Source organism: Mesorhizobium sp. LMG17149, assembly GCF_024518695.1.
Taxonomy (GTDB): Bacteria; Pseudomonadota; Alphaproteobacteria; order Rhizobiales; family Rhizobiaceae; genus Mesorhizobium.
The window spans coordinates 1-222,333 of the sequence record NZ_JANIFL010000009.1; the positions used below are offsets into that span (position 1 = coordinate 1).

The window sequence follows — 222,333 nt, forward strand, 5'->3', positions numbered from 1 at the left end:
ACAGGCAAACAACGGCGTCCAGACCATCTCGGGCCTGGAGAACTTCACCTACACAGTCACCGACAGCGTCGGCAACACCACCACCGGCGCCATCACCGTCTCCATCGTCGATGACGTGCCGACGGCCATATCCCCAGCCTCTGCGGTCGTGGCAAACGGAGCAGGAGCGTCCGTCACGTTCGACCTCGATATCGATGGGGTGCTTACCAACAACTACGGCGCCGATGGTGGAACTGTCATCTTCCCGACCTCGCTCGACGGCACGGCGAGCGGGCTGACCTCCAATGGCGTTTCAATCGTGTATGACGTCTCCGCAGACGGCCATACGCTTACGGGCTTCGCCGGCGCCATTTCTGTTTTTGTTGTCACGCTCGACCCGGCGACGGCCTCCTATTCCGTGGATATGAACGGAACCGTGGACAGCATAACCACCGTCGATTTCAACGGGGGTGGTTATAATTTCGTTGGCGGCAATGGTGCCTGGGCCGGCTTCAACACGTTGGTCAATGACGACAGCAGGGATCTGCTCTTGACGCCTGTAGAAGGCGGCGTCAGTTCAGGAACTCTAAACACAAATGCGAATGAGGGCGGAGTTAGCGCCGGCAATTCGGTTGGCTCAGGCGAGAAAATGCGCCTTGATTATGTCGTGGACTTGACCGGAAGCCCACCGAACGGCAGTTATTCATCGCCATCGACCCATCTCTTCGAGCAACACTATGTTACGAACGGCGCGTCGGCGAAGTTCACCGGCATCTCTTCTTCGTCTGCGGCTCGCTTCGCTGCCTTCGACGATTCCGACACTGGGGGGAACGTGGTGGTTGGCGACGGCGTCCAGGATTCGGTTTCTGCGGTCGCAATTAGCTACAACGGCCAGACAAAGCTGGTGTCGTTCACCGATATTGGTACAACCGCAACGAACGTTACCGTTGGCGGTCATATATTTACGGTGCATTTTGTCGATGGCGCAGCTGCTGGAACTCAATATGAGGCAGTTGTGGGTTCAATCTTGCAGAACACCTCGATAGCGACCTATACGGCCAACGGGTACAACAGCCTCGAGATTGGATTTGAGTCTGGAGACACTTTCAAGCTGGGAGACTTCGGCGCAGCAGCTTCGACGAACAGCCCGGTGAGTTTCGATCTGCCGGTCAGCGTCGTCGATGGGGACGGCGATACTGCTGCGGGCACCATCGGCATCACGTTGAGCCCGACGGGACAAACCGTCCAGAATCACTCGTCGGATCTGGCTGGAGACCCTCACTCGTATACTTCGACGCTAGCGGCGCCTCATATCATCGGATCGGATTTCAGCGACACGCTGACAGGTGACGGTGCCACCAACGTGCTCTTCGGCGGACTCGGCAATGATGCGATCAACGGTGGAGCGGGCAATGACACTCTGATCGGCGGCTTCGGCCAGGATACCATGACCGGTGGCACGGGCGCCGATACGTTTAAGCTCGACGGTCTCGACATCAAGGATCTCATCGTCGACTACAATGGCGGGCAAGGCGACAAGATAGACCTGACGTCGCTGTTCGACACAGCTCCCGGAGGAGCCAATGTTGGCGATTTCGTGAACTATAATTCGGCGACAGGCACTCTCAGTGTCGATCATGACGGGACCACCGGCGGCGCCAATTTCGTCGACGTGGCGACGCTGTCGAACCTGCCCGCGGCCAACACCATCACGCTGCTCTATGACGACGGCGCTACCCAGCACACGACGACGGCAAATCTGGTGGGTTAACGGCATAGCGCACAACCACGCGACTATGTTATACGTCGCTAATATCTAGGGGAGCTCAATATGAAACGTTCTGCAAGACTGCTTGTTTCCGCTGCGACGCTGTTGCTGGCAGTCGGGTCGACGGGGTATGCCGCCGACATTATCGATGGTCCGACCGGCGACATTTGCCGTGTCGTCGGCACCTCCAACCTGGTGCTGAACGACAACATCGTCGATCTGAAGCAGGAGGTTGTGAAGTTGATGGACGAGTCGGTTGCCGTCGCCAACAGCTCGGAGTGGATCAACTCGTCGCGTCCCGTCTTCGTCTGGGCGTCGGAGGCCAAGGTCGCTTGCGGCAAGGCCTATGGCTACCTGAAGACGAACTACAAGGACGAAGACTACCTCAACAAATGCGAGTGTTTTCACGATCGCATGGTCGAGTACATGCACTGACCGGATAGCCACGCCTGTTGGCCATCATGACAGCCGACGGATCCTTCCTGAAGGCGGTCGCGGGTGCGATCGTGTTGTTTGGCTTTGTCCAAACGGTCACGCCGGCCAGTGCCAACTGGCTGGAACGACCATCCGTGAAACCACAGCTTTCGTCCGGACTGAAGCAACCGGTGCGCTGTGATCCGGCCACGGAGTGGACCCGGCAGGCTTTCAAGGCATTTGCGAGTTGCCAGGCATCGATCTATGGCCTGGAGCCGATGCTGGCGCATGCGGTGATGGAGATCGAAAGCGGCTTCGATCCCGACGTGCAAGGCGGCGACGGCGAAGTCGGCCTGATGCAGGTGATGCCGGCGACCGCCAGGATGCTCGGCTTTCGAGGTTCCCTGGACGATCTGAGCGCGCCGGCGGCCAACATCGCGCTGGGGGTCAAATATCTTGCACAGGCCAACAGGCTGGCCGCGGGCGATCTGTGCACCACCGTCATGAAATATCGCGCCGGGCACAATGAAAGCCGGTTCTCGGCCCTTTCGGTCCGCTACTGCCAGCGTGCTCGGGCAATCCTGGCAAGGGAAGGCTTTGAAGTGACCGGGCCTTTGCCGGTGGCGACGTTCGGCTTTTCCGCATTTTCGCCGGGCGGAGAGGGCGGAGCCCCTGCCCAATTCTGGCCGGGGAAGGGGGCAAAGGGCGTTTGCGTGCGCCGCGTGTTCGTGCCGGGGCCGCGATACATGAAATGCGCCGACTATCGAAGTGCCGGGCAAGCAAGGCAGATCAGGGCCCTCAGAGGCAGGCTTTTCGGCGGCTAAAAGAACTACAGACGGCATTGCAAGTCCGCCGTAACATGCGTTGAAGACCAGACCGGGAACAATATCCGGCGGCACATAGGGGTGGGAGCATTCATGGAAGCTGGCCGACAGGTCCACTGTCTGCGGACATGGGCAATCGCCTTGGCGCTCGCCGCGATCGTGTCGGGCTGCCAGTCGAAGGGCGGCGTGTCTGAAGTGCTCGATCCGGCGGCGATTGTCGCGCCTGCCGGGCAGAACGGCGCCGCCGGTGGCGGTCCCGTCCAGGCGACCCAGTCGCTGGGTACCGGTTCGACCAAAGTCACGATGCTGCTGCCGCTGTCCGCCCCCGGAACGGCCGGGGAAAACGGCAGGAAGATGCTCGATGCGACCAAGCTGGCGATGACGGATATCGGCAACGGATTGCTGACGCTGACGATAGAGGACACCAAGGGCGACAGCGCGCAGGCCAGCAAACTGGCGGTAACGGCCATTACGACGGGATCGAAAGTCGTCATTGGCCCGACCGAGCTGCCGGCAGCCCAGCATATTGCCACGCTTTCGGGATCGAAGCGGCCACCGGTTCTGGCGCTTGCCGATAATTTCGCCGGCGGCGCCGGGGTCTATGCCGTGCTCCTTGGCGAAGCGGACAGCGCCGCAGCCGGCGCCGCGGGACTGGCCGCGAAAGGCAGCAAGAAGTTCGTACTGCTTGTCGCGGACAATCCAAACGCCGGCGCCACGGAGAAGCGGGTCGCAAACAGCCTCAGCATCTACGGCGCGGCGCTCGCGGTCACTCTCCGATATTCTGCCGGCGACGGTGGCGCGAAGGCGGTCGACGAAATGGGCTCACTCGTGGACGCCCCCGACGCCGTCATAGTCGCCAGTGGCAATGGCAGTCCGGCGCCCATCCTTGCCGCCCTCAAATCGAAGGGCATTCCGGGAAAGACCATCTCCGTCGTCGGGACGAACCGTTGGCTGGAGCACCCCATGGATCCGCTCTTCGAGGGGGCGTTTATCGCCACGCTCGATCCAAGTGAAACCGGGCCGATCGCCGACCGCTTCAGGACGACATACAACTATCCGGCTGACGTCAATGTGGCCTATGCCTATGATATGGTTGCCCTGACGGCAGGGATTGCCAGCGCGGTCGGGCCTGATGGTTTCAGCAAGAAAGTTCTCGAAAATCCAAACGGCTTTCGTGGCTCGACCGGCCTGTTCCGGTTTCGGGCCGACGGATCCAGCCAACGCTCGATGCCGTTCTATCGGATTGAAAAAGGTGCGCTCAAGCTGGTTGCCAAATCGACGTCGGGTTTCTGACCGGCGCAAATCCCTGAGATCCTGTTCAAGCTGATGGGCAGGCCGGGCCGCAGCCGTTTGGCGATCGCGCTCGGAAGCTTCCTGCTTCTGGCCGGGATACTGCTGATCATTCAGGGCGGGGCGTTGCTTTCGGTCGATCGGCCTGTCCGTGCCCCGTCGCCGGATGTTGGCGATACCCGGCCTATCCGGCCGGTTGCCCCGGTTGCCGGCGCGCAACGCCTGGAGCCGGCGCGCAAGGTTGCTCAAGACCTGATCGCTCCGCCACGGCTTGATCCCGCTGAGATCGAACGGGCCGAGCCCCGTCCGCCACTCAGCGAGCTCGGTCTCGCCGTGCCCCCGAAAACGCCAATGCCCGGGGATTGGCGGGAGGTCTTGCTCTACCGCCCGATTGCCACATCGTCGGCGATGTTCGAAGCCATGGGCCGCAAGGTGGTCATCAGCGGAGTGCGGGGCATCGATCTCGACAGCTCCTGCTCGTTTCATGACGTCACCTGGCCTTGCGGCCTTCGCGCACGCGCCGTTTTCAATTCCTGGCTGAGGGGACGCGCGCTGCACTGTTTCGTACCGCCGGACGTCGAGCGTTTTGCCGTCGCCGCACCGTGCAGGCTGGGCAAGCAGGATGTCGGCGCCTGGCTTGTCTCCAACGGCTGGGCCACGGCGCTGCCGAGCGGCATCTACGGCAAGGCGGAGGCGACAGCCCGAAAGGCTGAGATGGGCATATTCGGCCCGGCGCAATAGCCTGCCATTCATTCCCTGATGTTTTGTTTGTTAACCGCCACGGGCGCAGCCTTGATGGGGTCATCACGCAATCGATTAAATTGCAAGCTTCCTTGAAACTGAAATTGCAACACACCGGCCTTATACCAGCCCAACCACAGGAGATCGGCCAGTGATAAAGACTATGGCGAGCACCACCGACCAGGCATGGAAAAGCGTCGCTTTGCTGACCTTTCTGGGAACCGCTGCAATCCTGGGCGTTTCCGTCGGCCTCAATTACCTGCTCCTGTTCTCCGAGGCGCTGACGCCATTTGGGCGCAGTATGATCACGGCAATCCTGTTGCCCGTTGTCCTTGGCGTTCCGCTTTTTCTGTTCGTTGGATTGAAACAGATCGAGCTTCGTCGCTATCGCCGGGAGCTCGACAAGTCGGCAACCTTCGACACCATGACCGGCTGCCTGAACGGAGCGGTCTTCACGTCGATGGTCGAAAAAAGAACCGCACGGCCGTCGGTGCCGGGGCCGAAATCGGGCGCCTTCCTGGTCATCCATTCGGAACATCTGCGGTCCATCAACCTGCGCTTTGGTCTTGAATGGGGCGATCAAGCCTTGCGGCTCATAGCTTCGACCATACAATCGTCGGTGCGCGCGGAGGATCTGGTTGGACGCATGGGGACGTCGATGTTCGGGGTTTTCCTCGCCGGCGCGACCGAAGCAGAAGCCAGGGAAATCGGCGAGCGTATCAGGGCGCGCATCGCGCAAGTCTATTTCGCGCCAAAAGGGACCGAGGATGCCCTGACCGTCAAGGTCGGCGGCGTGGTGTTCGAAAACCAGGTGGAGTTCGCGGACATGTTCCGGTCCGCCGAGCAGCGCATGGCCGGCGTCCAGGACGGAGCCGCGTTTGAACTGACGCATCTCCATAGCTGACAATCGCCGGGGACCAGAGCCATTCGGAACCCAGGGGAACTGTCGGACGCGGCCGCGGTTACGCTGACGACGGGGTAGCCCGTGAAGACGCCGCCCAGGTTTCGGCGATGGCGACGATCGCGGCGTTGATCGGTCCGCTCGGGATCGCCGGCATCACCGAGGCGTCTACGACAAAGGCATTGTCGAAGCCGTTCAGCCGCAAGTCAGGATCGACGACGGCCTCAGTGTCACGACCCATCCGGCAGGTGCCGGCCGGATGGTGATGGGTGGAAGCAGCCCTGGCGATGAAAGCATCGAGTTCGGCATCGGACTGAACCGGTGCACCTGGCAGGATCTCCGTATCGCGCCATTCGTCCAGGGCCGCATGATGGCCGACCATGCGCGCCCGCTTCAACGCCATCCTGAATGTCGCGCGATCGTGTTCGGTTTCGAGGTAATGCGGATCGATGACCGGCTTGTCATTGCGACCAGGCCCGCTCGGTGTGATGCGCCCGCGGCTTGTTGGATGAGTAACGCCGCACAGGATGGTGAAGGCCGAGCCATAAAGCGGGGTCTTCAGGCCCTCGGCCGCCGACGGCGCGACGACGCAGGCCAGCACGATATCGGGACTTCCCGTGGAGCGGGTCGGGTCATCGCTGTGCAGGTACATCAGCGATTCGGAGTGCTGCAGGCGGGAAGGCGGCACCGGCTTCTTCGTGCTGTAGACATTTCCGAGAGCAAGCAGATGATCCTGCAGGTTGCGGCCGACATCGCCGCGATCGGCAAGGCAACGTATGTCAGCTTGCTTCAGCGTATCCGGACAGCCAATGCCCGACCGCATGAGGATGAGCGGCGTGGATACTGCGCCGGCGCAAAGGACGATCCGGTCGGCGCAGAGCGTTCCGGTCTCACCCCCGCACACCACGCTCACGCCCGTGATCTTGTGGCCGTCCAGCACCAGGTGCTCGACCTCGTGGCCGGCAAGCAAGGTCAGGTTCGGCCGCGCCATGACCTGCGACGACAGATAGGCGTCGGCGACGCTCAGGCGCTTGCCGTCACGTATGTTGAGTGAATTGGGACTAGTGCCGACCAGTTCGCCGCTGTTGTGGTCGCTCAGGGCGGGAGCACCCATGGCGCGCCCGGCGGCGATGTAGGCCCGCACGACCGGACTGACTTCGGCGTCCGGCAGATAGACGTCCAGCGGGCCACTCTTGCCGCGTGTCGGCCCGTCGAAGGCAGTGAAGGCTTCGCTGCGGATGAAGCCCGGCAACAACCCCCGATAGGACCAGCGCTCGCCGCCGGCTTGCGCCCAGGGTTCGAAATCATCGGCATGGCCGCGGACATAGGCCATTGCATGCAGGCAGCTCGAGCCGCCGACGATCCTGCCGCGCGGCCATTCATGGACGCGGTTGGCGGTGAAGGGCTGGGGCACGGTCCGGTAGCTCCAGTCGTAGGCGCGGCCCTGGAGCATCGTCCATTTCAGCGGATCGGCGATGTCGGGATCGGCCGGCATCGCCCCGGCCTCGATGAGGCCGACCTGGCAAGACCGGTCTTCACTGAGCCGGCTGGCAACAACCGAGCCTGCGGATCCCGCGCCGATCACCAGCACGTCGAAATGACGTTTCAATTTGAAATTCCCCGCACAGGCTCACTATCGGAAGCTGATACGATCACGCGGCAAAGGCGCCGGCATTCGACCGTTCCATGATCTGTCTCTGCACGGACAAAAGGTGCGCGCGCATTGCGGCCTCTGCCGCTTCGGGATCGCGCTGCGAGATCGCTTCGGCGATCAGGCGATGTTCGCCGTCGCGGTGGGCGATCCGCTTGGGGCAGGTGGGTGCCGCGGTGCGCGCAACCTTCACCCGCGCATCGACACCGACCTGGCGCAGCATCTTGTAGAATTCCGCGGCGAGGTGGTTGCGGGCCGCGGCAACGATCGCGAGATGGAAAGCGAAGTCGACCTCCCCCGACGGGGCGTTCTCCGGCGTGGTTGCCGCGTCGAGGATCCGCGCCGTCTCGAAAGAGGAGGCGCGCAGCGACGCCAGCCGGGCAAGGCCCGGCTCCATGATCAGGCGCAATTCCAGGACCTCGATCGGATTGGTTACCCTGACCAGTTCCTCGCCATATCTCGGAAGAGCGGTCGGCGCCCGCCTGGCGCGCGCCGGTTTGAGGTCGCCCGAAAGGCGCAGCACTTCAAGCGCCTTGCGAAGCTGATGGCGCTTGACGCTCAGATGTTCCGCAAGATCGCGCTCGGACGGAAGCTTGCCGCCGCCCTGCTGCAACTGGCGGACCGCGGCGATGATGTCGTCGAGATCCGATGGTCCGACCTGCGGCTCGAATGCGCTCAAAACCAAATCTCCTGTCCGATCGGCAGACCGCCGACTCAACGTCCCGACATCATATTGTGACACGAAAACCTGTTCGACGGCACTCAACCAATTCAACCAATCTACAACTGTACGCAATGGTTGACAACACCAGTTGCGCGATGGTTGACTGCCATGTCGACGGTTGCCATCGCGGCGGGCCGTTTTCTCCCGAGGATCACGCATGCCGGCTGGCGAAACCTTTGACTACGTCATTGTCGGTGCGGGATCGGCCGGCTGCGTGCTGGCGAACCGGCTGAGCGAGGACCCTGCCGTATCGGTGCTTCTGCTGGAGGCGGGGGATTGGGACCGCGATCCGATGATCCACATCCCGCTCGGCTGGGGCAAGATACTGACCGAGCGCCGCCACGACTGGATGTATTTCTGCGAGCCCGAGGCCAATGTCGGCGGGCGCAAGGTCGAATGCGCGCGCGGCAAGGTCATCGGCGGCTCTTCCTCCACCAACGCCATGGCTTATGTGCGCGGCAATCGCGGCGACTACGATCGCTGGGCGGCAAGCGGCCTGACGGATTGGTCGTTCGACAAGGTGCTGCCCTACTTCAAGAAGCAGGAGCGCTGGGAAGCGGGCGAAAGCCGGTACCGTGGTGGCAGCGGGCCGCTGAACACCCAGTTCTGCCGGTACAAGGACGAACTGGTCGATGCCTTCGCCACAGCCAGCCGTGATGCCGGATACCCGCAGACCGACGACTATAACGGCGCCATACAGGAAGGCTTCGGCCGGCTGCAGATGACAATTGCGAACGGCCGCCGCTGCTCGACCGCGACCGCCTATCTGCGGCCCGCCATGCGCCGCGGCAACGTCAAGGTGCTGACCGGCGCGATGGCGACGAAGATCCTGCTCAGGGATGGCCGTGCAACGGGCATTGCCTACACCAGAGGCGGGGCGAGCCATGAAGTTCTGGCGCGGCGCGAAGTCCTGCTTGCCGGCGGCGTCATCAACACGCCGCAGCTGATGATGCTGTCAGGCATAGGCGACAGCGGTGAGCTCGCGGCGCATGGCATCGAGACGAAGGTCGATCGTGCGCAGGTCGGAAAGAATTTGCAGGACCACGTTTCGGTCATCCTGATGTATCGGCGCAAACAGCCGGGACCGTTTCTCAAGATGATGCGGGCCGATCGTATCGGGCTGGATTTCGTCAAGACCTATCTCACCGGAAAGGGCTTTTCGGGAGATGTGCCTGGCGGCGTCGTGGCATTCCTGAAGAGCGACGCAAGCCGGCCGCTGCCGGACGTGCAGCTGCTTTTCACCGCCGCACCGCTGGGGGCATGGCCTTACATGTCGCCGTTCAAGGCGCCGTTCGCCGACGGCTTTGCGACCCGTATCGTTGCGGTGCAGCCGGAGAGCCGCGGCAGCGTCAAGCTGGCGTCGAGCGATCCGGTCGCCGCGCCGCTGATCCACCAGAACTTCCTGTCCTCGCAGCGCGACTGGCAATCGCTTCGCGCCGGCTTTCGCGTTGCCCGCAACCTTGCCAGCCAGCCGTCCATGGCCCCGTTCGTGGGCGCAGAGTTCTTCCCTGGCCCGAAATGCGAGAGCGACGAAGAGATCGACGAGCATATCCGCAAGACCTCGATCACCGTGCATCATCCGGCCGGCACGTGCCGTATGGGCGTCGATGCGGCATCGGTGGTCGATCCGGAATTGCGGGTGCGCGGCATCGCCGGACTTCGTGTCGTGGACGCCTCGGTCATGCCAGACCTCGTCTGTGGTAACATCAATGCGGCGGTCATCATGATCGCCGAAAAGGCCGCGGATCTGATCCGCAGCCGCGCTCAACAGAGCGTGGCGGCCTGATAGAGGCGGCCGGAATACAACCAAAGTCTTTTGGTTGAGACTGAAAAACTGCGTTGGTTGGACTGTCATGCGCTTCCGCATGGCCGTGGCGAAGCGGTTTCACACCCTGATTGCGAGCCGTATCTCGCGCATTTCTAGGCTATTCTGCCTATTTCTGGGCATTTGCCTCCCAAAAATGCACCTCAACCAAAAACTTATAAAATTCGCAATTTGGCTATTGTCGAGCAAAACCAATGCGAATACGGTTGAGTTGGTTAGAAGTATTTTCTTCGTGACGAGAGGTGTCCGATATGTCCCTGGCGCAACCAGCTAACGATGTGCTCACCAACAAGAAGGCAGCACTCAAGGGCCTCTATGACGCCCTCTACGCAAAGAACATGTTTCCGTTCTGGGCGACGTCGGAAGGCGTCGATCATGACGAGATCAAGCAGCTGATGGCGACGTCGAAGGCCGTTCCCTTCGTGTGGTCCTATTCGGACATCGAGCCGCTGCTGCAGCGCGCCGCCGAACTGGTGACCATGGACGACAGTGAGCGCCGTTCGCTGATCCTGGTCAATCCCGGTCTTGCGCCCAAGCGTGCATCGGTCAGCACCATGTACACCGCCTACCGCCTGAACGATCCCGACGAGATCATGCCGCCGCACAAGCACTCGCCGAGCGCCATCCGCTTCGGCCTGACCGGCAAGGGCAATTTCACCGGCGTCGAGGGCGAAGACGTGGTCTTCGGCCCGGGCGACATGGTGCTGACGCCCAACGACGCCTGGCACAATCATGGCACCGTCGGCGGCGAGCAGGCGGTCAACCTGTCGGTGCTCGACCTGCCGCTGGTCGAAACGCTGCATGCCGTCCATTTCGATCACAAATACACCGAGATGGTCGATGGCAAGGAAGTCGAGAAGAAGGTGCAGACCGCCCGCTATCCCGGTGACTACTCACAGCGCATCTATGGCGAGGGTGGCCTGATGCCGCGTTTCGTCGACCACAAGCGCGGCGGCGGCCTGTCGTCGCCGATGTATGTCTATCGCTGGGAGAAGATGGAAGCGGTCCTCGACGCCCACAAGGATTGGGATGGCGACCCCCATGAAGGCATCGTCATCGACTATGTCGATCCGACCACCGGCGGACCCGTCTTCCACACCATCAATTTCTACGTGCAGATGCTGCGCCCCGGCGAGAAGACCTTGCCGCAGCGCGAGACCGCCAGCCTGCTCTTGGCGCCGTTCCGCGGCAACGGCCATTCGATCATCGACGGCAAACGTTATGACTGGAACCAGTTCGACACCATCGCCATACCTGGCGGTTCCTGGGTCGAGCATGTCAACGGCTCGTCGAGCGAGCCGGTGATCTTCTTCGGCGCCACTGATGCGCCGACGCAGAAGGCGCTGCTCCTCTACAAGCGCTGGGGCCGCAACCAGGCCGGCGATCTGCTCCGCCTCGTCTAGTTTCCGGTCCTTCGGCAAGCACTGTCCCGCCGCGATTGGCGGCGTGGACATCGAAAACGACGCTTCAGCAGCAAGGGTGTATGCATTTGGTTTCGGCGTTCAACACCAAGCAGATTGGCCATGTCGACTGTCCAGGCGGCGGCCAGGTCTGGGTCGATGGCAACATCCTTTATATCGGCCACATGCGGCCGCCGAGCGGCACGACACTGGTCGATATTTCCGACCCGCGCAATCCGCGCAAGATAGCCACGATCGATGTTCCGCCCGGCTGGCATTCGCACAAGGTGCGCGCCAAGGACGGGCTGATGATCATCAACCACGAGCGCTTTGGTGATGCCGGCCCGGCCGATTTCGGCGGCGGACTGGCGCTTTACGACACAACCAAGCCGGCGCAGCCCAAGCTCATCTCGAAATGGATAACCGGCGGCAAGGGCGTCCACCGCTACGACTTCGACGGCCGTTACGTCTACATCTCGCCGACCGCCGACGGTTATGTCGGCAATATCGTGATGATCCTCGATCTGATCGATCCGGCACAGCCGGTCGAGGTCGGACGCTGGTGGATACCCGGCCAGTGGACGGGTGGCGGGGAAGAATACCCGTGGCATGACTATGTCACGCCGCGCTGCCACCATCCTCTGCGCATGGGCGACCGGCTCTATGTCAGCTACTGGCATCACGGGCTGTTCATCCTCGACATTTCGGACATCACCAAGCCGAAGCTGGTCTCGCACGTCAATTCGAGCCCGAGCTTTCCGCATCCCACCCACACCTGCCTGCCGATCCCACAGCCGCTCAAGGGCCGCAACATCATGGTGGTGGCCGACGAGGATGTCGCCAAACTGCGACCTTCACCGCCGGCCTTCACCTGGATCTACGACATCACCGACGAGACCAACCCGTTGCCGATCTCGACCTTCCAGGTGCCTGGCCTCGACCCGGATGGCGCGCCGCAACCGCCGATGACGGGCTGCCACCAGCCCTCCGAGCGGTTCAATGGAACCGTCATTCCGTTTGCATGGTTCGCGCAGGGGCTGCGCCTCGTCGACATCGCCGATCCGTTCGCGCCAAAGGAAGTCGGCCATTTCATGCCCGACGCGCCGGAGGGGGCGGAGCGTTCCTCGTCCAACGACGTGACCATCGACGACCGCGGCATCGTCTACCTGATCGATCGCATCCGCGGCGTCGACATCATCGAAACCAGCGTTCTCTAGGGGGGTATGTTGAGCGACAGCACGCGAAAATCCGCCAGCCACTACGCCATCGGCAACAAGAACCCGAACCTGCCGTTTCATCCGGCGGTGCGTGCCGGCGATTTCATCTTCGTCTCGGGCCAGGTGCCGAAGGACGAGAACAACAACATGATCAGCGGCACGATCGAGGAAGAGACGCTGGCGACGCTGAAGACCATTGCGCGCGTCATCGCGCATGAAGGCGCGACGCTGTCGGATGTCGTGCGGATCACCACCTATCTCGAGGATACGCGCGATTTCGGTCGCTACAACAAGGCGTTCCTCGAAGGGATCGGCGACGCCGTTCTGGCACGCACGACCGTCGAGGCAAAGGCCGTCATCAACACCAAGATCGAAATGGACGCCATCGTCTACAAGCCGCTCCCGGCGAGCAAGTAGGCCTTGGACACTAGCGAGGAGACGACATGTACAAGCTGTTAGGCCGCCAGACATCAGGCAACGTCCAGAAGGTGCTCTTCATGCTCGAAGAGCTGGGGGCCTCCTACAAGCGCGAGGATTATGGCCGCCAGTTCGAGAACACGCAGACGGCGGAATACAAGGCGCTCAACCCGACCTCCAAGGTGCCGACGCTGGTCGACGGCGACACCGTGATCTGGGAGTCCAACACCATCCTGCGCTATCTCGCGGCATTCGGCGGCGAACAGTTGAATGGCGCCACGCCGGCCGAAAAGACCGAGGTCGAGCGCTGGATGGACTTCCTGCTGGCTGCGGTCAATCCGGGCTACCTGGCGGCCTTCAAGGGCGCCAAGCTCACGCCCGAAGAACAGACCGCCGAATACAAGGAACAAGTGAAGGACCTTGTCGCGCAGCTCAAGATCGTCGACGGCCACCTGGCCGGCAAGGACTTCCTGGCGCTCGGCAAGCTGACCCTTGCAGACATTGCCTGCGCGCCGATCCTGAAGCGCTGCGTCGACTTCAAGATCGACCGGCCGTCGATGCCCAATCTGGAGCGCTGGGTGGCCGCGATCGCCGCTCGGCCGGCCTTCAAGGCGGCAACCACTGCTGCTCCGGCAAAGGCCGCATGATGATCAAGCGCGCCGCTCTCATCGGACTGGGAACGATGGGTCCAGGCATCGCCGCGCGGCTTTCGCGCGGCGGGCTCGATGTGACGGCGTATGATGTTTCGCCAGGGGCAATCGAGCGCGCCCGCGGCATGCTTGATCTCGCCGGCGGCGTGCTCGACCGCCTCGACATCAAGGCGCCCGGGACAGGCGCCGGCAGCGTGCGCTTCGTCGAGACGATCGCCGAGGCCGTCGATGGCGCCGAACTGGTGATCGAGAACGTGCCCGAGAATATCGAGATCAAGGCGCAGACCTATCGCGACATCGATCCGCTGATCGGCCCGTCCGTCATCGTCGCCTCCGACACGTCGGGCATCCCGATCACCAAGCTGCAGGCGCATATCTCGCATCCCGAGCGGATGGTCGGCATGCACTGGTCGAACCCGCCGCACATCATCCCGATGATCGAGGTGATCGGCGGCGAAAAGACCGCGCCTGAAACCGTGACTGTTATCCGCGATCTCATCCGCTCGATCGGCCTGCTGCCGGTGGTGGTGAAGAAGGACGTTCCAGGCTTCGTCGAGAACCGCGTGCTCTATGCGCTGCTGCGCGAGGCGGTCGATCTTGTCGAGCGCGGCGTCATCGAGCCGGAAGACCTCGACACCTGCGTATCCTGGGGCATCGGCTACAAGATCGCCGTCATCGGCCCGATGGCGCTGCTCGATATGGCGGGGCTGGACATCTACAAATCCGTCTCGTCCTTCCTGAATGCCGATCTCTCCAACCGCGACGATGTCGCGCCGATGGTGCTGGAGAAAACGGCTGCGTCGAAGTTCGGCATCAAGTCGGGCGAGGGCATGTTTGCCTACACGCCCGAACAGACAAAGGCGCTGCAAGGTGAACGGGCGCGCAAGCTCGTCGCGGTGCGGCGCATCCTGGAAGGCCGGGAGTAGCCAATGTCACATGGTGCGCAGAGGGCAGGCCGGTTTGAGGAGTTCCACCGGCCGGCTGTTTGTGTGAAGGGCGCCTTCGCCATCAAGATGGTGCGGGTGCGACAGAAAACAGCGCGCGGGGCGGCAAGCCATGCGCATTGAAACCATCCGGGCCGCCGGCGACAAGCCGGCCCATATCCGCCATGACGATCTGATCTCCGCCAAGGGCGTTTCGGTGGTCATGGCCCGTCAGCTGATCCTCAGGAACATCGATCTTTCGGTGCCAAAGGGATCGTTCGTTTCCCTTATCGGCCCTTCCGGCTGCGGCAAGAGCACCTTGCTCAAGGTGCTGGCCGGACTGGTGCAGCCGACCCAGGGCAGCGTTTCGATCGCCGGGCTCGCGCCGACCGAGGCGGCGCGCAAGCGGATGATCGGCCTCGTCTTCCAGGACGCCAACCTGCTCCCCTGGAAAAACGCCGTCGACAATGCCTCGATGCTGCTCAGCATCGCCGACAAGTCGCTGTCGCGCTCGGATCTGCGGGCGCGCGGGCAGGAGATGCTGGAGCTGGTGGGGCTGGGCGACAGCGCCCACAAGCGGCCAAACGAGCTGTCGGGCGGCATGCGGCAGCGGGTCGCCATTGCACGGGCCCTGGCGCTCGATCCCGCAGTCCTGCTGATGGACGAACCGTTCGGCGCGCTCGATGCCATCACCCGCGATTCGATGGGCCAGTCGCTGCTGGAGATCTGGCAGCGGACCGGCAAGACGATCGTGCTCGTCACCCATTCCATCGACGAGGCCATCCATCTGTCGCGCCATGTTCACGTGCTGGGGATCAAGCCCGGGCGGATCACCGAGAGCCTCGACATTGCGCTGCCTTATCCGCGCGACCTGTCGGTCACCGAAGATCCGGAGTTCGTCAGGCTGGTGGTCCAGTTGCGAACGATGCTGCGCTCCAGTCATCAACCGGGAGGCGCGTCTTGAGCGACCAACCCATCACCGACCTTTCCGAGCCGCGCCTCGCCTCCAACTGGAGTGCGGCGACCGGCAGCTGGCTTCCTGCGGTCATCCTGCTGCTGGTGACGATCGTGCTGTGGGAAGCGGCCGTGCGGGTCTTTGCCATATCCGCTTTCATTATTCCCGCTCCGTCCGAGATCGCGAAGTCGCTGGTCGCGCAATGGGACACGCTGATGCAGGCGACGCTGGTGACGGCGGGCGAGATCCTGTTCGGCTTCCTGGTCTCGGTCGTGGTCGGCATCGCCATTGCGCTGCTCATCGTGCGCTTCGATTGGTTGGGACGCGCCCTGTATCCGCTGGTGGTGCTGTTCCAGAACGTGCCGAAAGTCGCGCTCGCGCCGATCTTCATCCTCTGGTTCGGATATGGACTGGCGCCCAAGATCGGCCTGATCCTGGTCATCGCCTTCTTCCCGGTGACGCTCTCCATGCTGGCGGGCATGCAATCGGTCGACCGCTCGCTGCTGTCGCTGATGAATTCGGTCGGGGCCAGCCAGACGCAGATCCTGTTCAGGATCCGCGTTCCGCACTCGCTGCCGAACCTTATGGCCGGAACCAAGATCGCCGCCACGTTGAGCGTGATCGGCGCCATCGTCGGCGAATTTGCCGGGGCGTCGGACGGTCTCGGCTACGTCATCCAGTTCGCTTCGACCCAGCTCGACACGGCGCTGGTCTTCGCAGCGCTGCTGCTCGTTTCCGTGCTTGGCATCGCCTTCTACTACGCCGCCGAAATCCTCGAACGCATCGTGGTGCCGTGGGCGCCGAAATTCAGCCAGTCCTAGGCCCGCTCGATCAACCAAATTCATAAAGGGAACAAAAAATGCTGAGACGCTCACTTATCAAGGCCGCTAGCTTCGCGGCGTTTGTCACGGCACTCGGCTTCTCCAGCGCGGCTCTGGCGGCCGACAAGGTCAACGTACAGCTCGACTGGGTGGTGCGCGGCAATCACGCCATGTTCTTCGTCGGCAAGGAAAAGGGCTTCTTCGCCAAGAACGACATCGATGTGGCCGAGATCCGCAAGGGATCCGGCTCGCCGGACGCGATGCGGCTGGTGGGCAATGAGAACGCGGATTTCGGGTTCGGCGATCTTCCCACGCTTGCCGTCGCACGCTCGCAGAATGTCCCGGTCGTGGCGCTGGCGGCCGTCAATCAGCACTCGCCGCTGGGGATCATTTCGCTGGCCAAGACGCTGAAGCTCACCAAGCCGTCCGACCTCAAGGGACTGACCATCGGCATTCATCCGGCCGGCTCCACCTACATCTTCTTCAAGGGTTTCCTGGCCGCCAACGGCCTGACCGAAAAGGACATGACGCTGAACAGCGTCTCGCCTCCCTATGAAAGCTATTTGCTGCTTGGCCGGGTTCAGACGGTCGTCGGCTATATCGATGCGGAGGTTCCCGAACTGGAAGCGAAGGCCGGAGGCCCCGGCTCGCTCAGCATCATGATGGGGGCGGACCATGGGTGGAAAGCCTATGGCTCGGGCCTGTTCACCTCGCAGGCGATGATCAAGGACAAGCCGGACGTCGTACGCCGCTTCGTCAAGGCATACAGGGAGGCCTTCGACTATGTCGTGGCTCATCCGGAAGAGGCCGCCGAGATCACCGCCAAGGCCGCGCCCGGCTATGCGGAGAAAAAGGATGTGCTGCTGGCGCAGATCAACGCCGACATCGCATCGACGTTCAGCAGCCCCGACACAAAGGAACACGGTCTTGGCTGGATGACGAAGACTCAGTGGGAGGAGACCCTGAAGACACTGACGGACCAGGGCGTGCTCAAGACGGCTCTGTCGGCGGACGACGTCTTCACCGACGCATTCCTGGCAAAAGAATAAGGGGCGCGCGGTGTTCGAACGGAAAGCCCGATGACCGCCTACCGGCAGACCAGGCTGTCCCGCGCGATGCCGCAGGACACATCACGCTCGCCTTTCGCCGCATCGGTGCGGTCGAGCGTGACCTGCACGCGGGTGGCATATGCGCGGCTCGCCAGACCGCACCACAGCCGCTCGACGGGCAGGTTCTCGCGTTTGTCGTTGAGGATCGTGAACGTGCCGGTCTTCGCATCGAACCAGAGCTCGACGCGGGTCTTCTTGCCCGGCTCGACCGTTGCGATCCCGGCTGAATACCAGTGGGCGAAGTCGGCGTTGCAGGAGAGGCTTTCGCTGCCCGCATTCGAAATCGTCAACGGAACCATGTCGAGCCCGTCAGTGCCGGTGCGGACGGTGACATGGTGCAACTCAACCGCGTTGGCGAAGGACGACAACGCCAGCATCACCGGAAGGGCATAACGGATCTTCACTTTGCCTGAGCTCCATAATGTAATTTTTCCTAGGCAGTCTATCTCGCTTTTGCGCAATAACAATAAGAATATTGATTGGTAAAACAACAGAGAGGGTAACATGTTAAAGCTTCTTAAGAGCAGTGTAAGTGCAGCTATATTGACCGGTGTCTTGATGAGCGGCGCGCTTGCCGGCGAGGTCAAGTCGATCGCCATCCTGACGCCCGAAGAAGGCACGGACTATGGCTGGAACCAGCAAGGCATCGACGCCGCCAAGGCGGCGGGCAAGGCCGCCGGCGTCGAAGTGGTCGTGGCCCAGGGCCTCGGCTATGGCGACGTTCGTCCGACCTTGCGGGAACTTGCGACCGATGGCGCCAGCCTGCTGATCGCGCATGCCAGCGGCTACAACACCTCGGCGCCCGAAATCGCCAAGGAACTGAAAGTTCCGGTGGCGATCGTCGACACGCCAGCCGGCCTGGAGAAGGGCCTCGTCGCCGACTACACGCTGAGCGGCCACGAGGGTGCCTATCTGGCCGGCCGTCTCGCCGCCAAGGTGTCGCGTTCCAAGTCGGTCGGCATCGTCGTCTCGGGCGAACCGCCATCGTGGAATTCGCAGTCGGCGGCGTTCGCACAAGGCGTGAAGGCGGAAAATCCTGACGTCAAGATCACCTATGCGGTGATCGGCCCTGCCGCCTACAGCGATGCGGCCGGCGGCAAGCGCGTCACCGAAAGCGTGATCGCATCGGGTGCCGACATCATCTTCGGCCAAGGCAACGGTTCGAGCTTCGGCATGCTGCAGGCGGTCGAGACGACCAAGGCAGCCGATGGCGGCAAGGTCTATTTCATCGACGTCATCGGCGACAAGTCACCGATCGACAAGGGCTTCCTGCTGTCGTCGGTGGTGTGGAACATCGAGCCGGTCTATGCGGCCATGATTGCCGACCTGAAGGCCGACACGTTCGGCACCAAACACTATACGATCGGCCTCAAGGACGACTCGGTCAAGCTGCTGAAGACCGCTGCGATCCCGGACAATGCCTGGACGGAAATCCAGGCGCTGCGCGAGGACGTCATTTCCGGCAAGATCAAGGTCGAGCCGGTCTATGACGCGGCCGCCGTCAGGGCACTGATGACCAGCGTCGCCCAGTAAGGCGATCACGGTCGGCTGCCGGAGGGGTGATCCGTTCACCCCTCCGGACGATTCCTGTTTTTTGGTGCTGGGCTTTCATGAGCGGTTTTTCTTCATCGTCCGTTGCAGGGCGCGACATCGTCGCGCTTGAAGGCGTGACCAAACGGTTCCCCGGCATCGTTGCCAATGACAGCGTCGACCTGTCGATCCGCCCGGGCGAAGTGCATGTGCTATTGGGCGAGAACGGCGCTGGAAAATCGACACTGATCGGCATGTTGTCCGGCCTGCAGCAGCCGGACGAAGGACGCATACTGGTCGACGGCAAACCGACGCCGATCACCTCGCCGCGCCATGCGCTGGCACTCGGCATCGGCACCGTATTCCAGCACATGATGCTGGTGCCGACGCTGACGGTGGCGGAAAATCTCCTGCTTGGCGGGCCGTGGTGGCAGCGCCCCAGGACCGAGGAACTGGCGGCGCGCGTCGCCGAGATCACCGGCACGCTCGGCATCACCGTCAAGCTTCAAGCCAAGGTATCGGAGTTGTCGCTCGGCGAGCAGCAGCAGGTCGAGATCCTGCGCGCGATGCTGCGCAACAGCCGGCTGCTCATCCTTGACGAGTCCACCTCCATGCTGACGCCGAAAGGTATCGACGAACTGGGCGCGCTGATGCGCCGCCTCGTCGAGCAGGGTCTGGCGATCGTCTTCATCACCCACAAGCTCAAGGAGGCGGCTGCCTTCGGCGACCGAATCTCGGTGCTGAAGCTTGGCCGCAAGGTCGGCGAGATCCCGCCCGAGCGGTTTCGCGCGCTGGGCGAACAGGAGATCGTCTCCGAGATCGTGGAATTGATGTTCGGCAAGCAGAAGGATGATCCGGAAGCCGTCGAGCGTCCTGTCCGCACTGCCCGCGCCGGAACGGCCCCGCTGCTTCAGGTCGCGGATCTGGCGGTCGCGCCGACGGACAATGCGCCGGGCCTGTCGTCGATCTCCTTCGACATCCGCCCGGGCGAGATCCTGGGCATAGCCGGCATCGACGGCAACGGCCAGAAGCAGCTGGCGGAAGCGCTGGCCGGCCAGCGTACAGCTGCCGGCGGCTCGATACGGCTGGAAGGCGCCGCCATCGAGACGCTGAGCGTTGGCGAGCGCCGCCGGCGCGGCCTTCGCTACCTGACCGACGACCGGCTGGGCGAGGGCACTGTCGGAACCTTCCCGGTCTCGATCAACTTCTTCCTCAAGCAGGTCGGCGCGGCCCCGTTCTGGCGCAACGGCGTCGAGCAGCGCGCGGAGATCGACAAGCGCGCCACCCAGCTCGTGCGCGAATATGACGTGCGTACGCCGAGCCTGAAGACGCCTGTCGCGAGGCTGTCCGGCGGCAACATCCAGAAGGTGCTTCTGGCGCGAGAACTGGCTGAGGGCGCCAAGGTGGTGATCTTCAACAAGCCGACCTACGGTCTCGATCTCGCCAACACTTTGGCGTCGCGCCAGCGTATTCGCGACACGGCGGCGCGTGGCCTTGCCGTGCTGCTGATCTCCACCGACCTCGAGGAATTGCTTGGTCTGTGCGATCGCATCGCCGTCATCGCCGACGGAGCTTTGGTCGGCACCGTCGAGAATGCCGACGATGCCCGCACCAAGGTCGGTCGCCTGATGATCGGACTTGCCGCATGAGCATCGACACCGCACCCACGGTCAGTGCTACCGCACTCGATGCCACGAGCGGGGCAAGGACGCGCCGCGACATCGCGCATCGGCTGCTGATGACGCTCGGCCCGATCCTCATCGCTCTCGTCATAGCCGGCTGTATCCTGCTTGCGGTCGGCGTCGACCCGCTCGCCTATTACGGCTTCGTGCTGGAGAAAGGACTGTTCTCGCCGCTCGGCATCCAGCAGACGCTGACGCGCATGGCGCCGCTGCTGTTTCTTGCCGCCGGCCTGATCGTGGCCTTTCGCGCCGGCATGTGGAATCTCGGCGGCGACGGCCAGTTCCTGCTCGGCGCGGTGACGGCGGCGGCCAGCGCTCCTATGTTCGTGCAGGTCATGCCAGCCTGGCTGGCGCTGGTCTGCTCGTTCCTCATCGCCATGGTGGTGGCGATGATCTGGTCGCTGGTGCCGGCCCTGCTGCGTGCCTATCAGGGCGTCAACGAGATCATCACCACGCTGATGATGACGTTCCTCGGCACCTCGCTCGCCAATGTGCTGGTCAAACTGGCGTTTCGCGATCCCAACACGACCGTGCCGCAGACGCGCACGCTGCCGGTGGAGGACCGGCTGCCGCGCCTGTTCGAAACGACCATCACCAGCGGCTTGCTGCTTGGGCTGGCGGCGATCGTCATCGTGCATCTGGTGATGACGCGCACGGCGTTCGGGCTGAAGCTGAGGATCGTCGGCGCCAATCCACGCGCGGCGGTTCACTCGGGGCTCAGCGTCCCCGGCCTGACCGTCGCCGTCTTCGCCATTTCGGCCGGGCTGGCCGGGCTTGCCGGCGCCGTCGACATCATCGGCGTCCAGGGCAATGTCCGCGCCGACTGGAATCCCGCCTACGGGCTTGCCGTGATACCCGCCGTCTTTCTCGCCCGCATGAACGGCTTTGCAGCCATCGGCTTCGTGTTCCTGCTTTCGGTGCTTTCGATCGGCGGTGAGAGCGCGGCGCGCCGGCTCGGCGTGCCCAATCATTTCACTCTGGTGCTGGTTTCCATCGTGCTGATCGTGCTCGCGCTCGCCGAATATTTCGATCACCTATACAACCAGTCGCGGAGGGCCTAGGGCATGACCGGCCTCTTCAGCGAAGTCTTTCTCAGCGCGCTGCTGTTCGGCGCTGTCACCGCGGCGATCCCGCTGCTGCTTGCCGGGCTCGGCGAGCAGATCTCCGAGAAGGCGGGCGTGCTCAATATCGGCATCGAAGGCATGATGCTGGCCGGCGCCTATCTCGGCTTTGTCGGCGCTTTCTATTCCGGGTCGCTGTGGCTGGGCTTTCTCACCGGTGCCGTCGGGGGTGCTGCGGTGGCGCTTGTCATGGCGCTGCTTTGCGTGCGCATCGGGCTGAACCAGATCGTCATCGGCATCGCGCTGACCTTGGGGCTCGAGGGCCTGACGGCACTGCTCCACCATTTCCAGTTCTCACGCAGCTACCCGCGCCTGCCCGCGGCGGAGGCGACCGTCATTCCGCTGCTTTCGGACATCCCGGTCATCGGGCCTGCATTCTTCAAGCATCATCTGATCGTCTATCTGGCGGTCGCGCTGGTTTTCGGCATGAGCTACCTCTATCGGCGCACGCAACTCGGCCTCAATTTGCAGGCGGCAGGCGACAAGCCGGCCGCGCTCGATGTCGCCGGCATCGATGTCGTGCGGACCCGCACCATCGCCGTGTTGACGACTGGAGCGCTGGCTGGGCTCGGCGGCGCCTATCTCGCCAATGTCGGGGCTGGGCTGTTCATTCCGTTCATCACCAATGGCGCGGGCTTTCTCGGCATCGTGCTGGCCATGCTGGCGCGCGGTCGCCCGATCTGGGTGCTGTTCGGTGCGTTGCTGTTCGGTGTCTGCCTGTCGCTGACGACGGCCATGCAGGTGGCCGGGATCAACATACCGACCGACATCATCCAGATGCTGCCGTTCCTGGCGGTGATGATCATGCTGGTGCTGTTCGGCCGGCGCGCGAGCCTGCCGGCGGCGCTCGGGATTCCATACGAGCGCGGCGCGCGCTGAGGACAATTCATGCGCGGACGGGACCCGCGCCAATAAAGGAGGCAAGAATGTCGGATACCAAGGTCTACCTGCTCGACGGCGGCTCGCTCGTTCTCGACGGCTATCATGTGTTCTGGAATCGCGGCCCTGGCGGCGAAGTGCGCTTCCCGGTCTATTCGATCCTGATCGAACATGCCGAGGGCCGGTTCCTCATCGACACCGGCTACGACTACGATCATGTGATGAAGGTGCTGCCATTCGAAAAGCCGATCCAGGAAAAGCACCAGACCATCCCCGGCGCCCTGGCGCTGCTCGGCCTTGAGCCGAAGGACATCGACGTCGTGGTCAACTCGCATTTCCACTTCGATCATTGCGGCGGCAACAAGTATTTTCCGCATGCCAAGAAGATCTGCCACCGGACCGAGGTGCCGCAGGCGTGCAATCCCCAGCCTTTCGAACATCTCGGCTATTCCGATCTGAGTTTTTCGGCGGAGGCTGCCGAAGCGCGTGGCGCGACCGGGCAATTGCTTGCGGGAACGACACGGGCGAACTCGAGCTTCGAAGGCGTCGATGGCGACGTCGACCTTGCCAGGGGCGTCCGGCTGATCTCGACGCCCGGCCATTCGATCGGCCATTACAGCCTGCTGGTCGAGTTCCCCAAGCGCAAGCCGATCATGTTCACGATCGATGCGGCCTATACGCAGAAGAGCCTTGAAACGCTCTGCCAGGCGGCCTTCCACATCGATCCGGTGGCGGGCGTCAATTCGATGCGCAAGGTGAAGAAACTCGCCGAGGACCATGGCGCCGAGCTGATGTACTCGCACGACATGGACAACTTCAAGACCTACAGGACCGGCACGCAATTCTACGGCTGACCCCCGCCAATCCGGAGACCAAGACGATGCGTTATCTCGAACATGCCGATCCGGTCATCACCCTGACCGCGGGGCCGGTGAACGCCTATGCCGAAGTGCTGCGCGGCCTCGGGCGCACGGTGCTCTACGACTACGACCCGGCGTTCCAGCTTTTCTACGAAGGTGTGGTCGACAAGGCGCAAAAGGCGATGCGGCTGTCGAACAAGCCGGTCATCCTGCATGGCGAGCCGGTGCTTGGCCTGGAGGCCGCCGCGGCCTCGCTGATCACGCCGGACGATGTCGTGCTCAACCTTGCCTCAGGCGTTTACGGCAAGGGGTTCGGCTATTGGGCGAAGCGCTATTCGCCACATCTGCTCGAGATCGAGGTGCCCTATAACGAGGCGATCGATCCGCAGGCGGTCGAGGCAATGCTGAAGGCGCATCCGGAGATCACCGTCGTTTCCGTCTGCCACCACGACACGCCGTCCGGCACCATCAATCCGATCGACGCCATCGGTGCGCTGGTCTCGGCGCATGGCGGCTATCTCATCGTCGATGCCGTCTCGTCCTTTGGCGGCATGAAGACACATCCCGAGGATTGCAAGGCCGATATCTATGTCACCGGCCCCAACAAATGCCTGGGCGCGCCTCCCGGCCTCACGATGATGGGTGTCAGCGAGCGGGCCTGGGCCAAGATGAAGGCCAATCCCCTGGCGCCGCGCGCGTCGATGCTGAGCATCGTCGACTGGGAGCATGCGTGGTCGCGGGACAAGCCGTTTCCATTCACGCCGTCGGTCTCGGAAATCAACGGGCTCGATGTCGCGCTCGACCTCTATCTCAATGAGGGACCGGAGGCGGTGTGGGCGCGCCATGCACTCACCGCCAAGGCCATGCGCGCCGGCGTCGCAGCGATGGGCCTGTCGATCTGGGCCGCCAGCGACAAGATCGCGTCGCCGACCACGACTGCCGTGCGCACGCCCGAAGGTGTCGACGAGAAGGCGCTTCGCCAGGCCGCGCGCGCCCGCTACGGCGTGGTGTTTTCGTCTGGCCGTGGCGAGACCTTGGGGAAGCTGACACGCATCGGCCATATGGGACCGACCGCCCAGCCGATCTATGCGATCGCGGCGCTGACGGCACTGGGCGGGGCCATGAACGCGGCCGGCCAGAAATTAATGATCGGCAGGGGTATCGACGCGGCGCTGGCCGTGATCGACGCCGACGCCTGAACAGACATCACCACGGATTGAGGGAGCATTTTCATGACTGAACGGCTTGCGGGAAAGACGGCCCTGGTTACAGGCGCCGCGCAGGGTATCGGCAAGGCGATCGCAGCGCGGCTTGCCGCCGACGGGGCAACCGTCATCGTCAGCGACATCAATGCCGAAGGCGCCAAGGCGGCGGCCGCGGGGATAGGCGGAAAGGCGAGGGCGATCGCCGCCGACATTTCCGATCCGGCATCCGTCAAGGCACTCTTCGCCGAAATCCAGGCCCTGACCGGGGGCATCGACATCCTGGTCAACAATGCCAGCATCGTGCCGTTCGTCGCCTGGGACGATGTCGATCTCGACCATTGGCGCAAGATCATCGACGTCAATTTGACCGGCACTTTTATCGTCAGCCGCGCCGGTACGGACCAGATGCGTGCGGCGGGGAAGGCCGGACGGGTGATTTGCATCGCGTCCAACACCTTCTTTGCCGGCACGCCGAACATGGCGGCCTATGTCGCGGCCAAGGGTGGCGTCATCGGCTTCACCAGGGCGCTCGCCACCGAGCTTGGCAAATACAACATCACCGCCAATGCGGTGACGCCCGGCCTGATCGAGAGCGACGGCGTCAAGGCGAGCCCGCACAACGAGGCGTTCGGCTTCGTCGAGATGCTTCAGGCGATGAAGGGCAAAGGGCAGCCGGAACATATCGCCGATGTGGTTTCGTTCCTGGCCTCCGACGATGCGCGCTGGATCACGGGCCAGACGCTCAATGTCGACGCCGGGATGGTGCGCCACTAGCCAAAGCGCATCCCAAAACCTGTTGTGCATTCCGGGCGACCTGCATGGGGTCGCAGCAGCGGACGAGCGCGGCCAATCAAGGGAAATCAAAGTGGACTTCGGATTAGACACGTCGGTTTTCGACGGGCTCACGATTGCAATGCTGGTCGCCGGCCTGGCCATGACCGGCGTGGCGTCCGGCGTGCTGGCTGGTCTGCTGGGAGTCGGAGGCGGCATCGTCATCGTTCCGGTGCTGTTCTGGGTGCTTAGCCTGTTCCAGTTTTCTCCTGATGTGATCAGCCATCTGGCGGTGGCGACGTCGCTTGCGGTCATTATCCCCACCTCGATCTCATCGATGCGGTCACACAACAGGCGCGGCAATGTCGACCGGGCACTGCTCACACTATGGGGACCGGCCATTTTCGTCAGTGCCCTCATCGGCGGCATCATGTCGAAATTCATCCCGGGCGCTGGCTTGCGGCTGGTCTTCGGCGTCGTCGGCCTGCTGGTGGCCGTCAACATGGCGTTGCCGAAGCACCTCGTGATCTCCGATCACCTGCCGCAAAGCGGCTGGATCAACCGCGCGATCGCTGCTGTGATCGGCTTTGTCTCTTCGCTCATGGGAATTGGCGGCGGCACACTGTCGGTGCCGACGCTTTCCAGCTTCTCCTTTCCGGTGCACCGGGCCGTCGGCACATCGTCGGCGCTTGGCCTGCTTATCGCGCTTCCAGCGGTGGCCGGCTTCATCTGGTCGGGTCTCGCAATTGCAGGCAGGCCCCCGCTCAGCCTGGGTTATGTCAGCCTGCCGGCGGTTGCCATCATAGCGCCCATGAGCTTTCTGTTCGCTCCTCTGGGCGCAAGGCTCGCCCACGCGCTCAACCCGCGCTACCTGAAGCTTGCCTTTGCGTTCTTCCTGGCAATCACGGCCGGCCGAATGCTGCTTTCCTGAATTCGTTGGGCGGCCTACGGCTATTTTTCCCGCATGGCCCGGCGGAGGTTCTGCGTGATCGGCTCGGCGAGATAAGAGAGCACGGTGCGAGCCCCCGTCCGGATCATCGTCTCGCTCGACATGCCGGGCAGCAGCTTGCGGCCCTCCAGCTTGCCCAGTTCGCTTTTGTCGATCACAACCGTCGCGGCGAAAAACGGTGCGCCGCTGCGCTCCTCAACCATGCGGTCAGCCGACACGATCTCCACGACGCCCTCGAGCGGCGGCAGGTTGTAGCGGGCGAAGGCCGGGAAGCTGACGCGCGCGAGCTGTCCGGGTGCGATCGTCTCGACATCCTCCGGCTTGACCATAGCCTCGACCACGAGTTGTTGTCCGAGCGGTACGATCGTCATCAATGTCTCACCGGGTTTCACGACACCGCCCGCCGTATGGACCTTCAGCTCCATGACGATGCCGTCAACCGGCGCGACGACGTTGGTACGGCTAAGCACGTCCCTGGCGGAACGCTCCTGCTGTCCGAGGTCAAACAGCTCCGCCTCGACCTTGCTCAACTCGTCGACGGCCTCGTTCAGGCGCACTGTGTTGAGGTTCAGGATCTGCATGTCGATCTCGGCCATGGCGCTTCCGGCACGGGCGATTGCCGCGACATTGGTGGCGCGCTCGCCCTCGATCTCCCGCTGCTGGCGTCTGAGCGACAAGTTCCGTTCGCGGGTGGTCAGCCCTTTCTTGAGCAGACCCTCAAGGTCTTTGCTTTCACCCTCGATTGCCTCGATCTGCTTGTCTTCCGTGACGATAAGCTGCTCCAGCCCCGTTATCTCTTCCTCGACCTGGTGACGGCGCTGGCCGAGAATTTCCTGCTCGTCCTTCAGATTGTGGTGCTTCGCTGTAAACACGTCACGCTGTGCTGCCACCGCGTCCTTCACGGCGATCGCGGGGTTTGCGAGCAACGCCGGATTGAACTCGATCTCGGTCTTGCCGTCACGCTCGGCCCTGAGACGCGCGGCCAGCGCCTCACGCGTTGCTATCCGGTTCTGGATCAGGTCGAGTTGCGCCTTTGCCTGCGTGTCGTCGAGCCCGACGAGGATCTTGCCCGCCTTGACGATATCCCCGTTGGCGGCGTTCAACTCCGCGATGATGCCGCCCTCGAGGTGCTGGATGAGCTTGCGGTCGCCGGCGACCTTGATCACGCCCGACGCTACCGCAGCGCTGTCCAGCGGCGCCAGGGCCGCCCATCCCCCGGCCACGCCGAAGAACAGGAACATGATCGCGAAGCCGGTGCACGTCACGCCGGTGAGACGGAGGGGTTGCGGCTCCAGGAGAGAGGGCGGCGCGAGGGGCAGCGGCACGACCTTCAATTCAGGGGGGCGGCTCATGCTTCCTTGACCTCTTTGATTTCCTTCACCACTTCAAGGGCTGGCAACTGGGCCACCTTGGGCAGATGGGCCACCTTGCCGACACGGCTGGCGAGTTCATTGAAGACATGATCGCGCGGCCCGAAGAGATCTTGCTGACCCCTGTTGAGGACCAGTATCTTGTCTACCTTGTCCAAGATGCTGGCGCGGTGCGCGATAAGGATAACGGTTGTATTCGTCGCCTTGGCCACGCCGAGAGCGGCAATCAATGCCTCCTCGCCCTCCCTGTCGAGGTTGGAATTGGGTTCATCGAGGATAAGCAGCGCGGGGTCGCCGTAGAGTGCCCGCGCCAGCCCGATGCGCTGGCGCTGCCCGCCCGACAGTATCGCACCCGCTTCGCCGATTTCGGTGCCGTACGCCTTCGGCAGTCCTTTGATCAGCTCGTGGACTCCCGCCAACTGCGCGGCCTCGACCACCTTGTTGAAGACCGCCGGGTTGAGCATCGCGAAGCGGCAAATGTTTTCGGACACGGTGCCGGCGAAGAGCTCGATGTCCTGCGGCAGATAGCCGACATGACGACCACGGTCTTCCGCCGCCCATTGGGCAACATCCGTTCCGTCCAGCAAGGCGCGCCCCGCGGACGGGCGCCAGGCGCCGGCGAGTATGCGCGCCAGGCTCGTCTTGCCAGCCCCGCTCGGACCGATCAACGCCATCGCTTCACCCGGCTCGAGGCGGAAGTTGATCCCCTTGAGGATGTGCTCGCCACCCTGCCGGGCAAGCACAAGGTTGTCGGCCTCAAACCTGCCTTTCGGACGGGGCAGTGGCAGGACCGGTGTGGCCTCCCGGTGCTGTCCGGCGACCGCGGTGAGGCGCCGGTAAGCGGCACGGGCTCCGACCGTCGCCTTCCAGGTGCCGATCGCTTGCTCGACCGGTGACAATGCGCGGCCCATCAGGATCGAGGCGGAGATCATGATACCGGGCGAGGCCTCGTTGCGAAGAACCAGATAGGCACCGAGGCCGAGTATGGCCATTTGCAGGGCCAGCCGGTGACAACGCGCGATGGCCGCGATGACCCCACCCCGGTTAGCGGCAAGGACTTGTCCTTTGTTCGCCTCGTCCTGCTGTGCCTTCCAGCCCTCCATCAGCGGCTTTAGCATACCCATCGCCTGGACGACCTCGGCGTTGCGGATCGTCGCCTCGGCCTGCACGTATGCCCGCGACTGTGCATTTGCAGCCTCGGTCAATGGTTTGCGTGTGACGTATTCGTTGAGCAACGCCAACGCAAAGAGAACAATCCCGCCGCACAGCGCCAACCAGCCCAGCCAGGGGTGCATGACGAATATGGCGGCGAAAAACAACGGTGCCCAAGGCGCGTCAAGAATCGGGAAGATGCTCGGGCTGGTGAAGAAATTCCGCACTTGATCCAGGTCGCGCAGCGGACGGGCGTTGGCATGACCGGGCGCCGAGGCGGCATATTCCACGGATGCGGTCAGGAGAACCGGTGCCAACCGCGCGTTCATCCACGATCCGACTTTAGCCAGAAGACGCCCGCGCACCACCTCCAGCCCCGCCATTGCCGCGAGTGCCCCTGCCGCCATAAGCGACAGCATCACCAGCGTCTCCAGGCTGTGGCTGGACAACACGCGGTGGTAGACTTGGAGCATATAGAGCGCCCCGGTCAGCATCAGCACGTTGATGCCGCCGCTGAACCAGACAAGCGGCCGGATGGCGCGTCTGGCCTCTTTCATCACCACCTGCAGGGCAGGCGGCTGTTGGTTGGTTCTCATCATCTGGATGACATCTCCGTGCAAGAGATCGCGGGAGGCGCACGGGGGCAGCATCGGCTGCCCCCGTTGGTCAAGTGTCAGGCGACATCAACAAGTATGTGCTGCATGTCTGTCACATCCCCGTCCGCGTCCGCCACCTGGAAGGCGAAGTCGAGGCTGGCTGACGGCGTCTCGGTCACGGTCGTGCTGAAGGCGATGTCCACGATCTTCAGCACGTCGTTGTCGGCGCCGTCGAAGCTCACCAGATCGTTGGTCGCAACGCTGCTGCCGCCGCCAGCTCCGGTCTCCCTGATCAGGTCGATGGCACTGCCGTTGATCCCGTTGCCCGACTGCATGATCTGGACACCCTGCAGCAGGTACTCTTCGCCGGCTGCGTTGTAGTCGTTCTGCTCGATGATCACGAGGCCGTCATTGTTGTCGAGCGTGAACTCCGAGCTGTACGGGGACGGGGCCTGACCCGTCTTGAAGATGTCGGCGTTCTGCACGTACATAGCCCGTGTGATCGAAGTGTCGTCCGCGGTGCCGAAGATGTTGTCGGCACCGTTGTCGGCCAGGTTAAGGATCAGCATCAGGTCCTCGCTGTTGCCGATGCCGTCGAACTCGATGGCCATGCTGCCGGCGAAAGCCGACGTCTGTGGTGTCTGCTGCACCTCGGTTGCAATACCGACATTGTTGTCGAAGAACCGCAACGTGAGCAATTCGCCTTTCTGGATCGTGTCACCGGCGACACCGTTGGTGTTCTGCGTCGCAGACACCCATGTTTCATTGTCGTTGCTCACCATGTCGTGAGCGCCGAAGGCGAATGAGGAGTCAAAGGGGTTGGATGCCCCCTCGCCGTTGTTCGTCAATCCGAACGGGTTGGATCTGTTGATCGCGTTGCCCGTGAACTGCACGTAGAAGTCTTCGTCTACATTCTGCGTGGTCCCGTCATCCGCCTGCAATTGTTCCAACACGATCTGCGGGTGGCCCGTATTGCTCGTGGGCTGCTTGGACAAGAGTTCACTGGTGTGGATAAGGTCGAAGCTGAAGCCTTCGAGCGGATCGGTCAGGGTGATGGTGTAAGTGCCGGCACCCTTGTCGAAGAGGAGGGTGCCGCCCGCCGTGCCCGGCTGGACGAGATCCGCTGGGTCCTTGTCGTAGGTGAAGCTGAAGTCGAACGTCGCGAAATCGGAGTCCTCCGACGCGAGCGTGACGTCCGAGGTGATGAGATTGCCCCCGCCGCCGCCGGTGATCGAGCCGGTGAGTGCGATCTGGATGCCATTAAGCGGGTCGCCATCCTGGTCGACGAAGTCAGAGTGCGTGGCATCGTAGAACGCGTCCGGGCGAGCATCCGCGCCGATGTCGTACCCGAAGGCTCCGGTGGCGGACGCATTGGCCGCATTAGCCAGGGTTTCGTGGGTACCATCGCTACCACCACCGGAGGCATCACCGTCGAACGGCACCGTGATCGTCGGGCCGTCATCCTCGAAGGTGAAAGCAGTGCCGATGTTGGCTGTTGCCTCGGCGGTGTCGCCGTCACCATCGGTGGCGGTCGCGGTCAGAGTAACCAGATCGGCCGCGGCAAGTACCGCCGCCGAAGCGCCACTCTCCACGGGATCTGCCGGATCGTTATGGATAACCGAACGGTCCTGAGTCAGCGTTACCTCGCCGGTGTTCTCATCGACGCTGATCAGGAAGGCGACCGTAGCCGTGTCGTTCTCCAGATAGCCTTCGATTTCGCCGTTGCCATTGACGCGCAGCAGAATGTTATCGCCGCTGAGCGTGTCGTCGAGGCCGCTGTCGACGTCTGCGCTCTTGACGCCGAGCTCATAGGTGACGGCGCCGCCGTCGGCGCCGAGGTCGGTGCTGAAGGCGGAAGTAAAGCTTGCCGATGTGGTATCGGAAAGATCGCTGTCGTCGGTGGTCAGCGTCGGAATAGTGCCGTCCGCCGTCACCGTCGGGCCGTCATCCTCGAAATGGAAGGCGTCGCCGATATTGGCGGTTGCAGCGTCGGTGTCGCTGTCACCATCGGTGGCGGTCGCCGTCAACGTCACCAGGTCGGCCGCAGCAAGTGTCGCCGCCGATACGCCGCTCTCCACCGGATCGGCTGCATCGTTGTGGACGACCGAGCGATTCTGGGTCAGCGTCACCTCGCCGGTGTTCTCGTCGACGCTGATCAGGAAGGCGACCGTGCCTGTGGCGTTCGCCAGATAGCCTTCGACCTCGCCGCTGGCGTTGAGGCGCAGCAGGATGTTGTCGCCGCTGAGCGTGTCGTCGAGGCCGCTGTCGACACCGGGGCTCTTGACGTCGAGCGCATAGGTGACGCCGTCGAGGCCATCGGCGCCGGCGTCGACGCTGAAGACCGGCGCGAAGCTTGCCGACGCTGTATCGGGAATGTCGGTATCGTCGGTAATCAGCGGCGAAACAGTGCCGTCCGCTGTCACCGCCGGCCCGTCATCGTCGAAGTTGATGAAGGAGCCGACCTCTTCGCTGTGGGCGTTGGTGTTCGTCGTCGAGAAATGGAACTCGGAGATATCAAGCCCTTCGTTTGAATCGACCGATGATACCTGCAGCCGATCCATTGGGCTGCTGGTGATGACATCGACGGTGGTGACGTTGTCGAGTCCGGTGATGGTGACTATGCCCGTGCCGAGCCCACTGACGGTGACGTTGCCGCTCCCAGTGGCATAGGTGCCATTGGCGATGATGGTGGACGCAAACCCTGATTCACCCGTCAACGTGAGGCTGGTGATGTTCACGAGGTTGGTCGCGGTGCCGTCAAAGAAATCCGTGCCTTGATCGTTGCCCGTATTGTTGAAGGCAGCGATACTGACGTCCACCCGATCAGTGGGAGTAGAAGGCGTGATCTGGTTGATTGTGAATCCGGCCCGCGTGACGGTCTCGAGATGGCTATCGTACTGGATTTCCGAGGCATCACCCGCGGCCAGATCACCGCCGGTCACAAAATCGACCTGGAGCGTTTCGCCCGGATTAATGCTCTGGTTGTTGACGCCGAAGCCCTTTTCACTCACGTTGGCGGTGCCACCGTTCAAGCCTATCACCAGAAGCTGCTTGGAAGCGTCATCGGGCGAATTGATCAAGTAAAAATCATTGTTGCCGGGCGCGGCGTCCTCGCCCAAAAAACTGACCACGGAGGTTCCCGCAACGGAGGCGAACACTGCGTCTTCCAGATTGATGCGGTCGTCCGGGTTGGTCTCGTCCGGATGGAACAACGGCACGTACTGGACCGTATACAAATCCGCATTGGTGTTGCTGGTGTTGATCAGGGCGAACGAGAAGGCGAGCGGCCCAGTCTCGGCGGGCTCAGTGCCCGCGTCAGAGGTGCCAATGACGCCGATCACGACGTTTGGATGCGTTAGGTCCTGGAACAGCCAGACATAATTGCCATCGACCGTCTGAATGCCGCTGTTCACGCCGACGGTGGTGGAAAACGGGGTTCCAGCGAGGTTCTGTGAGAGAACGACCGAGGTGATGGTTTCTCCCGCGCTCGCTGAGGCCTCCACGAAGTTGGCCTGGAAGGCGACCTCAGGCGAGGTCAACCCACCCGGATCGTCGAGACTTAGGAGATATTGCACCGTGGGGTTGGTGTCGTATGGCGGAATGGCCGGATTGATATCATCGTCCGTAAAACCGATTGTCTCGTCGATGATGATGTCTTGAGCTACGATGTCGAGTGCCATGGAGATTCTCCTTGGTTCAAAATGCTTTCTGGAAAAGGGATGCAGCCCCCAATGCCGGAAATGCACCTACCCCGGTGCAGCCGGTCGCATACTGAAATGCGCCCCTCCAATTTCATTGTGCCGCCGGCGCAGAGGACGCGTCCATTCCCGCTTCGATAGTATTGCGGTCAATGTCCGCACCTGATCGAACGATATATATCCTTCGATAGATCAGGCTGGCGGGCGCTGGGAGAGGCCGCGCCGGCACAAGGCAGATGCCGTCAGCGGCTTTCCGGCCGTTGCCTTGCGTACAATGTCAGTACGATGAGAGAGGGGCGGTCAGAGCAGGCCGGTTCGGCCCGTTCCTGGACGCTCGGCGCCTTTGCCGTGCGCCACCCAAGCCAGTTCCGCCCTGCCGCCGAGATGCAGCTTCTCGTAGACGTGATGCAGGTGCATCTTCACCGTACCTTCGGATAAATGCAGCCGCTGCGCGATGGTCTTGTTGCGCAGCCCGCGCGAGACGAGATCGGCGATCTCGGTCTCCCGCCCGGTCAGCCTGGACATTGGCTGCGGCTGCGAGCCGGGCATCAGCAGCTGCTGGACGATCTTGTTGTCGATCCACTTCTTGCCCGCCGCCACCGCATTCACGCATTCGATGAGAAAGCGGTGGCTGATGCCGTCCAGAAACAGGCCGTCGACGTCGAGCGTCTGTATTTCCCTGACATCGAGCCTACCGGTTGGCTGCACGATGAAGATGATGCCGAGAGCGCTGTTGCCGGCCTTCAACCGTGAGGAAAGACCTGATGTCTGCTGGTCCTCGAGATCCACGCCCACGATGACGATATCAGGCTGATGGCGCTCCACATGAGCGAGAACGTCCACAGGGCGGCGGCACTGGGCGACAACATCGTGTCCAGCCTTCTGCAAAACCCATTCCAGACCGGCGAGATATACCCCTCGCGGGTCCGCCACGACCAACGTCGACATGCGAACACCGTCCGTAAAAAACGCAACGAACTTGGTTAAGTACCCGTAAAATCAGGAAACCAGAGCCTAGACCGATTGTCAAGGAATAGCTAATATGCATATTGCTATAATGACAATCCGCCGTCTGCCAGGCGGATCGGCGGATATCTCACATCGCACTTGGGCGGAAAGCTGGCTAGCTGCCCTTCCTGGCCGCTATCACCATGAAATCGCTTCCAAGCGTGACGCTTTGCAGCCGACGATATTGACCTGCAATGCGTACTTCGCGGAGATGCCAACAGCTGTTTTACTACCCCGGAACTGCGCGGTGAAGGCGAACCTATGATATGCCTGTCACTTCAAGGTTCTAACGTCCCTTGCCGCGCGGCCCAGTCGTACGGGTACAGGCAGTAAAAATAGCCGGTGCGTTCGGTTGCGATGTATTTCAGATGCGTGCCATTGGGCAGCCAGACGATGTCGCCAGGGCGGCATTCGTGGCGGCCGTCATCCAGTTCGATCGTCAGCGTGCCTTCATGGATGAACAGCACCTCGTCATAGGTCACGGTCCAGTCGATCGAGGCGTTCTCCAGATACTCAATGCCACCGCCCATGGTCCGGCTGATCTCGGCATTGATGACGCGCGCGATCGACGACGTTCCGGTCGGCGTGACTGATGGCTTCAGAGTCAACTCGCTGTGCTTGAAAATCCTGGCCTTGGACATTGTCATCCTTTCTTTGCGCGAAGATTGGCTTTGGAGGGAGTGACGCCGGACGGAGCCAGCCCGGCGAGCCATCTCGTCACCGGATCCAGCTTGCGCCCGGCATGTTCGAGATCGTCGCGCCGACGCACCGCGCCACGGACGAAATGCGCACCGACGAAGCGAAAGGGTTCGGGCGGGAAACCGCGCGCCACCGGACGCACCAGCGCCGAATGCGTCAGTTCCGATTCGCCGTCAGTCAGCAGGCCGGTGAGGATCTCGCCGCCGATATAAGCCATTGTCGTGCCATTGCCGGAAAAGCCGTAGCCGTAGACGACATCGCGGTTGGCGGGCAAAGCGCCGAACAGCGGGACGCCGCTGACCGTCCGGTCGATCGGGCCGTTCCACGATGTCTCAAGCGGGAAATCGGCGAGCGCCGGGTGGCCATCCCGCAGCACGCGACGCATTTCGGCGACCCGTGGCGACAGGCCATGGAAACGCTGGTCGACGATGCCGCCGAAGCCAATGACGCCACCGCTGACGCCGACGGACAGCCGGCCATCGCGCGTCGGAGACCAACCGCCAACGAAGACGCGGGAATCGATCATCAGCGGCGCCCGGCGGTAGCCGACCTTGTCGAGAAGGTCTGGAATGGGCTGTGACATGGCGTCGTCGCTGGAGATGTTGAAGATCGCCGGGGCCAGTTCCGGAATCGCCCCGGACCAGGCGTTCATGGCAAGCACGACCTTGCCGCAGGACACAGTTCCTTTCGCCGTTTCCACCGTGAGCTTGCCACGTCGTGAAAACCGCTTCATCGGCGACTTTTCATAGATCCGAACGCCGCGGTTCAGCGCTGCACGACGCAGGCCGCGCACCAGGAACCCTGGATGCACAGTTGCCGACGAAGCGTCGAACGCACCGCCAAGGTGGCTCGTCGTACCGGCCATCGCCGCGATCTCCGGGCGCGAAACTCGCCGCGCCGGGACGTAGCCATGCGCTGCCAGCTTGTTTAACGCGTCGTCCCAGGCGCCAAGCTGTGCTTCGCAGGTAGCGCCCCAGATCCAGCCGATGCGATCGAACCAGGCGTCGATTGCCTCGGCCTTGCAGAAAGCCTCGATGCCGCCGATCGCGGCTTCGGATGCCTTGATGATCGAAAGCGCGTCGTTTCCGTCGCGCAGCGCGGCAAGCGCGCTGTATTTGGTCCACGCCGAAAGCACCATTCCGGAATTGCGGCCGCTCGGGCCACCACCGCAAATGTCGCGCTCTACAATGACAACGTCGAAGCCTGGATTGTGCTGCTTGAGGCGAATGGCGGTCCACAGTCCGAGATACCCGCCGCCGACGATGCAGATGTCGGCCTGCGTTGTCTCTTCGAGCGGAGGCGCAAGGTCCGGGTCCTCGGGCAATGCCTGCCGCAGCCAATGGCTCCGCCAGCGGATGTCTTTTTCCGGCAACTGCATCACGATGCGCCTGCGGCGGACAGGCGGCGCTCCACCAGCCTGACCCAAAGACTGGCGCCCATCGGCAGGATAGCGTCGTTGAAATCGTAATTGGTGTCGTGCGCGGCGGCCTGGTGCGCGTCGTCCGCCTGGCCAAGCAAGAAATAGCAGCCCGGCCGCTGTTCCAACATGTAGCAGAAATCTTCAGAACCCATCTCGGGAGGCGGATCGACGACGAGACGTTCCGAGCCCATCACCTCGTTCGCAATCGCGATCATCGCGTCGGCTTGCGCCGGAGTGTTGATCGTCGGCGCGAAGGGCGTTTCGTAGCGAATATCGACGCTGGCGCCAAAAGCTTCAGCCTCGTTTTTCGCGATGCGGCGGATTGCCATCTCCAGCGTCTTTTGAACCTGATGGTCGAAGGTGCGCACGGTGCCGGTCAGAAACGCCGCATCGGGGATGGTGTTGAAGGCTTCGCCGGCGCGCAGGCTGCCAACGGTGACGATTGCCGGAGAGTGCACATCGGTCAGGCGTCCGGGCAGGGCTTCTATCGCCAGCAGGATGCGCGCGGCGACGGGGAGTGGATTGATCGCCAGATGCGGCATCGCCGCGTGGCCGCCCCTTCCATGGACGACCATCTCGAAGCGATCGGCCGCCGCGGCCACCGTTCCGCGGTGGACGGCGATCTCGCCGAGAGGCCGTTCGCAATTGTGCAGCGCGTAGACTTCATCGCAGGGGAAACGCTCGAAAAGGCCATCATTCAGCATGGCGAGTGCCCCACCTCGACCCTCCTCGGCCGGCTGGAAAATGAAATGCACGGTGCCGGCGAAGTCGGGCGAGCGGGCAAGCGCCGAGGCTGCGCCGAGCAGCATCGTCGTGTGACCGTCATGGCCGCAGCCATGCATCCTCCCGGGAATGCGGGATGCATGCGGCAGCGGCCGCGCCTCGGTCATCGGCAGGGCGTCCATGTCGGCTCGGATGCCAAGACTGCGACCAGCGCCGAGCCTGCCCCTGAGCGTGCCGACGACACCTGTCCGTCCGACGCCTTCGGTCGTCTCGATGCCCCACGAGCGCAGTTTGTCCGCCACGAAACGCGCCGTCTCGAACTCTTCGAAGCCGAGTTCTGGATTGGCATGCAGATGCCGCCGCCAGGTCGTCATCTCGGTCTCCAACTGCTGTACCGATGGAACCAGTCTCATGCCGATGCCCTTGCGCGGAGAGTTTGCGAGCGGCCCTGAAGGATGGCGATGACACCAAGCAGGGTCGCAGAGAATGCGATCAGCAGCACAGCGACGGCCGCGATGGCAGGGCTGATGGATTCGCGAACCCCGGAGAAGATCATGCGAGGCAAGGTTCGCTCCGCGCCTGTCGAGAGGAAACTTGCGACGACGACTTCGTCGAAAGAGATGATGAAGGCGATGATGGCCCCTGTAATGACGCCCGGCGCTATCAGCGGCAGCACTACCTTGAAGAATGTGCGGATGGTGCCGGCGCCGAGCGATGCGGCCGCGCGAACCAATGTCCGGTCGAAGGTCGAAAGGCTGGCGACGACAGTCGTCAGCATCACAGGCACGGCCATCGCCGTATGCACCAGAATGATGGATAGCTTGTTGCCGACGAGTCCCAGTGTGGCGAAGAATGAAAAAGCCGCGACGCCGACGATGACAACCGGCGTCACCAAGGGCGCGGCGATGATCGCGTAGAGGATTCGCTTGCCGGCAAAATCGCCCCAGGCGAGCCCGATCGCCGCAGGTATGCCGAGCAGCAACGCCAGGACCGTGGTGGACAGCCCGATGACGACCGAGTTCCACAGTGCGTTCGGCCAACGCTGGTCGACCCACAGTTCGGCATACCAGCGCAGCGACCAGCCCGGCGTCGGAAATGCCAGCGAATTGCTCGAGGTCAGCGACATAGGGATCACGATCAGCAGGGGCAGGATGATGAACGCCAGCAACGTCGCCGCATAGGCATACATCAGCCACTTCCGGAAGCGGTCGGCGCTCATGCGACATGCGCCTTGCGGCGGAAGAGGACGGACGCCGTCCAGAACAGCAACGCAAACAGGACGAGGATCATCAGCAGTTGCAGCGAAAGCGCTGCACCCATGCCCCAGTTCAGTGTGCTGTTGGTGTAGAAAGCTATGTAGCTGGAGATCATCTGGTCGGTCGGCCCGCCGACGAGCGTCGGCGTGATGTAGTAGCCAAGTGCGAAGACAAAAACGATCGCCCCGCCAGACAGGATCCCTGGCAGGATCAACGGCAACTGCACGCGGCGCCATGCCGTGAGCCACGGCGCACCCAGCGACAGTGCCGCGCGCATGTAGGTGGTCGGAACCCGCCGCATGACGGCGACGACGGAGAGCACCATCATGGGCAGCAGAACCTGAACCATCGCCAGATAGAGTGAAAAGCGTGTGTAAATGAGATTGAGCGGCTCGCTGACGATGCCGAGGCCAAGCAGCGTAGAATTCACGGGTCCGTTCTTCTGCAGCACGATGATCCAGATGACGGTGCGCACCAGCAGCGATGTCCAGAGCGGAAACAGGATCAGCGCGAACATGAGCTTCGACCAGGCCGGCGGCGCGCTGACAATTGCCTGCGCCAGCGGCACGGCGAGCACCGCGCAGATGACGGTCACCACGATGCTGATCCAGATCGTACGCAGCAGCGCGTCGACGAAGATGGCGCGGTCGGCGGAAACGGCTTCGATCGAATTGTCCGCGCCTCGCTTCAGGTCCAGGCTCGCAAGCAGATAATAGTCCGTTCGCGCGCTTTGCTGACGCGCTATGACCTGCCAGAGATCGATGTTTTTCCAGCCGGCCTGTTTGGCGAGCACCTCGTCGCGCACAGGGCGCATGTCGAGCTTGCCGTCGGCCGCATCCTTTGCCGTCTTGATGACGAGGAAACGGCTGCCGACGACGCGCTGGTTCACGAGTTGCGCCAGGACGCCTTCCTTCCCGGCGCGCCGCGCGTCGGCCAAATCCTCGACGAGTGCTGCAAAGACGGGTTCGCCAGGCAGGCCGCTATCCGCATTCCAGCCCGCCAGAGCGGCAATTGTGCGCGGCAGGTTGTTCGAGAAATCCGAGTTGTCGACGGCCAGAGCGAGGAAGCGCGCTACCGGCCACAGAAACAGAATGACGACGAACAGAATAAGCGGGGCCGTCAACAGGGCGAGCATGCCGCCCCGTTGGCGCCGCTTCATAGCCGGCTTTGTCCCGACCAACATGCCTGGATTACTTCGCGAGCCAGGCCTTGAAGCGTTCTTCCAGTGCTTCCTTGTGCTCGGTCCAGAAGTCGTTGTCATAGGAGGCGCCGTACTGAAGGTGCTCCGGCGACGTCGGCAGGTTGGCCTTCCAATCCGCGGGAATGAGGTCTGCGGCTTCCTTGCGGCCGGTGCCATAGGCATAGAGTTTCGAGAAGCCGGCCTGGTTTTCAGGGATGGAGAACCACTTGAGGAGATCCAGCCCGGCCTGCTGGTGCGGCGCGCCCTTCACCACCGCCCAGTAGTCGGTGCCATAGAAGAAGCCAGCGTCCCATGCGATCGCATAGGGCTTCTTCTCGTTGATGGCTTCGTTGGTGATGCGCGCATTGAATCCGTCGCTGAGAGCCACTTCACCACTGTCGAGGTTCTGGATGCCCTGCGTTGTGGTGGACCACCAGACGACGTTCGGCTTGATCTTGTCGAGCATGGCGAAAGCCCGATCGACACCTTCCGGCGTGGCCAGCACCTTGTACATGTCCTCGCGTTTCACGCCGTCGGCCATCAGCGCATTTTCCAGCGTGAACTGTGCCTGCTGGTAAAGCCCGCGCTTTCCCGGAAATTTCTCGACGTTCCAGAAATCCGCCCAGCTCTTCGGCGCGGCGTCACCTTTATAGACCTTCGTGTTGTAGGCAAGGACCGTAGCCCAGGTGTCGGATGCGACGCCGCATTCGTGCAGGGTGCCTGGGAGATAATTCGCCGCGTCGCCGGTGATCTCGGGCGTCAGCGGGACGAACAGGCCTTCGGCGCAGCCGACTTCCATGGCGGGCGCTTCGACCGAGACGACGTCGTAGGTAATGTTGCCCGCCTGCACCTGGGCACGCACCTTGGCGACCTCGCCGCCCCATTCTTCCATGACGATCGGAACGCCCGTCTTTTCGGTGTACTTGTCCCAGACCCCATCCTTGTAGGCCTTGTCCCATGTACCCCCCCAGCCGACCACCGTGACGAGGTCGGCCGCGGACGCGGCCAAAGTCGAGGTCGCGAGGCAGATCGCGGCGGCAGATACGGCTTGCAGATAAGTCCTCATTGCAGTTCCCCTTTCTTATCGTTGCAGATTTGATCAAATTTCAAACGCAAAATCGATTGATTAGCAACAGGAATTTGCGATAGGGTGCAAAAAAGTTGAAAAGACGAGGAGATTTGATCGAATGCTGCAAGGCACTAGAGACCTGCGCGCCAATGTCAGTCTCGCTGCTGTTCTGGACGAGGCGCGACAGCGTTTCGCTGACGCCAACCCGAACAGCCGGGCGCGTCAGAACGAGGCCGCGGCATCGTTGCCGGGCGGCAATACGAGGGCTGTTCTATGGTATCGGCCATTCCCCGTATCGTTTGTTTCCGGTGAAGGCTGCAGGGTGACCGATCTGGACGGCCATACCTATGTCGACCTGGTCTCGGAATACAGTGCCGGTTTCTACGGCCACTCCGACAAGGCGATTTCGGCGGCCCTTGTGGACGTCATACAGGGTGGCATCATGCTGGGTGCACCCAACCGCTATGAGGCGCGCCTGGCTGCCGCGGTGGTCGACCGTTTTCCGGCCATCGAGCGCGTGCGCTTCTGCAACTCGGGCACCGAGGCGAACATCATGGCGATTTCGGCGGCTCGCGCCATCACGCAGCGCTCGAAGATCCTCGCCTTCCGCGAGGGCTATCATGGCGGCGTACTCACTTTTGCGCATGGCGGCTCACCGCTCAATTTGCCTTTCCCCTTTGTCTTCGCCGACTACAACGATAGTGCAGGCGCCGTGGCGCTCATCAAGGAACAGGGCGACGAGCTTGCCGCAGTGATCGTCGAGCCGATGATGGGCGGCGGCGGCTGCATCCCGGCGACGCGTGAGTTCCTGGAAGCGCTACGCGCCGCGACGAAGGACACCGGGGCGCTGCTGATTTTCGACGAGGTCATGACTTCGCGCCTCGACTACCGCGCGCTCCACGGGGCGCATGGGATTTTTCCCGATTTCGTGACGCTCGGCAAGTATATCGGCGGCGGTGCGAGTTTTGGCGCATTCGGTGGACGCGCGGATCTCGTCGATCGCTTCGATCCTGCTTTGCCCGGTGCGTTTTCGCATGGCGGGACGTTCAACAACAATATTCTTAGCATGGCTGCTGGTTTCACCGGTCTGACCCAGGTGCTGACGCAAGAGGCGAGCCGCGCCATCAATGCGCGCGGCGATCGCCTGCGTGAAGCGATGAACGTCTCCCTTGAGCGGCATGGCGTCGAGGGCATCGTCATAGGGCGCGGGTCGTTGATGAACCTGCATTTCGTCAGGGGGCCGGTGGACACGCCGGCGCGGCTCGACGACGCCGATCCTTCGGTGATTGCGCTTTGGCATATCGAAATGCTGTTGCGAGGGTACTACGTGACGCCGCGCGGCATGCTGGCGTTGTCACTGCCATTTGGCGACGCCGAACTCGACGGCTTCGCCGCCGCATTCGACGATTTCCTGTCGAGCAACCTCAAAATACTGCCGCGCCGGACAAACTGATGCTTGATCGCAAGAAGGCCAGTGCCGGCTCAGCCGCGCAAAAGACAGCTCATGTTCGTGTCCATACGGGCTTGAAGGAAGCACTGATGAACGGTGACTTCCTGCCCGGCCAAAGACTGGTCGTGCGACAGCTTGCCGAACAGTACCGGACCAGCGCCATGCCGGTGCGCGAGGCCTTGCGGCAACTCGTCAGCGACGAGGCGATGTTCGACCACCCAAATCGGGGCGTCATCGTCCCCGAGGCCACGGTGGCGCGTATTTCGGATCTGGTGCGTGTGCGCTGCAGCGTCGAAGGAACGGCGGCCGAGTGGGCCGCGACGACCATCACGCCCGAAGAACTCGATGAATTGGCGAAGCTGAACGGGCTGATGCGCGAATGCGTCGAGAGCAATGTCATGGCTAGCTATCTCGGTTTGAACAGGCGCTTCCATTTCACGATGTACCATGCCGCGCGGTCACCTCTCATCCAGCAAATCATCGAGAAATTGTGGCTGCAAGCAGGACCGTTCTTGAACATCGTCCGCTCGGACGTGACCTACGGCCTGGGCCTGGACCATCATGACGAAATGCTCGCGGCGCTGCGTCGCGCCGATGGCGCGGCTGCGCGCAAGGCGCTGGTGGCCGACCTGCGCGAGGCCGCCGACATCATTCTTCGCGCCGCCGCGGCGGCTGAGGCTCAGCCTGCGCGCAAACGCCCGGCTTCGGCACGCCGTGATCCCAAGGCGCAGGCGCGGTGATGGGCGGATCCCCGCGTGGCCCGGTTCATGTCGAGTTTCGTGGCGTCAGCAAGCGCTACGGGCAGACGGTCCAGGCGGTGCGTCAGCTCGACCTGGAAATCATGCGCGGCGAATTCCTGACGCTGCTGGGGCCTTCCGGGTCTGGCAAGACGACGGCGTTGATGATGCTTGCGGGGTTCGAAGATACGACCGAGGGCGAAATCCTCATTGACGGTCAGCGCATCGACAACGTTCCCGCCAATCGTCGCGGCATCGGCATGGTGTTCCAGAACTACGCGCTTTTCCCGCACATGACGGTCGCCGAAAACCTGGCTTTCCCGCTCGAGGTCCGCAAACTTGGCCGCGACGAGGTGACGCGACGTGTCAGGAACGTTCTCGACATGGTCCAGTTGCCCGAATTCGGCAACCGGCGTCCGGCGCAGCTTTCGGGTGGCCAGCAACAACGCGTCGCGGTTGCCCGCGCCCTGATCTTCGAACCAAATCTTGTCCTGATGGACGAACCGCTCGGCGCCCTCGACAAGCAATTGCGCGAGCAGATGCAGTTCGAAATCAAGGATATCCATGCCCGGCTCGGCGTCACGTTCGTTTATGTGACACACGACCAGACCGAGGCGCTGACCATGTCGGACCGGATCGCGGTGTTCAGCGCCGGCCGCATCGAGCAGCTTTCGACACCACGCGAACTGTATGAGCGTCCGACGGGCAGCTTTGTGGCGAGCTTCATCGGCGAGAACAACCGCATGTCCGGCACCGTGCTTGCCGGCGGTGAAAACGGTGGCGTGGCCGTCCATCTCGACGATGGCGATCTGGTGTTGAACGCCATTTCCCCTGGCGCGACGCCCCCTGCGGGCGCCAGGGTGACGCTGTCGATCAGGCCCGAGCGCATGTCCTTATTGCACGATGGCTCCACCGCCCTCAACGTGATTGCGGCAACCGTCGTTCAGTCCGTCTATGTCGGGGATCACATCCGGCTCGTCGCTGTGACGGCGGGCGGCCTGAAATTCATTGTCAAGCTTGCCGCATCGTCGTCTCGGTCCGAGCTCAATGCGGGCGAGGCGGTTCGATTGGGCTGTGGTCGTGAGGATTGCCTCGCGCTCGATAGATAACAACAAAAGGCAGACAAGGGAGAGTTCAACCATGAAGAAATCGCCGAAAGTCGTTATCACCTGTGCGGTCACCGGTTCGATCCACACGCCGACGATGAGCCCGTATCTGCCGATAACGCCGTCCGAGATCGTCGACGCCGCCGTCGGAGCAGCCGAAGCCGGAGCGTCGGTGATCCATCTGCATGCCCGCGATCCGGAGACCGGCAAGCCTACCCCTGATCCAAAGCTGTTTATGGATTTCCTGCCGCGCATCAAGCAGCAGACCGACGCCGTGATGAACATTTCCACCGGCGGCGGGCTGAAGATGACCCTCGAAGAGCGCCTTGAAGCCGCGCACGCTTCGAAGCCGGAACTCTGCTCGCTCAATATGGGATCTATGAATTTCGCCCTGCACCACATCGCGCCGAAATACACCGACTGGAAGTACGACTGGGAGAAGGGCTACCTGGAAGACACAAAGAAGGGCATCGTCTCCAACACGTTCGAGCAGATCGAGCGTATCATCGTCGAAGTCGGCCAGGCTTACGGCACGAAATTCGAGTTCGAGTGCTACGATGTCAGTCACCTCTACACGCTTGCGCACTTTCTAGACCGCAAGCTGCTGAAGCCGCCGCTTTTCGTCCAGACGATCTTCGGGCTGCTGGGCGGAATCGGCGCCGACCCAGAAGACATGATGCACATGCGCAGGACGGCTGATCGGCTGTTCGGAGACGACTATCTCTGGTCGATCCTTGCCGCGGGCAAGCACCAGATAAATCTCTGCACGATGGGCGCGATCATGGGCGGCAATGTACGGGTCGGTTTGGAAGACAGCCTCTATGTCGGCAAGGGCACGCTCGCTAAGAGCAATGCCGAACAGGTTGCCAAGATAAAGCGCATTCTCAACGAGTTGTCGCTCGAAATCGCGACGCCCGACGAAGCCCGTCAACTGCTGGATCTCAAGGGCGCAAACGAGGTCGGGTTTTGACGCCCGGCATCGAAACCTATGTCGGCGTCGTGCATCCTTGGATGTGCGACGCGATGGGCCATCTCAACGTTCGTCATTATGTGGCCATGTTTGATGACGCCAGTTTCCAGTTGCTGGGCAGGATTGCCGATCCTCGTTTGACGCCGACCCTCGGCTGGGCGGATGTGAGGATGGAGATCGACTACGTGCATGAAACCGCGGCGGGAACTCTGGTCACCGTTCGCAGCGTTATAGAAAAGCTTGGGAAATCGTCACTGACTTATCTGCATGAAATGCGCGGTACGCTGGACGGAGTCCTGCATGCGCGCATGCGCACCGTAACGGTGCGCTTCGATCTTCAAGCGCGGAGCAAGATCGAGATCGAAGGCGAAGCCCGGCAGGCGAGCGCGAAACTCCCGAGGGGTGAAGCCGATACGCGTGGGTGACGGCGAGAATGTCCGGTGACGGCATCGTTAGCCGCATTGGCGTCACTGAGCGAGATGCTGTAGGTCGCTGAAGGCTTCTACTCGCCCTACGAAGGTCAGATATAGCCGCTATCGCACAGGACACCGCATGGGCAGCCCGCCACAATCGGCCATTGCGTACGATAGTGGGGTTTGAAGTGGTAGCGGGAGAGGGACTTTAATCGGCAATAAGTCAGTGCGTTATATCATCTTAGTTAAAAATTTGAAAAAATGAATCCACCAACGGAATGGAAAATTTTCAATCTTCATTGCTGGAAGCGGATACTCGAGGCGGAGAATCCGATCCAAGGTAACTGCCGCCTGACAGGATGAGTGGCGGGCTTAGCGTGTTAGGCGACGCGGCGACTTATGCGCCGGAGGCGAATGACAGCAATGCGCCCAAAGTCGGTCATTGAAGTTTACAGCTGGGTAGCTCTGATTGGAGCCACATCCCTTGGATGGGACGGCATCTATATGGCCGAGCTGGCGCGCTGCGAAGTATCGGCGGATATCTTTAGCAGCCGTTTACCGGAGCGCGATAGGTCATTGTGTATGCAATACCGTCGGATGACGTAAGGAACCGCCGTGCCGCACAGAGCAGCAGCCCTAGCCGGTCGTTCTACGCCCCGCCTGCATCGTTTCATGAGCGTGATGCTCGAACTGGCTCCGGGCGTTCTCGTGCCGCGTCAGGAAACAGAGTTGCTCGGACAGAGCGCGCTCGCGATTCTTCGCGATCGCGCGCCCGGCCCGATGGTGATCGACATGTGCTGCGGCTCCGGCAACCTTGCTCTGGCGATCGCGGCGGAAGTTCCGTCGGCCTGGGTCTGGGGAGTGGACGTGACTGACAGCACGGTCGCGCTCGCCCGTAGCAATGCCGAACGCTTGGCCCTTCAGGACCGGGTCACCATCCGGAAAGGGGATCTGTTCGGTGCGCTGGAGGGCGATGGGCTTATCGGCGCGGCGGACATGATTGTCTGCAATCCGCCCTATATCTCGACCGCGCGCCTCGAAGGCGAGAGCGCGCATCTGCTTGAGGGCGAGCCGCGCGAGGCCTTCGACGGGGGGCCTTACGGCATCTCGATCCACCAGCGGCTGATCCGGGACGCAATCGATTTCCTCAAGCCTGGTGGCTGGCTGCTGTTCGAGTTCGGGCAGGGGCAGGACCGCCAGGTGGCTGCCCTGATAGCCAGAGCCAAGGCCTATGAACCCGTGACATTCGCCAAGGATGAGGTCGGAATGCCGCGTGTCGCACTCCTCCGCAAGCTGGAGAACGGTGCGCCCGCGATCTCATCCTCCGCAAGTTTGGCATGAGCCAGATTCGTCCCCTGCAGGCTGCGGATATTCCGGCCGTCGTCGGGCTCTTTCAAAGAACCTTCCGGGACGGTGGAAAGCCGCCGCCTCCGGCGCTTGAGACTTATCTGCGCTGGCACTATCTTGAAGGCCCGGTCTGCGATCCGGAGATCGCGTCTCTCGTCCATATTGCGAGCGAAGGCGACATTTCAGGCTTTGTCGGCGTGAATGTACTGCCGATGAGGCATGGCCAGCGCAAGCTGCGCGCCGCCATCTGTGGTTCGCTCATGGTCGAAACGCGGGCGAACGACCCGATGGCCGGCGCAAGGCTGCTCAGGACATTCCTGGCCGGGCCGCAGGACATCTCCTTCAGCGAAACCGCAAATGCCCTCTCGACGCAAATGTGGACGAAACTGCGCGGGGTCGCCCTGCCGCAATACAGCCTGGACTGGATCCGGGTAATCCGGCCTTCGGCCTTCCTGCTCGATCTAGCCTCGCGGCGAGCCGGCGCCGTGCGCTTGCTTGACCCGCTCGCGCGCGGACTCGATCGCTATCTTCGCGGACGGATGCAGGAGAACGAGATGCGCTGGTCCGGGGTCCCGGAACTCTGGAATCGCAAGGGCGGCCTCAAGGTTGCCGAAATCGATCATGCCGGTTTTGCGGCTCTTTTGGACCCGTTGATGCGCCAGTTCCCGCTCCGACCCGACTGGAGCGCGGAGCAACTTGCGCATATCCTCGCGGAGGCTTCCCAGAAGCCGGACTATGGCGAGGCCGTGTTAGCGTCCGTCTCCTCCCCCAGCGGGGCGCTGGTCGGCGCCTTCCTCTATCACACCCGCCCGGGCAGGATGGCGCGCGTGCTGCAGGTTCTGGCCCTGCCGGGGCAAGCTGGTTCCGTCATCGACTGCTTGATTGGCGATGCAGCGCGGCGCGGCGCCGCCGGCCTGCGCGGCCGGACGCAACCGGCCCTGCTGGCAGCGATGCTGGGTCGACGGGTCGCCTTCACTCAACCGGCCTCGACCGTGGTGCATTCGCGCGACGAGGAACTGGTGAACGCGTTCCTGAGTTCGCAAGGCTTCTTCAACGGGCTGGCCGGCGAGCACTGGAATCGCCTGGCCGGGGAGCGGTTCGAATAGGCCATCATTGCGCGCGCGGCAACATAATCCCGATTGTCGCGCCGATCTCAGCAGGCGATTTCCTCGACGGGGCGGACGAGCTGCGGGCCAAGGTGCAGATAGCGCGTCGCCCGGCGCTTGGCGGCGATATCGGCCCAGACGCGTTCGACCTCGACCGTAGCCAGCTTCGCGGCGGCGCCGACCTCCACGGCTGAAAAGCCGTTATTCAGGCCGAAGAGGCAGATATCCATGCGGTCATAGGGCAGGGAGAAGTAGAACTCTTCCTGCGTCTGCTCGAGGGAATAGGTGTCGGTCGTCGGCGCCCTGCGGCAGATTTCCTCGGGAATGCCGAGATGGGCGGCAAGCGCATAGACCTGGCTCTTGTAGAGATGGGCGATCGGTTTGACGTCAGCTGCGCCGTCGCCATTCTTCACGAAGAAGCCTTGGTCGTATTCGAGCCGGTTCGGCGTGCCGAGCACGGCGAAATTCAGCCGGTCGGCGTGATAGTACTCGATCTGTTTGCGCGTGCGCTGCTTCATGTTGGTGGCGGCGACGATGCCGAGATAGACCGCCGGCGACATGCGCAGCTTCGTCTGCCGGCCTTCGGGGTCCTGCACCACCAGCGAGGAGATGTTGTAGCCCTCGCCGGCGAGCGAATTGGCGATGACGATCTTTGAGGCCCAGCCCGGCCCGTATTCCGGCACCAGCTCGCGGATGAAGGCATCCCGCCGCTCATAACAACCCATCGCGTGCAGCGTCGGGCCGATATCCTCCACGATCGCTTCGACGCCGAAGGTTTCGGCGGCCAGCCGGCCGAGGCGGAGGCTGTCGGGATCGGAGTCGCTTTCCGGCATGAACAGGCAGAAGACGTTCTTCGCGCCGACGGCGCGGGCGGCGAGCGCGACCGAGACGCTGGAATCGATGCCGCCAGAGAGGCCGAGCACGAGCCCGCGCTTGCGCATGCCGCGTAGCTGCTCGCGCAACCCGGCGACTATGCGATCGGTTTCCGCAGCGTTGTCGAGCGTCAGCGCGTCGGCCGAGAAGGCGGGACGGCTCGGGGCGAGGGAGTGGTTCATTCTGCAGTCCCCAACGTTTCGGCCGCCAGTCTTCGGCTGACCTTTCCGGTATCGGTCTTCGGCAACTCGCGGCGGAACTCGATGAGCTTCGGCACCATGAAATCCTCGAGATGAACGGCGCAGTAGCGAATGATGTCCCGTTCGCTCAGGGTCTCGTCCGAGAGAACGACGAGGGCGGCAATGGCGTGGCCGAGCACCGGATCCGGCACGCCGGTCACCACGGCTTCCACGATGCCGGGATGGGCGTGCAGCACAGTTTCGACTTCCTTCGGGGCAACCTTTTCGCCGCGCGTCTTGATGATGTCGTCCTTACGGCCAACGAAATAGAGGAAGCCGTCCTCGTCCGTCCGGAACAGGTCGCCGGTGTGGAGCCGCTTTTCCCAGGGATGCGGCCCGGGACGCAGCATCTGCTCCGTGGCCACGTCGTTGCGCCAATAGCCCTGCATGACATGCGGGCCGCGGATGACCAACTCGCCCGCCACGCCCGGTGGCACGCGGTTGCCCTCATCGTCGACGACGATCGCTTCCGTGTTGGGAATAGCGATGCCGACGGAACCCGGCCGGCGGTCCAGCTCCTCCGGGGGCAGGTAGGTGCAGCGCTTGCACTCCGTCAGACCGTACATGGAATAGAGCCGCACGCCGGGGAACAGCTCGCGCAGCCGGGCGATATGCACCGGCGGCAGGGCGGCGGCGGTGTTCGAGATATAGCGCAGGCTCGGCAGGAAACCCGGCGCCAAATCGCGCATCTGCAGGATCAGCGCCGCCATCGTCGGCACCAGCGGGAAACCGGTGACCTTCTCGGCGCGGATGCGCTCGAAAATGGCCTGCGGAAAGGCGAAGGATTTTTCGAGGACGAGGGTCGCGCCGAGCTTCATCGCCATCAGCAGCTGATAGAGGCCGTAGTCGAAAGCCAGGGGCAGGACATTGAGGATGATGTCGTCAGGGGTGTTGCGCAGATAGGTCATGATGGATTCGGCCGCGGCATCGATATTGCGATGCGTCATCATCACGCCCTTGGGGCGACCGGTGGAGCCCGAGGTGTAGATCAGCATGGCGAGGTCGATGTCGATCCCGCCATGGCGAACGGGCACAGGCGCGACCTTGAGACAATCCTCGAAGGAGGCAGCGCCATCCGGCGTATGGCTGGATGGCGCTTGCGTCGACGCGACGAAGAGCGGCCGGTCCGACAGCGCACGCGCCTGGATCACGACAGGCATCAGCTTGGCCTGCGTCAGGATCGCTGCAGCCTCGCAATCGTCGATGACATAAGCGAGCTTGCCGGCCTTGGTGGAGGCGTTGATCGGGCTGAAGGTCGCGCCCGCCTTGAGAACCGCGAAGATCGAGACGGCGGCTTCCCAGCAATTATCCATGAAGACGAGAACGCGGTCGCCGCGCTGCACGCCATTCGCGGCGAGAGCGGTCGCGAGCCGGTTCGACAGATCGTCGAGCTCGTCATAGCGCAACCGCTTCCGGTCGGTGACAAGCGCCGTCTTCGCGCCATGCGCGGCCGCGTTCGTGATGAGGAATTGCTCGACCCGCATGAGCTCGGGCCTTCCGCTGCCAGCCGTCACGCCGCGACGAGCGATGCGGTCTTCGCTGTGATGAAGGCCGTGATGCGCGCCAGTGAATCGAGGTTGGCCGGCACGATATCGGCGTCCGCAACTGTGATTCCGCAATGGTCCTCGATAAAGGCCACCAGTTCCAGAACGCCGGTCGAATCGATGATGCCGTTCTCGATCAGCGAGTCCGTATCGGCGAGGGTGTGGGTGGTGTCGCCGAACAGGAAGTTCTCGATGACAAAGGCCTTCACTGCGTCTCGGATCGTATCGGTCATGTCGTTCGCTTTCCTTGGTGGTGTCAGGCGGCCTTTGCGTTGCAAATGCCTGTGCCGGTGAAAGTCGTCAGCCACAGCTGCGTCGACAGGATGCCGACAAAGGCCGCATTGTCGCGAAAGCCGGAGACCGGCTGGCGGCTGCATTTCTCATGTAGTTTTGCCACTGCCTTCGGATTGAAGAGCCCGCCGGCGCTGACTGCGGCGTCGCCCAGGGCCGACTGGACATAGTCCCTCGTGCCCGGCCCAACGAAGGACTGGCTGTCCGGTGCGCGATAGGGCTGCTTGGTCCGCCGGCCGATGGCGGCCGGCAGCAGGTCTTTGGTCGCCTCCCGGAGAATATGCTTCTCCACGAGCCCCTTCAGCTTCATCTCGGGAGGAAGGCCGGCGGCAAACTCGACCAGATGATGGTCGAGGAAGGGAAAGCGGCCCTCGATGCCGTGGGCCATCGCCATGCGGTCGCCCTGGCTGGACAGGATATAGCCGGGGAGAAGGAAGCGGGCTTCCAGATATTGCGCCTGATGCAAGGGATGCCAGCGGGCGAACGCCTCGGGCAGCCGCGCGGCGAGCTCCTCGGCGGCGTCATATCCAGACAATGTGGCACGCAGATCGCCCGAGTAGAACAGCTTCGTCGCCGCCGTGCCGTCGAACCTCGGCCGATGGGAGAACAGCGGATCGTCGAGCGCCGCGCCGCTAGCCCCGAAGAAGGAGAACAGGCACTCGGCCGATTGCTGCCTCAGGCCCGGAAGATAGGGGTAGAGCTTGTGGAACAGATGCGGCCGGATGCGGGAGCCGGGCTGTCTCCCGCAAAAGCGCCGAACCCTGGCCTCCTTGAAAATATCGTAGCCGGCAAAGACTTCGTCGGCGCCTTCGCCCGTCAGCACCACTTTCAAGCCGGCCTCGCGCACGAGGCTCGAGAGCTTGTAGAGCGGGGCAGGGGCAGTGCGCAGGATCGGCCGCTCCGTGAAGCGGATAACGTCAGGGAAGACGGCGGCGATATCGCCTTCCCCGCAGGCGACGGCGCTGTGATGCGTGCCGAGCGCACGGGCCATCTCGAGCTGGAAGGGGCTCTCGTCATGTTCGGCGCTATCGAAGGTGACCGAGAAGGTCCTGAGGCCACCCGGCGCCATGCCCGCCGCCAGCGCCGATGTGATGGAGGAATCGAGGCCGCCAGAGAGATAGGCGCCGACTGGCACATCGGCGCGCATGCGGATGCGGGTCGCCTCCGTCAGGAGGGCGCGCAGTTCCTCGGCCGCGGCACGCTCGTCCCGGTGCCGGGGCGGCGCGTCCCGGTCGGGATACTCCAGACTCCAGTAGGGCCGCGTCGAGACGCTGCCTTCTTGCACGATCATCAGGCTTGCGGGTTCGAGTTCGTAGATATTGCGGAAGGCCGTGCGCGGCGCGATCGGGGCCCAGAGCGTGAAGATCTGGTCGAGTGCGACCGGATCAATCTCGGCCGCGACGTCCGGGGCCTGGAGGAGCGCCTTGATCTCCGAGGCGAAGTAAAACCGTTCGCCCTGCCTTGTATAGAAGAGCGGCCGGACCCCCATGCGGTCGCGCGCCAGAACCATGCGGCGGCGGCGGCCGTCCCAGAGCGCAAAGGCGAAATCGCCATTGAGCGCGGAGACGCAATCCTCCCCCATCTCGTCATAGAGATGCAGGATCACTTCGGTGTCGCTGGCTGTCCGGAAATGGCGGCCTTTCGCGCGAAGCTGCTCGCGCAGTTCCACATAGTTGAAGATCTCGCCGTTGAAGGCGATCGTCAGATCGCCCGTCGCATCGGACATGGGCTGCTGGCCGTCCCCCAGGCCGACGATGGACAGCCGCGCATGGCCGAGGCCGGCCGCCTTTGTGGTGAAGAATCCCTGCTCATCGGGGCCGCGATGCGCAATGGCAGCCGTCATCCTTCCAAGGAGCGCCCTCCCATCCCGGACAGTGCCGAAATAACCGCTAAAACCGCACATGCCGAGATATTTCCAAGTCCACCAGCGCGGCTCGGACTATAGCCGCCAAGATACCGGTAGGTGTTAAACATCTGGGACTATTCATGAGAATGGTAAATTTTGAGCGGCCGCCGACGGCTGAATTCTTGCGTGAGCATTGGATCTGCCGCGAGATGAGGGCAATGACGCCCTTCGGCGACATAGTCGCCACTGACGGTCAGCTTGCTTCCGAGGCTGCCGGCGATGCCCACAGTCCCGGCATTGGTCAGCCCGACAATGGCTTGGGAAGTGCCGGCGAGATCGAGCGTCGCGCCTGCCGCGACCGAGAATTGCGAGGCGGAACTGAACGTGTTGGCCGCGCCTGCGGCGAGCGTGCCGCCATTGACCGAAGTGGCGCCGGCGAAAGCCGAGTTGTCCGAAGTCAGAACCACTGTCCCCAAGCCGTCCTTGACGAAATCGCCGGTACCCGAGAGCGCGCCGGCATAGCTCACATTAGCTGTCTGGTCGAAGGTGAACGAGGCGCCCGCACCGATCGAGACATCGCCGCCTAGCGCTCGGCCGCCGAGATGATGCCGCCTTGGTCGACGGTCCAGTCCAGCAGCGACGTGCCTGAAAGGGTCAGCGTGCCGGCGCCATCCTTCACCATCGCAAATGACTCCACATCAAGGATGCATTCGGACGCACCGGCATAGGCCCCATCGATTTTATTGATCTTTTTGCCGTCTTTAAGAGGGCTGGTAGCGGGAGAGGGACTTGAACCCCCGACCCCAGGATTATGATTCCCGTGCTCTAACCAACTGAGCTACCCCGCCAGGGCGGCGAAAGGCCCGAAATCCGCCTCAAATCGAAAGGCATGTCGGGGGCGTTCGCCAAGGTCGCGCGGATATAAGGTTGGGAGGGTGAGCCTGTCAAGCTTCGAAGCAACCGGCTTGCCGGCTTATCGTCATTATCGAAAAGCTTTGCCGCGCGGACATTTGGTTGCCGCCGCCGGGGTTGAGTTCGAAGGGGCACGTCGCTATGTCTCGGCCACGAGTTTTTAGAGTTTGAAACAGATGAAGCCGCGCATAGCAGTCCTCGGTTGCGGATACTGGGGCAGCAACCACATCCGCACTCTCAAGGCGCTAGGCGCGCTGTACGCGGTCTCCGACACCAACCGGGCCCGCGCAGAAGGCTTCGCCAGCGAGCAGGACTGCCTGGCGATCGAGCCGGACCAGTTGTTCGTGCGTGACGATATCGACGCCATCGTCATGGCGCTGCCGCCGCAATTCCATGCCGACCTTGCCGTGCGTGCCGTCACGGCCGGCAAGGACGTGCTGGTGGAAAAGCCGATCGCTCTGACTGTGGCGGATGCCGAGCGTGCGGTGCAGGCGGCCAAGGACAATGGCCGCGTCTTCATGGTCGGCCATGTCCTGCGGTTCCACCCCGCCTTCGAGACGCTGAAAGGGCTGATCGACAAGGGCGAGCTCGGCGAAGTCCGCTACATCCACTCGCACCGGCTCGGCCTCGGCAAGTTCCACACAGAGAACGACGCGCTGTGGGATCTGGCGCCGCACGATCTGTCGATGATCCTGGCGATCACCGGCACGGAGCCGATCGAGGTGCGCGGCGAGGGGGCCGCCCTGCTCGACAATCTCAGCGACTTCGCGCATCTGCACATGCGCTTCCCCAACGGCCTGCGCAGCCATCTCTTCACCTCGCGTCTCAATCCCTATCGCGAGCGGCGGCTGACCGTGGTCGGCACCAAGGCGATGGCGGTGTTCGACGATGTCGAGCCATGGGAACGCAAGCTTGCCGTCTACCGCCATGCAGTGTGGCAGGACAGCGGCCAATGGGCCTTCACCACCAATGAGCCATCCTATGTCGCGGTTGCCCAGGGCATGCCGCTGACACGCGAGCTGGAGCATTTCATCCAGTGCATCGAGACGCGTGCCGAACCGCGTACCAGCGGCGAGGAAGCGATCAGGGTGCTGCGCATCCTGACCGCCGGCACGGTCACCCACACCAAGTCGAATTCCTGAAGCGCGGATTATTCGGCGGGAATCTTATTCCGCGGGAATCTGGGCCGGCCGGGCGGCAAGCCGGGTCAGCATCGCCTCGGCCTCGGCGCCACGCTCCGAACGCTCGATGAAGCCGCCGCCGAACACGCGAGCTTCGTTGCCGTCGTCGGAGTAGAGCACGCAGGCCTGGCCCGGCGCGATGCCGGATTCGCCGTCGACCAGTTCCACCCATGTGGCACCGGCACGATGATGCAGCACGGCCGGGCGCGGCGGCCGCGTCGAGCGGACCTTGGCGAACAGCTCCAGGCCGCCTGCAGGGACGTCTGTGAGCGGTCCGTCGCCCAGCCAGTTCATATTGCGCAGATAGATCTTGTGCGTCTCCAGCGCCTCGCGCGGGCCAACCACGACGCGAGCGCGGTCGGCATCGAGGTGGACGACGTAAAGCGGCTCGCCGGAAGCGATGCCGATGCCGCGGCGCTGGCCGATCGTGTAGCGCAGGATACCCTCATGGCGGCCGAGCACGCGGCCGTCGATGTGGACGATGTCGCCCGGATTGGCCGCAGTTGGCTTCAACTTGGCGATGATGTCGGAATACTTGCCCTGCGGCACGAAGCAGATGTCCTGGCTGTCCTGCTTGGCGGCAACCGCCAGCCCCATCTCCTCGGCAATGGCGCGAACCTGAGGCTTCGACAGGCCGCCGAGGGGAAAGCGCAGATAATCGATCTGTGCCTGCGTGGTGGCGAACAGGAAATAACTCTGGTCACGGTCGGCGTCGACCGGCCTGTAGAGCGCGCGGTGGGCGCCGTTGGCGCCGGAACGGATGTAGTGGCCGGTGGCCAGCGCGTCGGCGCCGAGCTCCTTGGCGGTGGCCAGGAGGTCGGCGAACTTCACCGTCTGGTTGCAGGAAACGCACGGGATCGGCGTCTCGCCGGCGACATAGCTCTCGGCGAAGGGATCGATGACCGCCTTGCGGAAGCGTTCCTCGTAGTCGAGCACATAATGGGGGATGCCGAGCGTCTCGGAGACACGGCGGGCATCGTCGATGTCCTGCCCGGCGCAGCATGAGCCGGCCCGGTGCGTCGCCGCGCCGTGGTCGTAGAGTTGCAAGGTGACGCCGACGACGTCGTAGCCCTCGCGTTTCAGCAGGCCTGCGACGACAGAGGAATCGACGCCGCCCGACATGGCGACGACGATGCGGGTGTTTTCGGGACGTCCGGGAAGATCGAGACTGTTCATGATGCTTTCGTTCTGCGCGGCGCCTCAATGCCAATGTCGAGAATATAGGTCAAGCTTTACCGCCGCGCCAGCGTGCAGGGCGATTCACCGGTTGCGGCCGATCTCCGCCAGCGGATGCATTTTCCCCGGCAAATCAGCGTTTGCGGGCAGATGTTTCAAATGCCGGCGAAAAGACTAACGCGGCGTTCATGATCCTTACCTAGTCATTAGGGTCTGCTTAGGCAATTTTTAAAGCTGTGGCGGTAACGTGGCGGGGATTGGGTCTTTGAGTTTTTTGTAGAGAGTACGATGACCGATCTGGTTAGACCGAGAGTCAAATATGTTATCGGGCCTGACGGCAGCCCTCTTACGATTGCCGATCTGCCGCCGACCAATACACGTCGCTGGGTTATCCGGCGTAAGGCGGAAGTGGTTGCGGCCGTGCGCGGCGGGCTTTTGAGCCTGGACGAGGCATGCCAACGCTACAAGCTCACCACCGAGGAATTCCTGTCCTGGCAGGCGTCGATCGACGAATATGGCCTTGCCGGGCTGCGCACGACACGCATCCAGCAATACCGGCACTGACCATTGCGAATTTAGACGAAGGGCGCGGCTAACCTCGCGCCCTTCTGTTTTCACCGTTCCCGCTCAGAGCGATAGCACAACCTTGCCGATCGGCTTGGTGGCGAGGAAGGCGTGAGCGGCCCCCGCCTGGTCCAGCGGGAAGCTCTTCGCCACATGGACGGCGAGCTTGTTGGCATCGATCAACCGAGCCAGTTCCACCAGGCCCTCCCTGTCGGGAACGACGGACATACGCTCGACCCGAATGTCTCGCGCGCCGGCCTGGGTCCTGGTGTTGTCGCCGACATCGAGCAATGACACCAAAATGCCGCCACGCCTGAGCACCTTCAGCGAGCGTTGGGCGTGGTCGCCGCCCATTGGATCCAGCACCAGATCGATGTCGCGAACCTGATCGGTGAAATCGCCCTTGGTGTAGTCGATGACCTCGTCGGCGCCGAGTTCGCGGACGAAGTCGAGCTTGCCCGGGCTGACCGTGGCGACAACGTAGGCGCCGCGCGCCTTGGCGATCTGCACCGCCAGATGACCGACGCCGCCGGCTCCTGCATGGACCAATATGCGCTGCCCCGATTTCAGCCCGCCGTGGCGAACAAGCCCTTGCCAGGCGGTGAGGCCGGCCAGCGGCAAGGCGCCTGCCTTGAGGTGGTCCGCGCTCTTCGGCTTCAGTGCGATTTGATCGGCAGGCACGGCAGCCAGCTCGGCATAGGCCGCCGCCTGCTTGGGGAAGCGCGGCATGCCGAACACCTCGTCGCCGATCTTGAAGCCGGTGACGCCGGCGCCGAGTGCTTCGACAGTTCCCGAGATATCCCAACCCAGGATGTAAGGCGGCTCGCCGAGCAAGGGGTAGTAGCCGGCACGGACGGCGCCGTCGACCGGATTGATGCCTGCGGCCTTGACGCGGACCAGCACTTCGCCGGCCTCTGGCGTGGGATCCGGCTGATCGGCGATGACAAGGACGTCGGGTCCGCCGACGGAATTCTGGATAACGGCACGCATTGAGATGTCTCCTGCTTGGTTGGTGCCACTATCATTTGGATAGTAATATCCCCTTGTCCAGTATGTACCTTCCTGATATATACGCACCTCATGGATAGTGAAGATGATTGCGGTTTCGGCTATGACGCGTTCCGGCGAACGTGCCCTTCGCACACCGTGCTGGAGATGCTGGCCAGCAAATGGGTGTATCTGGTGGTTTGCGCGCTGCGCAAAGGCCGGCTGCGCAATGGCGAGCTTGCCCGGAAGCTCGAGGGCATCACGCCGAAGATGCTGACGCAGACGCTGCGGGTGCTCGAGCGCGACGGCCTGGTGCGGCGCGAGATTTTCCCGGTCATTCCGCCGCGCGTCGAATATGAATTGACCGAGCTCGGCCAGAACCTGGCGGGGCTGCTTACCCAGATCAGGTCATGGGCGGAGCAGCATGCGCCGGATATCAAGGATGCCCGTGCAAGGGCAATTGCCGAGAGTGAAGGGGATTGGGCCGCGTAGGGCGGGTTCATTTTTCCCGCCGGAGCCGCAAGCCGCGACAATGCGCCAGCCTGATGGCGAGCGTTGGTGCGGCAAACCGCCAGGTCTTAGCCGATCATGGCGCTGCGGCCACCGACTTCGGCTTCGCGGATCTTCGTGTCGCGCGATTCCAGCATTTCCGCCTTGGAAAGCTCCGCTTCAGCTTCGCCGAGTAATGATTCGGCGGCGCTTCGCTGCTGGGCGAGGTCGCTTTGGGAATTCCTGAGGTTGTCGCGGCGCAGGCGAGCCGCCTTGGCGAAGGTCGGATAGGCGAAATGGTTGATGTCGGTGATGCCGGCCTTCTTTTCCTCGGCGGTGATCTGAAGCTCCAGCTCGACGGCCATGCGTTCGAACTCGGCGATCATCATGTCGAGCTGCAGCAGCTGCCGCCGCTTCTCATTCACCTGAAACTGTTTCAGCCGAACGAGGTTTTCACGTGACTTCATGATTCGGTACTCCCGGAAACGCACACCCGCACTTATCGTCCAAACCACCTGGAAACGCCCAGGCCGCACCCGTGTCCACCGCCTTTCCCCGAACTATGGGAAACAAAACCCTAAAGTTTTTTGCCGACGGTAACCATTCGTTTACGGGCATTGTTAATCATACGGGTCAGGACTTAAGGCCGGGTAAAAATTCCGGCCACCGATGCGGAAGCGACGTCGATGAGTCCCTGGAGTCGCTTAGTCCAGGTTGTTAATGTGTTGCATTAGGAATTTGGTTCTGAGATTCGTTATTAGATTCAAGAGGGTGTAGAAAGAGGTTAAAAAATCTGGTACCGTCATGGACGGGAAATTAGGATTTGTTAACCATTCAATGGCAGCCTCTGCACAAGGCAACCACTGCTCCGGGCCCGGACGGGTCGTGAAATGGTCCGGCAGCAGAAAAGGGGAATGAAATGCGTGTTCTGCTGATAGAAGATGACAGTGCAACCGCACAAAGCATCGAACTGATGCTGAAATCGGAAAGTTTCAACGTCTACACGACCGATCTCGGTGAAGAGGGCGTCGATCTAGGCAAGCTCTACGACTACGATATCATTCTCCTCGATCTCAACCTGCCCGATATGTCGGGCTACGAGGTCTTGCGAACGCTTCGCCTTTCCAAGGTCAAAACACCTATTCTCATCCTCTCCGGCATGGCCGGCATCGAGGACAAGGTGCGCGGCCTCGGCTTCGGCGCGGACGACTACATGACCAAGCCGTTCCACAAGGATGAGCTGGTTGCCCGCATTCATGCCATCGTGCGGCGCTCCAAGGGCCACGCCCAGTCGGTCATCACCACCGGCGACCTAGTGGTCAACCTAGATGCCAAGACCGTCGAAGTCGGCGGCCAGCGCGTGCACCTGACCGGCAAGGAATACCAGATGCTGGAGTTGCTTTCGCTGCGCAAAGGCACCACGCTGACCAAGGAAATGTTCCTCAACCACCTCTATGGCGGCATGGACGAGCCTGAGTTGAAGATCATCGACGTCTTCATCTGCAAGCTGCGCAAAAAGCTCGACGCGGCATCGGGCGGTCAGAACTACATTGAAACGGTCTGGGGGCGCGGCTATGTGCTGCGCGAACCGGAAGACATTCGCGTCAGCGCCTGAGCGACGAATCGCTCGAATCTTTTCCATAAAAAACCCGGCTTCGGCCGGGTTTTTGCATGACGGCTGGTAAGGGTCTGTTTTGGGCTGCTGAGCAGGAAACCGTCACGCACTTTTTCTGGAATTGCTCAAGGGTACCGAATCAGGTGCGCTCTTCAAGGTGCGAAAGCGCTCGAGCAGCTGCGGGCGGTTGAACGGCTTCAAGAGATAGCCCTGGGCGCCGGCTCGCTTGGCCCGCATGATCGAAGCAATATCGAGCTCGACCAGGGAAATCAGGATCTGCGGCCTTATCGGGCTCTCCATGGCGCGGACGCGACGGATGAGATCGACCGCCGGTACGTCAGGCAAGGCGCCATCGACGACGATGATGTCGGGCATATCGGCGGCGCACATCTCCAGCGCGTCAAGTCCGCTGGCGGCCTCGATGACAATCATTTCGGAGCCGCCCAGGATGCGTTTTGCAACCTTCCTGATGACGCTTGAATCGTCGACGAACATGCAGCGTTTCATTTCCGGGTCCTCTTTGCCTTCTGGCAGTCCGGTAGCGTCGGGGGCATCCAGGACGCACCATAGGCCAATCTGGTAAAGAAGCCGAAAAGGCGTTAGGTAAAATTTTTACAAAGATAGGCAGGTGCCTACTTTTATTCGCGAATGCTTTGGCGCTGCCTGGACGACCAGACGCATCTCAAGTCAATGAGCTGGAATTACAGATTTCAATGTAGAAATACTTCGCGCTATCGGCTGCGCAATCAGGCCGCAGAAAGCACGATTTCTTCCGGCGTCGCGTGGATCGATATCGTCATGCCGGCTTCGCGCGCCAGAAGCAGCGTGTAGTAGGGCTGCACGGAATGCGCGTCGATCGGTTCCTCCGGCTTGTGGCCGGAATGCAGTTCGAGGAATTTCGGCGGCACACGCAGCATCGGGCCAGCCGACGCAAGCGCGAAACGGGGTTCGGTCTCGAGGTTTTCCAGCGTCACGGAAAGCTTGCCGCCGCGCGGAATGGCGGCATTGGCGACGAGGATCAGGTTGAGCAGCAGCTTGACCTTGTTTTTGGGCAGCAACGCGCGGGGCCCGTTCCAGGTCAGTTCCGGCTTTTCGTTCTTGAGGAAGGCGATGGCGACCGCTTCGGCATCGCCGGTATCGATCAACATGCCGGCCGAGCCGGCGGCACCGAAGGCGATGCGGGCGAACTGCAGGCGGGCCGAAGCGTTGCGGGCGCTCTGACGGATCAGCTTCATGGCGTCCTCGTCGGCGCCGCCTTCATCAAGCAATTCGAGCCCGTTGTTGATCGCGCCGACCGGCGAGATGATATCGTGGCAGACCCGGCTGCACAAAAGCGCTGCCAGATCGGGTGCGGAAAGGGTGAACAGATCGGCCATCGGCGAAAAATCCCTGCAAAATCTCACAACTCATGGCCGGGCGATCGATCGTCGCCTGCCACACGAATCACACACTCTCTCCTCGGGCTTTCTGAATACACAGCGCCCGTGCGTGCAGCAACAAATCCAAATTGTGGTTGTGGCAAATGGCGTGTTCACGCAGGCTGCCGGCCCCACTTGAGCGACCCCAAACAGCCTTCGAACCGCCATGTTCATGTGGGAGCTTAATGGTTGAAAAAGGATTACGGCATAGTTTGCCCCTAACAGTTACCCTTAACGGCCGGCTAAAAGAGCCGTACGGGGTGCGAGGCGTCGGCGAAGGTGCTCCCTGACGGAGATTGGAAGCATGTTTTCCCGATACTACGACCGGAGCTTTCTCCGTGTCTTCTCAATGGCGGTCACGCTCCTGGGCGTTCTCGTCTTCTCGACTTCAACCCTGCGGGCCCAGGAATACACCGCTCAGGAGATTGTCGATTCCGGTCACAAGTTCTTCGGCGCGACATCAGGCGGGCTCGCCACAGTCGTCGAGAAGATTTTTGCTTCCTACGGCCTGCCCAACGGCTATCTGCTGGGCGAAGAGGGCTCGGGCGCGCTGATCGGTGGCCTGACCTATGGCGAAGGCACGCTCTACACCAAGAATGCCGGCGATCACAAAGTGTTCTGGCAAGGCCCATCGCTCGGCTGGGATTTCGGCGGCGAGGGGTCGCGGGTGATGATGCTGGTCTACAATCTCGACGATGTGGGCAGCCTCTACAACCGCTATGGCGGCGTCGCCGGTTCGGCCTATGTGGTGGCTGGCGTCGGCTTCAACGTGCTGAAGAACAACAATGTGGTTTTGGTGCCGATCCGCACCGGTGTCGGTGCCCGGCTTGGCGTCAATCTCGGCTATCTGAAGCTTACCGAGCGCGCCACTTGGAATCCGTTCTAAGCTGAAGTCCTTGGCTGTCGTTGCCCAAAACCGGGACCGCTTTTGGGTCGACATGCATTAAACTCGTGGCGTTGCGGCAAACCCTTGCCGCAACGCTGGATTTCCGCCATGTCAACGTGGCACAGTCAAAGCGCTCCATGCGCTTTTGGTTTATCTGGTTTGATGCTTACCGGCCACAACGGGTAGTCACTTGGTCCAGTCGGTCCTGTTCTTCGTCCTCGGCTTTCTCTGTGCTGGCTTTCTGGCGCTCATGGTGGCTCCGGCCATATGGCGTCGTGCGGTCACGCTTACACGCAGACGCGTCGAATCCTCGATCCCTCTGACGCAAACCGAAATCCAGGCGGACAAGGATCGCATCCGCGCCGAATACGCCATGACGACGCGCCGCCTGGAAATCAGCGTCAAGGCGTTGCGAGAGAAGGCGGCCGAACAACTCGTCGAGATCAATCGCGGTCGCGAGGCCATGAAGGGCCTGGCGGTCGAGCGGACGGACAAGAACCAGGCGCTGACCGATCTGGGCGCGAAGAACGAAGCTCTGCGTCAACGAGAGGGCGAGTTGCAGCAGCTTTCGGAGCGGCTGAAGGAAACCGAGCGCAAGCTGGAAAAGCGTGCACTTGAGCTGCAAAAGCTGGAGCGCATGTATGACGACGCCAGTTTTTCCTCGAGCAGCCGGCAGATCGAACTCGTGGCGCGAGAGTCCGAAATGCAGAAGCTCGCCAGTGACATTGCGATGCTGCGCGGCCAGCGCAAGGAAGCCGACAGGCGCGGCCAGGAAATCGCGGCCGAAAGCAAGGCCGCGCGGGAGGCCCTGAAAGCCGAGAAGAAAAGGACCGCCGAACTCGACAAGAAGGTCGAGCGGCTGCTGGCCACACTTGCCGATCGCGAAGACAAACTCGACCGCCGCGAAAAGGAACTGGCACGCATGCGCGAAAGATCGAAATCCGAAGACAGCGCGCCAGCCTTGCGCCTGGTCGGCAAGGGCGGCGATGTCGCCAAGAGCGATGACTTGGACAAGGCAATCGCCAAGCTCGACAGTGACCGTGAGCAGCTCGAGGCGAGGCTGACGGCGCTGGCGCGCGAGAACAAGCGGCTGAAGGCCGACCTCACCGCACTGGCCGCGTCCACGGCCACGGACAGCAGCTCCGCCTTGCGCGAGCAGATGAACGCGCTGGCGGCGGAGGTCGTCCATCTGACGGCGAAGCTCGAGGGGCCTGGTTCGCCGATCGCCAAGGCATTGGCGGTACCGTCGGACGCCCGCTCCGGCAACGGTGACCGCAGTCTTGCCGACCGCGTGCGCGCGCTGCAGAAGGCTGACGCGACAAGCTGAATCAGGCCTCCTTAGAGCATTTCACCGTTTCACGGAAACGGCGAAATGCCCTAACTCTTTGCTTTGACGCAATTCTGGACGGAAAACCGCTTCACACTTTTCCTGGAATTGCTCTAGCCGAAAAATGATGCAGCGCAATGGCTGAAGCCGCGGCGACATTCAGGCTGTCGAAGCCTTCCGCCATGGTGATCCGCACGTCGTGCAGGCTTGCGAGCAGGTCGTCCGGCAAGCCTTCGCCCTCGGTGCCGAGATAGAGCGCCAGGCGCTTGCTGCGCTGCGCATCGCGGATGTCGGTCTTCCCGCGTGGCGACAGCGCGAATTGATCGAAGCCACGTCGGGCGAGCATCGTCGTGAAGCCGGCGGTGTCGGAGAACGATGCGAAAGGGATCTTGAGCGCGGCGCCGACCGAAACGCGGATCGCCTTGCGATAGAGCGGGTCGCAGCATGTCGCATCCAGCAGGACCGCGTCAGCGCCAAAGGCGGCGGCATTGCGGAAGATCGAGCCCACATTGTCATGGTTGGCGATGCCGACGAGCACCACGACCAGCGCCCGAGGCGGCAAGCCGTCGAGCAGGTCTTCGGCCGGCTGCGGCTCTCCCTTGCGGCCAATGGCCAGGATGCCGCGATGCATATGAAATCCGGCGATAGCGTCCATCACCGCGCTGGTGGCGACATAGACCGGGAGGTCGGCGGGCGCCTTGCTCAGGATGTTGTCGAGACCTGCCAGCCGGTTTTCCAGGACCAGGATCGATTCGGCGGCAAAGCGCCCGGTCGAGAGCAGCAGGTCGAGCACCACCTTGCCTTCGGCGACGAAGCGGCCTTGCCGGCCGGCGAGGTCACGCTCGCGAATGTCGAGATAGGTAACGACGCGCGGATCTTGCGGGTCGTCGATGCGAATGGGATCCATGCATTCCTCGCGACCGTCGCATCGGCCCGAAAATCCGGACCGCTTCCCGGCGCTCACCTGGTTTGGAAAGCACGATGCGACGATTCGGGACAATCAGCCAGCTTTATGCGCCCCGGATGGGCGCATGTCGCTCTGAAAACGCCGGCGAGATCGGCGCTATGTGGTCAGGTTCCAGCACGGCGCAAACGGTGCGCCATCTGGGACAGATCATCCTTGCCGCTGCCGAAAATGCCGTCCAGCATGACAAGCAGTTCTCGCACGGCGTCGGATTTGCAGGAGTAGTAGATCATCTGCCGGTCGCGGCGGGTCTCGACTAGGTCGAGCGCCCGCAACTTGGCGAGGTGCTGGGACAGGGCGGATTGGCTGAGCATCACCTTCTCGGCAATGGCTCCAACCGACATCTCACCTTCGGCGAGGTAGCTCATGATCAACAGTCGCTTCTCATTGCCCATCAGCATGAGAAACTCTGCCGCCGATTCGGCGTTCACGATTAGCTTTGTCGAGACCATCGATCCCCCATGCTTCCTGTTCATCCCGACGCCATGGGGGCAATGGCGTCTGATTCCATAAATTCACTTGTCGATCGGCGCTGGCGATTCAGCGTCACCAAAAGGTAGAGCATTTCACTTAAATCTCAAGTGTTGCTTTTGGTCCAGCATAATTAAGTCTCCGTCCCGGCGTCGACAATGGCTCGGCCGGCCTTGGCCATATCGACCAGAACGTGCCGCAATTCGCCTGCCGCCGCCAAAGGTTGTGGGTAAAAGGCACGGCAAACATCGTAGCCCGACACCAGGTCCATGCCATCGGCATCGAATCCGGCAACACGCCAGCCGTTTCCGGATACTTTCGCGAAATGCTGTGCGTAGACGGCGATCGCGTCGAGATGGTCGGCGTTCATGTGGTCGATGGCAGATTGTTCGCGCGCCGCGAGTTCCTCGACGATCGGTCCGCTGGTGAGCAAATCCGATCGATCGAGGTGGTAGGCCTTGCCGAAGCCGCCGTTGAGGCGGGCGCGTTGCGGATCGAGGCGAAAGATCGAAAAGTCGCCGAGACCGGCGTAAAGTTTCGCCTTGGGATTGTGATTGAGATAGCGGCGCTCGACGCGGGCGTGTTCGGCAGATCCGCGCTCAAGCCGTGCTGCCTGGCAGATCAATGTCAGGCGCGGGTGCGCCAGCGGGTCGCCCTTGCCCGGTTCGCCGAGCAACAGGGAGCAGCGCGGATCGGCAAGCAGGGCGCCGGTGTGCGCCGAAAGCATCGACACCAGGATCAGCGGCGCGCCATCGATGTCGGTGGCCACGCCGACCCTGCTGGCCAGCGGCGAGCCGGTTTGCGGTTCGATCACCGCCAGGGCGCCAAAGCGGGCGCTGCGCAGAAGCGTCTTCGCCAGCCGGATCGCTTCGGCGTCCGTCTCGCGGATCACGTCCTTTTTCGGCTCGTCCAAGGCAGCACCGCAGTAAGTTGATCTTTCTTCTCTAGTTATCGTTATCGGTCAGCAAGCCGGATTTGACAAGGCCGTCGATCTCGGCTTTCGCAAAGCCGAAACGTGCCAGAATTGCCGATGGCGACAAATCCTCATTGCCTGGCATAGTGGCCAATGTCGGTTGCGAGCTCGAGAAACGCGGCGCGGGGGCCGGGCGCTCAAATGCACCTGTCGCCACAGAGGCGTTGCGTCCCCGATTGTGCGGGTGGTGCTTCGCCTCTTGCAGCGACAGGACGGGGGCCACGCAGGCATCGGTCTGGGCAAACAGCAGGTCCCAGTCGTCGCGTGGTTTCTGCCGGATCCGATCGGCAATGGCGGCGCGCATCGGCGGCCACAGGGCCTTGTCGTACTGGCCGGACGCAAAGCGCTCGTCGAGCGGCAGCAGCCTGGCGAATTCGGCGAAGAATTGCGGCTCCAGGCAGCCGATGGCGATGTGCCCGCCATCCGACGTCTCATAGGTGTCGTAGAACGGGGCGCCGGAATCGAGCAGGTTCGCGCCGCGCGTGTCGCTCCATAAGCCGGCCGCCATCAAGGCCTGCAGGGGCAGCGCCAGCATCGAGGCGCCGTCGACCATCGCGGCGTCGATGACTTCACCCTTGCCCGTGCGCGAACGTTGGAACAGGGCTGCCAGCACGCCGGCAATCAGCATCATGGCGCCACCGCCATAGTCGGCGACAAGGTTGAGCGGCGGGACGGGACGGCTGCCGACATGGCCGATGGCGTGCAGCACGCCGCTATAGGCGAGGTAGGTGATGTCGTGGCCGGCGCGGCCGGCGAGCGGACCGTCCTGACCGAAGCCGGTCATACGGCCGTAGATCAGCGCCGGGTTGCGCGCCAGCACCGTTTCGGGGCCGAGGCCAAGCCGTTCCATGACACCCGGGCGAAACCCTTCGAGCAACATGTCCGCCTTTTCGGCAAGGCGCAGCAACAGATCGGTGCCTTCACGGCGCTTCAGGTCGAGGCGCAGGAGGGCGCGGCCATGGCGGTCGATGTTGTACTCATCCGGCAGCGACAGGAGCTCGCTCGTCCCCGTCCGTTCGATGCGCAACACTTGCGCGCCCATCTCCGACAGCATCAGGCCCGCCAGCGGCACCGGTCCGAGTCCGGCCATCTCGATCACCTTCAGCCCGGTCAGCGGACCGGTTTTAGCGGCAGCGGACAGGCCGGCGTTCATGACCTTCTATTTCGGCGCCATGCGGATGGCGCCATCGAGACGAATGGTCTCGCCGTTCAACATCTGGTTCTCGATGATGTGCAGGGCGAGAGCGGCATATTCGGACGGTTCGCCCAGGCGCGACGGGAAAGGCACGGCGGCGCCCAGCGAATCCTGAACCTCTTGCGGCATGCCGGCCATCATCGGCGTCTTGAAGATGCCGGGCGCGATGGTGCAGACGCGGATGCCGGAACGGGCAAGGTCGCGCGCCACCGGCAGCGTCATGCCGACGACGCCGCCCTTGGATGCCGCATAGGCGGCCTGGCCGATCTGGCCATCATAGGCGGCAACCGAAGCGGTGTTGACGATGATGCCGCGCTCGCCGCCCTGCAGCGGCTCGAGCTTCGACGCGCGCTCGGCGACGAGGCGGATCATGTTGAACGTACCGATCAGATTGACCTCGATCACCTTGCGATACTGATCAAGGGGGTGGGGACCATCCTTGCCGATCGTCTTCACGCCGATGGCGATGCCGGCGCAATTGACCAGGATCCGCGGCTCGCCAAGCTTGGCGGCTACGTCGGCGAGCGCAGCGGTTCCGCTGTCGGCGCTGCTGACGTCGCACTGGACGGCAATACCACCGATCTCGGCCGCGACCTTGGCGGCGCGGTCAATACCCACGTCGAAGATGGCGACGCGGGCGCCCTTGGCGGCCAGCGCGCGCGCCGTTGCCTCGCCAAGGCCGGAGCCGCCGCCGGTGACGATCGCGATCTGGCCGTTGGGGTTCATGACGTCATCCTTTGATCTCAGGAACAGTGGGACGGATCAGGCGCCAGATCGACGGGAAAGGTCAAGCCATCGCGGCGACAGGATCGGCTACCCTGGCCTGATCGGCGTGGAAGACCTCGCCCAAGAGCCTGGCGACCGCGCCCGGCGCGATCTCGTGCGACAGCAGCCGGTCGAGATCGACGGGGCGCGGCATCGAAATCTGGCCGCGCGGAATCCGCTTGAAACCGAGCGGCCCGTAGTAGGGTTCGTCACCCACCAGCATGACAGCGGGCGCGCCGGCCTTGGCGGCGGCCTCCAGCGCGATCGCCACCAACCGGCGGCCGATGCCGAGATTTTTGAAGGCCGGCCGCACCGCGAGCGGCCCGAGCATTAGCGCGCGACCGGCACCGGCGGCGATGCGGGTCATGCGCACCGAGGCGACGACGATGTCGCCATCGACGGCGACAAAGGACAGCGAACGCTCGTGCCCTCCGGCCTCACGAATCTTGTAGGCGGCCAGCACAAAGCGGCCCGGCCCGAAGGCTTCGTCATTGATGGCTTCGATCTCGGGGTCGTGCGCCGGGGTTTCCGGCAGGTATTTCACGTCGGCAAGGCTCATGGTCTTTGCGTTCCGGTAAGGAGGAAAGGTTGCTGCAAACGGCAGCATTCGCCAGTCAGCGCTTCATCAAGCGCGGGCGCCCTTTCGTCGTCGGTAAAACCGGATCGAAGCAAAATCGAACATGCGGATTGTCCGCTAGCATCAATTTCCCGCCGCTGCAATCGGCCGTTTTGTTCGTCATTTCCGCCAAGTGACGGTCTGTTCAGCACCTGACGTCTTCGACAGGGCAGCCTTGCGCCTACATCAACCAACAGGACGCAAGGAGATTTGTATGGGAATGCTGGTCGAAGGAAGGTGGCAGGACCGCTGGTACGATACAGCGGACAATGGTGGCAGGTTCGTGCGGACGCAGTCGCAATGGCGCGACTGGGTCACCGTTGACGGGGCGCCTGCCGAAGGCCGGACGCGTGGTTTCAAGGCCGAGCCCGGCCGTTATCACCTCTATGTCTCGCTTGCCTGTCCGTGGGCCCACCGGACGTTGATCTTTCGCGCGCTGAAGAAGCTGGAAGGCGTCATATCGGTGTCGGTGGTGCATCATTTCATGGGCGCCAACGGCTGGACGTTCGTGGCTGAGGACGGCGCCACGGGCGACATGCTCTATGACCTCGACTTCCTGCACCAGATCTATGCCAAGGCCGATCCCGCCTATTCGGGCCGGGTGACTGTGCCGGTGCTGTGGGACAAAAAGGAGCAGACCATCGTCTCCAACGAGTCTTCCGAAATCATCCGCATGCTGAATTCAGCCTTCGACGAATGGGGCGACGCCAGCCTCGATTTCTATCCGAAGGCATTGCGCGGCGAGATCGATCGCATCAATGCGCTGGTCTATCCCGCGGTCAACAACGGCGTCTATCGCGCCGGCTTCGCCACCACGCAACGTGCCTATGAAGAGGCGTTCGGTGAAGTGTTCACAGCGCTGGATACGCTGGAGGAGCGGCTGTCGAAGCAGCGCTATCTCGTCGGTGGTCCTATCACCGAAGCCGACTGGCGGCTGTTCACCACGCTGGTGCGCTTCGATCCGGTGTATGTCGGCCATTTCAAATGCAATCTGCGCCGTATCGCCGACTACCCGAACCTGTCCAACTATCTGCGTGATCTCTACCAGGTGCCTGGTGTGGCCGGGACGGTGAACATGCATCATATCAAGGCGCACTATTACGGCAGCCACCAGACGATCAATCCGACGCGGATCGTGCCTGTCGGACCGGATCTGGATTATGCCGCATGGCACAACCGGGCGCGCTTCGAGAAAGCGGCAGCCTGATCTACCAGTAGGGCGAGGGCTGCTCGCCGTCAAAAACCTCGGCGATCCGGCGCAGCGTCGCCGGCGTCGTGCCCTGCGGCAAACGGTCGAGCGGGAAGAAGCCGGCCTCGGCGATTTCGTGATCCGGCCGCTTCGGCGCCGTCTGGCTGAAATGCTCGAGCAAATAAAAGCCGACATGGTCGCGGCGGCTGGAGCGGCGGTTGAAATGCATCGATTTGAACACCGGCGGGGCGGTGAGAGCGATGTTGCCTTCCTCGGCCAGTTCACGGGCCAGTGCCTCGTTCATCGTCTCGCCGACTTCGACGCCGCCGCCGGGCAGCTGCCAGCCTGGTACGTAGGTATGGCGAATGAGGAAGACGGACTTGGACGCCCTGTCGTGGATCAGGCCGCGCACGCCAAGCGTCATCGGCCTCCGCAGCACGAAATAGAGATGGAACAGCCTGGTCCTCAAACCTGGCCAGCCGGTCTGGCGGAAGGCATCTTCAGGGCTCGTCATTGATAGCGAAACCGTGGGTGGAAAGCCGTGCGCGGGTCGCCTATGAAGGTTGTATGTTCAGGCTCGCGCATATTTCCGATGTCCATCTGGGGCCGCTCCCCGATGTATCCTATCGCGATCTCGCCTCCAAGCGCGTGCTCGGCTATGTCAACTGGCAGCGCAACCGCCGCCGCCATATGCATGATGCGGTCATCGACACGATCGTCGCCGACATCAAGGCGAACACGCCTGACCACCTCGCCGTCACCGGCGACCTGGTCAATCTGGCGCTCGACGGCGAGATCGAGATGGCCAGGCACTGGCTGGAGACGCTGGGGCCGGCGCATGATGTTTCGGTCGTTCCGGGCAACCACGACGCCTATGTGCCAGGCGCCTTCGACAAGGTCTGCCGATCCTGGGCGGCGTGGATGAGCGGCGACGGTGTCAACACGCCGGTCGATCGTAACGCATTTCCCTATCTGCGCGTGCGCGGCAACGTCGCGCTGATCGGTGTCTCGACGGCGCGCGCCACGGCACCCTTCATGGCCAATGGTTTCTTCATGGAAGGCCAAGCGAAGCGGCTCAGCAAAATCCTCGGGGATACCGCCGGACAGGGGCTGTTTCGCGCCATCATGATCCATCATCCGCCGGTGCGCGGCGCGGTCCCGCAGCACAAGCGGCTGTTCGGCATCGCCCGCTTCAACAAGATCATTCGTCGCCACGGCGCCGACCTTGTCCTGCACGGCCATTCACATCTGCCGTCGCTGTTCTTCATCGGCGGTCGCGGCGTCAGGATTCCGGCGGTCGGTGTCGCTGCCGCCGGCCAGGCGCCGGGCGGCAAGAACCCGGCGGCGCAGTACAATCTGTTCGACATTGACGGCGAGAAGGGCAATTGGCGGATCCGGCTGACACGGCGCGGCCTGACCGGGCCGTCCATACCGCCATCCGATCTGCAGACGGTGGAGCTTGGCGCCGAGGCCGCTATGGCCGCAAATTGACAACCATGGCCACGATGCGGTCCCAGAACAGGACGACCGACACCACAAGGCCGACCAGTGCGCCGGCAGCGACCAGGCCAAGCCCGGACAGAAGGGCCGACCAGCGTTTGCCGCGCTCCGTTGCGCGCAGCGGCGGTTCGGCTTCCGGCACATAGGCACGTTTCAGGCCGGCGACGGCGGGTTCGACGCCGCCTTCCAGCATCCTCTGACGCTCGACGATGCGCTCGGCGACATAGCGTGTCACGGAATCGGCCACCGGCTTCATCTCGGTGGATTCGGCAAGCACCACCCGGCCGATACGGGTGTCCTTGAGGAAGCGATAGGTCCGGCGGTCGCGCCCCATGGCGACATGGCTGACGGCGTCGATCCACAGGCGCGGCTGCAAGCCGGACGAGACGACAAAGTCGAAATTGTCCATGTCGGCCGGAACATCGGCAAAAACCGGTGCCAGTTCGGCGGCGAGCAGATCGAGACGCATGCGATGCGCCTCGCGCATGTCGACGACGACGTCGTCGCGGTCGGCGAAGGCATTTTTGACATCACGGATGGCATCGGACAGTTTCTTGGACTGGTCGATGGTCTTCTCGCCTGCTTCCTTCATCGGCGTCCGCCTCGTAGGTTTGGTTAACACCGGGTTAACACAGCCGCCGGCAAAATGCACTGGCGAGATCGACGGCCCCGGGGTGTCCAGGAAGGTTGTCGTGCGCGAAAAAGGTCAGCTGGCTGCGGCGGCGAATTTCTGGCGGTGTGGCCTGGCGCGACGATTGGTGTTCCGGCGAATGATCTCGGCAACAAGGTCGGGGGCTTCCTCAGCCAGCATATGGCCGGCCTCCAGCACGTGGTGCACGTGAAAATGCGCCGGCAGGTCATCCGCCTGGGTAAAGGGCAGCACCGCATCGCTGATTCCCCATGCCACCATCACCGGCATGTTCAGTCCATCGAGGCGATCGTGCGGGATGACGCCTTGCCGACCGTCCACGGTCATGGCGGCTGCGATCTCGACGAGCTTTTCGAGTTGGCCGGGTCGCCTGCGCATTTCCCAAAGGGTGTCCACCGTATGTTCGAGCGGCGGGGCTGAAGGTCCCGACATGACGGCGAGGCAGGAGCGGATCTCGGACCGATCCGCGGCTTCGGCATAGCGGCGCAACAGCGGTCCATTGATTTCGGGGCCAAGGCCGCCCGGCGCCAGAAGCGTCAGCGAGGCTATCTTTTCGGGCTCGGCCAGCGCCATCAGCGCCGCCACGGCACCGCCCATCGAGTGGCCCACGAGATGAACGCGCTTCAGGCGGCGCTCCGAGAGATCGGCGAGCACGGCCTTGGCTGCCACCCTGGCCGGACCGGCAGCGGGAAAATCCAGCGACGACCCGTGCCCAGGCAGATCATAGGCCAGCGTATGCGTGGAAGGCGTCAGGGCGGAAATCACCTCGCGCCATACATCATGGCAGCCGCCGAAACCGTGCAGCAGGACGATGGCCTTCGAGCCAACACCCTCTTGGGCGGCAAAAAGTGATGCGGTCATGAAAGCTGATTTTTTGTTATTGCAGAATGCGCGACACCCAATGGTGGCTGAATTGCTCCTAGTCCAACGTGATGACCAGTAAAATTTTCGCGATTTGTACGGTTGTGTACAGAACCTGGCGACCAATCGGCGATCGGAGCGCAGGAAATCCATCGGGACGCGGCACAGCCAGTACGCGGACGTCGATGGTGTCAGCTTGGGCTGCCGAGCCCGGCAGCGCGGAGTGCCTGGACCAGCCGGTCGGTCAGGTCGGCCGGATATTTCCGCTCGACGAAAGTCGCCCGCGGATCGGCGGCAAATTTGGGGAACTCGGTGGTCAGTTGTTTCAGCAGCGTGCTCACCAGATGATCCTGTCCGGCAGCCTTGGCGCCGATCAGCCGCGCCGCCAGATAGTGTGATTTCGTTGCCGTCGTTCTCAGGGCCATGCTGGCCGCGACTGCCTTGTTCATGTCGCCGAGCATGAACTCACCGACGAACAGCCCGTAATCCCACCATGTCGGGTGCCCGCTGAAGGTCTCCACCGCATGATCGAGGATCGGCGTTCCTTCAGCATATCGTCCGGCGAAGATCAGCCCGTAGCCGTAAGCGGCGGCCATGCCGAGATCGTAGGGGTTGAGTTCATAGGCCTTGCGCATCCAGCGGATCGCTTCGTCCGTATTGCCGAGGCGCGAACTGACATAGCCGTAGGAGCGATGCGCATAAGGGCTGGTCGGACCCATCTGCACGCCGCGATGGGCAAACTCGACGGCTGTCTCAATCGTCGCATTGGGCGGATAGGCGTAATGATCGGACACCGCCTCGAGATGCAGGGAAGCAAGTTCCGAATAGACGAGCGAGGACTTGGTTCCACCATTAGCCAGCTTCTCGAGGCAACGGTAGGCTGCCTCATGGGTCCTGGCGTTCTGGTCCAGATAATATTTGCCGTTGAGCAGCAGACATTGCGTCAGACCGTTTGGCGTGCCGGTCTGCTCGATATAGTTGTAGATGGTGCCGGAGGCGGGGAGTGCCGAGCTAAGCATGTCGGCGATACGGTCTTCGACCGCTGCAGGTGCGCTGTCGGCGGGGGTGAGATTGCGCGATAGAAGCACCCGTCCGGACGCCATGCTTTGCAGTTCGATCGTGATGTCGCCCGCGTCCGGTCCAGATAGGACGTCGAATATGAAGCTCGTCGCGTCGTCGGCCGGATCGCCGACGGTGTCGCGGCCGATGAAGTCGATCGTATCGAAGCCACTCAGGCCGGCGCGCAGCGATGCGGCGACACGGCTGGCGTCGGGGCCGTCAGCCTTGAGTCCGATATAGACTTGCGGCAGAGCGTCAGCCCTTGCCGATGCCGTGATGCTTGCGGTTGCGCCAGCGATCTCCGGCATTGCCGAGATGTCGCCGCCTGCCAGCAAGGCAGTGCTGCCCTGGCGAAGGATCAGTACGCCCAGCATGGCGATGACCAGAGCGATCGCCATCCAGAAAAAGCGGAGATGGCGCGCCACCGAGGGAGCCGGCGAAGATGGTACGGAAGCCAGAGACATCGCCTCCAGCATGCCCGTGCCGGCTTCGTTTGACCGATCGGTGGATGCGGCGCCGTCCAGCCTGAGTTCGGGAACAGACTCGGCAATATCGGGCAGGCGGATCGCGTTCAATTCATAGGCAGGAACATAGCCGCCGCGCGGAATGGCGATGCGGACCGGCTCGGCAATTCCCTCATTGGCAAAATAGTGCTGCAGAAGCTCGCGCAGCCTGCCTGCCTGCACACGCACCACGGCATCGGTGGACGGATCGAAGTCGCCGTCCTTGCCGAAAACATCCATGGCAATGGAAAAGCCCTTGAGCCTGTCGGCTTCGCCGGCCTGTTCACGTTCGACAAGATAACGCAGCAGCTTGCGCGCGCGTTCGGATCGGCCGAACGTTTGGCTGGCAAGCAGTCGCTCCAGTGTCTCGCGCACTGCGGGGGCGGCAGGCGTGGCATGCTGCAAGTGTCGATCCTCTCGAAGTCGGCACAGGTTGAGGCGCGATCATATAGGTCCCGCACCACCACACAAGTATACACCCCGTTATGCGATCACGTACCCACCGGATAATTCCGCGGTGGTTAATGGCCCGAAAGATCGGAACCGATCACCAGGTTGGGTGGGTTCCGATCTTTGTTCCCGTCGGGCGTCAGCCGGCTTTTTTACCGACGATACGGTTCGCGGCAGACATCACCGCCTCCAGTGAGGCGGCGACGATGTTGGTGTTGATGCCGGCGCCGAACAGCTTGCCCTGGGGATACTCCATCTCGACATACGAAATGGCCGACGCGTTCGAGCCGCGCTGCATCGAGTGCTCGGAATAGTCGAGCACCGACATCTCGACGCCGACATGGCGCGACAGCGCATTGACGAAACCATCGATCGGGCCGGTACCCGTGCCTGTAATCGTCACTTCCTTGCCGTCGTCGAGGATGACCGCCTCGACGACGCGCCGGCCCTTGATCTCGGTGCTGGGATAGGTGTGGTGATCGAGGAATTTCAGCCGCGCGCCGGGCTGGTCGACATAGGTCTCGATAAAGCGCTCGTAGATGCGCCTGGCCGGCACTTCCTTGCCCTCGGCATCGGTGATCGCCTGGATTTCCTGGCTGAACTCGATCTGCAGATTGCGCGGCAGGTTGAGGCCGTAATCGGCCTGCAGCACATAGGCGATGCCGCCCTTGCCGGACTGCGAATTGATGCGGATGATGGCTTCGTAGCTGCGTCCGACATCGGCCGGGTCGATCGGCAGATAGGGCACTTCCCACAGGCTCGTATTGGCCTTCTTCAGCGCCTTCATGCCCTTGTTGATGGCATCCTGGTGCGAACCGGAAAAGGCGGTGTAGACGAGTTCGCCGACATAGGGATGGCGCTCGGGGATCTTCAACTGGTTCGAATATTCGTAGACGTCCTTCATCCGGTTGATGTCGGAGCAATCGATCAAGGGATCGACACCTTGCGTGTACATGTTCAGCGCCAGCGTGACGATGTCGACATTGCCGGTGCGCTCGCCATTGCCGAACAGCGTGCCTTCGACGCGGTCGGCGCCGGCCATCAGGCCGAGCTCGGTGGTGGCGATGCCGGTGCCGCGGTCATTGTGCGGATGCAGCGAGACCAGCAGGTTTTCCCGGTTGTCGAGGTTGCGGCACATCCACTCGATGCGGTCGGCATAGATGTTGGGGGTCGACATCTCGACCGTCGAGGGCAGGTTGATGATCAGCTTGTTGTCCGCCGTCGGCCTGACGATCTCGGTGACGGCGTTGCAGATCTCCAGCGCCACTTCCAGCTCGGTGCCGGTAAAGCTCTCCGGCGAATACTCGAAACGAAAGCCTCCGCCGGCCTTGGCCGCCATGTCGGTGATCATCTTGGCGGCGTCGGTGGCGATGCGCTTGATGCCGCCGACGTCCTTTTCGAAGACGACGCGACGCTGCAGCTCGCTGGTCGAATTGTAGAAATGGACGATCGGGTTGGTGGCGCCCTTCAGCGCCTCGAAGGTGCGGGTGATCAGCTCCGGCCGGCACTGCACCAGCACCTGCAGCGAGACATCGGCGGGCACGTTGCCTTCCTCGATGCACCAGCGGGCAAAGTCGAAATCGGTCTGCGATGCCGACGGGAAGCCGATCTCGATCTCCTTGAAGCCCATGTCGAGCAGCAGGCCGAACATGCGTGCCTTGCGCTCATGGCCCATCGGATCGATCAGCGCCTGGTTGCCGTCGCGCAGGTCGACCGAGCACCAGATCGGCGCCTTGTCGATCACCTTCGAAGGCCAGGTCCGGTCGGTGAGGCCGACGGTCGGATAGGGCTGATATTTGCGAGCCGCGTCGGGCATCCCTTTGGCCGAATCCGTGTCGGCTACCGCGGCATCGGAGCGGATTTCTTCTCGTGCGTTCATCGTCGGTTCTCCCGGCGGCTCATGGATCCACCTTCGGTGGATTGATGGCGAGCGGCGCCTTTACCAGAATTTCGTTCGCTTGATGTGATTGCCAAGGAGCATGCGCTTGCGCGGCGGTTCGACCGCCGGGCGCTCCTTCAGCGAACCCGGCGATCGCCGATAAGGCCGAGAAGAAGCAGGGTCGAAGCCAGCGCGCGCACGGTCTCGCCGGAAAAACCGGTCGAACGGGAAGCGTTGGTGGCGCGCGTGTTCATGGCGGTTCTCTTACAGGAGCCGCTTGTGAGAGGCAAGTGGGGGCCGCGTGGCGGGCCGTGATCTGTCGGATGTTGTCCCGAACATGCGCGCTCTTCCCCACGCGCGGCAAATGCGCCAGACTCGGGCATCGACAGGGTTTCGATGCCCCTGTCGCGGGAGGGGTCGTCCATGAATTTCGTGTTCTTCTCGCCGCATTTTCCCGCCAACGGCGCGGATTTCTGCGACCGCTTGAAGAAGGCCGGGGCCAGGGTGCTCGGTATCGGCGACGCGCCCTATGACGCGCTCGACGCCAAGCTGAAAGCAGCCCTTTCGGAATATTACCGCGTCGCCGACATGGAGGACTACGATCCGGTGTTCCGGGCGGTGGGGCATTTCATCCACAAATGGGGCCGTATCGACCGTTTTGAATCGCTCAACGAACATTGGCTTGAGCTGGAAGCCAACATCCGCACCGACTTCAACATCTACGGCACCAAGCTCGATTTCGTGAAGAACCTTAAGCGCAAGAGCCGCATGCGTGCCTTCTTCCGCAAGAGCGGCGTCGACACCATCGCGCAGCGCAAATGCTCCGACCGTGCCGGGGCCATGACTTTCATCCGGCGCGTCGGCTACCCCGTCGTGGTCAAGCCCGACAGCGGTTCCGGCGCATCGAACACCTTCAAGATCTCCAACGCCAAAGAGCTCGACCAGTTCTTCCGGGACAAGCCCGAGGACGTGACCTTCGTCATGGAGCAGTTCATCGAGGGGCTGGTGGTGACCTTCGACGGGCTGGTCAACCGCGACGGCGAGGTGGTGCTGGCGGCCAGCCACCGCTACGACCAGAGCGTCATGGAGGTGGTCAACAAGGACCGCCATATGAGCTACACCTGCTTTCCCAGGATCAGCCCGGCGGTCGAGGAGGCCGGCCGCAAGATCCTGAAAGCATTCGACGTGCGCGAACGCTTCTTCCACATCGAGCTGTTCGAGACCAAGGACGACCGGGTCATCGCGCTGGAGGTCAACATGCGCCCGCCCGGCGCCTGGATGACCGATGCGATCAACTACACGTTCGACATCGATGTCTACGCGGCATGGGCCGACATGGTGGTCAGGGATGCCGCCGGCGGCCCTTACGAGGGGAAGTATTTCACCGCCTATGCCAGCCGCAAGCGACGCCTCCACTATTTGCACAGCCATGAGGACGTGCTAGCCGCGCAGCGTGACAAGATCGTCCACCATCAGGCCATCGAAGAGGTTTTCAGCCGCGCCATGGGAAATTACGCCTACCAGATGCGCTCGAAGGACGAAGCAGCGTTGCGTGCAGCGGTCGCGTACATCCACGCGGAAAAGGCGTGAGGCGATGGACATTTCCTATCACAAGAATTTCTCGAGCCAGCTCGGCCGCGACATGGAATACAAGCGCTACGGCCATGCCGGCCGGCCGGTGGTGGTGTTCCCGACCTCGCAGGGCCGGTTCTACCAGTTCGAGGATTCCGGCGGGGTGGGCGCACTGGCCGAATTCATCGACACCGGCCGCATCCAGCTGTTCACGGTCGACGGCGTCGATTCTGAATCCTTCTTCGACAAGCATGCCGACGCCGCCCACCGCATCGCCCGCCACGAGGCCTATTTCCGCTATGTGCGCGAGGAGGCGCTGCCGGACTTCCTGTCCACAGCCGAGCAGGCCAATGGCGGGCGCAAGCTGAAGCCGCTGTTCTCGGGCTGTTCGATGGGCGGCTATCACTCGTCGAACTTCGTCTTCCGCTTTCCTGAACTCGCCAGCGGCGTCATTGCCCTGTCGGGCGTCTATTCGGCGCGCGACTTCTTCGGCAAAGCGCTCGAGGGCGACATTTTCTACAACTCGCCGCTCGACTATCTGCCCGGCATCGTCGATCCCAAACTGCTGGCCCGGCTGAAGGCGCTCAGGCTGATCTTCTGCTGCGGCCAGGGCGCCTGGGAAGAGCGGATGCTGGTCGAGACGCGCAAGTTGGAACAGATCCTGCGCGACAAATCCATTCCCGCCTGGGTCGATTATTGGGGCGGCGATGTCAGCCACGACTGGCCATGGTGGCACAAGCAACTGGTCTATTTCTTCGGCCGTTGGCTGGATGAGGACCTGATGCACAGGCTCGACTGACAGCGGGGCTCGTCCGCTGACAGCTACCCTTCCTGGCCTGCCGGCAGAGCGACGGTCTCGTGTTCCGACGCCGATCCGCGACGCAGGCCAAGGAAGACGACGATGGCGGTCATGACGGTGATTGCCGCCAGCACGATCAGCAGCCTGTCGAACGCCGCCTCGTAGGCCTGGACCAGAACAATGGCTCCAGCCTGGGGCAGATGTTGTGCTGCTTCGCCGAGATTGCCGGTCACCAGCAGTTGGGCTGCCGCTGCTGCCTGCGTCGAAGATGCCGTTCCCTGTGCGGCGAGATGCGCGGCGGTAAAGCCGGAAAGGGTCGCCATGACGATCGCCAGCGCCACGCCCTCGCAAGCGACGCGGGTGGTGTTGAAGATGCCGACCGCCATGCCGGCGCGCTCTCTCGGCACGACACTGACGGCGAGCCCGTCCATCAATCCCCAAGGCAAAGCGATGCCGACGCCGATCAGCATCAGCGGCGCCACCAGCGCACTATCGACCGGTGGTGTCAGGCTTAGCCAGACAAGCCCGGCGGCAGCGACGAGCAGGCCGACGCCGCAGATCGTGGCCGGCGCGATCCAGCGCGCCAGCTGTCCGGCGAGCATCGGCAGGATCAGCAGCGGGCCTGATAGGCAGATCATCAATTGCCCGGCCTTGATCTCGCTCATACCCTCGATGCCGATGAAGCGGATCGGCAACAGGACGAGCAGGACGACGAAGGCGTAAGCGGGTGCCGCAGCCAGAAACTGGACGCCGACGAAGCGGGGATAGGCAAACAGCGTGAGATCGAGCATCGGCCGTTGTGCTCGCCGCTCGACAACGACGAAGGCGACAAAACAGATGGCAGAAGCGGCCAGAAGGGAGACGACGAGGGGATCGGCCCAGCCGCTCTGCGGGGCCTGGAGCACGCCATAGGTCAGCGACGCCAGCGCGATCGTGAAGGTGCCGGCTCCCGCCCAATCTAGGCCCGTCGCATCCGGGTCGCGCGATTCCCTGATGGTGCGCAGGCCGAGCATGGCGGCGGCAATCGCGAGTGCTGCAACCAGAAGAAAGATCGACCGCCAGCCGAATGCAGAGATGAGCAGGCCCGACGCGATTGGGCCGAAGGCGAGGCCGATACCGAAACTGGTGCCGAGGAAGCTGAAGGCGCGCAGCCGCAACGGCCCTTCGAATTCCTGGGCAAGTGCCGAGGCGCCGCCAGCGAAGGCGGCCGCACTGCCGATACCCTGCGCGGCGCGGAAAATGTCGAACCAGATGATGTCCGGCGCCAGCATCGCGCCCAGCGACGCCAGGACATAGAGGGAGAGGCCGACGAGGAAGAGGCGCTTGCGCCCGTGATTGTCGGCCAGAGCGCCCGACGCCATCAGGGTGGCGCCGAAGGTCAGCATGAAGGCGTTTGTCACCCAGTTGAGCTCGATCGGACTGCCGCCGAGATCGGCCGCGATACGCGACAGAGCGACGGCCGGACCGGTGAAGGTCAAGGGCATCGTCATCGCGGCAAGGCACACGGACAAGAGCACGAGCCATCTCTCGGCAGAGCCGGTTGTGGTCCTGGAAGTCATGGATTTCCCTATCTGAAACAGTACTCGCCGGTGGCCCGCGCCATTGCGGAGCCGGTCGTGATGACAAGATAGGTCGTCGGCATTTCAGGAAAAATGGTGTTATATCTCCTGGTATATCGGACTGAAACGCTCGAATGGAATGACGCAATGGATCGTCTCAACGGGCTCCTGGCCTTCGCCCGCACCGCCGAATTCGGCAGTTTCGTCGCCGCCGGGCGGGCGCTTGGCATCTCGGCTTCCGCTGTCGGCAAAAGTGTCGCCCGGCTCGAGCAGGAACTCGGCGTGCGGCTCCTGCAGCGCAGCACGCGGCGCATTGGCCTGACGGAAGAGGGCAAGCTGTTCAACGAGCGGGTGCGCCGCATCCTCGACGACATCGACGATGCCGAGGCGATGCTGTCGCAGACACGGGAAACACCGCGTGGGCGGCTGCGCATATCCACCCCGATCGTCACCTATCATCTGCTGCTGCCGGTGCTGTCGGAGTTCATGGCACGCTATCCCGAGATCGAGCTCGACATCGATTTCAACGACCGGATCGTCGACGTCATCGACGAGGGTATCGATGTCGCGATCCGCAGCGGCGAACTGCCGGATTCGCGCCTTGTGTCGAGACCCGTTGCGCCCTTTCGCATGCTGCTGTGCGCGGCGCCCTCCTACCTGGACCGCCATGGCGCCCCCAGCGTGCCGGCTGATCTCATCAGACATTTCGGCATAAACTTCCGCTTCCTGAACAGCGGCAGGCTGCTGGAGTGGCCGTTCACTACCGGAAGCGCCGAACCGCAGATCCGCTCGATGCTGACCTGCAACAACATGGAAGCCTTGAAGGGCGCCACGCTCGCCGGCCTCGGCATAGCTTGCATGCCGGATTTCCTGGTGCGCGAGGCGCTGCACGAAGACAGGCTGCGTACCGTCCTCGATGGTCATGTCGACGGCCGTGGCCAGTTCCGGATGCTGTGGCCCTCCAATCGCCATCTGTCGCCGAAGGTGCGCGTCTTCGTTGATTTCCTTCCCGAGCGACTTGCTGCGACAAGCGGCTCGTAGCCAACTCATCGAATAAATATGATTAATATTGTCATGTTTGTGTGGAAACATCGGAGCGGCTGTGGCATGCCGCTGACGGTGAGGGTGCCGCGCGGCGCCTTGCCCGAACCGTTTCGAAGGACTTGAGCGATGGACCAACTTAGCGCGCAAACCCGGATCAGCGACGCGGCGATCAGATCGGTGATGGACCGGCTGCGCGCAGAGCACAGCGAATTCGAGATCGACACTGGCGTTGCCGACCAGTGGGAGCTCCGCCTCTACTACGGCTCGTTGAGCGCTACGCTCGATGATGAAAGCGTGCTGATCCGCGTCGCGGCGACAGACGAAACCTGCCTGTCCTACATGAAGATGACGGTCGCCGGCCATGTCGCCGAACATCTCGGCACGACCAAGGGCATCCATTGGCAAGGCGACGGCAGCGACGCCGGTACTCCGGTCTTCTTCCGCGAGATCACGGTGATGTCGTCGACGCGGATATCGGCGCATATGCAGCGCCTGCGCTTCGCCGGCAAGGATCTCGGCCGATTTAGCCATGGCGGCCTGCACATGCGGCTGCTGCTGCCGCCGCCTGGCCGCCGGCTGGTTTGGCCGACGATGGGCGCTGACGGCTTGATCGTCTGGCCTTCTGGCGACGATGCGCTTGCCGTGCGGGTCTACACGATCCGGGCGCTGGATGCCGCAAGCGGTTGGCTCGATGTCGATTTCGTGTTGCACCCCGGCCAGAACACGCCCGCCGCCACATTCGCGCAAAACGCACGGGCGGGAGACGTCATCGGCATGATCGGACCCGGCGGCGGCGACGCCCCGGTGGCGCAGACCTTGCTTCTGCTCGGCGACGACACCGCGCTGCCCGCCATCGGCAGGATTTTGGAGCATCTGCCGCCATCAACACGTGCCGAGGCGCTGATCGAGGTCGATAGCCCGGATGACCGAATGGCGCTGGCGCAAGGGGACAATATCGACATCACCTGGCTTTACCGGCGCGGCCTCGAGGCCGGCACCGCGGGCCTATTGTCGACCGCCTTGCGTGAGCGCAATCACATGGCGCTTGCCGACGGCCTGTACGTCTGGGCAAGTTGCGAATTCGGCGATTTCCGGGAGATACGCAAGATCGTGCGCAAGCAGTGGGGCCTGCCGCGCGACCGGCACCTGGTTACGGCCTACTGGCGTCGGGATGCGCATAGCGTGGGCGAGGGCGGCGAGGACTAGTCGCTGCTTATTGCCTGACGCTTCTCGCCACCAGCCGCGCCACGCTCGGGCCGATCACCAGCACGATCAGGAAGCGTGCCGATTGCAGGGCCATGACGAAAGAGATGTCGACGTTCTGCGCTGCTGCGGCGATGATGGCGATGCTGTCCATGCCGCCGGGGCTGGTCGCCAGATAGGCGGTCAGCGGATCGATGCCCAGGAGATGGCTGATCATGAAGGCAAGGCAGCCGCAAAAGGCGACCAGCGCCACGATCGAGGCGATGATCTGCGGCAAGGCGCCAGCCGCATGGCGCAGGATCGCCCTGGTGAAGTTCAGGCCGATCGACCAGCCGACCATGGCGTAGCTGACGGCCAGCAGCCATTGCGGCAATTGCATTTCCACGCCCAAGCCGAGATGGACGACGGTGCCGAAGACAAAGGTGCCGAGGAAGAAGGGCGAGGGCAGTCGGCACAGCTTTCCCGCCAGGCCGCCAACCAGCGCGATGCCGATGGTGGCGGCGAAGGCCTGGCGGTCGATCGGCGGAAACCAGACGATGGGCGGGATTTCGACGCCCGAGGTGTCGACCCACATCTTGGCAACGAGTGCTGCGGTCATCGAGACGAAGATGACGCGCAGATATTGCATGAAAGCGACGAGGCGCTGGTCGGCACCGAAGGCACCGGCCATCAGCACCATGGCGGTGGCCGCACCCGGCGACGAGCCCCAGACGGCGGTGGTGCCGGGCAGGATGCGCCAGCGGCTGATCAGCCAGCCGAGCAGGCTGGAGGCAGTGACGGTCGCCACCACGACGCCTAAAAACAGCGGCCATTCCTGGTAGAAGACCGGAAAGATGTCGGCCGAGATCGAGCTGGCGACGAGGCAGCCGACGATCGCCTGGGCGGCGCCGAACAGAAGATGCGGCACACGCACCGTGGCGCCATTGGTGCCGGCGACGATGGCCGCCAGCATCGGTCCGATCAGCAACGCCGCCGGCAGGGTGGCGAGTTCCAGCGCGCCGGCAAACAGCAGGGAAACAACCAGCAGGGCAAGCCACTGCCAGAGCTTACGCATCCGCGCCATGCGCTCGAGTGTGGGCAGGTCCGGGGATGGCTGCTCGGCCGAGGAATCCATGTTTCGGTCTTAGACTTGAAGCGGGACGATGCGAACCCCCGCTTTGCCGAAAAAGGAAGCTGTGTGACGCGCGAGTCACGCAGTTTACCAAGGTGTCAGAGCTTTCGGATAGGACCGGGATAACGGGCGACAAGATCGTCCATCGTCAGCAAGGTAATCCCCTCAATGGTTGCCTGGGCGACCAGGATTCGATCGAAGGGATCCTTGTGGATCGCCGGAAGTCCGTCGATGGCGAGGGCATGTTCACTGGTGATCGGCAAGTCGTGATAGCCATTGTCGAATAGGCCTCGCCGGAGCAAACGGGGATCGACCTGGAAATCATCCCGTCCCAGTCCTCGTTTGATTGCGATCTCCCAAAGGCTGGCGGGACTGAACAGCAATTCGTTCTCGGGGTCCTCAATCTCGGCGAGAGCCGCAGGTGTTAGCCGATCCGGTTCGCCAGCCGCCCACAGCAGCAAATGGGTGTCGAGTAGCAGTTTCAAGTGTTGACACCGAACAGTTGCTCAATCTCCTCGCCACCCATGCGGTCGAAATCGTCGGGAACGGAAAACTGGCCGGCCATAAAACCGACCCTTCGCGCCTGCGACGAGGCCGGCTGATCGATAGGCACGACTTTCACCAATGGTTTGCCCGCCTTGGCGATGATGAACGGCTCACCTTTGGCAGCTCGGTCAACGAGACGTGAAAGATTGGTCTTCGCATTGTGGATGTTCACGGTCTGCATCGCAGGTTTCTCCAAGTGGACTTAGTCCACAGAACTTAGTCCATTTTCAGAGAATTACAAGTGGAGCGCGATGACTGGCAAAACCCGGGGTCGAGATTGTTCACCTGTCGATATTGCACCTGGAGTGCGAACCTCGCCTCGGCATAAGCCGTGGGCGGATCACCCCGTCTTGCCGTCAGCCAGCCCGAAGCCGGCGACGGGGTGGGTCTCGACCTGGAATTCGAAGCCGGCGATGAACGGCCGCGCCTTGGCGATCGCCGCCTGGACTTCGGGAAGCTGCAGCGAGGCCTTGTGGCTTTCGGCGTCGGTCCACACTTCGGTGACCCAGATCGCGTCGGCATCGGCGGGGTCGCGCGCGATGATATAGCTCAGGCAGCCCGGCAGGGCGCCTGTACTGTCGCGCAGAAGGTCCATGACCGCGTCACGCTGGCCGCGCGCCGCCCGCATCTTGCCGATCAGTCCGTACATTCCGTTGTCTCCCTTTGAGGTTTTCGACAAGAACATGCAGACCGCCAGTATGCCGGTAGCCGTTCAAGGCATCAACTGGCCGCCATTCACCTCGATCACCTGGCCGGTGATGTAGCCGCTGAGAAGGTCCGAAGAGAGGAACAGATAGGCGCCGACGCAATCCTGCGCCGTGCCGGCGCGTCCCTGCGGAATGGTGGCGACCATGCCCTTCATCTGCTCGTCGGTCGAATAGCGCTCGTGGAACGGGGTGAGAATGGTTCCGGGCGCTACCGCGTTGACGCGGATGCCGAAGCCGATCAGTTCCTTGGCCATGCCGCGCGTCACATTGGAGACGAAGGCCTTGGCTGAGCCGTAAAGCCCGGCGCCGCCGCCGGCGCCGTTGCGCGCGGCGATCGAGGAGGTGTTGACGATGAAGCCGCCCTGTTTCTTCAGCCACGGGATCGCCTTGCGCGAAGCAGTCAGCACCGAGCGCGCATTGAGGTCCATCACAGCGTCGTAATGCGCCTCGGTCTGCTCGGCATAAGGGATGCGGCCAAGCATGCCGCCGGCATTGTTGACCAGCCCGTCGAGGCGGCCGAAATATTGCGCGCTGTCCTCGACGACGCGCTCGACATCGGCGGCAACGGAAAAATCGCCCTGAACGAGAAACACCTCGCCGCCCTTGTCGGCAATCGTCAAGCCGAGCTTCTCGGCGGCGTCTTGACTCGAATTGTAGTGCAGCGCCACCTTGCATTTCTGCGCTGCATAGGCCAGCGCGAGCGCCGCTCCGATGCCGGTTGACGCACCGGTGACCAGCACTGCCTTGCCGGCAAGATCGGGTATGCTGAGTGTGGTGGCTGGCACGGTTCTTCCTCCGGGAGGTCTGCCTGTCCTTCGTAGGCCCTTGCCACCCCGGTGTTCAAGCCTTTGAGCAATTCAAGGAAACGTGTGGAGCGGTTTCCCGGCAAAGCGAGTAGCGCTTTCCCTCGGGGAATTTGCGCCAAACAAACCGCTCTACGGATGCAGATAGGCGTAACCCTGGCCTTGCAGTTCGGCGAGTTTGACGACGCCGCCCTTGTCGGCGGCATGAAACCCGGCGAGCAGGTCGGGGAGCGAAATATCCATGCCTTGCATGGTGTTGGCGCAGGCATGGGGTTCCAGCCCCTGCCGCACCAGGCCGGCGAAGCGCCCGGAAATCGCGGCCGATATGCCTTTCGACTTGAAGGCCGCGAGCGCGGGACCATGCACGACCAGCACGATGTCGACATTGCCGCCGGTGCCCTCATAGTGGTTCTTGATGTTGCCGAGCACGAAATTGACCTTGTCGGTGTCGCTCAAGTGGTAGGCGACTTTTTGCCTTGCGGGCTCGGTGGCGGCTGCCTGTGCTGCCCGCAAACCGAGAAGCGTTCCGGTTCCGGCAAGAACCGCGCGGAACATATCGCGCCGACGCATGGAATCCTCCTCCGCTTGGCGGCCCGCCGCGAATTGCGTGGCTGCGGCCGCAATACTAGCATAAATTGACGTTGCGTCCTGTCGATGCGGAGGAGAGATCACATGGCGTTCAGGGCAGGGGAATGGAAGACAGTCGCCGGCGCCGGGTTTGGCGCGGCGCTGCTTGGCTTGCTTGCCGGATCGGCCTCCGCCGACGATGCGCTGAAGCTCACCGAACTCAGTCCGAACGGCGCTGATGCCTGTTTCGGCCGCGTCTATGATGCGGGGCATCTCAAGGCGCACCCGAAGCAGAAGGTAACGCGGATCTTCTTCTACTACGGCCATGATCCGGTCAGCCGGCCGAACGAGGAACCGACCGTGAATTCCGACACGTCCTACAATGCTTTCATCGCCACCACCGTGCGCGGCGCCAAGTCGCCGGAATGGGCCGGCGGCTGGTGCAATCATGCGTCCGAGGACGGCAAGACAGGCCCGGTTCATTGCGGCATGGAATGCGACCGGACGCTTGCGTCGCTGAAGGTCGACGACAAGGGCCGGCTGTTCCTCTCGGATCTGCAGCCCGACATCTATCTCGATGCCGGTTCGGAAGAAGAACTTGGCGCTGCGGAATATAGCAGGCAGGCACTCGGCAAGGATGACGACAATTTTCGCCTCGACCCGATCCCAGCGGCGACCTGCAAGGCGGAGTTCGCGCGCATCGATCCGGTCGACCCGGCGCTAGGCCCGCCGCTGCGCGAGCGGCTGAAGCCGGACCAGGCCTTCTGCTATGGGCGCGACTACGATGCGGCGCATCTCGGCTCGCACCCCGATCAACTCACCCAGTCGATCCGGGTTTTCCGCGGCAAGGTAGAGCTGGCGTCCTTCGCCTCGGGTGGCGACGCCGCCAACTGGCCAGACGGCGCCGACATTGCCGTTACCGTCACCACACGGCAGAAATCGGCTGAGGTTACGCAGACCTATTCCTGCCAGGGCGAAGCCGACCAGTGGCGCTGCGCGGCCAGTTCGAAGATGAGCGATTCTTCCTGCGACATCGCGCAGAAGGAGATTTTCCTCAAGCGTGGCCTCAATGGCACGATGATGCTGGCAAATCCCAACAGCGCGCTCGCGATCGTCGACCTGTGTTCGAAGGCCGCCGATGGCAAGACGAAATCCGACGACAAGGTCTATCGGCTGCAGCCGATGCCGCAATCGGCCTGCTCGCCTTGAGCTTCAATGGAGGGCGCGAATGGATAAGGCAAAAGTCTTTTGGTCTGGCGGATCGCAAGCAGTACGCATGCCGAAGAAATACCGTTTCGATACCGGCGAGATTTCAATCCGTCGCGAGGGCCGAGCGGTCGTTCTCGAACCGCTTGCGCAGGATTGGGTCTGGCTCGACAGTTTGACCGGGCCACTTGACGACGATTTTGTTGAGGCAGCTTTGGAAGGCCGATAGAGACTGGCGGCGCAGACCATAGGATCCATGCGTGACATCTGAGCGCTGCTGCGGTGCAGAATTCTGTTCCGCTGCACTCTACGGACAAGGTCGCGGCATGGATCCTCGGGTCTCCGCGACGGAGCTTCGCTCCTGCTTCGCCCGTGGATGACGAAGTCGAGAAGCTTCGGTTAATTTTCCCAAGTCGCTACAGGAAATCGCCTCAGGCGAACGGCACGGCGGTTGTGCCCTTCGGCAGCTTGGCCTCGTCGTCGGGCTCGACATGGATGGTGACGCGCACCGAGGGGATTTCGGCTTTCAGCGCGTCCTCGATGCGGTCGCAGATGACATGGCTGGCGCCGACCGACATGTCTGCGTCGACGACCAGATGAAACTCGATGAAGGTGGCGCGGCCGGCGATGCGCGTCTTGAGGTCGTGCACCTCGAGCGCGCCCTTGCAATTGGCCGAGATGACGTCACGGATGCGCATGTGTTCCTGGGTGTCGACGGCGCGGTCCATCAGGCCGTTCATCGACGAGCCTATGACATGCCAGCCCTGCCACAGGATGTTCAAAGCCACGAGGACGGCAAGTGCGGGGTCAAGGATCTGCCAACCGGTCAGGATCGCTCCGACCAGGCCGCCGAAGACGCCGATCGAGGTGACCACGTCGGTCATGATGTGGTTGCCGTCGGCGACCAGTGCCGGTGATTTCTCCGCCCTGCCGGCGCGGATCAACGTCCAGGCCCAGAAGGCGTTGATGACCGTAGCGACGCCGTTGACGGCAAGACCTTCCCAGGGCTGTTCGAGCGGTGCCGGGGTCTGCCAGTGGCGCCAGACCTCGTTGAGGATCAAAAGGGCGGCGAGCACGATCAGCACGCCTTCCAGCACCGCCGAGAAATACTCGGCCTTGTGATGGCCGAAAGGGTGGTCCTGGTCGGCCGGCTTGTGGCTGACCTGGATCGCCCAGAAGGCTGCAACCGAGGCAATGACGTTGACGATCGATTCCAAGGCGTCCGAGTAGAGCGCCACCGAGCCGGTGACGTACCAGGCGGCAGCCTTCAGCGCGAGCACGACAAAAGCGACGATAATCGACCAGAAGGCGAGATTGGCGATTTTGCGCTTCGCGGCCGCCTTGGCCGCGATCGCCATCGTGTTCTCGGCTTCAGCCATGATCGTCAGGCGGCCTTTTCCTTGGCCTTGCGGGGCAAGTGGGCGACGATGTTCTCGATGATGCGCATGCCGGCATTGTGGCCGAGCGTCATGATCGATTCCGGGTGGAACTGTACCGCGGCGATAGGCTCCTTGCGGTGTTCGAAGGCCATGATTATGCCGTCCTCGGTCTCGGCTGTGACGATGAAATCGTCGGGCAGGCGCACCGGATCGGCAAAGATCGAGTGGTAGCGGCCGACGGTCACTTCCTTGGGCAGGCCCGAGAAGATGATGCCGGGCTTGGAGACCCGGATGCGCGACGGCTTGCCGTGCATCGGTATGTGCAGCTGCCGCAGTTCGCCGCCATAGGCCTCCGCCAATGCCTGCAGGCCAAGGCAGACGCCGAAGATCGGCAGTTCGCGGGCGCGCGCCTTCTTGATGGTTGCGGCGCAATCGAAGTCCTTCGGCGTGCCGGGGCCGGGCGACAGCACGACGAGATCGGGTTTCAGCCGGTCGAAGACTTCCTCAGGCACCGGCGAGCGAACGGTCGAGACGTTGGCGCCGGTTTGGCGGAAATAATTGGCCAGCGTGTGGACGAAACTATCCTCGTGGTCGACCAGCAGGATGTTGACGCCGTCGCCGACGCGCGCGGTCGTGCGCTCGGTGCTGGCGGAATTGCCTGTCTTGGCGTCGCGGATGGCGGAGAGCATGGCGGATGCCTTCAGTTCGGTTTCGGCTTCTTCTTCCTCGGGAATGCTGTCGAACAGCAATGTGGCGCCGGCGCGCACTTCGGCAATGCCGTCCTTGATACGGATGGTGCGGAGCGTCAGGCCGGTGTTCATGTCGCCGTTGAAATTGACCATGCCGATCGCGCCGCCATACCAGGCGCGCGGGCTTTTCTCGTTCTGCTCGATGAAGCGCATGGCCCACAATTTCGGCGCGCCGGTCACGGTGACCGCCCAGGCATGCGACAGGAAGGCATCGAAGGCATCCATGCCTTCGCGCAGCCGGCCTTCGATGTGGTCGACCGTGTGGATCAGGCGCGAATACATTTCGATCTGCCGACGGCCGATGACGCGCACCGAACCCGGCTCGCAGACCCGCGACTTGTCGTTGCGATCGACGTCCGAGCACATGGTCAGCTCGGATTCGTCCTTCTTCGAGTTGAGCAGTTTCAGGATCTGCTCTGAGTCGGAAATGGCGTCGTCGCCGCGCTTGATGGTGCCCGAGATCGGGCAGGTCTCGACGCGGCGGCCGTTGACGCGCACGAACATTTCCGGCGAGGCGCCGATCAGATATTCGCCTTCGCCCAGATTGATGAAGAAGGAATAGGGCGACGGATTGATGGCTTTCAGCTTGCGCGAAATCTCGGATGGCTGCGTCTCGCAGCGCTCGTAGAACATCTGGCCGGGCACGACCTCGAAAAGGTCGCCGCGCTTGAACGAATCCATCGCCTTGCGCACCAGATCGGCGTATTCGCCGGGTTCATGGTCGCCGCGCGGCGGGATGCGGTCGGGGCTCTTGAACGGCTCGGTGATTTCGTCGCGCGGCAGCCCTTCAGTCGAAAAACCCTCGCCGGCATAGTCGTAGCGGTCAGTCCAGGCCTTGGCGGAATAATGGTCGACGACCAGAATCTCGTCGGGCAGGAAAAGCACCAGGTCGCGCTGGCTCTCTTTGCGCTCGAGGGTGTGTTCGACCGGATCGAACTGGAAGGCGAGGTCGTAGCCGAAGGCGCCGTAGAGACCAAGATTGGCGTCTTCCTCGGTCTTGAACAGAGCGGTGATGGCGCGCAGTACGGTGAAGACTGAAGGGACGCGGCTGCGCTCCTCCTCGGTGAAGACACGGCCGGGCTTGGCGACATCGAGGCGGATGAGTGTCTTCGACGTCTCGGCGATGGTGACATCCGCCTGGCTGGCGAGCGCCTTGCCGATGACCGGCAGCAGCGCCTCGCCACGGCGGTTCAGCGCCTCGATGCGCATGGCACGGCCGCGCGCCGAGACGACCAGCGGCGGATCGATGATGGCGGTGTCCCAGCGCGTGTAGCGGCCGGGATATTCATAATTTGAGGAAAATACAGCGCCGCGGCGCGAATTCAGGCCGTCAACGTAAGCGTCGATCGCGCCCGCATAGGGCCGGTCGTGGCGCGCGCGCGTGATGGTTATGCCACCCGCGGTCACGAAACTTTCCGCGCCGTTTTCCAGAAGCTTTATCGTCATTGCCGTCTCCATCAGCGTCTTGGGCAACGGACCCGGGAATGGCTTGGAAAAAACAAATGGCCGCCCGGACTTTCCGCTGCGGCCACCCTCTCTTTTCACGCGCACGTGTTCGAACAGGCCGCTGTCAGCAGGCCCACCACCAAATGGTCTTGATCGAACGCATGTTCATGGCGAAAATCCATAGCCGCGAAAAACCGGATGCGCAACTGATTTGAAAAGCCTGTCCGGTGGCCGCCGCTTCAGCGTCTCATGGCACATCGCCAGGGCGGACAGTGCCGCTTAGACTGTTCCTCTAACAGCAGGAGACGGGAAAACACCATGACCGAGCAGATCGAGCGTGCGCGGACGTTCCATTCCCTCCACGTCAAGGGAAACCCGATCGTTCTCTACAACGTCTGGGATCCGGGTTCGGCCAAGATCGTCGAGAAAGCGGGCGCCAAGGCGATCGCCACCGGAAGCTGGCCGGTGGCTGCCGCGTTCGGCTATGCCGATGGCGAGAAAATCCCGCTGGAGCTGGCGCTCGACAACATCAAGCGCATCGTCACTGCCGTCGACCTGCCGGTGACCATGGACCTCGAGGGCGGCTACGGCGTCGATCCGGAGATTGTGGCTCGCACGGTGACGTTGGCGCTACGGGCCGGCGCTATCGGTTTCAATTTCGAAGACCAGGTTGTCGGCGGCACCGGCCTGCACGACATTTCTGTTCAGGTAAAACGCATCGAAGCTGCGGCAGCGGCCGTCAAGGCCTCCGGCATACCGGCGTTCATCAACGCCCGAACCGACATCTTCCTCAAGGCGAAACCGGATGCGCATGACGACGTCCTGCTCGACCAGGCCATCGAGCGCGCGCAGGCCTTCGAAAAAGCCGGCGCACACGGCTTCTTTGCGCCGGGTCTTGGCGATGAGGACCTGATCGAGACGCTTTGCAAGGCAATCGCGTTGCCGGTCAACATCATTGCGCTGGGGCACGTGCCGCCGCGCCAGCGGCTGGCCGAACTCGGCGTCGCCCGCATCAGCCACGGCCCGGTGCCTTACCGGCAGATGGCGGAATGGCTGGAGGCGAAGGCGCGACTGGCTATTTCGGGTTAAGTCAGTCCTCCAGCGTTCCCGACCGGGCGTCGGCGCTCTTCCTGTCGCCGACCAGCTTCAGAAGATCCTCGCCGGCGCGAATGATGCGGCGAGAGCGGCGGGTCAGGATGAGGCCGTCCTGCGGTGCGAACACTTCGGTGCGGCCGTCGGCTTCACCCGGTGCATGGATGATGGTGGCGAGGCGCGCTCCCTTGGCGACACGGTCGCCCGGCTTCACGTCGTAGAGCACGGCACCTGCCCGTGGCGCCGGCATCATGTCGATGTTTTCCAATGGCGCCACGAAGCCGGTGAAAGGACCCGGCGCGGGCAGGGTGCTATCGGCGATCACGCCGCGCGCCACCAACAGCCGGTAGAGGCCGTCGGCGTCGGCGGCGGCCAGGGCACCGTCGACATCGAGGATGCCGCGATATTCGACGGTGGTGGCGACGCGGCGGTCGAGCTTGGCCACATCGGCGGGGACGTTCTGGTAGGGCATGATCGAGGCGCCCTCGAAGGTGCCGTCGGTGTCCTCGCTCCACAGCACGACCGCGTCGACGCCCATGGCGGCGGCGCAATCGGCCATGGCAGGCCACAGGCTGGTGTGGACGTAGAGGTAGGCGAGGCCCTCGTCATCGCAGTGCAGGTCGAGCACGATGTCATGGCCGAGCGAGAGCTGCACCAGCCGCGTCTTCAGCCGCTGGTCGACGCTGCCAAGGGTGGTGTCGGGCAAGAGCGCTGTGTCGGGCGCGGCGAGCAGCGGAAAGCCGCGGTTGAAATTGGTGCGCGTGCCCAGATGGAAGCGGCCCTGATGCTCGCCGAAATGATATTGCGCCCGGCCGATCGGATTGGCCCAGGGCACGATGGTGAGATTGCCCTTGATGCGGCCTTCGGCCTCCGCCCTGGCAAGCATCGGCATCAGCGCGTCGATGGCGACGACGCCCGGCAACTCGCCGGCATGGAGTGCCGCCTGCAGGTATGCCGAAGGAGCAGCCTTGTCGGAACCAGTGAAGCGGAACAGCGGGAATTCGTAGGAAACCCCTTCGCTTTCGCCGGCGATGCGCTCGATCGATTTCTGCATGACTTCCTCCATCAAGAGCGAGAGACATGCGATTTGAAGGCGCCGATGTCGATTGGTCCAGCCCGCCGCGCTATGGGCGCAAGAGGCTATTCAGCCGGAAGCGGGATGACCGGCGCGCGCCGGTCCAGCGCCTGCGACAGCACGGCGACGGTGACCGCCAACAAAGCGAGTGCTGCGCCGACCAGCGGCAAATTGGCATAGGAAACACCGGCGGAAAGGGCAACGCCGCCGATCCAGGCGCCGCTGGCATTGCCGACATTGAAGGCGCCCTGGTTCAGCGTGGCGGCGAGGTTCGGTCCCTCGGAGGCCGCCTCGACGACCCGGATCTGCAGCGGCGGCACGACGACGAAGATGAGCAGGCCCCACAGGAAGACGATGCCGACGGCAACGCTGGCGATTGCGCCGAACTGCCTGAAGCCAACGAAAAGCAGGGCCATCAGCAGCAGCGTGCCGATCACTGTCGGCATCAGTTTCCAGTCGGCCAGTCTGCCGCCGATAATGTTGCCGATGGTCATGCCCGCGCCGAACAGCAGCAGAACCCACGTGACTGCCGAGGTCGACAAGCCCGATACCTCGGTGAGGTAGGGTTTGATGTAGGTGAAGACGGTGAACAGGCTTGCGGAGGTCAGCGCCGCGATCAGCATGGCCAGCCAGACCTGCAGCTTGCCCAGCACGCGCAGCTCGCCGCGCAGGCCGCCACCGCTTGGCTGGGCGACATCGGACGGCACCAGCCAGGCGATCGCTGCCACCGAGATCAGGCCGATACCGACCACGGCAACGAAGGTGGAGCGCCAGCCGAACGCTTCGCCAAGTGCGGTTCCGGCGGGAACACCCAGGATGTTGGACAGCGTCAGCCCGGCGAACATCAGCGCGATGGCGCTGGCGCGTTTGTTGCGCGGCACCAGGCTGGCGGCAACGACCGAGCCGATGCCGAAGAAGGCGCCATGGCCGAAAGCGGTGAAAACGCGCGCGGCCATCAGCGTCCAGTAGTTGGGCGAGATGGCGCAAAACAGATTGCCGATGACGAACAGGACGGCCAGCCCGACCAGCACAGGCTTACGCGGCAAATGCGCGGTGGCCATCGCCACGATCGGCGCGCCGAAGACGACGCCCAGCGCATATCCGGTAACCAGCAGGCCGGCAGAAGGGATCGATACGCCGAGGTCGGCTGCGACCTCGGGCAGCAGGCCCATGATCACGAATTCGGTGGTGCCGATGCAGAAGGACGCAATGGCAAGCGCAAGGATCGGCAAGGGCATGGGGCGTCCAGACTGAATCGGTTCAAATTGAGACTGCGCGAAGGACGCCACCGTGCGCAAGCTGCATTGCTGCATCGCAGCGATGCAGAAAAGGAAGAGCTTTGAAATGGGTCGCTAACAGGCTGTCAAACCAGCGGCTTCAATTCCTGGGCAATGGTTGGCAACAGCTCCGAGACATTCGGGTGGATGTGCACGGCACGCGCCAGCGTGTCGACGGGCGCCTTGGCGTACATCAGGTCGAGTACGCTATGGATAACCTCGTCGCCGCCGGGGCCGAGCACCGAGCAGCCGAGGATCTGCCTGGTGTCGGCGTCGACCAGGATCTTCATGAAGCCCTGCGTCTCGCCCTTTTCGATAGCGCGGCCGACGCGGGTCATCGGCCGCTGGCCGACCAGCGCGCGACGGCCGGATTTCTTCACCGCGGCCTCGGTCATGCCGCAGCGGCCGAGCGGTGGGTCGATGTAGAGCGCATAGGCTTCGATGCGATCACTGACCTTGCGCGGATCGTTGTCCAGCAGGTTGGCGGCGACGATCTCGTAGTCGTTGTAGGAGGTGTGGGTGAAGGCGCCCCTGCCGTTGCAGTCGCCCATCGCCCAGATGCCGGGCACGCTGCTGCGCAACTGGTCGTCTACAGAGACGAAGCCGCGCTTGTCGACCTCCACGCCAGCCCTCTCCAGGCCGAGGTCATCGGTGTTGGGCGTCCGCCCCAGAGCCAGCAGCACGTGCGAGCCGACCGCCGGCGGTTTGCCGGCGGAGAAGGTCACGGCAATGTCCTGGCCCTGTCTGGCGAAAGCGATGTCGTCGGCGCCGACATGGACCGTGATTCCCTCGTTTTCGAGGATCGACAGGATGGCGGCGGAGACATCCTCGTCCTCGCGGCCGGTCAAGCGTGGGCTCTTCTCGATGACGGTGACTTCGCTACCGAAGCGGCGGAACATCTGTGCGAATTCGAGCGAGATGTAGCTGCCGCCGACGACGATGAGATGGCGCGGCAGCACGTCGAGATCCATCATCGAGGAATTGGTCAGATAGTCGATGTCGTGGATGCCAGGCAGGTCTGGGACCGAGGCTCGGCCGCCGGTGTTGAGGAAGATCTTTTCGGCGGTCAGCAGATCGTCGCCGACGCGCACCGTGTTGGCGGATTCGAAACGCGCATGGCCGCGATAGAGGGTGCATTTGTCCATGCCGGCAATCCAGGTATCGAGATTGGTGCGGGCGTCGATCGTCACCTTGTCCTTGCGCGCCTTGATCCTGGCATAGTCGACGCCGACGGGGCCACTGAGCGTCACGCCGTAGTCGGCGGCGCGGCGCGCAAGATGCGCGGCGTAGGCGCTGGCGACCATGGTCTTGGTCGGCATGCAGCCGGTGTTGACGCAGGTGCCGCCGACCAGCTTGCGCTCGATCAGCGCCACGCTCATGCCGGCGGCCGTCAGTCGGCCGGCCAGCGGAGGGCCAGCCTGTCCGGCACCGATGATGATGGCGTCGAAGGTTTTCGTCGTCATGCCACCGCCGCTACGATCAGCAGGCCGCCGATGATCGCCACCGCGTCCTCGATGAAGGCGGCGGGCGGATCCTTGCCGAAGGCGGCTGCGAGCCGGCCGCGAGCTTCAGCGCCGCCCAGCGTGCCGATGACGGCGCCGATGGCGCCGGCAATCAAGCCGCCGATGGTGGCGCCGCCTGTCGCGCCGATCACCGCGCCGGTGAAGGCGCCCATGACGATGCGGGCGCCGAATTGCTGCGGCACTTTACGGCTCGGCGTCGACGGCAACTGGTCGGTGATCAGTTCGACGATGGCCAGGATGGTGAAGATGCCGACAGCCGCCCAGTGGCTCATGAAGCTCGCCCAGGTGCCGGCAACCGGCAGCCAGCCGAGATAAGCGCCCCAGGCAACGGCAGCCGGCGCCGTCATGGCGCGAAGACCGGCAATGACGCCGATCAGAAGTGCGAGAATGTAGAGCATGGTCGATCCCCCTCGATCACCGGGCCAGGACGGCCTTTAAGACGGCAGGCTACCATAGGTCCAATATTTGACCAGTACTTGCATCGGCGCTTTTCTGTTGGCCGCACTTGTGCTTTTGAAGGACGTGAACTGGAGACAGCGTCATGGCCGAAAGCGAGCGCGTGAAGATGGCGGCCGGCGAATGGTACACCTGCCTCGATGATGAGCTGGAGTCCTTGCGTGTGGTAGCGCGTGACGCGGTGTTCGAGCACAATTGCCTGCCGCCGCGGCAGCGCGGCAATCTCGGGTCGGGCTTGAAAGCTTTGCTCGGCGACGCCGGCGAGGGCGCCCGCATCGAGGCGCCGTTTCACTGCGCCTATGGTTTCAACATCTTTCTCGGCGACGGCGTCTTTCTCAATGCCGGCTGCACCATCCTCGACACGGCGAGTGTGCGCATCGGCAAGGGAACGCTGCTTGGCCCCAATGTGCAGATTTATTGTGCCGAGCATCACAAGGAGGTCGCTGGGCGGCAAGCTGGACTGGAGATCGCCAAGCCGGTCGAGATCGGCGCCAATGCGTGGATCGGCGGCTCAGCGGTCATCCTTGGCGGCGTCAGCATCGGTGAAGGTGCCATTGTCGGTGCGGGGGCGGTGGTGACGCGCGACGTGGCTGCGAACACCACGGTGGTCGGCAATCCGGCACATCAGGTCAAGCGGGACTGAATAGATCAGGACGACAGAACGTACGTCATGCGCTCGCCCTGGTCGGTCCTTCTGGAGAATTCGCGCCGATATTGCGCCGGCGATGTCCTGAGTCTTGCGGCGAAATGCTGGCGCAGCGAGGTGGCGCTGCCGAAGCCGGCTTCGAACGCCACCAGGTCCATCGATTTCTCTGTCGCCTCCAGCAACCGTTGAGCCAGTTCTATCCGTTGGCTGGTCAGCCAATCGCCGAAACTGGTGCCGATCGATTTTTGGAAGCGGCGGGTAAAGGTGCGCCGGGTCAGGCCGGCGGCTTCGGCGACGCTATCCAGGCTATGCGTCTCTCCGAGCGCCGCGCGAACCGCGTCGAGGGCCTGGGTGAACCGGTCGGCGTCCGCGCTTCTTTCCACCGGATGCTCGATGAATTGCGCCTGCCCGCCCTGCCGATGCGGAGAAAGAACGATCTGGCGGGCGAGCCGCAGTGCCGCTTCCGCGCCGTAGCGGGCGCGCACGATGTGGAGACAGCAGTCCAGACCGGCGGCGACGCCGGCCGAGGTCACGATGTCACCATTGTCGACATAGAGCACCGAGGCATCGACGGCGACGTCGGGGTGGAGTTTCTGCAACTGTTCGGAATAGGCCCAGTGCGTCGCGGCACGACGGCCCGCAAGCAGCCCGGCCGCGGCAATGGCGAAGGTTCCGAGGCACAGGCCGACGATCAAGGCGCCGCGTTGGTGCGCCCGGCGCAACGCCTCCATCAGCGACGGCGATGCCGGCTCGCCGAGATGATGCCAGCTTGGAATGATGACGATATCGGCGCCGTCGAGCCCTTCGAGCCCATGCGGCGCGGCAATTGTCAGTCCGGCCTCGGTGTGGATCGGGCCGGGCTTGACCGCGCAGATGCGGAAGTCGAAGCGCGGCAGGCCAAGCGCCGTCCTGTCCTCTGCGAAGACCAGGCACGGTACGGAAAGGTGGAACGGGCTGATGCCGTCGAAGGCGAGTACGGCAATGATCGGGTCGGTCATGGGTGCTTCCGGCAGTTGAATGCGGATTGTCCCAATTCTTTCGAATGATGTCAATCGGGCCACTTTCGGCTGTCTGGCAACCCACCTATTTTCCACCCATCGCATTCAAGCCGGAAAGGAAAACACCATGTCTGACCCAGCCAACGCCACGCCGCGCCGGGCGCTGATCGTCGTCGATGTGCAGAACGATTATGACGGCGGCAGTCTTGCCATCCAGCATCCGCCGTTCCGCGACAGCGTCGTCAATGTGGCGCGGGCGATGGATGCAGCGACTGCTGCCGGCATCAAGGTGGTGGTCGTCAAGCAGATGGCGCCCGAGACATCGCCGATCTTCGCCAGGGGAAGCCATGGCGGCGAACTGCATCCCGAAATAGCCAGGCGTGGGCGCGACCATTATGTCGAAAAGAACCTGCCCTCCGCCTTCACCGGCACCGACCTCGAGGACTGGCTGCGCGCCAACGCCATCGATACGATCACGGTGGTCGGCTACATGACGCACAATTGCGACCTGTCGACCATCATCCACGCCGTGCATATGGGCTTTGCCGTCGAGTTCCTGTCGGATGCGACCGGATCGGTGCCTTACGCCAACAGCGCCGGCTACGCCTCGGCCGAGGAGATCCACCGCGTGGTCACGATCATCCTGCAGTCGCGCTTTGCCGCCGTGCTCAAGACCGCCGAATGGGTCGAGTGCCTGAAGACCGGCGCGCTGCCGGAACGCGACACCATCTTCGGCTCCAACCAGCGGGCGCTGTCACGCAGCGCCGCGTAGGGACTATCTGAAAACAGAAAGGGCGCCGCATCGCTGCGGCGCCCTTTCTGTTCGAATAGAAGGATTCTAGAACAGGCCTTCGATCTGGCCCATCTCGTTGAGGAAGATCTTTTCCGAGGACGGCGCCCTCGGTAGGCCGGGCATGGTCATGACCTCGCCGCAGATGATGACGACGAAGCCCGCACCTGCCGAAAGCCTGACCTCGCGCACCGGCACCGTGTGGCCGGTCGGCGCGCCGCGCAGGTTCGGGTCGGTCGAGAACGAGTACTGCGTCTTGGCCATGCACACCGGCAGGTGGCCGTATCCGGCGTCTTCCCAGGCCTTGAGCTGGTCGCGCACCGACTTGTCGGCGATCGCTTCCGAGCCGCGATAGATACGCTGGACGATGGTGTTGATCTTCTCGAACAGCGGCATCGCATCGGGATAGAGCGGCGCGAACTGCGAAGCACCGGATTCGGCCAGTGCCACCACCTTGTTGGCGAGATCCTCGATGCCGGCCGAGCCGTGCGCCCAGTGCTTGCACAGGATCGCCTCTTCGCCCATCGAGGCGACATAGTCCTTCATCGCCTGGATTTCGGCGTCGGTGTCGGAGTAGAAGTGGTTGATCGCAACCACCGCCGGCACGCCGAACTGGCGGATATTCTCGATGTGGCGGCCGAGGTTGGCGCAGCCCTTCTTCACCGCCTCGACGTTCTCCTTGCCGAGGTCTTCCTTCTTGACGCCGCCATTCATCTTCATGGCGCGCACGGTGGCGACAATGACGGCCGCCGCCGGCTTGAGGCCTGCCTTGCGGCACTTGATGTCGAAGAACTTTTCAGCACCCAGGTCGGCGCCGAAGCCGGCTTCGGTGACGACGTAGTCGGCGAGCTTGAGCGCCGTCGTGGTGGCGACGACCGAGTTGCAGCCATGCGCGATGTTGGCGAACGGGCCGCCATGCACGAAGGCCGGGTTGTTCTCCAGCGTCTGCACCAGGTTAGGCTGCATGGCGTCCTTGAGCAACACGGCCATGGCGCCGTCGGCCTTGAGGTCGCGGGCATAGACGGCCGACTTGTCGCGGCGATAGGCGACGATGATGTCGCCGAGGCGCTTTTCCAGGTCCTTCAGGTCGGTCGACAGGCACAGGATAGCCATCACTTCCGAAGCAACGGTGATGTCGAAGCCGCCCTCGCGCGGGAAACCGTTGGCGACGCCGCCGAGCGAGCAGATGATCTCGCGCAGCGCCCGGTCGTTCATGTCCATGACGCGGCGCCAGACGACGCGGCGGGTGTCGATGCCGAGCTCATTGCCCCAGTAGATGTGGTTGTCGATCAGTGCGGAAAGCAGATTGTGCGCCGTGGTGATGGCATGGAAGTCGCCGGTGAAGTGAAGGTTCATGTCCTCCATCGGCACGACCTGCGCGTAACCGCCGCCGGCAGCGCCGCCCTTGACGCCGAAATTCGGGCCTAGCGAGGCCTCGCGGATGCAGACGATCGCCTTCTTGCCGATGCGGTTCAGGCCGTCGCCAAGGCCAACCGTAGTCGTGGTCTTGCCTTCGCCGGCCGGCGTCGGGTTGATGGCGGTTACGAGGATCAGCTTGCCGTCCTTGTTGCCCTTCACCGACTTGATGAATTCGGCTGATATCTTGGCCTTGTCGTGGCCGTAGGGCAGCAGGTGTTCGGTCGGAATGCCGATCTTCTGGCCGATCTCCTGGATCTGCTTTTTCCTGGCGCCGCGCGCGATCTCGATGTCGGACTTCACTTCGGCCATGACGGCTTTCCTCTGGATTGGACGGTGGAGGGGACGGGTTTGATCTTACTGGCAAGCAGGTTGGAACCGGGCGCGGGCATGTTCTAACCCTGTCGCTGCCACGGCGTCAACTTGTATGCAAATATGTTTCCTCTGGAGAAAGTTCCTCTACGGACCGGCCGACCTGTCGTCGGTTCTTCCCGGCTCCGTTGCCGCGCCGTATAGAAGCCAGAGGACGCGCCGTTCCGCCGTCTCAAAACAGCCGCACAATGCACGGAATGCGACAGAGGCGACGGCGCAAATTCGCCATCGCCTGGTCCCTAATGGAACAGCGCTACTGCGTCAGCACGTTGCTGATTTCGACCATGTTGGAGCGCACCCTGAGCACATAGAAGCCCATCGTCGTCAGGTGCGTCGGCAGCAGCCAGCCATCCTCGCGGCCATTGGCGATGATGAAGGGCTGGATGCGCAGCGCCGAGACGAACTGCGCGTCCATCGTGTCCCACAGGCTCTGCAGATGCTTTTCCTTGATGACGTCCTCGAAGTCGGCCTGGGCGCCCTTCATCAGGCCGTAATAGGCGTAGAGCTGGCCATAGGCGAACCAGTAACGATCGTCAGCGCGGAAATCGAACCAGCCATTGTTGTGGTTTTCCGCGCGTTCCTTGAGGATGGCCGAGGTCGAGCCGATGTCGGATGCGATGCGGTCGATATATTGCTTCAGATTGTCGGCGCGAGCATCGAAGGTCGCCTGGCAGGTGGCAAGTCGTGCGTTGAAGGAGCGCAGCTTGCGCACCGCGTCGCGGTAATAGCTCGGCGTCGGCGTCTTCGGGCCGAACGGGCTCACCCCGAAATACCAGGTGTATTCGTCGAATTGCAGATTGCCGCGAGCATCCTGCAGATCAGCATCAATCTGCGATGTGGTACGGACCCGGCCGAGATTGTCGGCGAGTTCGGTCGCTGTGCGCCGCACCGCCTGGTTGATGCCGCGCTGGAAGGAGGCCTTGTTGTCCATCCACGGCGTGTGGTCCCAGTCGATGCCGAACAGGCCCAGCTTGTAGAGGATCATCGACGAGATCCAGGCATTCTGGTTCACGTTGAAGTCGGTCAGGTCAGCGGCGATCTGGGCAATGCCGGAGTTGCCGCAGGTCTTGGCGGTGTCGGTTCCGGCACCGGCGGCGACCTGTTCACCGGCGGAGACGTTGCGCTTCTCGAACGTGTAGGTGCTGGGATAATTGGGGTTGAAGTTGGTCCACCATTGGGTGGCGTAGAAGAAGTTTGCATAGAGGCCGATCAGCACCAGCAATGCGAGGCCGACCACGGCCTTGAGGATCCAGCCGCGCTGCGTGTACCAGCGTCCGGCCCACAGGAACGGCCACAGGACGACACCGATCAGGAGGCCGATGCCGCGGCCGATCCACTGGAAAATACGGGTGAAGAAATTCACGATCGGATCGAGCATGGCTGTGTCACCCCCTCAAAGCATGATGCCAAAAAGTTGCAGACTTTTTGGATAACATCATACGCCAAAACAAGAAGTTAGAACGAAATAACGGTTCTTTTCGTTCTAGTCAGTCAGGCCGTAGAGGCGTGTGCGAAACGCCACCTTGTCCTTCAAATATGTGGTTTTGAGAACGTCCACAACATGCGATCGCCAGGCATCGCTGAAGCCGTCATAGTCCTTGTAGAAGCCGTCCTTGTTGAAGATGTAGCGCGAGACGAAGTCCGACGGTACGAAATCCGAGATCAGCCGGTTGGTCAGCCAGGCGTCGGGGTGGTCTGGCTTGGCGCGGATCACCAGGAAACGCTGCTGCGGGAAGACATCCTCGATCTTCAGGTGGCCGAGCTGGGCGATCTCGCGCTTGGCGGCGTTGAGGAAAGGGAAATTGCCGTCCCTGGTGATCAGGTCGGCATGGCTCTGGATCCAGGTCTGCAGCCAGACCTTGTCGACATTGGTCAAGTTGCGGTTCGGCTCGGCGTCGCGGATCAGCGCGCGCACCACCATCTCGGCGCGGTGCTCGAGATAGCCCGAGGCCTCGACCCAGGAGGCACGCGGCAGCTCGATGCGGCCGGTGGTGGCGAGGAACTTGAACACCTTGTCGGCGTCGTTGATCGAGAGATAGCTGACCTGCCACGGCCGCGAGCGGCGAAAACCGGGGGCGGCCGGATCGCTGATCACCGTCGTCACATCCGGATCGACGAACACGTAGAGGCCGCCGAAATGGCTGGTCCAGTAGGCGTTGTGTCGGAAGATCACCTGGTCGGGTACCAGCGCGTTCTCGCGGATGTCGCCGCAGATCTTGGCGAGCTCGACCATGCGGGTCAGCATGGCGTTGTCGCGCCAGGCATCTGGCTCCTGCTTCAGCCGGTCGACGAGCTTGCCGAGTTCGGCTGCCTTGCCCAGCACATCCTCGGCCGACAGCACCTTGAATTCGACCTGGCTGATCGACAGCAAGTCCTCGATGTCGTTGACCTTGGGAATGGAATCCTCGATCTCGCCGTAGATGACGTCTTTGATCGTCAGCGCATCGATGGCGCGCCGGTTCCTGGACATGAACTCGAACATCAGTTGCGAGGTGTTGGAGAAGGCGGTGTGCACCACCGGCAGGTCAATCTGCGACGGCGTCAGGATGATGAAACGGCGGTTGACCTCATTGGGATCGAGATAGTCATAATCATCGCATTCCTCGGCCACTTCGGGCGAGAAGCCGGTGCGGTCGATCTGGAAGCTCTTCAGTTTCGTCGGCTTCAAGCCGAACGCGGCCAGCGCCTTGTTGTAGCGCTGGATGAGGTGCGGCTCGTCGACCGTCAACAGCCGGCCATAGATCAGCTCATTGTCGCGCAGGAGATCGGGTTTCTTGGCGGGGCTCATGCGGAAGGTTCCGACGGGCTTTGCCTGGAAAGGCGAAGCGCCAACGCTGACGCCCCCCTCTCCCCGTTCTTTACGGGGAGAGGGTAAGGGTGAGGGGCGGCGCTGAAGGTCAAAGACATGGCTCTCCATAACCTTTGGCGGCAAAAAAACGAAGTTCATGAGTTTCGATATGACGATCGAGACGCCCCTCAACAGCAGCCAGTATAGTCTCGAGCACTTCTTCGCGGTCCTTCAAGACGTCGACATTCCAGAAGCGGAGGACAGACCAATCATTTGAAATCATGAAGCGATCCCTGGCCTGGTCGTATTTGTTCTCGGCGTGCTGGCTGCCATCAATCTCGACAATGAGTTGGCACTCTCTGCAGGCAAAATCGGCAAAATATTTACCTATCGGGAATTGCCGCACGAATTTATGGCCGTTCAATCGGCGATCACGCAGTTCGAGCCAGAGTGCGCCTTCGGCGTCGTTGTCTGATTGGCGCAGACGTCTTGCACGTTTTGTTGTCGCGATTCCTGGTCCACGCATGCGCCGCCCCTCACCCTTACCCTCTCCCCGTGAAGGACGGGGAGAGGGGGGCGTCAGCGTTTGCGCCTCGTCCTTCGGCGTGGCGATTGCAGCCTGTCCATTGATGACTAGCATTTGCAGAGGAAGAAACATTAGGCATTCCATAGCCCCTTTTTCTTCATCTCCTCCATCTCGCGCGCGGCTCGCTCGCGCAAGCGGGCGTCGCGCAGCAGCTTTTGCACGGCGGAGTCGTCGGACTTGTCGGAATAGCGGAACTCCGAGTCGGCGTAGCGGTTGATCTCCTGCATGACCATGTCCATCGAGAACGGCCCGCGCAGTTCCTCGATCATCGCTTTCTTCTCGTCGTAGCCCTTGTGAATGAAGACTTCCGGCTTCTCGAACCAGTCGTCGGGAAGCTCGATGTCCATGGCGCGCATCTTGATGGCGTCGGTGACGTTCTTGATGGCGCGGCCGGTGAAACGGGGCTCGGCATCCTTGATCAGGTGCAGATAGGTGCCGATGTCGGCCATCGATTTCGGCGCGCCGTTCTCCTTCATGTAGCGTTCGTAGACCTTCATCAGCCCGTCTTCTTGCGGATTCTCGTGCTCCTCATAGGCTTCGGTCACGGCGCGCTGGATTTCCTGCGCGGCGTAGAGATCGTGATCGCCGAGCGGGATCTTGTGGTTTTTTCCCGCCAGCAGGACAAAAATGTCGATGTAGTCGTTGCGGCTCTGCGGCCCGTCGACCAGCCAGCGGGCGCCGGCGCGCTGGCGCAGCGCGTCGTCGACATTTTCGGGATAGTTGGAGAACATGCCGAACGAGCAGTTGCCGCGCACCACGGTCGCGGCACCGGCGAAGGCATCCATCAACACGCCGGTGATTTCCTGCTGGCCGGCCGAGGCGCGGTCGTCTGAGCGGCGCGCCGCCACCTGGTCGATGTCGTCGATGGTGCCGAAGCCGATGACGCGCGGGTTCAGCACATTGTTGATGAACTGGCGGCAGTTCTGGCCTGATTTGCCCTGATAGGACGAGATCTGGTCGACGCCGAAATTCTCGTAGGCAAAGGGATAGCCGGCGACCTGGCAATAGCCGTTGACGAGGCCGGCGATCATCTGGATCAGCGTCGTCTTGCCGGTGCCGGGGGCGCCGTCGCCGATGAAGGTGAACAGGAAGCCGCCGAGTTCGACGAACGGATTGAGTTCGCGCTCGAAGTCGTAGGCCATCAGCATCTTGGCGAGCTTGACCGACTGGTATTTGGCGATGTGGTTGCCGACGACCTCTTCCGGCTTCTTGAATGTCATCACCAGCGGTTTTGAACGCTTGCCCGGCGCGACGTCGAAACCATCGAGGGTGAAATCGTCGGCATCGATACGGATATGCGCGTTCTCGAACGGGCCGATGCCGTCGAAGCGGCCCTTGCGGGCCAGAAGCCCGTCGATGGCGACGCGGGCGAAGGCGCGCGCCCTTGTCATCAGGTCGGCGTCGTCGGACGATCCCGAGATCGCCTTGTCGAGGCCTGCCAGGATCGACTTCACCGCATCCTGCGGCGTATCGAACAGGAAGTCCGGTTCGGGACTGTCGTTGGGCGCCTCGCCGTCGCTGTCGATCAGCTGGAACAGGTAGGAGGCGAGGCTGAAGGCCGAAATGTAAGCCGAGGCCGACAGAAGCTTCTTGAAGGTGGACGCCTCGTCGCCCTCGAGCGGCGCGCGGGTGTTCTTGGCCTGCAGACTTTCAAGGTCCGAGCCCTCGGCAAAGACGTCCGATATTGCCAGCGCGATCGCCGTGCCGCGCCGGGCGCGAAACAGGAGCGTGTGCTGCGGGATGGTCAGCAACTGGTCGTCGGGATGAACGGCGCCGACGGTCTTGGCCAGCTCGACCTCGCGCGTGCGGCGCACCGAACCGGCCGAGACGGTCGAAACGAAGCGGCGGTTGGTACCGGCAAGCGCGGTGCCAGAGGCGCTAGACGGGTCCTCCAGCACGACGACGCGGGTGATGAAGCTCTGCGCGGTGGCGCGGTGCTTCTCGATGGCGGCTTCCGGGATGGTGGTCAGGCCGGTATCCATGAAGGGTGCTCCGTGGTGTGACGGTCAGACGTCTGAGATGACCTGTCCGTTGGACAGAATGTGAACCTTGTAGCCGGCAAAGATCTTCTGCGCCTCGCCGGCGGCGTAGAGCGCCTGATAGGCCTCGTGCGGAATCAGTGCATGGTTTTCGTAGCTCGACACGCCCTGGCGCGCGGCTTCCAGATCGTCGGTATTGATGAAGAATTCCTGCGTCGTCTTCTCGCTCGAAAACAGCCCCTTGCGGCCGGGTTTCTCGGCCTTGGAATAGACCTCCTGGATGGTCCAGGTCAGCAGCCAGGCATTTTCGGGCTTGCGCACCTTGGCCAGGACTTCGGTCACCGTCGAATTGTTGTCGGTGATGCCAGCCGAATAGAACGGGCCGAGCACGACGCGGCGCAGCTGCTTGGGATGCAGCGGCTCGAAATCCTTGTCGAGATTGACCGCGATGGTCGCCGGCGACAGCGTGTAGGCGGAGTTCTTCTCGGTGAAATCGTCGAAACGGTGGGCAAGCTCGGGATTGAGCAGGCCATCGACCGGCAGAGGAATATCGATCGTCTCGTTCAGCTTGCCGTTTCTGTCGACGAGCTGGCGGATCATCGTTTCGGACGAATCCTCCACCGTCACCATGTAGACCAGAGGCAGGTTGGCGCTGCCGTCGAACGTCGCCCAGTGCACGAGATAATAGGGCCGCCCCGTCTTCGGATTGACCGAGACCTTGGCCGTTTGCGCCAGGGTGAACGGGCCGAACGTGTTCTCGCTTTTCACGTCCTCGAGGTAAAGCCGCTCGGCTATCGACTTCTGCAGCGCCGCGGGGAATTCCTTGTGGCGCAGGATGAAGTCGGCCATTTCCTCGCGCAACTCGCCGGCGAGCGGAATGTTGGCAAGCCGCGCGTCGGCCTGGCGTCGGTCGTTTTCCAGTTCGAGCAGGTTCTGGAACACCGGAAATCCGCTTTCGGCGCGCGAAATGCGGAATGTGTCCATGAAGCCGAGCCGGTTGCGCCAGCAGGAAAACGACTTGTCGAGCCTGGCGATGTGTTCGGCGACGATCTTGGCGACGATGCCGTGCCGGTAGAGCGGCGAGCGATCGTCGCGCATGAACACTTCAAGGCCGCTGAGCGCGGCCGTGATGGCGGAAAAATACCGTGCCGCCGCTTCGTTTTCGGGGGTCATGCCTGGTCGCTCGCGGGCAGTGCTGTCACCCTTAAGACTGCACGTAGTTAGCCGAATTGTGCTTCTTCAGCACCTCGTCGAAGCGGCGGGCGAAGGCATCGTCGGCCAGCTTCTTGCGGCGCTGGATATCGGCGGTGGCGACCATGTTCTTCTCGTGCATCTCAAGCAGGTCACCGATGTGCTTTTGCGAAGCAGCACCGATACCGGCCATGGTTTCCTCGGCGGTGTTGTCGACCTGGCTGCCCAGCGTGTTGATCTTGTGGGCGACGTCCTGCTGGGCGGCGGTCTTCAGCGAATCTTCCAGCGCCTTGTAGAGCACGATGCGCTGCTCGGTATCGATGGTCAGCTTGTTGATCAGCGTCGATTGCGCGGCGATCTGGTTGTTGAGCGAATCGACGAAGGTCTGGAACATCGAGGTGTAACGCTCGAGCGTCTGGCTCTCGGCCAGCAGTTCCTGCTCCTTGGCCTGCTTTTCGTTGTATTCCGTCGCCAGCTTGGAGCGTTCGCCTTCGAGCTGCGTGCGGTCCTTCTGGCTGGTCGAAGCGGCGATCTTGTTTTCGATGTCGAGCAGCATCGGGTTGAGCTCCTCGATGCGCTTTTGCACGGCTTCGAGGTTGGTCATGGTGGTCTTGCGGCGCTCGATCACCTGCGACAGGCTGGTTTCCGAGGTCTTGTAGCGTTGGTCGAGAACCTCTTTCTGCGCCTTCAATATGCCGACGATGGTGTCGGATTTGACCAGCAGTTCCTGCAGATTGCCGGCCAGCGACATGTTGCGAACGCGGTCGGTGCGCATGCGCTGCTTGCTCTGGCTGGAGAAGATGCCAATGAATTTTTCCCAGCCGGTGTAGTTCTTCATGCTCTCGAACTCGGCGCCGAAGACGTTGGTGGCGTCCTCTAGCCCGATGATCAGGTCGGCAATGTTGCCTTCCATTACCTTCTGCTGCTTCAGCACATCCTCGATGCGGGCGTTCTCGAGGTCGAAATTGGCGTCGCCGATCTTCTTGTCTGATGTGGCAAGCGTATCAAGCATGGTGCCGGATTGCTCGATCTTGGAGCGCATGTCCTGCACGACCTGCTTGGTCTTGGCAATTTCGGCGTCGAAATTCTGCAATGTCGCCATTGGGGCCTCCCGCTTCGGCATGACGTCGCTGGTCGCGAACAGCGGCGAATATATGTGGGGCATCAGGGGATTGAAAGACGTGAAGACAAGGGCGGCGTGAAAACAAAAAAATTCGTCAGGGTCTTGAAAGCCAGTGAAGGCGTGGGCTTAGCGTGATTAGCTTGCCGACCAGCCATAGTTCAGCTGTCATTGAACTTTCATGCGGCAAGGCGAAGGCGCACGGATGCCTTTGTATTGGGCAAACCACCGAAGCAATCGCGGCCGCGATATGCGACGGGAAAGCCGGTTTTACAGAGCTGACGAACAGCGGATCAGGGCTTGGGATCGGCCTTCAGATAGGCGATGACATTGGCGATGTCGTCGTCCTTGGTCAGGCCGGCAAACGCCATCTTGTTGCCGGGCACTTTCAGCTTGGGTGCCCTGAGATACTCGGCGATATTGGCTTCATCCCAGACCAGGCCGGCGGCGCCGGCACTCTTCATCGCCTCGGAATAGCGGCCAAGATAACTCTCGGCGCTACCGGCGGTGCGGCCAACGACGCCCAACAGATGCGGACCGACCTTGTCGCGGTCGGTGGCTGCTTCATGGCAGGCCATGCACCGGTTAAAGGCCTTCTTGCCCAGGGTCGGGTCGCCGCCGGCATGGGCCACAAGCGAGCTGGCGAGGAGAAGGATGCTGGCGGACGAAGCGGCTCTTAACATGCTGCCCCCGGAGAGTTCTGGCTGGCGGCCTTATAGTACCGAGGCTTTAACAAACGCTGCATCGCGGCGGGATTGCGGAAGACAGGCCCGCGAGTCAGGCCTGTTGTGCCAGATCGCGGCGCAGGAAATCATTCAGCCGCTCGACCGCCTGGGTCGTCGACAGCGGGTTGCGCAGGATGCCGATTTCGAGGTCCGGCAGCACCGGCAGCCCTTCATTGCCGCCGACGATGCGCAGCGATGGCGGTACGCTGCGCATCGCAAGGCCAGCCACCGCGAGCCCGGCCTGGACGACGGCGATCAGGCCAAGCAGAGAGGCGCTTGAATAGGTACAGCGATAGAAGCGGTCGGCATCGCCAAGCGCCTGCAGGACATTCATCCTGGCGGCGCAGCCCGGTTCGAACAAGGCGACCGGAAGCGGGTCGGCCTCCCAGGCGACATGGTTGGGCGAGGCGACCCAGACGAAGCGTTCCAGCCGGATCACCTCAAGCGGCTGCTCCGGCAAGCGGGTGATGATCGCCAGATCCAGCCGCCCCTCCGCCAGCGTCTTCATCAGCGCGGTCGACTGTTCGCAGATCAACTCCACCGTCACCAGGGGATGCTCCGCCGCGAAGCGTGAGAGCACGGGCGGCAGGAGGAAGGCGGCATAGTCGTCGGGCACCCCCAAGCGGACGCTGCCTGTCTCCTTGGGCCGGGTGACGCTTGCCCAGGCTTCATCCGACAGTTTCAGCAACCGGCGCGCATAGATCAGGAAATCCTCGCCGATCGCATTGGGAGTGACGGTTCTGGGACCACGCACCAGAAGCTGGTTGCCGACCATCTCCTCCAGCCGCTGCATCTGCATGCTGACCGCCGACTGGCTGCGGCCGACCCGAGGTGCTGCATTGGAAAGGCTGCCGCTCTCGACGACGGCGACAAAGGTTTTCAGCAGGTTGAGATCGAGTGGCGCGGCCATGGTGCTATCAGCATATCGAATAGATCATTCCAAATCTATTCGCTTGTTTGAAGGTGGCGCCAGTGACCAGATGGTTGGGATCGCTGGGAACCACCACATGACGGACGCCTCGACAGCCCGCTTCCCGGCCGCGAGCCTTGCTCTGGCAATGGTGATCGCAGGCACGGTCGGCGCCTTCGCCACGGAATCGGGGCTGCATCCCGTCACCGTCGTCTTCTGGCGATGTGTGTTCGGCGCGATCTTCCTTCTCATATGGTGCCTGTTGCGCGGCTACCTGCCGGATCGGACGCTGTTGCCGTCCCGGCTTGCCCTTGCAGCACTTGCCGGCGTGTGCATGGTGCTGAGCTGGACAGCCTTCTTCGCCGGCTTCGCCATGACGTCGATCGCCACGACGACGATTATCTACCATATCCAGCCGTTCTTCGTGGTCCTGATCGGCGTGGTTTTCCTAAGGGAACGCATCTCGCCCGACCAACTGCTGTGGATGCTCGGTGCGTTTCTCGGCGTCGTGCTGGCCAGCGGCCTCGTTTTCGCGCACGGTCATGCCGATGCCAACTGGGTGCCGGGCATTGCGCTGACGCTGGGCGGCGCACTGCTCTATGCCGTTACAACGATCCTAGCCAAAGGCCTAGGCCAGCAGCGCGCCGAAATCACGGTACTCTGCCAAACGGTGGTGGGGGTCGTCATGCTCGCCCCGTTCGCCGGCGTCGGCCAACATATTGCGCCTGCATCATGGGGCTGGCTGCTCGGCATCGGCGTGCTGCACACTGGCATCGCCTATGTGTTGATGAATTCGGCCTTCCCACGCCTGACGACACCGGTGATCGGCGTCATCACCTTCATCTACCCGGTCGTCGCCATCATCGTCGACTGGGCTATCTATGGGCATCCGCTCGGACCGGCGCAGGCAGCCGGCATGGCACTGATTGCGCTGGCAACGCTTGGTGTGCGGCTTGGCTGGCGGTTTCCAAGACGGCGTGTCTCGACCGTGTGAGCCCGAAGCAATTCCCGGGAAAGCACATAGCGCTTCCCCTGGAATTGCTCCAATAACCAAGAGACAGAGTCAGCCTTTGATAAAGCCGATGAAATCGTCTGGCGTGGCGCGGCCCATCTCTTCCTCCCAGTGGCGGCGGCAGAGCGAGACATAGACATCCTTGCCGATTGCCACCTGCTCGCCCTGGCGCGCCACCTTGCCATCGGGGCCGAGGCGCACGACCATCGTCGCCTTGCGGCCGCATCGGCAGATGGTGCGCACTTCGCGCAAATCGTCGGCGATGGCCAGCAGCGCGCGCGAGCCGGAAAACAGCTTGCCCTGGAAATCGGTGCGCAGGCCGTAGCACATGACCGGGATGTTCAACCGGTCGGCGATGCGGGCGAGCTGCCAGACCTGCTCCTCCTCGAGGAACTGCGCCTCGTCGACGAAGACGCAATGCACTGACGTATGCGCGTGATGATCGGCGACGCGGGCGAACAGATCGTCGCCATCGCGGAACATCTCGGCTTCCGTCTCCAGGCCGATGCGCGACGAGATCAGGCCGGTGTCGCCCTTGCGATAGTGGCCGGCGACGAACAGCATCGTGCCCATGCCGCGCTCGCGATAATTGTAAGAGGCCTGCAAGAGCATCGTCGTCTTGCCGGCGTTCATGGTCGCATAGTGAAAGTAGAGCTTGGCCATGCCGCTCTTTTAAGCCGACTTGATGCCGTGCGGGGAGAGGCCACGGCGGCATTCCCCTGAAAAAGGCGCCTGTCCAGACAAAAGCGCCTGATGTGTCGCTGATTGGCCAGCCCGCGCCGTTGATCGCGATTGTCTTAATGCTTGAAACCACACCAGAATGGTGTTTGGCTGACGAAACAAGGCGGGCATAGAAACCGTAGCTACGCTTCGCCAAAGAATCACAATGGGAGACTGTCTATGTCGCGTATGAACTCTTTCGTCGCCGGCCTCGGTCTGGCGGCTTTTTTGTCCACCAGCGCTGCCTTTGCCGGCGATCCGGCGAGCTGCAAGGCGGTGCGCCTTTCCGATGTCGGCTGGACCGACATCCAGGCGACGACCGGCATCGCCTCCGTGCTGCTGACCGCGCTCGGCTATGAGCCGCAGACGATCCAGCTGTCGGTGCCGGTGACCATGGCGTCGCTGAAGAACAAGGATCTCGACGTGTTCCTCGGCAACTGGATGCCGTCGATGACCAACGACATCAAGGACTATACCGCCGATGGCTCGGTCGAGACGATCAGCACCAACCTGACCGGCGCCGGCTACGGCATCGTCGTGCCGACCTATGTCGCTGACGCCGGCGTGAAATCGCTGACCGATATCGGCAAGTTCAAGGACAAGTTCAACGGCAAGATCTATGGCATCGAGGCCGGCAATGACGGCAATCGCATTATCCTCGACATGATCAAGAACCCGAAAGACAATCTCGAAGGCTTCGAGCTGGTCGAATCCTCGGAGGCCGGGATGCTGACGCAGGCCGAGCAGTCGATGAAGAGCAATGAATGGATCGCCTTCCTCGGCTGGACGCCGCATCCGGTGATGGGTGCCATGAAGATCACCTATCTCGATGGCATGGGCGACAGCGGCTTCGGCGCCGCCACTGTCCATACCAATGTGCGCAAGGGTTACACCACCGAGTGCCCGAATGCCGGCAAGTTCATCGCCAACCTGAAGTTCAATCTCGATATGGAAGGCGAGATAATGGACGCGATCCTCAAGGGCGCTGACGCCAATACGGCTGCGACCGACTGGCTCAAGAAGCATCCGGACGCGGTTGCTCCGTGGATTGCCGGCGTGACCACTTTCGATGGCGGCGACGCCGCTGCAGCCGTGAAGACTGCGCTCGGAAGCTGAGCAGGTCTTGCGTTCGGCGTGACCGATCAAGAAGGGCAGTCACTGTAGAAAGGGCTGCCCTTTTTCATATCCTGTGACAAGATGACCGTCCGGCAAGGACGGCGACTGCCAAAGAGGGGCAAGATGGATCCGATTTCAAAATTCTTTGTCAGTTATAAAATCCCCATAGGCGAGTGGGGCAAAGCGTTCTTCACCTTCCTTACCGACAATTTCAACACCTTCTTCCGCGGCCTCTCCGGCGGCTTGAATTTCCTGCTCGATGGAGTGGTCGACACGCTGCTGTTGGTACCGCCGGTCCTTCTCATCGCGCTGATTGCACTGCTTGCCTATTATCTGCAGCGATCGAGAGGCTTGGCGGTGGCTGTCTTTCTCGGGTTGCTGTTCATCCTCAACCAGAACCTCTGGAAGCAGACGGTAGAGACACTGGTGCTGGTGGTTGCCGCCGCCGCCGCCTCGATGGCCATCGGTGTGCCACTCGGTATCTGGGCGGCGCACAAGCCGAAGGTCTATCGCGTCATGCTGCCGGTGCTCGATTTGATGCAGACGCTGCCGACCTTCGTATACCTCATCCCGGTGCTGACGCTGTTCGGCCTCGGCAATGCGCCCGGCCTCATCGTCACCATCATCTTCGTCATCCCGACCGCGGTTCGTCTGACGCATCTCGGCGTTGTCTCGGTGCCGAAGTCGATCGTCGAGGCCGGCGAGGCGTTCGGCGCCACCAAGAGCCAGTTGCTGTGGAAGGTGGAGCTGCCCTCGGCGCTGCCCACCATCATGGCCGGTCTGACGCAGTGCATCATGCTGTCGCTGTCGATGGTGGTGTTTGCCGCACTGATCGGCGCGGGCGGCCTCGGCACCGAAATCAACCGGGCGCTGGGTTCGCGCAAGATCGACCTCGGGCTCGAGGCGGGCCTCGCCATCGTCGTTTTGGCCATCGTGCTCGACCGGATGACCCGCATCGCCGTTGGAGGCAAGAAATGACCGTCGCCGTCGATTTCCGGAACGTCGATATCGTCTTCGGCGCCGACCAGGCCGGATCGCTGAAAATGATCGACGCCGGAGCCAGCCGCGCCGAGATCCTCGAAAAGACCGGCAATGTACTGGGTTGCGCCGGCGCCAGCCTGACCGTGAACGAGGGCGAAATCTCCGTGCTGATGGGTCTCTCCGGTTCGGGCAAGTCGACATTGCTGCGGGCGGTCAACCGGCTCAACGTGGTGTCGCGCGGCCAGGTGCTGGTCAAGGATGGCGACAAAACCGTCGACGTCGTCACCTGCGACGAGGCGACCCTGCGGCGCCTGCGCCAGAAACAGGTGGCGATGGTGTTCCAGCAGTTCGGCCTTTTGCCCTGGCGCACGGTGGAGGAGAATGTCGGTCTCGGCCTCGAACTCGCCGGCGTACCGGAAGCCGAGCGCAAGGAGCGCGTGCAACGCCAGCTCAAGCTGGTCAATCTCGACCAGTGGTCGAAGAAATACGCGCATGAGCTGTCGGGCGGCATGCAGCAGCGCGTCGGCCTGGCGCGGGCCTTCGCCACCGAGGCGCCGATCCTGCTGATGGACGAGCCGTTCTCGGCGCTCGACCCGCTGATCCGCACCAAGCTGCAGGACGAATTGTTGCAGCTGCAGGCCGAATTGAAGAAGACCATCATCTTCGTCAGCCACGACCTCGAGGAGGCGCTGAAGATCGGTTCCCACATCACCATCATGGAGGGTGGGCGCATCGTGCAAACCGGCGCGCCGGAGGACATCGTGCTGCGGCCTGCCAACGACTATGTCCGCGACTTCATCGCCAATGTGAACCCGCTGTCGGTGCTGACCGCCTGGAACGTGATGCGCGACCGTCGCGATCTGGAGCACGGCAAGGATGGCTGGGTGTGGCTCGACCGCCGCAAGACGACGCGCTTCAAGATCGATGATCACGGGCTGGTGGCGGCGGCCGAACGCGATGGCAAACCGGCGGTCTGGGTGTCGTGCGCCGATGTCGAAGGCCAATCCGAAGAAGCCGCGCAAGTGTTCTGGGCCAATCCGGGCACCTCGCTGAAAACCGTGATGCTGGCCATGCACCGTTCACAGACCGCTCCCGTGGCGCTGTTCGACGACCAGTCGCGCTTCGTCGGCGCCATCGGTATCCGCGATGTGCTGAGCGCGGTGCTGAGAAGGTAGGTTCTTCGGAACTCAATATTGACGAGGCGGCGACCAATCGCGCCTCTTTTTTAAGCCGCCAGCGGCAGGCGCAGTTGGGTCAGCAGGCCGCCGCCCGGGTTGTTGGACAGGCGGATCTCGCCACCTGCGGCGCGCGCGATGTTGCGGGCAATGGTCAGGCCGAGGCCCAGACCGCCGGTCTGGCGGTTGCGCGATTGTTCGAGGCGCACGAAGGAGCCGAACACGGCGTCGATCTGTGCCTGCGGTATCCCGGGCCCTTCATCGCGGATGGTGAGCAGGATCATGTCCTCCGACCGGCGCAGGCTGAGATGCGCCTTCTTGCCGTAGGTGACCGCGTTCTGCACCAGATTGGTGACGCAGCGCTTGAGCGCGACCGGCCGCGCCATGCAGATCAGCCCGCGCGAACGGGTCTCATCGTCGAACGACACGTCGTCATAGCCGTCGGCGATCGATTCCACGAGCGACCAGAAATCGATGCGTTCGTTCTTTTCCTCGGTCACTTCGAAGGTGGCGAAGTCGATCACCGAGCTGGCGATGCCCTCGACATCGGCGAGGTCGTGCGCCAATGCCTCGCGGACCGCCGATTTGCGCAACAGCTCCAGGCGCAGGCGCATCCTGGTCATCGGCGTGCGCAGATCATGCGCCAGTGCCGCCGCCAGATGTTCGCGGTCCTCGACATATTCGCGCAACCTCGCCTGCATGGCGTTGATCGCCTTGGCGGCGGCACGGACCTCGCGGCTGCCGCTCTCGGCGATCGGTGGGCTCTTCAGATCCTTGCCGATCCGGTTCACGGCGGTTTCCATCATCCGGTAGGGCGCCGTCAGCCGGCGCAGCGACCAGATCGACATGATCACCACCAGCCCTGCGATCAGCGAATAGAGCGGCAGGCTGTCGAAGCTCAGGATCGGGCCGACCGGCGTGATCGGCTCGGTGAAGTTCAGCCATTGGCCGTCGGCGAAGCGCAGCGAGGCCGTCAGCTTGTCGCTCTGGGCGAAGTCGGCGGCCAATACCAGAAGGTCGCGCTCGACCTGGCCGATGTCGGGTCCCGGGGCCGTGCCGTCCGCGTCATCGGCCTCGCGCGTCGCCGGATCGCGGCGTACGCGTGCATCGGTGATGCCGAATTTCGACAGCCTGCCGACGAGGATGTCTTCGAGTTCGGCCAGTTCGTCGTCACCGGCGATCGACGAAGTGACCGCCGGTGTGTCCGAAATGGTGAGCGCATAGGTTGAATTGAACAGGCCGCTCGCCGTCGCCTTGCGCTCGTCCGGACTGGCGTCATGCATGAGCTGCACCAGCGAGAAGGCACGGTCGTTGAGCCGGTAGAGGTCGACGACGTCGTTGGCCGCCGCGCGGTCGCGCGATACGATGTAAAGGGTCGCGACCTGGCTGATCAGCAGGCCGGCAATGACGATCAGCAGCACCCAGACAGGCAAGGTCTGCGGCAGGAAACGCCTCATTCGGAGGTCGTCTCGGGCAGGAACTGGTAGCCGCCGCTGCGTACGGTCAGGATCAGCTTGGGCGTCTTCGGGTCGTCCTCCATCTTGCGTCGCAACCGGCTGACCAGGATGTCGATGCTGCGGTCGAAGGAATAGTCGCTGTCGCCGCCTGAGAGCTCGATGAGCTGGTCGCGGGTCAGCACGCGCTGCGCGCTCTTGACGAAGGTCTGCAGCAGGTTGAATTCGGCCATGGTCAGCTCGACCCTGACATCGTCGGGTGCGATCAGCCGGCGCCGAGCACAGTCCATCGTCCAGCCGGCGAAGCGGTAGATCTGCTTGGTAGAAGCGCGCTTGGGCTCGGCGGCGCCATTGCGCCTGAGCACGGCGCGGATGCGCGCCAAAAGCTCGCGCGGGTCGAAGGGTTTGGGCACATAATCGTCGGCGCCCATTTCCAGGCCGACGACGCGGTCTGTCGTCTCGGTGACGGCGGTCAGCATGATGATCGGCGTCGAGTACTGGGCGCGCAGGTCGCGGCACAGCTCCAGCCCGCTCTTGCCGGGCAGCATCACGTCAAGGACGATGAGGTCCACCTGGACGCGCCGCAGGATGGTCTCCATCTCGACACCGTCGGCGGCAACCGAGGTGTGCAGGCCCCGCTTCTGGAAGAATTCCTGCAGCAGGTCGCGGATGCCCTTGTCGTCGTCGACGATCAGTATGTGTGCGTCGGATTTCACAGCAGCCCTGTCATTGTTGCCAAGCCCTTCTGTCTTTGATTGCCAAGCCCTTCTGTCACAACCCACACGATAGAATTCAGGCCATATGTTGGCCAGTGGCTATGATGGGTTCACACCGGCTTTCTCAGACACAATCCAGAAACAAAATTCTACAGTTCAGAAAAACTCCTGAAAAATTTCAAGGGCATAACTGGTCTCGTGGCGGTCAGGTCATCGGCTGCGACGCTAGTCTCCGGGTTTACGGATAAACCGATGCCAAGGTTGTCGATCAGTTTGTTGGGTGCGTTGCTGGGCTTCTGCCTGGTCACTGCCGCTGTCGGACAATCGGACGCAAAGGTGACTCTCACAACCCGGAGCGAACGGTGCGCCAATCTCAGCCACCAATTTGATGAAGCCCTCGAAACCCACGCCACGGCAACGCAGGTCACCGCGGCAAAGGCACTTCAGAGAAAGGGCAACCGGTACTGCGCCGCCAAGAAACAGGCGCAGGGCATCCGGATGCTCGCCAATGCTTTGAAGCTGCTTGGAGTGACGCCGAACGACCCGGTTCAGTAACACTCAGAAACTTGACCCGCATAAAAAGGAAACGAAGCCATGAAAAAGTCCATCCTCTCCGCCACCGGTCTCGCCGTCGCTCTGGCTTTCGCGATGCCGGCTCTCGGCAACGCCGCCGCCACCACGACCGCTGCTCCGGCTGCTTCGACGACCACAGCTCCGGCGACTGCCGCTCCGGCCAAGGCTGCTCCGAAGAAGGTCGTCAAGAAGACCGTCAAGAAGCACAAGAAGGCTGCCGAGAAGGCCGTCAAGAAGGACGCCCCGAAGACGTAATCAGGTCCGGCATAAAATGCCGGCTGTTGGCCAAGGACGCTCCAGCTGGTTTCGGCTGGAGCGGCCTTCTTCCTGTCCGAGCCACCGAAGCCCTGACGAAGTCTGGCACCGACAGCTTCCGCCTCGACTGACACTTAACCCGTTTGCAACGCCGGCCGTGTAGGACAATCCGCATGAAGAAGCGGCTTTCGTCCATTTTGCGCTCGATGGTGATCGGCGGCCTGGTTGCCACCGGCGTCGCCAGGGTGCTGATCCTGTTCACCGCCAGCCCGGTGCCCGATCCGGCCACCGGACGCACCGAGCCTTCGCTGTTCGCGCCGGCGATTTCCACCAACTGGGACTACATCACGCCGGCACAGACCTGGCTGCTGATCGTGCTGACAGGCGCGGCGTTGATCTGCGTCGCCGCGTGGCCGATCACGGTCTGGCTGGAACGCCGGGCGGATGCGGGTGGGAACCGCTTTCACCCCGATATCCGGCCCGCCACGACCGCGCGGCAGATTCCCAGCCGCCGCATGTTCGGCCGCCAGGGCCGTTGAACGGCAACCGACACTTTCCCACATGATTGTGAATGGCCGCGTCGGCGGACACTGGTTTTCGCGCGTCGACCAAAATGGACGACCGCTTTCGCTGGTGCCAGAATGGCGGCAGGGTTGCTACGCCAGAGCAATTCACCGTTTCGTGGAAACGGCGAACCGTTCTGATCCTTTGTCTTGACGCAATTCCGGGCGGAAAACCGTTTTACACTTTCCTGGAATTGCTCCAACTGTCGGTTCCAATGCCTGAAATCACCACAAAACCGCGCGTCCAGGTCAAGCCGCAGGTCGAACGGCCAAAGCTCTACAAGGTCATCCTCATCAATGACGATTTCACGCCGCGCGAATTCGTCGTGACGGTGCTGAAGGGTGAGTTCAAACTCAGCGAAGACCAGGCGCATCGGGTGATGATCACCGCGCATCGTCGCGGCGTCTGCGTCGTCGCCGTGTTCACCAGGGATGTCGCCGAGACCAAGGCGACGCGCGCCACCGATGCCGGCAAGGCCAAGGGCTATCCGCTGATGTTCACGACGGAGCCGGAGGAGTAGCTCTACCGTCCTTCGCGGTACCACATCGAACCCATTGCCAGAAGCAGCAGGCCGAGGCCGAGGAAGCCGCCGAACAGCGGCACGCGCGAGACGGCCTTGAGCACGCTGTCGTCCGTGGTGCGCAGTCCGATCCAGTCGTTGCCGGACGCGGCACCAGCCGAGCGCACAGGCACGATGGAGGGTAGCGTCACGTCGCTGCCAAGGGCTGTGGACGACGCCAGCCGGCGCACGCTGCCGCCGGTGGCTTCAGCCGGCGCCTTCAGCCGGCTTTCGGTGGAAATGACGTCGGCGAATTCCGGGGCGTTGACCGGCCCGACATGGGCGAGCGCGGTGAGGTCGCCATTGGCGACCTGATAGAGGCCGATCTCGCTGGTCTCGACGCTGCCGAGGAAGACGCCGGGCTCGGATTTCTCGAGCTTGACGGTCAAGGTCTTGCCGGATGGGGTGATGATCTGCGCGGGGCCGGGATCGTCGGCCATCGTCTGGCGGCGGATTTCCAGCACCATGCCGCGGCCGTCGGCGGTCAGCCGCTCTTCCTCGAGCTCAGGCTCCTTCATCAGCCAGTGGGCGATGCGCCGGTAGAGCTGGACATGCGGGCCGCCGCCCTCGAAGCCGCGCGCCCACAGCCAGCCCTGATCGGACAGCAGCATGCCGACGCGGCCTTCGCCCTTACGGTCGAGCAACAGCAGCGGCCGGTTGTCGGCGCCCTTCATCACCACTGCGCCTTCGGGATTCTGCACGCCGATGGTGCGGAACCAGCGGCTCCAGTGCGGCGGCTCGGTGGCAGAGCCATCCAGCCCACGCGTCACCGGGTGGCGCTGGCCGAGTTCGGTGAGGCGCGGATAGAAGGCCTTGTCGACCACCTCGCCGGTCGGCATCGCCGGCAGGGCGGACATCAGCGGCGTACGCGCGATCGAGCTTTCGCCGGCATATTCGGGGCCGGCCGCGATCAGCAGCGCGCCGCCCTTTTCGACATATTCGGAGATGTAGTCGTAATAGAGGATCGGCAGCACGTCGCGGTGCTGGTAGCGGTCGAAAATGATGAGGTCGAAATCCTTGATCTTCTCGACGAACAGTTCGCGGGTCGGGAAGGCGATCAGCGATAATTCGTTGATCGGCGTGCCGTCCTGCTTTTCCGGCGGCCGCAGGATGGTGAAATGGACGAGATCGACCGAGGCGTCGGATTTCAGCAGGTTGCGCCAGGTGCGTTCGCCGGCATGCGGCTCGCCGGAGACGAGCAGCACGCGCAAGTTCTCGCGAATGCCGTCGATGAGCGCGATGGCGCGGTTGTTGGTGTCGGTCAGTTCGCCCGGTTCGCGATCGATGGCGAGTTCGACGATGTTGCGGCCGGCGCCCGGAATGGTGACCTGCAACGGCATCGCCTGGCCGACAGTGGCGTGCTCGACCGCGACCTGTTCGCCATTGACCGAAACGCGCACATCGACCGGGCCGGTCTCGTTTTCGGTCGAGATGACGCGGTAGGTCATGTCGAGCGGCTTGCCGACAAGGCCGAAGCGCGGCGCGTTCTCGAAACGTATGCGGCGATCCTTCTCGTGGTCGTTGCCGGTTATCAGCGCATGCAGCGGGGCGTTGAAATCGGGCGCACCGGGGGGCGCGTCATGGACCTCGCCATCGGTGATCATGATGGCGCCGCCGATGCGTGACGGCGGCACGTCGCGGAAGGCGCCTTCAAGCGCGCCGAACAGCCGTGTCTCGGTGCGCTCCTCGGCGGCCTCGGATTTGCCGGCCTCGACGACGCGCACGTCGAACTGCTTGAAGCGGCCAAGCCGCTGCTGCAGCCCGGCCAACGCCTCGTCGGTCTGCTTGGTGCGGTCGCCGATATCCTGGCTCTGGCTGCGGTCGACGACGAGGGCGACAACGCTTTTCAGTGGCTCACGCTCCTCGTTGAGGAACACCGGGTTGAACAAAGCGGCGGCGAGCGCCAGAAGGGCGATGAAGCGGAAGACCGAACCGCGCTGGCGAAACCACAGGCCGACCAGCGCAAGCAGCGCCAGCGGCACCAGCGCCAAGGCCAGCAGTGGCCAGGAGATCAGCGGTTCGAAGGAGATCGACCAGTTCATTCCTTACCCTCCCCTTTTTGGGGAGGGTTTATCCGCGACCGGAGGGCACCAAACAAACTCATTCTACTGCCCCAGCCGTTCGAGCAGTATGGGCACGTGCACCTGGTCGGATTTGTAGTTGCCGGTTAGCATGTACATCATGATGTTGACGCCGGCGCGCAGCGCGTAGATGCGCTGCATCGGGTCTGCCGGCACGGTTGGCAGCAGCGCATCGCCGTTCTGGTCGACCGCCCAGGCGCCAGCGAAATCATTGGCGGTGATCATGATCGGCGAGACGCCATCGCCGGTACGCACCGGCCGGTTCTCGGCGTTGCTGGCGTCGAGCGAGGCCTCGACCCAGAGCGGGCTGCCGGCGAAGCGGCCGGGGAATTCGGGCAGGATGAAGAAGGATTTGGTCAGCACGTGGTCGGACGGTACCGGTTCTAGCGGCGGCACGTTGAGGTTGCCGAGGATGTCGCGCAGCCGCTCCGTCGCCGGGCTGGTCGAATCGGCGCCGATGCCGTTGGCGAATTGGTCGCGGGTGTCGAACAGCACCGTGCCGCCTTGCTGCATATAGGCGTCGACGCGGGCGATCGCTGCCTGGCTGGGCATCGGTGCGGCCGGATCGATCGGCCAGTAGATCAGCGGGTAGAACGACAACTCGTCCCTCGAAATGTCGACGCCGGCCGGCTCGCCCGGTTCCAGCGCCGTCTTCTCGACCAGGAATCGCGTCAGCCCCTCGAGCCCGGCGCGGCTGATCGAATCGTCGCCCGGCACGCCGGTCAGCACATAGGCGATGCGGGTCTTCGAAATCGCCTCGATGGCAATTTCGTCACCCGGCTTGGCGTCGTCGGCGCGGGCAAGGTCGGCATGACCGAACGAGCTACCCAGCGCAATCAGGATGGCGGCGGTGGTTGTCACGGCACCGGCGCGGCGCGGCCGGCGTGAAAACAGGCCGCCCATCCAGAACACCGCCAGCGTATCAAGCAGCATCAGCACCAGGGCGGCCGCGACCAGCGTGCCTTTCAAATTGCGCGATTCGTCAAAGGCATACTGGATCGAGGTGACCGGAACAGTGATTTGCGGGCGCGCCAGGGGCGCCAACTTGCTGTCGGCTTCCAGCAGATTATGGGCAAATACACCCGTCTCGGAACCATAGAGACCGGGCGGGTTTTCAAAAGTCACCGGCAGCGCGACAGCGCCCGGTACAAGCGGCCGTGCATCCGGCGTCGGCGGCACCAGCGAGCCGTCGGCTGCAATCATGCGATAGGGCGCCAGCGACGCCGCGGCCGCTTCGGCATTGGCGATGGCCGCGCCCTGGTTGCGCGACAGCTGCACGATGCGGCGCAGCATCTCGACGAAGCTGCCAGAGATCGGCAGGTTCGACCAGGTTGCCTCGGGGGTGACGTGGAACAGCACCAGCGTGCCCTTGCCTTTCTTCAGTCCGGTGACCAGCGGCGTGCCGTCGGCAAGGGCCGCCCAGGTGCGCTCGACGATATCGGATGTCGGCTCGGCCAGCACCTGCCTGCTGACGGTGACCTCGGTCGGCGGCGCCAGATCGGCGAACGGGCCGGCCTTGGGGAATTCGGTGACCGGCTGCGGCGACGTCCATGATAGCGCGCCGCCGAGCGACCGCTCGCCGGTGCGAAGGCGGACGGGCAGCAAATCGTCGTCATCGCCCGCGGTGGCCAGCCGCGAACCGGCGAAACGCACCAGCGTGCCGCCATTGTCGACCCAATCGACAAGTCTCTGCCGGACCTGTCCGGGAATGGTGCCGATATCGGCCATAACGATCATCGCGGGCTTCTGGTCGAGGATTTGCGGGATGGCGTCGGCAAGATCGGCGCTGGAGGGTTCGACCAGATCGGCGAAGGGCTGCAGCGCCCGCCTGATGTAGTAGAGCGGCGACAAAAGCGGCTGTGCCTGGTCGGCCTCGGCCTGCGACAATAGACCGACGCGCCGCCGCTTGGAGCTTTCGTCGAGGACGCGGACCGCACCAGCCTGCCGCTCGCCGTCGAGCGCGATGGAAGCGAAGTCGTTGCGCAGCTCGAACGGCACCGCCATGGTGCCAGTGGCGGTGGTTTCGCCAGGCGAAAAGGTCAGCGTCGCATCGGCGATGCGGCGGCCCTTGTCATCGAAGGCGCCGGCGGTGACCTGAGCCGGGGCAGGGTCGCCCGGCGCGCGGATGGCGGTCAGTGCAAAGCCGTCGACCTGGTTGTCGGCGGCGGTCAGGCCGGTCAGCGACAGCCTGTCTGCGGTTGCCCAGACGACACGCGCGGCATCTTTCGACAAAAGCGTGTTGAAGGCGGCTTCATCGCCCTTTGCCGCCAGGCCGTCGGCAAGCACGGCGACGCTGGCCCCGGGCAAGGTCTCCAGCACGCCGGCCACGCGGGCATAGATGGCGGGCCGGTCGGTCGGGATCGGCCGTGGCTTGGCGGCGCGCAGCCGGTCAAGCGCGGTGGCGGCATCGAACGGGCCGACCTCGGCATTGGCCTTTTCGGCGGTGAAGGCGATGACGACCGGCACGCCGTTGGCGCCGGCATCGTTGATCAGCCGCTCGGCGGTGGCGACGCGTTTGCCCCAGTCGGCGGCACTTGCCCAGTCATTGTCGATGACCAGGGCAAGGGCGGCTCCCTCGGCCGGCAGCTTTTCGCGCGGGTTGAAGACCGGGTCGGCCAATGCCGCGACGATGAGGGCCGCCATCAAGAGCCTGAGCAGCGTCAGCCACCACGGGCTCTGCTGCGGCGTCTCCTCGCGCTTCAGCACGCGCGCCAGGATCTTCAGCGGCGGGAAGATTTCGGTCTGCGGCTTGGGCGGCGTCAGCCTGAGCAGCCACCAGATCACCGGCAGTGCCAGCAGGCCCCACAGCACCATGGGGGCGCCAAAGGAAAGCGGCAGCCAACTCATGCGACAGCCTTTCCTGGCCGATCGCCACCGGCGATCGTGCCGGCACGACTGCCGGCGGTCGGCCTGGCCGAGGGGCCGTCAGCAGTCATCGCCATGTGCAGCCGCACCAGCGCGTCGGAGGCGAGCCGATCGGTGTGGTTGACGGTAAAGCTCCAGCCAAGACGTTTGCACCAGGCCGCCAGTTCGTGGCGCCGGGCGGCGTAGAGCAGGCGATACTCATCGCCGAGCATTTCGGCGCGGCCGGCGGTCAGCTTGTCGCCGGTCTCGGGATCGGTGAATTCGGTGCGGCCGGCATAGGGGAAGGTCTCCTCGGCCGGGTCGGCGACCTCGATCAGGTGGGCACGCACGCCGTGGCGGGCCAGCACGTCGAGCCAGGCCATCGTCTCTTCGACCGGATCGAGGAAGTCGCTGACGATGACGATGTCGCAGAAGCGCCTGATGTCGGACAGGTCGGGTTTTGCCGGCAAATCGCCGGCATGCATCAACTGGGCGGCGATGCGTTCGGCGCCGTTGCGGGCGGTGAACGGGTCGGTGAGGCCCGGCCAGGCGATGCGCTCGCCGCTGCGCGACAACAGTTCGGCCATGGCCAGCGCCAGCACCAGCGCGCGCGATTGCTTGGAAACGCTGGCGCCGGTCGATTTGTAGAGCATCGACGGCGAGGGGTCGGCCCACAGCCAGACCGTATGGGCGGCTTCCCATTCGCGGTCGCGCACATAGGTGTGGTCGTCGCGGGCCGAGCGGCGCCAGTCGATGCGCGAGGAATCACCCTCGACATAGGGTCGGAACTGCCAGAAATTCTCGCCGATTCCGCGCTTGCGGCGGCCATGCCAGCCGGCGATCACGGTGTTGACGATGCGGCGCGCCTCGACCAGCAGGTCTGGCACAAGCGAGGCTCGCAACCGGCCACGGGCGAGCGCGTCGCGCGTCGCTGCCGGAGCCTGGACCTCGCCGATGCGCGGCATCAAATCCCTTTCACGAGTTTCGCCACCACGTCACGCACGCTGGTGCCTTCGGCGCGGGCGGCGAAGGTCAGCGCCATGCGATGCTGCAGCACCGGCTCGGCCAGCGCACGGACGTCGTCGACCGAGGGCGCCAGCCGTCCGTCGTAAAGCGCGCGCGCCCTTGTGCACAGCATCAGCGCCTGGCTGGCGCGCGGGCCGGGACCCCAGGCGACGTTCTTGTCTGTCTCGGCATTGCCTTGGCCGGGACGCGCCGAGCGCACCAGCGTCAGGATCGCCTCGACGACGCTTTCAGGCACCGGCATGCGGCGGATCAGCGTCTGGATCTCCTTCAGCCGCACCGGCTGCAGGACGTTCTGGGCTTTCGCGTCCTCGATGCCGGTGGTTTCCAGAAGGATGCGGCGCTCTGCCTCGATTTCGGGATAGAGGATATCCACCTGCATCAGGAAGCGGTCAAGCTGGGCCTCGGGCAACGGATAGGTGCCTTCCTGCTCCAGCGGGTTTTGGGTTGCCAGCACGTGGAAGGGCGCCGGCAGGTCATGGCGGGCGCCGGCAATGGTGACGTGGTATTCCTGCATGGCCTGCAGCAGCGCCGACTGGGTGCGCGGCGACGCGCGGTTGATCTCGTCGGCCATCAGCAACTGGGCGAAGATCGGCCCGGAGATGAAGCGGAAGGAGCGTTTGCCGGTTTCGTCCTGCTCCATCACTTCGGAGCCGAGGATATCGGACGGCATCAGGTCCGGCGTGAACTGGATGCGACGCGAATCGAGGCCGAGCACGATGCCAAGTGTTTCGACCAGCTTGGTCTTGGCGAGGCCCGGCACGCCGACCAAAAGCGCATGGCCACCGGCCAGCAGCGCCACCAGCGTGCGCTCGACGACGCTTTCCTGTCCGAAGATGACCCGGCCGACCCCGTCGCGGATACGGGAGATGTCGGCAAGCGCCTTTTCGGCTTCTGCGATCATGTCCTTTTCGCTGATCGGGCTTTCCTTGACCATCACGCTCATGCCGCATCGATCCTTGTGGTTGGAATACCATGGCTGGAACAACGGCTGCACCATACCATAAGTTGCCGCGATTCGGCCTCGCGTGGCGCCTATGTCGAAACTTAAATCACAGACTTAGGCTGACAAGCGCAACAACAGTGACTATTTCGTGACCATGACGGGACCCTTGGGACATCGTGAAGAAAGCCTGACGGATGCCACCGAGGCGCGTGGCCTCGAGGCGCTCATCTCGCGCGCCGCCCGTGCCGGCAAGGGCGCGGCACCCGTCGAACGCTGGAATCCCGACTTCTGCGGCGATCTGGACATGGAGATCAAGTCCGACGGCACCTGGTTCTATCTGGGCACGCCGATCGGGCGCATGCCGCTGGTGCAGCTTTTCTCCTCGGTGCTGCGCAAGGACGCCGATGGCAGGACCTATCTGGTGACACCGGTGGAAAAGGTCGGCATCCGCGTTGCCGATGCGCCGTTCATCGCCGTCGAAATGGACGTTTCGGGTAGCGGCGAAGCGCAGACCATCACCTTCCGCACCAATGTCGGCGATGTCGTCGAGGCCGGGCCGGAACGGCCGCTGCGCTTTGTCGACGAGAACGAGACCGGCGGATTGAAGCCCTATGTGCTGGTGCGGGGCCGTCTGGAGGCGCTGGTGGCGCGGCCGGTTATGTATGAGCTGGTCGGGCATGGCGAGGAGGTCGAGATCGGCGGCGAGACGATGTTCGCGGTGCGCTCCAAGGGCGCCGTGTTCCCGATCATGCCGGCGGACCAGTTGAAGCGGCTGAGTGCGTGATGGACCAGGTGACGCCGGCGCCGTTTTCATCCGCGGATTTTCGCGCGCGTTTTGCCGTGCAGCCCGATGCGCATGCCGGCGACGATTATGGCGATCATCGCTTCAACCCCGGCCATCCGCGCCTCAACCAGGGCAAGGCGCTGCGCAATGCCGCGGTGCTGATCCCGGTGGTCGATCATGAGGGCGATGCGACGGTTCTCCTGACCAAGCGGGCTGAAAAGCTGCGCAGCCATTCGGGGCAGGTGGCATTTCCCGGCGGTACCATCGATCCGACCGATCCGAGCCCTGAGGCGGCGGCGCTGCGCGAGACTTTCGAGGAGATCGGGCTTGGCCGAGACCGCATCGAGATCATTGGCCGCATGCCCGACTATGTGGCCGGCAGCGGCTACCGCATCGCGCCGGTGCTGGGCATCGTGCTGCCCGGTTTCCAACTGACGCTCAACGCCGACGAGGTCGACGCCGCTTTCGAAGTGCCGCTGCGCTTCCTGATGGATCCGGCCAACCACAAGCGCGACAGCCGTATGTGGAACGATCTCGAATGGTTCTTCTACGACATGCCTTACGGCGACCGGCGCATCTGGGGCGTCACCGCCGGCATCATCCGTACCCTCTATGAAAGGCTCTATGCGTGAGTGTCTCGATCGCGGACAGGGCCGACTGGCTCGGCGACAAGCATCTGCAGCGCCTGCTGTTCGCACTGGCCGAAGGCGGTGAAGAGGCGCGAGTCGCCGGCGGCGCGGTGCGCAACACGCTGATTGGCCAGCCCGTCGCCGACATCGACATCGCCACCACCTGCTTGCCGGAGGAAACCCTCCGCCGCGCCGAAGCGGAAGGGTTCAAGGCGGTGCCAACCGGCATCGAGCATGGGACAATCACCGTGGTTGCCGGCGGAAAACCTTATGAAATCACCACCTTGCGCGCCGATATCGAGACCGACGGGCGACGCGCGAAAGTGTCGTTCGGGCGCGACTGGAAGCTTGACGCCGAGCGGCGCGACTTCACCATCAATGCGCTCTATGCCGAGGCCGACGGCAGGGTTGTCGACCTGGTCGGCGGCATTGCCGACATCGAGGCACGCCGGCTGCGCTTCATCGGCGACCCGGAAGCGCGTATCCGCGAGGATTATCTGCGCATCCTGCGCTTCTTCCGCTTCTTCGCCTGGTACGGCGATGGACGGCCGGACGCCGAAGGGCTGAAAGCCTGCGCCCGGCTTAAGGAAGGGCTGGCCCAGCTTTCGGCCGAGCGCATCTGGTCGGAACTGAAGAAGCTCTTGTCGGCGCCCGATCCGTCACGGGCGCTGCTCTGGATGCGGCAGGCAGGCGTCTTGACCGCAGCGCTGCCGGAAAGCGAGAAATGGGGCATCGATGCCATCCATGGGTTGGCCAAGGCCGGGAAGGATCTGGGCTGGGCACCCGACCCGCTGCTCAGACTGGAAGCGATCGTGCCGCCCGATGCCGCTCGCATGAAGACGCTCGCCGAGCGGCTCAAATTCTCAACCGCCGAAGCGGATCGCCTGCGCCACTGGGCGCTTGCCACCGCCGTCGAACCGAAGACGACCGAGGGCGAACTGGCGAAAAGGCTCTATCGCGGCGACCGGCAGGGGTTTGTCGACCGGCTGCGGCTGTCGCTCGCGGCAGCCAGGGTGCGCGCCGTCGAGGACAATGACGCACTCCTCGAAGCCGGTGGCTTTTCGCGCCTGCTTGCCTTCGCCACCAAATGGGAAAAGCCGTTGTTTCCACTGAAAGGTGCCGATCTCACGGCGCTCGGCGCAACTCCAGGACCGAAACTCGGCGAAATCCTCAGGAATCTCGAGGCGGAATGGGTCGAAGCCGGGTTTACCCCTGATCGCGACGCGCTCCTCAAGCGCGCCGCCGAAGCTTTGAACGCCGGATAGATCAGGCCGCGTCGCGGCTCTTTTCGATGCGCGAGCGGATCGCCTCGATCATCGTCTCGCGGATCACCGTCTCGCCATGCGTCTCGCGCATGTGCTCGACGGCACGGCGCATGACCTCGGCCTCCTCGTCGGCACGCGTGTGCCAATCACAGCCGGGCACGAGTGACCCGCAGTGAAATTCCTTCATCAGATTTCTCCTTTTCCTCCGTGAAGCCTGGTCGAGGCTTCGGTACTTTTTTGGCTCATAGTCCAGTTCCAGGGTTCAATCCGCGGACCGCGAGCGGGTGAGAAGCATAACACAGATGGGGCGGCATTGGTTGCGGTCAACGGCAAAAAGGCGGAGCAGCGCTGCTCCGCCCTCTTAACACTATCCCGAAACAGGACCGGACATCGTCTCATCCTGCTCTGGCGGGCAAGCCATCATTTTGCGGCCTTGACGGCCTCGGCGACCTTGTTCTTGCCCTTCATATCCCATGAGACACGGACTTTTTCACCGACCTGCAGGCCAGGATCCTTGAAGGTCTTGGAGAGCGTAAAAGACGATCCATCGTCGAGGACCAGACTCATGGCCGTTGCGTCAAAGGTCTTGATCGTTCCGGTGGTGTGCTTGACGGCGGCGAATGCCACCGAACCGGAAGCGAGAAGGGCAGCGGCGGCCGCCGAAACAATGATCTTGCGCATTGCGAAGTACTCCTGGAAGTAGGGCATCCCTCTCTATGAGGTGCCCCGCGTCGTCTGGGCCGTCCGGTCGCGTCGGGTCGCGGCTCGCTTTGACGCAATTCCGGTCGGAAAGCCGTTTCGCACTTTCCTGGAATTGCGCGCAGGCGAACCGCCGGCGCTTCCCGACCCGGCCCCACAAATAGGCCAGTCTTTTCAACGGCCTATTAGACGAAAAAGAAATTTTTCGCCGCACCGCGTGCCACATTCCATGCCCATTTTAAGCGAATGGGACATCAATGCGGCTCACGCAGGGCTCACCATTTTGTTACGGCCAGCGGACCTCGGGCGGCAGGCTGGAGAGAATGGACGCGACATTGCCGCCGGTCTTCAGGCCGAAGATGGTGCCGCGATCGTGAAGCAGATTGAATTCGACATAGCGGCCGCGGCGGATGAGCTGTTCGTCACGGTCGCCATCGGTCCAGTTCTCGTTGAAGTTGGCGCGCACGAGGTGACCGTAGACGACGAGAAAGGAGCGGCCGACATCCTGGACAAAGTTGAAATCGGCATTCCAGCCGCCTTTGTCCTCGCCCGAATGCAGCCAGTCGAAGAAGATGCCGCCGGTGCCGCGCGGCTCGTTGCGGTGCGACAGATAGAAGTACTCGTCGCACCAGGCCTTGAATTTCGGGTAATCGGCGACCGCGGCATTCTTCTCGCAAGCGAATTGCATGGCGCGATGGAAGGCGAGAGTATCAGGGTCGTCCTGGGTGCGGCGGCGATCGAGCACCGGTGTCAGATCGGCGCCGCCGCCGAACCATTGGCGCGATGTTACCACCATGCGCGTGTTCATGTGCACGGCCGGAACGTTGGGATTCCACGGGTGCGCGATCAGCGAAATGCCGGATGCCCAGAAGCGCGGGTCTTCCTCGGCGCCGGGCATCTGCTTCCTGAATTCGGGCGAGAACTCGCCATGGACGGTCGAAGTGTGGACGCCGACCTTTTCGAAGACGCGGCCGTGCATCATCGACATGGTACCGCCGCCGCCACGGCCCTCGTCGCGTTCCCACGGCGTCTTTTCGAAACGGCCCGGTGACCACGAGGCCAGCGGCCCGCCAAGGTCCTGCTCGATCTGCTCGAAAGTGGCGCAGATGCGTTCGCGCAGCGCCTCGAACCACAGCCGTGCCTTCATCTTCTTCTGTTCGATGTCGGCGGGCAGGCCTGTCGGTATTTCTGGTCGTTCCAAGTGCCGTCTCCGGTTGGGGCGGCGAGTCCCACAAATGACTCGTCTTTTGCCGGCGCGATCCCTAATCTCTTAAGGGCAAGGGTCAAGTCACTTTGGTTTTGCGCATGATCCTTTCCGAAACTCGATTCCGATTTCGGGTCATGCGCCAGGTGCAAGGAGCTGTTTCGTGCGCACCCCGGCAAGACCGCCGCTGGATGGCCTGAAGAGAAGGCTCGACCAAAGCCGTGCCGAGCGCGTGCGTATGCCGCGCGACGGTTTCCTGCGAGAGACCTTCGTGCTGCCGCGCTCCGATGCGCGGCTCAAGGCCAAGGAATGGTTCGAGCGCTTTCCCAAGCAGGCCTACTGGACCGAGATCGAAAGCTGGTTCGAGCGGCCGGGCGACCTGATTGAGTTCACCATCAGGCGGTTGCCAGCGGCTGACTAGGATGTCCTTGAGAGAGGCGGAGCAACCAGCCTTCTTGCCCCTGTCCCCTCGCGCGCCAGCCGGTCGCCCTTGTTGCGCAGCGGGCATTTGTCGATGGACATGCAGCCGCAGCCGATGCAGTCGGTCAGCCCGTCGCGCAGTTTCTTCAACTGGGCGATCTTGTGGTCGAGCCCGTCGCGCCAGGCGGTCGACAAAAGGTTCCAGTCGTCGCGCGTCGGCGTGCGGCCTTCGGGCAGTGATTCAAGTGCGGCACCGATTTCGGCCAGCGAGATGCCGACCTCCTGTGCAACCTTGATGATCGCCACGCGCCGCAGCACATCGCGGCCGTAGCGGCGCTGGTTGCCCGACGTGCGATGGCTGCGGATCAGGCCGCGGGCCTCGTAGAAATGCAGCGCCGACACCGCCACCCCGCTGCGCATGGCCACCTGGCCGACCGTCAATTCCGTTATAGGCGCCATGTCTGATTTTCCGCCCCGATTTTTCCGCTTGACCTCAAGTTAAGTTGAGCTTGTAGCGAAGAAACCCTGGATGTGCAAACGAAGGAGAAGGCGATGTGCGCCTGGGTCAAGATGACGGGAGACGGACTGCCATTATCCGAGTTGCCGGACGGCTTCGCCCGCCACCATGGCGACGGAGAGCGCGACGTTGATGCTGCGCGCCGTACCCTGCATCGGGATGGTCAGCCGCGTATCAGCCGCCTGATGGACAGGATCCGGCACGCCTGCGGATTCCCGGCCAAACAGGAGTATGTCGCCTTCGGCGAAGATGAAGCTGGTGTAGGCCGTCGTGGCTTTGGTCGACAGCAGCACCAGCCGGCGCGAACCAGCCTTGCGCCATTCCTCGAAGGCATGCCAGTCGACATGCCGGGTCAGGGCAGCCATTTCGAGGTAGTCCATGCCGGCTCGCTTGAGCGCTTTGTCGGAGAGCGGAAATCCGGCCGGTTCGATGATGTCGACGCCAAGTCCGAGGCACGCGGCGAAGCGCAGGATTGTCCCGGTGTTGCCGGCAATGTCAGGCTGGTAGAGCGCGATGCGGAGACGACAGTTCATTTCCGCGTCCTTCTAATAAGTGGCGGATCGGCCACAGCGGCTTGGCGGTTTTGGAAATTGCTGGACCTGCGGGTGGCCATTTTCTGCGAGGTCGGGTATACAGCCAGGATTGTCAACCCGAACCGATGGAGGGGTAATTCATGATGATCATGCACATCCAGCGCCCCTCTCGTGGGCTTACCTGCCTACCGGCGGTTTCGGTACGACGATTCTCCTGACTCTCTAAGACTTGATCGCACCGATTCCCGCCGAAACGATTTTTCGGCTCTCGAAGGAATCCTGCGATGTTTTTCAAAAAGTCAAAAGGGCTGAACGCCCCATCTGAAGCTGTCCGGACCGATGCTTGTCGTGTCCGGACCGACGCAAAGCATGCCTCCGGCCGAATGCCGGCGGACGATATTGCTTCGCCTTTTTATCTCGATTTTCACACGGAGGACGGACCGATGTTCGATCCCTACAGAATACCTGGCTCGAGGAGCCTGCATATCCACCGACTGCCGACCTGGGCGCTGCTGATCGGCGACACCTATTCGTCGGCGGTTCACGCCGAGGTTCGCCGCCGGCCGCATCGCGGCATGCTGCCGGATGTCGATTTTTCGCGCGCGGTTCCCGATCTGAGCCGGCCTTCGCTGGTGCGTCGGATCATCCGGCTGATCCGGCCGGGCGCGAAAAATCGGGCTGGCGGCACCGTGTCGTCAGGATCGTCTGGCACAGCTGTCGGCGAAAAGCCCGCGAGCCCCTATATTGCGCGAAGCAGGGCCGACGGTCCGGGTGATTCCAGACCGTCGGCCCTTGACGCCATGGGTTCCGGGGATTTCGTACGCTCACGTGCTGCGTAAGCGGCAAACACATTTCACAGGCATAACCTATGTTGTTGTTTAGCTGGTTTGAAAAAAGGCTCGATCCGTTCCCCGCAGCGGAACCGGTCGAGCCGCCCAAGACGCTGGTTGCCTTCTGCCTGCATTATACGCGCGGCGCATGGCCCTATATCCTTTTCGACGCGGTGCTGGTGACGGCCATCGCGATCGCAGAAGTATGGATGTTCGGCTTTCTCGGCCGCATCGTCGACTGGCTGTCGGGGCAGAATCGCGAAACCTTCCTGCAGACCGAAGCCTGGAAGCTCGCCGGCATGGCCTTCATCGTGCTGTTCGCGCTGCCGGGCACGGTATGGCTGCATTCGTTTCTCAACCAGCAGACGCTGATGGGCAATTATCCCATGCGCATCCGCTGGCAGGTGCACCGCTATCTGCTCAAGCAGTCGATGAGTTTCTACCAGGACGAGTTCGCCGGCCGCATCGCGACAAAGCTGATGCAGACGGCCCTCGCGGTGCGCGAATGCGTCATCAAGGTGATCGACGTCCTGAACTACGTTATCGTCTATTTCCTCGGCATGCTGCTCATCGTCGGCTCGGCCGACTGGCGGCTGGCCGCGCCGCTAGGCGTCTGGCTGGTCGGCTATATCCTTTTGCTGCGCTACTTCATCCCGCGGTTGGGCAAGGTCGGCGAGGAACAGGCCAATGCGCGCTCGATCATGACGGGCCGGGTCGTCGACAGCTACTCCAACATCCAGACGGTCAAGCTGTTCAGCCATGCACGCCGCGAAGCGTCATTCGCCAAAGACGGCATGTCCGGCTTTCTCGAAACGGTCTACCGGTCGATGCGGCTGGTGACAGTGCTTTTTGGCTCGCTTTACATCCTGAATGCATTGCTCTTGTTCTCCGTCACCGCGATGGCGTTGTGGCTGTGGCTGGGGCAAGCAGTGACGATCGGCGCGGTCGCCGTGGTCATCGGCCTTGTGCTCAGGATGTGGGGCATGTCGCAATGGATCATGTGGGAAATGTCGGGCCTGTTCGAGAACATCGGCACGGTGCAGGACGGTATCGCCTCGATCTCGCTGCCGCGCCTTGTCGAGGACAGGCCGGACGCGAAGGAGATCAGCGTTTCCAGGGGTGAGATCCGCTTCGAGGACATCCGCTTCCACTACGGCAAGCAGAAGGGTGTGATCGAAGGCTTGTCGCTGGCGGTGAAGCCGGGCGAAAAGGTCGGCATCGTCGGCCGTTCCGGCGCCGGCAAGTCGACGCTGGTCAACCTGTTGCTGCGCTTCTATGATCTCGAAGCCGGCCGGATTCTGATCGATGGCCAGGAGATCGCCGGTGTGAAGCAGGATTCGCTGCGTGCGCAGATCGGCATGGTCACGCAGGACACCTCGCTGCTGCATCGTTCGGTGCGCGAGAACATCCTCTATGGCCGGCCCGATGCCTCGGAAGAGCTGCTTGTCGAGGCAGCGGGGCGCGCCGAGGCGCTGGACTTCATATCAGGGCTTTCGGATGCCGGTGGCCGGAAGGGCTTCGATGCCCATGTCGGCGACCGCGGGGTCAAATTGTCCGGCGGCCAGCGTCAACGCATCGCCATTGCTCGCGTTATGTTGAAGGATGCGCCAATACTTATCCTTGACGAAGCGACCTCGGCGCTTGATTCCGAAGCCGAGGCGGCGATTCAGGAGAACCTCTACAAGCTCATGCAAGGCAAGACCGTCATCGCCATCGCGCACCGGCTCTCAACCATCGCGGCGATGGACAGGCTGGTGGTGATGGACAAAGGCCGTGTCATCGAGGAAGGTTCGCACGAGGAACTCGTCGCCCGAGGCGGGCTTTACGCCCAGCTCTGGCAGCGCCAGTCGGGCGGGTTCCTGCTTGAGGGCGGTCCCGCCGACCCCGCCAACGATGCACTTGCAAAGGGGCAAGCCGCAGAATGATGGCCGCCGCATGATGACTGCCGTCTATCGCTGGTTCGAGAACTGGGTCTATCCGTTCAGGGAGCCAGCGAATCTTCGGCCACCGACCAGCGTCGGCGGTTTCCTCTGGCACTATGTCGGCCAGGCGAAGTTCGCCTTCTTCGCCATGCTGGTCATCGGCGGCATCGCGCCGCTGGTCGAGGCCGGCCTGTTCTACTTCGTCGGGCGGCTCGTCGATATTCTCGACCAGCTTCCCGCCGAGCGCAGCTGGCACGCACTGTGGGCCGCCGCCGGTCCTGAACTGGTTTTCATGGCCGTGGTGGTGCTGGTCATCCGCACCGTCGTCGTCGGTCTGTCGGCGCTGGTCGATGAACAGACCATCACGCCGGGCTTCTACAATCTGGTGCGCTGGCAGGCACACCGGCATGTCTCGCGCCAGTCCTACGCCTTTTTCCAGAACGATTTCGCCGGCCGCATCGCGACAAAGGTCTGGCAGGCGGGGCAAGCCACCGGCGACCTGATGGAAAGCTTCATCGAAGTCGTCTGGTTCATGATCGTCTACACGGTGACGACGCTGGCGCTGGTCGCAGGCCTCGATCTCAGGCTGGCGGTGCTGGTGGTGATCTGGATTTCCGCTTTCGCTTGGCTGGCCAAGCTCTACTTGCCGGCAATCCGCAAGCATGCCGAGGAAACCGCCGAGGCCGGCTCGATGATCACCGGCCGCATCGTCGATTCCTATTCCAACGTGCAGACGCTGAAACTGTTCTCGGCCGACGGCGACGACCGCTACATCAGGAACGGTTTCGACATCTACCTCGACGCATTGCGCCCGTTCACCCGCCGGCTGACCGGCGTGCGCATGGCGCTGACGACGCTGTCGGGCATCATGATCACGGCAATCGGCTGCTTTGCCGTCTATCTCTGGGTCGAGGGCTCGATCACCGTCGGCGCGGTCGCCTTCACCCTGTCGCTGGTGCTGCGGCTCAACATGCTGCTCGGCCGGCTGATGATGCAGCTCAACAGCATCTTGCGAAACCTCGGCGTGCTGGAGAACTCCAAGGCGCTGATTTCGCAGCCGCTCGGCCTCACCGACGCGCCCGACGCCAAGGAACTCGTGGTGGCAGGCGGGCGTATCGAGGTGAACAACGTCGAGTTCCACTACGGCAAAGGGTTCGGCGTGCTGAACGGCATCGACCTTGTCGTCAAGCCGGGCGAGAAGGTCGGGCTGGTTGGACCGTCGGGCGCCGGCAAGACGACGCTCGCGAACCTGATCCTGCGGCTCTACGATCTGGAGGGCGGCTCCATCATGATCGATGGCCAGGACGTCTCCGATGTCACGCAAAATTCGCTGCGCAGCAATATCGGCGTCGTCAGCCAGGACACGGCGCTGTTCCACCGTTCACTGCGCGACAACATCAAGCTCGGCATGCCAGATGCGACCGATGCGGAGGTGATCGCTGCGGCGAAAAAGGCCGAGGCGCACGAGTTCATCCTGACCTTGCGCGACAACAGGGAACGCGCCGGCTACGAAGCCTTTGTCGGCGAGCGCGGCGTCAAACTGTCGGGCGGACAGCGCCAGCGCGTGGCGATCGCCCGCGTGTTTCTCAAGGATGCGCCAATCCTGATCCTCGACGAAGCGACCTCCGCACTCGATTCCGACATCGAGGCGGCGATCCAGGAGAATCTGACGCGGCTGATGGAAAACAAGACGGTCATCGCCATCGCCCACCGGCTGTCGACGATCGCGGCACTCGACCGACTGGTGGTGCTCGACGGCGGCCGCATCGTCGAACAGGGCACGCATGACGAGTTGGTAGCACTCGAGGGGCTCTATGCGCGGCTGTGGAAGCGGCAGTCCGGCGGTTTTCTCTATCACGAGGACAGCGTGCTCGAAGAGACACGCCCGGCGGAGTAGCTCCATGGGTGGATCAACAGGCGCCATCTCAGAGGTCGGCTACGTTCTCAAGCGGCTCCGGCCGACCATGCCGGCTTTCGACACGCTGAAGGAAGAGAGCCGGCAGGAAGGCTACTGGATGCTGGTGCGCCTGGCGGATGGCTGGGCAAGTGGCCGCAACAAGTTCCTGAAACGGGGCGAGGCGCTGTACGGAGCCTGGGATGGAAGGGAACTCGCCGGCGTGTGCGGGTTGAACATCGATCCCTATTTCGAGGCCAGGAACCACGGCCGGGTCCGGCACCTGTTCGTCAGTGCGCGTCACCGTCGCGCCGGCCTTGGCCGGATGCTGATCGAAACCGTTATCGACAGGGCACGTCACCATTTCGCCGCGCTGAACACCCGCGCGCCGCAAGAGGCTTTTGGTTTTTACGCACGGCTTGGATTTACGCACGTGGAAGGCGAAGAATTCGTCACTCACCGCATGGTTTTCGCGAAAGGAGACTGAAATGTCCTTGCGTCCGCCATCTCATCTTGCCGGCGGCTCGGCCGCTGAAGCCGCCTTCGACGCGCTCGGCCATGAAATATTGGCGGAAAAGGCGGCAGCACTTGGCCGCGCCGGCCAGCGGGTAGAGGAAACGCTGGCCAGGCTGCGCGACAATGCCGACGAGCAACTGCGCCCCCGGCTGCTCAAGGATGCCGCCGAGGCGGTGCATGGCTATTTCATCCAGCGCGAGCTGTGCGGCTTGCGCAAGCACGATGCCGTCATTCGTGAATACAACATCCCGAAAGCGGTGCTGGCCAGGCTCGGCGCGAAATAGGGGTCACTCCAGCCATTCGGTGATGAAGCTGCCGTTTTCATGGATGTCGGTCGTCTCCAGCGGGCCTGGGCCGAGATTGGTGAATTTGTGCGGCGTGTTGGGCGGCACGATCAGGATCTGGCCGGCGGATGCCTCGATCTCCTGGTCGCCGACAGTGAACAGGCCGGTGCCCTGGCGGATGATGAAGATCTCCGCGTAGGGATGCGTGTGCAGGCGGGGGCCGCCGCCGACGCCAGGCAAATAGTTGAAGATCAGGCAGGAGTTGGAGCCGTAGGCGCCACATTGCAATTCGCCCTTCCAATGGTCGGAGCGAACAGACCAGGTGTCGCGGTCTATGACGTGTGCCATGATGGCAAGGATAGACCCGGCTGGCGCCTTGTGTCGAGCCGAACAGGGGCGTCGGATTTGCGGTTGTTTCCCGGTTGTTTAGCGATGTTTGGCGGCTATCCGGCGTCGCGTTGAGCGGTGGCGGATTTTGTCCCCGCGACAATCTGCCCTTGTGCCTTCACCCGTCTGGACAAAAACGGGCTTCACGCATAAACCGAAGTCCAAATGCCGGAGGAATTCGCAAGCCTGTTCGCCATGCGCTGTCGGGTTGGCGTAATTGAGCGGGGAACAAGGCTCAGCCACCGGCACGGAAGAGGCGAAAGGATCAGGCACCCGTGAGCGCAACCGACACCCAGGATCCCAACCGTCGTGATTTTCTCTACGTCGCCACCGGCATGGCCGCAGTGGTCGGCGCGGGTGCCTTCGCGTGGCCGTTCATCGACCAGATGCGCCCCGATGCCTCGACGCTGGCGCTCGCTTCCGTCGAAGTCGACGTCGCCTCGCTGACGCCGGGCATGTCGCTGATCGTCAAATGGCGCGGCAAGCCGGTCGTGGTCCGCAACCGCACTGAACAGGAAATGAAGGACGGCGAGGCCGTCAAGCTGGCCGATCTCAAGGACCCGATCGCCCGCAACGCCAATCTGCCGGCCGATGCACCGGCGACCGACGCCAACCGCACCACACCCGGCAAGGAAGCCTGGATGGTGATGGTTCAGGTCTGCACCCATCTCGGCTGCATTCCGCTCGGCCAGGAAGGCGATTTCGGCGGCTGGTTCTGCCCATGCCACGGCTCGGTCTACGACACGGCCGGACGCATCCGCCAAGGCCCGGCGCCTGAGAACATGGCGGTGCCGGTATTCAAGTTCATTTCCGATACCAAGATCCTTATCGGTTGAGGCAGGGGACATTTCGATGAGCGAGGGACACTCGACCTATACGCCCAAAACCGGTCTCGGACGCTGGTTCGACGCCCGTATGCCGCTGCCGCGGCTGGTCTATGACAGCTTCGTCGCCTATCCGGTGCCGCGCAACCTCAACTACGCCTGGACGTTTGGCGGCATCCTGTCGATCATGCTGGTGGCGCAGATGCTGACCGGCATCGTGCTGGCCATGCACTACACGGCCGACACCAATCTCGCCTTCGGCTCGGTCGAGAAGATCATGCGCGACGTGAATTCGGGCTGGCTGCTGCGCTACATGCATTCGAACGGCGCCTCGTTCTTCTTCGTCGCCGTCTACATCCACATCTTCCGTGGCCTCTATTACGGCTCCTACAAGGCGCCGCGCGAGCTGCTGTGGATCCTCGGCTGCATCATCTATCTCCTGATGATGGCGACCGGCTTCATGGGCTACGTGCTGCCATGGGGCCAGATGAGCTTCTGGGGTGCCACCGTCATCACGGGTTTCTTCAGCGCCATTCCGCTGGTCGGCGACTGGATCCAGCAGCTGCTGCTCGGCGGCTTTGCCGTCGACAACCCGACGCTGAACCGCTTCTTTGCGCTGCACTATCTGTTGCCGTTCATGATTGCCGGCGTCGTCGTTTTGCACATCTGGGCGCTGCATGTCGTGGGCCAGTCGAACCCGACGGGTATCGAGGTCAAGTCGAAGACCGACACTGTCGCCTTCACCCCCTACGCGACCATCAAGGACGCGTTCGGCATGATCGTGTTCCTGTTCTTCTTCGCCTATTTCGTCTTCTACCTGCCGAACTATCTCGGCCATCCCGACAACTACATCGTCGCCAACCCGCTGAAGACGCCGGCCCACATCGTGCCCGAATGGTACTTCCTGCCGTTCTACGCGATCCTGCGCGCCATCACCTTCAATGTCGGGCCGATCAACTCCAAGCTCGGCGGCGTGCTGTGCATGTTCGGCGCCATCGTCATGTTGTTCCTGGTGCCGTGGCTCGACACTTCGAAGGTACGCTCGGCCGTTTACCGGCCCTGGTACAAGCTGTTCTTCTGGCTGTTCGTGGCCGATGCCATCCTGCTTGGCTGGCTGGGCTCGCAGCCGGCCGAAGGCAGCTATGTGTTCATGGCGCAGATGGCGACATTGTTCTACTTCGCCTTCTTCCTGATCGCGCTGCCGGTGCTCGGCCTGATTGAGACGCCGCGACGGCTGCCGAACTCGATCACCGAGGCGGTCCTCGAGAAGAACAAGGGCGGCAGCGGACATCCGGCGGGCGCTACGGCGGCGCCGGAAACCAAAGGCTGAGCGGGTAGAGAATCTAAGGGGATTTGGCATGAAAAAGATTCTCACCTCGCTGGCGCTGGTCGGCCTCGTGGCCGTCGGCATCGGGTCGGCGGGCACTTGGGCGATCGCCGCCGAAGAGGCGCACAACGCCGCCGCGCCGACGCATTTCCCGATCCACGAGCCGAAGGAAATGGACTGGAGCTTCACCGGCCCGTTCGGCACCTATGACAAGGCGCAGCTGCAGCGCGGCCTCAAGGTCTACAAGGAAGTCTGCGCGGCCTGCCATTCGATGAACATGGTGGCGTTCCGCACGCTGTCGGACCTCGGCTATTCCGATGCGCAGATCAAGACGCTGTCGGCCGAGTACACGATCCATGACGGTCCCAACGATGCCGGCGACATGTTCGATCGTCCCGGCAAGCCGTCCGACCACTTCCCGCCACCGTTCGCAAACGACGAAGCGGCCGCCGCTTCCAATGGTGGTGCTGCTCCGCCCGACATGTCGCTGCTGGCCAAGGCGCGCGGCGTCGAGCGCGGCTTTCCGCAATTCGTCTTCGACATCTTCACCCAGTATGACGCGGGCGGCCCCGACTATATCCACTCGCTGTTGACAGGCTATAACGAGACACCGCCTGCCGGCATGGTCATCCCGGAAGGCACCCACTACAACCCTTATTTCATGTCGGGCGTGTCGCTGAAGATGCCCAACCCGCTCTCCGACGGCCAGGTGACCTATGATGACGGCGCGCCGCAGACGGTCGACCAGTACTCCCGCGACGTTTCCGCCTTCCTGATGTGGGCGGCCGAGCCGCATATGGAAGACCGCAAGAAGACCGGCTTTCGCGTGCTGGTGTTCCTGCTTTTGTTCGGCGCGCTGGTCTATCTCACCAAGCGCAAGGTGTGGGAAGGCGTGGCCCACTAGGCTACACAATCAAGTGATCGCGAAGGGCGCCGAGAGGCGCCCTTTTGCATTTCCGGAGACTGGTCATGTCACATGGCCGTCACCGCATCCGGCGATCCTGTGCTGCTCTCATCAAAGGATCGCATTCATGAAAAGATACGCATCGCTCGCGGCAGGCCTGTTGCTGCTCATCGTCGGCTCGGCCGCGCAAGCAGAGGACGCCCAGCCCTTCGTCACCAACAAGGACGTCGACCTGACGATGATCCTGCCGCCGCCGCCGGCAAACGATTCGGCGCAGACCAAGGCCGAACTCGGCGAGGTGCTGACTTTGCAGGTCACGCGCACCCCGGAGATGGTCGCCAGCGCGGCGGCCGATGCCGAGGAGAATGTCTGGCGCTTTGCCGACGTCATGGGGCCGAAATTCAACAAGGAAACGCTGCCGAAATTCAGCGCCTTCTTCGATCGCGTGGTGGCTACCGAAGGCGCTGTCGTCGATCCGGCCAAGGATGTCTGGAAGCGCCCGCGCCCGCATCAGCTCAGCGATCTCGTCAAGCCTGCGGTCAAGCTGTCGAGCTCCGGTTCCTGGCCTTCCGGACACGCCACCGTCGGCACGATGATGGGCATCATTCTGTCCGACATGGTTCCGGAAAAGCGCGCCGAGATCATGGCACGTGCGAGCAAATACGCTCACAACCGTGTGGTTGGCGGCATCCATTTTGCGTCCGATGTCGAGATGGGCAGGATTTCCGGCAGCGTCATTGCCGCGGTCCTGCTCAATCGGGACGATTTCAGGGCTGAATATGAAGTGGCCAGGGCCGAGCTTCGTTCCGATCTCGGCATGTAATCCTCGTCAGCCGGACTTAGACGGGAAGGGGCGCTTAAGGCGCCCCTTTTTTGTCTGCGCCAGTGCTTAGGCGGAAGTTCGGCAATTAGTCCGTTGGCATGGCGGCATGAGGTTGATATTCGACGCATCGAACGGTGGCGAGAAGCTCGTCCCGCCATGGCTTTTGGATTTCGATGATGCGGCTCAGCGACTGTCACAACTTTTCCGATTTCCGGCGGATGGCGCAGCAGCGGCTGCCGGGCCCGATCTTCAATTACATCGACGGCGCGGCGGACGATGAGGTCACCTACCGCCGCAACACCGAAAGCTTCGAGACCTGCGATCTGGTTCCCAACGTGCTGCGCGGGGTGAGCGAGGTCGACATGTCGGTGACGGTCATGGGCCAGAAGCTGGCGGTGCCGTTCTATTGCTCGCCGACCGCCTTGCAGCGCCTGTTCCACCATCAGGGCGAGCGCGCGGTCGCCAAGGCCGCGGCCAAGTATGGCACCATGTTCGGCGTCTCGTCGCTTGGCACCGTCAGCCTCGAGGAGGCGCGCAGCATCAGCAGCGGCCCGCAGGTCTACCAGTTCTATTTCCATCGGGATCGCGGCCTTAACCGGGCGATGATGCAGCGGGCAAAGGCGGTCGGCGTCGAGGTGATGATGCTGACCGTCGACAGCATCACCGGAGGAAATCGCGAGCGCGACAAACGCACTGGCTTTGCCATTCCCTTCAAGCTCAATCTGGCCGGAATGGCGCAGTTCGCGCTCAAGCCGGCCTGGGCGATCAATTATTTCACCCATGAGGGTTTCAAGCTGCCGCAGCTCGACGAGCATGTCGACATGGGCGGCGGCACGATGTCGATCAGCCGCTACTTCACCGAGATGCTGGACCCGTCGATGACGTGGGACGATGTCGCCGAGATGGTCAAGCTTTGGTCGGGTCCGTTCTGCCTCAAGGGCGTCATGTCTGTGGAGGATGCAAGACGCGCCGTCGACATCGGCTGCAGCGGCATCGTGCTGTCGAACCATGGCGGGCGGCAGCTGGATGGCTCGCGGGCGGCGTTCGACCAGCTTGCCGAGATCGTCGATGCCGTTGGCGACAGGATCGACGTCATCATGGATGGCGGCGTGCAGCGCGGCACGCATGTGCTGAAGGCGCTGTCGCTCGGTGCCAAGGCCGTCGGCGTCGGACGCTACTATCTGTTCCCGCTCGCGGCGGCGGGCCAGCCCGGCGTCGAACGGGCGCTTGAGCAGATGCGGGTCGAGATCGAACGCGGCATGAAGCTGATGGGCTGCAGTTCGATCGAACAATTGTCGCGCAACAACCTCCGTTTCAGGTAATCTCGACCCATGAAATCCTCCCTCGAAGACACATTGCTCGCCGCGATCCGCACCATTCCGGATTATCCCAAGCCCGGCATCCTGTTTCGCGACATCACCACGCTGCTCGGCAATGCGCGCGCCTTCCGCCGCGCTATCGACGAACTGGTACATCCCTACGCCGGCCAGAAGATCGACAAGATCGCCGGCATCGAGGCACGCGGGTTCATCCTTGGCGGCGCCGTCGCCCATCAGCTCTCGGCCGGCTTCGTGCCGATCCGCAAGAAAGGCAAGCTGCCCTACGAGACGGTGCGCGTCGCCTATAGCCTGGAATATGGGCTGGACGAGATGGAGATGCACAAGGACGGCATTGCTCCGGGCGAGAAGGTGATCCTGGTCGACGATCTGATCGCCACCGGCGGCACCGCGGAAGCGGCGGTCAAGCTGCTGCGCCAGATCGGCGCCGACATCCTCGCCGCCTGTTTCGTCATCGACCTGCCGGATTTGGGCGGCCGTGCCAAACTGGAGGCGCTTGGCGTGCCGGTGCGGACGCTGATAGGGTTTGAGGGACACTGAGACCCGTTTGCCGAGGGCAAATTGAAAGTCCACCTTTCAAAGGGCTCGAACGTCCGGAGCGATAGCGAAGGGCCGGGAAGGCAACGCGAGACACCAGCGCTGGCGCCGCCCCTCATCCGCCCTTCGGGCACCTTCTCCCCGTAAACGGGGCGAAGGAAGAACCTACTCAGCCTTCACCAGCACGGCGCTTTCGAACTCCAGCACCTTGGCGCCGGTCTCATCGGAAGCCTCGCATCGCAGCGCCAGCAGCCGCCAGCCGGGACGTGAGGCGATTGGGCGGTGCGACAGTGCGGTGCGCGTGAAGGTGATGGTTTGCCCGGCATAGACCGGCTTCAGCCATTTCAGGTTCTTGAAGCCGGGCGAGGGGCCGAATTCCGGCACCGGACCGGGACCGCTCCACGCAGCGATCTCGGCGTCCATGCGGTTTTCCAGATTGAGTTTCATCCAGGTCGCGGCCGTGTGCCAGCCGGACGCGCAGAGGCCGCCGAGCACGCTCTTCTTCGCGGCCTCCTCGTCGATATGGAAGATTTGCGGGTCATATTTGCGGGCGAAGGCCTTGATCGCCTCGGGCTCGAATGTGTGCGAGCCGAGCGTGACGGTGGTGCCGATACGGAAGAACTCGTCCAGTGTCATGCTTGGCTCCCCGCGGCATCGCGCGTGAGGAACATGACGGAGTTCTCGAGCTCGAAGACGCTTTCGCCACGCTGGTTGAACAGCTCGCTGCGCATGGTGACGAAGCCGAGTTGCGGCTTCGATTTCGACAGGCGCTTGGCAACAACCATCAGGGTGCCGGTCAGTTGGTCGCCGGCCAGGACCGGTTTCTTCCATTTGACCTGATCGACGCCGGGCGCGCCCTGGCAGGTCGAGTCCAGCAGGAAGGCGTCGCAGAGCATGCGCATGAACATGGCGCAGGTGTGCCAGCCCGAGGCGGCCAGCCCGCCGAGGATGCTGGCCTTGCCGGCTTCCTCGTCGAGATGCATCGGCTGCGGGTCGAATTCTCCGGCAAATTCGACGATCTCGGCGGCACTCACGAGCTTGGAGCCGAGGTCGATCGATGCGCCCTCGATGAAGTCCTCATAGGCCCATGTTTTTATCTCTGCAGTCATGGTCTGGAATCCGGCTTGTCGACCCACGATCCCCAGGATCGGGATTTCCGGATGCAGGCCGGCGTTCATTTGGTCAAGCGATTTTTACTGCGCCAGCCTGTGGCAGCCGATCGACAAGGCCACTCAGAGCCAGCCGCGGCGGCGGAAGTACCAGAAGGGCAGGATCGCCGACAGCACCATCATGGCGATGGCGAAGGGATAGCCAAGTTGCCATTTCAACTCGGGGATGATGTCGAAATTCATGCCGTAGATCGAGGCGACCAAAGTCGGCGGCAGGAAGATGACGGCGGCGACCGAGAAGATCTTGATGATGGCGTTCTGCTCGATCGAGATCATGCCGAGCGTGGCGTCTAGCAGGAAGGAGATCTTCTGCGACAGGAAGGTGGCGTGGTCGGCGAGCGACAGCACATCGCGAGACAGCGTCTTGATGCGCGCCTTGGTGTCCTTGCTCATCTTGGTGCGGGTCGAGGCATGGGCGAAGAAGCCTGCCAGGCGCTGCAGCGAGATCAGGCTGTCGCGGATCGAGGAGGCAATGTCCTCCTTGCGGCCGATGGCTTTCAGCAACTCCTGGAAATCACGGTTGCGCTTGGAAACCTTGGTCGACCGCGCCTCGAAGATATCGCGCGAGATCGCCTCGATGTCGCGGCCGGCGCGTTCCAGAATGTCGGCGAGACGATCGACGATCGCCTCCAGCAAGCCGATCAGAATGGTGTCGCCGCTGGTGCAGCCGGTCGCCACCTTTTCGGCGCGCTGCGGAAAGGTCTTGAAAGCTTTCGGTTCGTGGTAGCGCACCGTGATCAGCCTTGTGCCGGCCAGCACGAAGGTAACGGGCGACATCAAGGGATCGTCGATTTCGGTCTGGGCGGGCAGGGTGGCGGTCATGAAATAGGCGCCGTCCTCGACATAGAGGCGGCTCGAAATCTCGATCTCCTCCATCTCCTCGCGCGTCGGAATGGCAACGCCGAGCCAGCTCTCGATCGTCGCTTCCTCTTCCTTTGTCGGGTTGAACAGGTCCGCCCAGACGATGGTCTCGCTGTTTGCCAGGAGATCGTCGACGACGCGCAGGCGGTCATTGTCCACGACGAAGGCCTTGATCATCGCCTGATATCCCTTGCTGGGGCCAAAGGGTGCGTTCGGATTGACGCGTCGTGTTGGATTGCACGGGTTCTCGACGTCAGCGCCGACCGTGCGTCTGCCGCTTAGACCTGTGACGTGACAAAATCAAGACAAGCGGCCGGCGGGCGGATGGCCGCCGGCGCCTGGAAGCATGTATCGAGGAACTTCGCCGACAGCTTGCCGGGATGTTCTCGACCGCTTCAGGGCATCAAGTGTTGAACTTGAACAACAGCACGTCGCCGTCCTGGACGACATATTCCTTGCCTTCGTCGCGCGCCTTGCCGGCTTCCTTGGCCGCCACTTCGCCGCCCAGTGTGACGAAGTCGTTGTAGGACATGGTCTGGGCGCGGATGAAGCCGCGCTCGAAATCGGTGTGGATGACACCGGCGGCCTGTGGCGCCTTGTCGCCCTTATGGATGGTCCAGGCGCGCGTCTCCTTCGGCCCGGCGGTGAAATAGGTGATGAGGTGCAACAGGTCGTAGCCGGCGCGTATGACCTTGTTGAGGCCTGGCTCGTCGAGGCCGAGCGAGGACAGGAATTCCATCTCTTCCTCGTCCGAGAGCTGCGCGACCTCGGCTTCGATCGCCGCCGAGATCACCACTGTGCCGGCGCCCTGGGCGGTGGCCATCTTTTCCACGGCCCTGGTGTGTTCGTTGCCGGTGGCGGCGTCGGCCTCCGCGACATTGCAGACATAGAGCACGGGATGCGAGGTCAGAAGGTTCAGGCCCTGCAGGATGCGCAAATCTTCGGCCGAAATACCCTTGAGCAGGATGCGGGTCGGCTTGCCGGCCTGCAGCAGTTCGAGCGCTGCCTCCATCAACGGCAGCACGGTCGTCGCTTCCTTGTCCTTGCTGCCGGCGCGCTTGCGGATCTGCACGATGCGGCGCTCTAGGCTGTCGAGGTCGGCAAGCATCAGCTCGGTCTCGACCGTCTCGGCATCGGCGACGGGGTCGATGCGGCCCTCGACATGGGTGATGTCGTCATCCTCGAAGCAGCGCAGCACATGCACGATGGCGTCGACCTCGCGGATGTTGGCGAGGAACTGGTTGCCCAGCCCTTCGCCTTTCGAGGCACCGCGCACCAGGCCGGCAATGTCGACGAAAGAGATGCGAGTTGGAATGATCTCCTTCGACTTGGCGATCGCGGCGATCTTCTGCAGGCGCGGATCTGGCACCGCCACCTCGCCGGTGTTCGGTTCGATGGTGCAGAATGGATAGTTGGCGGCTTGCGCCGCAGCCGTTCTGGTCAACGCGTTGAAAAGCGTCGACTTGCCGACGTTGGGCAAGCCAACGATGCCGCATTTGAAACCCATTTTTGTTCGGTCCTATCGGGAAAATAGAAATTTGATCAGGGCTATGGGCGATAGGGGTGATCAACGTCAAGCCCTTCGGTCCCCTTGATGCTCAGTCCTTGCCGCCGAACAGCTTCTTCAGCATGGCGGCCATTGGACCGCTTTCCGGCAGCTTGACCACCGGCTGTTGAGGCCGTGCTTGGCGGACATGACTTTGCTGCTTGTGCGCCGACTGCTTCTGCGCTGGCTTTTCGGGCTCCGGCCCGGCCTTGCCCTGGACGGCGAGACTGGCCTTATTCATGAAGCCGGATTCGTCGCCCTTGACGATCATGGCGGCATTATCGGCGATCGCGTCGAGCAGCGGGTCGAGCCATTCGCGGTCGGCTTTGGCGAAATTGCCGAGCACATGGTGCTGGACCATTTCCTTGACGCCGGGATGGCCGACGCCGATGCGCACGCGGCGATAGCCATTGCCGATATGACCGTCGATCGACCGGATGCCGTTGTGGCCGCCGGCGCCGCCACCGGTCTTGATGCGCAGCTTGCCTTCGGCAAGGTCGATCTCGTCATAGAAGACGGTGAGCGCGGAAAGCTCGAGCTTGTAGAAGCGCAGTGCTTCGCCGACCGACTGGCCGGACAGGTTCATGAAGGTCTGCGGCTTGATCAGGACGATTTTTTCGCCGCCGAGCGTGCCCTCGGAAATGAGGCCCTGGAATTTCTTCGACCAGGGCGAAAAGGAATGGCGGCGGGCGATTGCGTCCGCCGCCATGAAACCGACATTGTGGCGGTTGTCAGCGTATTTCGCGCCCGGATTGCCGAGACCTGCAAACAGCAGCATCGCCTGCTCCGGGCGTGAAAGAGTTACTTCTCGTCGGCGGCAGGAGCCGCTTCAGTTGCAGCCGCTTCAGCCGTCTCTTCCGTCTCCGGCTTCATCGCCGACGAACCGGCAATGGTCGCGATGGTGAAGTCGCGGTCGGAGATCACAGGCTTGACGCCAGCCGGCAGCTTGACCGCCGAGATGTGGATCGAGTCGCCGATGTTGGCGCCGGTGAGATCGACGGTGATGAACTCCGGGATCGCATTGGCCGGGCAGTGGAACTCGACTTCGTGACGCACGATGTTGAGCACGCCGCCGCGCTTGATGCCGGGCGACTTGTCCTCGTTGATGAAGTGGACAGGCACGTCGACATTGACTTCGGTGTCCTTGCCGATGCGCAGGAAGTCGACATGGACAGGGAAATCCTTGACCGGGTCGAGCTGGAAGTCCTTCGGCAGGACCTGGATCTTCTTGCCGTCGACATCGATCGTGGCGATCGTGGTCAGAAACCCACCGCCATGGATCTTGTAGTAGATATCCTTGTAGGTGAGCGCGATAGCCAGGGGAGGCTGCTTGTCACCATAGATTACTGCAGGCACTTTACCGTTGCGGCGAACTGCACGGGCGGACCCCTTACCGACCTGTTCGCGTGCTTCGGCCTTGAGCTCGTAAGTGTCGTGGCTCATGGCATTTCCTTTCGGTTTACTGGAGCGCTCACGGTTGGCAGAGTGCCTGGACCGTAAACGTCGAAAGCCGACATACCCATGCATGATCTGGTCCGAAAACCGGAATCCACTTTTCGGGATCATGCGGGAAGGCGGCCTTCCGCCGCGTTGCCTCCAAGGGTGTCTACGCGGGTGGCGGCTCTATAGCGGAAGGCGGCCGGAGGTGCAAGCCAAAGGCACGCCCAGCCTGGTGCAGTCCAGGCGGTCGCTATCCGCGCTTTTCGATGACGGCATAAAGCACGTTGCGGTTCTCGCCGAAGAACACCCGCGCCTCGACGGTGTTGCGGTCGACGCTGGCATTGACGATGTTCCACATATCGACCTCCGATCGCAGCAGCAACACCCAGTCCATGAATGTCTCCCGGTAGCCGGCGTCAGGCGTGCCCTCGGCGTAGTTGGCAAACAGGAACGTCCCGTTCGGCTTCAGCATCTGCAGGCAGGTCTTCGTGAGTTTCACCGCGACGTTGTGGGCGAGGTAGTCGTAAAGGCCGGAGGCATAGATGAAATCGAACTTGCCGAGCTTGTGACCCCGCGTGAGCACGGTTCGCACCGAGCCGTCGATGGCTTCGACCGCGGTGCCCTGGAAGTCGCGCGCGATCAGCCCAACGCTCTGGGGATCCTGATCGAGCGCAACCCAGCGCTTGAGACGGCCCTCCGTCAAAGCGACCGAGCGATTGGCCTCCCGCAAATGGCCGGCCGCGATCGCCAGGACCTCGGTTTGCGGTCCATTCTTGACCGCAATCTCGTCGACATATCGGGTCAGGAGGTCGCGTCGTTCCCGTGCCGCGACGCATGAGGGTACGTTCTGGGTATGGCTATAGAGCGCCTTGCCGATCTCCGAGGCGTTGGCCACGCTCTCTGCCACGTGCGGATCGCAATAGATGTAATCAAGCAACTGCGCGTCGCCGGAATAGCCCCTGGGCTTGGTGAAGGACCAGTGCGTCAGCGGATCCTCGAGAAAATACTTCAGGATCGGATGGTTCTGCGCCACCGGTATCAACGCATGCCAGACGTCGGGATGAACCTTGGAATGCAGGCCATTGAGGAAGGACAGCAAGCGACCGACGATCTCGGCGGGGTTCTTGTCCTGTTCGATCTGCTGCTGTGTCGCGTGGAGAATGAGCGCCAGCTCCGCGCGCGCGGTTTCGAACGCTTCGCCGTGATGCTCGAGCTTTCCCCGAGGCAGCGTGCCGGCGAGCATCGCGGCAGTAATCAAGCTTTTGCCATCAAGAACGGTCTGCACGCCATCACTCCATAGTTAACAGTCGGTTAACTTATTGCGTAGAATGCTCCATTTGCCAATGTCGGGCTGACGGCATTTTATCGTTATGATTAATTTCCCGCCAACCATGTTCCTCTTTAGACGGCTTCCGGCCCGAATTCCGGGTTCGAGTTAACGGAAACTTGTCTTGCGCGATTGCATTTGTTTGCCCGGCGTCGCAATCGCCGTCGCGTCCCAAAGGAGCCGGCCCGCGTGGGGGCAGAAGCTGGAAATGAGTTCGGAAAACAAAATCCCTTTCAAACGGGGTCTATTGTGATGAACGAACACCTGTCCTCCGTATTGGTCGATACGGTTGATGCGGAGCCGTACGAGCCGCGCTATGAACTGAGCGCCGACGAGCTCCGCACCCTTTACCGCACCGAAGCGCAGGCGACGCGAAGAGGAGAAGCCAGGCCAGGGCTCTGGATTGCGGTTGCGATCTATCTCTTGTTTTCGGCAACGGATCTGCTGCTGATCCCGGATGTTGCCGCCTACACGATCACGGCGCGCTTCGCAGTCGGCTTGAGCGCGCTTTTGATCCTCGAAGCACAGCTTCGCCGGGGGATTGGAACGGAATGGCTCGACGTGACCTGCGCCGGAGCCATCATCTTCGGCTATGTTGGTTGGTTGTGCCCAGCGGTTCTTGGCGCGGACAAGGAAAGCGTCTCTTACTACATGGTCTTTGGGACCATATTCATGATGAGCGCAAATCTTTTCTTTACGTTCAATTTCAAGCTTTCTATCGTAACCTCGGCAATAATATTGTGTATACTTTACATCGTAAATTACTTCGTTCCTTCAACCCTTACATACAAAATGGTATTCGGGGCTTTCTATATATCCTGTTTCACGTTCACCTCGTATGTGAACTGGAAACTGAATGAGGAACGCTACAACGTCTTTCTGAATGCCCTGGAAGCCAAGATCCAGCACAATGAGGCGACCGAACGCGGCAAGGCCCTGCTGAGGTTGTCGCGGACCGATCCGCTGACGGGTCTGGAGAACCGGCGCGCGATCGACGAGAAGCTGCGGGACTACTGGAGCGATTGGCAAAAGGTCGGTACCAGCTTCGGGGCGATCCTCATCGACGTGGACTTCTTCAAGAAATTCAACGACTGCTACGGCCATCAGGAAGGCGACCGCTGCCTGATCCATGTCGCCAATGCCCTTAGCGACATGATCAAGCAGTATAACGGCTCCATCGGCCGCTATGGCGGTGAAGAGTTCATCGTCCTGGCTCGCATGGAGAAAAAAGAGCAGATACTGGATATAGCGGAAGCCATTTGCAGCACGGTCGAGAACCTGGCGCTGACGCACGAACTGCGGCGCGACGGCGTCTCGATCGTAACGGTGAGCGTTGGCGCCGCATTCACCAGGACGCAGACCGGCGCCAAGCTGGAGAAGATCATCCACGAGGCCGATCGCGCTCTCTATCTGGCAAAAGCCGGCGGCCGAAATTGTGCCCGGCTGTTCGATCCAACCGATCCGCAAAGCAGCGACGAGAGCGAGAACATCGCGGCCTTGCTGAAGATCGCGATCGGCCAGAATCTCGTTTCACTGGTTTATCAGCCTATCCAGGATGTCAAATCGGACCGGGTTGAAGCGGTGGAGGCTCTGATGCGCCTCAAAATGCTGGACGGCACATCGGTTCCGCCGAGCCTGTTCATTCCCGTCGCCGAGCGAACCGGCGCAATCCTGGAACTCGGGCGCTGGGCGATAAGGACGGTGTGCGCCGAACTCCTGGCTGACGACCACGTCCGTGTCGTCAGCGTCAACGTCTCCCCGATCCAGCTTAAGACACCTGGCTTCGCAACGTCTGTCGCGACCATTCTGGGCGAAACCGGCGTCGCCGGCAGCAGGCTGGCCTTCGAGATCAGCGAAGGGCTGGAGATGGAGATGCACTCGGACATTCTGCGCTGCATCAGCGACCTGAAGCTGCTCGGGATCAAGATATGGCTTGATGATTTCGGGACGGGCTTTGCGGGCCTTTCGTGGCTTCGCCTGATCGATTTCGACACGGTGAAGATCGACCGATCGTTTCTGCACGACTGCAGCTCCCTGAGCGGCAAGGCGATGCTGCAGGACATCATCACCCTGGTTCGAAATCGCGGCCACAAGATCCTGGTCGAAGGGGTGGAAACCGACGAACAGATGGCTTTGATGCGCGAATTCGGCATAGACAAGATCCAGGGCTTCCATGTCGGCCGCCCCGCTCCCGCCGCCAGTTTCCAGGCAAAGCGGGCCATGCGCAAACGGTCATTTGCCGTGCTTAAGTCCGCATGATGGTGGCCTCTTTCCGACGTTTGGCTTAGCCGCCCTCAAAAGCCGTACTGATTGCAATCAACCCATGACTGGGCCAAGCGGCTACCTAGGGGCTACCGGTCGCTGGTCAACGCGTTGCGTAGCGCCTGGATCTGCCGGTTCAAGGCATCGAGCTCGGCAAGCGTCATGCCCGAGCGTTCGACCAAGGTCTCGTTCAGACAGTTGCATTGGACCAGCAGCGCGCGTCCGGCTGATGTCAGGTCGACCTGCACCTGGCGTTCGTCGGTCTGGCTGCGCTGGCGGGTCACCAGCTCGGCTTGCTCCATTCGCTTCACCAGCGGCGTGACGGTGCTCGATTCCAAAGCCAACCGGTTGGCGATGGTGCCGACCGACATCCCATCGGCCTCTCCAAGTGCGTTCAGCACCAGGTACTGCGGATAGGTGATGCCCATCTCGTCCAGCATCGGCTTGTAGGTGCGGTTTATCGCCATGCTGGTGGCATAGAGCGTGAAACAGAGCTGATTGTCCAACGGGAGAGGCACGGCGCATTCCTTTTGCCAATATGGGCATCAATTCGATACCACGAAAAATGATATCGCGATACATATTTTTGTGGACAAGGGTTTTGTGCCGCGTTAGCTATATGGTTATCGCGATATTGTTTATCGCGGAAATAACCACAAGGAGATTGAGATGACCTCGCAAACCAAGCCCAGCTCCGGCAGCGGTACGATCACCACCAAGGACGGAACGCAGATTTACTACAAGGACTGGGGGACCGGGCAGCCTGTCGTCTTCCATCATGGCTGGCCGTTGAGCAGCGACGATTGGGACGCCCAGATGCTGTTCTTCCTGTCACAAGGCTACCGTGTCATTGCCCATGATCGGCGTGGCCATGGGCGCTCGACCCAGACGGATATCGGCAACGAAATGGACACCTATGCCGCCGATGTCGCGGAACTCGCCGCTTATCTCGACCTCAAGAATGCCATTCATGTCGGACATTCGACCGGCGGCGGCGAAGTGGCGCGCTATGTTGCCAACTATGGCGCCGGCGGCCGTGTCGCCAAGGCGGTGCTGATCGGCGCGGTGCCGCCAATCATGCTCAAGACTGCCGCCAATCCCGGCGGCCTGCCGATCGAAGTGTTCGACGGCTTCCGCTCCGCCCAGGCAGCCAATCGCGCCCAGTTCTTCCGCGACGTTCCATCAGGTCCGTTCTACGGGTTCAACCGTCCGGGCGCGGACATCTCGCAGGGCGTCATCGACAATTGGTGGCGCCAAGGCATGATGGGCGGCACCAAGGCGCATTATGATTGTATCAAGGCTTTCTCGGAAACCGACTTCACCGAGGATCTGAAGGCAATCGACGTGCCTGTCCTGGTCATGCACGGAGACGACGACCAGATCGTTCCGATCGCCGATTCGGCGCTGCTGACGATCAAGCTGCTCAAGAAGGGCGAGCTCAAGGTCTACAAGGGCTTCCCGCACGGCATGGCCACGACCCATGCAGACATCATCAATGCCGACCTGCTGGCCTTCTTCAAGGCTTAAGGCCATGGCCCACAAAATGCACCCGTCATCAGGCGGGTGCATTTTTGTGACAGCGGCAGACCCGCCTGATCTAGGCGGCCGCCTGCGCTTTGCGCGCTTCCTTCATGTTTGGCAGGAACACGGTGAGCAATCCAAGAAACGGCAAATACGAGCAGATCTGGAAGACGAAATCGATGCCCTTCATATCGGCGACGATACCGAGCACGGCCGCCGCGATGCCGCCCATGCCGAAGGCGAAGCCGAAGAAGATGCCGGCGATCATGCCGACGCGGCCCGGCACGAGTTCCTGCGCAAAGACGACGATGTTCGAGAAGGCAGAGGACAGGATCAGGCCGATCAGCACCGTCAGCACCATCGTCCATTCCAGATTGGCGTAGGGCAAGGCGAGCGTGAAGGGCAGCACGCCGACGATGGAGAACCAGATCATCGCCTTCTGCCCATAGCGGTCGCCGAACGGGCCGCCGAGCAGGATGCCCAGCGCCGAGGCACCGAGGAACAGGAACAGCATGACTTGGCTCATCTGCACCGAAACGCCGAACTTATGCATGGAATAGAAGGTGTAGTAGCTGGCGAGGCTGGCGATGTAGGCATTCTTGCTCAGCACCAGCAGCGTCAGCACGATCAACGCGTTCATCACCTTGCGGCGCGGGAAGGGCGAAACGAAGCTCGCCGCCTTGCGGGTGCCCTGTGCGGCACGCAGCCGGCTGTACCAGCCGCCGACCTGCCACAAAACGATGATGCCGATCAGCGAGCCGACGGCGAACCAGGAAATGCTGGTCTGGCCGAACGGCACGACGATGAAGGCTGCCAGCAGCGGCCCCATGGACTGTCCGAAATTGCCGCCAACCTGGAACAGCGACTGCGCCAGGCCGAAGCGGCCGCCGGAGGCGAAGCGGGCGATGCGCGAGGATTCCGGATGGAAGATCGCCGAGCCGATGCCGATCAGCGAGGCGCCGATCAGGAGCAGCGAATAGTGCCCGGCATAGGCGAGCACAATCAGGCCGATCAGCGATGACGCCATGCCGTAGGGCAGCGAATAGGGCATCGGCCGTTTGTCGGTGATCATGCCGATCACAGGCTGCAGCAGCGATGCCGTCACCTGGAAGGTGAAGGTCAACAAGCCGATCTGCCAGAAATCGAGGCCATAATTCTCTTTCAGGAGCGGGTAAATGGCCGACAGCAGCGACTGCATGATGTCGTTGATGCAGTGGCAGAAGCTCACCGCCAGGATGACGGTGAAAGCCGTCGCCTGGGCTGAGGCGTGACTGGCGCTCGCCGGTGGGGCGACGCTGGCGGCTGTCGTATCGGTCAAGGTAGGCTCCGTGGTCTTTTTGGCGGGCACACCCGCAGGCAGTTGACGGACGCTCCTGCGGCCGCCTTGTCGGACGCTCCTGTGGAGCGCTTGGGACCGGTGCCTTATAAGCTGCTTGCGGGATGACTTCTTTCGTGGTTTGGTCCAATAGTTTCGCAAGTGGGCCATATCGGATGCCGCACGGCAAAGAAGTCTTTCACGCTGGCAATGCCAATCTCGGCCAGTTGCACGAGAGCCGCTGGCAGTGGCTTGAGCAAGTGGCGGGGCCGGCGGTGGCATTGCCGACCGAATATCCGGACGGCTATCGCGTGCCGCAGCACCGCCACAGCCGCAGCCAGCTCTTGCATGCGCTTGTCGGCGTGGTGCTGGTGACGACGCGCTACGGGCGCTGGATGGTGCCGCCCGACCACGCGATGTGGATTCCAGCCGGCACCGAGCATTCAGTCGAAATGCTGGGCGATGTCTCGATGCGTTCGGTCTATGTCATGCCACAGGCGATCCCCGGGCTGCCCGAAGGCTTGCGCGTCGTCGGCGTCACCGACCTGATGCACAGCCTGATCGTGGAATCGGAAAAGCTGCCGCAAGGCGGCGTTCTGGAAGGACGCGGTGGGCTGATCATGAACCTTTTGCTGCACGAAATCCCGACCTTGCCGGAACGGCCTCTCGGGCTGCCATTCCCGTCCGACCCAAGGCTGTCGGCGCTGTGCCGGCGCTTCGTCGCAGCACCATCGCCGCACGCGACCATCGATGAATGGGCCGATGCCGCCGGCATGAGCCGGCGTTCGTTCACGCGCGCTTTCCAGCGCCAGACCGGCTTGTCGCTGTCGACATGGCGCCAGCAGGCCTGCCTGTTCGCGGCGCTGCCCAGGCTGGCGGACGGCGAGCCGATCACCAGGGTGGCGCTCGATCTCGGCTATGACAGCGTGCCGGCCTTCATCACCATGTTCAAGCGCATGCTGGGGACCTCGCCGCGCGGCTATATGCGCGGCGCACGAGAAAGCGTCGAGGTCGCTCGTCGCCTGGTCGGCCCGGTTCGGTTGGAAAGCCCTGCGCCGTAACGGTAGGTGCTGTTCTAGAGCATTTCACCGTTTTACGGAAACGGTGATCTGCTCTAACTCTTTGTTTTGACGTAATTCTCTAGGGAAAGCGCTACGCGCTTTTCCCGGGAAAACCGCTTCACACTTTTCCTAGAATTGCTCTAGTCGAACAGGCTCGACACCGATTCCTCGGTCGCGGTGCGCGAAATGGCTTCGCCCATGAGGTCGGCGATCGAGATGACGCGGATGTTGGGCGCGTCGAGCACGCCTTGGGTGGGCTGGATGGAATCGGTGATCACCAGTTCCTGCAGCTTCGAGCCGCTGATGCGGGCAACCGCACCGCCCGACAGCACACCGTGGGTGATATAGGCGGTGACACTGGTGGCGCCGTTGGCCAGCAATGCATCGGCGGCGTTGCACAGCGTGCCGCCGGAATCGACGATGTCGTCGATCAGCAGGCAATCCTTGCCGGCGACCGCGCCGATGATGTTCATGACTTCCGATTCGCCGGGCCGTTCGCGGCGCTTGTCGACGATGGCCAGTTGCGCATCGAAGCGCTTGGCCAGCGCACGGGCGCGGACCACGCCGCCAATGTCGGGCGAGACCACCACGACGTTGCCGAGTTGCTTGTATTTGGCCTTCACGTCGCGGGCCATCACCGGCACGGAAAACAGATTGTCGGTCGGAATATCGAAGAAGCCCTGGATTTGGCCGGCATGCAGGTCAAGTGTCAGAACGCGGTCGACACCGGCGCGGGTGATCATGTTGGCGACCAGCTTGGCCGAGATCGGCGTGCGGCCGGAGGCGCGGCGGTCCTGCCTGGCGTAGCCGAAATAGGGGATGACCGCCGTGATGCGCTTGGCCGAGGAACGCATGAAGGCATCGATCATGATGAGCAATTCCATCAAGTGATCGTTGGTCGGGAACGAGGTCGATTGCAGGATGAAGACATCCTCGCCGCGCACGTTTTCCTGGATTTCGACGAAGATTTCCTGGTCGGCGAAGCGCCTGACCGTGGCTTTACCCAGCGGGACGTTGAGGTACCGGGCGACCGCTTCGGCCAGCACCCTGTTGGAATTGCCCGCGAAGAGTTTCATGCACGGTTCCTGGTGGAGGATGATGAGACCTGACGGACTCGCTTGCGCCCTTTAACCGGGCTTTTAGCGGCCCGCGCCGGTATTGCAAGCGCCGAGATCGGGAATCCGCCGGCTAAACTCAAGAAAGCTCCGCGCCATCGCCGGGCTGCAACAGGGAGCAGCGGACTTGCGCTGCTCCTTCTTCTCGTTGGGCATTGGATTTTCCCAAAACCGTCTCCACTTTTGGGCCCGATGCCTCTAGCCCGCCTTGCCGCCGAGCCAGGCCGCGAATTGGTCGATGGTCTGGTCGGCGATCGTCTGCATGGTGGCCGGCGAGACCCCCTTCCAGCTGTCGCCGCCCGCGCTGGCGCCGGAATTGACCGACGGGGCCTTCTGCTGACCATTGATGCGGTGCAGCCGGTTGCCGGCGGGGTCATAGACATCCCAGACATAGATGACGGTGGTGTCGGCGCCTTCCGACATCGTCGAGAAATAGCCCTTCAGCACATGTGTCACGGTCTGGTCGGCGCTGCCGGCGAGCGTGATACCGCGCTGCCTGGCGCGGGTCTGCAACTCCGCCGTCAGAGGTGTCGCGGCTTCCACCGAAGCGCCGACGATCGGCGCGATCTGCAGGCGGGTCTTCGACAGGATGGCAGCGCTTTGGGCTGATGTGACCGGTGCGGCGGTGGTTGCGGGAGCGCCCGCCGTGCTGGTGGCGGGCAGCGTCTGGGTCGACGTCGCCGGCGGAGTGATCGCCGACGGTTCGAGCACGTCCTTTGCGTTGGTGCAGGCGGCAAGAGCCAATGCCACAAGCAATGACACGGTCGTCACATGCGATCGTCTCATTTGCCTTCTAACTCCTTGGCGAAGAACGCCTCCCATTGTGGATTCACTGTACGATCAAGTCGAGATCATGGCGGGACAGCGGCTTGGGCTGGGATTCGGTGGTCAGGTAGGTGCGGCCAAGCGTCATCGCCGTCTCGGCATCGGAGTCCATGATGATCATATGGGCGAACAGCGTCATGTTGGGCGCGATCGGTTCGGGATTGCCCTGGTAGAACATCGGCATGTCCATCCAGGACGGAGTGAAGCGGGCGCCGACCGAATAGCCGCAGGCGTTCAGCCGGTGCTTGGTCAGGCCGTGCGCCTCCATGGTGCGGGCATGCGCATCGAAGACGTCGCCGAAGCTGTTGCCCGGCGTCATCGCCTTTTCGACAGCCAGGAGTGCCGCGCGGGCGGCGTCGAACAGTTCCTGATGGCGCTTCGACACCTTGCCGGTCAGCACCGTGCGCATCATCGGTGCGTGGTAGTGGTTGAAGACGCCGGCCCATTCGAGCGTCAGCTGGTCATTTTTGGTGAGCTTGCGGCGGCCGGCCTTGTAGCGGCACAGCAGCGCATCGACGCCGGAGCCGATGATGAATTCGTTGGCCGGATAGTCGCCGCCGCCGGCAAAGATCGCACCCTGCATGGCGGCCAGGATCAGGGCTTCGTCGCCACCTTGCTTGATCAGCGGCAGCGCCGCGTCGAGCGCATCATCGGAAAGATTGGCGGCCTTCTCGGCCTTGGCGATTTCGGCCGGGCTCTTGAACAGGCGCAGGCGGCCGACAATGCCGGACGCATCGGCGATCTGGCCGAAGGTCTGCAACTGTTCGTCGAGCCGTCGGCCATTGAACGCGGTCAGGCCATGGGTGTCGTATTCGACACCGATGCGGGCTCCGAGCAGGTCGAGTTCGTTGAGCAGATTGCGCAGGTCTACCGCCGGATTGGCGCCATTACGGTCCGTCCACAAGACGATGTTGTCGATAATCGAGGTCTGACGCGCCTGGCGCAGGTCGGCCGAGCGGGTCAGCAGCACCATCGAACCGTCGGCCTTCACCACCAGGCACTGGAAGAAGCAGAAGCCGAACGTGTCGTAGCCGGTCAGCCAGTACATGCTTTCCTGCGCGAACAGCAGGATGGCATCAAGCTTCTTTTCGGCCATCTCGATGATCAGCCGGTCGCGCCGCGCGTCAAATTCAGATCGTTCAAAATGCAGCGCCATTATTCCCTCTCCAAGACGATTGCCGAAACCTGCCGGCCGTAATCGGGCTCCTTGCGATGCGTGGTGCGCCGGTAGGAGTAGAACAGGCCTTCCTCGGCGTAAGTGCAGCGGTCGAGGCCCTCAGCCGTCACGCCGGCCTCGGCCAGCCGGTCAACCGTGTAGCGGTTGAGGTCGAACATGGCATGGCCGGCATTGGCGGACGGCGCGAAATAGAGGATGTTTTCGGCGTCGGCATCGACAAAGCGGGCGACGAATTCCGGGCCGACCTCGTAGTTATCAGGGCCGATGGAGGGGCCCAGCACGGCGACGATGTTTTGACGCCGGGCACCGAGGCTTTCCATTGCCAGGATGGTGTTTTCGAGCACGCCGGTGAACGCGCCTTTCCAGCCGGCATGCGCGGCGCCGATGATGCGCGCCTCAGCATCCGCGAACAGCACGGGACCGCAATCGGCGGTCGAGGCGCCGATGGCGATGCCCGGCCGGTCGGTGACGATGGCGTCTGCCTTGGGCCGCTCGCCGGCAAAGGGCTCCCTGGCGATGATGACGTCGGGCGAATGGATTTGCCAGGCGGTCAACAGATGGTTCGCCGGCACGCCCATCCAGGCGGCGACGCGGCCGCGGTTCTCTGCGACCAGCGCCTGGTCGTCATTCGATCCGGTGCCGATGTTGAGGCCCTGGTAGATGCCGCTGGAGACACCGCCGATGCGGGTGAAATAGCCGTGGCGGATGCCTTGTGCCTGCGCCTTGTCCAGCAGCGGCGACCGAACGGGATCCGGTTTGGTCTGATTCAGCATGCGGGCGTTGTTGTCCGTGTGGGCGGTTTCGTCAAGAAGAAGGTGCTTGGTCGAGAACAGGCGCTGCAAAGCGCGGACGGGAGATTGGGAGGGGCGGCGGTAAAAAGTCAATCCGCCCCGGCGAAGGGCCGAACCGCCACGCCGCGAGGCAGTACCGCAAGCACCTTGAACAGCTCGCCCATGGCTTGCGGCCCTGCGAGGCGCTCGACGTCGCCGGCGATCCTTTCGCGCGCCGCCTGGCCGGCATCGGCGCCAAGCCGGCCGGCGCGCTCGAGGATACCCATGCCGAGCAGGAAGTCGCCCTGTGTCGTCAGATGGGCTTCGAGGCCATGTGCACGCACGATCGCGGCCAGGGCGGCGAAATCGACATGGGAGGTGAGGTCGGCCTCACCGGGATTGGCCAGCACATCTTCGTGATCGTGGCTGCGCAAGGCCTGCAGCGTGTCCCCGACACCCGGCTGGAGATGGCCATAGTCGAGAAACAGGCCAGCGCCGCCATGCCTGGATATGCGCTCGGCGATCGTTGCCATGAGCGCGGTGCGGGCAGGCGCCACTTCGGCGATCGAACCTTGCGGCGCTTGGGTGGCATCGGCGGGCAGCAGCGTCGGGTCGACCGAGCCGGCGCCGGCGAAGAAGCAAAGGTCGTTGGTCTCGTCGAGGCCGACCACGCGCTCGCGCCAGCCGGCGCCGGCGCGGAGGAACTGGCGGATGGGCACGGCGTCGAACAGTTCGTTGCCGACGATGAACAGCGGTTGCTGCGGCAAGGTCTCGATGGTTTCATGCCAGCCAACCGCGAAGGGTGTGGCGCCAAGCGTCTGCTTTTGCACCTCGGTCAGGCGCGGGCTGGTCTCGATCATGGCGAAGGTGGCGCCGCTGGCCAGATCAGGATCGAGCCGCGACAGCGTACGCAGCATGTCCTTCATCAGCGTGCCGCGGCCGGGGCCGATCTCGGCGATGGTGGCCGGCAGCGGCCGGCCGCTCGCCTGCCACGCCTGGTACATCCACACGGCGACCAGTTCACCGAACATCTGGCTGATCTCCGGCGCGGTGATGAAGTCACCGGCCGCACCAAAAGGCTCGCGCGTCGTGTAGTAGCCGTCCGCCGGGTCGAACAGGCACATCGCCATGTATTCGTTGATCGGTATCGGCCCCAGGGCCTCGATCAGGTCGACGATGCGGGTCTTCAGCCGTGTCATGCCGGCTGCGGCTGCGTCACCGGCTTGGCGGTCAGCATCGCCCAGATGCCGGCCAGCACCATCGGCGTCGACAGGATCATGCCCATGGTCAGCCAGTTGGTGCCGAGGAGGTAGCCGAGCTGCTGGTCGGGCTCGCGGAAGAACTCGACAAAAATGCGCGACAGGCCGTAGCCGCAGATGAAGGCGCCGCCGACGAAGCGCGGCGTCTTCAGCTTGAGGCGCGAATGGGTGAGAATGCGCAGCACGAGGAACAGCACCACGCCTTCGAGAAGCGCCTCGTAGAGCTGGCTCGGGTGACGGGCAAACGGCCCGCCATTGGGGAATTCGAAAGCCCAGGGCACGTCGGTTGGGCGCCCCCACAGCTCGGAGTTGATGAAGTTGGCGACGCGCACCAGGCCAAGGCCGACCGGCACGCCGGCCGCCACGACGTCAAACAGCGACCAGGTGCGGATGCCGCGCTTGATGGAAAACAGCGTCATGGCGAGGATGACGCCAAGCAGGCCGCCATGGAACGACATACCGCCTTGCCAGACCGCCAAGATATCGAGCGGGTGGGCGATGTAGCGTGGCAGATCATAGAACAGCACATAGCCGGTGCGGCCGCCGAGCACGACGCCGATGGCCGCCCAGACGATGAAGTCGTCGAGATCCTCCGGCTTCATCGGCAGGACGCCGTTCGGCCACAGCCTGGCATTGGCGGCGAGCCGCTTGGCGTACCACCAGGCAAACAGGATGCCGACGATATAGCCGACGCCATACCAGTGCACCGCCAGCGGCCCGATCTGGATGAGGATCGGGTTGATGTTGGGGAAGGGCAAGGAGGCCAGCGGCAGCAGGAAATATTCGTTCAACGGGGAACTCTCATTGCGAAACGCGTTTGCGCGCGGACCATGCGGCAGGGTTTTGGCAGGGTCAAGGCAAGGTGGGCGCCCTCGACTTGATGCCGCAGCGCGGCGCAACATGCTTGCATTCGACGCGCAGCGCCACTACGTCAATTTGTGCAAGCGCGAGGATTTGCCATGTCGACCGGACCGAACCGCATTCTCGATGAATTCGCCAAGCTGATGACCGACGCCGCCGGCGCCGCCCAGGGCGTGCGCCGGGAGGTGGAGACGGCCTTCAAGGGGCAGGCCGAACGCATTCTCAACACCATGGACGTGGTGCAGCGCGAAGAGTTCGAAGCCGCGCGCGAGATGGCCGCCAAGGCGCGGGAAGAAAACACTCGCCTTGCCGCCCGCATCGAGGCGCTCGAGGCGAAGCTTGCCGAACTGGCCGGCGACGCCACACCAGCGACGGCGGCCAAGCCGCGCACAAAAAAATAATCGTTAAACTTTTCCACATAGCCCGATCCTGAAAAGCGCTTTGCCGTGAATCGCTTAACGGCATTGCATGAATCTTTGTGACAGCGGCTTTCCACATGCGAATGACGCAGTGCGAAAAATTGGGCTGTTCACGCGACTCCCGATCAATAGACTGAATTTGTTGCATGATTCGGAGCAGGGTCATGCGACCGGGCGGTGGGGTCCGGTCTGGGGTCTTTGCGTCGAGAAGGTAGTCTTTTGCGCGAAGAAAGTCCTGGCCGTCCGAGTTCTAGACAAGATTGTTCGTTGTGTGTGCCCTCCCGCGGAGCGTGTGGCGGCGCTCGTACAGAACGACAGGAAGCATTCCATGGAACTTCTCGAACTCGAATTCTCCCGCGAAATCCATCCGGTGGATGTTATCGAGCAGGTGGCCCACAACAACGACTGGTCCTTTGAGCGGGCCGGCGACGACGAGATTTCGATCTCGGTTGCCGGAAGCTGGACCGACTATCACGTCTCCTTCTCGTGGATGGAGGATTTCGAGGCGCTGCACCTTGCCTGCGCCTTCGACATCAAGGTGCCGGAGACCCGCGCGCTGGAAGTGATGCGGCTCTTGTCGCTGATCAACGAGCAGATGCTGTTTGGCCATTTCGACCTCTGGGAGCAGGAGGGCGCGATCATGTTCCGCCAGTCGCTGCTGCTGGCCGGCGGGGTCGAGCCGTCGAGCCAGCAGGTCGAAGTGTTGCTGTCGTCGGCGCTGGAAGCCTGCGAATGCTATTTCCAGGCGTTCCAGTTCGTCGTCTGGTCGGGAACCTCGGCCAAGGACGCCCTGGCCGGCGTGCTGTTCGAGACCTACGGCAACGCCTGAGTCCCCGCAAGGCAGACAAGAACCAAGATGAGTTCGAACAGCGAGCGCAAGCCCGAGATCAGTTTTGCCGATTTCGATCGTGTCGACATCCGCGCCGGCACGATCGTCGAGGCCGAGCCGTTTCCCGAGGCGCGCAAGCCCGCATTCAAGCTGAAGATCGATTTCGGCGCCGGCATCGGCATCAAGAAATCGTCGGCGCAGATCACCAAATATTATACACCGGAGACGCTGATCGGCCGGCAGGTGTTCGCGGTGGTCAATTTCCCGCCGCGCCAGATCGGTCCATTCATGTCGGAAGTGCTGACGCTCGGCTTTCCCGACGAAGAGGGCGCGGTGGTGCTCGGCGCGATCGAGCGCAAGGTGCCGGATGGCGGCAGGTTGTTTTAGGCCGCCAGCTTGCGCGTCGTTCCCAGCGCTTCCTCGACCGTGTCGAGGAACATCTCTGCACAAGCCTTCCAGCTGTAGCGCATGGCGCGTTCGCGTGCTTCGGCACGGTCTACATTGAGCGCGGCAAGCGAGGCCTCGCGCAGATCGTTGGAGACCGCGCCGCCAAAGCCGTCGCCGACAATGTCGATCGGCCCGGTCACCGGATAGGCGGCAACCGGCGTGCCGCTGGCCAATGCCTCGATGATGACGTTGCCGAACGTGTCGGTGCGGCTCGGGAAGACGAAGACATCGGCCGAGGCATAGATCTCGGCCAGTTCGTCGTTGGGGCGATGGCCGAGGAAATGCGCTTGCGGATATTTTGCCTTCAGCCTGGCAAGCTCGGGGCCTTCGCCGACGATCACCTTGCTGCCCGGCAGGTCGAGGTCGAGGAAGGCGGAGAGGTTCTTTTCGATGGCGACCCGGCCGACGCAGAGGAAGACAGGGCCGGGAAAGCCGAGATCCTTCTTCTTGTCGGGCCGGAAATGGTCGGTGTCGACGCCGCGCGTCCACGGCCGCAGCTTGGTGAAGCCGCGCGCCGAGAGGTCGTCGGCGAGCGACTGGGTGGCGACCAGCGTGCCTTGGCCGGAATTGTGGAAATCGCGCAGCCAGCGATAGGCCCAGCTTTCCGGCACCGGGAGCCGTGCGCTGAGATATTCGGGGAAGCGCGTGTGATAGCTGGTGGTGAACGGCCGGCCGGCATTGCGGCAATAGCGCCGCGCCATGATGCCGAGCGGCCCTTCGGTGACGATGTGGATGTGGTCGGCCTTGCCTGCGTCGATCAGGCGCGCGACATGGCCGGGCGTGGTCAGCGCCAGCCTGATGTCGGGATATGTCGGCAAGGGCAGGGTGCGAAAGATGTTCGGCGTCAGGAAATCCACGGCGACATCGAAAGATTTCAGCGTCTCGGTGAGTCGCTCCAGCGTGTGGACAACGCCGTTAACCTGCGGCCGCCAGGCATCGGTGACCATCAATATGCGCATGGCGGCCCTTTGCAGGAAAGGTCGACGGTTGCCTTGAGACGATGCCGGAACGGCGACCAGACCGCTGCTCTCGCTTCGCTCCAGCGCACCCGGACGGGCACGGGGTCGAAGTGAGGCGGCAAGGTCGAATCAATTGAGGTCGCGCGCTTCATGCGCGTTCTTGATCATGGTTTCATGACGGGCGGATGAAGCCTGTTTCCACTTTCGGTATCGTGCCGGTTATGCGGGAACCTTGATGATAGCGCGCAGTCCGCCGAGCGGGCTGTCTTCAAGGGTGATGTCGCCGCCATGGGAACGGGCGATGTCGCGGGCGATCGACAGGCCGAGCCCGGTGCCGCTGGCATCGAGGTTGCGGGCTTCGTCGAGCCGCACGAAGGGTTTGAAGACGTCTTCGCGCCGGTCGGCGGGAATGCCCGGACCATCGTCGTCGATGGTGACCAGCAGCGAGCCGCGGCCATGGGTGGCGTTGACTTCCACCGTCTTGGCATAGCGGAAGGCGTTGCCGATGACGTTGGACATCAATCGGGCAAAGGCGTTCGGCCGCACATGCACATCGGGGTCTCCGGCAAGCGTCGTCGACAGCTTGCGCTTGCGCAGCCTGGCTTCCTCGCCGAGCTTTTCGAAATAGGCCTCGAGATCGAACCGTCCGGCGTCTTCCGAAGCCTCGCCACGGGCAAAGGCGAGATAGCCTTCGAGCATCGACTGCATGTCGTCGATGTCCTGGTCGAGCGCGGCCTTGGTCTCGGCCTTGCCGCCGGAAAGCGCCAACTGCAGCTTGAAGCGGGTGAGGATGGTTCGCAGGTCATGACTGACGCCGGTCAGCATGGCGGTGCGCTGCTCGATCTGGCGCTCGATGCGTTCGCGCATCTGCATGAAGGCAAAGCCGGCGCGGCGAACCTCCTCGGCGCCGCGCGGCCGGAAGTCACGCGGCATCGGCCGGCCCTTGCCGAAACTTTCGGCGGCTTCGGCAAGCATCAGGATCGGCCGGATCTGGTTGCGCAGGAAGGGAATGGCGATCATCAGGAGCACCAGCGAGGTGCCGACCATCCAGATAAGGAAGATGTGGGTGTTGGAGGCATAGGCCTGGCTGCGGCGCACGAAGACGCGCAGCACCTTGCCCTCGAGCTGCACGCGCACCTCGACGATGTTGGAGTTGCCGACCGTGTCGATCCAGAACGGGCGGTTGATCTGGCGGGTGATCTCCGACGAGAGAACATCATCCAAAATCGAGAAAAACGGTTTTGGGCCGGGCGCGGGCAGCGGGTCGGGCGGCAGGAGGTCGACCTTCAACTGCATGCGGTCCTGGGCGATGCGTATGATGTTGGTGTAGTCGGCATCGCGCGGATAGGTCTCGATCAGGTCGATGATGGCCGCGATGTCGCGCACGGTGGCCTGCGACAGGCGCTGCGTCACGGTTGCCCAATGACGTTCCATGAAGACGAAGGCGACGACCGATTGCAGCAGGATCATCGGCGCGATGACGATGATCAGCGAGCGGGCATAGAGCCGCTTGGGCATATACAGCGAGACGAGGCGCCAGAAGCGGTTCCAGGCGCGCGGCACCGCCTTCAGCGTCCGCGCGGCGCGTGCGCTCAAGCCGCCATTGCCCGGCTGTTCCAGTTCCGTGGTTGCCATTCGCTCATTTCGCTTGCCCGCAGCCGCTCAGCAGGCCGCAGGCGGCATTCTATTCCACGCTGAGCCGATACCCAATACCGCGCACGGTCTGCAGCCAGACCGGGTTGGACGGATCGCGCTCGATCTTGCGGCGCAGCCGGTTGATCTGGACGTCGATGGTGCGCTCGCCGACCTCCGAATCGTCACCGACAAGCTCGTGGCGGGGTATCGTCTCGCCGGCCCTTGCCGCGAAGATCGCCAGGATCTCCTGCTCGCGGTCGGTCAGCTTCAGCGCCTCGCCGCCACGCTTCAATTCGCGCCGGGCGATCTGGAAGGTGTAAGGGCCGAAGACCAACTGCTCGACCTTGGGCGTGGTCGCCGGGCCACCACGGCGAAGGATGTTGTTGATGCGCAGGATCAGCTCGCGCGGATCGAACGGCTTCGGCAGGTAGTCGTCGGCGCCGGCCTCTAGCCCTGAGATGCGGCTGTCGGTCTCCGACAGGGCCGTCAGCATCAGGATCGGTACGTTCTTTTCGGCTCGCAGCGACTTGGTCAGGTCGACGCCCGTTTCACCGGGCATCATGACGTCCAGCACCAGAAGGTCGAAGTCGAGGCCGGCAAGCTTGCGCCTGGCTTCGCCGGCATTGCCGGCGACGGTGACGCGAAAGCCGTTTTCGGTCAGATACTGCTTGAGAAGATTGCGGATGCGGGTGTCGTCGTCGACGACAAGCAGATGCGGCGCGTCGTCGTCCGGCGCGGCCGCGTGATCGACCCGTTCAGTGCTCTCCATGGCTTTTCCCTGACATTTTTGCGGACCCAACGTCGATCTGCGCCCTCAGTTCCGGATTGACCATCGCTTCGAGGAACCGTTCCACCAAGGTCCGTTCGGTTACTCCGGAATCCCCCAATGCAGCATGGATGCGGCGCGACTGTGGCCGCGCCAGCGCCAGCGCCAGCGCACGGCCCTTGGCGGTCGGATAAAGTTCGCGCTGTCGGCGGTCGCGCGGACCTTGCAACTGCACGACATGGTCGGTGTCGATCAACTGCTTGAGCACACGGGCCAAGCTCTGTTTGGTGATCTTCAGCACGTCGAGCAGTTCGGCTACCGTCAGGCCCGGCCTGCGGTTGACGAAATGCAGCACCCGGTGGTGGGCCCGGCCAAAGCCGTAGTCGGCCAGGATCTGGTCCGGATCGGAGGTGAAGTCGCGATAGGCGAAGAAGAGCAGCTCGATGATGGCGAAGTCGATGCCGTCCTCGACCGACATCGCGGTCCTGATCGGTTTTCCGGCGGCTGGGCTTCGATCCGTCATTATTTCTCCGTGGGAAAGAGAGATTATGTCAGTACTATTGACGTAATTTCCCTGCAATGGTAATTTTTGACAAGCTTTTGGGCGGATTGCGAACGAAAAGGCAAGGGAAGCCGGTTTTTCCGGAATTTCCTGAGTTTGCCAGAGCGCAATTATCCGCTTACGCTCCACCATAAAAGCCGCTTTGGGCGGCCGACACGAAACACACAACGATACAACTATCCGGGCTGCCGCCCGTGGGAGGTTACCATGGCATCCGTTCCCTTCGATCAACTCGATGGCTTCATCTGGATGAACGGCGAATTCGTCCAATGGGGTGACGCCAGGATCCATGTGCTGACGCACGGGCTGCATTACGCCAGCGCCGTTTTCGAGGGAGAGCGCGCCTATGGCGGTGAGATCTTCAAGCTCAACGAACACACCGAGCGCCTGCATGAATCGGCACGCCTGCTCGGTTTCAATATCCCCTATACGGTGGCCGAGCTCAACGACGCCTCTTCCACGCTTCTCAAGAAGCAGGGTTTCCAGGACGCCTATGTCCGGCCGATTGCCTGGCGCGGCAGTGAGCAGATGGGCGTCTCGGCGCAGAACAACCGCATCAACTGTGCCATCGCCATCTGGCAATGGCCGAGCTATTTCGATCCTGCGCAGAAGCTGAAAGGCATCCGTCTCGATGTGGCGGAATGGCGCCGGCCCGACCCGCGCACCGCGCCTTCCAGGTCGAAGGCCGCCGGCCTCTACATGATCTGCACCATGTCCAAGCACGCCGCCGAGGCCAAGGGCTATGCCGACGCCATGATGCTCGACTGGCGTGGCCAGGTCGCCGAAGCGACCGGAGCCAACATCTTCTTCGTCAAGGAGGGCAAGATCCACACACCCAAGCCTGACTGCTTCCTCGACGGCATCACCCGCCGCACGGTCATTGGGCTGGCCAAGGATCGCGGCCTGGAGGTGATTGAACGCGCCATCCTGCCGGAAGAGCTGGAAAGCTTCGAGCAGTGCTTCCTGACCGGGACGGCAGCGGAAGTGACGCCGGTTTCCGAGATCGGGCCTTACCGATTCGAGGTCGGCGAAATAGCCAAGAATCTTATGAATGACTATTCTGCGGCCGTTCAGCCCAAGCACGCGATCGCCGCAGAATAACGAAAGTCACAGCTTTTTTAGGAAGTAGGGGCGGTTTTCGGGCCGCCCCTTTTATTTCAGCGTTTCTGCATTTGACTTTCGTCCAATTCGGCGTCTCATGATGGTGTCGGCCCGGGAGGCTGACAGCTATGGAGGGACTAATCATATGGACATGAACACGCTTCTTCCGATCATCATACAGGTGATTACTGGCGTCATCGGTGGTCAGGCGGTCGGTGCGGCGCTCAAGACGGCGGCGATGGGTCAGCTTCCCAAAATCCTGGGCGGAGCCATTGGCGGCGTCGGCGGTGCGGCGATCCTCGGCAGCCTGCTGGGTGGCGGTGCGGTCGATCCGGCGGCTGCGGCAGCAGCAACGAGCGGTCTCGGCAGCGCGCTGAACCTGCAGAACATCGTCGGCGGCGCCGGCGGCGGCGCGATCCTGACCGCCATTCTCGGCGCGGTCATGGGCGCCATGAAGAAGTAGGCGGGCCGTTTCGGTCTTTTCAAATGGGCGGCTTCGGCCGCCCATTTCCGTTTTCGGAGCTACCGATTGTTCGTCTTTCGAGGGTGGACGCCCTTTGTCCGCGCCTCTACATCACCCGTGAACATCGAAAGGACGATCATGGGTCAGCTCAATGCCGGCATCGTGCCGGTCACACCGTTCCAGCAGAATTGTACCATCCTGTTCGACATGGATGACAAGCATGGCGTCGTCGTCGATCCTGGCGGCGATATCGACAAGGTGCTGGCGGTGCTGAAGGACAATGCGATCTCAGCCGGGGCGATCTGGATAACGCATGGCCACATCGACCATGCCGGCGGCGCAATGGAGTTGAAGGAGGCGCTCGGCGTCGAGATCATCGGTCCGCATGAGGCCGACAAGTCGCTGCTCGACAATCTGGAAAACCAGGGCAAGCGCTACGGCATCGCCGGAGCGCGCAACTGCGTGCCCGACCGGTTCCTGTCCGAAGGCGAGACCGTGTCGTTCGGCGGCCATGTGTTCGAGGTGCTGCACTGCCCCGGCCATGCACCAGGTCACGTCGTCTACTACAACCGCGCGGCCAAGTTCGCCCATGTCGGCGACGTGCTGTTCCGCGGCTCGGTCGGCCGCACCGACCTGCCGGGTGGCGACCATGCTGCACTGATCGCTTCGATCAAGGATAAGCTCCTGCCGCTCGGCGACGACATCGGCTTCATTTGCGGCCACGGTCCCGGCGGACGTTTTGGCGAGGAGAGGCGGACCAATCCGTTTCTCGTTTAGAGCAATTCACTATTTCACGGAAACGGCGGGCCGCTCTGACCCTTTGTTCTGACTCAATTCCCAAGGGAAAACGCTTTGCGCTTTTCCCGGGAAACCGTTTCACACTTTTCCTGGAATTGCTGTAGGGCGTGCCGATATTCGCCTGCCCCAATCCTGTGATGCTCCAAACAAAAAAGCGCTGGCCTTGCGGTCAGCGCTTTTCTGTTGGGGCAGGGAAGCCCTGGTTTAGTTCGCCGTGCAGAAATGCTGTTCGCCGTCATTGCCGGTGAACGTGCCGGTGCGGGAATTGAAGGTGCGGTAGCGGTCCGAGCAGTATTCGTACCAATCACGCGTCCACGGCTCGGCATAACGATCAGCGTAGACCACCCGCGGCTCCGCATAGTAGCGGCGGACCGGGGCCGGGCGCACCACCACGTCACGATCGTAGTAACCGTCATCGTAGTAGCGGTCAGCGTCGGGCGGCGGGCGGTCATTGGCCAATGCGCCGCCGATCAGCGCACCGGCCGCGAGGCCGAGCACGCCGGCGGCAATGGCATCGCCGTTGCCATGATGGCCATGATGGCGGCGCCAATCACGTGCGTTGGCGGCGGGCAAGGCCGAAAGCGTGGTGGCGACCACGGCAGCGGCCAGGACGGCGGTCTTGAAAATTCGGTTCATCTCGGTCTCCTTCGTGCCGGCCCGTGTAGTTTCGGGGATGCGGTCCGGCTTTACCAAAGACTAATATGCAACCGTGGCTGAACGGGGGCTGAACGGATTTCGACGAATTTATTCACAACAGGCGTCAAAGGTCACACGCCCTCCAGGGAGCGAAAACCATCGCCGGTCCAAGCCGGCTCAGCCGACCGACAGATTGACGGCCTTGGGTCCCTTGCCGCGCTTGTCCGGCTCGGTGTCGAACGACACTTTCTGGCCATCCTCCAGGCCGGGAAGGCCGGACGCCTGCACGGCTGAAATATGGACGAAAACATCCTTCGCGCCATCATCGGGCGTGATGAAGCCGAAGCCCTTGGCATGGTTGAAGAATTTGACGGTGCCGGTCTGCGGCATGGGAAGCTCCTTTGTCCCATAAACTCCAGTCTCGGGCCGGCAAATGCCCGAGTGGAAATTTGTCCTTTATTTTAGCGTCATCGGCAAGAGAAAGTTTTGCGGGCGTCTAAAGCACGTTGCGGCACGCTTTGGGTCTTTGTTTTATGCAAGTCGTTGCCCAGAACCTGGCGGCTTGGGCGACATCACCGGCCCGCGCCTTCGATAAGGAAAAGGCGCGACGAAGATCGCCGCGCCTTTCAAAATTCAGATCCCTCTCCAGGCCAGGTGCAGGCATGGAGCCTCCGTCGCACGTCCGAGTGACATGCGGCGCGCCGATGGCTCAGGCTGCGCGGAGGTTGACGGCCTTGGGGCCCTTGCCCATGCGGTCCGGCTCGACGTCGAAGGTGACCTTCTGGCCGTCGACGAGCGTGCGCAAGCCGGAGGCTTCGATCGCGGAGATATGGACGAACACATCCTTGGCGCCACCATCGGGCGTGATGAAACCGAAGCCTTTGGTCGCGTTGAAGAATTTAACGGTGCCGGTCTGGGCCATTGGGGAAACTCCTTCACCCGTTCAGTCTTTGGTGGTCCCGCCCGCCGCCTGGCGCAAAGGGCAGTTCCCGGTGGTTGCTTCGGCAGTCATGCATTGGCGCATGGTCAAACCCCCCGCCGAAAACGGGGCCGTCAGAGATTCACAGTATCGGGGAAAGGTCGTCCAAAACGTTCCGCTCTCCGGGTCGCAAATGCCCGAACACGGAATTTATCGCACGGAAACGTGATGGTTGCAAGATACCGCCGCGGGCCGCCGTACTGGCGCATCCCGACGCATCAATCGACTGACCTGAGCATCGATGGGCTCGGCATAGGCTTGCTTGCCGGCCGGGTCATCGGCCAGAGCCGGGCCACGAATGGGCCAGACATCGCGGCGCGCTGACCTCCCTTGCGGTCCAGGCGCCGTTATCGTTTGCCGAGCTCAAACGGGGGTTGCATTTGGCAAGGGAATGGCGAGGATCGGTAACCGGGGACCGATCGTGGGAGATCATCATGAAATTTCTGGCGGCAATCTTTTCGCGGCAGGGTTTTGTCATCTTGTTGCTGTCGGCAATTCTTGCCGCCTGCACCGTTGTCGTCGATGAGGGACCAGGGCCACGCCCGCGTCCGCCACGGCCCGAGCCGCAATATTGCAGCAAGCAGTACGAGCCGGTCTGTGCCCGGCGCGGCGGCGACCGCCAGACCTTCGCCAATTCCTGTCTTGCCGACCGGGCTGGCTACCGCATCGTGCGCGACGGTCCGTGCCGCGACAGCGGCGGTGGCGGTGGCGGTGGCGGTGGCGGTGGCGGTGGCGGTGAAGAGCAGACGTTCTGCACCCGCGAATATGCTCCGGTCTGCGGCCGCCGGCATGGCGAGATGCGCACCTTCCCCAATTCCTGCGAAGCCCGCGCCGCGGACTATCGCGTCGTTGGCGACGGGCCGTGCTGAGAACGCTGCGCCTTGTTGAGGACGACAGGCGTCAAGCCGTCGGCTCCACCTGGCGACAGTAGGCGATGAACTCGGACGCAGGCATGGGTCTGGCGAAAAGCCAGCCCTGGCCGTAGTCGACGTCGCGCTCGGCGAGATAGTCGGCCTGCGCCTGCGTTTCCACGCCCTCGGCAACGATCTTCAGCTTCAGTGTCTTGGCCATGTCGATGATATGCGGGGTGACGGAACTGGTGGCGGAATTCGTGCTGATCGTATCGATGAACGATTTGTCGATCTTGAGCGCATCGAGCGGCAGCCCCTCGAGATAGGACAGGCTGGAATAGCCGGTGCCGAAGTCGTCGATTGCCACTGCGTGCCCCAGTTCGCGGGCACGAATGAGCGTCGAACGCGCCGAGTTGATATCGACGAAGCCGCGTTCGGTCGCCTCAAGCCAGATTTGCTGCGGCTGGATCCCGGTGTGCTGCAATGCTTTCTCGATAATAGGCAGGACCCGCGCGGTGCCGACATCGGTTGCGCTGAGATTGATGGCGATGTGAAGCGAGCGATCGGCGACCAGGAGCCTGTTCAGGTCGAACACAACCATCGCAATGACCTGATCGGTAATCGCCGTGATCAGGCCGCTCTCTTCCGCCAGCGGAATGAAAAGATCGGGCCGGACCAGGGAGCCATTCGGCCGCTTCCAGCGCACCAGCGCTTCCGCGCCGATGCAATTGCCGGTCCTGAGCTCGACGATCGGCTGATAGTGGACGATGAATTCGTGCTTGCGCACGGCGATCTGCAATTCTCCCAAGGGCGAAAGCCGCCTTCGTGACAGCCACACAACCACGCCGATGATGAAGGCAGCCATGAAGGCGCCGAGCGGGAGCAGCATGAATTGCTGCTTGCGAACGCTGCCCAGGATCTGGCTTGTCGGTTCGGTGGCGACAGCAATCCAGTCCGTCCCGCGCGCCGTGGCAAACAGGAGATCGTCATCGATGCCTTCGCCGGGGCCGGCGATGATCTTCTCGATACGGGCAGGATTCGGGCTATTCAACGCGCCAAGCAGGATGCCCGTTTGCGTCGTCAAGGCGATCTGGACACCGGGATCGACGATGACGTCGACAAAGCGTACCGGATCGACAAGGACGTTGTGATCCCTGTATCGCAGCGCCATCAGAAAATGGTCATCGCTCATCACCGGCTGCATGCGGGCGGTGACGGCAATGCCGTCCCTGGTGGTGAAGTCAGGGGTGGATTGCGCAACGCGCCCTTCGGTCGGTCCCCAGGAAGAGCATTTGAGCAGGCCGTTTTCGAAATAGCCCATTTCTTCGATCGGGCGCGTGCTGATGGTGAGTTGCCGCATACGGGCTATATGGTCCGCCGAACAGCGGATGCCGGTGAACTGGTCGATCTGCCGCAAAGCGGCGGTGGCATCGTTGAGCGAGATGTCGGCCCTGGCGCTGGCGCGGCTGGCGAACAACTGCAGCCGCTCATGTTCCTTTTGGACGGCCTGAGTCCAAGCGAGATGAAACATAGCCGCGATTGGCACGATGGCGCCCAGCATGGCCAACATCACCGCCGTCACGATGATGCGCGATCTGTCCATGCGCCTCCTGCCTTCGGGTATGAGCGGCGATCGTGGGTGGTCGCCCGCAACGTCTCGGCCACCAATCGCGGCAGCGCCCGGTTCAGGCGGATCTTAGGGCCTCGATCTTACGTGAACTTTAATGGAGTCGTGGGGCAGCACCGCTGCTCTAAACCGGATAGGCGCCGTCGGCCGGGCCGGCGTAAAGCTCGCTGCCATTGTCGTCGCAGATGCGCAGGCGATCGGGGATTTGCGGCATGGCCAGCGTGTGGAACAGCGCGGTGGCGCCCTGCAGCGCGGCGCGCAGGTTCGGCGCCTCCAGCGATACCTTGTCGAGAGTGGCTTCGTCGGCGTCGCGCGACCGGTAGAACTCGATGACGAAATTCGAGCGCGCCTCCGTGGCAGAGCATTGCGCAGGCCTGTCCAGTCAATTCGCCACCTCACAGAGGACGACGGAAAGGGCGCACGAGGCGCGCCCTCCAGTTTGTCAGCCTTTCGACTTCGGCTTCAAGCTGCTCTCCGCCTGCTTGACCGACGAACCGAACGGGGAGGCGGGCTTTGCCACGACCTTGTCCTTCTTCGGCTTGCGTGTCTCGCGGTTGCTACGCTGTTGACCTTTGGACATGTCGTGCTCCTGCTTCAGTGTTGGCTTGGCGGTGGGGTCTCAGACGAGCGGGTTGCTGGCAACAACGGGGTTGTCGGCAACAACCGGATCTGCCGGTTCGAGATTGTCTTCGGTGGTGACCCGCTCATAGGTCTCCTGCTCGCTGCGGATGCGGTATTGCGGCGAACCATCCTTGACCGGCAGCCTGCTCTTGATCTGGAACAGTTCGGCGGTCTTCTGAACGAGGCCGGTGCGGCTCTTCATGCGCACGGTCTGACCGATTGCAAACTGGTGCGCGGGCGTGTCGGTGCGCGGGCGCGCATTCTGCTGGAAACGGATCATGCTGCATTCTCCCTGTCGCGCTTCAGCGCTGTTTCGAGTTCGAGGTAATCGATGGCGACAAGCTGGCTGGTGGGCGGGTTTTTCGCTGCCCTTGCCGGCAGATGGATGAAAGTGGCGACGCGGCGCCAGGCAAGCCGCGACATGCCCTCGATCAGCTCTTCGTCGTGGTCGATGTCGTAGTCGCCGGCCGGCAGCTGCCCTTCCAGTCCGCCGAGCACGAAAGGTGCGGTGAAGTGCGCGATGGAGTGGGTGGTGCGGTCCGGCATTGTCTTACCTATGCAAAGCAGCGGTCCTGAAAACAAAAAAGCGGGGACGAGCCCCGCTTTCCTATTTCCGGCAGTCGCTGGAAATAAGCCTCTTTCGAGAGCTGCCAGTACATCCGTGGTCAGCGTTCATCGAATTCGGCCGGATCAGATCAATTGCAAATTGGCGGCCGACTCGCGGCCCTTGATGTCACGCTCCAACTCGAACTGCAGCTTCTGGCCTTCGGCGAGGCCGGGGAAGCCGGCGCGCTCCAGTGCGCTGACATGGACAAAGACGTCCTTGCCGCCATCGGTCGGCTGAATGAAGCCGGTCTGACCATTGTAGAACTTCACGGTTCCGGTGTTCATGTCGGTCTTTCGAAGAAAGAGAATGGTCGCGCGGAGCGAATATGCCGCGCGCCCGGTATCGATGATTTGGAATGAGATTGGCGGGCCGAGAACCTCTGACGCCGCGAGATGCCAATTCTGGCCCAAAGCGATCCTGCACAGATAGGTCTTTGTTGTAATTTAATCAAGGCGTTTTAAAATAAAAATGGGCTTCATTCAAAAAATTGCGCGCTGTAACTATCAGAGAAATGATGATACAAATTCGTACAATTCAAAAACTGTTTGAAGCTTAGCGGGAATAATTCTCCCGGTATTTTCATTTTTCTTGTGAGTTGAAGAAGGAGACCTCGAGATGTCCGTAAAGACGCCAACAGGCACCCCCGCAACGATCACGCCGGTCGCAAAGCCGGTAATGGCAAAGCCGATGGTTGTCCTGTCGCCGCGGCTGACTGTCAGAAGTGACGAGGCGGCAAAGCGAAGGATCGCCGACACCGATGGAACGGTTCGGCGTGCCAGGCAGGTTGCCGAGACCAATCGCCTGATTTGATCTTTCCGCACCGACGAAAGGACGAGACAGCAAGCGAAGCCTTGAACCTGGCGCGCCAATGGCCTAGATCGCCACAGGCGGATAAAACACGGCAGGTTTCCCATCAACAGAGATCAAAGACGAGCGGCGGGTGCGGGAGCCAGGTCTGGCGCAGGCGGACAGCCGCCGCTGGGCCTCGACCAGTATGTGCAGCAGGCGTTGCAACTGCATCAGGCGGGGCGCCGGCAAGAGGCTGAGACGATCTACCGGCAGGTGCTGGCGCGTCAGCCCAAGCATGCGGCCGCGGCGCATTTCCTGGGACTGCTGCTGCACCAGACCGGGCGCAGCGAAGAAGGGCTGGATCTCATCGAACGGTCGGTGAACCTGCAGCCGACGAATCCCGATTTCCTCAACAATTTCGGTACGGTGATGCGCGACCTCGGCCGCCCTGCTGCGGCCATCGATTTCTTCCGCGGTGCGGTGGATCTGCGGCCGGACCAGCTCGCGGCGCGCGACAATCTCGGCTCATCGCTGAAGCAGGTCGGCCAGTTCGAAGAGGCCGAAGAGATTTATCGCGGCACGGTTGCACGCAATCCATTTCACGTGCGCGCCCGCATCGGGCTTGCCGAAACCCTGCAGGAAGCCGGGCGGCTGGATGAGGCGCTCGCCGTCTTCCGCGAAGCGCTGGCGATACGCCCCAAGGATGCCGACCTGCTGCACGGGCTCGGCGTCGGGCTGATGGAAAAGGGCAAGCTCGACGAGGCGGCCGACCTGTTCCGGCAGGCGTTGGCGATCAACCCCGCCATGGCCACAGCCTGGCTGATGCTGACGCAGGTCAAGCGCCAGAAGGAGCGCGACAGCGAGCTTGGGGGCATGGAAGCCCAGCATGCCAAAGCGCCGCAGGACAGCCTGGCACGCATGCAGCTGTCCTTCGGACTCGGCAAGGCGAATGACGATCTCAGGGATTATGGCCGGGCCTTCGACTATTTCGCCGAAGGCAATGCGATCCGCCGCAAAAGCATCAACTACGACCAGGCCAGGACGCGGGCCGAGTTCGAGGCGATGAAGGCCACCTTCGATGCCGGCTTCTTCGAGAAGCACAGGCCCAGCTCAATCAGCGACGACACGCCGATCTTCATCGTCGGCATGCCGCGTTCGGGCACGACGCTGGTCGAGCAGATCATTGCCAGCCATCCGCGGGTCTATGGCGCAGGCGAGCTCAGCATCTTGAAGAAGGCGGTCGGCAAGCAGTTCCCGGCGACCATGCCGGGTGGCTTCCCATGGGGCGTATCGGATATGGGCGATGCGGATTTTGCCGAGGCAGGGCAAGCCTATCTCGACATGCTGCATGCCCGCTATCCGAACATGCGTCACGTCACCGACAAAATGCCAGGCAACTTCCTGCTGGTCGGCTTCATCCACATGATGATGCCGAAGGCCAGGATCATCCACTGCGCGCGCGATGCGGCGGCCACCTGCCTGTCGATCTACAAGGTGCATTTCCGCGGCGACAGCCATCGCTATGGCTACGATCTCGGTGAGCTCGCCGACTTCCACAATCTCTACACCGACATCATGAAGCATTGGCACACGGTGCTGCCGGGCGTCGTGCATGATGTACGCTACGAGGATTTTGTCGCCGACCAGGAAGGACAGACGCGGGCATTGATCGCTCATCTCGGTCTGCCCTGGGACGACGCGGCTCTATCGTTCCACGAGACCGACCGACCGGTTCGCACGGCTTCAGCCGCACAGGTGCGCCAGCCGATGTATCAAGGGTCGGTCGATCTGTGGAAGCGCTATGGAGACCGGCTCAAGCCGCTGCTCGACAAGCTGGATTAGCGCAACGCTATCTAGCAGATCGTGGCCTTAGAGATTGGCCTAAGCAGCCGCGTCGTCATCCTAGGGTCTTCGCGACGGAGCTTCGCTCCTGCTTCGCCTAGGATGACGAAGCTGAGAGGCTTCTTCTAATCTGCTACCGGCTGCTCAAAGCTCAATGAATGGCTTGAAGCCACCGAAGATCATGCGCTTGCCGTCGAACGGCATGTCCGCCCAATCGGCCTTCAAGCGGGGATCTGCCATCACCTTGGCCATGACGGCATCGCGGCTCTCCCGCGACTCATAGACGGCCCAGGCGAAGACGACGATCTCGTCGTCCTTGGCCTGCACGGCACGCGGGAAGGACGTGACCTCGCCATAGGGCACGTCATCGCCGATGCATTCGACATAGGCGAGCGCGCCATGTTCCCTCCAGATAGGCCCTGCGAGGTTGGCCAGCTTCTTGTAGTCATCGAGTTTTGCCCTGGATACGGCAAGTACGAAACCATCGACATAGGACATTTTGGATCTCCTCCTGGAAGTTCACAGGGCCTCACCGGCGCCGGCCGGTGAGGGGCTCGGGCCATCGGCGGCAGATCAGGCTTTCTTCACCGGTGCGTTCATCGCCCATTCGACGCCGAACGGGTCGCGCATATTGCCCCACTGATCGCCCCAGAACATGACTTGGAGCGGCACGGCGACTTCGCAGCCGGCATCGACGGCGCGGTTCCACCAGGCTTCGATGTCGTCGCTGCCGAGGTGAAGCTGCATGGTGTAACCCTGCGGCTTGACGGCGGGCATTCCGTTTTCCGGATAGAAATCGGAGAGCATGAGGGTCGAGCCATTGATGTGGAGGTGAATGTGCATGGTGCGGCCTTTTTCGTCCGCCGGGTAGGCAAAGACCTGCTCCGCGCCGAAGGCCTTCTTGTAGAATTCGGCAGCCTTTAAGGCGCCATCCAGCTGCAGATAGGGGGTCAATCCGCCGAGCACTTTGGCCGCGGGCTGAACGGGGGTCTGATCAGTCATTTGTTGTTCCTCTTTGCGTTTGGCCTTGCGAGCCATAGGACGGATCGGACGGCGGCGATCCTACATGGCGGCGAAATTTTTTTGGCGGTCGGCCCTTGATAATCCCGGACAGCCGCGGGCTCGAGCGAGAGGCGTGAAACGAACTTGCGTCGACCGCCCCCAATCAGAGCGCAATTCTCGCTGCTCGCAGGCTAGAACAGATGGATCACGCGAACGCCTCTTCAACCCCGGGACGACAATGATCCTCTACTATCAGACCCACTCACCCTTCGCGCGCAAGGCGCTCGTCTTTGCCCATGAGGCCGGCATTGCCGATCGGCTGGAGGTCATTCATCACGAGACCAGTCCGACCCTGCGCAACGCCGATGTCTACGCCGAAAATCCGCTTGGCAAGGTGCCGGTGCTGTTGCGGCCAAATGCGTCGCCGATCTTCGATTCCGATGTCATCTGCGCCTATCTCGACACACTGCATGACGGCCGCAAGCTGCTGCCGCAGGACGGCGAGGCGCGCTGGCAGGCGTTGCGGCTTCAGTCGGTCGCCCAGGGCCTCGCGCAGACAGGCATCGCTTTGCGCTGGGAGACAGAAAGGAGACCCGAAAAGCTGCGCTATGGTGCTCTCGCCGACGGATACCGGGAAAAGATCGAGGCGAGCTACGACTGGATCGAAAGCGCGCTGGACGACGAGGCACCGCTCCATGTCGGCCACATCGCCTTGGCCACCACGCTGTCCTGGATGGCGTTCCGCCACCTGCCGCCTTTTCGCTCGCGGGCGCGGCTGACGCACTGGTTCGAGGCTTTCGAAAAACGCGTATCGATGCAGGCGACACCGCTTTCAGGTGATACGCATGACTGACTGGCGCCTCACGAGGTCAGGGGCGGCGGCCGTTCTGCGCGTCGAAGACGTCCGGAAAGCCGATATCCTTGCGCAGCGAGGCCGGCAGCGAAAGCAGGATGCGCTCGCTGCGGTGACGAGCGCGCGCTGCCGCATACCGGGTTGCGACGCGACCGATGGATGAAAGAACCGACATGATAATTCTCCCTGGGTTGGCGCCGGCATCATCGTGTCGGCATCCCAAGGACGCGATGGGCTGAGGCTATCCGACAGACCGTCGAGATTTTTTATCGCGGCGTCTGATGGTCTGTCCGAATGCTGCCGTGCGGACCTACGCAACCCTGAGCGTAGGGATCGCTGAAACATCAACTTCACGCTCTGCGTGCCAAGCATCGAAAGCCGCTTGCATTCGAAGCCAGATCGCGGCGCCGTCGCCGAACAGCTTCCCGAGGCGAGCGGCCACAGCCGGCGAAACCGGCTTCTTTTCGCGGATGATGTCATAGAGCTGCTGCCGGGAGATCCCGAGCAGATTTGCAATTTCCACCTTGGTCTTTCCAGTTGCCGGGATAATGTCCTCAAGCAGCGCTCCCGGGTGGGAGGGACAACGCTCAATAGGACGCGTCGGCTCGTGCACGGTCATAAGTCGAACTTCTCCAGTCTGGCCGCCTCAGTGATATTGCTCGAAATCGACGCGGGCAGCGTCCTTGCCGTCGAACTCGAATGTGATGCACCACGGACCGTTGACGTGGACCATGTAGCGGATTGGATCGAAGCCTTTCAGCGGGTGGAAATCGAAGCCGGGAAGGTTCATTTCCTCCGGCTTCTCCGAAGCTTCCAGGCGGTCAAGCCGGACAAGAATGCGCTTGTGCATCTTGGCGTCGATCTTGCCGGTCTTTCCAGTTTGAAAGAGGTCCGACAGCGCCTTGTTCTTGAAGGACTTGATCATCGATATATGTAAACAGATTGCTTACAAAAAACAAGGTCTGTAAGCAAATAATTTACATGCCAGTCGACCTCCGTTGGCCTCATCCTGCCGTTTCGGCCACTGAGCGGAAGAACTCCTCGGGGTCCTCGACTTCGGTCAGCTTTCGTTTGTCGATCAGCCAAAAGCGGTTGCCGATGGCGCGGATGAAGGAGCGGTCGTGCGAGGCGAGCACGCAGCTTGCCTGATGCGCCAGGAGTTCCGCTTCCAGCGCTTCCTGGCCGTCGATGTCGAGGTGGTTGGTCGGCTCGTCCAACAGATAGAAGTTGGGATTGGCGAGCCTCAGCGCCAGCATCATCAGCCGTGCCTTCTGGCCGCCGGACAGCACGCCGATCTTTTTCTCCTGCATCTCGATGACCACGCCGGCGCCGGCCAGCAACGACCGTGCGCGCTGCTCGCCGACATCGTAGCGGCGCGAGACCATCGCCAGCGGCGTGTCGTCGCCGCTGATGCCCAACAGCGCCTGATCGCTGTAGCCGAGCACCGTCGACGGCGTCACCTTCACATTCCGCACACTGTCCGGTTCGATGATGGCATTGCGGATCAAGGTGACGAAGCGCGACTTGCCGACGCCATTGCGGCCGAGCAGCACGATGCGGTCGCCCTGGCAGATGTGGCGCTTGCCGGTCCGAAACAGCAGCGTGCCATCGGGTGTTTCGACAGCCGCGTCGTCGAGCGTGATCAGCACTTTGGCGTGAGTGCCGCGATTGGCCAGTTTTATGGCACCCGCCGACTTCTCGCGATGCGCCGGGTTCGCCGCTTCCTCCAGTTTTTCGGCCCGCTGGCTGAGTTGCCTGGTCTTGACCGTCAGCAGGTCGCTGCCTGAATTGATGCCGATATTGTTGAGCTTGGCCGCCTGCCGGCGCAATTGCTGCGCCACCTTCATGTCGCGCTGGAACTTGCGCTCGGTCGAGGCGTCGACCTCGTCGAGCGCCCGCCTGGCGCGGGAATAGGGCAAGGCAAACACGGGCGACTGTTCCGGTCGCAGGAACAGCGTCCGGTTGGTGGCGGCGTCGAGGAAGGCCCGGTCGTGACTGGCGATGACGACCGGCACTTCGCGCGGCAGCGTGTTCAGCCAGGTTTCGAGCTGGCTGATGCGGGCCAGATCGAGATGGTTGGTTGGTTCGTCGAGCAGCAGCACGTCCGGATCGGTGACCCAGACGTGGGCGATCAGTGCCAGCCTCTGCCAGCCGCCGCTCAGCGCCTGCATTTGCCGCTCGCGCATAGGCTCCGGCACATCGAGCGAATCGAGAACCACGTCGACACGCCACATCTCGCTGTCGGCCTGCTCGGCCGGCAAGGCATCCGTCACCACCTGGTGGAACGTCCGGCTGAGGAGGGCCGGGGCAAACGACTGTTCGACATGACCGACGCGCAGGCCGCGCGTGCGGGTGATGTCGCCGGAGGTCGGCTCCATCTCGCCGGTCAGGCATTTCAGCAAGGTCGACTTGCCGCGGCCATTGGCGGCGACAATGCCGAGCCGGTCGCCGGAGCCGATGGTGAGGTCGAGATTGGCAAACAGCGGCGCACTCATGGTGACGCCGAGGGATTTGAGGCTGATCAGGGCCATTTTGATTTCTCTGGTCTTGCCGGAGGAAAGTCCGGCTCAATGCACTTTGACGGTGCGCAGGCTGGCCATCAGGCTCGGCGTTGCAACACCACGAAGGGCAGACCAAAAAATCGAAGCGGGAAAAACCCGTCCCTGGTCAGCCCTGCAAGCAAGCTCGCAGGGCAGAAATCGGGCCACGCTGACGATGGTGACGATGAAACGTAAACACGTGAGCCCTCCTTTCGAGACGTTCGAGTGTGCGGAGCGATTACACCAAAGGCGAGGCTGGTGGCAAGGGGGGCGGCCCAGGAAGGAGCGATGCGGTGAAGCTGCCAATCTCCCCCCTCGTGGGGGAGATGTCCGGCAGGACAGAGGGGGGCGCTGTCCCGCCGGCATTTCGAATATTTTGAACCTACCGTCCCGGCCGTCCCGTCTTCCCCGGCCGGCGTTTGTCGCGGCGGGCGTCGCCTGGATCCTCGTATGAGCCGATGCCGGCGCGCTGGCGAACGATTGGCTTAGCGGAATCGTCGCGTTCCTTCGCGCCCCCCTCTGCCCTGCCGGGCATCTCCCCCACTTGGGGGGAGATTGACTGCGGCTTGGCCGGCACTTTTCCTTCGACCGGCTTTTCCGTGCGCCGCACGGTCATCTCATCAAGCGAGTTCTTCTTGAACAGCGGCTTGACCGGCTCGCCGGGTATGCCGAAATCGGAGCCGTGCGCCTCTTCGGCCGACTGTTTCTTGAACAGCGAGCGTGACACCGCGCCGGCCGGCGTCGGCATGTCGGTGCCCGGGCCCATATCGTCGATCGAGGGTTTCGAAAACAGCGGCTTCTTCACCGGTACGGCGCCGTCGGCGCCCATCTCGTCGAGATCAGGCTTGCGGAAGAGGTTGGGCCGGGCAGCCTTGGCCGCCTCTTCTGCGGCACGCGCTTCGTCGAACTTGCGGAAACGCTCCTGTTCTTCTGCTGTCCGATGTTTGGCCACGCCCTTGTTGTGCTTGCCTTTTTCGCGGCCGGAGGCCGGGCTTTCCATGTCGGCGTATTTGGCCAGCGGGTCTTCGGAAATGGACAGTTCCATCTCACGCAGGCGCTTGATCTCGTCGCGGATGCGGGCCGCCTTCTCGAAGTCGAGATTGGCCGCGGCATCGCGCATCTGCTTTTCCATCGCGTCGAGATGGGCCTTGAGGTTGTTGCCCATCATGGCGCCAGCACTGTCGGTGAACTGCGAGATGTCGGCGCGGACGTGGTCCTTCTCGTAGACCGAATCCAGAATATCGGAGATGCGCGATTTGACCGATTCCGGGGTGATGCCGTTGGCCTCGTTCCACTCCACCTGCTTTTCGCGGCGGCGGTTGGTTTCGGCCATCGCCCGCTCCATCGAGCCGGTCACCTGGTCGGCATAGAGGATGACCTTGCCGTCGACGTTTCTGGCGGCGCGGCCGATGGTCTGGATCAGCGAGGTTTCCGAGCGCAGGAAACCTTCCTTGTCGGCGTCGAGAATGGCGACGAAGCCGCATTCGGGAATGTCGAGGCCTTCGCGCAGCAGGTTGATGCCGACCAGCACGTCGAAGGCGCCGAGGCGCAGATCGCGCAGGATCTCGATGCGCTCCAGCGTGTCGATGTCGGAGTGCATGTAGCGCACGCGGATGCCTTGTTCATGCAGATATTCGGTCAAATCCTCGGCCATGCGCTTGGTCAGCACCGTCACCAGCGTGCGGTAGCCGGCCTTGGTGGTGTCACGGATTTCGCCGACGACATCGTCGACCTGGGTCTTGGCCGGGCGGACCTCGACCGGCGGATCGATCAGGCCGGTCGGGCGGATGACCTGCTCGGCGAAGACGCCGCCGGCCTGCTCCATTTCCCAGCCGCCGGGGGTCGCCGAGACGGCGACCGAAAGCGGACGCATGGCATCCCATTCCTCGAAGCGCAGCGGCCGGTTGTCCATGCAGGACGGCAGACGGAAGCCGTATTCGGCCAGTGTCGCCTTGCGGCGAAAGTCGCCGCGATACATGCCGCCGATCTGCGGCACGGTGACATGGCTTTCATCGATGAAGACCAGCGCGTTGTCGGGAATGTACTCGAACAGCGTCGGCGGCGGATCACCCGGCTGGCGGCCGGTGAGATAGCGCGAATAGTTCTCGATGCCGGCGCAGGAGCCGGTGGCTTCCAGCATCTCGAGGTCGAAGCGGCAGCGCTGTTCCAGCCGCTGCGCCTCAAGCAGGCGGCCGGCCCGCTCGAGTTCGACCAGCCGGTGCTTGAGCTCTTCCTTGATCGACTTGATCGCCTGGTTCAGCGTCGGGCGCGGCGTCACATAGTGCGAATTGGCGTAGATCTTGACGCTTTTCAGCTCGCCGGTCTTCTGGCCGGTGAGCGGGTCGAACTCGGTGATCTGCTCGATCTCGTCGCCGAACATCGAGATGCGCCAGGCGCGGTCTTCCAGGTGGGCCGGGAAGATCTCGATCGTGTCGCCGCGCACGCGGAACGAGCCGCGAACGAAATTGATGTCCTGGCGCTTGTACTGCTGGGCGACGAGATCGGCGAGCAGCGCACGCTGGTCGAGCCGGTCGCCGATCTGCATCTGGAAGGTCATCGCCGTATAGGTTTCGACCGAGCCGATACCGTAGATGCAGGACACCGAGGCGACGATGATGACGTCGTCGCGCTCGAGCAGCGAACGCGTCGCCGAGTGGCGCATGCGGTCGATCTGCTCGTTGATCGAGGATTCCTTCTCGATGAAGGTGTCGGTGCGCGGGACGTAGGCTTCCGGCTGGTAATAGTCGTAGTAGGAGACGAAATACTCGACGGCGTTTTCCGGGAAGAATTTCTTGAACTCGGAATAGAGCTGCGCCGCCAGCGTCTTGTTCGGCGCCAGGATCAAGGCAGGGCGCTGCGTCTCCTCGATCACCTTGGCCATGGTGAAGGTTTTTCCGGAGCCGGTGACGCCGAGCAGGACCTGGGTGCGGTCGTTGTTGTCGACGCCTTCGACCAGATCCTTGATCGCGGTCGGCTGATCGCCGGCTGGTTCGAAGTCCGACACCATCTTGATGGCAATGCCGCCTTCGGACTTTTCCGGGCGGGCAGGGCGGTGCGGCGTCCACAGCACACCGTCCTTGTGCAGCGGATTGCCCGATTCGATCAACGCCGACAGTGCCGCCACCGTCGCGGTGACGCTGCCCGAAGCCATGGTCTCGGCGTCTTCCAGCGAGATGTCGAGGCCGGCGACCGGATTGAGGCCGGCGGCGGTGCGCTCCCTGGCTGACGCCGCGCCACCCATCGAGGTGCCGCGCGAACTGCGGCCGGGCGAGCTTGAGCGCTCGGGTATCTTCTTCGACGGCTTCGACGATTTGCCGCCGTCGCCCTTGCCGGCAAGACGTCCTTCCTTCTCGGCCTCCTGCTCGATCTGCTCGGCCCAGTCCGCGATCGAACCGGTCAGCGGCGTGCCAGAGAGCTCCGGCTGCGGCATCTCGGCAAAGCCGCCTCTGTGCAGCGGCTCCGAAGCGTCGAGGAAATCGGTCAGCGGACTGCGCCGCTTCGGCGCGGCGCGGTCGTCATTCGCCGTCGGCGGCGTTTTTTTGTCGGGAGATTTGGCCATGTCCCGAATATGGGATTTCCTGGCCAAAATGGAAAGAGCGCGGTGGGGAGAGGCGTGCCGGACAGCGCCTGCTCCTGACAGCAGGCTGTCAGGAGCAGGCGGGAACGTACGCCCGAAAGCCTCTTGTCGCTACACGCCCCTGGCGGCTGATGCGACCTGCGTAGCCGACCCGTTCAGGCGCGGCACCACGACGAGGCGTTTGATCTTGCCCTTCTTGAAGGCGGCGAGGAAACGCGCATAATCCTTGAAGGCGACGCAGCCGCTCGACTGGGCGTAGCGGCCCCGAAGCAGATACGTATGGGCCAGAAACCCGTCGCGATTGTACTTGTTGCGGCCATCGACCGGCGTCAGGCGCAAGGCCTCCACACCATGAAAGCGCGACTCGCGCAGCGACAGATTGTAGGTGTTGGGCGGTGTCGGTCCGCGGTTCTTCTGGTCGGCATAGCGCGGCTGGTCCGTCATCGCGCCGATGCCAGAATGCGCCTCGAGCCTTGAGCCGTCAGGCATGTAGACGGTGGCGGCGCTGATATCGTAGACGGCGACGCCATTGCCGGCGCCGCTTCTGGATCCCGGCGAGTTGAACAGATTTCTGAACGCCTTGCCAAGGCCGCCCGAAGGCGTGTCCGGCTTGGCGTAGGCCAGCACATCGCCGCCATCGGCCGGCCGGCCTTGCCGCGCCGGTTTTGCCGGCTGGGCCTGCTGGACCGTCTCACGCGCCGGCTTCGATTGCTGGGCGGGCTTGGGCTGCTGAACAGATTTGGGCTGCTGGACGGGCTTAGGCTGCTGCTGCACGATTTTGGGCTGCGGCGGGTCGAATTGCGGGCGGCGGGTCGGCAACGGCACGTCGTCGGTCAGCGCGTCCGGCAGCGAGGCGGTATCGCCGGGTTGATCCTGCTGGGTTTCGACGGGCGAAACCGCGATATCGGCTGACGATTCCTCGATCGGCAGCGGTGAGGCGAACGCCTCGGCGTCGACCGGCAGCGACTGCACGAGGGCAAGGGCCAACTGCGAATTGTCTGGCGTATCGGATTGGGCAAAGCCCATCGGCTGCGGTGCGGTCTGCACGACCACCGAACCGGTATCCAGCCGGGCGAAACGTTCGGCTGCCGGAACTGGCATGTTATCGGACAGGCTGGCCGTCACCTGGACGGACGGCACTAGCGACGCCTCGGCAATTCGCGGTGCGACGGTGGAGATCACCGGGCGCGTGTTGGCAGTGGCGGCAGGTTTTCCGGCGTCGGCAAAGGCAGCGGGCAGCTTCATCGGCGAAAGCGACGCTTCCATGCGTTCGAAGCGCTCCTGCGCCTTCGACTTTGCAGGGGCAGGCATCGACTTTGCCTGCGCTACAAGGCGTTCGGATTTTTCCGCCTGCGAGCTTACCCTGGCCAGCTTGAAACAGCTGGCACCGCACTGCACCGAATGATCATGCAGGGCCTGAGTGCCGCCATTGGCATTGGCCAGCACGAAGGGGGCTTTCAAGAAGTGCTGTTTCAACGGATCGGTAAGTGCGAGCGATCCCGGCATGGACAGCGTCTGGGGCAGGCCAACCGAAGTCGCCGACAGCGAGGCGCCGACGGAACTGAGGCCGGCCATGGTGCCGATCAACCAAAGGCCGATGGCGGTGCTGACGCAAGGCAGCGCGACCCAGCGAGCCACCCGGCCAGCGTTGAAGGAAGAGGAACGCGGAGCATCGACGAACTCGCCGCCCTCACGCTGTCCCCGGTTTTTTTTGTGTGTACTCAACAACGCCATGCAACCAATCTCGCTTCAACCGGTTTCCCCGTACGTGGCCTTGAGAGCCGCGACGACCATTCTGTGAGTGATCCCAGGTGGTCCCCGACGCGTTTGCCGCGTCTGTAGTTGGTTGCCGATTGCTTCAAAATATGGACAAAGTTGGTTAATCAATTCCTCTCAAAACCAACGACGAGATGTGGATTTGGGCCAAATTTGGCTTCGTCCACGGCCAGGAAAGTGGTGTTGTCGCCCTTCCGACCTGGTTTTGCTGCCTGTTTTTGGCGGCCGAGTCAAGCAAAACAGCCGCTGCTAATTTTTGCGAAGCGCCTTGGCGCGGCATCTGCAGTGAGGTGACTGCCAGCAGACATCGCCTGGGAAAGGCGCCTGCTTCCAGTAAAAATGTTGCCGGTCTTGCCAAGATTTCCCCTGCGGAAGGGCCTGAAGCAGCCCGTCCTCAGTTGAACCAGAGCGCAAACGTCAAAAACCCGCCGCCGCCGAACTGGCGCTGGATCTGGTCGAAATCGTCGCTGGTCACGAGTTCGCCGCTTTCGAGGTAGGGCGCGATGGCCGGGCCGGTGATCGACAGCACCAGATCGAAGTTTTTCGGGTCATCGAAGAAGCGCTTCATGTTGATGCCTAGGCCAGTGCTGGCGGTGACGCGGAAATGCGGCAGCAGCTTGCGGCCTTCCAGGAGATCCTCGGCCATGGTCAAGGCGGCGAGCCAGGCCTGAACCTGCTCCTCGCCGACTTCGAGGCCGGTGAGTGGGTTCTCGCCCTTCTGCTGCGGTCCAGGCAGCCATTCGCGGTCATTGTCGGTCTCGGCACGGATCGCCTTCCAGTCCTCACGCGACAGCCGGATCATTTCCAGCAAATGGCGGCGCGCTGCTTGACGGCGCTCCGGCTCGACCACCGGCCAGTTGATGAGATGCACCATCGAGATGAAATCGGCGATGCGCCATTCCGACGAGAAGATGCTCGAGCCCATGTCGCCGGCCGGCGGCACCAGAATATCCTGCAACGGCAATTTGGCGCGCGGGAACAGCATGTGGAACGAGCCGTCGAAGGTGCTCCTGAAATCATGCGCCAGCCAGAAATCGGCTTGGGCCATCAGGAACTCGGCATAGCCCTGCAGCCAGTATCCGTCGGCGCGGTCGAAACGGAAGGTGAGCGTGGGAACGGCGTCGTCCGATGTAATGCCGCCGCGTGACAACCCGGCAATGATCGCCGCCATGCTCTCGTCCGGCGCAATGGTGCCGTCCTCGTTGAGGTCGATGCCCGCACGGGTGAGATCGATCGCCATGCCGATATCGGCATCGGGCGGCACCGACGCAAACGTTGCCGCGGATTTCTCCAGCCGGTCGCGGAAGCCGACCAGGATGGCGCGGAACTGCTCGTAAGTCAGCGGCTCTGGATTGGAATTCTCCGGCACCGGCAACCGCATCAGCGGCAGCATGAAGGATTGCGGGCTTTCGAAACCATGACGGTGCAGGCCGGTAGCCAGGATCTCCAGTGCGGTGAAGAACTCGCCCGCCCCGGCCGCATAGGCGGATGCCGGGTCTTTTGGCGCGGCGGCCTCCAGCACCGACAGGGCAGTGTCGCGCGCGGCCACGCTCTTCGCCTCGAACAGTCGGGTAGCCGCTTCGGGCATTGCCGCCGACGCGGAAGACAGCGGCAGGAGCAAAATGAAAGCGGATGTCAGCAGGCCTGCCGTTCGTGTCATCTTTTCCCCCCAATATTTGTCGCGCCGCGCAAATATACACCATTTGCAACGCTGCGCTTCAACCCGCCGCGAGGACGGTTTACACAGGGCAAACAATTGGGCATCGCGTGTCGAACTATCCGCTTTCCTACAAGCTGTCCTGGCTGCCGCGTTTCCTCAAGCCATCGCTGGCCGGCGACGCGCAAGACTTTTCGCCCATGGCGGAAACGCTGATCGATTCAGCGCCAAGGCAGACGGTGCGGCTGGCGTTCGTCGGCGACATCTCGGCGGTGGCCAACCGCGGTGCGCCGGACTGCGATCCGGCGATCAAGGCGCTGCTCGGCGCGGCTGATCTGGTGATCGGCAATTGCGAAAGCCCTGTGGTGGACAGACCAAGCGCAGTACTGGGGACGAGGCTCGGCACGCATCATGCGATGAGCGAGTTGTTTCTGGCCGAGGCGCTGGCGGCGGTTGGTATTGCGCAAGAAAGGCTCGTGCTGTCGCTGGCCAACAACCATGTGCTCGATCAGGGCGTCGCCGGTTTCGACGAGACGGTCGCGGCGTTGCTGCGGCTCGGCATCCGCACGATCGGCCTGGCCGCCGACGGTCCGGTTGTGCCGGTGCAGGTTGGATCGCTCAATGTAGGCTTTGCCGCCTTCACGCTGTGGCGCAACGCCGATGAAAAACTGTTTGCGGGGCGCGTTTCGATGGACAGGGATTCGGCGGGCTGGCCGCGCGCTGGCTTGGATCTTCTCTGCGCCGTGCCGCATTGGGACTGGGAGTTCCGGCATTTTCCGCGTGCCGAGACGCGAGTTCTGGCCAGGCGGCTGGCCGGGCAGGGCGTCGGACTGATCGCCGGCCATCACGCCCATGTCGTGCAGCCGGTGGAAAGGATCCACAAGACGGTGGTCGCTTATGGGCTGGGCGATTTCCTCGGCACCGCCTTCGCCCGCCAGCCATGGCCCGGTCGCATCGGTTCTATCCTCATTGTCGAAGTCAGTGCCGATGCCGGTACGCGCGGCACGATCGCATCTTACCAAATGCATCCCTTCATGCGCCTGCGCGCCGGCGACCATGAGCGGCTGGTGGTGGTGGAGGCATTGGAGGGCCGAGTGCGTGACAAGGTCGCGGAGCGACTGAAAGCGGTCTTTCCTTAGTGCTGCAAGCGACGAGACGTTGCCTATGGGTCCATGGCTGGCACATGCATTGTCTTTTGCGGCGCTGGTCGACCCCCACTCCGTCTCGGCTTCGCCGATCCACCTCTCCCCCGATCGACGGGGTAGAGGAAAGGCGCCAAGCTTTTGCCGTCAGCGCTCGTCCAGCAACGCTCCTTTCCTTTCCCTCCGGAGGGGGGAAAGGTGGCGCTGCGAAGCAGCGACGGATTGGGGGAACCACGTGGTAATCAGGCGTGGACATTTGTTGAAGAGGCACTGCAGTCGATACATCGAACAAAACCAGCTATCATAAATTTGTCGAGGCTTGCGGGGGTAGCGGTGGAAACAGCGGATTTCATGCCGAGCGAAATGGTCATCGCCGGCATCCGGAAAGACATAGAGGCCTATGAAGCGGCGAGGGCCTCGGCGGTCCGGCAAGTGCGCTGGCGGGTGCCGGTGTTCGTGGGGCTGGTGCTGGTGGCCGTGGTGCTGGTCGCGTGGCTGTTCAACAAGGTCGCAGACCCCAACGAGCAATGGGTCTCGACGCCACATGTATTTCTCTATGTGATCGGCTTCGCGGCTTCGATCCTGCTCTATTTCCAGGCCAGGAAACCGGCGACGCGGCTGCAGCAATCGTTCCGCGAGACGCTGCTGCCGATCATCTTCGGCTTCATCGCCGACATGCGCTACCAGCATGGCGTGACGCCGAATTCATTCGACCGGTTGCCGCGCACGGCGGTTGGTCCGTTCAACCGGCAGGCGTTCGACGACATCGTCGCGGGCCGCTACGAAGGGTTTCCGTTTGAACTCTACGAGGCGCATCTGCGGGAAGGGTCGGGCAAGGGCTCGTCGACCGCCTTCCAGGGCGTCATCGTCGCCTTCGAGACCATCGCGCCGTTCCCCGGCATATTGGTGGCGACGCGGCGGACCAATGCCGTCATCAGTTTCTTTCGCGGCATGTTCGCCAGCAAGCTGCAGGAGTTGTCCAGTGGCGACGTGGCGCTTGATGCCGCCTACGAGTTCCGCACCGACAATCTCGGAGCGGCACAGCCACTGGTGAGCGGTCGGCTGGCGCAGGCACTGAAATGGCTTGGCGAAACCTGGCCGGACGACCCAGCCCGCGTGGCGCTCAATGGCAGCGATGGGTTCCTGCTGCTGCCGCAGACGAAGAACTTCTTCGAACTGCCGGATATTTCGGTGCCGCTCGATTACAGCACGCATGTCGCGCCGATGATATCAGACATGGGCGCGATGCTGGCGACGGCGGCACTTGTGCGCAAGATCGGCGCGAAGGACGAGGCGGGCTGAGCCGTCAGCCGTCGAAGCCGTATTTGTCACGCCTATAGTCCGCCTCTGACCATGAAACAAAATTTGTGTCGTTGGTCGGTGAGCAGGCTGTTTCGTGATGCTGCTCGAGGTTGATTGCAGCGGCCGCGTGGCGATCCAAAGCCGCCGTCACAATCGGCTAAGCGACTCTTTTCGCGGATAGAAGTGGGCATTGGAGGAGTCGAAGCGGTCTGAAATGATGTCGGGCTACAAGCAATATGTCGGAATTAAGCCTATGATATTGTTTGCGAAAATTCACCCAACGTGATTTGCGGAGGGAGCGCTTTCCGTTCCAGTTTCAAGCCGTCCGGTGCTGTCGTTTCCCAAGGCGGCGGTCCGGAAAAGTGAAACAGCACGGAGTGCTTACCAATGAAGAAGACCCTCGCAACCACCGCCGCTCTGCTCGCCTTCCTCGGCACCGCCTATGCCGCGACCGTTCAGGGCACCATCCAGGCCGTCGACCCGACGACCAAGTCGATCACCCTCGACGACGGCAAGATCTACCAGCTGTCGCCGGAGGCGACGATCGGGAAACTGAAGGTCGGCGCCAAGGTGGCTGTGACTGTCGATGACAAGACCGGCATCGTGACTTCGATCAAGAAGGCCTCGTAAGGCGAGAACATCGTGCGTCGGCAGACCTGCTGACCGGATTTTACAAGCCCTGTTCCACTCATGGCCGGTCCCTCCGGGGATCGGCCATTTTCATCCGTCGGCTCTCGACGCCGGGCGACCTGGATAAGGTCTTCCGGCTGGGACCCAGGGCCGGCCGGCGGAATGCTGTCCGGCGGCATCGCTATGGTTTTTGCCAAAAAGCCGCGCTATCCCTTGGCCAACGGGGGATATCATGGCCGACGAACAAAAAGGGTTTCGCCTGTCGCGGCGATTGCTGCTGGGTGCGGCTGTCGTCGGCGGCGCGGTGCTGTGGGGCGGCAACACGGTGGCGCGGCTGGCGCGCGCGCCTTCGGGGCCGAAGAACGCAGGACGGATAGCCGATATAGACGGCTTCGCGCTGCCTCTGAAGCCGCTGGACAATGCGCCGGCCTTCGACGCGTCGCTGCCCTGGTCGGCAAAAGGCGGCGACATCAACGATGCCAGCGGCCTGTCGATGACGCCGGTCTACGGCGTCGTCGAGATCAGCGAGGACGAGCACATCGCCAATGCGCTGGCCTTCGCGCGTGCCAATGGCCTGAAAGTCTCACTGGCCGCCATCCGCCATTCGATGGGCGGGCATGCCTTCGACGACAACGCGCTGGTGCTCGACCTCAGAAAGTTCAACAAAGTCACCGTCGATGCGGCGGCCAAAACCATGACCTTGCAGCCGGGCGCGCGCTGGCACGACATCCAGAACCTTCTGCATCCGCGCTTAGCGGTGAAGGCGATGCAGTCGACCGACATCTTCTCGGTCGGCGGCTCGCTGTCGGTCAATGCGCACGGCATGGACCACCAGGTAGGTTCGGTGGCGGGCTCGATCCGCTCGATGCGAGTGATGCTGGCCGACGGCTCGGTGACGACCTGCTCGCCCACCGAGAACACCGAGCTATTCCGCCACGTCGTCGGCGGCTACGGCCTGTTTGGCGTGGTGCTGGAGGCGACGCTCGATATCGTCGACAACGCCGTCTACCGCACCTCGCGCGAAATCATCAGATCGGACGATTTTCCGAAATTCTTCGCCGAGGTGCTGGAGCCGAACAAGGATATCGGCCTGTTCTACGGCCATCTGTCGACGGCGCCCGGCAATTTCCTCGAGGACATGATCGTCTACCGTTACGACAAGGTGGCCGAGCAGCCGCCGGCGGATCAGCCTGAGATCGGCGAGCCGGGATCGGTCGGGTTGAAGCGGGTGATCATCAACCTGGCGAAATGGGGCAGCCTGTTCCAGGAACTGAAGTGGTTCACCGAAAAGACGCTGGAGCCGAAATTCGAAAGCTGCACGGTGGCGCGCACCTCAGCCATGGCCGAGGGCGAGGCCTGTCTCGTCACCCGCAACAACCCGATGCACGATTCGGTGCCCTATCTCTTCAACGATCAGATGGAAGAGACCGACATCCTGCACGAATATTTTATTCCACGTGCCGCCTATGTCGAATTCATCGCGGAAGCGCGCGAGATCCTGCGCGACCAGACGCTGCCGGTGCTCAATGCTTCGGTGCGCATCGTCCACAAGGAGGATGTGGCGCTGACCTACGCGCCGGAGCCGGCCTATTCGCTGGTGCTCTACATCAACCAGCCGACCGATGCCGACGGCAATGCCAGGATGCGGGCGCTGACCCGGGCGCTGATCGACGCGACGATCAAGCATGGCGGCCGGTTCTTCCTGCCCTACCAGCTGCATTACACGGCCAGGGAGCTGCTGGCCTCCTATCCCGAACTGCCGGCCTTCCTGGCGGCGAAGCGGCAGTATGACCCGACGGAACTGTTTTCCTCGACCTTCTACCGTGCCATCAAGGCGCTGAGCGGGGTGGCATAAAAAGCAGGAGAACAACCCATGCGCAAGGTATCAGCTGCGGCACTCATCCTCATCGCGCTGTGCGCTGGCCCTGCCGGAGCCGAGGATCTCAAGGCCTTCAAGCTGACCATCGACGGCGTGACGGTCGATATCGATCCCGGCGAGAGCACGGATGTGACGCTGCCCGGCGGAAAGCAGAGCAAGGTGACGCTCGAGCGCAACGATTTCGCCACCTTTTCCGGCAGCGATTTCTCCTTCGTCCATCCCAGCAGCATTTCGGTGAGCAAGACCGATCTTGGCGATGATATCACGCAGTATCTGATGGCGTCGGCTCTCGGCACGATCGTCGTCGTGCAGGAATATGGCAAGATGAATCCGGTGTCGCTCAACCAGCTGATGCTGCAGGAGATGACCAGGGAATCGGTGCAGGCCGGCGCCAAGCTGACGCAGGGGCCGACCACGCGCAAACTCGCCGACGGCAAGGAATTGACCGGCATCCGGGCCGAGGTGAAGACACGCACCGACACCGCCGATTTCGAGATCGTCGGCTTCGGCCTGGCCGATCGGGGGCTGCTGTTCATTACCCGCATTGCCGGCGAGGACGCTGCCACTGAAAAGCCGCTGATCGACAAGTTCTGGCAGAGCCTGAAAGTCAAGTTGCAGCGGGACTAGGGTCGTGTCTCGGTTTGGATTTCGGTTGGGGCCACACTTTTGCGTAACGGCGGCGCAAGTTATTCTGACGATCCGGATGTGGAGATCCTGCAGCATGGCGAAGCTCATTTTCAGAATGAACCAGTCCCTCGACGGTTACGTCGACCACCAGAAAATGCCGTCAGGCCCAACAATCTTTCGTCACTGGATGGAGCAGGTGCGCAATTTGAGCGGCAGTGTTTACGGTCGCGGCATGTACGAGGTCATGCGCTATTGGGACCAAGACAGTCCTGAATGGAGCGCGGAGGCGCATGAATTCGCGGCGGCGTGGCGGAGCCAACCGAAGTGGGTTGTGTCGCGCTCGCTGAAGTCGGTCGGCCCCAACGCTATACTTGTCGCGGATGACGTCGAGGCGGTGATCCGTGGGCTTAAGGCTGAGCTCGTCGGGGAGATTTCAGTTTCCGGACCAGACCTGGCACGAAGCCTGACCGACCTTGGTCTTATCGATGAATATCAACTCTACCTCCACCCGTTCGTGCTCGGTCATGGCAAGCCATTCTTCGCCGGCCCCCGGCCGCCGCTTCGCTTTGTGGCCAGCGATTTGATCGGTGATGACGTAATCAGGTTGACCTATGTGCCTGCCTGACCACGCGGTCGTCAAACGCCAGCAGGACTACAGCCCCTTCGGCATCAGTCCGGCCAGCCAGTTCACAGAGCGTTTCGCGGCGTCGGCGGTCGCCGAGGCGGCGCGGCCGAGATCGGTCTTGACCACGGCGTAGCCGTTCCTGGTGCGATAGAGCACACCGGTTCCGCCATCGACCACCTGTTCATAGGCGACGGGCCGGGCGGCGTCGGCTTCCATGGCCGTCGTCGGCGAGCCGACCGAGACGCTCGGCCGGTGGCTCAATTCGGGCGGCAACGGGCTTTCGGTTCTGACAACGCGGCTGGCGGGCTTCAATTCCGGGCGCGATGCGGTCGCGGCCAGTTGCGAGGAGGACGACGAACCCTTCGTGCGGCAGATGCCGGAGACCAGCGGATAGTTGAAATTGCGCTCGTGCAACATCTGGCTCTTCATCGCCGCTTCGCACTCGGCGACGGTCGACCACTTGGCCGGCGTCTCGCCGATATATTCGCAAAGCTTTGCGTCGCAGTCGCAGCCGACAATGGTCATGGCGACAAGGGCGGTCTTGATCACGGTCTTGTCCCTTCGAGATGCCCCCCGGCAGCCCTTCCATTTCTTCCCATTCCTTCGCGCGCGAACAAGGCGGGATTTGGCCGCGATTGTGGAATGGGCGTGGCGGAGGCCAGGAAATGCGTAATCCTGGCCGGGCGTGGCCGAAAGGCCTCAGTAATCGTAGACGTGTTCAAGCCGGGCGCCGGCCTTGATCAGCGCCGGCAGCACGAGATGCAGCTTGCGCACGGCGACGACCATGCCGGTGCGGCGCGTGGATTGATCGGCCGGCAGCGGATAGCTGAACAGGATGCGCATGCCTTCGGGGATGGCGATCGTATCGGTGGAGAGCACGGTGACCATGATCTCGTCATTGCCGCCGATCTCGACGAAGGAGACGCCCTTGTCGATCAGGCGCGGGATCATTTCGGTGAAGACCTGATAGCGCCTGGTGACGAAGATGGTGCCGTCAGCGCCCATGTCGCGTTCGAGCAAGGTGTCGGGCTCGTTGCGCGTGGCTTCGCCGACGGGTCCCTTGGCCCAGACATGGATGTCGAGCAAGGCAGGGTCCATGGTAGCGGCGAGCGCCTGCTTGATCAGGTCGGCATAGCCCTGCTTGATGGTGTCGGCGAGGCCGAAGGCCAGCTTGCGTTCGCTGGTGCGGATTGAGCTGTCGCCCGGCGCCGGCTGGACGGCAAACAGGCCGGCGCGCTTGTCGGCATAGGGGAACTGATACCAGGGCACCTGGTTGAGAAAAGCGGCATAGTCCGCCGCCACCTTGGCTTGATAGACGTCGGCGGCGGTGCGCTTGGCCGTCGTCGCCTCGGTGATGCGGCCGACCGTGTTCTCATAGGCCCACTGCAGGATATGCTCGATCGAGTGGCTGGTGCCGATGATGACCAGCATCTGGTGGTTGGCGTAGTTGAACTTGTAGGGAGAACTGGCGCGGATGACCATAGCGTAGTCCTGCCAGAAGCGGCCGACATAGGACCAGTAGGGGAAGCCGCTCGGCTGGTCCTTGTCGACGAAGCCGGCATATTCGCGTGCGGCGTAGACGATCGCCCATTCCGGATAGGTGAGGAAGGTCGATTCCTCCGGCCGCTGGTAACCCGGAATCTCGGCGCGGACCTTGTCGGCCAGCGCCTTAGGCGGTGCGCCATCGGCAATTCCGGGCAGCGGCGTCTTGTCGAGCGACGACGTCGTCAGAAAGCCGTAGCTCAGCCCGGCGATCGGGATGAGGATGACGATGACGATCACCCACAGGATCGTCTTGATGATGCGCTTCAGCCAGCGGAACAGGAACATGGCCGATCAGGCCGTGGCGAAGTGTTCGTGTATGCGCCTGGCCAGCCGGAAGCCGACATAGACGGCGAAGCCGCCAATGACGAGGTGCGGCAGGTTGGCGAAGAAGCGGGCCGGGAATTCGATATCGTTGAGGGAGCGGAAGCCGTTGATGAAGATACCGGCATCGAGGCAGCCGGAACCGGTGACCAGACCGAGCACGCCGTCGAACAGGTAGACCGAACCGAACAGCTTGAAATAGAACACCGCCTGGCGGTGCGAGATGAAGGCGGCGGCCAGTGCCCAGACGCCGGAGAAGGCGTGCAGCAGGTCGTCATACCATTGCAGCGAGAACAGGCCGAACAGATTGCCGTTGGCATCGTTGAACGCCGGTATGTAGCCTATGGCGACGACGCCGAAGAACAGGAAAGCATAGGCGACGGCAAGCTTCTGGATCAGCGTCATGAAGTATCCCCCTCGAAGAGTCCGCCTGAAAACAGACTCTGACGCTGGGATACTAACCGATTTTGGCGCGCGGTGAAGCGGCGCCAGCGAGATCGCCGGCGGAGGATATCGAAGGGGGCAAAAAGACAGTCGGCGCCGGGATTTCTCCCAGCGCCTCCCTGTCAGATCAGGACACGGTCGCGGCAGCAACTTCCGTAAAGTCGTCGCGCCTTGCCGGCCTTGATTTTGACGGTCCTGCCAGTCCGCCGCCCGAGAGCAGCGTCCGTTCGGGACCACGCCGGTCTCCACCCTTGCGGGTTTTGCCCTGCGCACCATCGAAGGTTTTTGCCGTCCTTCATGGCAGCATCGGTCCGCCGTCGGCGTTGGCACGCTTTCCGCGGCCCCGTAGGTCTCGGCTCCGTCCCTCGAAACAGGCAAGCCTGCTCTCGCTTCGGGCCGTACGGGCCTCAGGAAATCCGCCTTTCACTTCGCCTTTCGGTTTGATGATCGGTAGCCGCCTGAGATGGGTTTAATGTACGCCGGGTAAGGGTCCCGGGGAATGACCTGAGGCCTGTGGATAGCGGGATTATCGGGGATCGTTTGCCACAACCCTGGGAATTCGAGCGCCGGCTGCGTTAGACAGCCCGCCCGCTTTTTTGCGTACGAGCCGACAGCGCCCCTTGCTCCGCCGGTGGGCGCGGGCTTCAATGCCGGCAAAGGATCGGACCTGCATGTCCGGCGCCGGGGAGGGCGGGTATTTGAAAGTCGGAGTGGTTCTCAACCCGATTGCCGGTGGGGGCCGGCTGAAACGGCATTGGCCTGATGTCGCCTTGTCGCTGAAAAAGCATTTTGGCGAATTCGAGCTGCGCGAGACGCAGGCCGAAGGTGACGCCGAAAGGCTGGCAATCGATCTCGCACTGATTGGCTTCGACCTGGTGATCGCGGCCGGCGGCGACGGCACCGCCAGCGAAGTGGCCGACGGGCTGCTGCAAGCGTCCAGGGAAAGCGGCCGGACCACCGAGCTTGGGCTCTTGCCATGCGGTACCGGCATCGATTTCGCGCGTGGGCTAGGTCTGCCGAAAAAGGTCGATGCCGTGCTGAAGCGGATCGCCGAGGCCAAGCCCCGCCAGGTCGATGCCGGGCGCATCTGCTACATCGACGATCATGGCGCGCTGGCCAGCCGGCACTTCATCAACATCGCCAGCCTGGGGCTTTCCGGCGCCACTGACCGCGCCGTCAATGCCGATAAGCGCAAGGGCAGGATGTCAGCCAAAGCGCTGTTCCTGTGGCGCACCGTGGTCGAGTTCATCCGCTACCGCTTCCAGGACGTCAGGATCACCGTCGACGACGGCACGCCGGTCGAAGCGCGCATGGCGCTGGTGGCGGTGGCCAATGGAAAGTTCTTCGGCGGCGGCATGATGATCGCGCCGGACGCCGACCTGACCGACGGGCAGTTCGACATCGTCATCCTGCGCGCGGCCGGTAAGCTGAAGCTGATTTGGGACATCCGGCTGCTCTATGGCGGCCGGCATCGCAATCATCCTGCGATCACCATCCTGCGCGGCCGGAAAGTGGTGGTCGAACCGCTCGGCGACTTAGAGAAGAACGGCGCGCTGGTCGACATAGACGGCGAGTCGCCGGGATGCATACCCGCGACCTTCGAGATTCTGCCCGGTGCGCTGACCTTAAGGTATTGATTCAGGCCGTTAAGGAATTGATGCAGGCAGCTGCGGGCATGAATCCGGTGGTCCGCTCAATGCCATAAAATCGTTTGTAAAATTTAGCCGCCTCAGATTTCCAGCTTTGCGGGAAAGCCAGGCGCGCGCAGGTCGGTGCCGACGGCATCTTCCAACAATTTGACGATCTGGGTCGACCAGGCGCCGCCGCCATAGGCGGCCTTGCCTTGCTGAAAAATCGCGTTGACGCGCGATGCCAGTTCAAGCGGCACGCCGGACTGTTCGCCCATCGCCAGCGCGAAGCCGAGGTCCTTCAGCGCCAGATCCATGGTGAAGCCGATGTCGTAGGAGCCGTTGAGAACGAGCTGGCTTTCGGTCTCGTGGACGAAGCTGTTGCCGGAGGAGGCTGATATGGCGTGATAGGACTGGGCGAGGTCGAGCCCGCCCTGTTTGGCCAGCATCAGCGCCTCGCCGGCGGCGACGAGATGGATGAAGGCGAGCATGTTGGTGATCACCTTGATCACCGCCGCCGAGCCGACCGGACCCATCAGGAACGACTTTGCGCACATCGCCTCGATGGCTAGGCGATGACGTCCGTAGAGCGCTGGATCGCCGCCGACCAGCGCGGTGATCTTTCCGGCCGCCGCCAGATGCACGCCACCTGTGACCGGGCATTCCAGCGTCTCGACGCCCTTGGCCGAGGCGAGGGCGGCGAGGCGAAGAATCTCGTCGCGGCCGTTGGTCGACATCTCGATCCAGGTGCCGCCTGCGGGCAGGCCCTCCAGCAGACCATCAGCGCCCGCCAGCACGGCTTCGCTGACCTTCGGAGAGGGCAGGCAGGAGATGGCGTTGCCGGCCCGTGCGGCGGCCTCGGCCGGGCTGTCTGCAGCGGTGGCGCCGAGCGCCACCAGTCGTTCGACGGCGGCGGGATCGCGGTCGAAGACGGTGATGGCAAAGCCGTTGCGGACCAGGCTGGCGGCAAGGTTGCTGCCGAGATGGCCGAGACCGATGAAGGCGTAGCTTTCGCTCATGGCATCAGCGGCGTTTGCATCATCTGCAGATGCAGGTCCTTGCCCGTATAGGGATGCGCGTCGCAGACGGTCTCATTGAGCTCGACGCCGAGGCCGGGCTCCTTCGAGGGGATGATTTTGCCGTCCTGCCACTCGATCTTCTTCTTCAAGAGCGTGGCGTGGAAACCGTCCCACTGCTTCAGCGATTCCAGGATGAGGAAGTTGGGCAGTGTCACCGCGAGCTGGATGTTGGCCGCACCGACGATCGGCCCGCAATAGCAATGCGGGGCGATCTGGATGTGGTAGGCCTCGGCCATGGCGGCGATCTTCTTGGTTTCGAGAATGCCGCCGGAGCGGCCGAGGTCCGGCTGCAGGATGGTCGCGGCGCGGTTCTCGATGACGCGGGCGAACTCGAATTTGGTCGTCAGCCGTTCGCCGGTGGCGATCGGGATCGAGGTCGCGCGGGCTACTTGCGCCATCACCTCCGGCATGTCCGGCGGCACCGGTTCCTCGAACCACAAGGGATCATAGGGTTCGATGGCGCGCGCCATGCGCAGCGCCCCGGAGGCGGTGAACTGGCCGTGCGTGCCGAACAGGATGTCGGCGCGGGTGCCGACCGCCTCGCGGATTGCCTTGATCATGCGGGTGGACAGGTCGATATCGACAAGGCGCGGCTGATGGCCGTCGAAGGCGGTGTAGGGGCCTGCCGGGTCGAGCTTGACGGCATTGAAACCCTGCTCGACATATTCGAGCGCGCAGGCAGCGGCGAGATCGGGGTCGTTGTAGACGTTCTTGCCGTGCGCATCCTCGGAATGGACGCTGCCGGTGTGCGGGTAGAGATAGGTGTAGGAGCGCAGCGTCTCGTGCACCTGGCCTCCGAGCAATTTGTAGACCGGCTTGTCGGCTTCCTTGCCGATAATGTCCCAGCAGGCCATTTCCAGCGCCGAGAAGCAGCCCATGCCGGTCACGTCGGGCCGCTGGGTGAAGCCCGACGAATAGGCGCGGCGGAAGAAGTTCTCGATGTCGTGCGGATCGCGGCCGATGAGATAGCGCTCGGCCATGTCCTCGACCATGCGGGCGGTAACATTGGCCGAGAAGGTGGCGTTGTAGGCCTCGCCATAGCCGACGACGCCGCCGTCGGTGGTCAGCTTGACGAAAATGAAATACTTGCCGCCGATGCCGGGCGGCGGATTGCCGACAACCCAGGTCTTGACGTCGGTGATCTTCATTTTTGGTCCTCCAGAACCAGTTCGGCGCCCTTCCAACCGGTCATGATCGAGGCGGCGTTGGTGTTGCCGGTGATGTTGTCGGGAAAGATCGAGGCGTCGATGACGCGCAGGCCTTCGAGGCCATGGACCTTGAGGCGCGGGTCGACGACGGCGCGCGCGGGATCCGGCCCCATGCGGCAGGTCGAGACCGGGTGATAGACGGTGCCCGAGCGCTTCCGGAAATCCTGGACCAGATCGGCGTCCGAGGTGATCGACGGGCCGGGCAGGACCTCTTCCTCGATGATCTCGGCCATGGCGGGCATCGAAGCGATCTTGCGCACGAATTTCACCGCTGCCAGCATCTCCTCGACATCGGCATTGGTGGAGTAGGCATTGGCCGTTATCCTGGGGTAGTCGCGCGGATTGGCCGAGCGGATCATGATCTCTCCACGGCTCGACGGCCGGCAATTGGACAGGCCGATGGAAAAGCCCGGCCATGGGTCCGGCGTCAGGATCGGGCGCTCGCCGCTCTTGGGAATGACGGTCGAGAAGGCCTGGAAATAGAGCTGCATGTTGGGCCGCGTCGCCGCAGGGTCGGTGCGGAAGAAGCCGCCGGCATTGTTCATCGACAGCGACAGCGGGCCCGAACGGGTCAGGATATACTGCATGCCGACCAGCAGCTTACCCCACCAGGGGCGCAGCGTCTGGTTGAGCGTCGGCAACTTGCCCTTGAAGGTGTAGTTGATGCCGACATGGTCCTGCAGATGCGCGCCGACATTCTCGTTGGCGTGGACGATCGGGATGCCCAGGCCTTTGAGCAGGGCGGATGGGCCGATGCCGGACAGCTGCAGCAATTGCGGCGAGTTGACCGAGCCGCCCGACAGGATGATTTCGCGGCCGGCACGCGCCGTCTTCGTCTCGCCGCTTTGCTGATACTCGACGCCGACGGCGCGCTTGCCCTCGAACAGCACCCTGGTCGCCAGCGCCTTCATTTCGACGCGGACATTTGCACGCTTCATCGCCGGGCGCAGGAAGGCGCGCGCGGCCGACATGCGGCGGCCGTTGCGGGTCGAGATCTGGTAGACGCCGACGCCTTCCTGCGCAGCGCCGTTGAAATCCGGGTTAAGCGGCAGGCCGGCCTGCTGGCCGGCGGCCAGATAGCGCCTGGTCAGCGGATGGACGGCGTTTGAACAGTCGGTGACGTGCAACGGGCCGCCTGTGCCGCGCCATGCATCGGCGCCGGCCTGGTTGTCCTCGAGCGCCTTGAAGGTGGGAAGCAGATCGTCATAGCCCCAGCCGGGATTGCCGGCGGCTGCCCAGGCATCGAAATCCTCGCGCGCGCCCCTGATCCAGACCATGGCGTTGATCGAGCTCGAACCGCCGAGCAGCTTGCCGCGCGGCCAGTGATCGGAATTGCCGGCGAGGCCCGGGTCCGGCTCGGCCTTGTAGTTCCAGTTGACGTCGGGATCGAAGAAGGTCTTGCCGTAGCCGAGCGGCATCTGCACGTAGAAGCGGCGGTCGGTGCCGCCCGCCTCCAGCACCAGCACCGAGAAGCGCCCCGAGGCCGAGAGTTTTTCGGCCAGGACCGAGCCGGCCGAGCCGGAGCCGACGATGATGAAATCATAGGTCTGCATGATGGAAATGGGAGGCTCCGAAAGATTGGCTGCAGCCTAGACGCGACGGCATTCCGAAGTCGCCGCGCCATCCGGCATCAGTTGTGAAAAAAGCGACCGCCGAACTGGCCTAGTTTACGGGGATTCCCGACGATCGCGCTTGATATGCACCGGGGCGACAGCTTATGCGATGGGATCGGCCACTCTGCGGAAGGCAGGAAATTATATGCGGACCCTTCCTGACGCGTTCATCCCCGAACTGCCGGGCCACTACAGCGGCAAGGTCCGCGAGAACTACGACCTTGCGGATGGCCGGCGCATCATCATCGCCACCGACCGGCTCAGTGCCTTCGACATCATCCTGACTTCGATCCCCTACAAGGGCGAGATCCTGACCCAGACGGCGCGCTACTGGTTCGAGGAAACCGCCGACATCTGCCCGAACCATGTTCTCGAATACCCCGACCCGAACGTCGTCGTCGGCACAAGGCTCGACATCCTGCCGGTCGAGATTGTCGTGCGCGGCTATCTGGCCGGAACCACCAGCACCTCGATCCTGACCCGCTACAAGCGCGGTGACCGTGACATGTACGGCATCCGCCTGGCGGATGGCCTGCGCGACAATGAAAGACTGGCGGAGCCGATCATCACGCCGACCAGCAAGGCCGCGCATGGCGGCCATGACGAACCGCTGTCCAAAGCGGAGATCCTCGAACAGGGCCTTCTCTCACAGGCGCAGTGGGATACCGTATCGGACTACGCCTTGCGGCTGTTCGCCCGCGGCCAGCAGCGCGCCACTGAGCGCGGCCTGATCCTGGCCGACACGAAGTACGAATTCGGCACCGACAAGGACGGGACCATCATTCTTGCCGATGAAATCCACACCCCGGACAGCAGCCGGTATTGGATCGCATCGAGTTACGAACAGGCTGTCGCCAGCGGCAGCCGGCCGGAGAGTTTCGACAAGGATTTCATCCGCTCGTGGGTCTCGGCGCGGTGCGATCCCTATAGCGACCCGATTCCAGAGATACCCGACGAGATCGTCGAACAGGCCTCGCGGGTTTACGCGCAGGCTTATGAGGCGATCACCGGCAAGGAATTTTCTCCGGACCTTTCCGGGGATAGCGTGCTCGATCGCATTCGCTCGAACCTCAGGCGCTATTTCTAGCCGGGGTGATGCGAACTGCCGTCTTCCCCAACGCCATGCCCAGGGGTCTACGAACTCGGGTTAACGGAGCCTTTCGCCGGCGCGTCGGCTGACGGTGCATCAAACGAAAAACCCGCCTGTGCGGGCGGGTCACTGGCGCAAATCAGCACCATAGGCAAAAATGTACCATAGCTGAGGGCACCGAGTCAAGAAAAAATTCCTATCGCGAAAAGCTTTGGAGCCTCGTGCCCATGGCGTGGCGCGTTGACCTTCGGGCGCCGTGACGATACGGGATCGAGGGCAGCCGGTCTCGAAGGATTTCTCGCATGGTGCACTACGCTGAAGGACGGCCGCTTGGCGATCTGACGCTGCGCACCCTGGCCATGCCTTCGGATGCCAATGCGGCCGGCGACATTTTCGGCGGCTGGGTGATGGCGCAGATGGATCTGGCCTGCGGCATCCGCGCCGCCGAGCGCGCCAAGGGCCGCGTGGTGACGGCGGCGGTGAAAGAGATGTCCTTCGCCAAGCCGATGAAGATCGGCGACACGCTGTGCATCTACACCCATGTCGAGCGCGTCGGCCGCACTTCGATGACGCTCAAGGTCGAGGCCTGGGCGCAGCGCTACCTCTCCGACCTGATGGAGAAGGTCACCCATGCCGATTTCGTCATGGTGGCGCTGGATGGCGAGGGCAAGCCGAAAGCGGTTCCCGCCGAAGGCTGACGCAAGCCGTCTTCTCCCACGCATGGCCGTTTGTAACTGGAGCCGTGTAGCGGACCCGTTTCGCGACATCCAATGGTTGCCTCCATGCCCGATCCTGCTGCAATCGGAGGAGAGACAATGCGTCAACATCTGCTGAACGGTTGGCTCGTGGCAGCCTTGGTCGCGACGACCTGCCTGCTCGGCGTGACCGCTTACGCGGAGGTGAAGGAAGACATCTCGCGCATTGCCTGCACGCATGGGCACAAGGCTTCCGCCGAGCAGGGCGCACGGTGTGATACCTGTGCCGCCGCGCGATGCGATAGCAGCACGTCAGGAGCCTGAGCGGCAGCCGTCAGCGGACGGCATGAGCGGCAACCCGCCAGCCAAACGGCGCGTGCATCCGGGCAACGATCCGCGCCGCCGAGATAGAATTTTCCGATCAGGCAAGCCGGAGTTGCGTGCGGGTCTGAATCCCTTGCAGCGCAAGGGTTTCAGACGCGGGCGTCGTCGAATTTTTCGCGCGCCGCCTTGACGCGCATGGTGTTCGCGCGTGCCCATTCGCTCAGTGCGCTGACGGGTATCAGCAGCTCGTGGCCGAGCTCGGTCAGCTCATAATCGACGCGCGGCGGAATGGTTGGAAACACGGTGCGGGTGACGAAGCCGTCGCGCTCGAGACCACGCAAGGTGGTGGTCAGCATCTTCTGCGAGATGCCGCCGACGGCTGCGCGCAATTCGTTGAAACGCAGCGGTCCGTCGCCCAGCTTGCCGACGACCAGAACGGTCCATTTATCGCCGACGCGCTGCAGGATTTCCGAGATAGCGCGGCAGTCTTCGGAGCGGTGTGGGTGCCTCGGTAACAAAAAAGTGCCTTCTTGTGCATCGCGTTTGCAGTATCTCATATAGCGCAGGTATCCAAATGATACCAGTACTTCGTGCAAGGAGAGCCCTTATGTCCAAACCCAAAATTGCCATCGTCGTCGGATCGACGCGCGCCGCTCGTTTCGCCGATGTGCCAACCCAGTGGATCGCCAAGATCGCCAAGTCGCATGCCGACATCGATGTCGAGATCGTCGACCTGCGCGACTTCCCGCTGCCGTTCTTCGACGAGGTCGCATCCTCCGCCTGGGCGCCGTCGCAGAACGAAGTGGCACAGCGCTGGCAGAAGAAGGTCGCTGAATTCGACGGCTTCATCTTCACCGCCGCCGAGTACAATCATGGCCCGACGGCCGTGCTGAAGAACGCCATCGACTACGCCGCCAATGAATGGAACAAGAAGTCGGCCGGCTTCGTCGGTTATGGAAGCGTCGGTGGCTCGCGTGCCGTCGAACAGCTTAGACTGTATGCCGTCGAATTGCAGATGGCGCCGGTCAAGTCGGCCGTCCATATCGCCTGGGGCGATTTCCTCGCTGTCCGCCAAGGCGAGAAGAAGCTGGAAGATCTCGAGCATCTGAACCAGGCCGCCACGGCGCTGGTCAACGATGTTGCGTGGTGGGCCAAGGTGCTCAAGGCAGCGCGTCAGGCCGACGCCGTCGCCGAGGAAGTCAAGGCGGCCTGACCGCCGGTTCGAATTATCCTCCCAAGGATATGGGGCGGCGCTTGCGCCGCCCTTTTCAATTATAGCGGCTCGAATCGAAAGCTGGCGCCGGATCGGACGACGCGGCCGATGCCGGGCGAATCCAGATGCGCGCCGGCAACGAAACAATGATCGTCGGCAGCAACCGCCAGCAACCGCAACCGGCTTTCGCGCGCCTGGTCCTGATCTGCATCGAATTCCCACGTCACCTCAGGCCGATCGAACTGAAGCGATGGGACGTGAACGGTGTCGCCCCAAATCAAAAGGCGTTCGCCGCCGCCAGAAACACGAAAGCAGCTGTGTCCCGCTTCATGGCCATGAGCGTCGACAATGTCGACATGTGTCCCGATACGGTCTCCGGCTTCGAAGGGTTCCGCCATGCCGTGAAATCGTTCGAGCCGCGCTTCGGCGCGAAAAAAGCCGAGTTCTTCCGCGGGAACGAGCAAGCGCGTCAGGCGCGGGAAAGCGTCGCGGCCGTCGGCAAGCACAAGACCATGGATGTGGTCGAGATGCGTGTGGGTGAAGCAGACGGTACGGACTCGTCCGGCATCGATGTCAGCTTCGTCCAGTGCCTCGGGAAGTCGGCCCATGGTCGGATGCCAGGCGTTCGAGGCGCCGGTATCGATCAGCATGATCCCGTTTCCATCGTCAATCGCGAAGGCATTGACGGAAAGCCTGAGCTGACCGCCAACCAACGCGACTTGTTGCGGCAATTCATCGCCAAATGGCTTGTCGCCGCGTTGCCGAAGCCGTCCGATCGGCATGTCGACATAGCCATCGCGCAAGGAGGTGATGCGCAAGTCACCAAGATTGTAGGTCTGATAAAGGCCGCCTGAAGCTATGCGGTGCATTTTTTCCGATCCGTCTGTAAACAATCGACAACATGCGACGGGCCAGCCGCGTCGGCAACCTGCCCCACCAATTCGATCTATGCCACGTGTGCGTGCGTCGCCTGCCGTGGCCGGATGATGCAGTCGGCGAGGCGGTCCGCCTCGTTCAACGCGTCGGCATGATGCTGATACCCTGATGTCGCGATAGCCGCGGACACGACGCCAATCGGGGTTGGACTGCTACATCGACGGGACTGCCATCTGGTCGCGCCCTGTGGCCTGATATATCCGGCTGCAATCCGTCACATGAGTGAAGCCGTGAAGACATCCAGCCTGACCGGCGCCGTTTCCCCGATGATCCCGGTGCTCGTTTGCGCGCTTGCGATCTTCCTGCTGTCCGGGATGGATGCGGCGATGAAGATCCTGGTCATCGCGGTCGGCGTCTACAACACCTTGCTGTGGCGCAGCATGGTCGCGGCCGTGGTCGCGGGCGCGGCCTGGTTGGCGGGACCACGCTTAAAGCCAACCATTCCGGTGCTGAGGCTGCATGCGCTGCGTGCCGCGGTTGTCGGCATCGTCCTGATATCCTTCTTCTGGGGCTTGGCCAGGCTGCCGCTCGCGGAGGCGATCGGGCTCAGTTTCGTGGCGCCCTTGTTTGCCCTGTTTCTCGCCGCGCTGCTGCTGGGCGAACGGATCCGGCGCCAGGCTGTCTGGGCATCGTTGGCCGGCATCGCCGGCGTCGCCATCATCATGGCCGGCCAGTTCGGGAAGACAGACTATTCGCAAGACGCCATGCTCGGCACGGCAGCGGTGCTCGTATCGACGGTGTTCTACGGCTACAATCTGATCCTGGCCCGGCAACAGGCGCAGTTGGCCAAGCCGATCGAGATCATGCTGTTCCAGAACCTTTGCGTTGCCATCCTGCTCGGCCTCGCGGCACCCTGGCTCGCCGTCGCCCTGCCGAGCGATCTGTGGCTTCCTTTGGCCGGGGTGACGGTGCTGTCGCTCGCCGGGCAATTTCTGATGAGCTGGTCCTACGCCCGGGCCGAAGCGCAATATCTGATCCCGACGGAATACTCGGCCTTCATCTGGGCGGTCGCGCTCGGCTGGTTCTTCTTCGGCGAGGAGGCGACCTGGACCACCTTGACCGGAGCGTGCCTGATCGTTGCCGGCTGCCTGATCGCCGCGCGGGCCAATCCCAGGCTTGCCGAGCCCATCGAAGTGGCGGTTTGAGCGTCGACGGTCAACGTCCTGCAGGATCTCGGAATACCCCAGTCTCCACCTCGTGCATGAAGTGAGCGATGAGAGCCGCGCATTGGCGATGATGCGTTTCGAGAAGCATGTGTCCGCTCTCAAAGACATGGATTTCCACCGCGTCGAGGTCGCGGCTGTAGGCCATGATCTCGTCCAGCGCGAAGAAGGCGTCATGCCGTCCCCACAGCACGAGGCATGCTGGCTGTTGGTCGCGGAGATAGGCCTGGATGGCCGGGAAGCGGGCGATGTGCGAGCCATAATCGGTGAAGAGTTCGAACTGAATGTCGGTGTTGCCGGGCCTCGCCAGGCGCTCCGTATCGAGATACCAACCCTCGGGCGGAAACAACACCTTCAGACGCTCGGGGAGACCGCCGATATATTGGTTTCGGGTCCCCTCGAAATTCATCCAGTCCGGCAGTTTGGCGCGGTTTTCTTCAGTCGGTTCGGCGAAGAACGCCTTCGGCGCGTCCCATTCCGGTCCCAGCCCCTCGTCATGAGCATTGCCGTCCTGCGCGATCAGGCCGAGGATGCGATCCGGCCGCCGTGTGACGAGATGGTAGCCGACGGGCGTGCCGAAGTCAGTGACGTAGAGGAAGAATCGCTGGAGGCCGAGAGCCTCGATGAAGGCTTCGATCGTGTTGGCCAGGTTTTCGAACGTGTAGTCATAGGCATCGATGGACGGGGCGGACGAAAAGCCGAAACCGGGCAGGTCCGGCGCCACCACATAGGCTGTCTCCGCCAGCGGTTCGATGACATTGCGATAGACGTGCGACGAGGTCGGATATCCGTGCAGCAGCAGGATTGCCGGTCTGCCGGGGTCGCCGGCATGACGGTAGAAGATGTCGAGGCCGTCGACATTGATGGTTTCGTGGCGGGTCTTGTAACGATTGCTGCACATCCTCTCTCTCCCAGTGGTCCGCGCCGACCTGGCGGTGCTATGGGTTTGACACCACATATCCCTGTGATAGTGGTTACATGTAACCGTATAATGCGGTTAATGAGGTTATGTTCCATGGGCGATGCATACACCGAATGGATGCCGGATCACTTCATAGGCGGGCATCCCGCTTTGGACCTGTCGAACGCCGTGTTCGACCGGCGGGCGCCGGCAGCAGACAATGAACTCTTCAAATCCGTCCGGGATGTTGCGAACTGGTTCAGCGCCTCAGGGCTTGCCGACGATCGCCAGGCGCAGGCAGTCGCCGAGATAGCGGATGGACGGTTCGTGGAAGGGGTCCGCGAAATGCGGGAGGCGTCATTTCAGATTTTCGAGCCAATCGCCGCGGGCAAACCGTCTGCGGTCGAACCGCTTGGCCTGTTGTTCTCGCGCACGGCAAGCTCGCTTGCTGCCGGCTCCATCGAGCTGGATCGCACCAGGCCGAAGCTTGCCCTTGCCCGGTGGCGGGACCCGGACGCCGTCACCGCCTTGCTGGCCATGCTGTCCATCGCCGCGTTCTTCACCCTGCCGCGCGACAGGCTGCATTCCTGCCCTCGCTGTGGCTGGCTTTTCCTCGATACGTCGCGAGGCGGCAAGCGGCGCTGGTGCAGCATGCGCACCTGCGGTAACCGCGAGAAGGTCTCGCGCCACCGAGGTCATGCCCATGCCTAGACCGGGGTTAGCCACGTCGCTTGCTGCGGGCAGGGCGGATGCCGGCGCGTCACTCCGGAAGACCGGCCTTGCGAAAACCATCGACGAAATGCTCGAGCGTAGCGGCGTCGCGGAATGGCTCGGTCGTCGCCCAGTGATGGGTTGTGAAATGCGGGTTGCCGACGAGGAACAGCTCGGCCTCCGAGCGCGCTTCTTCGAGCCGGCCGAGTTGCGCCAGGCTGGCGGCCAGGAAACGGCGTGAGCTTGTGCGATAGGTCTCGTCACGGCGCAACGTCTCGATAGCGGCTTGGTAGTCGCGCGCCGCATATTGCGCCTGGCCGAGCGTCAGATAGTACCAGCTCGCCGGAAACGGGTTCAGCCGGAACGCCTTGCCGATGTGCTCGAGGCCTTCTTCGACCCGTCCAGCCAGGACCGCGATGTCGGACAATGCCGCCCAGGTGTCGGCCTCGTTCGGGTCGAGCTCGATCGCCTTGGCGAATTCCGCATCCGCTTCAGTGAAACTGCGCTCATAGGCAAGCAGATAAGCCAGGATCCAGCGACAGCCGGCATCGTTGGGATCGATCGCCACGGCCTTGCGCGCCAGCTCCAGGGCAACGCTGCGGGCAGCCTCGGTTGGTCCGCCCCAATGCACCCGTCCCATCCAGTGGTTCATGGCAAGCCAGCGATAGGGCTCGGCGTAATCAGGATCGAGCGACACCGCGCGCGTCAGCATCAGATGCGCTTCCTGCGCCATCTGCGGCGAGTCGTCGATCAGCTTGCGCGCCCGCACGCAGAGGTCATAGGCCTCCAGATTTCGCGGCCGATTGCGCGGCGGCGGCGCGCGCAGCCGGCCAAGCAGCGCTTCCACGATCTTGGCCGTCACCTCGTCCTGAACGGCAAAGATATCGTCCAGGCCGCGATCGAAGCGTTCCGCCCACAGATGATCGCCGCTCATCGCGTCGACCAGCTGTGCGTTGATGCGCACGCGCCCCGCGGCGCGTCTTGCGCTGCCTTCCAGCAGGTAGCGCACGCCAAGATCCCCGGCGATCTCGCGCACGTCCATCGCTTTTCCCTTGTAGGCAAAGGTCGAGTTGCGGGCGATGACGAACAGGCCGGAGATCCTGGACAGGTCGGTGATGAGGTCTTCGGTCAATCCGTCCACGAAGGAATCCTGCTCGGGATCGTTGCTGAAATTGACGAAGGGCAGCACGGCTATCGATGGTTTGTCGGGCAGCGGCAAGGGTTTTCGCTTGGCCTCGCCGAGCTGTTCGACGGCCCCCGTGAAACGGTAGCCGACGCGCGGAACGGTGGATATCCATTCGCCGTTCTCGCCGACAGGACCAAGCAGCTTGCGCAACTGCGCGATCTGGACGGTGAGATTGCCTTCCTCCACGGCCGTGCCCGGCCATGCGGCGTCCATCAACTCGGCCTTCCCCAAGATTTCACCGGGCCGCCCGACGAGTGCTGCAAGCAGGCTCAGCCCGCGATAGCCAACGGCAACGGGGACGTCGTTCCGAAGCAGCGTTCCCGCACCCGGATCAAGCACGAACGGACCAAAGGCAAAACGCGATCCCTGCATAGGCGCATCTATAGAGCAATTCCAGGAAAAGTGTGAAGCGGTTTTCTGTTCGGAATTGCGTCAAAACAAAGGGTTAGAGTAGTTTTCCGGTTTCGTGAGCCGGTGAACTGCTCTAGCTCGTTTGGAAGTTTTGAGAACTATTTGGGAGGGCTTAATTACGGCTCCGTCCGTATCGCGCAGAATTCAACCTCATCGAGAGCCCCAGGCCCTCAAACCATATGGAGGTTGCCATGACCAATACACTTGCATCAGCCCAGCGTTGTGCAGCGCGAGCGGGAACGCCCGTGCGGCCGGCATCGCGCCGGCTCCTGAAGACCCTGCGAAGCATCATAGCGAGTTGGCACGATCGGACCTGGCGCGAACGGATACGCTTTCGCTGGCAACTCAGGCAGATGTCGAAGGACAATCCGCATCTGATCGACGATATCGGCCTGACGATACAGCAGGTCGAGGGAGAGATCGCCAAGCCCTTCTGGGAACGATAGAGCGAATGCCGCAATTGCGTCGGGCGTCAGCGCACCGCCTCGCGATGGGCGCCCAAACCGAGGTCGCTTTGGGCGACATGCATCAGAGCGCATCCATATGTACGCCATTGGCAATCTGAGTGCAGCCGGGCAGGCCGAATTGCTCGGCCCACAGACATAGTGAACCTGCTGCTGCGTTGAGCGCCGCGCCGCGTTCTGTCAGCGAATAGACTACCTTCGCTGGAACCACGGAAAAGACCTTGCGGTCGACAAGGCCGTCCGCCTCCAGTTCTCGCAATTGTTGAGCCAGCATCTTTTCACTGATGCCAGAGAGCGCCTGTTTCAATCGACCAAATCTGCGCGACGCCGTTCCGAGTTCGCAAAGGATATCTACTTTCCACTTTCCTTCGACCATCCTGACGGCCGCTGCAAAGCCATTGTCCGCGGAATTGTTCATCGCGCGTTCCTTACCTTCTGGTGACCACTTACGCCCGGGTGCGTATCGCGCGCCGCTCGTTTTGACATACCTCTCAAGACGATCACAGCAAAACGCGGTCTGACGCCGCCAATTGATATGGAGTGTGGAATGAAGCTTTCAATCACGGTTGTTGGAACGGGCCGTATGGGCTCGGCGCTCGCCGGCAGCCTGCTTCAGTCGGGATATCCGACGACTGTCTGGAACAGAACCAGACAGAAGACCGATCCACTCGCCAGGCTGGGCGCAATCGTCGCGTCCTCCGTGGAGGAAGCCGTGAACGCAGGCGAGATCATCATTGTGAATGTCAGCGACTATGAGGCGACAAAAGCGCTTCTCCACAGTGACGCCATCGCCTCAGCCATTCACGGCAAGCTGATCGTGGAGTTGACTTCCGGGACGCCAAATGGCGCACGGGAAGCCGCTGATTGGTATAGGGAGCACGGCGCAAGCTACCTTGATGGCGCGATCATGGCGACGCCGGATTATATCGGCACGGACGCCGGAACCATCCTGCTTGCCGGGCCAAGGGCGGCTTTCGACACGAACCGCGATGTGTTTCGCGCTTTGGGTGGCAATGTTCAGCATGTTGGCGAAGAACCAGGGCGTGCGAACGGGCTCGATAGCGCACTACTGGCTATCATGTGGGGCGCTCTGTTCGGGACGCTCCATGCGATCGCCGTGTCGCAGGCCGAAGAGATCGAACTCGGTGAACTGGCGCGGCAGTGGTCCGCGACGGCGCCGGTCATTGACGGCCTGGTGACCGACCTCATCAAGCGGACGAGCGCTGGCCGATTTGCCAGCGATAACGAAACGCTCTCGTCGATCTCGGCGCACCACGGCGCAATGCAGCATCTATTGGAGTTGATGCAGTTCCGCGAAATCGACCGTTCAATAGTCGATGGTTATGATGCGATATTCAAACGGGCCATAGCGGCGGGCCACTTGCACGATGATTTCGCCGCGCTCTCGAATTTTCTGGCGACAGGGAAGTAGCATGCCTTTGACGCATCTCATCGATAAGTATTGTGCATCGTGGTCCACCGAAAACGCCGAGAAGCGGCGGGCGTCGCTGTTATCGATCTTGAGCGATGGCGCGACGTATACCGATCCAACCGTTCACGCCGTTGGTGCCGAAGAACTTCTAGCCCACATTGCAGGAATTCAGAGCGAGTATCCGGGTGCATGCATTCTGCGGACCAGCAACGTCGATGTTCATCACGGCGTCGCGCGCTTCGCGTGGAAGTTTGTGATGCCTGACGGTTCGTCTTTACCCGAGGGCCTGGACATCGCTTTTCTGGATGAGGAGCAGAAACGGATAACGCGCATCATTGGCTTCTTCGGTTTGTTGAAACCAGCTCGATCTCTGGCAGAGGGCGGCGTCAGCTAACCGGTCAAGAGCTGACATTCGAACATGTCAGCGCACCGCCTCGCGTTGGGCGCCGGGCAGGCGGGTGGCGATCAGCTTGTCGATGCGGCGGCCGTCGAGATCGACCACCTCGAAGCGCCAGCCCTGCGCGTCGACGCATTCGCCAGTCGCCGGCAGATGATGCATGTGCGACAGCACATAACCGGCGACGGTTTCGTAATCGCGGTTTTCCGGCAGGTCGATGCCGAGAATGTCGGCCATCTCGTCGGCCTGCATGTAGCCGGCGAGCAGCCACGAGCCGTCCTCGCGCTTGACCGCGTTTTCCTCATCGCCGGCGTCGGTGTCGGCGCGGAACACGCCGGTGATGGCTTCCAGAATGTCGGCCGGGGTGACGATGCCTTCGAAATGGCCGTATTCGTCATGCACCAGCGCCATCGGCACGTCGGATTCCTTCAGCTTCTGCAGCACATCCAGCGCGTCGGCCTGGTCGTAGACGATGGGGGCTGCGCGCACATGCCTGCGCGGGTCGAGAACGCGGCCGGCAAGCAGTGCGGCCAGCACGTCACGCGTCTGGACGACGCCGACCATGACGTCGACGCCGCCGTCGCCTGCCGGCAGGCGCGAATGCTGGGTTTCCATGAGCAGCTTGCGGATGGCCGCCTCGTCGGATTGCAGATTGATCCAGTCGACTTCGGTGCGCGGCGTCATCACCGCGCGCACGGCGCGGTCGCCAAGCCGCATGACGCCGGCGATCATGCGCCGCTCGTCGGATTCGATGGTGCCGTGATGCTCGGCCTCGGCGACCAGCATCTTGATCTCCTCATCGGTGACCTTCTCCTCGCTTTCGCCGCGCTGGCCGAGCAGCCACAGGATGGTGCGGCCGGAGAAATCGAGCAGGAAGACCAGCGGCGCCGAGACGGTGGCGAGGATGGTCATTGCCGGAGCGACCCTGGCGGCGACCCGCTCGGGGTCACGCAACGCGATCTGCTTTGGCACCAGTTCGCCGACGATCAGCGAGAAATAGGTGATGATGGCGACGACGATGCCGACGCCGAGCGGATCGGCGACGGTCTCGCGGATGCCGGTCGAGGCCAGGAACTGCGCCAGCCGTTCGCCGAGCGTGGCGCCGGAAAAGGCGCCGGAGAGGACGCCGACCAGGGTGATGCCGATCTGCACCGAGGACAGGAACTTGCCGGGATTGGAACCCAACTCGAGCGCGCGGCCGGCGCCATTGATGCCGCGGTCGATCATCGCTTTCAGGCGGGCCGGTCGCGACGAGACGATGGCAAGTTCGGACATCGACAGAAGGCCGTTCACACAGATGAGGACGACCACGATAGCGATTTCTACGTATAACATGAGCGGTCAATAGCATTGCGGCGCGGTCTTCGAAAATAGTCCGACGTGATTTTTGAGAAATGACCGGCATTTCGGTCACGCGGCATCCTAGGGCGGCGTCGAAAAATGTTCGACGAGGGCGTCGACGACAACCCGTACCTTTGGCGTGAGCGCGCGCGTTACCGGCCAGACGGCATGCACGACGATGTTCTCGACCAGGCAGTCCGACAGCACCATTTCGAGATCGCCGCTTTTGAGGCTGTCGGCGGCCAGCCATGTCGGCAGGAAGGCGATGCCGCAGCCGGCGAGCGCTGCATCCAGCATCGGTTCGCCATGACCGAGAACGAGTCGCGCCTTGGGCATGAAGGTTGCGAGATGGCCGTCGGAATGCCTGATCACCCAGGGCCGGACGATGCCCTCGCGACCGTAGCCAATGACGCTGTGATCGGCGAGATCCGCGACCGATTGCGGCCGGCCATGCCTGTCGAGATAGTCGGGAGCCGCGCATATGGCCGAGCGCTGGGCGTAGAGGCGCCTGGCCGCAAGCGACAGGCTGTCGTCGAGTTCGCCCATGCGGATCGCCAGGTCGATGCCCTCCTCGATCAGGTCGACGCGGCGGTCATTGAAGGAGACTTCCACCGTCAGGTCCGGAAATTTCCTCGAAATCTCGAACAGCACGGGCGCGACGCAGCGTCGGCCGAAGGCCAGCGGCACGTCGATCCGAAGCCGGCCAGACGGGACCTGACGGCGCGAGGCAAGCAACGACTGTGCGGCTTCGATCTCGGCAAGGGCCCGGACGCAGGCTTCATAATAGCTGACGCCTTCGCTGGTCGGGCTGAGGCTGCGGGTGGTGCGGTTCAGCAAGCGGACGCCGAGTCTCTGCTCCAGCTGCGCGATCGATTTGCCGATCGCCGACTTCGTCACATGCAGCCGCTCGCCGGCGCTGGTGAAGCTGCCGGCCTCCACCGCCTGAACAAACGCGACGATGCCTTGCAGGTCGGCCGTTTCCATGGCGATTTCCTATTGTCAACTTTTAATCCGCAATCAGTGTCAAATTATACCGCACGGAAGCACTATTTTCTATAGTCGAAAGGCATAAATGTCTCGCTTGGCATCAACGCACGGAGCGCGACACGACATGAGCACCCCAATCAACAGATCCTGGCAGATGAGCGGTTTTGGCCTATCGAGGCTAAGCCAGGTGGAAGGCAAGGTGCCCGAGCCAGGGCCGCACGATTTGCTGGTGCGGACCAAGGCCGTGTCGCTCAACTACAAGGACAAGATGATCGTAGACGGCGTGCTGATCCCCGACCTTGCCTTTCCCTTCGTGCCGACATCCGACGCGGTGGGTGAAGTGGTGGCCGTCGGCAGTGCGGTCAGCCGCTTTCAGGTCGGCCAGCGCGTGCTCGGCCAGGTGATCGCCGATTGGCCGGATGGCGACGCACCGCCGGTGCTGCATAAGCATACGCTGGGGTCGTCGCTGTCGGGCATGCTTTCCGACCATGTCATCTTCGGCGAGGACGCCGCGGTGCTGGCGCCGCCATCGCTCGGCGATATCGAGGCCGCGACATTGCCGATCGCGGCGCTGACGGCCTGGTTCGCCATGGCCGAAGCGACCAGACCGGTGCCGGGCCAGACCATTCTGATCCAGGGCACCGGCGGCGTGTCGCTGTTTGCGCTGCAGTTCGCCACCGCGTTCGGCCTGCGCGCCATCGTCACCTCAAGCAGCGATGAAAAGCTTGAGCGGGCGAGAAAGCTCGGCGCCTGGCAAGGGATCAACTACCGCACGCAACCGGCCTGGGATGAGGCCGTGCGTGAGCTGACGAATGGGCTGGGCGTCAACCACGTGCTGGAAATGGTCGGCGGCGATAATGCACGGCGATCGCTGAATGCGCTCGCCGCCGACGGTCGGCTGTCGATCATCGGCCTGTTGGGCGCGATGGAGCTCAGCTTCCCTATCATGCCCTTCATGCGCAACCGCATCACCGTGCAGGGCCTGTCGGTTGGCCATCGCCGCGCCTTCGAACGTATGAATCAGGCGATCGAGGCGCTGGCGATCAAGCCGGTCATCGACAAGCTCTTTGGCTTCGACGAGGTGCCGCAAGCCTTGCAGCATCTGGAGAAAGGGCCGTTCGGCAAGATCGTGATCACCACGAACTGACTTTTGCGATGGTCAGGGCAACTGCTTCAACACGCCGACAATTGCCTCGCCATCCGTGAAATAGGGATCGCCGCCGCCATTGCGTCCCGTACTGGTGGCGCCGACGCCCGATATATCGCTGGTCGAGATCAGCGTGCCGGCGGTGGCCAGGTCGCGCATCAGGAAATCGCGCTCGGCGTCGATGTCGGGGCCGATATGGTGGGTGACGGCGCCGGTGTCGTGGCTGAGGCCGACGCCGCGATCGAAGCTGGCCGAGCCCAGCCACAGCGGCCGGCCATCGTCGCCGCTTGCATCGGTCTGCCAGAAGCGGACATGATGCCGGCGGTCGGCGCTGAGGCCCTCCGGCTTTTCGAAGGCGAGATCCTGGGCGCGGCCATCGAACAGCAGCCTGCTGACCGGCGCATCGGGGTAGGGGTGGTCGAACAGCACGCTTTCACCGATCTCGATCGCGGTCTTCAGGGTCACGGCGTCGGCGGTGTCCCAGCCGGCGACGGCGAAGGCATGGACTACTTCCTTTCGCGTGCCGACAAGGCCGACATTGATGGGATCGCCCGGAATGCCTTGCGGCGTGTGCGTCACCATCTCGAAGCTGTGCTTGCGAAAGCCGCGATCGTGAAACGTCCAGAATTCCGGTGCGGCGAAATAGGCGAGCGCCAGATAGGCGGCCAGCAAGGTCGCCACCCAGATTGCAACGCGTCGCCGAAAACTTCGCTGGCTCATGAACGCCGCCCGATCCGTGCGGTATCTGTTGCCTGACGGACCCTGGAAATCAATGGCCAGCAGCGCGCCGCCGGTCTATCGTGGGCCATCGTTTCCTCGCGGGGGCAGCAATGGAGCGGAAGCTGGCAGGCCGCAAGCCAATGGCGTTGACCGCCGAGCTTGTCGCGCAAGTTGAGCGTGTCGAGCCTGATCCCGGGCCAGAGCCCGGAACCAGCGAGCACACCGATGCGGAGTTCGATGGCCTGGTGGAGCAACTGCTTTCGCAGTATCGGCCCGACACGCTTTGGGTCTTCGCCTATGGGTCGTTGATCTGGAATCCCGAATTCGCCCATGTCGAGCAGCGTCCCGCAACGGCGACGGGATGGCACCGCTCGTTCTGCCTGAAGCTGACGCGCTGGCGCGGAACACGCGAATTGCCGGCCTTGATGCTGGCCCTCGACCGTGGTGGCAGTTGCAACGGGATCGTCTACCGATTGCCCGCGGAAGACCATTTCGGGCAACTCGGCCAGTTGATGCGCCGCGAGATCGATGCCAACCCGCCAACCAACGTGCCATGCTGGATCAAGGTCAAGACCAGGGACGGGCCGCTGCGTGCCTTGGCTTTCGTCGCCGCGCCGTACGGCAGCGCCTATGCCGGCCGGTTGCCGTTGGAGCAGGTTGCCGACACTCTGGCACGGGCTGCCGGTCATTGGGGCTCTTCGGCGCAGTATTTGTTCAGGACCGTGAGCAAGCTTGAAGAGAGCGGCATCCGCGACCGGAATCTCTGGCGCATCCAGGATCTGGTCGCACGGCAAATCGCCGCTTCAACCGGTGGCGCCGATTAGGCTGATCTCTCCCTAACGGCAGGCGCGATAACCGTTCTTGCGGTTCTTGATGTCGAAATGGAAATGGTTGCGGTGGTCGTAATTGTAGCCGGGGCCGAGCACGGTGGTGAAATACTGGCAGCCGTCGGCGCGCACATTGTTGAGGAAGCCGCGGGTGCGGAAAGCGAACAGGCCGGGCTTACGCACGTCGATGTCGTCGCCATTGTTGAGTTCGATGCTCATGACGTCGAGCGCATTTCCCTTGCCATGCTCGGACAGGACACCTTCGCCGGCAATCCTGCGGCAAGAATAGCTGGAGCCCTGGTGGATGGTCTTGACGCCGGAGAAATAGCGCCAGCGGGCGGAGGGGACGAGCTCGTTCTTCGTCCAGCCGGCAAAGGTGGCGGCCATGTCGCAGGTCAGGGTCGCGGCGGGTTTCATCTGGATGTTGCCGATGGCCGAAACCTTGACCGGATAATCGATGCCGCACTGGCCTTCATGGATCGGCGCCAGGTCGGTGTAGGCGACATCGAGACGCTTCAATTGCTGCCGGCAGTCGGTTTCGCTGGCCGGCATCTGCTCGACGGGCGACATCGGCTCGTCCATGCGCGGATAAGCGGCCTGCGTCATGTATGGATTGGAAGGGACAAGCTTCTGCATGCCGGCATATTGCGGCACGGCAGCCGTCTGCGCGCCGACGTCGACGGCTGGCTGCAGCGACAGCACACTGCCGGTGTTGCAGGCGGAAAGCGCCGCGAGCGCCAGGCCGGCGGTCAGCATTGCTGCATATTTTGTCTGGCGCGCGGTGGCGAAAAACACGGCCCGAAATTTGCCGGCCATTGGCGGAATCCCGTTGATGGATATCCGGCATTTTAACGATCAAGGGTAAAGGAAAACTCAGCGCCCGCGTTCATGCCTGCGGCCGAATTGCGGCACGCGGATCATCGGCGAGGGCAATTCATCTTCGACAAGGCCGCCTACTAATTCTATAATAATTGCGGTTGGAGGGGTAAATGTCGATCTGGCGTGCGATAAAACGGTTCTTCACCGCCCGGGATCTGCGTGAAGTTTATGTAACTTTACGCAGGAGTCCCTATTCGTTTGCCTTTCTTCTGAAGCTGGACAGGGACCAGCAGAAATATGTTGTGGTTCAATTCCGGCATAAAAGTTTCGTCCAAGAGACTTGCAGCATGAGTATCGAAGATTTTGATGATTTTACACGTGGTGTTTTGATCATGAGGGCCGAGATCGACAAGCCGCTTCCGCCGAGCGCTGTGCAATAGATTTAGCCTAACTCCCTGAGTGCTTTCGGCTATTGGCAAAACGTCCCGCCATGCCGTCTCGGTTCGAGATCGAGATGGAAATGCAGGGAGTGATCGGCATCGGCGCCCGGACCGAGCACTGTCTTGAAGGGACCACAGGCCGCCTTGCGCACGGCGTCGAGGAATTTGGCGTCCTTCTCGGGCGGCGCCGGGCCGACCTCGATCTTCTTGCCGTCTGATAGCGTGAAGCTGGCGATGTCGAGCGCGTTGCCGAACGCGTGTTCCGACAGTTTTCGGGTGCCGTTGCGTGGCCGGCAGACAAAGGCCGATGCCTGGCCGATCGATTTCAGGTCCTCACCGAATTCGGCTTTCGCCGCCGGCTGGATGACATCGGCGGCAAAACGCGCGGTCGCCTCGGCCATTTTGCAATTGAGCTCGGTTCCGGGGCCGATGGCGACGGACTTTCCAAGGTCCTTCAGCACGATGGGATAGGGGATCGAACAGCCGATTTCGGGCTGGCTTTCCGCCTTGTGTTCTTCGAATTCGACGCCGAGCGTCTTCAGCCGTTCGCGGCATGCGACTTCCTCGGCTGGCATTTTTTCATCGGGCAGATCGGCCGAGCGCGGATCGGGCAGCATCTTCTCGTCGTCTGCATCGGCCGGCTTTTGCGGCGGCTGCGGGCCAACGTTGGGCGGCTGAGCCTCGGGCTCCGCGATGTCGGGTTTTGGTGTCGGCGTTGGCGCGACCGCGGGCGGCTCCGGTTCGCTTTTCGTATCGGTTGAGGGTTGGGGAACCGGCTCGGGAAGTGCCTGCTTTTCCTGGCGGGATTTTTCTTCAGGGTTACGGTCGGGCGCGCCGGCGGTGTTCGGACCTTTCTTCTGCTCCCCGGTCTTTGCAGCGTCGGCCTTTGGAGTGTCCGTCGGGCGTGGCTCGGGCACCGGAATATTGGGCCCGGGCACCGGAACATCGGTAGGCAAGGGCAGCGGCGGCAGCGTTTTCTGCTGCGCCTGCTTCGGCGTCACCGACCGGTGTCTTCGTGGTTTCAGGTGCTTTCCGCCTCGCTGTTTGAGGCGCTGTTCGGCTCGTGGAGTCAACGGCTGCTCTATCCTCGGCGTCAACGGCTGGTGATGCCGATGGCGATGTCTCGCCTCGGCCGGCATCATCAGCAAGGCCGTGACGGCCATGACGAACAAGATCCTGAACGTTCGGGAAAAGATAAGCGACCCCATCGCCGTCAACGGCGCCGACGCAAGGTGGTTGCCTCGGCCGCATCACGAACGGTAACCGCTCCGTTACGCACCGATCGCTTCCAGCCCTTCCTCCAGCCAGTCGGCGAGCAGCGGCATGCCAAGCAGGTATTTTGCGGTGCGCTTGTTGGCGCGTTCGCGCGCGGCCGCCAGCGCGTCCGCCCATTCGGTGGCGTCGTAGTCGCCGCGACCGACCCAGGCGAGCGCGATCAGTTCGGCTGCTTCATCGACATTGAGGTCGTTGATCAGTTCGCGCAGCTCTTCTTCGGTCAGATTCTCGGAGCTTTCCTCGGCAAGGCCGTCATGGTGATGGTTGACATGGGACTCGCCGTCGAGCTCGACCTCATGCTCGGCGCCATCGGCATAGTCTTCATTGACGGCCGCACTCAGCGCCTTG

General features: G+C 62.7%; 229 protein-coding genes and 1 tRNA gene (1 of these 230 only partly in view). 103 read left to right on the top strand and 127 right to left on the bottom strand.

Annotation, left to right across the window (positions count from 1 at the left end):
• From NP945_RS21070 to NP945_RS21095, 6 genes are all read left to right on the top strand, one after another.
• The coding region (locus NP945_RS21070; protein ID WP_256747424.1) for a type I secretion C-terminal target domain-containing protein at positions 1–1,750 on the top strand (1,750 nt) is incomplete at its 5' end.
• Between the two features lie 60 nt (positions 1,751–1,810).
• Positions 1,811–2,182: a hypothetical protein gene (locus tag NP945_RS21075; RefSeq protein ID WP_127322349.1), complete on the top strand. Its 372-nt coding sequence runs from the start codon at positions 1,811–1,813 to the stop codon at positions 2,180–2,182.
• A gap of 26 nt (positions 2,183–2,208) precedes the next feature.
• Positions 2,209–2,985 (top strand): lytic transglycosylase domain-containing protein, encoded by a 777-nt coding sequence (locus NP945_RS21080; RefSeq protein WP_256747551.1) that lies wholly within the window; start codon positions 2,209–2,211, stop codon positions 2,983–2,985.
• A gap of 93 nt (positions 2,986–3,078) precedes the next feature.
• Positions 3,079–4,278 (top strand): ABC transporter substrate-binding protein, encoded by a 1,200-nt coding sequence (locus tag NP945_RS21085; RefSeq protein WP_256747425.1) that lies wholly within the window; start codon positions 3,079–3,081, stop codon positions 4,276–4,278.
• 33 nt (positions 4,279–4,311) lie between these two features.
• Positions 4,312–5,016, top strand: coding sequence for a thermonuclease family protein (locus NP945_RS21090; protein WP_256747426.1), 705 nt, complete (start codon positions 4,312–4,314; stop codon positions 5,014–5,016).
• A 151-nt stretch (positions 5,017–5,167) separates the two neighbouring features.
• Positions 5,168–5,920: a GGDEF domain-containing protein gene (locus NP945_RS21095; RefSeq protein WP_127326711.1), complete on the top strand. Its 753-nt coding sequence runs from the start codon at positions 5,168–5,170 to the stop codon at positions 5,918–5,920.
• 58 nt (positions 5,921–5,978) lie between these two features.
• On the opposite strand, the gene NP945_RS21100 is transcribed toward NP945_RS21095, so the two are convergent.
• Together NP945_RS21100 and NP945_RS21105 are read right to left on the bottom strand one after the other, a co-directional pair.
• Positions 5,979–7,526: a GMC family oxidoreductase gene (locus NP945_RS21100; protein ID WP_256747427.1), complete on the bottom strand. Its 1,548-nt coding sequence runs from the start codon at positions 7,524–7,526 to the stop codon at positions 5,979–5,981.
• 43 nt (positions 7,527–7,569) lie between these two features.
• A complete protein-coding gene (locus tag NP945_RS21105) occupies positions 7,570–8,247 on the bottom strand; it encodes a FadR/GntR family transcriptional regulator (RefSeq protein WP_013529856.1) in 678 nt (225 codons plus the stop codon).
• A gap of 202 nt (positions 8,248–8,449) precedes the next feature.
• On the opposite strand from NP945_RS21105, the gene NP945_RS21110 reads away from it, so the two are divergent.
• From NP945_RS21110 to NP945_RS21150, 9 genes are all read left to right on the top strand, one after another.
• Entirely contained in the window at positions 8,450–10,078 is a 1,629-nt protein-coding gene (locus NP945_RS21110) for a GMC family oxidoreductase (RefSeq protein ID WP_256747428.1), read from the top strand.
• A 290-nt stretch (positions 10,079–10,368) separates the two neighbouring features.
• Entirely contained in the window at positions 10,369–11,520 is a 1,152-nt protein-coding gene (locus NP945_RS21115; protein WP_027039500.1) for a cupin domain-containing protein, read from the top strand.
• An 80-nt stretch (positions 11,521–11,600) separates the two neighbouring features.
• Positions 11,601–12,734: an LVIVD repeat-containing protein gene (locus tag NP945_RS21120; RefSeq protein WP_256747429.1), complete on the top strand. Its 1,134-nt coding sequence runs from the start codon at positions 11,601–11,603 to the stop codon at positions 12,732–12,734.
• A 6-nt stretch (positions 12,735–12,740) separates the two neighbouring features.
• Positions 12,741–13,151: a RidA family protein gene (locus NP945_RS21125; protein WP_013529860.1), complete on the top strand. Its 411-nt coding sequence runs from the start codon at positions 12,741–12,743 to the stop codon at positions 13,149–13,151.
• 26 nt (positions 13,152–13,177) lie between these two features.
• On the top strand, positions 13,178–13,798 hold the full coding sequence (locus tag NP945_RS21130) for a glutathione S-transferase family protein (RefSeq protein ID WP_013529861.1): 621 nt from the start codon (positions 13,178–13,180) through the stop codon (positions 13,796–13,798).
• The gene (gene fhmpcd1 / locus NP945_RS21135; protein WP_127811347.1) at positions 13,798–14,727 is read left to right on the top strand and encodes a 5-formyl-3-hydroxy-2-methylpyridine 4-carboxylate 5-dehydrogenase; all 930 of its coding nucleotides are present in this window, start codon (positions 13,798–13,800) and stop codon (positions 14,725–14,727) included. The genes NP945_RS21130 and fhmpcd1 overlap by 1 nt, the downstream gene beginning before the upstream one ends.
• A gap of 130 nt (positions 14,728–14,857) precedes the next feature.
• Positions 14,858–15,688, top strand: a complete 831-nt coding sequence (locus NP945_RS21140) for an ABC transporter ATP-binding protein (RefSeq protein WP_127809457.1) — start codon at positions 14,858–14,860, stop codon at positions 15,686–15,688.
• On the top strand, positions 15,685–16,500 hold the full coding sequence (locus tag NP945_RS21145) for an ABC transporter permease (protein WP_256747430.1): 816 nt from the start codon (positions 15,685–15,687) through the stop codon (positions 16,498–16,500). Before NP945_RS21140 ends, NP945_RS21145 begins: the two co-directional genes overlap by 4 nt.
• A gap of 38 nt (positions 16,501–16,538) precedes the next feature.
• Positions 16,539–17,549 (top strand): ABC transporter substrate-binding protein, encoded by a 1,011-nt coding sequence (locus NP945_RS21150; protein WP_128364752.1) that lies wholly within the window; start codon positions 16,539–16,541, stop codon positions 17,547–17,549.
• A 38-nt stretch (positions 17,550–17,587) separates the two neighbouring features.
• On the opposite strand, the gene NP945_RS21155 is transcribed toward NP945_RS21150, so the two are convergent.
• Complete coding sequence (locus tag NP945_RS21155) at positions 17,588–18,013, bottom strand: hypothetical protein (RefSeq protein ID WP_127408288.1); 426 nt, start codon at positions 18,011–18,013, stop codon at positions 17,588–17,590.
• Between the two features lie 100 nt (positions 18,014–18,113).
• Between NP945_RS21155 and NP945_RS21160 the strand changes: the two genes are divergently transcribed.
• From NP945_RS21160 to NP945_RS21195, 8 genes are all read left to right on the top strand, one after another.
• Positions 18,114–19,142 carry a BMP family protein gene (locus tag NP945_RS21160; RefSeq protein WP_256747431.1) on the top strand — a complete coding sequence of 343 codons (1,029 nt, stop codon included), beginning with the start codon at positions 18,114–18,116 and terminating at the stop codon, positions 19,140–19,142.
• A 77-nt stretch (positions 19,143–19,219) separates the two neighbouring features.
• A complete protein-coding gene (locus NP945_RS21165) occupies positions 19,220–20,788 on the top strand; it encodes an ABC transporter ATP-binding protein (RefSeq protein WP_256747432.1) in 1,569 nt (522 codons plus the stop codon).
• Positions 20,785–21,882 carry an ABC transporter permease gene (locus NP945_RS21170; protein ID WP_256747433.1) on the top strand — a complete coding sequence of 366 codons (1,098 nt, stop codon included), beginning with the start codon at positions 20,785–20,787 and terminating at the stop codon, positions 21,880–21,882. The genes NP945_RS21165 and NP945_RS21170 overlap by 4 nt, the downstream gene beginning before the upstream one ends.
• A 3-nt stretch (positions 21,883–21,885) precedes the next feature.
• Positions 21,886–22,821 (top strand): ABC transporter permease, encoded by a 936-nt coding sequence (locus tag NP945_RS21175; protein WP_127326723.1) that lies wholly within the window; start codon positions 21,886–21,888, stop codon positions 22,819–22,821.
• Positions 22,822–22,868: 47 nt separating this feature from the next.
• Positions 22,869–23,675, top strand: a complete 807-nt coding sequence (locus tag NP945_RS21180; protein WP_127809463.1) for a 4-pyridoxolactonase — start codon at positions 22,869–22,871, stop codon at positions 23,673–23,675.
• Between the two features lie 26 nt (positions 23,676–23,701).
• Entirely contained in the window at positions 23,702–24,880 is a 1,179-nt protein-coding gene (gene ppaT / locus NP945_RS21185) for a pyridoxamine--pyruvate transaminase (RefSeq protein ID WP_256747434.1), read from the top strand.
• 33 nt (positions 24,881–24,913) lie between these two features.
• Positions 24,914–25,660, top strand: coding sequence for an SDR family NAD(P)-dependent oxidoreductase (locus NP945_RS21190; protein ID WP_256747435.1), 747 nt, complete (start codon positions 24,914–24,916; stop codon positions 25,658–25,660).
• Complete coding sequence (locus tag NP945_RS21195; protein WP_306283244.1) at positions 25,632–26,588, top strand: sulfite exporter TauE/SafE family protein; 957 nt, start codon at positions 25,632–25,634, stop codon at positions 26,586–26,588. The genes NP945_RS21190 and NP945_RS21195 overlap by 29 nt, the downstream gene beginning before the upstream one ends.
• Positions 26,589–26,608: 20 nt before the next feature.
• On the opposite strand, the gene NP945_RS21200 is transcribed toward NP945_RS21195, so the two are convergent.
• The 10 genes from NP945_RS21200 to NP945_RS21245 all read right to left on the bottom strand — a co-directional run bounded on the left by NP945_RS21200 (position 26,609) and on the right by NP945_RS21245 (position 40,774).
• The gene (locus NP945_RS21200; RefSeq protein ID WP_256747436.1) at positions 26,609–27,958 is read right to left on the bottom strand and encodes an HlyD family type I secretion periplasmic adaptor subunit; all 1,350 of its coding nucleotides are present in this window, start codon (positions 27,956–27,958) and stop codon (positions 26,609–26,611) included.
• Positions 27,955–29,724, bottom strand: a complete 1,770-nt coding sequence (locus NP945_RS21205; protein ID WP_127326866.1) for a type I secretion system permease/ATPase — start codon at positions 29,722–29,724, stop codon at positions 27,955–27,957. Before NP945_RS21205 ends, NP945_RS21200 begins: the two co-directional genes overlap by 4 nt.
• A 77-nt stretch (positions 29,725–29,801) precedes the next feature.
• Positions 29,802–33,404 carry a DUF5801 repeats-in-toxin domain-containing protein gene (locus NP945_RS21210; protein WP_256747437.1) on the bottom strand — a complete coding sequence of 1,201 codons (3,603 nt, stop codon included), beginning with the start codon at positions 33,402–33,404 and terminating at the stop codon, positions 29,802–29,804.
• 318 nt (positions 33,405–33,722) lie between these two features.
• Positions 33,723–34,370: a response regulator transcription factor gene (locus tag NP945_RS21215; RefSeq protein WP_256747438.1), complete on the bottom strand. Its 648-nt coding sequence runs from the start codon at positions 34,368–34,370 to the stop codon at positions 33,723–33,725.
• Between the two features lie 338 nt (positions 34,371–34,708).
• Positions 34,709–35,071, bottom strand: a complete 363-nt coding sequence (locus tag NP945_RS21220) for an AraC family ligand binding domain-containing protein (protein WP_164748744.1) — start codon at positions 35,069–35,071, stop codon at positions 34,709–34,711.
• A 2-nt stretch (positions 35,072–35,073) separates the two neighbouring features.
• Positions 35,074–36,507 (bottom strand): FAD-binding oxidoreductase, encoded by a 1,434-nt coding sequence (locus NP945_RS21225; RefSeq protein WP_128287618.1) that lies wholly within the window; start codon positions 36,505–36,507, stop codon positions 35,074–35,076.
• On the bottom strand, positions 36,507–37,685 hold the full coding sequence (locus tag NP945_RS21230; RefSeq protein ID WP_256747439.1) for a M20 aminoacylase family protein: 1,179 nt from the start codon (positions 37,683–37,685) through the stop codon (positions 36,507–36,509). Before NP945_RS21230 ends, NP945_RS21225 begins: the two co-directional genes overlap by 1 nt.
• The gene (locus NP945_RS21235) at positions 37,682–38,491 is read right to left on the bottom strand and encodes an ABC transporter permease (RefSeq protein ID WP_127268148.1); all 810 of its coding nucleotides are present in this window, start codon (positions 38,489–38,491) and stop codon (positions 37,682–37,684) included. The genes NP945_RS21230 and NP945_RS21235 overlap by 4 nt, the downstream gene beginning before the upstream one ends.
• Positions 38,488–39,687 carry an ABC transporter permease gene (locus NP945_RS21240; RefSeq protein WP_256747440.1) on the bottom strand — a complete coding sequence of 400 codons (1,200 nt, stop codon included), beginning with the start codon at positions 39,685–39,687 and terminating at the stop codon, positions 38,488–38,490. Before NP945_RS21240 ends, NP945_RS21235 begins: the two co-directional genes overlap by 4 nt.
• 31 nt (positions 39,688–39,718) lie before the next feature.
• Entirely contained in the window at positions 39,719–40,774 is a 1,056-nt protein-coding gene (locus tag NP945_RS21245) for an ABC transporter substrate-binding protein (RefSeq protein ID WP_256747441.1), read from the bottom strand.
• Positions 40,775–40,895: 121 nt separating this feature from the next.
• Here NP945_RS21245 and NP945_RS21250 point away from each other — a divergent pair, with 121 nt between their 5' ends.
• The 7 genes from NP945_RS21250 (at position 40,896) to NP945_RS21280 (ending at position 47,906) form a co-directional block, all read left to right on the top strand.
• Positions 40,896–42,230 carry an aspartate aminotransferase family protein gene (locus NP945_RS21250; protein ID WP_256747442.1) on the top strand — a complete coding sequence of 445 codons (1,335 nt, stop codon included), beginning with the start codon at positions 40,896–40,898 and terminating at the stop codon, positions 42,228–42,230.
• Positions 42,230–42,967: a GntR family transcriptional regulator gene (locus NP945_RS21255; RefSeq protein WP_256747443.1), complete on the top strand. Its 738-nt coding sequence runs from the start codon at positions 42,230–42,232 to the stop codon at positions 42,965–42,967. The genes NP945_RS21250 and NP945_RS21255 overlap by 1 nt, the downstream gene beginning before the upstream one ends.
• Positions 42,967–44,073, top strand: coding sequence for an ABC transporter ATP-binding protein (locus tag NP945_RS21260; RefSeq protein ID WP_127326736.1), 1,107 nt, complete (start codon positions 42,967–42,969; stop codon positions 44,071–44,073). Before NP945_RS21255 ends, NP945_RS21260 begins: the two co-directional genes overlap by 1 nt.
• Before the next feature lie 31 nt (positions 44,074–44,104).
• Complete coding sequence (locus NP945_RS21265; RefSeq protein WP_127317813.1) at positions 44,105–45,040, top strand: 3-keto-5-aminohexanoate cleavage protein; 936 nt, start codon at positions 44,105–44,107, stop codon at positions 45,038–45,040.
• On the top strand, positions 45,037–45,465 hold the full coding sequence (locus NP945_RS21270) for a thioesterase family protein (RefSeq protein ID WP_127381726.1): 429 nt from the start codon (positions 45,037–45,039) through the stop codon (positions 45,463–45,465). The genes NP945_RS21265 and NP945_RS21270 overlap by 4 nt, the downstream gene beginning before the upstream one ends.
• A gap of 660 nt (positions 45,466–46,125) precedes the next feature.
• Positions 46,126–46,794, top strand: coding sequence for a HemK/PrmC family methyltransferase (locus NP945_RS21275; RefSeq protein WP_256747444.1), 669 nt, complete (start codon positions 46,126–46,128; stop codon positions 46,792–46,794).
• A complete protein-coding gene (locus tag NP945_RS21280; protein ID WP_127381825.1) occupies positions 46,791–47,906 on the top strand; it encodes a hypothetical protein in 1,116 nt (371 codons plus the stop codon). Before NP945_RS21275 ends, NP945_RS21280 begins: the two co-directional genes overlap by 4 nt.
• A gap of 47 nt (positions 47,907–47,953) precedes the next feature.
• Here the strand turns inward: NP945_RS21280 and nadE are convergent, their stop codons facing one another.
• The 7 genes from nadE to NP945_RS21315 all read right to left on the bottom strand — a co-directional run bounded on the left by nadE (position 47,954) and on the right by NP945_RS21315 (position 53,547).
• Complete coding sequence (nadE, locus tag NP945_RS21285) at positions 47,954–48,961, bottom strand: NAD(+) synthase (RefSeq protein WP_256747445.1); 1,008 nt, start codon at positions 48,959–48,961, stop codon at positions 47,954–47,956.
• Complete coding sequence (locus NP945_RS21290; RefSeq protein WP_256747446.1) at positions 48,958–50,502, bottom strand: class I adenylate-forming enzyme family protein; 1,545 nt, start codon at positions 50,500–50,502, stop codon at positions 48,958–48,960. Before NP945_RS21290 ends, nadE begins: the two co-directional genes overlap by 4 nt.
• Before the next feature lie 26 nt (positions 50,503–50,528).
• Positions 50,529–50,795, bottom strand: coding sequence for an acyl carrier protein (locus tag NP945_RS21295; RefSeq protein WP_127381822.1), 267 nt, complete (start codon positions 50,793–50,795; stop codon positions 50,529–50,531).
• A 23-nt stretch (positions 50,796–50,818) separates the two neighbouring features.
• Positions 50,819–52,756, bottom strand: a complete 1,938-nt coding sequence (gene asnB / locus NP945_RS21300) for an asparagine synthase (glutamine-hydrolyzing) (protein ID WP_256747447.1) — start codon at positions 52,754–52,756, stop codon at positions 50,819–50,821.
• A gap of 77 nt (positions 52,757–52,833) precedes the next feature.
• Positions 52,834–53,226, bottom strand: coding sequence for an autotransporter-associated beta strand repeat-containing protein (locus NP945_RS21305; RefSeq protein ID WP_256747448.1), 393 nt, complete (start codon positions 53,224–53,226; stop codon positions 52,834–52,836).
• A 56-nt stretch (positions 53,227–53,282) separates the two neighbouring features.
• Entirely contained in the window at positions 53,283–53,381 is a 99-nt protein-coding gene (locus NP945_RS21310) for a hypothetical protein (protein ID WP_256747449.1), read from the bottom strand.
• A gap of 89 nt (positions 53,382–53,470) precedes the next feature.
• Positions 53,471–53,547: transfer RNA gene (locus tag NP945_RS21315), tRNA-Met, on the bottom strand.
• 240 nt (positions 53,548–53,787) lie between these two features.
• Here NP945_RS21315 and NP945_RS21320 point away from each other — a divergent pair.
• Positions 53,788–54,753, top strand: coding sequence for a Gfo/Idh/MocA family protein (locus NP945_RS21320; RefSeq protein ID WP_127268012.1), 966 nt, complete (start codon positions 53,788–53,790; stop codon positions 54,751–54,753).
• Between the two features lie 24 nt (positions 54,754–54,777).
• Here NP945_RS21320 and mnmA read toward each other — a convergent pair whose 3' ends face one another.
• Positions 54,778–55,968, bottom strand: coding sequence for a tRNA 2-thiouridine(34) synthase MnmA (gene mnmA, locus NP945_RS21325; RefSeq protein ID WP_127317831.1), 1,191 nt, complete (start codon positions 55,966–55,968; stop codon positions 54,778–54,780).
• 288 nt (positions 55,969–56,256) lie between these two features.
• Between mnmA and NP945_RS21330 the strand changes: the two genes are divergently transcribed.
• The gene (locus tag NP945_RS21330; protein ID WP_013529904.1) at positions 56,257–56,532 is read left to right on the top strand and encodes a DUF1153 domain-containing protein; all 276 of its coding nucleotides are present in this window, start codon (positions 56,257–56,259) and stop codon (positions 56,530–56,532) included.
• A gap of 63 nt (positions 56,533–56,595) precedes the next feature.
• On the opposite strand, the gene NP945_RS21335 is transcribed toward NP945_RS21330, so the two are convergent.
• Complete coding sequence (locus tag NP945_RS21335) at positions 56,596–57,522, bottom strand: NADP-dependent oxidoreductase (RefSeq protein WP_256747450.1); 927 nt, start codon at positions 57,520–57,522, stop codon at positions 56,596–56,598.
• A 90-nt stretch (positions 57,523–57,612) separates the two neighbouring features.
• Here NP945_RS21335 and NP945_RS21340 point away from each other — a divergent pair, with 90 nt between their 5' ends.
• On the top strand, positions 57,613–58,011 hold the full coding sequence (locus NP945_RS21340; RefSeq protein WP_023809911.1) for a helix-turn-helix domain-containing protein: 399 nt from the start codon (positions 57,613–57,615) through the stop codon (positions 58,009–58,011).
• An 86-nt stretch (positions 58,012–58,097) separates the two neighbouring features.
• Here the strand turns inward: NP945_RS21340 and NP945_RS21345 are convergent, their stop codons facing one another.
• Entirely contained in the window at positions 58,098–58,475 is a 378-nt protein-coding gene (locus tag NP945_RS21345) for a flagellar export protein FliJ (protein WP_013529907.1), read from the bottom strand.
• A 452-nt stretch (positions 58,476–58,927) separates the two neighbouring features.
• On the opposite strand from NP945_RS21345, the gene ctrA reads away from it, so the two are divergent.
• The gene (gene ctrA / locus NP945_RS21350) at positions 58,928–59,623 is read left to right on the top strand and encodes a response regulator transcription factor CtrA (RefSeq protein ID WP_006203583.1); all 696 of its coding nucleotides are present in this window, start codon (positions 58,928–58,930) and stop codon (positions 59,621–59,623) included.
• A gap of 102 nt (positions 59,624–59,725) precedes the next feature.
• On the opposite strand, the gene NP945_RS21355 is transcribed toward ctrA, so the two are convergent.
• Both NP945_RS21355 and chpT read right to left on the bottom strand, forming a co-directional pair.
• Positions 59,726–60,130 carry a PleD family two-component system response regulator gene (locus NP945_RS21355; RefSeq protein ID WP_127268016.1) on the bottom strand — a complete coding sequence of 135 codons (405 nt, stop codon included), beginning with the start codon at positions 60,128–60,130 and terminating at the stop codon, positions 59,726–59,728.
• A gap of 239 nt (positions 60,131–60,369) precedes the next feature.
• On the bottom strand, positions 60,370–60,999 hold the full coding sequence (gene chpT, locus NP945_RS21360) for a histidine phosphotransferase ChpT (protein ID WP_024504504.1): 630 nt from the start codon (positions 60,997–60,999) through the stop codon (positions 60,370–60,372).
• A gap of 391 nt (positions 61,000–61,390) precedes the next feature.
• On the opposite strand from chpT, the gene NP945_RS21365 reads away from it, so the two are divergent.
• Positions 61,391–61,927, top strand: coding sequence for a DUF1134 domain-containing protein (locus tag NP945_RS21365; protein ID WP_245463604.1), 537 nt, complete (start codon positions 61,391–61,393; stop codon positions 61,925–61,927).
• A 190-nt stretch (positions 61,928–62,117) separates the two neighbouring features.
• The gene (locus NP945_RS21370) at positions 62,118–63,254 is read left to right on the top strand and encodes a hypothetical protein (protein ID WP_128308549.1); all 1,137 of its coding nucleotides are present in this window, start codon (positions 62,118–62,120) and stop codon (positions 63,252–63,254) included.
• Positions 63,255–63,345: 91 nt separating this feature from the next.
• On the opposite strand, the gene NP945_RS21375 is transcribed toward NP945_RS21370, so the two are convergent.
• The 6 genes from NP945_RS21375 to NP945_RS21400 form a co-directional block, all read right to left on the bottom strand.
• Positions 63,346–64,161, bottom strand: a complete 816-nt coding sequence (locus NP945_RS21375; RefSeq protein WP_256747451.1) for an RNA methyltransferase — start codon at positions 64,159–64,161, stop codon at positions 63,346–63,348.
• Positions 64,162–64,325: 164 nt separating this feature from the next.
• Positions 64,326–64,670 carry a helix-turn-helix transcriptional regulator gene (locus NP945_RS21380; RefSeq protein WP_023809905.1) on the bottom strand — a complete coding sequence of 115 codons (345 nt, stop codon included), beginning with the start codon at positions 64,668–64,670 and terminating at the stop codon, positions 64,326–64,328.
• A 152-nt stretch (positions 64,671–64,822) separates the two neighbouring features.
• On the bottom strand, positions 64,823–65,602 hold the full coding sequence (locus NP945_RS21385; RefSeq protein WP_256747452.1) for a HugZ family protein: 780 nt from the start codon (positions 65,600–65,602) through the stop codon (positions 64,823–64,825).
• 31 nt (positions 65,603–65,633) lie between these two features.
• Complete coding sequence (locus NP945_RS21390; protein WP_256747453.1) at positions 65,634–66,815, bottom strand: CaiB/BaiF CoA-transferase family protein; 1,182 nt, start codon at positions 66,813–66,815, stop codon at positions 65,634–65,636.
• A 6-nt stretch (positions 66,816–66,821) separates the two neighbouring features.
• Complete coding sequence (locus NP945_RS21395) at positions 66,822–67,583, bottom strand: 3-hydroxyacyl-CoA dehydrogenase (protein WP_127267375.1); 762 nt, start codon at positions 67,581–67,583, stop codon at positions 66,822–66,824.
• Positions 67,584–67,644: 61 nt separating this feature from the next.
• Positions 67,645–68,181 carry a GNAT family N-acetyltransferase gene (locus NP945_RS21400; protein ID WP_256747454.1) on the bottom strand — a complete coding sequence of 179 codons (537 nt, stop codon included), beginning with the start codon at positions 68,179–68,181 and terminating at the stop codon, positions 67,645–67,647.
• A 29-nt stretch (positions 68,182–68,210) separates the two neighbouring features.
• Here NP945_RS21400 and NP945_RS21405 point away from each other — a divergent pair, with 29 nt between their 5' ends.
• Both NP945_RS21405 and NP945_RS21410 read left to right on the top strand, forming a co-directional pair.
• Positions 68,211–68,375 (top strand): hypothetical protein, encoded by a 165-nt coding sequence (locus NP945_RS21405; RefSeq protein WP_164748917.1) that lies wholly within the window; start codon positions 68,211–68,213, stop codon positions 68,373–68,375.
• 77 nt (positions 68,376–68,452) lie between these two features.
• Complete coding sequence (locus NP945_RS21410; protein ID WP_256747455.1) at positions 68,453–69,445, top strand: glutathione S-transferase family protein; 993 nt, start codon at positions 68,453–68,455, stop codon at positions 69,443–69,445.
• 1 nt (position 69,446) lies between these two features.
• Here the strand turns inward: NP945_RS21410 and NP945_RS21415 are convergent, their stop codons facing one another.
• Complete coding sequence (locus tag NP945_RS21415; RefSeq protein ID WP_256747456.1) at positions 69,447–69,941, bottom strand: NUDIX domain-containing protein; 495 nt, start codon at positions 69,939–69,941, stop codon at positions 69,447–69,449.
• A 53-nt stretch (positions 69,942–69,994) separates the two neighbouring features.
• Between NP945_RS21415 and NP945_RS21420 the strand changes: the two genes are divergently transcribed.
• Positions 69,995–70,918 carry a metallophosphoesterase gene (locus NP945_RS21420; protein ID WP_256747457.1) on the top strand — a complete coding sequence of 308 codons (924 nt, stop codon included), beginning with the start codon at positions 69,995–69,997 and terminating at the stop codon, positions 70,916–70,918.
• On the opposite strand, the gene NP945_RS21425 is transcribed toward NP945_RS21420, so the two are convergent.
• The 4 genes from NP945_RS21425 to leuA form a co-directional block, all read right to left on the bottom strand.
• Entirely contained in the window at positions 70,902–71,519 is a 618-nt protein-coding gene (locus NP945_RS21425) for a hypothetical protein (protein WP_256747458.1), read from the bottom strand. The two genes, NP945_RS21420 and NP945_RS21425, sit on opposite strands and share 17 nt — an antisense overlap.
• Positions 71,520–71,633: 114 nt before the next feature.
• Entirely contained in the window at positions 71,634–72,437 is an 804-nt protein-coding gene (locus NP945_RS21430) for an alpha/beta fold hydrolase (protein ID WP_256747553.1), read from the bottom strand.
• A 191-nt stretch (positions 72,438–72,628) separates the two neighbouring features.
• Positions 72,629–74,404 (bottom strand): M48 family metallopeptidase, encoded by a 1,776-nt coding sequence (locus NP945_RS21435; protein ID WP_256747459.1) that lies wholly within the window; start codon positions 74,402–74,404, stop codon positions 72,629–72,631.
• A gap of 184 nt (positions 74,405–74,588) precedes the next feature.
• Positions 74,589–76,328, bottom strand: coding sequence for a 2-isopropylmalate synthase (leuA, locus tag NP945_RS21440; RefSeq protein ID WP_256747460.1), 1,740 nt, complete (start codon positions 76,326–76,328; stop codon positions 74,589–74,591).
• 423 nt (positions 76,329–76,751) lie between these two features.
• Here leuA and NP945_RS21445 point away from each other — a divergent pair, with 423 nt between their 5' ends.
• Both NP945_RS21445 and NP945_RS21450 read left to right on the top strand, forming a co-directional pair.
• The gene (locus tag NP945_RS21445; protein WP_256747461.1) at positions 76,752–77,918 is read left to right on the top strand and encodes an ATP-grasp domain-containing protein; all 1,167 of its coding nucleotides are present in this window, start codon (positions 76,752–76,754) and stop codon (positions 77,916–77,918) included.
• A 4-nt stretch (positions 77,919–77,922) separates the two neighbouring features.
• On the top strand, positions 77,923–78,699 hold the full coding sequence (locus NP945_RS21450) for an esterase family protein (RefSeq protein ID WP_127271710.1): 777 nt from the start codon (positions 77,923–77,925) through the stop codon (positions 78,697–78,699).
• A gap of 23 nt (positions 78,700–78,722) precedes the next feature.
• Here the strand turns inward: NP945_RS21450 and NP945_RS21455 are convergent, their stop codons facing one another.
• Positions 78,723–80,258: an MFS transporter gene (locus NP945_RS21455; protein WP_127271712.1), complete on the bottom strand. Its 1,536-nt coding sequence runs from the start codon at positions 80,256–80,258 to the stop codon at positions 78,723–78,725.
• Positions 80,259–80,405: 147 nt separating this feature from the next.
• On the opposite strand from NP945_RS21455, the gene NP945_RS21460 reads away from it, so the two are divergent.
• Together NP945_RS21460 and NP945_RS21465 are read left to right on the top strand one after the other, a co-directional pair.
• Positions 80,406–81,299 carry a LysR family transcriptional regulator gene (locus NP945_RS21460; RefSeq protein ID WP_127269787.1) on the top strand — a complete coding sequence of 298 codons (894 nt, stop codon included), beginning with the start codon at positions 80,406–80,408 and terminating at the stop codon, positions 81,297–81,299.
• A 129-nt stretch (positions 81,300–81,428) separates the two neighbouring features.
• A complete protein-coding gene (locus tag NP945_RS21465; protein WP_128308073.1) occupies positions 81,429–82,508 on the top strand; it encodes a siderophore-interacting protein in 1,080 nt (359 codons plus the stop codon).
• 7 nt (positions 82,509–82,515) lie between these two features.
• Here NP945_RS21465 and NP945_RS21470 read toward each other — a convergent pair whose 3' ends face one another.
• The 6 genes from NP945_RS21470 to NP945_RS21495 all read right to left on the bottom strand — a co-directional run bounded on the left by NP945_RS21470 (position 82,516) and on the right by NP945_RS21495 (position 86,242).
• Positions 82,516–83,619 carry an AbrB family transcriptional regulator gene (locus tag NP945_RS21470; protein ID WP_256747462.1) on the bottom strand — a complete coding sequence of 368 codons (1,104 nt, stop codon included), beginning with the start codon at positions 83,617–83,619 and terminating at the stop codon, positions 82,516–82,518.
• 95 nt (positions 83,620–83,714) lie between these two features.
• The gene (locus NP945_RS21475) at positions 83,715–84,101 is read right to left on the bottom strand and encodes a type II toxin-antitoxin system VapC family toxin (RefSeq protein WP_127270551.1); all 387 of its coding nucleotides are present in this window, start codon (positions 84,099–84,101) and stop codon (positions 83,715–83,717) included.
• On the bottom strand, positions 84,098–84,343 hold the full coding sequence (locus NP945_RS21480) for a type II toxin-antitoxin system Phd/YefM family antitoxin (RefSeq protein ID WP_056595839.1): 246 nt from the start codon (positions 84,341–84,343) through the stop codon (positions 84,098–84,100). The genes NP945_RS21475 and NP945_RS21480 overlap by 4 nt, the downstream gene beginning before the upstream one ends.
• A 159-nt stretch (positions 84,344–84,502) precedes the next feature.
• Entirely contained in the window at positions 84,503–84,811 is a 309-nt protein-coding gene (locus tag NP945_RS21485) for a putative quinol monooxygenase (RefSeq protein ID WP_127320720.1), read from the bottom strand.
• A 63-nt stretch (positions 84,812–84,874) separates the two neighbouring features.
• Positions 84,875–85,654 carry an SDR family NAD(P)-dependent oxidoreductase gene (locus NP945_RS21490; RefSeq protein ID WP_127270549.1) on the bottom strand — a complete coding sequence of 260 codons (780 nt, stop codon included), beginning with the start codon at positions 85,652–85,654 and terminating at the stop codon, positions 84,875–84,877.
• Between the two features lie 150 nt (positions 85,655–85,804).
• Complete coding sequence (locus tag NP945_RS21495; RefSeq protein WP_127270547.1) at positions 85,805–86,242, bottom strand: DsrE family protein; 438 nt, start codon at positions 86,240–86,242, stop codon at positions 85,805–85,807.
• Positions 86,243–86,344: 102 nt separating this feature from the next.
• Here NP945_RS21495 and NP945_RS21500 point away from each other — a divergent pair, with 102 nt between their 5' ends.
• Positions 86,345–87,448: a hypothetical protein gene (locus tag NP945_RS21500; protein ID WP_128308072.1), complete on the top strand. Its 1,104-nt coding sequence runs from the start codon at positions 86,345–86,347 to the stop codon at positions 87,446–87,448.
• A gap of 19 nt (positions 87,449–87,467) precedes the next feature.
• Positions 87,468–87,674 carry an antitoxin gene (locus tag NP945_RS21505; RefSeq protein ID WP_032808618.1) on the top strand — a complete coding sequence of 69 codons (207 nt, stop codon included), beginning with the start codon at positions 87,468–87,470 and terminating at the stop codon, positions 87,672–87,674.
• A 202-nt stretch (positions 87,675–87,876) separates the two neighbouring features.
• On the opposite strand, the gene NP945_RS21510 is transcribed toward NP945_RS21505, so the two are convergent.
• Both NP945_RS21510 and NP945_RS21515 read right to left on the bottom strand, forming a co-directional pair.
• A complete protein-coding gene (locus tag NP945_RS21510) occupies positions 87,877–88,824 on the bottom strand; it encodes a cation diffusion facilitator family transporter (RefSeq protein ID WP_023809882.1) in 948 nt (315 codons plus the stop codon).
• A gap of 5 nt (positions 88,825–88,829) precedes the next feature.
• Entirely contained in the window at positions 88,830–91,019 is a 2,190-nt protein-coding gene (locus tag NP945_RS21515; protein WP_256747463.1) for an anthranilate synthase, read from the bottom strand.
• A gap of 318 nt (positions 91,020–91,337) precedes the next feature.
• On the opposite strand from NP945_RS21515, the gene NP945_RS21520 reads away from it, so the two are divergent.
• Positions 91,338–92,108, top strand: a complete 771-nt coding sequence (locus NP945_RS21520) for an isocitrate lyase/phosphoenolpyruvate mutase family protein (RefSeq protein ID WP_127273278.1) — start codon at positions 91,338–91,340, stop codon at positions 92,106–92,108.
• 1 nt (position 92,109) lies between these two features.
• Here NP945_RS21520 and NP945_RS21525 read toward each other — a convergent pair whose 3' ends face one another.
• From NP945_RS21525 to NP945_RS21540, 4 genes are all read right to left on the bottom strand, one after another.
• The gene (locus NP945_RS21525; RefSeq protein WP_256747464.1) at positions 92,110–93,165 is read right to left on the bottom strand and encodes a succinylglutamate desuccinylase/aspartoacylase family protein; all 1,056 of its coding nucleotides are present in this window, start codon (positions 93,163–93,165) and stop codon (positions 92,110–92,112) included.
• 86 nt (positions 93,166–93,251) lie between these two features.
• On the bottom strand, positions 93,252–94,424 hold the full coding sequence (locus NP945_RS21530; RefSeq protein WP_127272313.1) for an MFS transporter: 1,173 nt from the start codon (positions 94,422–94,424) through the stop codon (positions 93,252–93,254).
• Between the two features lie 125 nt (positions 94,425–94,549).
• Positions 94,550–95,926 (bottom strand): FAD-containing oxidoreductase, encoded by a 1,377-nt coding sequence (locus NP945_RS21535; protein WP_256747465.1) that lies wholly within the window; start codon positions 95,924–95,926, stop codon positions 94,550–94,552.
• Positions 95,923–96,384, bottom strand: a complete 462-nt coding sequence (locus NP945_RS21540; protein ID WP_256747466.1) for a DUF4126 domain-containing protein — start codon at positions 96,382–96,384, stop codon at positions 95,923–95,925. Before NP945_RS21540 ends, NP945_RS21535 begins: the two co-directional genes overlap by 4 nt.
• 143 nt (positions 96,385–96,527) lie before the next feature.
• Here NP945_RS21540 and NP945_RS21545 point away from each other — a divergent pair, with 143 nt between their 5' ends.
• Positions 96,528–97,085: a sugar O-acetyltransferase gene (locus tag NP945_RS21545; protein ID WP_127321328.1), complete on the top strand. Its 558-nt coding sequence runs from the start codon at positions 96,528–96,530 to the stop codon at positions 97,083–97,085.
• A gap of 5 nt (positions 97,086–97,090) precedes the next feature.
• Here the strand turns inward: NP945_RS21545 and NP945_RS21550 are convergent, their stop codons facing one another.
• Positions 97,091–98,086, bottom strand: a complete 996-nt coding sequence (locus NP945_RS21550) for a GlxA family transcriptional regulator (protein WP_256747467.1) — start codon at positions 98,084–98,086, stop codon at positions 97,091–97,093.
• A gap of 127 nt (positions 98,087–98,213) precedes the next feature.
• On the opposite strand from NP945_RS21550, the gene NP945_RS21555 reads away from it, so the two are divergent.
• Positions 98,214–98,858 carry a cysteine hydrolase family protein gene (locus tag NP945_RS21555; RefSeq protein ID WP_127396751.1) on the top strand — a complete coding sequence of 215 codons (645 nt, stop codon included), beginning with the start codon at positions 98,214–98,216 and terminating at the stop codon, positions 98,856–98,858.
• A 66-nt stretch (positions 98,859–98,924) separates the two neighbouring features.
• Here NP945_RS21555 and NP945_RS21560 read toward each other — a convergent pair whose 3' ends face one another.
• The 9 genes from NP945_RS21560 to NP945_RS21600 all read right to left on the bottom strand — a co-directional run bounded on the left by NP945_RS21560 (position 98,925) and on the right by NP945_RS21600 (position 109,963).
• On the bottom strand, positions 98,925–100,604 hold the full coding sequence (locus NP945_RS21560; RefSeq protein ID WP_127321325.1) for a formate--tetrahydrofolate ligase: 1,680 nt from the start codon (positions 100,602–100,604) through the stop codon (positions 98,925–98,927).
• A gap of 313 nt (positions 100,605–100,917) precedes the next feature.
• Entirely contained in the window at positions 100,918–102,042 is a 1,125-nt protein-coding gene (locus NP945_RS21565) for a DUF2333 family protein (protein WP_127809509.1), read from the bottom strand.
• Between the two features lie 105 nt (positions 102,043–102,147).
• On the bottom strand, positions 102,148–103,452 hold the full coding sequence (locus NP945_RS21570; protein ID WP_128308492.1) for a DUF6638 family protein: 1,305 nt from the start codon (positions 103,450–103,452) through the stop codon (positions 102,148–102,150).
• A 109-nt stretch (positions 103,453–103,561) separates the two neighbouring features.
• On the bottom strand, positions 103,562–103,978 hold the full coding sequence (locus tag NP945_RS21575) for an endonuclease domain-containing protein (protein WP_256747554.1): 417 nt from the start codon (positions 103,976–103,978) through the stop codon (positions 103,562–103,564).
• Positions 103,979–104,109: 131 nt separating this feature from the next.
• Complete coding sequence (locus NP945_RS21580; RefSeq protein WP_256747468.1) at positions 104,110–106,020, bottom strand: ATP-binding protein; 1,911 nt, start codon at positions 106,018–106,020, stop codon at positions 104,110–104,112.
• Between the two features lie 24 nt (positions 106,021–106,044).
• Positions 106,045–107,190, bottom strand: coding sequence for a hypothetical protein (locus NP945_RS21585; protein ID WP_127266548.1), 1,146 nt, complete (start codon positions 107,188–107,190; stop codon positions 106,045–106,047).
• Positions 107,191–107,221: 31 nt separating this feature from the next.
• Positions 107,222–108,310, bottom strand: a complete 1,089-nt coding sequence (locus NP945_RS21590) for a hypothetical protein (RefSeq protein WP_127266549.1) — start codon at positions 108,308–108,310, stop codon at positions 107,222–107,224.
• A gap of 311 nt (positions 108,311–108,621) precedes the next feature.
• On the bottom strand, positions 108,622–109,011 hold the full coding sequence (locus tag NP945_RS21595; RefSeq protein ID WP_127320774.1) for a cytochrome c family protein: 390 nt from the start codon (positions 109,009–109,011) through the stop codon (positions 108,622–108,624).
• A 94-nt stretch (positions 109,012–109,105) separates the two neighbouring features.
• The gene (locus NP945_RS21600) at positions 109,106–109,963 is read right to left on the bottom strand and encodes a LysR substrate-binding domain-containing protein (RefSeq protein WP_256747469.1); all 858 of its coding nucleotides are present in this window, start codon (positions 109,961–109,963) and stop codon (positions 109,106–109,108) included.
• A 97-nt stretch (positions 109,964–110,060) separates the two neighbouring features.
• Between NP945_RS21600 and NP945_RS21605 the strand changes: the two genes are divergently transcribed.
• On the top strand, positions 110,061–110,957 hold the full coding sequence (locus NP945_RS21605; protein ID WP_127266552.1) for a DMT family transporter: 897 nt from the start codon (positions 110,061–110,063) through the stop codon (positions 110,955–110,957).
• 69 nt (positions 110,958–111,026) lie between these two features.
• Here the strand turns inward: NP945_RS21605 and NP945_RS21610 are convergent, their stop codons facing one another.
• Positions 111,027–111,638: a thymidine kinase gene (locus tag NP945_RS21610; RefSeq protein ID WP_027039426.1), complete on the bottom strand. Its 612-nt coding sequence runs from the start codon at positions 111,636–111,638 to the stop codon at positions 111,027–111,029.
• Between the two features lie 237 nt (positions 111,639–111,875).
• On the opposite strand from NP945_RS21610, the gene NP945_RS21615 reads away from it, so the two are divergent.
• The 3 genes from NP945_RS21615 (at position 111,876) to choV (ending at position 114,967) form a co-directional block, all read left to right on the top strand.
• The gene (locus NP945_RS21615) at positions 111,876–112,811 is read left to right on the top strand and encodes a choline ABC transporter substrate-binding protein (protein ID WP_127266554.1); all 936 of its coding nucleotides are present in this window, start codon (positions 111,876–111,878) and stop codon (positions 112,809–112,811) included.
• A 123-nt stretch (positions 112,812–112,934) separates the two neighbouring features.
• Positions 112,935–113,789 (top strand): choline ABC transporter permease subunit, encoded by an 855-nt coding sequence (gene choW, locus NP945_RS21620; protein ID WP_127266555.1) that lies wholly within the window; start codon positions 112,935–112,937, stop codon positions 113,787–113,789.
• Complete coding sequence (choV, locus tag NP945_RS21625) at positions 113,786–114,967, top strand: choline ABC transporter ATP-binding protein (protein ID WP_024504539.1); 1,182 nt, start codon at positions 113,786–113,788, stop codon at positions 114,965–114,967. The genes choW and choV overlap by 4 nt, the downstream gene beginning before the upstream one ends.
• 50 nt (positions 114,968–115,017) lie before the next feature.
• On the opposite strand, the gene NP945_RS21630 is transcribed toward choV, so the two are convergent.
• The gene (locus tag NP945_RS21630) at positions 115,018–116,424 is read right to left on the bottom strand and encodes an ATP-binding protein (RefSeq protein ID WP_256747470.1); all 1,407 of its coding nucleotides are present in this window, start codon (positions 116,422–116,424) and stop codon (positions 115,018–115,020) included.
• Positions 116,421–117,137: a response regulator gene (locus tag NP945_RS21635; RefSeq protein ID WP_127397492.1), complete on the bottom strand. Its 717-nt coding sequence runs from the start codon at positions 117,135–117,137 to the stop codon at positions 116,421–116,423. Before NP945_RS21635 ends, NP945_RS21630 begins: the two co-directional genes overlap by 4 nt.
• A 252-nt stretch (positions 117,138–117,389) precedes the next feature.
• On the opposite strand from NP945_RS21635, the gene NP945_RS21640 reads away from it, so the two are divergent.
• The 4 genes from NP945_RS21640 to clpS all read left to right on the top strand — a co-directional run bounded on the left by NP945_RS21640 (position 117,390) and on the right by clpS (position 119,049).
• Positions 117,390–117,692, top strand: coding sequence for a hypothetical protein (locus tag NP945_RS21640; protein WP_127266560.1), 303 nt, complete (start codon positions 117,390–117,392; stop codon positions 117,690–117,692).
• 39 nt (positions 117,693–117,731) lie between these two features.
• Complete coding sequence (locus tag NP945_RS21645; RefSeq protein WP_013529962.1) at positions 117,732–117,965, top strand: hypothetical protein; 234 nt, start codon at positions 117,732–117,734, stop codon at positions 117,963–117,965.
• A gap of 173 nt (positions 117,966–118,138) precedes the next feature.
• Positions 118,139–118,504 (top strand): hypothetical protein, encoded by a 366-nt coding sequence (locus NP945_RS21650; protein ID WP_256747471.1) that lies wholly within the window; start codon positions 118,139–118,141, stop codon positions 118,502–118,504.
• A 239-nt stretch (positions 118,505–118,743) separates the two neighbouring features.
• Positions 118,744–119,049, top strand: coding sequence for an ATP-dependent Clp protease adapter ClpS (clpS, locus tag NP945_RS21655; RefSeq protein WP_023809857.1), 306 nt, complete (start codon positions 118,744–118,746; stop codon positions 119,047–119,049).
• Between the two features lie 2 nt (positions 119,050–119,051).
• Here the strand turns inward: clpS and NP945_RS21660 are convergent, their stop codons facing one another.
• From NP945_RS21660 to NP945_RS21675, 4 genes are all read right to left on the bottom strand, one after another.
• Positions 119,052–121,130, bottom strand: a complete 2,079-nt coding sequence (locus tag NP945_RS21660; RefSeq protein ID WP_128289916.1) for a hypothetical protein — start codon at positions 121,128–121,130, stop codon at positions 119,052–119,054.
• A 63-nt stretch (positions 121,131–121,193) separates the two neighbouring features.
• Positions 121,194–124,016, bottom strand: coding sequence for a DUF4159 domain-containing protein (locus tag NP945_RS21665; protein WP_256747472.1), 2,823 nt, complete (start codon positions 124,014–124,016; stop codon positions 121,194–121,196).
• A complete protein-coding gene (locus tag NP945_RS21670; protein WP_256747473.1) occupies positions 124,013–124,978 on the bottom strand; it encodes a DUF58 domain-containing protein in 966 nt (321 codons plus the stop codon). Before NP945_RS21670 ends, NP945_RS21665 begins: the two co-directional genes overlap by 4 nt.
• Positions 124,978–125,982 carry a MoxR family ATPase gene (locus NP945_RS21675; RefSeq protein WP_013529968.1) on the bottom strand — a complete coding sequence of 335 codons (1,005 nt, stop codon included), beginning with the start codon at positions 125,980–125,982 and terminating at the stop codon, positions 124,978–124,980. Before NP945_RS21675 ends, NP945_RS21670 begins: the two co-directional genes overlap by 1 nt.
• A 154-nt stretch (positions 125,983–126,136) precedes the next feature.
• Between NP945_RS21675 and NP945_RS21680 the strand changes: the two genes are divergently transcribed.
• The 3 genes from NP945_RS21680 to NP945_RS21690 are packed head-to-tail and all read left to right on the top strand — an operon-like array spanning position 126,137 to position 128,660.
• Positions 126,137–126,766: a DUF1285 domain-containing protein gene (locus tag NP945_RS21680; protein WP_127271874.1), complete on the top strand. Its 630-nt coding sequence runs from the start codon at positions 126,137–126,139 to the stop codon at positions 126,764–126,766.
• Positions 126,766–127,398 carry a CoA pyrophosphatase gene (locus NP945_RS21685; protein WP_256747474.1) on the top strand — a complete coding sequence of 211 codons (633 nt, stop codon included), beginning with the start codon at positions 126,766–126,768 and terminating at the stop codon, positions 127,396–127,398. Before NP945_RS21680 ends, NP945_RS21685 begins: the two co-directional genes overlap by 1 nt.
• On the top strand, positions 127,395–128,660 hold the full coding sequence (locus tag NP945_RS21690) for a CCA tRNA nucleotidyltransferase (protein ID WP_256747475.1): 1,266 nt from the start codon (positions 127,395–127,397) through the stop codon (positions 128,658–128,660). Before NP945_RS21685 ends, NP945_RS21690 begins: the two co-directional genes overlap by 4 nt.
• Position 128,661: 1 nt before the next feature.
• On the opposite strand, the gene NP945_RS21695 is transcribed toward NP945_RS21690, so the two are convergent.
• The 3 genes from NP945_RS21695 to hemF all read right to left on the bottom strand — a co-directional run bounded on the left by NP945_RS21695 (position 128,662) and on the right by hemF (position 130,560).
• On the bottom strand, positions 128,662–128,847 hold the full coding sequence (locus tag NP945_RS21695) for a DUF1059 domain-containing protein (RefSeq protein ID WP_127269428.1): 186 nt from the start codon (positions 128,845–128,847) through the stop codon (positions 128,662–128,664).
• Positions 128,848–129,080: 233 nt separating this feature from the next.
• On the bottom strand, positions 129,081–129,341 hold the full coding sequence (locus NP945_RS21700) for a DUF1344 domain-containing protein (protein WP_127320587.1): 261 nt from the start codon (positions 129,339–129,341) through the stop codon (positions 129,081–129,083).
• 304 nt (positions 129,342–129,645) lie between these two features.
• Positions 129,646–130,560, bottom strand: a complete 915-nt coding sequence (hemF, locus tag NP945_RS21705) for an oxygen-dependent coproporphyrinogen oxidase (protein ID WP_127269426.1) — start codon at positions 130,558–130,560, stop codon at positions 129,646–129,648.
• Between the two features lie 166 nt (positions 130,561–130,726).
• Between hemF and NP945_RS21710 the strand changes: the two genes are divergently transcribed.
• Positions 130,727–130,984: a hypothetical protein gene (locus tag NP945_RS21710; protein ID WP_127269425.1), complete on the top strand. Its 258-nt coding sequence runs from the start codon at positions 130,727–130,729 to the stop codon at positions 130,982–130,984.
• On the opposite strand, the gene soxR is transcribed toward NP945_RS21710, so the two are convergent.
• Both soxR and NP945_RS21720 read right to left on the bottom strand, forming a co-directional pair.
• Entirely contained in the window at positions 130,981–131,442 is a 462-nt protein-coding gene (gene soxR, locus NP945_RS21715) for a redox-sensitive transcriptional activator SoxR (RefSeq protein WP_127269424.1), read from the bottom strand. The two genes, NP945_RS21710 and soxR, sit on opposite strands and share 4 nt — an antisense overlap.
• A 132-nt stretch (positions 131,443–131,574) precedes the next feature.
• Positions 131,575–132,033, bottom strand: a complete 459-nt coding sequence (locus tag NP945_RS21720) for a tRNA (cytidine(34)-2'-O)-methyltransferase (RefSeq protein ID WP_127320593.1) — start codon at positions 132,031–132,033, stop codon at positions 131,575–131,577.
• Between the two features lie 443 nt (positions 132,034–132,476).
• Between NP945_RS21720 and NP945_RS21725 the strand changes: the two genes are divergently transcribed.
• Genes NP945_RS21725 through NP945_RS21745 form a run of 5 tightly spaced genes read left to right on the top strand, consistent with a single transcriptional unit; the run spans position 132,477 to position 137,479 of the window.
• Positions 132,477–132,872, top strand: coding sequence for a hypothetical protein (locus tag NP945_RS21725; RefSeq protein WP_128307475.1), 396 nt, complete (start codon positions 132,477–132,479; stop codon positions 132,870–132,872).
• A gap of 29 nt (positions 132,873–132,901) precedes the next feature.
• Positions 132,902–134,788, top strand: coding sequence for an ABC transporter ATP-binding protein (locus NP945_RS21730; RefSeq protein WP_128307476.1), 1,887 nt, complete (start codon positions 132,902–132,904; stop codon positions 134,786–134,788).
• Positions 134,789–134,798: 10 nt separating this feature from the next.
• Positions 134,799–136,682 carry an ABC transporter ATP-binding protein gene (locus NP945_RS21735; RefSeq protein ID WP_256747476.1) on the top strand — a complete coding sequence of 628 codons (1,884 nt, stop codon included), beginning with the start codon at positions 134,799–134,801 and terminating at the stop codon, positions 136,680–136,682.
• 4 nt (positions 136,683–136,686) lie between these two features.
• The gene (locus NP945_RS21740) at positions 136,687–137,166 is read left to right on the top strand and encodes a GNAT family N-acetyltransferase (protein ID WP_256747477.1); all 480 of its coding nucleotides are present in this window, start codon (positions 136,687–136,689) and stop codon (positions 137,164–137,166) included.
• Between the two features lies 1 nt (position 137,167).
• Complete coding sequence (locus NP945_RS21745) at positions 137,168–137,479, top strand: DUF6665 family protein (RefSeq protein ID WP_127326788.1); 312 nt, start codon at positions 137,168–137,170, stop codon at positions 137,477–137,479.
• 3 nt (positions 137,480–137,482) lie between these two features.
• Here the strand turns inward: NP945_RS21745 and NP945_RS21750 are convergent, their stop codons facing one another.
• Complete coding sequence (locus NP945_RS21750; RefSeq protein WP_127270961.1) at positions 137,483–137,827, bottom strand: cupin domain-containing protein; 345 nt, start codon at positions 137,825–137,827, stop codon at positions 137,483–137,485.
• A gap of 314 nt (positions 137,828–138,141) precedes the next feature.
• Between NP945_RS21750 and petA the strand changes: the two genes are divergently transcribed.
• The 6 genes from petA to NP945_RS21780 all read left to right on the top strand — a co-directional run bounded on the left by petA (position 138,142) and on the right by NP945_RS21780 (position 143,621).
• Entirely contained in the window at positions 138,142–138,702 is a 561-nt protein-coding gene (gene petA, locus NP945_RS21755) for a ubiquinol-cytochrome c reductase iron-sulfur subunit (protein WP_127270959.1), read from the top strand.
• Between the two features lie 16 nt (positions 138,703–138,718).
• Positions 138,719–140,020: a cytochrome b N-terminal domain-containing protein gene (locus NP945_RS21760; protein ID WP_127326789.1), complete on the top strand. Its 1,302-nt coding sequence runs from the start codon at positions 138,719–138,721 to the stop codon at positions 140,018–140,020.
• 28 nt (positions 140,021–140,048) lie between these two features.
• Positions 140,049–140,921: a cytochrome c1 gene (locus NP945_RS21765; RefSeq protein WP_127322539.1), complete on the top strand. Its 873-nt coding sequence runs from the start codon at positions 140,049–140,051 to the stop codon at positions 140,919–140,921.
• Between the two features lie 127 nt (positions 140,922–141,048).
• Positions 141,049–141,744 (top strand): phosphatase PAP2 family protein, encoded by a 696-nt coding sequence (locus NP945_RS21770; protein WP_256747478.1) that lies wholly within the window; start codon positions 141,049–141,051, stop codon positions 141,742–141,744.
• A 176-nt stretch (positions 141,745–141,920) separates the two neighbouring features.
• Positions 141,921–143,066: an alpha-hydroxy acid oxidase gene (locus NP945_RS21775; protein ID WP_256747555.1), complete on the top strand. Its 1,146-nt coding sequence runs from the start codon at positions 141,921–141,923 to the stop codon at positions 143,064–143,066.
• Between the two features lie 9 nt (positions 143,067–143,075).
• Positions 143,076–143,621, top strand: a complete 546-nt coding sequence (locus NP945_RS21780; protein ID WP_256747479.1) for an adenine phosphoribosyltransferase — start codon at positions 143,076–143,078, stop codon at positions 143,619–143,621.
• Between the two features lie 162 nt (positions 143,622–143,783).
• Here NP945_RS21780 and NP945_RS21785 read toward each other — a convergent pair whose 3' ends face one another.
• The 7 genes from NP945_RS21785 to NP945_RS21815 form a co-directional block, all read right to left on the bottom strand.
• Positions 143,784–144,254, bottom strand: a complete 471-nt coding sequence (locus tag NP945_RS21785) for a MaoC family dehydratase (protein ID WP_256747480.1) — start codon at positions 144,252–144,254, stop codon at positions 143,784–143,786.
• Entirely contained in the window at positions 144,251–144,727 is a 477-nt protein-coding gene (locus tag NP945_RS21790) for a MaoC family dehydratase (RefSeq protein ID WP_127269625.1), read from the bottom strand. Before NP945_RS21790 ends, NP945_RS21785 begins: the two co-directional genes overlap by 4 nt.
• Before the next feature lie 123 nt (positions 144,728–144,850).
• On the bottom strand, positions 144,851–145,825 hold the full coding sequence (gene corA / locus NP945_RS21795) for a magnesium/cobalt transporter CorA (protein WP_127270555.1): 975 nt from the start codon (positions 145,823–145,825) through the stop codon (positions 144,851–144,853).
• Positions 145,826–146,051: 226 nt separating this feature from the next.
• Positions 146,052–147,155, bottom strand: coding sequence for a redox-regulated ATPase YchF (gene ychF / locus NP945_RS21800; RefSeq protein WP_256747481.1), 1,104 nt, complete (start codon positions 147,153–147,155; stop codon positions 146,052–146,054).
• Positions 147,156–147,246: 91 nt separating this feature from the next.
• A complete protein-coding gene (pth, locus tag NP945_RS21805) occupies positions 147,247–147,972 on the bottom strand; it encodes an aminoacyl-tRNA hydrolase (protein WP_127270550.1) in 726 nt (241 codons plus the stop codon).
• 23 nt (positions 147,973–147,995) lie between these two features.
• Complete coding sequence (locus NP945_RS21810) at positions 147,996–148,637, bottom strand: 50S ribosomal protein L25/general stress protein Ctc (RefSeq protein ID WP_256747482.1); 642 nt, start codon at positions 148,635–148,637, stop codon at positions 147,996–147,998.
• Between the two features lie 247 nt (positions 148,638–148,884).
• Positions 148,885–149,919, bottom strand: a complete 1,035-nt coding sequence (locus NP945_RS21815) for a class I SAM-dependent methyltransferase (RefSeq protein WP_127380568.1) — start codon at positions 149,917–149,919, stop codon at positions 148,885–148,887.
• 294 nt (positions 149,920–150,213) lie between these two features.
• On the opposite strand from NP945_RS21815, the gene NP945_RS21820 reads away from it, so the two are divergent.
• Positions 150,214–152,220, top strand: a complete 2,007-nt coding sequence (locus tag NP945_RS21820; protein WP_256747483.1) for a bifunctional diguanylate cyclase/phosphodiesterase — start codon at positions 150,214–150,216, stop codon at positions 152,218–152,220.
• A gap of 92 nt (positions 152,221–152,312) precedes the next feature.
• On the opposite strand, the gene NP945_RS21825 is transcribed toward NP945_RS21820, so the two are convergent.
• Entirely contained in the window at positions 152,313–152,741 is a 429-nt protein-coding gene (locus NP945_RS21825; protein ID WP_127267865.1) for a MarR family winged helix-turn-helix transcriptional regulator, read from the bottom strand.
• A 151-nt stretch (positions 152,742–152,892) separates the two neighbouring features.
• On the opposite strand from NP945_RS21825, the gene NP945_RS21830 reads away from it, so the two are divergent.
• Positions 152,893–153,750: an alpha/beta fold hydrolase gene (locus tag NP945_RS21830; RefSeq protein WP_127267864.1), complete on the top strand. Its 858-nt coding sequence runs from the start codon at positions 152,893–152,895 to the stop codon at positions 153,748–153,750.
• Positions 153,751–153,820: 70 nt separating this feature from the next.
• Here the strand turns inward: NP945_RS21830 and NP945_RS21835 are convergent, their stop codons facing one another.
• Positions 153,821–155,062 (bottom strand): MFS transporter, encoded by a 1,242-nt coding sequence (locus tag NP945_RS21835; protein ID WP_256747484.1) that lies wholly within the window; start codon positions 155,060–155,062, stop codon positions 153,821–153,823.
• A 173-nt stretch (positions 155,063–155,235) separates the two neighbouring features.
• Between NP945_RS21835 and NP945_RS21840 the strand changes: the two genes are divergently transcribed.
• Positions 155,236–156,120 (top strand): helix-turn-helix domain-containing protein, encoded by an 885-nt coding sequence (locus NP945_RS21840; protein ID WP_127326796.1) that lies wholly within the window; start codon positions 155,236–155,238, stop codon positions 156,118–156,120.
• A 140-nt stretch (positions 156,121–156,260) separates the two neighbouring features.
• On the opposite strand, the gene NP945_RS21845 is transcribed toward NP945_RS21840, so the two are convergent.
• The 7 genes from NP945_RS21845 to lgt all read right to left on the bottom strand — a co-directional run bounded on the left by NP945_RS21845 (position 156,261) and on the right by lgt (position 162,057).
• Complete coding sequence (locus tag NP945_RS21845; RefSeq protein WP_013530002.1) at positions 156,261–157,196, bottom strand: ribose-phosphate pyrophosphokinase; 936 nt, start codon at positions 157,194–157,196, stop codon at positions 156,261–156,263.
• A 63-nt stretch (positions 157,197–157,259) separates the two neighbouring features.
• Positions 157,260–157,391 (bottom strand): hypothetical protein, encoded by a 132-nt coding sequence (locus NP945_RS21850; protein WP_256747485.1) that lies wholly within the window; start codon positions 157,389–157,391, stop codon positions 157,260–157,262.
• 42 nt (positions 157,392–157,433) lie between these two features.
• Positions 157,434–158,021 (bottom strand): hypothetical protein, encoded by a 588-nt coding sequence (locus tag NP945_RS21855; RefSeq protein ID WP_127321245.1) that lies wholly within the window; start codon positions 158,019–158,021, stop codon positions 157,434–157,436.
• A 43-nt stretch (positions 158,022–158,064) separates the two neighbouring features.
• Complete coding sequence (locus NP945_RS21860) at positions 158,065–159,216, bottom strand: Xaa-Pro peptidase family protein (RefSeq protein WP_256747486.1); 1,152 nt, start codon at positions 159,214–159,216, stop codon at positions 158,065–158,067.
• Entirely contained in the window at positions 159,216–160,010 is a 795-nt protein-coding gene (gene pgeF / locus NP945_RS21865; RefSeq protein ID WP_256747487.1) for a peptidoglycan editing factor PgeF, read from the bottom strand. The genes NP945_RS21860 and pgeF overlap by 1 nt, the downstream gene beginning before the upstream one ends.
• 107 nt (positions 160,011–160,117) lie before the next feature.
• Positions 160,118–161,206 carry a class I SAM-dependent methyltransferase gene (locus NP945_RS21870; protein ID WP_127809535.1) on the bottom strand — a complete coding sequence of 363 codons (1,089 nt, stop codon included), beginning with the start codon at positions 161,204–161,206 and terminating at the stop codon, positions 160,118–160,120.
• Positions 161,203–162,057 carry a prolipoprotein diacylglyceryl transferase gene (lgt, locus tag NP945_RS21875; protein ID WP_127396991.1) on the bottom strand — a complete coding sequence of 285 codons (855 nt, stop codon included), beginning with the start codon at positions 162,055–162,057 and terminating at the stop codon, positions 161,203–161,205. Before lgt ends, NP945_RS21870 begins: the two co-directional genes overlap by 4 nt.
• Positions 162,058–162,225: 168 nt before the next feature.
• Between lgt and NP945_RS21880 the strand changes: the two genes are divergently transcribed.
• From NP945_RS21880 to NP945_RS21890, 3 genes are all read left to right on the top strand, one after another.
• The gene (locus tag NP945_RS21880; RefSeq protein WP_013530008.1) at positions 162,226–162,528 is read left to right on the top strand and encodes an accessory factor UbiK family protein; all 303 of its coding nucleotides are present in this window, start codon (positions 162,226–162,228) and stop codon (positions 162,526–162,528) included.
• A 346-nt stretch (positions 162,529–162,874) separates the two neighbouring features.
• Positions 162,875–163,375: a YbjN domain-containing protein gene (locus NP945_RS21885; protein ID WP_013893499.1), complete on the top strand. Its 501-nt coding sequence runs from the start codon at positions 162,875–162,877 to the stop codon at positions 163,373–163,375.
• Between the two features lie 27 nt (positions 163,376–163,402).
• The gene (locus NP945_RS21890) at positions 163,403–163,762 is read left to right on the top strand and encodes a tRNA-binding protein (protein ID WP_127261686.1); all 360 of its coding nucleotides are present in this window, start codon (positions 163,403–163,405) and stop codon (positions 163,760–163,762) included.
• Here the strand turns inward: NP945_RS21890 and NP945_RS21895 are convergent.
• From NP945_RS21895 to NP945_RS21910, 4 genes are all read right to left on the bottom strand, one after another.
• On the bottom strand, positions 163,759–164,781 hold the full coding sequence (locus NP945_RS21895; RefSeq protein ID WP_127326801.1) for a glycosyltransferase family 1 protein: 1,023 nt from the start codon (positions 164,779–164,781) through the stop codon (positions 163,759–163,761). The two genes, NP945_RS21890 and NP945_RS21895, sit on opposite strands and share 4 nt — an antisense overlap.
• 219 nt (positions 164,782–165,000) lie before the next feature.
• Entirely contained in the window at positions 165,001–166,416 is a 1,416-nt protein-coding gene (locus tag NP945_RS21900) for an ATP-binding protein (RefSeq protein WP_128369645.1), read from the bottom strand.
• Positions 166,417–166,465: 49 nt separating this feature from the next.
• A complete protein-coding gene (locus tag NP945_RS21905; protein ID WP_013530014.1) occupies positions 166,466–167,185 on the bottom strand; it encodes a response regulator in 720 nt (239 codons plus the stop codon).
• Positions 167,172–167,705 carry a MarR family winged helix-turn-helix transcriptional regulator gene (locus tag NP945_RS21910; RefSeq protein WP_027039379.1) on the bottom strand — a complete coding sequence of 178 codons (534 nt, stop codon included), beginning with the start codon at positions 167,703–167,705 and terminating at the stop codon, positions 167,172–167,174. The genes NP945_RS21905 and NP945_RS21910 overlap by 14 nt, the downstream gene beginning before the upstream one ends.
• A 246-nt stretch (positions 167,706–167,951) precedes the next feature.
• Here NP945_RS21910 and NP945_RS21915 point away from each other — a divergent pair, with 246 nt between their 5' ends.
• The 3 genes from NP945_RS21915 (at position 167,952) to NP945_RS21925 (ending at position 170,085) form a co-directional block, all read left to right on the top strand.
• Positions 167,952–168,845, top strand: a complete 894-nt coding sequence (locus NP945_RS21915; protein ID WP_127326803.1) for a branched-chain amino acid aminotransferase — start codon at positions 167,952–167,954, stop codon at positions 168,843–168,845.
• Positions 168,846–168,990: 145 nt separating this feature from the next.
• Positions 168,991–169,308: a hypothetical protein gene (locus NP945_RS21920; RefSeq protein WP_023809804.1), complete on the top strand. Its 318-nt coding sequence runs from the start codon at positions 168,991–168,993 to the stop codon at positions 169,306–169,308.
• A gap of 138 nt (positions 169,309–169,446) precedes the next feature.
• On the top strand, positions 169,447–170,085 hold the full coding sequence (locus tag NP945_RS21925; RefSeq protein ID WP_127268419.1) for an MBL fold metallo-hydrolase: 639 nt from the start codon (positions 169,447–169,449) through the stop codon (positions 170,083–170,085).
• A 225-nt stretch (positions 170,086–170,310) separates the two neighbouring features.
• Here the strand turns inward: NP945_RS21925 and NP945_RS21930 are convergent, their stop codons facing one another.
• From NP945_RS21930 to NP945_RS21940, 3 genes are all read right to left on the bottom strand, one after another.
• The gene (locus NP945_RS21930) at positions 170,311–170,742 is read right to left on the bottom strand and encodes a BA14K family protein (RefSeq protein WP_127268420.1); all 432 of its coding nucleotides are present in this window, start codon (positions 170,740–170,742) and stop codon (positions 170,311–170,313) included.
• Positions 170,743–170,919: 177 nt separating this feature from the next.
• On the bottom strand, positions 170,920–171,132 hold the full coding sequence (locus tag NP945_RS21935; RefSeq protein WP_013530020.1) for a cold-shock protein: 213 nt from the start codon (positions 171,130–171,132) through the stop codon (positions 170,920–170,922).
• Between the two features lie 319 nt (positions 171,133–171,451).
• Positions 171,452–171,664, bottom strand: a complete 213-nt coding sequence (locus NP945_RS21940; protein ID WP_006202520.1) for a cold-shock protein — start codon at positions 171,662–171,664, stop codon at positions 171,452–171,454.
• Between the two features lie 225 nt (positions 171,665–171,889).
• On the opposite strand from NP945_RS21940, the gene NP945_RS21945 reads away from it, so the two are divergent.
• Both NP945_RS21945 and NP945_RS21950 read left to right on the top strand, forming a co-directional pair.
• The gene (locus NP945_RS21945) at positions 171,890–172,045 is read left to right on the top strand and encodes a hypothetical protein (RefSeq protein ID WP_164748816.1); all 156 of its coding nucleotides are present in this window, start codon (positions 171,890–171,892) and stop codon (positions 172,043–172,045) included.
• A 110-nt stretch (positions 172,046–172,155) separates the two neighbouring features.
• Positions 172,156–172,590, top strand: coding sequence for a Kazal-type serine protease inhibitor domain-containing protein (locus tag NP945_RS21950; RefSeq protein WP_256747488.1), 435 nt, complete (start codon positions 172,156–172,158; stop codon positions 172,588–172,590).
• A gap of 31 nt (positions 172,591–172,621) precedes the next feature.
• Here NP945_RS21950 and NP945_RS21955 read toward each other — a convergent pair whose 3' ends face one another.
• From NP945_RS21955 to NP945_RS21980, 6 genes are all read right to left on the bottom strand, one after another.
• Positions 172,622–174,175 carry an EAL domain-containing protein gene (locus tag NP945_RS21955; protein ID WP_256747489.1) on the bottom strand — a complete coding sequence of 518 codons (1,554 nt, stop codon included), beginning with the start codon at positions 174,173–174,175 and terminating at the stop codon, positions 172,622–172,624.
• A gap of 466 nt (positions 174,176–174,641) precedes the next feature.
• Positions 174,642–174,779: a hypothetical protein gene (locus NP945_RS21960; protein ID WP_164482279.1), complete on the bottom strand. Its 138-nt coding sequence runs from the start codon at positions 174,777–174,779 to the stop codon at positions 174,642–174,644.
• A 39-nt stretch (positions 174,780–174,818) separates the two neighbouring features.
• Positions 174,819–175,100: a hypothetical protein gene (locus NP945_RS21965; RefSeq protein WP_127323161.1), complete on the bottom strand. Its 282-nt coding sequence runs from the start codon at positions 175,098–175,100 to the stop codon at positions 174,819–174,821.
• Positions 175,097–175,366 carry a hypothetical protein gene (locus NP945_RS21970; RefSeq protein ID WP_023809798.1) on the bottom strand — a complete coding sequence of 90 codons (270 nt, stop codon included), beginning with the start codon at positions 175,364–175,366 and terminating at the stop codon, positions 175,097–175,099. The genes NP945_RS21965 and NP945_RS21970 overlap by 4 nt, the downstream gene beginning before the upstream one ends.
• Before the next feature lie 144 nt (positions 175,367–175,510).
• On the bottom strand, positions 175,511–175,711 hold the full coding sequence (locus NP945_RS21975; protein ID WP_256747490.1) for a cold-shock protein: 201 nt from the start codon (positions 175,709–175,711) through the stop codon (positions 175,511–175,513).
• A gap of 219 nt (positions 175,712–175,930) precedes the next feature.
• Positions 175,931–176,296: a hypothetical protein gene (locus tag NP945_RS21980; RefSeq protein ID WP_256747491.1), complete on the bottom strand. Its 366-nt coding sequence runs from the start codon at positions 176,294–176,296 to the stop codon at positions 175,931–175,933.
• A gap of 139 nt (positions 176,297–176,435) precedes the next feature.
• Here NP945_RS21980 and NP945_RS21985 point away from each other — a divergent pair, with 139 nt between their 5' ends.
• Positions 176,436–178,058, top strand: a complete 1,623-nt coding sequence (locus tag NP945_RS21985) for a tetratricopeptide repeat-containing sulfotransferase family protein (protein WP_256747492.1) — start codon at positions 176,436–176,438, stop codon at positions 178,056–178,058.
• A 144-nt stretch (positions 178,059–178,202) separates the two neighbouring features.
• Here the strand turns inward: NP945_RS21985 and NP945_RS21990 are convergent, their stop codons facing one another.
• Positions 178,203–178,556: a DUF1428 domain-containing protein gene (locus NP945_RS21990; RefSeq protein WP_127397299.1), complete on the bottom strand. Its 354-nt coding sequence runs from the start codon at positions 178,554–178,556 to the stop codon at positions 178,203–178,205.
• Positions 178,557–178,631: 75 nt separating this feature from the next.
• Positions 178,632–179,060, bottom strand: a complete 429-nt coding sequence (locus NP945_RS21995; protein ID WP_256747556.1) for a glyoxalase/bleomycin resistance/extradiol dioxygenase family protein — start codon at positions 179,058–179,060, stop codon at positions 178,632–178,634.
• 238 nt (positions 179,061–179,298) lie between these two features.
• On the opposite strand from NP945_RS21995, the gene NP945_RS22000 reads away from it, so the two are divergent.
• Positions 179,299–179,913 (top strand): glutathione S-transferase family protein, encoded by a 615-nt coding sequence (locus NP945_RS22000; RefSeq protein ID WP_256747493.1) that lies wholly within the window; start codon positions 179,299–179,301, stop codon positions 179,911–179,913.
• Between the two features lie 16 nt (positions 179,914–179,929).
• On the opposite strand, the gene NP945_RS22005 is transcribed toward NP945_RS22000, so the two are convergent.
• From NP945_RS22005 to NP945_RS22035, 7 genes are all read right to left on the bottom strand, one after another.
• Complete coding sequence (locus NP945_RS22005) at positions 179,930–180,088, bottom strand: hypothetical protein (RefSeq protein ID WP_127268662.1); 159 nt, start codon at positions 180,086–180,088, stop codon at positions 179,930–179,932.
• A 135-nt stretch (positions 180,089–180,223) separates the two neighbouring features.
• Positions 180,224–180,532, bottom strand: coding sequence for a HigA family addiction module antitoxin (locus NP945_RS22010; protein ID WP_127268663.1), 309 nt, complete (start codon positions 180,530–180,532; stop codon positions 180,224–180,226).
• 27 nt (positions 180,533–180,559) lie between these two features.
• A complete protein-coding gene (locus NP945_RS22015) occupies positions 180,560–180,838 on the bottom strand; it encodes a type II toxin-antitoxin system RelE/ParE family toxin (RefSeq protein WP_127321180.1) in 279 nt (92 codons plus the stop codon).
• Positions 180,839–180,917: 79 nt separating this feature from the next.
• Positions 180,918–182,444, bottom strand: coding sequence for an ABC-F family ATP-binding cassette domain-containing protein (locus tag NP945_RS22020; RefSeq protein ID WP_256747494.1), 1,527 nt, complete (start codon positions 182,442–182,444; stop codon positions 180,918–180,920).
• Positions 182,445–182,835: 391 nt separating this feature from the next.
• Positions 182,836–186,012 carry an excinuclease ABC subunit UvrB gene (gene uvrB, locus NP945_RS22025; protein ID WP_256747495.1) on the bottom strand — a complete coding sequence of 1,059 codons (3,177 nt, stop codon included), beginning with the start codon at positions 186,010–186,012 and terminating at the stop codon, positions 182,836–182,838.
• A gap of 129 nt (positions 186,013–186,141) precedes the next feature.
• On the bottom strand, positions 186,142–187,764 hold the full coding sequence (locus tag NP945_RS22030; RefSeq protein WP_256747496.1) for a DUF2778 domain-containing protein: 1,623 nt from the start codon (positions 187,762–187,764) through the stop codon (positions 186,142–186,144).
• A gap of 436 nt (positions 187,765–188,200) precedes the next feature.
• On the bottom strand, positions 188,201–189,466 hold the full coding sequence (locus NP945_RS22035) for a hypothetical protein (RefSeq protein ID WP_256747497.1): 1,266 nt from the start codon (positions 189,464–189,466) through the stop codon (positions 188,201–188,203).
• A 107-nt stretch (positions 189,467–189,573) separates the two neighbouring features.
• On the opposite strand from NP945_RS22035, the gene NP945_RS22040 reads away from it, so the two are divergent.
• From NP945_RS22040 to NP945_RS22065, 6 genes are all read left to right on the top strand, one after another.
• A complete protein-coding gene (locus tag NP945_RS22040; RefSeq protein WP_256747498.1) occupies positions 189,574–190,602 on the top strand; it encodes a CapA family protein in 1,029 nt (342 codons plus the stop codon).
• Between the two features lie 354 nt (positions 190,603–190,956).
• Entirely contained in the window at positions 190,957–191,907 is a 951-nt protein-coding gene (locus NP945_RS22045) for a hypothetical protein (protein WP_256747499.1), read from the top strand.
• 387 nt (positions 191,908–192,294) lie between these two features.
• On the top strand, positions 192,295–192,537 hold the full coding sequence (locus NP945_RS22050) for a DUF1344 domain-containing protein (protein ID WP_013530037.1): 243 nt from the start codon (positions 192,295–192,297) through the stop codon (positions 192,535–192,537).
• A gap of 232 nt (positions 192,538–192,769) precedes the next feature.
• On the top strand, positions 192,770–194,392 hold the full coding sequence (locus NP945_RS22055; protein ID WP_256747500.1) for an FAD-binding protein: 1,623 nt from the start codon (positions 192,770–192,772) through the stop codon (positions 194,390–194,392).
• Positions 194,393–194,410: 18 nt separating this feature from the next.
• A complete protein-coding gene (locus NP945_RS22060; RefSeq protein WP_256747501.1) occupies positions 194,411–195,043 on the top strand; it encodes a hypothetical protein in 633 nt (210 codons plus the stop codon).
• Positions 195,044–195,137: 94 nt separating this feature from the next.
• On the top strand, positions 195,138–195,668 hold the full coding sequence (locus tag NP945_RS22065; RefSeq protein ID WP_256747502.1) for a dihydrofolate reductase family protein: 531 nt from the start codon (positions 195,138–195,140) through the stop codon (positions 195,666–195,668).
• A gap of 27 nt (positions 195,669–195,695) precedes the next feature.
• Here the strand turns inward: NP945_RS22065 and NP945_RS22070 are convergent, their stop codons facing one another.
• From NP945_RS22070 to NP945_RS22080, 3 genes are all read right to left on the bottom strand, one after another.
• Entirely contained in the window at positions 195,696–196,217 is a 522-nt protein-coding gene (locus NP945_RS22070; protein ID WP_256747503.1) for a hypothetical protein, read from the bottom strand.
• A gap of 150 nt (positions 196,218–196,367) precedes the next feature.
• On the bottom strand, positions 196,368–197,498 hold the full coding sequence (locus tag NP945_RS22075; RefSeq protein WP_256747504.1) for a hypothetical protein: 1,131 nt from the start codon (positions 197,496–197,498) through the stop codon (positions 196,368–196,370).
• A gap of 6 nt (positions 197,499–197,504) precedes the next feature.
• Complete coding sequence (locus NP945_RS22080; RefSeq protein ID WP_027039352.1) at positions 197,505–197,939, bottom strand: hypothetical protein; 435 nt, start codon at positions 197,937–197,939, stop codon at positions 197,505–197,507.
• 737 nt (positions 197,940–198,676) lie between these two features.
• Between NP945_RS22080 and NP945_RS22085 the strand changes: the two genes are divergently transcribed.
• Positions 198,677–199,615, top strand: a complete 939-nt coding sequence (locus NP945_RS22085) for a diacylglycerol kinase family protein (protein WP_306283254.1) — start codon at positions 198,677–198,679, stop codon at positions 199,613–199,615.
• Positions 199,616–199,707: 92 nt separating this feature from the next.
• Here NP945_RS22085 and NP945_RS22090 read toward each other — a convergent pair whose 3' ends face one another.
• From NP945_RS22090 to NP945_RS22100, 3 genes are read right to left on the bottom strand one after another with little or no spacing between them, the layout of a single operon-like run.
• Positions 199,708–200,625: an NAD(P)-dependent oxidoreductase gene (locus NP945_RS22090; RefSeq protein ID WP_256747506.1), complete on the bottom strand. Its 918-nt coding sequence runs from the start codon at positions 200,623–200,625 to the stop codon at positions 199,708–199,710.
• Positions 200,622–201,833 (bottom strand): mandelate racemase/muconate lactonizing enzyme family protein, encoded by a 1,212-nt coding sequence (locus tag NP945_RS22095; protein ID WP_256747507.1) that lies wholly within the window; start codon positions 201,831–201,833, stop codon positions 200,622–200,624. Before NP945_RS22095 ends, NP945_RS22090 begins: the two co-directional genes overlap by 4 nt.
• Positions 201,830–203,446, bottom strand: coding sequence for a GMC family oxidoreductase (locus tag NP945_RS22100; RefSeq protein WP_256747508.1), 1,617 nt, complete (start codon positions 203,444–203,446; stop codon positions 201,830–201,832). The genes NP945_RS22095 and NP945_RS22100 overlap by 4 nt, the downstream gene beginning before the upstream one ends.
• Before the next feature lie 205 nt (positions 203,447–203,651).
• On the opposite strand from NP945_RS22100, the gene NP945_RS22105 reads away from it, so the two are divergent.
• From NP945_RS22105 to NP945_RS22115, 3 genes are all read left to right on the top strand, one after another.
• Positions 203,652–204,593 carry a phosphoribosylaminoimidazolesuccinocarboxamide synthase gene (locus tag NP945_RS22105; protein WP_256747509.1) on the top strand — a complete coding sequence of 314 codons (942 nt, stop codon included), beginning with the start codon at positions 203,652–203,654 and terminating at the stop codon, positions 204,591–204,593.
• Positions 204,594–204,898: 305 nt separating this feature from the next.
• Positions 204,899–205,294, top strand: a complete 396-nt coding sequence (locus NP945_RS22110) for an acyl-CoA thioesterase (protein ID WP_013530049.1) — start codon at positions 204,899–204,901, stop codon at positions 205,292–205,294.
• A gap of 117 nt (positions 205,295–205,411) precedes the next feature.
• Positions 205,412–205,615: a hypothetical protein gene (locus tag NP945_RS22115; protein ID WP_256747510.1), complete on the top strand. Its 204-nt coding sequence runs from the start codon at positions 205,412–205,414 to the stop codon at positions 205,613–205,615.
• A 149-nt stretch (positions 205,616–205,764) separates the two neighbouring features.
• Here the strand turns inward: NP945_RS22115 and NP945_RS22120 are convergent, their stop codons facing one another.
• On the bottom strand, positions 205,765–206,133 hold the full coding sequence (locus tag NP945_RS22120) for a helix-turn-helix domain-containing protein (RefSeq protein ID WP_164748987.1): 369 nt from the start codon (positions 206,131–206,133) through the stop codon (positions 205,765–205,767).
• A gap of 89 nt (positions 206,134–206,222) precedes the next feature.
• On the opposite strand from NP945_RS22120, the gene NP945_RS22125 reads away from it, so the two are divergent.
• Entirely contained in the window at positions 206,223–206,828 is a 606-nt protein-coding gene (locus tag NP945_RS22125) for an NADPH-dependent FMN reductase (protein ID WP_127319669.1), read from the top strand.
• Positions 206,829–206,887: 59 nt separating this feature from the next.
• Here NP945_RS22125 and NP945_RS22130 read toward each other — a convergent pair whose 3' ends face one another.
• A complete protein-coding gene (locus tag NP945_RS22130; RefSeq protein WP_306283246.1) occupies positions 206,888–207,697 on the bottom strand; it encodes an MBL fold metallo-hydrolase in 810 nt (269 codons plus the stop codon).
• A 285-nt stretch (positions 207,698–207,982) separates the two neighbouring features.
• Here NP945_RS22130 and NP945_RS22135 point away from each other — a divergent pair, with 285 nt between their 5' ends.
• Positions 207,983–208,909 (top strand): DMT family transporter, encoded by a 927-nt coding sequence (locus NP945_RS22135; RefSeq protein WP_256747511.1) that lies wholly within the window; start codon positions 207,983–207,985, stop codon positions 208,907–208,909.
• Positions 208,910–208,919: 10 nt separating this feature from the next.
• Here NP945_RS22135 and NP945_RS22140 read toward each other — a convergent pair whose 3' ends face one another.
• Positions 208,920–209,828 carry an alpha/beta fold hydrolase gene (locus NP945_RS22140; protein ID WP_256747512.1) on the bottom strand — a complete coding sequence of 303 codons (909 nt, stop codon included), beginning with the start codon at positions 209,826–209,828 and terminating at the stop codon, positions 208,920–208,922.
• A 171-nt stretch (positions 209,829–209,999) separates the two neighbouring features.
• Between NP945_RS22140 and NP945_RS22145 the strand changes: the two genes are divergently transcribed.
• Entirely contained in the window at positions 210,000–210,539 is a 540-nt protein-coding gene (locus NP945_RS22145; RefSeq protein ID WP_256747513.1) for a CGNR zinc finger domain-containing protein, read from the top strand.
• A 49-nt stretch (positions 210,540–210,588) separates the two neighbouring features.
• Here NP945_RS22145 and NP945_RS22150 read toward each other — a convergent pair whose 3' ends face one another.
• Complete coding sequence (locus tag NP945_RS22150) at positions 210,589–212,097, bottom strand: winged helix-turn-helix domain-containing tetratricopeptide repeat protein (RefSeq protein ID WP_256747514.1); 1,509 nt, start codon at positions 212,095–212,097, stop codon at positions 210,589–210,591.
• A 230-nt stretch (positions 212,098–212,327) separates the two neighbouring features.
• Here NP945_RS22150 and NP945_RS22155 point away from each other — a divergent pair, with 230 nt between their 5' ends.
• Entirely contained in the window at positions 212,328–212,582 is a 255-nt protein-coding gene (locus NP945_RS22155) for a DUF1127 domain-containing protein (RefSeq protein ID WP_127270483.1), read from the top strand.
• 82 nt (positions 212,583–212,664) lie between these two features.
• On the opposite strand, the gene NP945_RS22160 is transcribed toward NP945_RS22155, so the two are convergent.
• A complete protein-coding gene (locus NP945_RS22160; protein ID WP_128309195.1) occupies positions 212,665–213,018 on the bottom strand; it encodes a helix-turn-helix domain-containing protein in 354 nt (117 codons plus the stop codon).
• A 129-nt stretch (positions 213,019–213,147) separates the two neighbouring features.
• On the opposite strand from NP945_RS22160, the gene NP945_RS22165 reads away from it, so the two are divergent.
• Together NP945_RS22165 and NP945_RS22170 are read left to right on the top strand one after the other, a co-directional pair.
• On the top strand, positions 213,148–214,032 hold the full coding sequence (locus NP945_RS22165) for an NAD(P)-dependent oxidoreductase (protein ID WP_256747515.1): 885 nt from the start codon (positions 213,148–213,150) through the stop codon (positions 214,030–214,032).
• Between the two features lies 1 nt (position 214,033).
• Entirely contained in the window at positions 214,034–214,426 is a 393-nt protein-coding gene (locus NP945_RS22170; protein ID WP_256747516.1) for a hypothetical protein, read from the top strand.
• Between the two features lie 27 nt (positions 214,427–214,453).
• On the opposite strand, the gene NP945_RS22175 is transcribed toward NP945_RS22170, so the two are convergent.
• Together NP945_RS22175 and NP945_RS22180 are read right to left on the bottom strand one after the other, a co-directional pair.
• Positions 214,454–215,764, bottom strand: a complete 1,311-nt coding sequence (locus NP945_RS22175) for a hemolysin family protein (RefSeq protein WP_127272177.1) — start codon at positions 215,762–215,764, stop codon at positions 214,454–214,456.
• Between the two features lie 87 nt (positions 215,765–215,851).
• A complete protein-coding gene (locus tag NP945_RS22180; protein WP_256747517.1) occupies positions 215,852–216,754 on the bottom strand; it encodes a LysR family transcriptional regulator in 903 nt (300 codons plus the stop codon).
• A 127-nt stretch (positions 216,755–216,881) separates the two neighbouring features.
• On the opposite strand from NP945_RS22180, the gene NP945_RS22185 reads away from it, so the two are divergent.
• Positions 216,882–217,904, top strand: coding sequence for an NAD(P)-dependent alcohol dehydrogenase (locus tag NP945_RS22185; RefSeq protein ID WP_127326834.1), 1,023 nt, complete (start codon positions 216,882–216,884; stop codon positions 217,902–217,904).
• Positions 217,905–217,916: 12 nt separating this feature from the next.
• On the opposite strand, the gene NP945_RS22190 is transcribed toward NP945_RS22185, so the two are convergent.
• Positions 217,917–218,624 carry an LssY C-terminal domain-containing protein gene (locus NP945_RS22190; RefSeq protein WP_127273164.1) on the bottom strand — a complete coding sequence of 236 codons (708 nt, stop codon included), beginning with the start codon at positions 218,622–218,624 and terminating at the stop codon, positions 217,917–217,919.
• Positions 218,625–218,734: 110 nt separating this feature from the next.
• On the opposite strand from NP945_RS22190, the gene NP945_RS22195 reads away from it, so the two are divergent.
• Positions 218,735–219,448 carry a gamma-glutamylcyclotransferase gene (locus NP945_RS22195; RefSeq protein WP_256747518.1) on the top strand — a complete coding sequence of 238 codons (714 nt, stop codon included), beginning with the start codon at positions 218,735–218,737 and terminating at the stop codon, positions 219,446–219,448.
• Positions 219,449–219,460: 12 nt separating this feature from the next.
• Here the strand turns inward: NP945_RS22195 and NP945_RS22200 are convergent, their stop codons facing one another.
• On the bottom strand, positions 219,461–220,267 hold the full coding sequence (locus NP945_RS22200; RefSeq protein ID WP_127270418.1) for an extensin family protein: 807 nt from the start codon (positions 220,265–220,267) through the stop codon (positions 219,461–219,463).
• A 173-nt stretch (positions 220,268–220,440) separates the two neighbouring features.
• Between NP945_RS22200 and NP945_RS22205 the strand changes: the two genes are divergently transcribed.
• Positions 220,441–220,710 (top strand): hypothetical protein, encoded by a 270-nt coding sequence (locus tag NP945_RS22205; RefSeq protein ID WP_256747519.1) that lies wholly within the window; start codon positions 220,441–220,443, stop codon positions 220,708–220,710.
• A 29-nt stretch (positions 220,711–220,739) separates the two neighbouring features.
• Here NP945_RS22205 and NP945_RS22210 read toward each other — a convergent pair whose 3' ends face one another.
• Both NP945_RS22210 and NP945_RS22215 read right to left on the bottom strand, forming a co-directional pair.
• Positions 220,740–221,711: an extensin family protein gene (locus NP945_RS22210; RefSeq protein ID WP_372337986.1), complete on the bottom strand. Its 972-nt coding sequence runs from the start codon at positions 221,709–221,711 to the stop codon at positions 220,740–220,742.
• 270 nt (positions 221,712–221,981) lie between these two features.
• Positions 221,982–222,333, bottom strand: the 3' portion of a protein-coding gene (locus tag NP945_RS22215; protein WP_013530064.1) for a DUF3775 domain-containing protein. Its footprint extends 74 nt past the window's final position; the window shows 352 of its 426 coding nt (coding positions 75–426); its start codon lies off the right edge, out of view — the gene reads right to left on this strand; its stop codon occupies positions 221,982–221,984.

Excerpts from the sequence above, each read along its gene's own strand:
- NP945_RS21525 (WP_256747464.1), bottom strand. The coding sequence starts at position 93,165 with ATGCAGAAATCGATCGAGCGCATCGCCGGCGAAAGCGAAGGGGTTTCC.
- NP945_RS21430 (WP_256747553.1), bottom strand. The coding sequence starts at position 72,437 with ATGACCGCATCACTTTTTGCCGCCCAAGAGGGTGTTGGCTCGAAGGCC.
- NP945_RS21375 (WP_256747451.1), bottom strand. The coding sequence starts at position 64,161 with ATGGATCCCATTCGCATCGACGACCCGCAAGATCCGCGCGTCGTTACC.
- NP945_RS21410 (WP_256747455.1), top strand. The coding sequence starts at position 68,453 with ATGGGAATGCTGGTCGAAGGAAGGTGGCAGGACCGCTGGTACGATACA.
- NP945_RS21685 (WP_256747474.1), top strand. The coding sequence starts at position 126,766 with ATGGACCAGGTGACGCCGGCGCCGTTTTCATCCGCGGATTTTCGCGCG.
- NP945_RS21945 (WP_164748816.1), top strand. The coding sequence starts at position 171,890 with ATGGTTGCAAGATACCGCCGCGGGCCGCCGTACTGGCGCATCCCGACG.
- NP945_RS21915 (WP_127326803.1), top strand. The coding sequence starts at position 167,952 with ATGGCATCCGTTCCCTTCGATCAACTCGATGGCTTCATCTGGATGAAC.
- NP945_RS22115 (WP_256747510.1), top strand. The coding sequence starts at position 205,412 with ATGCGTCAACATCTGCTGAACGGTTGGCTCGTGGCAGCCTTGGTCGCG.
- NP945_RS21520 (WP_127273278.1), top strand. The coding sequence starts at position 91,338 with ATGACCGAGCAGATCGAGCGTGCGCGGACGTTCCATTCCCTCCACGTC.
- NP945_RS21820 (WP_256747483.1), top strand. The coding sequence starts at position 150,214 with ATGAACGAACACCTGTCCTCCGTATTGGTCGATACGGTTGATGCGGAG.
- NP945_RS21930 (WP_127268420.1), bottom strand. The coding sequence starts at position 170,742 with ATGAACCGAATTTTCAAGACCGCCGTCCTGGCCGCTGCCGTGGTCGCC.
- NP945_RS21395 (WP_127267375.1), bottom strand. The coding sequence starts at position 67,583 with ATGAACCCCAACGGCCAGATCGCGATCGTCACCGGCGGCGGCTCCGGC.
- NP945_RS21170 (WP_256747433.1), top strand. The coding sequence starts at position 20,785 with ATGAGCATCGACACCGCACCCACGGTCAGTGCTACCGCACTCGATGCC.
- NP945_RS21890 (WP_127261686.1), top strand. The coding sequence starts at position 163,403 with ATGAGTTCGAACAGCGAGCGCAAGCCCGAGATCAGTTTTGCCGATTTC.
- NP945_RS21280 (WP_127381825.1), top strand. The coding sequence starts at position 46,791 with ATGAGCCAGATTCGTCCCCTGCAGGCTGCGGATATTCCGGCCGTCGTC.
- NP945_RS21345 (WP_013529907.1), bottom strand. The coding sequence starts at position 58,475 with ATGAAGTCACGTGAAAACCTCGTTCGGCTGAAACAGTTTCAGGTGAAT.
- NP945_RS22095 (WP_256747507.1), bottom strand. The coding sequence starts at position 201,833 with ATGAAGATCACCGACGTCAAGACCTGGGTTGTCGGCAATCCGCCGCCC.
- chpT (WP_024504504.1), bottom strand. The coding sequence starts at position 60,999 with ATGGCCGATCTGTTCACCCTTTCCGCACCCGATCTGGCAGCGCTTTTG.
- NP945_RS21615 (WP_127266554.1), top strand. The coding sequence starts at position 111,876 with ATGTCGCGTATGAACTCTTTCGTCGCCGGCCTCGGTCTGGCGGCTTTT.
- NP945_RS22170 (WP_256747516.1), top strand. The coding sequence starts at position 214,034 with ATGCCTTTGACGCATCTCATCGATAAGTATTGTGCATCGTGGTCCACC.
- NP945_RS21735 (WP_256747476.1), top strand. The coding sequence starts at position 134,799 with ATGATGACTGCCGTCTATCGCTGGTTCGAGAACTGGGTCTATCCGTTC.
- NP945_RS21265 (WP_127317813.1), top strand. The coding sequence starts at position 44,105 with ATGAAGAAATCGCCGAAAGTCGTTATCACCTGTGCGGTCACCGGTTCG.
- NP945_RS21340 (WP_023809911.1), top strand. The coding sequence starts at position 57,613 with ATGGATAGTGAAGATGATTGCGGTTTCGGCTATGACGCGTTCCGGCGA.
- NP945_RS21260 (WP_127326736.1), top strand. The coding sequence starts at position 42,967 with ATGGGCGGATCCCCGCGTGGCCCGGTTCATGTCGAGTTTCGTGGCGTC.
- nadE (WP_256747445.1), bottom strand. The coding sequence starts at position 48,961 with ATGAACCACTCCCTCGCCCCGAGCCGTCCCGCCTTCTCGGCCGACGCG.
- NP945_RS21610 (WP_027039426.1), bottom strand. The coding sequence starts at position 111,638 with ATGGCCAAGCTCTACTTTCACTATGCGACCATGAACGCCGGCAAGACG.
- NP945_RS21575 (WP_256747554.1), bottom strand. The coding sequence starts at position 103,978 with ATGCGTGGACCAGGAATCGCGACAACAAAACGTGCAAGACGTCTGCGC.
- NP945_RS21130 (WP_013529861.1), top strand. The coding sequence starts at position 13,178 with ATGTACAAGCTGTTAGGCCGCCAGACATCAGGCAACGTCCAGAAGGTG.
- NP945_RS21630 (WP_256747470.1), bottom strand. The coding sequence starts at position 116,424 with ATGAGGCGTTTCCTGCCGCAGACCTTGCCTGTCTGGGTGCTGCTGATC.
- NP945_RS21165 (WP_256747432.1), top strand. The coding sequence starts at position 19,220 with ATGAGCGGTTTTTCTTCATCGTCCGTTGCAGGGCGCGACATCGTCGCG.
- NP945_RS21845 (WP_013530002.1), bottom strand. The coding sequence starts at position 157,196 with ATGAAACTCTTCGCGGGCAATTCCAACAGGGTGCTGGCCGAAGCGGTC.
- NP945_RS21510 (WP_023809882.1), bottom strand. The coding sequence starts at position 88,824 with ATGGCTGAAGCCGAGAACACGATGGCGATCGCGGCCAAGGCGGCCGCG.
- NP945_RS22055 (WP_256747500.1), top strand. The coding sequence starts at position 192,770 with ATGGCCGACGAACAAAAAGGGTTTCGCCTGTCGCGGCGATTGCTGCTG.
- soxR (WP_127269424.1), bottom strand. The coding sequence starts at position 131,442 with ATGGCGCCTATAACGGAATTGACGGTCGGCCAGGTGGCCATGCGCAGC.
- NP945_RS21075 (WP_127322349.1), top strand. The coding sequence starts at position 1,811 with ATGAAACGTTCTGCAAGACTGCTTGTTTCCGCTGCGACGCTGTTGCTG.
- NP945_RS21205 (WP_127326866.1), bottom strand. The coding sequence starts at position 29,724 with ATGAGAACCAACCAACAGCCGCCTGCCCTGCAGGTGGTGATGAAAGAG.
- choW (WP_127266555.1), top strand. The coding sequence starts at position 112,935 with ATGGATCCGATTTCAAAATTCTTTGTCAGTTATAAAATCCCCATAGGC.
- NP945_RS22075 (WP_256747504.1), bottom strand. The coding sequence starts at position 197,498 with ATGTTCCTGTTCCGCTGGCTGAAGCGCATCATCAAGACGATCCTGTGG.
- NP945_RS21870 (WP_127809535.1), bottom strand. The coding sequence starts at position 161,206 with ATGACACGGCTGAAGACCCGCATCGTCGACCTGATCGAGGCCCTGGGG.
- NP945_RS21215 (WP_256747438.1), bottom strand. The coding sequence starts at position 34,370 with ATGTCGACGTTGGTCGTGGCGGACCCGCGAGGGGTATATCTCGCCGGT.
- NP945_RS21220 (WP_164748744.1), bottom strand. The coding sequence starts at position 35,071 with ATGTCCAAGGCCAGGATTTTCAAGCACAGCGAGTTGACTCTGAAGCCA.
- NP945_RS21235 (WP_127268148.1), bottom strand. The coding sequence starts at position 38,491 with ATGAGCGCCGACCGCTTCCGGAAGTGGCTGATGTATGCCTATGCGGCG.
- NP945_RS21965 (WP_127323161.1), bottom strand. The coding sequence starts at position 175,100 with ATGATCCGTTTCCAGCAGAATGCGCGCCCGCGCACCGACACGCCCGCG.
- NP945_RS21640 (WP_127266560.1), top strand. The coding sequence starts at position 117,390 with ATGCCAAGGTTGTCGATCAGTTTGTTGGGTGCGTTGCTGGGCTTCTGC.
- NP945_RS21590 (WP_127266549.1), bottom strand. The coding sequence starts at position 108,310 with ATGGCGACATTGCAGAATTTCGACGCCGAAATTGCCAAGACCAAGCAG.
- NP945_RS21275 (WP_256747444.1), top strand. The coding sequence starts at position 46,126 with ATGAGCGTGATGCTCGAACTGGCTCCGGGCGTTCTCGTGCCGCGTCAG.
- NP945_RS21745 (WP_127326788.1), top strand. The coding sequence starts at position 137,168 with ATGTCCTTGCGTCCGCCATCTCATCTTGCCGGCGGCTCGGCCGCTGAA.
- NP945_RS21565 (WP_127809509.1), bottom strand. The coding sequence starts at position 102,042 with ATGCTCGATCCGATCGTGAATTTCTTCACCCGTATTTTCCAGTGGATC.
- NP945_RS22050 (WP_013530037.1), top strand. The coding sequence starts at position 192,295 with ATGAAGAAGACCCTCGCAACCACCGCCGCTCTGCTCGCCTTCCTCGGC.
- asnB (WP_256747447.1), bottom strand. The coding sequence starts at position 52,756 with ATGTGCGGTTTTAGCGGTTATTTCGGCACTGTCCGGGATGGGAGGGCG.
- NP945_RS22030 (WP_256747496.1), bottom strand. The coding sequence starts at position 187,764 with ATGGCGTTGTTGAGTACACACAAAAAAAACCGGGGACAGCGTGAGGGC.
- NP945_RS21455 (WP_127271712.1), bottom strand. The coding sequence starts at position 80,258 with ATGACTTCCAGGACCACAACCGGCTCTGCCGAGAGATGGCTCGTGCTC.
- NP945_RS21200 (WP_256747436.1), bottom strand. The coding sequence starts at position 27,958 with ATGAGCCGCCCCCCTGAATTGAAGGTCGTGCCGCTGCCCCTCGCGCCG.
- NP945_RS21855 (WP_127321245.1), bottom strand. The coding sequence starts at position 158,021 with ATGAGACGATCGCATGTGACGACCGTGTCATTGCTTGTGGCATTGGCT.
- NP945_RS21295 (WP_127381822.1), bottom strand. The coding sequence starts at position 50,795 with ATGACCGATACGATCCGAGACGCAGTGAAGGCCTTTGTCATCGAGAAC.
- NP945_RS21560 (WP_127321325.1), bottom strand. The coding sequence starts at position 100,604 with ATGGCCGAAGTGAAGTCCGACATCGAGATCGCGCGCGGCGCCAGGAAA.
- NP945_RS21695 (WP_127269428.1), bottom strand. The coding sequence starts at position 128,847 with ATGAAGGAATTTCACTGCGGGTCACTCGTGCCCGGCTGTGATTGGCAC.
- NP945_RS21425 (WP_256747458.1), bottom strand. The coding sequence starts at position 71,519 with ATGAAGGAAGCAGGCGAGAAGACCATCGACCAGTCCAAGAAACTGTCC.
- NP945_RS21090 (WP_256747426.1), top strand. The coding sequence starts at position 4,312 with ATGGGCAGGCCGGGCCGCAGCCGTTTGGCGATCGCGCTCGGAAGCTTC.
- NP945_RS21975 (WP_256747490.1), bottom strand. The coding sequence starts at position 175,711 with ATGAACACCGGAACCGTGAAGTTCTACAATGGTCAGACCGGCTTCATT.
- NP945_RS21380 (WP_023809905.1), bottom strand. The coding sequence starts at position 64,670 with ATGGTCTCGACAAAGCTAATCGTGAACGCCGAATCGGCGGCAGAGTTT.
- NP945_RS21180 (WP_127809463.1), top strand. The coding sequence starts at position 22,869 with ATGTCGGATACCAAGGTCTACCTGCTCGACGGCGGCTCGCTCGTTCTC.
- NP945_RS21250 (WP_256747442.1), top strand. The coding sequence starts at position 40,896 with ATGCTGCAAGGCACTAGAGACCTGCGCGCCAATGTCAGTCTCGCTGCT.
- NP945_RS22000 (WP_256747493.1), top strand. The coding sequence starts at position 179,299 with ATGATCCTCTACTATCAGACCCACTCACCCTTCGCGCGCAAGGCGCTC.
- NP945_RS21670 (WP_256747473.1), bottom strand. The coding sequence starts at position 124,978 with ATGCCGCGCATCGGCGAGGTCCAGGCTCCGGCAGCGACGCGCGACGCG.
- NP945_RS22155 (WP_127270483.1), top strand. The coding sequence starts at position 212,328 with ATGACCAATACACTTGCATCAGCCCAGCGTTGTGCAGCGCGAGCGGGA.
- NP945_RS21505 (WP_032808618.1), top strand. The coding sequence starts at position 87,468 with ATGGATAAGGCAAAAGTCTTTTGGTCTGGCGGATCGCAAGCAGTACGC.
- NP945_RS21990 (WP_127397299.1), bottom strand. The coding sequence starts at position 178,556 with ATGTCCTATGTCGATGGTTTCGTACTTGCCGTATCCAGGGCAAAACTC.
- NP945_RS21420 (WP_256747457.1), top strand. The coding sequence starts at position 69,995 with ATGTTCAGGCTCGCGCATATTTCCGATGTCCATCTGGGGCCGCTCCCC.
- NP945_RS21175 (WP_127326723.1), top strand. The coding sequence starts at position 21,886 with ATGACCGGCCTCTTCAGCGAAGTCTTTCTCAGCGCGCTGCTGTTCGGC.
- NP945_RS21330 (WP_013529904.1), top strand. The coding sequence starts at position 56,257 with ATGACCGATCTGGTTAGACCGAGAGTCAAATATGTTATCGGGCCTGAC.
- NP945_RS22185 (WP_127326834.1), top strand. The coding sequence starts at position 216,882 with ATGAGCACCCCAATCAACAGATCCTGGCAGATGAGCGGTTTTGGCCTA.
- NP945_RS21960 (WP_164482279.1), bottom strand. The coding sequence starts at position 174,779 with ATGTCCAAAGGTCAACAGCGTAGCAACCGCGAGACACGCAAGCCGAAG.
- NP945_RS21785 (WP_256747480.1), bottom strand. The coding sequence starts at position 144,254 with ATGACACTGGACGAGTTCTTCCGTATCGGCACCACCGTCACGCTCGGC.
- ctrA (WP_006203583.1), top strand. The coding sequence starts at position 58,928 with ATGCGTGTTCTGCTGATAGAAGATGACAGTGCAACCGCACAAAGCATC.
- mnmA (WP_127317831.1), bottom strand. The coding sequence starts at position 55,968 with ATGAACAGTCTCGATCTTCCCGGACGTCCCGAAAACACCCGCATCGTC.
- NP945_RS21765 (WP_127322539.1), top strand. The coding sequence starts at position 140,049 with ATGAAAAAGATTCTCACCTCGCTGGCGCTGGTCGGCCTCGTGGCCGTC.
- NP945_RS22130 (WP_306283246.1), bottom strand. The coding sequence starts at position 207,697 with ATGCACCGCATAGCTTCAGGCGGCCTTTATCAGACCTACAATCTTGGT.
- NP945_RS21225 (WP_128287618.1), bottom strand. The coding sequence starts at position 36,507 with ATGCAGTTGCCGGAAAAAGACATCCGCTGGCGGAGCCATTGGCTGCGG.
- NP945_RS21595 (WP_127320774.1), bottom strand. The coding sequence starts at position 109,011 with ATGTTAAGAGCCGCTTCGTCCGCCAGCATCCTTCTCCTCGCCAGCTCG.
- NP945_RS21255 (WP_256747443.1), top strand. The coding sequence starts at position 42,230 with ATGCTTGATCGCAAGAAGGCCAGTGCCGGCTCAGCCGCGCAAAAGACA.
- NP945_RS21080 (WP_256747551.1), top strand. The coding sequence starts at position 2,209 with ATGACAGCCGACGGATCCTTCCTGAAGGCGGTCGCGGGTGCGATCGTG.
- NP945_RS22060 (WP_256747501.1), top strand. The coding sequence starts at position 194,411 with ATGCGCAAGGTATCAGCTGCGGCACTCATCCTCATCGCGCTGTGCGCT.
- NP945_RS21230 (WP_256747439.1), bottom strand. The coding sequence starts at position 37,685 with ATGAGACTGGTTCCATCGGTACAGCAGTTGGAGACCGAGATGACGACC.
- NP945_RS21900 (WP_128369645.1), bottom strand. The coding sequence starts at position 166,416 with ATGGCAACCACGGAACTGGAACAGCCGGGCAATGGCGGCTTGAGCGCA.
- NP945_RS21790 (WP_127269625.1), bottom strand. The coding sequence starts at position 144,727 with ATGACTGCAGAGATAAAAACATGGGCCTATGAGGACTTCATCGAGGGC.
- NP945_RS22125 (WP_127319669.1), top strand. The coding sequence starts at position 206,223 with ATGTCCAAACCCAAAATTGCCATCGTCGTCGGATCGACGCGCGCCGCT.
- NP945_RS21660 (WP_128289916.1), bottom strand. The coding sequence starts at position 121,130 with ATGAACTGGTCGATCTCCTTCGAACCGCTGATCTCCTGGCCACTGCTG.
- uvrB (WP_256747495.1), bottom strand. The coding sequence starts at position 186,012 with ATGGCCAAATCTCCCGACAAAAAAACGCCGCCGACGGCGAATGACGAC.
- NP945_RS21830 (WP_127267864.1), top strand. The coding sequence starts at position 152,893 with ATGACCTCGCAAACCAAGCCCAGCTCCGGCAGCGGTACGATCACCACC.
- NP945_RS22065 (WP_256747502.1), top strand. The coding sequence starts at position 195,138 with ATGGCGAAGCTCATTTTCAGAATGAACCAGTCCCTCGACGGTTACGTC.
- NP945_RS21675 (WP_013529968.1), bottom strand. The coding sequence starts at position 125,982 with ATGAGCGTGATGGTCAAGGAAAGCCCGATCAGCGAAAAGGACATGATC.
- NP945_RS21450 (WP_127271710.1), top strand. The coding sequence starts at position 77,923 with ATGGACATTTCCTATCACAAGAATTTCTCGAGCCAGCTCGGCCGCGAC.
- NP945_RS21480 (WP_056595839.1), bottom strand. The coding sequence starts at position 84,343 with ATGCAGACCGTGAACATCCACAATGCGAAGACCAATCTTTCACGTCTC.
- clpS (WP_023809857.1), top strand. The coding sequence starts at position 118,744 with ATGCCTGAAATCACCACAAAACCGCGCGTCCAGGTCAAGCCGCAGGTC.
- NP945_RS21150 (WP_128364752.1), top strand. The coding sequence starts at position 16,539 with ATGCTGAGACGCTCACTTATCAAGGCCGCTAGCTTCGCGGCGTTTGTC.
- NP945_RS22005 (WP_127268662.1), bottom strand. The coding sequence starts at position 180,088 with ATGTCGGTTCTTTCATCCATCGGTCGCGTCGCAACCCGGTATGCGGCA.
- NP945_RS21730 (WP_128307476.1), top strand. The coding sequence starts at position 132,902 with ATGTTGTTGTTTAGCTGGTTTGAAAAAAGGCTCGATCCGTTCCCCGCA.
- fhmpcd1 (WP_127811347.1), top strand. The coding sequence starts at position 13,798 with ATGATCAAGCGCGCCGCTCTCATCGGACTGGGAACGATGGGTCCAGGC.
- NP945_RS21495 (WP_127270547.1), bottom strand. The coding sequence starts at position 86,242 with ATGCGTCGGCGCGATATGTTCCGCGCGGTTCTTGCCGGAACCGGAACG.
- NP945_RS21725 (WP_128307475.1), top strand. The coding sequence starts at position 132,477 with ATGTTCGATCCCTACAGAATACCTGGCTCGAGGAGCCTGCATATCCAC.
- ychF (WP_256747481.1), bottom strand. The coding sequence starts at position 147,155 with ATGGGTTTCAAATGCGGCATCGTTGGCTTGCCCAACGTCGGCAAGTCG.
- NP945_RS21190 (WP_256747435.1), top strand. The coding sequence starts at position 24,914 with ATGACTGAACGGCTTGCGGGAAAGACGGCCCTGGTTACAGGCGCCGCG.
- NP945_RS22195 (WP_256747518.1), top strand. The coding sequence starts at position 218,735 with ATGGAGCGGAAGCTGGCAGGCCGCAAGCCAATGGCGTTGACCGCCGAG.
- NP945_RS21940 (WP_006202520.1), bottom strand. The coding sequence starts at position 171,664 with ATGGCCCAGACCGGCACCGTTAAATTCTTCAACGCGACCAAAGGCTTC.
- NP945_RS22205 (WP_256747519.1), top strand. The coding sequence starts at position 220,441 with ATGTCGATCTGGCGTGCGATAAAACGGTTCTTCACCGCCCGGGATCTG.
- NP945_RS22150 (WP_256747514.1), bottom strand. The coding sequence starts at position 212,097 with ATGCAGGGATCGCGTTTTGCCTTTGGTCCGTTCGTGCTTGATCCGGGT.
- NP945_RS21810 (WP_256747482.1), bottom strand. The coding sequence starts at position 148,637 with ATGAGCCACGACACTTACGAGCTCAAGGCCGAAGCACGCGAACAGGTC.
- NP945_RS21470 (WP_256747462.1), bottom strand. The coding sequence starts at position 83,619 with ATGGATTCCTCGGCCGAGCAGCCATCCCCGGACCTGCCCACACTCGAG.
- NP945_RS22015 (WP_127321180.1), bottom strand. The coding sequence starts at position 180,838 with ATGATCAAGTCCTTCAAGAACAAGGCGCTGTCGGACCTCTTTCAAACT.
- NP945_RS21840 (WP_127326796.1), top strand. The coding sequence starts at position 155,236 with ATGCCGCACGGCAAAGAAGTCTTTCACGCTGGCAATGCCAATCTCGGC.
- NP945_RS21530 (WP_127272313.1), bottom strand. The coding sequence starts at position 94,424 with ATGCCCTTGCCGATCCTTGCGCTTGCCATTGCGTCCTTCTGCATCGGC.
- NP945_RS21850 (WP_256747485.1), bottom strand. The coding sequence starts at position 157,391 with ATGCCCAACGAGAAGAAGGAGCAGCGCAAGTCCGCTGCTCCCTGTTGC.
- NP945_RS21995 (WP_256747556.1), bottom strand. The coding sequence starts at position 179,060 with ATGACTGATCAGACCCCCGTTCAGCCCGCGGCCAAAGTGCTCGGCGGA.
- NP945_RS21925 (WP_127268419.1), top strand. The coding sequence starts at position 169,447 with ATGGGTCAGCTCAATGCCGGCATCGTGCCGGTCACACCGTTCCAGCAG.
- NP945_RS21110 (WP_256747428.1), top strand. The coding sequence starts at position 8,450 with ATGCCGGCTGGCGAAACCTTTGACTACGTCATTGTCGGTGCGGGATCG.
- NP945_RS22180 (WP_256747517.1), bottom strand. The coding sequence starts at position 216,754 with ATGGAAACGGCCGACCTGCAAGGCATCGTCGCGTTTGTTCAGGCGGTG.
- NP945_RS21400 (WP_256747454.1), bottom strand. The coding sequence starts at position 68,181 with ATGAGCCTTGCCGACGTGAAATACCTGCCGGAAACCCCGGCGCACGAC.
- NP945_RS21310 (WP_256747449.1), bottom strand. The coding sequence starts at position 53,381 with ATGGTGAAGGATGGCGCCGGCACGCTGACCCTTTCAGGCACGTCGCTG.
- NP945_RS21740 (WP_256747477.1), top strand. The coding sequence starts at position 136,687 with ATGGGTGGATCAACAGGCGCCATCTCAGAGGTCGGCTACGTTCTCAAG.
- NP945_RS22140 (WP_256747512.1), bottom strand. The coding sequence starts at position 209,828 with ATGTGCAGCAATCGTTACAAGACCCGCCACGAAACCATCAATGTCGAC.
- NP945_RS21195 (WP_306283244.1), top strand. The coding sequence starts at position 25,632 with ATGTCGACGCCGGGATGGTGCGCCACTAGCCAAAGCGCATCCCAAAAC.
- NP945_RS22200 (WP_127270418.1), bottom strand. The coding sequence starts at position 220,267 with ATGGCCGGCAAATTTCGGGCCGTGTTTTTCGCCACCGCGCGCCAGACA.
- NP945_RS21320 (WP_127268012.1), top strand. The coding sequence starts at position 53,788 with ATGAAGCCGCGCATAGCAGTCCTCGGTTGCGGATACTGGGGCAGCAAC.
- NP945_RS21955 (WP_256747489.1), bottom strand. The coding sequence starts at position 174,175 with ATGGACAGATCGCGCATCATCGTGACGGCGGTGATGTTGGCCATGCTG.
- NP945_RS21535 (WP_256747465.1), bottom strand. The coding sequence starts at position 95,926 with ATGACGACGAAAACCTTCGACGCCATCATCATCGGTGCCGGACAGGCT.
- NP945_RS21290 (WP_256747446.1), bottom strand. The coding sequence starts at position 50,502 with ATGCGGGTCGAGCAATTCCTCATCACGAACGCGGCCGCGCATGGCGCG.
- NP945_RS21885 (WP_013893499.1), top strand. The coding sequence starts at position 162,875 with ATGGAACTTCTCGAACTCGAATTCTCCCGCGAAATCCATCCGGTGGAT.
- NP945_RS21645 (WP_013529962.1), top strand. The coding sequence starts at position 117,732 with ATGAAAAAGTCCATCCTCTCCGCCACCGGTCTCGCCGTCGCTCTGGCT.
- NP945_RS21935 (WP_013530020.1), bottom strand. The coding sequence starts at position 171,132 with ATGCCGCAGACCGGCACCGTCAAATTCTTCAACCATGCCAAGGGCTTC.
- NP945_RS21680 (WP_127271874.1), top strand. The coding sequence starts at position 126,137 with ATGACGGGACCCTTGGGACATCGTGAAGAAAGCCTGACGGATGCCACC.
- NP945_RS21120 (WP_256747429.1), top strand. The coding sequence starts at position 11,601 with ATGCATTTGGTTTCGGCGTTCAACACCAAGCAGATTGGCCATGTCGAC.
- NP945_RS21210 (WP_256747437.1), bottom strand. The coding sequence starts at position 33,404 with ATGGCACTCGACATCGTAGCTCAAGACATCATCATCGACGAGACAATC.
- NP945_RS21860 (WP_256747486.1), bottom strand. The coding sequence starts at position 159,216 with ATGGCGCTGCATTTTGAACGATCTGAATTTGACGCGCGGCGCGACCGG.
- NP945_RS21335 (WP_256747450.1), bottom strand. The coding sequence starts at position 57,522 with ATGCGTGCCGTTATCCAGAATTCCGTCGGCGGACCCGACGTCCTTGTC.
- NP945_RS21760 (WP_127326789.1), top strand. The coding sequence starts at position 138,719 with ATGAGCGAGGGACACTCGACCTATACGCCCAAAACCGGTCTCGGACGC.
- NP945_RS21365 (WP_245463604.1), top strand. The coding sequence starts at position 61,391 with ATGGCGGTCACGCTCCTGGGCGTTCTCGTCTTCTCGACTTCAACCCTG.
- NP945_RS22010 (WP_127268663.1), bottom strand. The coding sequence starts at position 180,532 with ATGACCGTGCACGAGCCGACGCGTCCTATTGAGCGTTGTCCCTCCCAC.
- NP945_RS21125 (WP_013529860.1), top strand. The coding sequence starts at position 12,741 with ATGTTGAGCGACAGCACGCGAAAATCCGCCAGCCACTACGCCATCGGC.
- NP945_RS22160 (WP_128309195.1), bottom strand. The coding sequence starts at position 213,018 with ATGAACAATTCCGCGGACAATGGCTTTGCAGCGGCCGTCAGGATGGTC.
- NP945_RS21750 (WP_127270961.1), bottom strand. The coding sequence starts at position 137,827 with ATGGCACACGTCATAGACCGCGACACCTGGTCTGTTCGCTCCGACCAT.
- NP945_RS21970 (WP_023809798.1), bottom strand. The coding sequence starts at position 175,366 with ATGCCGGACCGCACCACCCACTCCATCGCGCACTTCACCGCACCTTTC.
- NP945_RS21085 (WP_256747425.1), top strand. The coding sequence starts at position 3,079 with ATGGAAGCTGGCCGACAGGTCCACTGTCTGCGGACATGGGCAATCGCC.
- NP945_RS22020 (WP_256747494.1), bottom strand. The coding sequence starts at position 182,444 with ATGGCCCTGATCAGCCTCAAATCCCTCGGCGTCACCATGAGTGCGCCG.
- NP945_RS21700 (WP_127320587.1), bottom strand. The coding sequence starts at position 129,341 with ATGCGCAAGATCATTGTTTCGGCGGCCGCCGCTGCCCTTCTCGCTTCC.
- NP945_RS21555 (WP_127396751.1), top strand. The coding sequence starts at position 98,214 with ATGTCTGACCCAGCCAACGCCACGCCGCGCCGGGCGCTGATCGTCGTC.
- NP945_RS21515 (WP_256747463.1), bottom strand. The coding sequence starts at position 91,019 with ATGACGATAAAGCTTCTGGAAAACGGCGCGGAAAGTTTCGTGACCGCG.
- NP945_RS21775 (WP_256747555.1), top strand. The coding sequence starts at position 141,921 with ATGCGGCTCAGCGACTGTCACAACTTTTCCGATTTCCGGCGGATGGCG.
- NP945_RS21605 (WP_127266552.1), top strand. The coding sequence starts at position 110,061 with ATGACGGACGCCTCGACAGCCCGCTTCCCGGCCGCGAGCCTTGCTCTG.
- leuA (WP_256747460.1), bottom strand. The coding sequence starts at position 76,328 with ATGAACGCACGAGAAGAAATCCGCTCCGATGCCGCGGTAGCCGACACG.
- NP945_RS21465 (WP_128308073.1), top strand. The coding sequence starts at position 81,429 with ATGGACCAACTTAGCGCGCAAACCCGGATCAGCGACGCGGCGATCAGA.
- NP945_RS21720 (WP_127320593.1), bottom strand. The coding sequence starts at position 132,033 with ATGAACTGTCGTCTCCGCATCGCGCTCTACCAGCCTGACATTGCCGGC.
- NP945_RS21570 (WP_128308492.1), bottom strand. The coding sequence starts at position 103,452 with ATGAGCCCCGCCAAGAAACCCGATCTCCTGCGCGACAATGAGCTGATC.
- NP945_RS21140 (WP_127809457.1), top strand. The coding sequence starts at position 14,858 with ATGCGCATTGAAACCATCCGGGCCGCCGGCGACAAGCCGGCCCATATC.
- NP945_RS21780 (WP_256747479.1), top strand. The coding sequence starts at position 143,076 with ATGAAATCCTCCCTCGAAGACACATTGCTCGCCGCGATCCGCACCATT.
- NP945_RS22080 (WP_027039352.1), bottom strand. The coding sequence starts at position 197,939 with ATGACGCTGATCCAGAAGCTTGCCGTCGCCTATGCTTTCCTGTTCTTC.
- NP945_RS21160 (WP_256747431.1), top strand. The coding sequence starts at position 18,114 with ATGTTAAAGCTTCTTAAGAGCAGTGTAAGTGCAGCTATATTGACCGGT.
- NP945_RS22090 (WP_256747506.1), bottom strand. The coding sequence starts at position 200,625 with ATGAGCGAAAGCTACGCCTTCATCGGTCTCGGCCATCTCGGCAGCAAC.
- NP945_RS21245 (WP_256747441.1), bottom strand. The coding sequence starts at position 40,774 with ATGAGGACTTATCTGCAAGCCGTATCTGCCGCCGCGATCTGCCTCGCG.
- NP945_RS22105 (WP_256747509.1), top strand. The coding sequence starts at position 203,652 with ATGCGGACCCTTCCTGACGCGTTCATCCCCGAACTGCCGGGCCACTAC.
- NP945_RS22110 (WP_013530049.1), top strand. The coding sequence starts at position 204,899 with ATGGTGCACTACGCTGAAGGACGGCCGCTTGGCGATCTGACGCTGCGC.
- NP945_RS21485 (WP_127320720.1), bottom strand. The coding sequence starts at position 84,811 with ATGTACGGACTGATCGGCAAGATGCGGGCGGCGCGCGGCCAGCGTGAC.
- NP945_RS21355 (WP_127268016.1), bottom strand. The coding sequence starts at position 60,130 with ATGAAACGCTGCATGTTCGTCGACGATTCAAGCGTCATCAGGAAGGTT.
- NP945_RS22190 (WP_127273164.1), bottom strand. The coding sequence starts at position 218,624 with ATGAGCCAGCGAAGTTTTCGGCGACGCGTTGCAATCTGGGTGGCGACC.
- NP945_RS21585 (WP_127266548.1), bottom strand. The coding sequence starts at position 107,190 with ATGACCCCCGAAAACGAAGCGGCGGCACGGTATTTTTCCGCCATCACG.
- NP945_RS22175 (WP_127272177.1), bottom strand. The coding sequence starts at position 215,764 with ATGTTATACGTAGAAATCGCTATCGTGGTCGTCCTCATCTGTGTGAAC.
- NP945_RS21650 (WP_256747471.1), top strand. The coding sequence starts at position 118,139 with ATGAAGAAGCGGCTTTCGTCCATTTTGCGCTCGATGGTGATCGGCGGC.
- NP945_RS21770 (WP_256747478.1), top strand. The coding sequence starts at position 141,049 with ATGAAAAGATACGCATCGCTCGCGGCAGGCCTGTTGCTGCTCATCGTC.
- NP945_RS21895 (WP_127326801.1), bottom strand. The coding sequence starts at position 164,781 with ATGCGCATATTGATGGTCACCGATGCCTGGCGGCCGCAGGTTAACGGC.
- NP945_RS21445 (WP_256747461.1), top strand. The coding sequence starts at position 76,752 with ATGAATTTCGTGTTCTTCTCGCCGCATTTTCCCGCCAACGGCGCGGAT.
- pth (WP_127270550.1), bottom strand. The coding sequence starts at position 147,972 with ATGCTGCTGTTTGCAGGTCTCGGCAATCCGGGCGCGAAATACGCTGAC.
- corA (WP_127270555.1), bottom strand. The coding sequence starts at position 145,825 with ATGATCAAGGCCTTCGTCGTGGACAATGACCGCCTGCGCGTCGTCGAC.
- NP945_RS22045 (WP_256747499.1), top strand. The coding sequence starts at position 190,957 with ATGCCGAGCGAAATGGTCATCGCCGGCATCCGGAAAGACATAGAGGCC.
- NP945_RS21880 (WP_013530008.1), top strand. The coding sequence starts at position 162,226 with ATGTCGACCGGACCGAACCGCATTCTCGATGAATTCGCCAAGCTGATG.
- NP945_RS21460 (WP_127269787.1), top strand. The coding sequence starts at position 80,406 with ATGGATCGTCTCAACGGGCTCCTGGCCTTCGCCCGCACCGCCGAATTC.
- NP945_RS22035 (WP_256747497.1), bottom strand. The coding sequence starts at position 189,466 with ATGACACGAACGGCAGGCCTGCTGACATCCGCTTTCATTTTGCTCCTG.
- NP945_RS21600 (WP_256747469.1), bottom strand. The coding sequence starts at position 109,963 with ATGGCCGCGCCACTCGATCTCAACCTGCTGAAAACCTTTGTCGCCGTC.
- NP945_RS21665 (WP_256747472.1), bottom strand. The coding sequence starts at position 124,016 with ATGAGTTGGCTGCCGCTTTCCTTTGGCGCCCCCATGGTGCTGTGGGGC.
- NP945_RS21545 (WP_127321328.1), top strand. The coding sequence starts at position 96,528 with ATGGCCGAAAGCGAGCGCGTGAAGATGGCGGCCGGCGAATGGTACACC.
- NP945_RS22135 (WP_256747511.1), top strand. The coding sequence starts at position 207,983 with ATGAGTGAAGCCGTGAAGACATCCAGCCTGACCGGCGCCGTTTCCCCG.
- ppaT (WP_256747434.1), top strand. The coding sequence starts at position 23,702 with ATGCGTTATCTCGAACATGCCGATCCGGTCATCACCCTGACCGCGGGG.
- NP945_RS21905 (WP_013530014.1), bottom strand. The coding sequence starts at position 167,185 with ATGGAGAGCACTGAACGGGTCGATCACGCGGCCGCGCCGGACGACGAC.
- choV (WP_024504539.1), top strand. The coding sequence starts at position 113,786 with ATGACCGTCGCCGTCGATTTCCGGAACGTCGATATCGTCTTCGGCGCC.
- NP945_RS21550 (WP_256747467.1), bottom strand. The coding sequence starts at position 98,086 with ATGACCGACCCGATCATTGCCGTACTCGCCTTCGACGGCATCAGCCCG.
- NP945_RS21910 (WP_027039379.1), bottom strand. The coding sequence starts at position 167,705 with ATGACGGATCGAAGCCCAGCCGCCGGAAAACCGATCAGGACCGCGATG.
- NP945_RS21540 (WP_256747466.1), bottom strand. The coding sequence starts at position 96,384 with ATGCTCTACATTCTCGCACTTCTGATCGGCGTCATTGCCGGTCTTCGC.
- NP945_RS22100 (WP_256747508.1), bottom strand. The coding sequence starts at position 203,446 with ATGCAGACCTATGATTTCATCATCGTCGGCTCCGGCTCGGCCGGCTCG.
- NP945_RS21920 (WP_023809804.1), top strand. The coding sequence starts at position 168,991 with ATGGACATGAACACGCTTCTTCCGATCATCATACAGGTGATTACTGGC.
- NP945_RS21240 (WP_256747440.1), bottom strand. The coding sequence starts at position 39,687 with ATGAAGCGGCGCCAACGGGGCGGCATGCTCGCCCTGTTGACGGCCCCG.
- NP945_RS21115 (WP_027039500.1), top strand. The coding sequence starts at position 10,369 with ATGTCCCTGGCGCAACCAGCTAACGATGTGCTCACCAACAAGAAGGCA.
- NP945_RS21950 (WP_256747488.1), top strand. The coding sequence starts at position 172,156 with ATGAAATTTCTGGCGGCAATCTTTTCGCGGCAGGGTTTTGTCATCTTG.
- NP945_RS21500 (WP_128308072.1), top strand. The coding sequence starts at position 86,345 with ATGGCGTTCAGGGCAGGGGAATGGAAGACAGTCGCCGGCGCCGGGTTT.
- NP945_RS21415 (WP_256747456.1), bottom strand. The coding sequence starts at position 69,941 with ATGACGAGCCCTGAAGATGCCTTCCGCCAGACCGGCTGGCCAGGTTTG.
- NP945_RS22165 (WP_256747515.1), top strand. The coding sequence starts at position 213,148 with ATGAAGCTTTCAATCACGGTTGTTGGAACGGGCCGTATGGGCTCGGCG.
- NP945_RS21390 (WP_256747453.1), bottom strand. The coding sequence starts at position 66,815 with ATGAACGCCGGCCTGTCCGCTGCCGCTAAAACCGGTCCGCTGACCGGG.
- NP945_RS21580 (WP_256747468.1), bottom strand. The coding sequence starts at position 106,020 with ATGGATACCGGCCTGACCACCATCCCGGAAGCCGCCATCGAGAAGCAC.
- pgeF (WP_256747487.1), bottom strand. The coding sequence starts at position 160,010 with ATGCTGAATCAGACCAAACCGGATCCCGTTCGGTCGCCGCTGCTGGAC.